At 64.9% G+C, this 221863-nt stretch carries 196 protein-coding genes, 1 other RNA gene and 3 pseudogenes; 101 read left to right on the top strand and 99 right to left on the bottom strand.

What is annotated here, in order from left to right; genetic code table 11:
• Positions 1–499: pseudogene (locus tag ABIA42_RS38525) on the bottom strand (HAMP domain-containing protein); the annotation flags it as partial.
• A gap of 436 nt (positions 500–935) precedes the next feature.
• Positions 936–2071, bottom strand: a protein-coding gene (locus tag ABIA42_RS38520) for an IS3-like element ISBj3 family transposase (RefSeq protein WP_085973330.1) whose coding sequence is annotated in 2 segments (ribosomal slippage) — positions 936–1813 and positions 1813–2071 — 1137 coding nt in all. Because the reading frame shifts where the segments join, the coding sequence is not laid out codon by codon here.
• 1661 nt (positions 2072–3732) lie between these two features.
• Here ABIA42_RS38520 and ABIA42_RS38515 point away from each other — a divergent pair.
• Positions 3733–5436 carry a recombinase family protein gene (locus ABIA42_RS38515; RefSeq protein WP_011084356.1) on the top strand — a complete coding sequence of 568 codons (1704 nt, stop codon included), beginning with the start codon at positions 3733–3735 and terminating at the stop codon, positions 5434–5436.
• 129 nt (positions 5437–5565) lie between these two features.
• Here ABIA42_RS38515 and ABIA42_RS38510 read toward each other — a convergent pair whose 3' ends face one another.
• The 6 genes from ABIA42_RS38510 to ABIA42_RS38485 all read right to left on the bottom strand — a co-directional run bounded on the left by ABIA42_RS38510 (position 5566) and on the right by ABIA42_RS38485 (position 10997).
• The gene (locus ABIA42_RS38510) at positions 5566–6486 is read right to left on the bottom strand and encodes a metallophosphoesterase (protein WP_370115827.1); all 921 of its coding nucleotides are present in this window, start codon (positions 6484–6486) and stop codon (positions 5566–5568) included.
• Positions 6487–6591: 105 nt separating this feature from the next.
• Positions 6592–7461, bottom strand: a complete 870-nt coding sequence (locus ABIA42_RS38505) for a DUF6869 domain-containing protein (RefSeq protein WP_370115828.1) — start codon at positions 7459–7461, stop codon at positions 6592–6594.
• A 97-nt stretch (positions 7462–7558) separates the two neighbouring features.
• Positions 7559–8593, bottom strand: a complete 1035-nt coding sequence (gene ruvB, locus ABIA42_RS38500; RefSeq protein ID WP_370123680.1) for a Holliday junction branch migration DNA helicase RuvB — start codon at positions 8591–8593, stop codon at positions 7559–7561.
• Between the two features lie 149 nt (positions 8594–8742).
• The gene (ruvA, locus tag ABIA42_RS38495; RefSeq protein WP_131871891.1) at positions 8743–9360 is read right to left on the bottom strand and encodes a Holliday junction branch migration protein RuvA; all 618 of its coding nucleotides are present in this window, start codon (positions 9358–9360) and stop codon (positions 8743–8745) included.
• A 142-nt stretch (positions 9361–9502) separates the two neighbouring features.
• Positions 9503–10030 carry a crossover junction endodeoxyribonuclease RuvC gene (gene ruvC, locus ABIA42_RS38490; RefSeq protein ID WP_370115829.1) on the bottom strand — a complete coding sequence of 176 codons (528 nt, stop codon included), beginning with the start codon at positions 10028–10030 and terminating at the stop codon, positions 9503–9505.
• 220 nt (positions 10031–10250) lie between these two features.
• Positions 10251–10997: a YebC/PmpR family DNA-binding transcriptional regulator gene (locus ABIA42_RS38485; RefSeq protein WP_370115831.1), complete on the bottom strand. Its 747-nt coding sequence runs from the start codon at positions 10995–10997 to the stop codon at positions 10251–10253.
• Between the two features lie 204 nt (positions 10998–11201).
• Between ABIA42_RS38485 and ABIA42_RS38480 the strand changes: the two genes are divergently transcribed.
• The 5 genes from ABIA42_RS38480 (at position 11202) to ABIA42_RS38460 (ending at position 19219) form a co-directional block, all read left to right on the top strand.
• Positions 11202–12950 (top strand): methyl-accepting chemotaxis protein, encoded by a 1749-nt coding sequence (locus ABIA42_RS38480; RefSeq protein ID WP_370115832.1) that lies wholly within the window; start codon positions 11202–11204, stop codon positions 12948–12950.
• Between the two features lie 107 nt (positions 12951–13057).
• Positions 13058–14482: a methyl-accepting chemotaxis protein gene (locus tag ABIA42_RS38475; RefSeq protein ID WP_370115833.1), complete on the top strand. Its 1425-nt coding sequence runs from the start codon at positions 13058–13060 to the stop codon at positions 14480–14482.
• 755 nt (positions 14483–15237) lie between these two features.
• A complete protein-coding gene (locus ABIA42_RS38470; RefSeq protein ID WP_370115835.1) occupies positions 15238–15702 on the top strand; it encodes a (2Fe-2S)-binding protein in 465 nt (154 codons plus the stop codon).
• Positions 15703–15710: 8 nt separating this feature from the next.
• On the top strand, positions 15711–17879 hold the full coding sequence (locus tag ABIA42_RS38465; protein WP_370143732.1) for a molybdopterin cofactor-binding domain-containing protein: 2169 nt from the start codon (positions 15711–15713) through the stop codon (positions 17877–17879).
• A complete protein-coding gene (locus ABIA42_RS38460; RefSeq protein ID WP_370123685.1) occupies positions 17876–19219 on the top strand; it encodes a cytochrome c in 1344 nt (447 codons plus the stop codon). The genes ABIA42_RS38465 and ABIA42_RS38460 overlap by 4 nt, the downstream gene beginning before the upstream one ends.
• A gap of 461 nt (positions 19220–19680) precedes the next feature.
• Here ABIA42_RS38460 and ABIA42_RS38455 read toward each other — a convergent pair whose 3' ends face one another.
• The 3 genes from ABIA42_RS38455 to ssrS form a co-directional block, all read right to left on the bottom strand.
• Positions 19681–20505, bottom strand: coding sequence for a TIGR00282 family metallophosphoesterase (locus ABIA42_RS38455; protein WP_370115836.1), 825 nt, complete (start codon positions 20503–20505; stop codon positions 19681–19683).
• Positions 20483–21079, bottom strand: coding sequence for a 5-formyltetrahydrofolate cyclo-ligase (locus ABIA42_RS38450; protein WP_370115837.1), 597 nt, complete (start codon positions 21077–21079; stop codon positions 20483–20485). The genes ABIA42_RS38455 and ABIA42_RS38450 overlap by 23 nt, the downstream gene beginning before the upstream one ends.
• A gap of 186 nt (positions 21080–21265) precedes the next feature.
• Positions 21266–21426: non-coding RNA, 6S RNA (gene ssrS, locus ABIA42_RS38445), on the bottom strand.
• A gap of 265 nt (positions 21427–21691) precedes the next feature.
• Here ssrS and ABIA42_RS38440 point away from each other — a divergent pair.
• Positions 21692–22705 carry an IS5 family transposase gene (locus ABIA42_RS38440; protein ID WP_370113545.1) on the top strand — a complete coding sequence of 338 codons (1014 nt, stop codon included), beginning with the start codon at positions 21692–21694 and terminating at the stop codon, positions 22703–22705.
• Positions 22706–22887: 182 nt separating this feature from the next.
• On the opposite strand, the gene ABIA42_RS38435 is transcribed toward ABIA42_RS38440, so the two are convergent.
• Positions 22888–23271 (bottom strand): cell division protein ZapA, encoded by a 384-nt coding sequence (locus ABIA42_RS38435; protein WP_028182480.1) that lies wholly within the window; start codon positions 23269–23271, stop codon positions 22888–22890.
• Entirely contained in the window at positions 23268–23588 is a 321-nt protein-coding gene (locus ABIA42_RS38430) for a DUF4164 domain-containing protein (protein WP_014439722.1), read from the bottom strand. Before ABIA42_RS38430 ends, ABIA42_RS38435 begins: the two co-directional genes overlap by 4 nt.
• A 368-nt stretch (positions 23589–23956) precedes the next feature.
• Here ABIA42_RS38430 and tkt point away from each other — a divergent pair, with 368 nt between their 5' ends.
• The 8 genes from tkt (at position 23957) to ABIA42_RS38390 (ending at position 33650) form a co-directional block, all read left to right on the top strand.
• Positions 23957–25942, top strand: coding sequence for a transketolase (gene tkt / locus ABIA42_RS38425; protein WP_370115838.1), 1986 nt, complete (start codon positions 23957–23959; stop codon positions 25940–25942).
• A 150-nt stretch (positions 25943–26092) separates the two neighbouring features.
• Positions 26093–27100 (top strand): type I glyceraldehyde-3-phosphate dehydrogenase, encoded by a 1008-nt coding sequence (gap, locus tag ABIA42_RS38420; protein ID WP_370115839.1) that lies wholly within the window; start codon positions 26093–26095, stop codon positions 27098–27100.
• A 151-nt stretch (positions 27101–27251) separates the two neighbouring features.
• Positions 27252–28448, top strand: a complete 1197-nt coding sequence (pgk, locus tag ABIA42_RS38415) for a phosphoglycerate kinase (RefSeq protein WP_370115841.1) — start codon at positions 27252–27254, stop codon at positions 28446–28448.
• A gap of 39 nt (positions 28449–28487) precedes the next feature.
• Positions 28488–29555 carry a class II fructose-bisphosphate aldolase gene (gene fba, locus ABIA42_RS38410; protein ID WP_028182485.1) on the top strand — a complete coding sequence of 356 codons (1068 nt, stop codon included), beginning with the start codon at positions 28488–28490 and terminating at the stop codon, positions 29553–29555.
• 376 nt (positions 29556–29931) lie between these two features.
• Positions 29932–30972 carry a class I fructose-bisphosphate aldolase gene (locus ABIA42_RS38405; protein ID WP_370115842.1) on the top strand — a complete coding sequence of 347 codons (1041 nt, stop codon included), beginning with the start codon at positions 29932–29934 and terminating at the stop codon, positions 30970–30972.
• Between the two features lie 3 nt (positions 30973–30975).
• Positions 30976–31665 (top strand): thiamine phosphate synthase, encoded by a 690-nt coding sequence (locus tag ABIA42_RS38400; protein ID WP_370115843.1) that lies wholly within the window; start codon positions 30976–30978, stop codon positions 31663–31665.
• A gap of 8 nt (positions 31666–31673) precedes the next feature.
• Positions 31674–32750: a tetratricopeptide repeat protein gene (locus ABIA42_RS38395; protein ID WP_370115845.1), complete on the top strand. Its 1077-nt coding sequence runs from the start codon at positions 31674–31676 to the stop codon at positions 32748–32750.
• Positions 32751–32858: 108 nt separating this feature from the next.
• On the top strand, positions 32859–33650 hold the full coding sequence (locus ABIA42_RS38390) for an inositol monophosphatase family protein (protein WP_271529722.1): 792 nt from the start codon (positions 32859–32861) through the stop codon (positions 33648–33650).
• A 71-nt stretch (positions 33651–33721) separates the two neighbouring features.
• On the opposite strand, the gene ABIA42_RS38385 is transcribed toward ABIA42_RS38390, so the two are convergent.
• From ABIA42_RS38385 to ABIA42_RS38375, 3 genes and pseudogenes are all read right to left on the bottom strand, one after another.
• Positions 33722–36880 carry a multidrug efflux RND transporter permease subunit gene (locus ABIA42_RS38385; protein ID WP_271529723.1) on the bottom strand — a complete coding sequence of 1053 codons (3159 nt, stop codon included), beginning with the start codon at positions 36878–36880 and terminating at the stop codon, positions 33722–33724.
• Positions 36881–36886: 6 nt separating this feature from the next.
• Entirely contained in the window at positions 36887–38080 is a 1194-nt protein-coding gene (locus ABIA42_RS38380; protein ID WP_370115846.1) for an efflux RND transporter periplasmic adaptor subunit, read from the bottom strand.
• Positions 38081–38308: 228 nt separating this feature from the next.
• Positions 38309–39329, bottom strand: a pseudogene (locus ABIA42_RS38375) (cyclopropane-fatty-acyl-phospholipid synthase family protein).
• Positions 39330–39497: 168 nt separating this feature from the next.
• Between ABIA42_RS38375 and ABIA42_RS38370 the strand changes: the two are divergent.
• The 3 genes from ABIA42_RS38370 (at position 39498) to ABIA42_RS38360 (ending at position 42133) form a co-directional block, all read left to right on the top strand.
• Complete coding sequence (locus ABIA42_RS38370; protein WP_199751374.1) at positions 39498–40511, top strand: flagellar motor protein MotA; 1014 nt, start codon at positions 39498–39500, stop codon at positions 40509–40511.
• Positions 40512–40658: 147 nt separating this feature from the next.
• Entirely contained in the window at positions 40659–41687 is a 1029-nt protein-coding gene (locus tag ABIA42_RS38365; protein WP_370115849.1) for a peptidoglycan -binding protein, read from the top strand.
• Positions 41687–42133: a GNAT family N-acetyltransferase gene (locus ABIA42_RS38360; RefSeq protein WP_370115850.1), complete on the top strand. Its 447-nt coding sequence runs from the start codon at positions 41687–41689 to the stop codon at positions 42131–42133. The genes ABIA42_RS38365 and ABIA42_RS38360 overlap by 1 nt, the downstream gene beginning before the upstream one ends.
• Before the next feature lie 53 nt (positions 42134–42186).
• On the opposite strand, the gene ABIA42_RS38355 is transcribed toward ABIA42_RS38360, so the two are convergent.
• Complete coding sequence (locus tag ABIA42_RS38355; RefSeq protein ID WP_370143731.1) at positions 42187–44037, bottom strand: ABC transporter ATP-binding protein/permease; 1851 nt, start codon at positions 44035–44037, stop codon at positions 42187–42189.
• A gap of 196 nt (positions 44038–44233) precedes the next feature.
• Between ABIA42_RS38355 and rpmE the strand changes: the two genes are divergently transcribed.
• Positions 44234–44461, top strand: coding sequence for a 50S ribosomal protein L31 (gene rpmE / locus ABIA42_RS38350; protein WP_028182497.1), 228 nt, complete (start codon positions 44234–44236; stop codon positions 44459–44461).
• Between the two features lie 111 nt (positions 44462–44572).
• Here rpmE and ABIA42_RS38345 read toward each other — a convergent pair whose 3' ends face one another.
• On the bottom strand, positions 44573–45082 hold the full coding sequence (locus tag ABIA42_RS38345) for a DUF1465 family protein (RefSeq protein ID WP_271529730.1): 510 nt from the start codon (positions 45080–45082) through the stop codon (positions 44573–44575).
• Between the two features lie 609 nt (positions 45083–45691).
• The gene (locus tag ABIA42_RS38340) at positions 45692–45883 is read right to left on the bottom strand and encodes a DUF1192 domain-containing protein (protein ID WP_271529731.1); all 192 of its coding nucleotides are present in this window, start codon (positions 45881–45883) and stop codon (positions 45692–45694) included.
• 113 nt (positions 45884–45996) lie between these two features.
• Here ABIA42_RS38340 and ABIA42_RS38335 point away from each other — a divergent pair, with 113 nt between their 5' ends.
• Complete coding sequence (locus ABIA42_RS38335) at positions 45997–46995, top strand: NAD(P)H-quinone oxidoreductase (RefSeq protein WP_370115852.1); 999 nt, start codon at positions 45997–45999, stop codon at positions 46993–46995.
• A gap of 151 nt (positions 46996–47146) precedes the next feature.
• Positions 47147–50023, top strand: a complete 2877-nt coding sequence (locus ABIA42_RS38330; RefSeq protein WP_061880935.1) for an EAL domain-containing protein — start codon at positions 47147–47149, stop codon at positions 50021–50023.
• Between the two features lie 193 nt (positions 50024–50216).
• Here the strand turns inward: ABIA42_RS38330 and ABIA42_RS38325 are convergent, their stop codons facing one another.
• Positions 50217–50480, bottom strand: a complete 264-nt coding sequence (locus tag ABIA42_RS38325; protein ID WP_370115853.1) for a hypothetical protein — start codon at positions 50478–50480, stop codon at positions 50217–50219.
• Between the two features lie 144 nt (positions 50481–50624).
• On the opposite strand from ABIA42_RS38325, the gene ABIA42_RS38320 reads away from it, so the two are divergent.
• Positions 50625–52121, top strand: coding sequence for a diguanylate cyclase (locus ABIA42_RS38320; RefSeq protein ID WP_271529734.1), 1497 nt, complete (start codon positions 50625–50627; stop codon positions 52119–52121).
• Positions 52122–52317: 196 nt separating this feature from the next.
• On the opposite strand, the gene ABIA42_RS38315 is transcribed toward ABIA42_RS38320, so the two are convergent.
• On the bottom strand, positions 52318–53193 hold the full coding sequence (locus ABIA42_RS38315; RefSeq protein ID WP_271529735.1) for a UTP--glucose-1-phosphate uridylyltransferase: 876 nt from the start codon (positions 53191–53193) through the stop codon (positions 52318–52320).
• A 205-nt stretch (positions 53194–53398) separates the two neighbouring features.
• Here ABIA42_RS38315 and ABIA42_RS38310 point away from each other — a divergent pair, with 205 nt between their 5' ends.
• Together ABIA42_RS38310 and ABIA42_RS38305 are read left to right on the top strand one after the other, a co-directional pair.
• Positions 53399–54784: a lytic murein transglycosylase gene (locus ABIA42_RS38310; RefSeq protein ID WP_370115855.1), complete on the top strand. Its 1386-nt coding sequence runs from the start codon at positions 53399–53401 to the stop codon at positions 54782–54784.
• 168 nt (positions 54785–54952) lie between these two features.
• Positions 54953–56659, top strand: a complete 1707-nt coding sequence (locus ABIA42_RS38305) for a DUF459 domain-containing protein (RefSeq protein ID WP_370115856.1) — start codon at positions 54953–54955, stop codon at positions 56657–56659.
• 165 nt (positions 56660–56824) lie between these two features.
• Here ABIA42_RS38305 and ABIA42_RS38300 read toward each other — a convergent pair whose 3' ends face one another.
• A complete protein-coding gene (locus ABIA42_RS38300) occupies positions 56825–57193 on the bottom strand; it encodes a CsbD family protein (protein WP_271529738.1) in 369 nt (122 codons plus the stop codon).
• A gap of 61 nt (positions 57194–57254) precedes the next feature.
• Positions 57255–57992 carry an SDR family NAD(P)-dependent oxidoreductase gene (locus ABIA42_RS38295; protein WP_370115858.1) on the bottom strand — a complete coding sequence of 246 codons (738 nt, stop codon included), beginning with the start codon at positions 57990–57992 and terminating at the stop codon, positions 57255–57257.
• A 98-nt stretch (positions 57993–58090) separates the two neighbouring features.
• Here ABIA42_RS38295 and ABIA42_RS38290 point away from each other — a divergent pair, with 98 nt between their 5' ends.
• Positions 58091–58870: an SDR family NAD(P)-dependent oxidoreductase gene (locus ABIA42_RS38290; protein ID WP_370115859.1), complete on the top strand. Its 780-nt coding sequence runs from the start codon at positions 58091–58093 to the stop codon at positions 58868–58870.
• 98 nt (positions 58871–58968) lie between these two features.
• Positions 58969–59856 carry a TauD/TfdA family dioxygenase gene (locus ABIA42_RS38285; RefSeq protein WP_271529741.1) on the top strand — a complete coding sequence of 296 codons (888 nt, stop codon included), beginning with the start codon at positions 58969–58971 and terminating at the stop codon, positions 59854–59856.
• A 220-nt stretch (positions 59857–60076) separates the two neighbouring features.
• Here ABIA42_RS38285 and ABIA42_RS38280 read toward each other — a convergent pair whose 3' ends face one another.
• Positions 60077–60721 carry a YqgE/AlgH family protein gene (locus tag ABIA42_RS38280; protein WP_028178395.1) on the bottom strand — a complete coding sequence of 215 codons (645 nt, stop codon included), beginning with the start codon at positions 60719–60721 and terminating at the stop codon, positions 60077–60079.
• Between the two features lie 141 nt (positions 60722–60862).
• On the opposite strand from ABIA42_RS38280, the gene ABIA42_RS38275 reads away from it, so the two are divergent.
• Both ABIA42_RS38275 and ABIA42_RS38270 read left to right on the top strand, forming a co-directional pair.
• A complete protein-coding gene (locus ABIA42_RS38275; protein WP_370115861.1) occupies positions 60863–61702 on the top strand; it encodes a protein-disulfide reductase DsbD domain-containing protein in 840 nt (279 codons plus the stop codon).
• An 83-nt stretch (positions 61703–61785) separates the two neighbouring features.
• The gene (locus ABIA42_RS38270; RefSeq protein WP_370123687.1) at positions 61786–63162 is read left to right on the top strand and encodes a flippase; all 1377 of its coding nucleotides are present in this window, start codon (positions 61786–61788) and stop codon (positions 63160–63162) included.
• Between the two features lie 11 nt (positions 63163–63173).
• Here ABIA42_RS38270 and ABIA42_RS38265 read toward each other — a convergent pair whose 3' ends face one another.
• Positions 63174–64148, bottom strand: coding sequence for a LysR family transcriptional regulator (locus tag ABIA42_RS38265; RefSeq protein WP_370115862.1), 975 nt, complete (start codon positions 64146–64148; stop codon positions 63174–63176).
• 135 nt (positions 64149–64283) lie between these two features.
• On the opposite strand from ABIA42_RS38265, the gene ABIA42_RS38260 reads away from it, so the two are divergent.
• The 6 genes from ABIA42_RS38260 to ABIA42_RS38235 all read left to right on the top strand — a co-directional run bounded on the left by ABIA42_RS38260 (position 64284) and on the right by ABIA42_RS38235 (position 71133).
• Positions 64284–65306, top strand: a complete 1023-nt coding sequence (locus ABIA42_RS38260; RefSeq protein WP_370115863.1) for a carbon-nitrogen hydrolase family protein — start codon at positions 64284–64286, stop codon at positions 65304–65306.
• A gap of 66 nt (positions 65307–65372) precedes the next feature.
• The gene (locus ABIA42_RS38255; RefSeq protein ID WP_370115865.1) at positions 65373–66692 is read left to right on the top strand and encodes a substrate-binding protein; all 1320 of its coding nucleotides are present in this window, start codon (positions 65373–65375) and stop codon (positions 66690–66692) included.
• Between the two features lie 9 nt (positions 66693–66701).
• A complete protein-coding gene (locus tag ABIA42_RS38250) occupies positions 66702–67577 on the top strand; it encodes a branched-chain amino acid ABC transporter permease (RefSeq protein ID WP_014439677.1) in 876 nt (291 codons plus the stop codon).
• Complete coding sequence (locus ABIA42_RS38245; RefSeq protein ID WP_370115866.1) at positions 67574–69448, top strand: ATP-binding cassette domain-containing protein; 1875 nt, start codon at positions 67574–67576, stop codon at positions 69446–69448. The genes ABIA42_RS38250 and ABIA42_RS38245 overlap by 4 nt, the downstream gene beginning before the upstream one ends.
• Positions 69435–70139: an ABC transporter ATP-binding protein gene (locus tag ABIA42_RS38240; protein ID WP_194389927.1), complete on the top strand. Its 705-nt coding sequence runs from the start codon at positions 69435–69437 to the stop codon at positions 70137–70139. The genes ABIA42_RS38245 and ABIA42_RS38240 overlap by 14 nt, the downstream gene beginning before the upstream one ends.
• A gap of 169 nt (positions 70140–70308) precedes the next feature.
• Positions 70309–71133: a sulfite exporter TauE/SafE family protein gene (locus ABIA42_RS38235; RefSeq protein ID WP_370143730.1), complete on the top strand. Its 825-nt coding sequence runs from the start codon at positions 70309–70311 to the stop codon at positions 71131–71133.
• Between the two features lie 132 nt (positions 71134–71265).
• On the opposite strand, the gene ABIA42_RS38230 is transcribed toward ABIA42_RS38235, so the two are convergent.
• From ABIA42_RS38230 to cysG, 12 genes are all read right to left on the bottom strand, one after another.
• Entirely contained in the window at positions 71266–72054 is a 789-nt protein-coding gene (locus ABIA42_RS38230) for a 3-hydroxybutyrate dehydrogenase (RefSeq protein WP_370115868.1), read from the bottom strand.
• A gap of 1 nt (position 72055) precedes the next feature.
• A complete protein-coding gene (locus tag ABIA42_RS38225) occupies positions 72056–73231 on the bottom strand; it encodes a DUF3734 domain-containing protein (RefSeq protein WP_370115869.1) in 1176 nt (391 codons plus the stop codon).
• A gap of 77 nt (positions 73232–73308) precedes the next feature.
• Positions 73309–73812 carry a CAP domain-containing protein gene (locus ABIA42_RS38220; protein ID WP_271529750.1) on the bottom strand — a complete coding sequence of 168 codons (504 nt, stop codon included), beginning with the start codon at positions 73810–73812 and terminating at the stop codon, positions 73309–73311.
• Between the two features lie 127 nt (positions 73813–73939).
• Positions 73940–74974, bottom strand: coding sequence for a sulfate/molybdate ABC transporter ATP-binding protein (locus ABIA42_RS38215; RefSeq protein ID WP_271529751.1), 1035 nt, complete (start codon positions 74972–74974; stop codon positions 73940–73942).
• Entirely contained in the window at positions 74964–75875 is a 912-nt protein-coding gene (gene cysW, locus ABIA42_RS38210; RefSeq protein ID WP_370115871.1) for a sulfate ABC transporter permease subunit CysW, read from the bottom strand. The genes ABIA42_RS38215 and cysW overlap by 11 nt, the downstream gene beginning before the upstream one ends.
• 9 nt (positions 75876–75884) lie before the next feature.
• The gene (cysT, locus tag ABIA42_RS38205; RefSeq protein WP_370115872.1) at positions 75885–76721 is read right to left on the bottom strand and encodes a sulfate ABC transporter permease subunit CysT; all 837 of its coding nucleotides are present in this window, start codon (positions 76719–76721) and stop codon (positions 75885–75887) included.
• A gap of 37 nt (positions 76722–76758) precedes the next feature.
• Positions 76759–77760: a sulfate ABC transporter substrate-binding protein gene (locus ABIA42_RS38200; protein ID WP_370115873.1), complete on the bottom strand. Its 1002-nt coding sequence runs from the start codon at positions 77758–77760 to the stop codon at positions 76759–76761.
• 108 nt (positions 77761–77868) lie between these two features.
• Positions 77869–78594 (bottom strand): phosphoadenylyl-sulfate reductase, encoded by a 726-nt coding sequence (locus ABIA42_RS38195; protein WP_370115875.1) that lies wholly within the window; start codon positions 78592–78594, stop codon positions 77869–77871.
• On the bottom strand, positions 78591–79106 hold the full coding sequence (locus ABIA42_RS38190) for a DUF934 domain-containing protein (RefSeq protein WP_370115876.1): 516 nt from the start codon (positions 79104–79106) through the stop codon (positions 78591–78593). Before ABIA42_RS38190 ends, ABIA42_RS38195 begins: the two co-directional genes overlap by 4 nt.
• Positions 79093–80748, bottom strand: a complete 1656-nt coding sequence (locus ABIA42_RS38185; protein ID WP_370115877.1) for a nitrite/sulfite reductase — start codon at positions 80746–80748, stop codon at positions 79093–79095. The genes ABIA42_RS38190 and ABIA42_RS38185 overlap by 14 nt, the downstream gene beginning before the upstream one ends.
• Before the next feature lie 11 nt (positions 80749–80759).
• Positions 80760–81077, bottom strand: coding sequence for a DUF2849 domain-containing protein (locus tag ABIA42_RS38180; RefSeq protein ID WP_028178414.1), 318 nt, complete (start codon positions 81075–81077; stop codon positions 80760–80762).
• Positions 81074–82510: a siroheme synthase CysG gene (cysG, locus tag ABIA42_RS38175; RefSeq protein WP_370115879.1), complete on the bottom strand. Its 1437-nt coding sequence runs from the start codon at positions 82508–82510 to the stop codon at positions 81074–81076. Before cysG ends, ABIA42_RS38180 begins: the two co-directional genes overlap by 4 nt.
• 244 nt (positions 82511–82754) lie before the next feature.
• Here cysG and cysD point away from each other — a divergent pair, with 244 nt between their 5' ends.
• The 4 genes from cysD (at position 82755) to ABIA42_RS38155 (ending at position 88336) form a co-directional block, all read left to right on the top strand.
• Positions 82755–83549 (top strand): sulfate adenylyltransferase subunit CysD, encoded by a 795-nt coding sequence (cysD, locus tag ABIA42_RS38170; RefSeq protein ID WP_370123690.1) that lies wholly within the window; start codon positions 82755–82757, stop codon positions 83547–83549.
• Positions 83550–83571: 22 nt separating this feature from the next.
• The gene (cysC, locus tag ABIA42_RS38165; protein WP_370115880.1) at positions 83572–85488 is read left to right on the top strand and encodes an adenylyl-sulfate kinase; all 1917 of its coding nucleotides are present in this window, start codon (positions 83572–83574) and stop codon (positions 85486–85488) included.
• 353 nt (positions 85489–85841) lie between these two features.
• Positions 85842–88007 carry a malate synthase G gene (locus ABIA42_RS38160; protein ID WP_370115881.1) on the top strand — a complete coding sequence of 722 codons (2166 nt, stop codon included), beginning with the start codon at positions 85842–85844 and terminating at the stop codon, positions 88005–88007.
• A 128-nt stretch (positions 88008–88135) separates the two neighbouring features.
• A complete protein-coding gene (locus ABIA42_RS38155; RefSeq protein WP_028178419.1) occupies positions 88136–88336 on the top strand; it encodes a CsbD family protein in 201 nt (66 codons plus the stop codon).
• 61 nt (positions 88337–88397) lie between these two features.
• On the opposite strand, the gene ABIA42_RS38150 is transcribed toward ABIA42_RS38155, so the two are convergent.
• From ABIA42_RS38150 to ABIA42_RS38140, 3 genes are all read right to left on the bottom strand, one after another.
• Positions 88398–88553, bottom strand: coding sequence for a Thivi_2564 family membrane protein (locus ABIA42_RS38150; RefSeq protein WP_007599832.1), 156 nt, complete (start codon positions 88551–88553; stop codon positions 88398–88400).
• A 245-nt stretch (positions 88554–88798) separates the two neighbouring features.
• Positions 88799–89446, bottom strand: a complete 648-nt coding sequence (locus tag ABIA42_RS38145; protein WP_370115883.1) for a DUF2865 domain-containing protein — start codon at positions 89444–89446, stop codon at positions 88799–88801.
• A gap of 16 nt (positions 89447–89462) precedes the next feature.
• Complete coding sequence (locus ABIA42_RS38140; RefSeq protein ID WP_370115884.1) at positions 89463–90248, bottom strand: L,D-transpeptidase; 786 nt, start codon at positions 90246–90248, stop codon at positions 89463–89465.
• 207 nt (positions 90249–90455) lie between these two features.
• Here ABIA42_RS38140 and ABIA42_RS38135 point away from each other — a divergent pair, with 207 nt between their 5' ends.
• The 5 genes from ABIA42_RS38135 (at position 90456) to ABIA42_RS38115 (ending at position 94684) form a co-directional block, all read left to right on the top strand.
• On the top strand, positions 90456–91568 hold the full coding sequence (locus tag ABIA42_RS38135) for an AI-2E family transporter (protein ID WP_370115885.1): 1113 nt from the start codon (positions 90456–90458) through the stop codon (positions 91566–91568).
• A gap of 77 nt (positions 91569–91645) precedes the next feature.
• A complete protein-coding gene (locus tag ABIA42_RS38130) occupies positions 91646–92017 on the top strand; it encodes a YqjD family protein (RefSeq protein ID WP_271529768.1) in 372 nt (123 codons plus the stop codon).
• Between the two features lie 93 nt (positions 92018–92110).
• A complete protein-coding gene (locus tag ABIA42_RS38125; protein ID WP_271529769.1) occupies positions 92111–92566 on the top strand; it encodes a hypothetical protein in 456 nt (151 codons plus the stop codon).
• Between the two features lie 184 nt (positions 92567–92750).
• Entirely contained in the window at positions 92751–93893 is a 1143-nt protein-coding gene (locus ABIA42_RS38120) for an OpgC domain-containing protein (RefSeq protein ID WP_370115887.1), read from the top strand.
• Between the two features lie 146 nt (positions 93894–94039).
• The gene (locus ABIA42_RS38115; RefSeq protein ID WP_271529771.1) at positions 94040–94684 is read left to right on the top strand and encodes a TetR/AcrR family transcriptional regulator; all 645 of its coding nucleotides are present in this window, start codon (positions 94040–94042) and stop codon (positions 94682–94684) included.
• Here ABIA42_RS38115 and ABIA42_RS38110 read toward each other — a convergent pair.
• From ABIA42_RS38110 to urtA, 15 genes are all read right to left on the bottom strand, one after another.
• The gene (locus ABIA42_RS38110; RefSeq protein ID WP_370115888.1) at positions 94681–96342 is read right to left on the bottom strand and encodes an HWE histidine kinase domain-containing protein; all 1662 of its coding nucleotides are present in this window, start codon (positions 96340–96342) and stop codon (positions 94681–94683) included. The genes ABIA42_RS38115 and ABIA42_RS38110 overlap by 4 nt on opposite strands.
• Positions 96343–96643: 301 nt before the next feature.
• Positions 96644–97267, bottom strand: a complete 624-nt coding sequence (ureG, locus tag ABIA42_RS38105; protein WP_271529773.1) for an urease accessory protein UreG — start codon at positions 97265–97267, stop codon at positions 96644–96646.
• A gap of 38 nt (positions 97268–97305) precedes the next feature.
• A complete protein-coding gene (locus ABIA42_RS38100; protein ID WP_370123693.1) occupies positions 97306–98034 on the bottom strand; it encodes an urease accessory protein UreF in 729 nt (242 codons plus the stop codon).
• Positions 98015–98632: an urease accessory protein UreE gene (locus tag ABIA42_RS38095; RefSeq protein WP_271529774.1), complete on the bottom strand. Its 618-nt coding sequence runs from the start codon at positions 98630–98632 to the stop codon at positions 98015–98017. The genes ABIA42_RS38100 and ABIA42_RS38095 overlap by 20 nt, the downstream gene beginning before the upstream one ends.
• Positions 98633–98645: 13 nt before the next feature.
• A complete protein-coding gene (locus ABIA42_RS38090) occupies positions 98646–98945 on the bottom strand; it encodes a putative quinol monooxygenase (protein ID WP_028177262.1) in 300 nt (99 codons plus the stop codon).
• Positions 98946–99087: 142 nt separating this feature from the next.
• The gene (gene ureC / locus ABIA42_RS38085; protein WP_370115890.1) at positions 99088–100803 is read right to left on the bottom strand and encodes an urease subunit alpha; all 1716 of its coding nucleotides are present in this window, start codon (positions 100801–100803) and stop codon (positions 99088–99090) included.
• Positions 100804–100837: 34 nt separating this feature from the next.
• Entirely contained in the window at positions 100838–101377 is a 540-nt protein-coding gene (locus ABIA42_RS38080; protein ID WP_370115891.1) for an HD domain-containing protein, read from the bottom strand.
• Between the two features lie 57 nt (positions 101378–101434).
• Entirely contained in the window at positions 101435–101740 is a 306-nt protein-coding gene (locus ABIA42_RS38075; RefSeq protein WP_026202067.1) for an urease subunit beta, read from the bottom strand.
• A gap of 130 nt (positions 101741–101870) precedes the next feature.
• Positions 101871–102173, bottom strand: coding sequence for an urease subunit gamma (locus ABIA42_RS38070; protein WP_007605424.1), 303 nt, complete (start codon positions 102171–102173; stop codon positions 101871–101873).
• A 37-nt stretch (positions 102174–102210) separates the two neighbouring features.
• Complete coding sequence (locus ABIA42_RS38065) at positions 102211–103041, bottom strand: urease accessory protein UreD (RefSeq protein ID WP_370115892.1); 831 nt, start codon at positions 103039–103041, stop codon at positions 102211–102213.
• 51 nt (positions 103042–103092) lie between these two features.
• A complete protein-coding gene (gene urtE, locus ABIA42_RS38060; RefSeq protein ID WP_319328950.1) occupies positions 103093–103788 on the bottom strand; it encodes an urea ABC transporter ATP-binding subunit UrtE in 696 nt (231 codons plus the stop codon).
• A 3-nt stretch (positions 103789–103791) separates the two neighbouring features.
• Positions 103792–104553: an urea ABC transporter ATP-binding protein UrtD gene (gene urtD, locus ABIA42_RS38055; RefSeq protein ID WP_370115894.1), complete on the bottom strand. Its 762-nt coding sequence runs from the start codon at positions 104551–104553 to the stop codon at positions 103792–103794.
• Positions 104554–104558: 5 nt separating this feature from the next.
• A complete protein-coding gene (urtC, locus tag ABIA42_RS38050) occupies positions 104559–105728 on the bottom strand; it encodes an urea ABC transporter permease subunit UrtC (protein WP_370115895.1) in 1170 nt (389 codons plus the stop codon).
• On the bottom strand, positions 105725–107332 hold the full coding sequence (gene urtB, locus ABIA42_RS38045) for an urea ABC transporter permease subunit UrtB (protein WP_370115897.1): 1608 nt from the start codon (positions 107330–107332) through the stop codon (positions 105725–105727). The genes urtC and urtB overlap by 4 nt, the downstream gene beginning before the upstream one ends.
• An 83-nt stretch (positions 107333–107415) precedes the next feature.
• Positions 107416–108744 carry an urea ABC transporter substrate-binding protein gene (gene urtA / locus ABIA42_RS38040; RefSeq protein WP_370115898.1) on the bottom strand — a complete coding sequence of 443 codons (1329 nt, stop codon included), beginning with the start codon at positions 108742–108744 and terminating at the stop codon, positions 107416–107418.
• Positions 108745–109224: 480 nt separating this feature from the next.
• On the opposite strand from urtA, the gene ABIA42_RS38035 reads away from it, so the two are divergent.
• The 3 genes from ABIA42_RS38035 (at position 109225) to ABIA42_RS38025 (ending at position 111597) form a co-directional block, all read left to right on the top strand.
• Positions 109225–110808 (top strand): DEAD/DEAH box helicase, encoded by a 1584-nt coding sequence (locus ABIA42_RS38035; RefSeq protein WP_370115899.1) that lies wholly within the window; start codon positions 109225–109227, stop codon positions 110806–110808.
• 23 nt (positions 110809–110831) lie between these two features.
• Positions 110832–111119, top strand: coding sequence for a translation initiation factor IF-1 (gene infA / locus ABIA42_RS38030; protein ID WP_024340539.1), 288 nt, complete (start codon positions 110832–110834; stop codon positions 111117–111119).
• A gap of 265 nt (positions 111120–111384) precedes the next feature.
• Positions 111385–111597, top strand: a complete 213-nt coding sequence (locus tag ABIA42_RS38025) for a cold-shock protein (protein WP_014439634.1) — start codon at positions 111385–111387, stop codon at positions 111595–111597.
• A gap of 178 nt (positions 111598–111775) precedes the next feature.
• Here the strand turns inward: ABIA42_RS38025 and ABIA42_RS38020 are convergent, their stop codons facing one another.
• Positions 111776–112267, bottom strand: coding sequence for a pilus assembly protein N-terminal domain-containing protein (locus ABIA42_RS38020; RefSeq protein ID WP_271529785.1), 492 nt, complete (start codon positions 112265–112267; stop codon positions 111776–111778).
• Positions 112268–112379: 112 nt separating this feature from the next.
• Positions 112380–113207, bottom strand: a complete 828-nt coding sequence (locus ABIA42_RS38015; RefSeq protein WP_271529786.1) for a sterol desaturase family protein — start codon at positions 113205–113207, stop codon at positions 112380–112382.
• A 266-nt stretch (positions 113208–113473) separates the two neighbouring features.
• Here ABIA42_RS38015 and ABIA42_RS38010 point away from each other — a divergent pair, with 266 nt between their 5' ends.
• From ABIA42_RS38010 to ABIA42_RS37965, 10 genes are all read left to right on the top strand, one after another.
• Positions 113474–113638, top strand: a complete 165-nt coding sequence (locus ABIA42_RS38010; protein ID WP_271529787.1) for a Flp family type IVb pilin — start codon at positions 113474–113476, stop codon at positions 113636–113638.
• 70 nt (positions 113639–113708) lie between these two features.
• Positions 113709–113855 (top strand): hypothetical protein, encoded by a 147-nt coding sequence (locus ABIA42_RS38005; protein ID WP_370115901.1) that lies wholly within the window; start codon positions 113709–113711, stop codon positions 113853–113855.
• Positions 113856–113975: 120 nt separating this feature from the next.
• A complete protein-coding gene (locus tag ABIA42_RS38000; protein WP_271529789.1) occupies positions 113976–114500 on the top strand; it encodes a prepilin peptidase in 525 nt (174 codons plus the stop codon).
• A gap of 128 nt (positions 114501–114628) precedes the next feature.
• Positions 114629–115426 (top strand): Flp pilus assembly protein CpaB, encoded by a 798-nt coding sequence (cpaB, locus tag ABIA42_RS37995; RefSeq protein WP_370115903.1) that lies wholly within the window; start codon positions 114629–114631, stop codon positions 115424–115426.
• 11 nt (positions 115427–115437) lie between these two features.
• Complete coding sequence (locus tag ABIA42_RS37990) at positions 115438–116901, top strand: type II and III secretion system protein family protein (protein ID WP_271529904.1); 1464 nt, start codon at positions 115438–115440, stop codon at positions 116899–116901.
• A gap of 19 nt (positions 116902–116920) precedes the next feature.
• Positions 116921–117655, top strand: coding sequence for a CpaD family pilus assembly protein (locus ABIA42_RS37985; RefSeq protein ID WP_271529791.1), 735 nt, complete (start codon positions 116921–116923; stop codon positions 117653–117655).
• Complete coding sequence (locus tag ABIA42_RS37980; RefSeq protein ID WP_370115904.1) at positions 117652–118920, top strand: CpaE family protein; 1269 nt, start codon at positions 117652–117654, stop codon at positions 118918–118920. The genes ABIA42_RS37985 and ABIA42_RS37980 overlap by 4 nt, the downstream gene beginning before the upstream one ends.
• A gap of 21 nt (positions 118921–118941) precedes the next feature.
• Positions 118942–120411 (top strand): CpaF family protein, encoded by a 1470-nt coding sequence (locus ABIA42_RS37975; protein WP_271529794.1) that lies wholly within the window; start codon positions 118942–118944, stop codon positions 120409–120411.
• 16 nt (positions 120412–120427) lie between these two features.
• Positions 120428–121405, top strand: coding sequence for a type II secretion system F family protein (locus ABIA42_RS37970; RefSeq protein WP_370115905.1), 978 nt, complete (start codon positions 120428–120430; stop codon positions 121403–121405).
• Between the two features lie 9 nt (positions 121406–121414).
• Positions 121415–122389, top strand: a complete 975-nt coding sequence (locus ABIA42_RS37965; RefSeq protein ID WP_271529796.1) for a type II secretion system F family protein — start codon at positions 121415–121417, stop codon at positions 122387–122389.
• 56 nt (positions 122390–122445) lie between these two features.
• Here the strand turns inward: ABIA42_RS37965 and ABIA42_RS37960 are convergent, their stop codons facing one another.
• Complete coding sequence (locus tag ABIA42_RS37960) at positions 122446–123273, bottom strand: tetratricopeptide repeat protein (protein WP_271529797.1); 828 nt, start codon at positions 123271–123273, stop codon at positions 122446–122448.
• 205 nt (positions 123274–123478) lie between these two features.
• The gene (locus ABIA42_RS37955; RefSeq protein WP_028177287.1) at positions 123479–123682 is read right to left on the bottom strand and encodes a hypothetical protein; all 204 of its coding nucleotides are present in this window, start codon (positions 123680–123682) and stop codon (positions 123479–123481) included.
• 199 nt (positions 123683–123881) lie between these two features.
• On the opposite strand from ABIA42_RS37955, the gene ABIA42_RS37950 reads away from it, so the two are divergent.
• The 3 genes from ABIA42_RS37950 to ABIA42_RS37940 all read left to right on the top strand — a co-directional run bounded on the left by ABIA42_RS37950 (position 123882) and on the right by ABIA42_RS37940 (position 126608).
• On the top strand, positions 123882–125255 hold the full coding sequence (locus tag ABIA42_RS37950; protein ID WP_370115907.1) for a M17 family metallopeptidase: 1374 nt from the start codon (positions 123882–123884) through the stop codon (positions 125253–125255).
• Positions 125248–126102, top strand: coding sequence for an NlpC/P60 family protein (locus ABIA42_RS37945; protein ID WP_370115908.1), 855 nt, complete (start codon positions 125248–125250; stop codon positions 126100–126102). The genes ABIA42_RS37950 and ABIA42_RS37945 overlap by 8 nt, the downstream gene beginning before the upstream one ends.
• A 179-nt stretch (positions 126103–126281) precedes the next feature.
• On the top strand, positions 126282–126608 hold the full coding sequence (locus ABIA42_RS37940) for a BA14K family protein (protein ID WP_271529800.1): 327 nt from the start codon (positions 126282–126284) through the stop codon (positions 126606–126608).
• Between the two features lie 125 nt (positions 126609–126733).
• Here ABIA42_RS37940 and ABIA42_RS37935 read toward each other — a convergent pair whose 3' ends face one another.
• From ABIA42_RS37935 to ABIA42_RS37910, 6 genes are all read right to left on the bottom strand, one after another.
• Positions 126734–128371 carry an ABC transporter ATP-binding protein gene (locus tag ABIA42_RS37935; RefSeq protein WP_370115910.1) on the bottom strand — a complete coding sequence of 546 codons (1638 nt, stop codon included), beginning with the start codon at positions 128369–128371 and terminating at the stop codon, positions 126734–126736.
• 3 nt (positions 128372–128374) lie between these two features.
• Positions 128375–129556: an ABC transporter permease gene (locus tag ABIA42_RS37930; RefSeq protein WP_271529802.1), complete on the bottom strand. Its 1182-nt coding sequence runs from the start codon at positions 129554–129556 to the stop codon at positions 128375–128377.
• Positions 129556–130665 (bottom strand): microcin C ABC transporter permease YejB, encoded by a 1110-nt coding sequence (locus ABIA42_RS37925; protein ID WP_239627354.1) that lies wholly within the window; start codon positions 130663–130665, stop codon positions 129556–129558. The genes ABIA42_RS37930 and ABIA42_RS37925 overlap by 1 nt, the downstream gene beginning before the upstream one ends.
• Positions 130666–130667: 2 nt before the next feature.
• Positions 130668–132551, bottom strand: a complete 1884-nt coding sequence (locus tag ABIA42_RS37920) for an extracellular solute-binding protein (protein ID WP_370115911.1) — start codon at positions 132549–132551, stop codon at positions 130668–130670.
• A gap of 14 nt (positions 132552–132565) precedes the next feature.
• Positions 132566–134467, bottom strand: a complete 1902-nt coding sequence (locus ABIA42_RS37915) for an extracellular solute-binding protein (RefSeq protein ID WP_370115913.1) — start codon at positions 134465–134467, stop codon at positions 132566–132568.
• Positions 134468–134678: 211 nt separating this feature from the next.
• Positions 134679–135233, bottom strand: a complete 555-nt coding sequence (locus ABIA42_RS37910) for a cytochrome c family protein (RefSeq protein ID WP_370115914.1) — start codon at positions 135231–135233, stop codon at positions 134679–134681.
• Positions 135234–135452: 219 nt separating this feature from the next.
• Between ABIA42_RS37910 and ABIA42_RS37905 the strand changes: the two genes are divergently transcribed.
• Both ABIA42_RS37905 and ABIA42_RS37900 read left to right on the top strand, forming a co-directional pair.
• On the top strand, positions 135453–136193 hold the full coding sequence (locus ABIA42_RS37905; protein WP_370115915.1) for a 3-deoxy-manno-octulosonate cytidylyltransferase: 741 nt from the start codon (positions 135453–135455) through the stop codon (positions 136191–136193).
• A gap of 37 nt (positions 136194–136230) precedes the next feature.
• Complete coding sequence (locus tag ABIA42_RS37900) at positions 136231–137088, top strand: prephenate dehydratase (RefSeq protein WP_271529809.1); 858 nt, start codon at positions 136231–136233, stop codon at positions 137086–137088.
• A 122-nt stretch (positions 137089–137210) separates the two neighbouring features.
• Here ABIA42_RS37900 and ABIA42_RS37895 read toward each other — a convergent pair whose 3' ends face one another.
• Complete coding sequence (locus ABIA42_RS37895) at positions 137211–138227, bottom strand: LLM class flavin-dependent oxidoreductase (RefSeq protein ID WP_370115917.1); 1017 nt, start codon at positions 138225–138227, stop codon at positions 137211–137213.
• Positions 138228–138601: 374 nt separating this feature from the next.
• Here ABIA42_RS37895 and metF point away from each other — a divergent pair, with 374 nt between their 5' ends.
• Complete coding sequence (gene metF, locus ABIA42_RS37890) at positions 138602–139513, top strand: methylenetetrahydrofolate reductase [NAD(P)H] (protein WP_035671451.1); 912 nt, start codon at positions 138602–138604, stop codon at positions 139511–139513.
• Between the two features lie 6 nt (positions 139514–139519).
• On the top strand, positions 139520–143374 hold the full coding sequence (gene metH / locus ABIA42_RS37885) for a methionine synthase (protein WP_370115919.1): 3855 nt from the start codon (positions 139520–139522) through the stop codon (positions 143372–143374).
• Here the strand turns inward: metH and ABIA42_RS37880 are convergent.
• From ABIA42_RS37880 to ABIA42_RS37870, 3 genes are all read right to left on the bottom strand, one after another.
• Positions 143371–143667, bottom strand: coding sequence for a hypothetical protein (locus ABIA42_RS37880; RefSeq protein WP_370115921.1), 297 nt, complete (start codon positions 143665–143667; stop codon positions 143371–143373). The genes metH and ABIA42_RS37880 overlap by 4 nt on opposite strands.
• Positions 143664–144293, bottom strand: coding sequence for a glutathione S-transferase family protein (locus ABIA42_RS37875; RefSeq protein WP_370115922.1), 630 nt, complete (start codon positions 144291–144293; stop codon positions 143664–143666). The genes ABIA42_RS37880 and ABIA42_RS37875 overlap by 4 nt, the downstream gene beginning before the upstream one ends.
• 141 nt (positions 144294–144434) lie before the next feature.
• A complete protein-coding gene (locus ABIA42_RS37870; RefSeq protein WP_028177302.1) occupies positions 144435–144737 on the bottom strand; it encodes a helix-turn-helix transcriptional regulator in 303 nt (100 codons plus the stop codon).
• A 27-nt stretch (positions 144738–144764) separates the two neighbouring features.
• On the opposite strand from ABIA42_RS37870, the gene ABIA42_RS37865 reads away from it, so the two are divergent.
• Positions 144765–145748: a threonine/serine dehydratase gene (locus ABIA42_RS37865; RefSeq protein ID WP_370115923.1), complete on the top strand. Its 984-nt coding sequence runs from the start codon at positions 144765–144767 to the stop codon at positions 145746–145748.
• 350 nt (positions 145749–146098) lie between these two features.
• On the opposite strand, the gene ABIA42_RS37860 is transcribed toward ABIA42_RS37865, so the two are convergent.
• From ABIA42_RS37860 to ABIA42_RS37820, 9 genes are all read right to left on the bottom strand, one after another.
• Entirely contained in the window at positions 146099–146692 is a 594-nt protein-coding gene (locus ABIA42_RS37860) for an N-acetyltransferase (RefSeq protein WP_271529816.1), read from the bottom strand.
• A 228-nt stretch (positions 146693–146920) separates the two neighbouring features.
• Positions 146921–148426: a glycerol kinase GlpK gene (glpK, locus tag ABIA42_RS37855; protein WP_370115925.1), complete on the bottom strand. Its 1506-nt coding sequence runs from the start codon at positions 148424–148426 to the stop codon at positions 146921–146923.
• 301 nt (positions 148427–148727) lie between these two features.
• Positions 148728–149120 carry an endonuclease domain-containing protein gene (locus ABIA42_RS37850; RefSeq protein ID WP_370115926.1) on the bottom strand — a complete coding sequence of 131 codons (393 nt, stop codon included), beginning with the start codon at positions 149118–149120 and terminating at the stop codon, positions 148728–148730.
• 108 nt (positions 149121–149228) lie between these two features.
• Positions 149229–150002: an SDR family NAD(P)-dependent oxidoreductase gene (locus ABIA42_RS37845; protein WP_370115928.1), complete on the bottom strand. Its 774-nt coding sequence runs from the start codon at positions 150000–150002 to the stop codon at positions 149229–149231.
• A gap of 193 nt (positions 150003–150195) precedes the next feature.
• Positions 150196–151338, bottom strand: coding sequence for a pimeloyl-CoA dehydrogenase small subunit (gene pimD / locus ABIA42_RS37840; protein ID WP_370115929.1), 1143 nt, complete (start codon positions 151336–151338; stop codon positions 150196–150198).
• A gap of 183 nt (positions 151339–151521) precedes the next feature.
• Positions 151522–152712 (bottom strand): pimeloyl-CoA dehydrogenase large subunit, encoded by a 1191-nt coding sequence (gene pimC / locus ABIA42_RS37835; protein ID WP_370115930.1) that lies wholly within the window; start codon positions 152710–152712, stop codon positions 151522–151524.
• A 149-nt stretch (positions 152713–152861) separates the two neighbouring features.
• Positions 152862–154049, bottom strand: a complete 1188-nt coding sequence (locus ABIA42_RS37830) for an acetyl-CoA C-acyltransferase (protein ID WP_370115932.1) — start codon at positions 154047–154049, stop codon at positions 152862–152864.
• The gene (gene pimA / locus ABIA42_RS37825) at positions 154046–155728 is read right to left on the bottom strand and encodes a dicarboxylate--CoA ligase PimA (protein WP_370143729.1); all 1683 of its coding nucleotides are present in this window, start codon (positions 155726–155728) and stop codon (positions 154046–154048) included. The genes ABIA42_RS37830 and pimA overlap by 4 nt, the downstream gene beginning before the upstream one ends.
• A 193-nt stretch (positions 155729–155921) precedes the next feature.
• On the bottom strand, positions 155922–158018 hold the full coding sequence (locus ABIA42_RS37820) for a 3-hydroxyacyl-CoA dehydrogenase NAD-binding domain-containing protein (protein WP_370115933.1): 2097 nt from the start codon (positions 158016–158018) through the stop codon (positions 155922–155924).
• 130 nt (positions 158019–158148) lie between these two features.
• Between ABIA42_RS37820 and ABIA42_RS37815 the strand changes: the two genes are divergently transcribed.
• The 10 genes from ABIA42_RS37815 (at position 158149) to ABIA42_RS37770 (ending at position 169488) form a co-directional block, all read left to right on the top strand.
• The gene (locus tag ABIA42_RS37815) at positions 158149–159015 is read left to right on the top strand and encodes an IclR family transcriptional regulator (protein WP_271529905.1); all 867 of its coding nucleotides are present in this window, start codon (positions 158149–158151) and stop codon (positions 159013–159015) included.
• A gap of 66 nt (positions 159016–159081) precedes the next feature.
• Complete coding sequence (locus ABIA42_RS37810) at positions 159082–159879, top strand: ABC transporter ATP-binding protein (protein WP_028179414.1); 798 nt, start codon at positions 159082–159084, stop codon at positions 159877–159879.
• Positions 159876–160589 carry an ABC transporter ATP-binding protein gene (locus ABIA42_RS37805; RefSeq protein ID WP_025033919.1) on the top strand — a complete coding sequence of 238 codons (714 nt, stop codon included), beginning with the start codon at positions 159876–159878 and terminating at the stop codon, positions 160587–160589. Before ABIA42_RS37810 ends, ABIA42_RS37805 begins: the two co-directional genes overlap by 4 nt.
• Positions 160590–160602: 13 nt before the next feature.
• Complete coding sequence (locus tag ABIA42_RS37800; protein WP_194389995.1) at positions 160603–161481, top strand: branched-chain amino acid ABC transporter permease; 879 nt, start codon at positions 160603–160605, stop codon at positions 161479–161481.
• Positions 161482–161483: 2 nt separating this feature from the next.
• Positions 161484–162503, top strand: a complete 1020-nt coding sequence (locus ABIA42_RS37795) for a branched-chain amino acid ABC transporter permease (RefSeq protein ID WP_271529825.1) — start codon at positions 161484–161486, stop codon at positions 162501–162503.
• A 38-nt stretch (positions 162504–162541) separates the two neighbouring features.
• Positions 162542–163777, top strand: coding sequence for an ABC transporter substrate-binding protein (locus ABIA42_RS37790; protein ID WP_370115935.1), 1236 nt, complete (start codon positions 162542–162544; stop codon positions 163775–163777).
• Positions 163778–163894: 117 nt separating this feature from the next.
• Positions 163895–165121 carry an ABC transporter substrate-binding protein gene (locus ABIA42_RS37785; protein WP_370115936.1) on the top strand — a complete coding sequence of 409 codons (1227 nt, stop codon included), beginning with the start codon at positions 163895–163897 and terminating at the stop codon, positions 165119–165121.
• A 255-nt stretch (positions 165122–165376) separates the two neighbouring features.
• The gene (locus ABIA42_RS37780; protein ID WP_370115937.1) at positions 165377–166606 is read left to right on the top strand and encodes an ABC transporter substrate-binding protein; all 1230 of its coding nucleotides are present in this window, start codon (positions 165377–165379) and stop codon (positions 166604–166606) included.
• 175 nt (positions 166607–166781) lie between these two features.
• Complete coding sequence (locus ABIA42_RS37775; protein ID WP_370115939.1) at positions 166782–168011, top strand: ABC transporter substrate-binding protein; 1230 nt, start codon at positions 166782–166784, stop codon at positions 168009–168011.
• 193 nt (positions 168012–168204) lie between these two features.
• On the top strand, positions 168205–169488 hold the full coding sequence (locus tag ABIA42_RS37770) for a glycerate kinase (RefSeq protein ID WP_370115940.1): 1284 nt from the start codon (positions 168205–168207) through the stop codon (positions 169486–169488).
• Between the two features lie 242 nt (positions 169489–169730).
• Here ABIA42_RS37770 and ABIA42_RS37765 read toward each other — a convergent pair whose 3' ends face one another.
• The 8 genes and pseudogenes from ABIA42_RS37765 to ABIA42_RS37730 all read right to left on the bottom strand — a co-directional run bounded on the left by ABIA42_RS37765 (position 169731) and on the right by ABIA42_RS37730 (position 177947).
• A complete protein-coding gene (locus ABIA42_RS37765; RefSeq protein ID WP_271529830.1) occupies positions 169731–170255 on the bottom strand; it encodes an NADH-quinone oxidoreductase subunit B family protein in 525 nt (174 codons plus the stop codon).
• 3 nt (positions 170256–170258) lie between these two features.
• The gene (locus ABIA42_RS37760) at positions 170259–171773 is read right to left on the bottom strand and encodes an NADH-quinone oxidoreductase subunit C (RefSeq protein WP_370115942.1); all 1515 of its coding nucleotides are present in this window, start codon (positions 171771–171773) and stop codon (positions 170259–170261) included.
• Between the two features lie 3 nt (positions 171774–171776).
• Entirely contained in the window at positions 171777–173216 is a 1440-nt protein-coding gene (locus tag ABIA42_RS37755) for a hydrogenase 4 subunit F (protein WP_370115943.1), read from the bottom strand.
• Positions 173213–173877 (bottom strand): annotated as a pseudogene (locus ABIA42_RS37750) (hydrogenase-4 component E). The gene ABIA42_RS37755 and the pseudogene ABIA42_RS37750 overlap by 4 nt, the downstream one beginning before the upstream one ends.
• Before the next feature lie 2 nt (positions 173878–173879).
• A complete protein-coding gene (locus tag ABIA42_RS37745; RefSeq protein ID WP_035695233.1) occupies positions 173880–174836 on the bottom strand; it encodes a respiratory chain complex I subunit 1 family protein in 957 nt (318 codons plus the stop codon).
• A complete protein-coding gene (gene hyfB, locus ABIA42_RS37740) occupies positions 174833–176839 on the bottom strand; it encodes a hydrogenase 4 subunit B (protein ID WP_370115945.1) in 2007 nt (668 codons plus the stop codon). The genes ABIA42_RS37745 and hyfB overlap by 4 nt, the downstream gene beginning before the upstream one ends.
• 34 nt (positions 176840–176873) lie before the next feature.
• The gene (locus ABIA42_RS37735) at positions 176874–177143 is read right to left on the bottom strand and encodes a helix-turn-helix domain-containing protein (RefSeq protein WP_271529836.1); all 270 of its coding nucleotides are present in this window, start codon (positions 177141–177143) and stop codon (positions 176874–176876) included.
• A 282-nt stretch (positions 177144–177425) separates the two neighbouring features.
• Entirely contained in the window at positions 177426–177947 is a 522-nt protein-coding gene (locus ABIA42_RS37730; RefSeq protein WP_271529837.1) for a MarR family winged helix-turn-helix transcriptional regulator, read from the bottom strand.
• A gap of 177 nt (positions 177948–178124) precedes the next feature.
• Between ABIA42_RS37730 and ABIA42_RS37725 the strand changes: the two genes are divergently transcribed.
• From ABIA42_RS37725 to ABIA42_RS37715, 3 genes are read left to right on the top strand one after another with little or no spacing between them, the layout of a single operon-like run.
• Positions 178125–179165: a branched-chain amino acid ABC transporter permease gene (locus ABIA42_RS37725; RefSeq protein WP_370115946.1), complete on the top strand. Its 1041-nt coding sequence runs from the start codon at positions 178125–178127 to the stop codon at positions 179163–179165.
• A gap of 7 nt (positions 179166–179172) precedes the next feature.
• Complete coding sequence (locus tag ABIA42_RS37720) at positions 179173–180942, top strand: ATP-binding cassette domain-containing protein (protein ID WP_370143727.1); 1770 nt, start codon at positions 179173–179175, stop codon at positions 180940–180942.
• Positions 180939–181670 carry an ABC transporter ATP-binding protein gene (locus ABIA42_RS37715; RefSeq protein WP_370115948.1) on the top strand — a complete coding sequence of 244 codons (732 nt, stop codon included), beginning with the start codon at positions 180939–180941 and terminating at the stop codon, positions 181668–181670. Before ABIA42_RS37720 ends, ABIA42_RS37715 begins: the two co-directional genes overlap by 4 nt.
• A gap of 181 nt (positions 181671–181851) precedes the next feature.
• Here ABIA42_RS37715 and ABIA42_RS37710 read toward each other — a convergent pair whose 3' ends face one another.
• Entirely contained in the window at positions 181852–182487 is a 636-nt protein-coding gene (locus ABIA42_RS37710; RefSeq protein ID WP_370115949.1) for a pyridoxamine 5'-phosphate oxidase family protein, read from the bottom strand.
• A gap of 122 nt (positions 182488–182609) precedes the next feature.
• On the opposite strand from ABIA42_RS37710, the gene ABIA42_RS37705 reads away from it, so the two are divergent.
• Complete coding sequence (locus tag ABIA42_RS37705) at positions 182610–183494, top strand: LysR family transcriptional regulator (protein WP_370115950.1); 885 nt, start codon at positions 182610–182612, stop codon at positions 183492–183494.
• A 134-nt stretch (positions 183495–183628) separates the two neighbouring features.
• On the opposite strand, the gene ABIA42_RS37700 is transcribed toward ABIA42_RS37705, so the two are convergent.
• Positions 183629–184048 (bottom strand): PaaI family thioesterase, encoded by a 420-nt coding sequence (locus tag ABIA42_RS37700; RefSeq protein WP_271529847.1) that lies wholly within the window; start codon positions 184046–184048, stop codon positions 183629–183631.
• 222 nt (positions 184049–184270) lie between these two features.
• Positions 184271–185440: a 4-hydroxybenzoate 3-monooxygenase gene (gene pobA, locus ABIA42_RS37695; RefSeq protein ID WP_370115952.1), complete on the bottom strand. Its 1170-nt coding sequence runs from the start codon at positions 185438–185440 to the stop codon at positions 184271–184273.
• 263 nt (positions 185441–185703) lie between these two features.
• Between pobA and ABIA42_RS37690 the strand changes: the two genes are divergently transcribed.
• From ABIA42_RS37690 to ABIA42_RS37650, 9 genes are all read left to right on the top strand, one after another.
• Positions 185704–186720 (top strand): TRAP transporter substrate-binding protein, encoded by a 1017-nt coding sequence (locus tag ABIA42_RS37690; RefSeq protein ID WP_271529850.1) that lies wholly within the window; start codon positions 185704–185706, stop codon positions 186718–186720.
• A 197-nt stretch (positions 186721–186917) separates the two neighbouring features.
• Positions 186918–187427 carry a TRAP transporter small permease gene (locus ABIA42_RS37685; RefSeq protein WP_028180703.1) on the top strand — a complete coding sequence of 170 codons (510 nt, stop codon included), beginning with the start codon at positions 186918–186920 and terminating at the stop codon, positions 187425–187427.
• Between the two features lie 2 nt (positions 187428–187429).
• The gene (locus ABIA42_RS37680; protein ID WP_370115953.1) at positions 187430–188749 is read left to right on the top strand and encodes a TRAP transporter large permease; all 1320 of its coding nucleotides are present in this window, start codon (positions 187430–187432) and stop codon (positions 188747–188749) included.
• Positions 188750–188760: 11 nt separating this feature from the next.
• A complete protein-coding gene (locus ABIA42_RS37675) occupies positions 188761–189222 on the top strand; it encodes a DUF3237 domain-containing protein (protein ID WP_370115955.1) in 462 nt (153 codons plus the stop codon).
• Between the two features lie 302 nt (positions 189223–189524).
• A complete protein-coding gene (locus tag ABIA42_RS37670) occupies positions 189525–190334 on the top strand; it encodes a crotonase/enoyl-CoA hydratase family protein (protein WP_370115956.1) in 810 nt (269 codons plus the stop codon).
• The gene (locus tag ABIA42_RS37665) at positions 190331–192214 is read left to right on the top strand and encodes a feruloyl-CoA synthase (RefSeq protein WP_370115957.1); all 1884 of its coding nucleotides are present in this window, start codon (positions 190331–190333) and stop codon (positions 192212–192214) included. Before ABIA42_RS37670 ends, ABIA42_RS37665 begins: the two co-directional genes overlap by 4 nt.
• A 25-nt stretch (positions 192215–192239) precedes the next feature.
• The gene (locus ABIA42_RS37660; RefSeq protein ID WP_271529854.1) at positions 192240–193001 is read left to right on the top strand and encodes an SDR family NAD(P)-dependent oxidoreductase; all 762 of its coding nucleotides are present in this window, start codon (positions 192240–192242) and stop codon (positions 192999–193001) included.
• 9 nt (positions 193002–193010) lie between these two features.
• Positions 193011–193430 carry a thioesterase family protein gene (locus ABIA42_RS37655; protein ID WP_271529855.1) on the top strand — a complete coding sequence of 140 codons (420 nt, stop codon included), beginning with the start codon at positions 193011–193013 and terminating at the stop codon, positions 193428–193430.
• Between the two features lie 90 nt (positions 193431–193520).
• Positions 193521–194672, top strand: a complete 1152-nt coding sequence (locus ABIA42_RS37650; protein ID WP_370115959.1) for an ABC transporter substrate-binding protein — start codon at positions 193521–193523, stop codon at positions 194670–194672.
• A gap of 193 nt (positions 194673–194865) precedes the next feature.
• On the opposite strand, the gene ABIA42_RS37645 is transcribed toward ABIA42_RS37650, so the two are convergent.
• A complete protein-coding gene (locus ABIA42_RS37645; protein ID WP_370115960.1) occupies positions 194866–195594 on the bottom strand; it encodes a glutathione S-transferase family protein in 729 nt (242 codons plus the stop codon).
• A 38-nt stretch (positions 195595–195632) separates the two neighbouring features.
• Positions 195633–195908: a hypothetical protein gene (locus ABIA42_RS37640; RefSeq protein ID WP_271529860.1), complete on the bottom strand. Its 276-nt coding sequence runs from the start codon at positions 195906–195908 to the stop codon at positions 195633–195635.
• A gap of 127 nt (positions 195909–196035) precedes the next feature.
• Between ABIA42_RS37640 and ABIA42_RS37635 the strand changes: the two genes are divergently transcribed.
• Positions 196036–196734, top strand: coding sequence for a YafY family protein (locus ABIA42_RS37635; RefSeq protein ID WP_061029950.1), 699 nt, complete (start codon positions 196036–196038; stop codon positions 196732–196734).
• A gap of 5 nt (positions 196735–196739) precedes the next feature.
• Complete coding sequence (locus ABIA42_RS37630) at positions 196740–197054, top strand: YkgJ family cysteine cluster protein (protein ID WP_370115962.1); 315 nt, start codon at positions 196740–196742, stop codon at positions 197052–197054.
• Here ABIA42_RS37630 and ABIA42_RS37625 read toward each other — a convergent pair.
• Both ABIA42_RS37625 and ABIA42_RS37620 read right to left on the bottom strand, forming a co-directional pair.
• A complete protein-coding gene (locus ABIA42_RS37625) occupies positions 197051–197449 on the bottom strand; it encodes a hypothetical protein (protein ID WP_271529863.1) in 399 nt (132 codons plus the stop codon). The genes ABIA42_RS37630 and ABIA42_RS37625 overlap by 4 nt on opposite strands.
• 266 nt (positions 197450–197715) lie before the next feature.
• Positions 197716–198063: a DUF3307 domain-containing protein gene (locus ABIA42_RS37620; RefSeq protein WP_050995144.1), complete on the bottom strand. Its 348-nt coding sequence runs from the start codon at positions 198061–198063 to the stop codon at positions 197716–197718.
• Between the two features lie 388 nt (positions 198064–198451).
• On the opposite strand from ABIA42_RS37620, the gene ABIA42_RS37615 reads away from it, so the two are divergent.
• The 3 genes from ABIA42_RS37615 to ABIA42_RS37605 all read left to right on the top strand — a co-directional run bounded on the left by ABIA42_RS37615 (position 198452) and on the right by ABIA42_RS37605 (position 201134).
• On the top strand, positions 198452–199897 hold the full coding sequence (locus ABIA42_RS37615; protein WP_370143726.1) for a TAXI family TRAP transporter solute-binding subunit: 1446 nt from the start codon (positions 198452–198454) through the stop codon (positions 199895–199897).
• 106 nt (positions 199898–200003) lie between these two features.
• The gene (locus ABIA42_RS37610; RefSeq protein WP_370115964.1) at positions 200004–200222 is read left to right on the top strand and encodes a hypothetical protein; all 219 of its coding nucleotides are present in this window, start codon (positions 200004–200006) and stop codon (positions 200220–200222) included.
• Positions 200223–200348: 126 nt separating this feature from the next.
• On the top strand, positions 200349–201134 hold the full coding sequence (locus ABIA42_RS37605) for an enoyl-CoA hydratase/isomerase family protein (protein WP_370115966.1): 786 nt from the start codon (positions 200349–200351) through the stop codon (positions 201132–201134).
• A gap of 221 nt (positions 201135–201355) precedes the next feature.
• On the opposite strand, the gene ABIA42_RS37600 is transcribed toward ABIA42_RS37605, so the two are convergent.
• The gene (locus tag ABIA42_RS37600; RefSeq protein ID WP_370115967.1) at positions 201356–202000 is read right to left on the bottom strand and encodes a glutathione S-transferase family protein; all 645 of its coding nucleotides are present in this window, start codon (positions 201998–202000) and stop codon (positions 201356–201358) included.
• 86 nt (positions 202001–202086) lie between these two features.
• On the opposite strand from ABIA42_RS37600, the gene ABIA42_RS37595 reads away from it, so the two are divergent.
• Positions 202087–203067: a helix-turn-helix transcriptional regulator gene (locus tag ABIA42_RS37595; protein ID WP_370115968.1), complete on the top strand. Its 981-nt coding sequence runs from the start codon at positions 202087–202089 to the stop codon at positions 203065–203067.
• A 137-nt stretch (positions 203068–203204) separates the two neighbouring features.
• Positions 203205–203453, top strand: coding sequence for a hypothetical protein (locus ABIA42_RS37590; RefSeq protein ID WP_028179940.1), 249 nt, complete (start codon positions 203205–203207; stop codon positions 203451–203453).
• Between the two features lie 56 nt (positions 203454–203509).
• Here the strand turns inward: ABIA42_RS37590 and ABIA42_RS37585 are convergent, their stop codons facing one another.
• The 3 genes from ABIA42_RS37585 to ABIA42_RS37575 form a co-directional block, all read right to left on the bottom strand.
• On the bottom strand, positions 203510–204457 hold the full coding sequence (locus tag ABIA42_RS37585; RefSeq protein ID WP_370115970.1) for a fatty acid desaturase: 948 nt from the start codon (positions 204455–204457) through the stop codon (positions 203510–203512).
• A gap of 14 nt (positions 204458–204471) precedes the next feature.
• Complete coding sequence (locus ABIA42_RS37580) at positions 204472–205488, bottom strand: alpha/beta fold hydrolase (RefSeq protein WP_370115971.1); 1017 nt, start codon at positions 205486–205488, stop codon at positions 204472–204474.
• A gap of 162 nt (positions 205489–205650) precedes the next feature.
• Positions 205651–206454 carry an MBL fold metallo-hydrolase gene (locus ABIA42_RS37575; protein ID WP_370115973.1) on the bottom strand — a complete coding sequence of 268 codons (804 nt, stop codon included), beginning with the start codon at positions 206452–206454 and terminating at the stop codon, positions 205651–205653.
• 172 nt (positions 206455–206626) lie between these two features.
• Between ABIA42_RS37575 and ABIA42_RS37570 the strand changes: the two genes are divergently transcribed.
• Both ABIA42_RS37570 and ABIA42_RS37565 read left to right on the top strand, forming a co-directional pair.
• Positions 206627–207829 (top strand): MFS transporter, encoded by a 1203-nt coding sequence (locus ABIA42_RS37570; RefSeq protein WP_370115974.1) that lies wholly within the window; start codon positions 206627–206629, stop codon positions 207827–207829.
• A 358-nt stretch (positions 207830–208187) separates the two neighbouring features.
• Positions 208188–208937: an AraC family transcriptional regulator gene (locus ABIA42_RS37565; protein WP_271529879.1), complete on the top strand. Its 750-nt coding sequence runs from the start codon at positions 208188–208190 to the stop codon at positions 208935–208937.
• A 75-nt stretch (positions 208938–209012) separates the two neighbouring features.
• Here the strand turns inward: ABIA42_RS37565 and ABIA42_RS37560 are convergent, their stop codons facing one another.
• A complete protein-coding gene (locus ABIA42_RS37560) occupies positions 209013–210626 on the bottom strand; it encodes an acyl-CoA synthetase (protein WP_271529880.1) in 1614 nt (537 codons plus the stop codon).
• A 222-nt stretch (positions 210627–210848) separates the two neighbouring features.
• Here ABIA42_RS37560 and ABIA42_RS37555 point away from each other — a divergent pair, with 222 nt between their 5' ends.
• From ABIA42_RS37555 to ABIA42_RS37540, 4 genes are all read left to right on the top strand, one after another.
• The gene (locus tag ABIA42_RS37555) at positions 210849–212039 is read left to right on the top strand and encodes an ABC transporter substrate-binding protein (protein ID WP_370123697.1); all 1191 of its coding nucleotides are present in this window, start codon (positions 210849–210851) and stop codon (positions 212037–212039) included.
• Between the two features lie 249 nt (positions 212040–212288).
• Positions 212289–213356 carry an HlyD family secretion protein gene (locus tag ABIA42_RS37550; RefSeq protein WP_271529882.1) on the top strand — a complete coding sequence of 356 codons (1068 nt, stop codon included), beginning with the start codon at positions 212289–212291 and terminating at the stop codon, positions 213354–213356.
• Entirely contained in the window at positions 213353–216127 is a 2775-nt protein-coding gene (rbbA, locus tag ABIA42_RS37545) for a ribosome-associated ATPase/putative transporter RbbA (RefSeq protein WP_370115976.1), read from the top strand. Before ABIA42_RS37550 ends, rbbA begins: the two co-directional genes overlap by 4 nt.
• A 2-nt stretch (positions 216128–216129) precedes the next feature.
• Positions 216130–217242 carry an ABC transporter permease gene (locus ABIA42_RS37540; protein WP_370115977.1) on the top strand — a complete coding sequence of 371 codons (1113 nt, stop codon included), beginning with the start codon at positions 216130–216132 and terminating at the stop codon, positions 217240–217242.
• Positions 217243–217384: 142 nt separating this feature from the next.
• On the opposite strand, the gene ABIA42_RS37535 is transcribed toward ABIA42_RS37540, so the two are convergent.
• On the bottom strand, positions 217385–220438 hold the full coding sequence (locus ABIA42_RS37535) for an adenylate/guanylate cyclase domain-containing protein (RefSeq protein WP_370115978.1): 3054 nt from the start codon (positions 220436–220438) through the stop codon (positions 217385–217387).
• A 286-nt stretch (positions 220439–220724) separates the two neighbouring features.
• Between ABIA42_RS37535 and ABIA42_RS37530 the strand changes: the two genes are divergently transcribed.
• Positions 220725–221216: a hypothetical protein gene (locus ABIA42_RS37530; protein WP_271529887.1), complete on the top strand. Its 492-nt coding sequence runs from the start codon at positions 220725–220727 to the stop codon at positions 221214–221216.
• Positions 221217–221863: the final 647 nt, after the last annotated feature.

Here is a 221863-nt window from a genome sequence, read left to right as displayed (position 1 = left end):
GAGCCGCGGCCGGACTGATCTCGAGCCCCCGCCGCACCAGTTCCAGCCGAAAGTCGATGAACTGCATCACTCGCTGTTTGAACGCCTCGAATTGCTCGAGATCGTCGGGATGGACAGTCTGCCCCCAGCGCATCATCACCGCCGTGAGCTCGCCGCTGCACTTGACCAACTCGTCCGCGAATTGCTTTACTTTCGCCGGTTCGGTGGACATGTAGATCCCGCGCGACTCCATCACGATCGCGTAGATCAGGGCGTTGACGCGCCCGATATTGACGGCAGCCGACGCCGAATCGATCTGCATGTGCCGATAGTTCGTCTGCAGGCGCACGCATTGGACCGACATCACCAACAGAAACATTGTGACGATCGTCAAAAATCCGGCGATGGAATAGACTTTGTCGGCCACGCTCAGGCTACCGGAGCCGCGCACAAAGCGGACAAACCTTTGCAGCGTCGTGGTCGCGGTCTGCGCCCCAAAGCCCACCGTCACTGCGTTCATGATGCACCTATCCGGTCTAGAATGGCAGAGAATTGGTCCCGCAGGGCTAGCGGAGACTTCACGGCCTCGCCTCGGTTTATCTTTCGAAGGTCCCACGCGCCAGAGCATCTCTTCGCGAAACGGTCTGAGGAGGCTGCGCTGCGGCTGCACCGGTTGATATGTCGCCCCCGCGATCAAAGTCTAAGGGCAGCCGGCGTAGGCAGGGATGATGGCCTGAACGCACAAGGCACTCCAACGGCGCGCGATAACGGCTGCTGGTCCGCTTGCAAGTGGCCGGCCTGCTGAGGCGCGCAAGTGGGCGACGTCACCTGAAAGAGCAGCCGCGATGGCGCGGGACAGGCAACGACTGAGAGATAAGGTGGTGAACTATCAGACAGAGCTGGCCCCGGTTATCTGAACAGCAATTCCGCGTCGATAAGTGGAGTTTCTGCCAGAGTTAGGCTGCCGCGCGGAACGGCAGCGGGCTGAAGTAAGCTTGATCGGGGGTGCCGCCGTCAAGGCTCGAGTGGGGACGCCGGCCATTGTAAAAGGCGAGGTATCGGCCGATCGAGGCGCGGGCGTCGGACACGGTGTCGTAGGCGCGCAGATAGACCTCTTCGTATTTGATGCTGCGCCACAGACGCTCGACGAACACGTTGTCGCGCCAGGCGCCCCGACCGTCCATGCTGATGGCGATGCCATGACTGGCGAGCATGCCGGTGAACGCGGCGCCCGTGAACTGCGAGCCTTGGTCGGTATTGAAGATGTCCGGCTTGCCATGGCGAGCGAGAGCGTCCTCCAGCGTCTCGACGCAGAATGCGGCTTCCATAGTGATCGAGACGCGCCACGACAGCACCCGGCGGCTGAACCAGTCCAGCACCACCGCGAGATAGACGAAGCCGCGCGCCATCGGGATGTAGGTGATGTCCATCGCCCAGACCTGGTTCGGGCCTGTGATCTCCATCCCGCGCAGCAGATACGGATAGATCTTGTGCCCGGGTTCGGGCTTGGTGGTACGCGGCCGGCGATAGAGCGCCTCTATCCCCATCCGCCGCATCAGCGTTTTGACATGCCGGCGGCCGATCTTGCACCCCTCGGCAGCCAGCAGGTCTCGCAACATTCGCGAACCGGCGAAAGGAAACTCCAGGTGCAGCCGGTCAAGCCGCTGCATGATCGCGAGGTCGGCGGGCGACACCGGACGTGGTAGATAATAGATACTGCCACGGCTGATCTTCAAAACTTCCGCCTGTTTGGTGATCGGCAGGTCGTGCTCACGGTCGATCATCGCTTTGCGCTCAGCAGGCCGGCTTTGCTGAGCGCGCCTTCTAAAAAATCGTTCTCAAGCGTCAGCTCCCCGATCTTGGCGTGCAGCGTTTTCACGTCTACCGCGGACTCGCTCGCTCTGTTGCCACCGCCAGGACCAAACACCTCGGCCGCCGCCTCCTGAAGCTGGGACTTCCACTGCGTGATCTGGTTCGGGTGCACGTCGAAATGCTCAGCCAGCTGGGCCAGCGTCATCTCGCCCTTGATCGCCGCTAACGCCACCTTGGCCTTGAATGCCGGTGCGTGTTGCCGGCGGGCTCGTCTGCTCATCGTCTCTCCTGATTCGCGGGACAATCTTGCCCGCCGTCAGGCAGAAACTCCACTTACCGCCCTGTCCAGATTTCCGGAGCCAGCTCTACCTTCACGCGGTCAGGCAGGCGGCAGCCTACTCGCCGATCATCGACGGCCAGCCCAGCAAGCAAACGAGCGGAGTCTCAGAGCAGGAGGCGGCGGCAGTGCTACGGCGCTACCTGCTCATGCGCGAGATTGACGGTCACTGAGAAAGTTCCTCTTTTTCATCCGCGCCCCCCGACAAAGTCTCGCTAAATTTCAAACTGAGACACTACCCGTTAGTCGGTTCAACTCGCAGCGTCAGGACGCCCGTGATGGCGGAGGCGACGAAGACAGTCACTCGCACCACTTCCGGGAACAGCACACCAATCAATGGTGTCAGAGTCCGGGGAGACCCCAGTAGAACACGCCGACCAGGCCGGCAATAAGGCTTGTATAGAGGACGTGGGGGACAATGGAGAGCAGGTACTGCTTACTCGCTCACCGCTGTGAGTGCCCTGCCGGCGGCCAATCGGCTCCTTGGTTCGGGCGACGATCAGAAGGCGGCGAACGATTATCTGCTGACCTGCGCTTCCTCGGAGACGACAAGGATTGAAGCAACGCAATCCACCGGGAGCAACAAGCCGCCGCATCGCCCATCAGACGCGTTTCCACGGTGAAGATCAGCGCTTGCGAGGCCGGTTCGTGGAAAATTTTCGCGATTGGATGGGCTCCTGCAAAAAGATTGTCTTTTCAGACTCCACCGCATTTTGCGGCACCGGCCGAAGAAGGCCTCCCTTGTGGTCTTCCATATCTCCCCAAGCGTCGAAGGTAGTGGCTAAAACAGGCGGCGTCTCAGCAATTCCTCCGTGCGTATACTCAGATCAGGACAACCGCATCTAGCGTCGTGCGCCACGATTTGTCGGCCGACCGCCGGATTTCACTGATCAATGAAGCCGTCTCGTCTGCGGCAACCGCTGGCATCAGACGGAGCGGATAACTGCACCGCTAAATATGGACACGGGCATCGGACTTTCGTCGCCGTCAGGCGCAAGTTTTTTTACTCCGCCTTGTTTGGCAAGAATTCTCTCGCCTACGACCGGTATCGCAGGAATGCGCTAACGCCCGATGTGGAGCACCGCGACACCAGAAAACTCTCATTTTCATTAACCGCTGCAGCGGTCAACATGATTGGACCCACAATTACTCAGATCGAGACTTCCGTGAGCACTCCAGAGGCAAACGTCAAGTGTGGACCTTCTGTGATTTCTGTCGGCGCACGGCCAAGGCTGACGAAAGATGTGGTTGAAGGACGATCTGAACCTGAACACCACGCCGACGAAAATTGTGAAATCAGCGGGGGGTGTCTGCCGGCGCGATCGACGCTCCGAATAACAGAAGCAGGCGCCGCAAGTGATCACAGCCCAGCTATCGCGCTGGGCGACAATTTACGTTAACGTTTGCCGGTCGGTCCATATGCGTACTCGAATCCGATCGCCTCGGAGGCAGAAGGCGATCATCCGACCGCTTGATCCTTCCCACCCTCAGGGTTGGGATAATCCTGACAATGAGGAAGTTTGGCTTGAGCTGGCGCGCGCCATCGGACGGCAGATTGCACGAGACGAAAACGACGGTTTGGAGCAGCCAAAAGGAGGAAGGGCATGATGACGAGGCCAATAAAAAAGAGGGCCGTGTTATACGCCCGCTATTCGAGCGACATGCAAAAGGCGACCTCGATTGACGGTCAGCTATTGCTCTGCCGGAAGATCGCGGCACGCAACGACCTAGATGTCATCGGTGCATTTGTTGATGCCGCGAAGTCTGGCCTAACCGAAAATGCGAGGGACGGCTATCAGCAATTGCTCAATGGCGTGCGAAACCATGATTTTGATGTTGTGATCGTTGAGCATTTCGATCGCCTGTCGCGCGATCCCGCAACCATCCAGCGTCTCAAGCAAGTTTTCGAGTTCAATGGCGTTGAGCTGATGGATCAGAAAGGCGTTTACGCGACTGCCACCGACATCAGCATCGCAAGTCTCTACAACACGATTTATAAGCCGCAGCTCGCCGACAAGGTTCGGCGTGGCCATGATAATGCTGTCGCTAGTGGAAGAATTCCTGGCTCATACGCTTACGGTTACCGGCCAAGGCCGGGCGCGCCCGGTGAGCGCGTGATCGATGAGAACGAAGCGAAGATCGTGGTCCGCATCTTCACCGAATATGTATCGGGGCGTTCAACCCGAGATATTGCGGCCGATCTCACGCGCCAAGGCTTGCCCTCGCCTGGCGCCACCCGTCACAAGAACAAGGCTGGTCGCACGACCTGGAATCATCAGTGCATAACTGGCGGTCGCCACGGTCGCGGCATTATCGGCAACGAGCTGTATATCGGCGAAATACATTGGAACGTTCGATCAACAATTCTGAACCCGGAAACGCAGAAGAAACAGAAACGCCGCAATCCGGACGACCGGCACATCATTGTCAAGAAGCCCGAGTTGCGGATTGTTCCGCAAGTGCTTTGGGACAGGGCGCAGAAGGTTCGCAGCGGCCGCGCCATCCATATGTTCGGACCGACGGGCAAGCCGCGGCGCCGTCCTGTGATCCCGCGCAATAATGAGCACCCACTTGCTGGGGTCCTCCGGTGTGGTGTCTGCAACGGGAATATGCGAATCGCTCAATCCTCCAGGAATGGCGCTCCGCGCGCCGCATGCGCCAATGCGCATCAACGAGGCACGTGTGAGCACACTCGGAGCTTTGACATGGACGTGCTACTTGAGGATGTCTCAAGCAAAATGGAATTAAAATTGCTTTCGCCCAAAGCGATTGAAGAGGCGATGCGTGCTTGGAAGGAGGAGCGTAAGAACGATCGGAAAAAGAACAGCGAACACGCAAATTTAGAGCGTAGACTCCGTACGTTGACCACTGAGATCGAACGCTTGTCATATGCCATCGCAAACAGCCGTCGCAAGCCGGATGAGTTGCTCAAGCGGATCGATGAGTGCGATGTGGAACGGGAAACCGTTAAGGAGCGCTTGCGGCTGCTGGGTAGTGGCAGCGAAAACGTGATCCCGTTCGACCATCCAAAGTTCGGTGACCGATATCATTCGGAGGCCAAGAGACTGGTCACCGCGCTGAGGATTAATCCGAAGGCCATCGAAACCCGCGTCGCCTTTCGCAACTTGATCGACAGCATCGTGGTGCATCCGGTTCGCAAGCGGATGCCCTACGAATATACTCCGTACCTGAACAGCGCTTCCCTTTCTAGCATGAATCTTTTCCCCGAAAATCGACGCAAGACGAGAGAGATCAGTGCGTTCGTCTACTATGATAACGTCAAGTCAGAGAAATCCGTGTCCTCGTAATAGACGCGGACCTGCATGTGGTGGCGGCCGTCGCGGATCTCGCCGTCCAGATGGGCAGTCACGTCGTGAGCCTCTTCGCTTGTCGCTGTCGGCCCGTTTTGCGCAAAAACCGCGGTCCGCGCAAGCGTGTTAGGACACAACCGGCGCGGTCTGCCCCAGCCTCACCTCGACGACCTCCGGCGGCACGCCGACGCGCAGCGGCATGATGCTGCACCCGAGGCCACCGGAGATGATGACGTCGCATTTCAGCCTGACATGACCATAGGCGAGGCGGACGCCATGCTGCGGCGGCACTGCGGGGGACCAGCCGAGCAGGCGGACCTGGCCGCCATGGGTGTGGCCGGACAGTTGCAGCGCGACACGCGCCGGCACGCGCGGCGCGATGTTGGGCTCATGCGCGAGCAGGATGATGGGCGCATCGTCCGTGACCTTGGCGAGCGTCGCGCTGAGATCGTCGGCGCCGAACCGCGCCATGCCGCGAAACCGGCGCGCCGGCAGGAACGCGAGTTGATCGCCAAGACCGGCGAGCCAGAATGGGCGACCGTCCTTGGTGAGGCGCACGACGTCGTTCTCGTAGACGGGGATGCCGGCCGCTTCCAGCGCGCGGTGCGCGACGGTCACCCCCTGCCCGGCCCGCTGCACCGTCCTGTCATCCCAATAATCGTGGTTGCCCATGACGGCGTGGACCCCGAGCGGCGCCTTGAGGCCGGCCAGCACGCGTGCCCATTCGCTGCACGGAATGATGCGCGTGACCTGATGCAGGCCGGCGACATAATCGCCGAGCAGCACGATGAGGTCGGCGTTCAGCGCGTTGGTGCGGTCGACGATGGCCGCGACCCGGTCGAGCGGCATCCAGGGATCGCAGGCGTGCAGGTCGGCGATGACGGCGATCTTCAACGGAAGATCCGCCGGCCATTGCCGCGGCGCCGGATGATAGCGGGTGACGCGGAGCCGCAGCATCGGCTCGACGCCGACGCCATAGGCGGCGGTCGAGACGCCGAGGGCGGACAGGCCGCCGATGGAACGGATGAGATGACGGCGCGTGATCATGGAAGCTCGTTTCCGATACAGCTCCTCGATGCGATGCGATTGAAGCGGAATTGGGATGCGCTCGTGCAGATCGTCTGCATCCGCGTGCAGACGCCTGCACAGGCATCACCAGCGGCTCTCGCCGACCAGTGCATCCAGCCGCGTCTTCAATTCGTCCGACGCCCGGTAGTACCAGACACCGCCAAGCAGATCGCGAAAACGTTCATTGACACGCGCCTCACGCTCGATGCGGTCGATCGTGCCGGCGCTGATCACATCTTCGAGGGGACCTGCGGCCAGCAGCGACAGCAACACCGGATTGGCTTCGATCTTCAGGATCTCCAGGATCAGGTCGATCATTCGGTCGGGATCGTCCTCGCGCAGGTCTCGCTCGAAATCCATGATCGCGAACAGATTGTCGTCCTGGTCGCGCTCCGATTTGGAATATTGCTCGACCCAGGCGCGCGCGAGCCTGGCGGTCGACATGTTGGCGAAATCGAGCGGCTCGCGCGGCGTGCGCTGCGCCAGACGATCGGCCTGCCAGGCTTTGCTGTCGGCAAGTCCTGCAATACGCGACATCAAGGGGTTGTCGGGATCGACATGCACGCCACCGAGCAGCCAGCGCAACCGGTTATTGTGCCCGGCTTCGTGCTCGATGCGCGCTATCACCTCCTCGCCGTGTGCGTAGAGCAGCGACAGCAGGAACTTGTCGTTGAGCTGCATCACGGTCGGCTTGTCGGCCTCGGACTTGAGCACTTCCAGCACGAGATCGAGCGCCTGTTGCGGCCGGCGGTGCGGCAGACGATCGAAATAGAGTTTCAAGGCCCAGATGCTGCCGACCTGGTCTCGCCGGCTGACGCGTTGAAGCGCGCACCACATCGACGCCAGCTCACCGAGCGGCATCGGGTCCAGGAACGCCTCGGTCTCATCAGGCGTCTGCAGCTGCGGCGCAGCCGCGATGACCTCGAGCAATCCAGCGTCATCCGTCAGCCCCATTCTTCCCACTCCAATCCGTGTGCGAGAGCGGCGATGCCGTGCGCCGCGCATCGGATTAGTGATGGGATTGAACCGGCGGGTTCACCGGTTGCGGCAGTCAGTCGTCCTCGGACGGCTCGGTGCCGAACAGGCCGAACTGGGCCGGATCGCGATTGGGCTCGGCGAGACCCAGATGGCGGAAGGCATGCGACGTGAGCAGCCGGCCGCGCGGAGTGCGCTGGAGATAGCCGCACTGGATCAGATAGGGCTCGATGATGTCCTCGATCGCATCGCGCGGCTCGGACAGCGCGGCGGCCATCGTCTCGACACCGACCGGACCGCCACCATAGTTGAGCGCGATGGTCGAGAGATAGCGGCGGTCCATGGCATCGAGCCCAGCGGCGTCGACTTCGAGCGCGCTCAGCGCGTGGTCGGCGATCTTGCGGTCGATCGTGGCGGCATCGGCCGCCGAGGCGAAATCGCGCACGCGCCGCAGCAGCCGCCCGGCGATGCGTGGCGTGCCACGGGCGCGGCGCGCGATCTCGTTGGCGCCGTCCGCGCTCATGCCGACATTGAGCACGCGCGCACCGCGGCTGACGATACTCTCCAACTCCTCGATCGTGTAGAAATTCAGCCGCACCGGAATGCCGAAGCGGTCGCGCAAGGGATTGGTGAGAAGGCCTGCGCGTGTGGTGGCGCCGACAAGCGTGAATTTCGACAGCTCGATCTTCACCGAACGCGCCGCCGGGCCTTCGCCGATGATGAGGTCGAGTTGAAAGTCCTCCATCGCCGGATAGAGCACCTCCTCCACCGCGGGGCTGAGGCGATGGATCTCGTCGATGAAGAGCACGTCGCGCTCTTCGAGATTGGTGAGGAGTGCAGCAAGATCGCCGGCCTTGGCGATCACCGGCCCCGAGGTGGCGCGGAAACCGACGCCGAGCTCCTTGGCCACGATCTGCGCCAGCGTGGTCTTGCCAAGGCCGGGTGGACCGACGAACAGCACGTGATCCAGCGCCTCGCCACGCTTGCGCGCCGCCTCGATGAAGATCGAGAGGTTCTTGCGCGCCTGCTGCTGTCCGACGAAATCGGACAGCGATTGCGGACGCAGCGCGGTGTCGCCCACATCATCGCTGCGGCGCTCGGGCGAAACCATGCGGTTGGCCTTGGGATCGCTCACTCAGCGAACTCCTCGTAGGGTGGGCAAAGGCGCCCTAGGCGCCGTGCCCACCATGTCTCCGATCATTCGAAAGATGGTGGGCACGCTTCGCTTTGCCCACCCTACGAGATTGACCATTGACGCGCTCACTTCGCGAGCTCCTTGAGGCCCAGTCGAATGAGCTGCGCGGTCTCGGCATTCTCGCCCGCACTACGCGAGGCCGACGCGATCGCCGCAGCCGCCTGCGGCTGGCCGTAGCCGAGATTGACCAGTGCGGAGATCGCATCCGCCACGGGCCGCGGCGCGCGCTGGTCGTCGACGGCGCCGGCGAGATGCACGACCGCCGGATCGACATTGGCGAAGGCCGGCGCCTTGTCCTTCAACTCGGTGACGATGCGCTCGGCGACTTTGGGGCCGACGCCGGGCGTGCGCGCCACCGCCGCCTTGTCGCGCAGCGCAATGGCATTGGCGAGATCGGCCGGCGCGAGCGTGCCGAGCACGGCGAGCGCAACCTTGGCGCCGACGCCCTGCACGGTCTGGAGCAGGCGAAACCATTCGCGCTCCTGATCGGTGCGGAAGCCGAACAGTTTTATCTGGTCCTCGCGGACGTAGGTCTCGATCGACAGCACGGCCGCTTCGCCCGGCGACGGCAGATGCTGCAAGGTGCGCGACGAGCAATGCACCTGATAGCCGACACCGCCGACGTCGAGGATGACGAAATCCTCGCCGTAGGAATCGATCAGGCCCTTGAGCTTGCCGATCATCTCAGGTCCCCGGTCGCGACACACGCTTCTCTTTCGTCATGGCCGGGCTTGACCCGGCCATCCACGTCTTTGCCCCCGGCAAGAAAGAACGTGGATACCCGGAACAAGTCCGGGCATGACGGCGGTGACAGGGAACGACCGATCATATCCCCACCACCTTCAGCCGGAGCGCCGCGCTCTGGCGGTGATGGGCGTGGGTGATGGCGATGGCGAGCGCGTCGGCGGCGTCCGCGGACGGGGGCTCGGCTTTCGGCAGCAGTATCTTCAGCATCATCGCGATCTGTTGCTTGTCGGCGTGACCGGCGCCGACCACCGTCTTCTTGACCTGGTTCGGCGCGTATTCGGCGACAGAGATGCCGAACATTGCGGGCGCCAGCATGGCGACGCCGCGGGCCTGGCCGAGCTTCAGCGTGGCAACGCCGTCCTTGTTCACAAAGGTCTGCTCGACCGCGGCTTCCATCGGCTGGTGGTCGGAGAGAACGGCCGCGAGCCCCTCATGGATCGCGAGCAGGCGGCTCGACAGCGGCAAATCGTCCGGCGGCTCCACCGAACCGCAGGCCACGTAGATCAGCCGGTTGCCCTCGGCCTCGATCACGCCCCAGCCGGTGCGGCGCAGGCCGGGGTCGATGCCGATGATGCGAACGGGGCCACGAATCGGGAGCGCAGTCATGGGCCAGTGATAGCGGCTGGCCGCCGCGGGGGAAACAGAAACAGAACGGAAGTAACAGGGGAAGTGGGCGGGCGCTGCTCGCAACAAAGGCACGCCGTCATACCCCGCGAAAGCGGGGTATCCAGTACGCCGCGGCTTGTCCGCATCCCTCTGACGTCTCTGGAATACTGGGTCGCCCGGTCAAGCCGGGCGACGACAGCAGAATGCGGGGCTACCGGCTTCAGCCGCCCATCTTCGCCATCAGCGCGTCGGACACCTCGAAGTTGGCGTAGACGTTCTGGACGTCGTCGTGCTCGTTGAGCAAATCCATCAGCTTGAAGAGCTTCTCGGCGGTCTCGTCATCGACCGCGACCGTGTTCTGCGGCTTCCAGATCAGCGCGGCCTTGCGCGGCTCGCCGAACTTGGCTTCCAGCGCCTTGGCGACGTCGCGATAGCCTTCGGTCGAGGCGTAGATCTCGTGGCCGTTCTCGCCCGAGACCACGTCGTCGGCACCGGCCTCGATCGCGGCATCCAGCATGGCGTCGTCGGAGGCGACGCTGCGGTCATATTCGATGACGCCCGTGCGGTCGAACATGAACGACACCGAGCCGGTTTCGCCTAGATTGCCGCCGGACTTGGTGAAGAAGGAGCGGATGTCGGAAGCGGCGCGGTTGCGGTTGTCGGTCAGCGCCTCGACGATGACGGCGACGCCGCCCGGGCCATAGCCCTCGTAGCGGATCTCGTCATAGTTCTCGCCGTCGCTGCCGAGCGCCTTCTTGATGGCGCGTTCGATATTGTCCTTCGGCATGTTCTCCTGGCGCGCGGCGATCACGGCGGCGCGCAGGCGCGGGTTCATGGCCGGATCAGGCGTCCCCAGCTTGGCGGCGACGGTGATTTCCCGCGCCAGCTTGCCGAACAGCTTCGACTTCTGGGCATCCTGCCGCCCCTTGCGGTGCATGATGTTCTTGAATTGGGAATGTCCGGCCATGCGTGGTCTCGTTAAGGAATCGTGCGCCAAGGTGAGCGTGGGAAGCGCGGCCTTATAGGCCGCCAACCCACCGGAATGAAAGAGGCTCTACGACTTTAAGGTAACACCGTACTGGCCCGTGCCTAGAGGTCAGGCACCGTTAACCCTGATTTCATTCCGGGCTGCGAAAATAGCGCCCGACCGTTCTCCGACAAGAGGGGCCCGATGGCGTTCGGATTATTTCGGAAGCGTCTGCCGGACCAGGCTGCGCCTGCGACAGCCCTCAAGGCTCCGCAGCCGGCGGCCCATTCCGCGCCCGCCCCGGCCGCCGAAAGTGATTCGGCCCGGGAAATCCTGGAACTGCTGGAACTCGAGCTCGGCGCGATGATCCGCCAGCTCGAGCGCGCCGCCAATTCGGTGGCCGGAGGCGCCGAGGCGACCGCCGCGACGCTTGCCGCCATTCGCGACCGCACCGACGCCCTGACCGGCCGGACCAACGCGGCGCAGTCGACCGCCTCCACCTTCGCCCATGCCGCCGACAAGTTCACCCAGTCCGCGCAAGGAATCGGCGCGCAGGTCCGCAATGCCGGCAAGCTCGCCGACGAGGCCAGCGCCGCGGCGCAGGAAGCCCGCGCCAATGTCGAGCGCCTGCGCGAATCCTCCGCCGCCATCGGCAATGTCGTCAATCTGATCGCGCAGATCGCGCGGCAGACGACGCTGCTCGCGCTCAACTCGACCATCGAGGCCGCACGCGCCGGCGATGCGGGCAGAGGCTTTGCCGTCGTCGCCACCGAGGTCAAGGCGCTCGCGGTGCAGACCCAGGGCGCGACGGAAGAGATCACACGGAAGATCGACGCGCTCCAGCGCGACGCCGCCGGCTCCGCTGACGCGGTGCACCGCATTTCGCAGGCGATCGAGGCGATCCGCCCGGTCTTCGACACCGTCAACGGCGCGGTCGCCGAGCAGAACGCCACGACCAGCCAAGTCTCCGGAAATGCCGCGAGCGCTTCGGAGTTCATCGTCTCGGTCGGCGAGAGCGCGGCCGAGATCGATGCCGCGACCAAGGCGGCCGAGACCCATGGCAAGAGCGTCGCCAGCGCCGGCAAGGCCGTCACCACTTTTGCTCAAAAGCTGAAATCGCGCTGCGCCGTGCTGCTCGGCCAGAGCGAGCACGACGACCGCCGCAAGACCGAGCGGCTGCCCTGCCATCTCAAGTTCGAAACCACGCGCGGGGTGATGCCGGTCTATGAAATCGCGATGGATGGCGTGCTGATCGGCGGCGCGGATGCAGGCAGGCTTGCGCCGCAAGCGATGATCGAAGGCACCCTCGAGGACATCGGCGCCTGCCGCCTGCGCGTGGTCGAGCAAACCAAGGCCGGCGCCCGCGCGCAATTCGTCAATGCCAATGCCGCGTTCAACGAGAAGATCGAGGACAAGCTCTGGTCGATCCACGAGGAGAACACGGAGCTGGTCACCCGTGCCATGGAGGCCGGCAATGCGCTGACGAAGATATTCGAGCAGGCGGTTGCACGCGGCGAGGTCAGGATCGAGGATCTGTTCGACACGGACTACGCAGAAATTGCGGGCACCAATCCGCAGCAATATCGCACGAAATATCTGGACTGGGCCGACCGCGCCCTGCCGCCGTTCCAGGAAGCCTTTCTGGCGAGGGAGCCGCGGATGGCGTTCTGCGCCATGGTCGACCGCAACGGCTTCCTGCCGGTGCACAACAAGATCTATTCGCATCCGCAGCGGCCGGGCGACGTCGCCTGGAACACGGCCAACAGCCGCAACCGGCGGATGTTCAACGATCCGGCGGGGCTCGCCGCCGCGCGCAACCTGCGCTCGTACCTGGTCCAGAGCTATGCGCGGGACATGGGCAACGGCAACACGGTGATGATGCGCGAGATCGACGTCCCGATCCGCGTGCAGGGCCGGCACTGGGGCGGATTTCGCACGGCCTACAAGCTGTAATGCACGCTCAGGCAAGACGGCGCCGGCGAATCATCCTTTAAGATCGAATTTGGAATGGGAATGCCGCCGTGAGCCGTGAACGGCTCTGACTGGAGGACTCATCGAACATGTCCGTCGCACAACTTGCCGTCATGGACACCGGCTCCAACCGCACCCTCGCCGAGCGGCTGATCGACCAGCTCGCCGACCGCATCGGCGGCCTCGGCGTGGAACTCGCCGACATCGCCGGCAACGTCCAGGAGGTCGCAAGCCGCGTCGCGAGCCAGTCGGAACGGTTCCACCACCTGCAGAAGACGGCCGAGACGATGGTGTCGGCCAACCACGACATCGCCAACGCATCGCAGGCCGTGCAAACGACGACGTCCGCGGCGGTCGGCGAGATCGCGCAATCGCGCAGCGCCGTCGACGCCGCGGTCAGCCATATCTCGGAGCTCGTCGCAGCCGTGGAGCGGATCGAGGCGCGCCTGAGCGCCGTCGGCTCGGCGCTGGCGCAGGTGGCGAAGGTCTCCGGCTCGATCGAGGCGATCGCGAAGCAGACCAATCTGCTGGCGCTGAACGCAACCATCGAAGCGGCACGCGCCGGCAATGCCGGCCGCGGCTTCGCGGTGGTCGCGAGCGAGGTCAAGAACCTCGCGGAAGCCACCCGCCAGGCCACGCATGAGATCTCCGACACCGTGCGCGATCTCGACGGCCAGATCGAAGGCCTGATCGGCGAGAGCAGCGACGCCTCGCAGCGCGCCAAGACCGCCGGCGAAGGCGCCCAGCAGATCTCCGGCATCATCTCACGGGTCCAGCAGGGCTTTGCCTCCGTGGAAGCGGAGATCGGCAGCGTCACGCGCGCGGCGACCTCCAACCTCGGACATTGCGACACCGTCATCAGCGAGCTCGACGAGCTCGCCAAGGGCGTCGACCTGTCCTCGCGCGATCTCAAGAACGCCGACGAGCGCGTGGCGAAGCTGCTCGACGCCTCCGAAGGCCTGATCGCGCTGATCGCCGACAGCGGCGTGGAGACGTCGGACACGCCGCTGATCCGTGTTGTCGTCAACACCGCGAAACGGATTTCGGCGGAGTTCGAGGCTGCGATCGACCGCGGCGAGATCACGCTCGACCAGCTCATGGACGAGAACTACCGGGAGATCCCCGGCACCGATCCAAGACAGCACCTCACCGACTACGTCGAATTCACCGATCGCGTGCTGCCCGCGATCCAGGACCCGATCCAGAAATCGGATCCGCGCATCGTCTACTGCGTCGCCTGGGCAAGGAGCGGCTATCTGCCGACCCACAATCCGAACTACCGCCTCCCGCAAGGCAAGGACCCGGTCTGGAACAACGCCAATTGCCGCAACCGCCGCCTGTTCACCGACCGCACGGTGAAGAAGGTCGCAGGCAGCACGAAGCCGTTCCTGCTGCAGACCTACCGCCGCGACATGGGCGGCGGGCAGTTCGTGCTGATGAAGGACCTGTCCTCGCCGATCGTGATCCGCGGCAAGCACTGGGGCGCCTTCCGGATGGGCTTTCGCCAGAGCTGACCACCGTTGCGCGACGGCGCGCCGGCCTCGCCACAACAAAAAGCTCGAAAACAACCCCATGCACAGTAGCCGGGGTTTGCGAAATCAATGGCTTAGGCGGGCGCCAAGAGGGCGATCAAATCAGACCTGGTCGCGGGTCACCTCTTCCCCCGACGTGGAGATGATCCGAGTGCTGGGCGGGATGCGCCTCACACTTGACCCGTCAGGCAAAACGGGGGCGTAATGCGACTATTCCGAAATTGCCCCCCCCTCTTCCCTTCTCCCCTTGTGGGAGAAGGTGGCGCGAAGCGCCGGATGAGGGGTTTGTCTCCGCGGGCAGAGCTGCTCGAGAATGAGAGAGGGTCATACGCGGATAGAGACCCCTCACCCCAAACGTATTCGCGTCTACTGACGTCGCCGCCCTCTCCCACAAGGGGAGAGGGCACAACAATGTCGGCCGTTCCCCGCCGCCCCACTTTCCTAATCGCACGAGTTTCGTCTTTGCATGATTTTGCGCGTTCGCACGATCATATGCGGCGGTCGATGACGCACGCGATGAAAATGCGTCAAAACATGACGATTATCATATCAATTGGCCCAAAACCTTTGCAGCAATCGCCGCACAAATTCGTGAACGTCATGGCCTCACGCCTCGTCCGCGCAAATATGCATTGCCGGAAATTTCGACGCTTCATCGTTTCGCATCGATATGATTATCGTCGCGCAAAATTCGTCGATGTGATCGCCGCAAGCGATCGCCGAGCAAGGGAATGCATATGGCAACTGTTCTCACCATCAATGGCGAAACGAAATCCTTCGACGCGCCACCTGACATGCCGCTGCTCTGGGTGCTGCGCGACATCCTCGGCATGACCGGCACCAAGTTCGGCTGCGGCATCGCGCAATGCGGCGCCTGCACGGTGCATGTCGACGGCAAGGCGGTGCGCTCCTGCGTGCTGCCGGTGAGCGCGGTCGAGAATCGCACTGTAACCACCATCGAGCATGTCGGCAGCACGCCGGCCGGCGCCAAGGTGCAGAAGGCCTGGTTGGAGGCCGAAGTGATCCAGTGCGGCTATTGCCAGTCCGGCCAGATCATGGCGGCTGCGGCGCTGCTGGCGACGACGCCAAATCCTGACGATTCCGACATCGACGCCGCCATGGCCGGCAACATCTGCCGCTGCGGCACTTATGTGCGCATCCGCGAGGCCATCAAGCAGGCCGCCAACGGCCGCCAGTCCTGAGGTTCGCCATGAATGCACATCACAGCGTCTCCCGCCGCGCGTTGCTGACCGGCGGTCTCGCCACCGGCTTCCTGCTCGCCTTCCATCTGCCGCTGCGCGCGGCGGTCAACGAGCCGGTGCAGCCGCGCGACACCACCGAGGGCAGGTTCGCGCCCAATGCCTTCATCCGCATCGACGAGACCGGCCGCACCGTGCTGATCATGCCGCAGGTCGAGATGGGCCAGGGCACCTATACCTCGATCTCCGCGGTGCTCGCCGAAGAGCTGGATGCCGACTGGAGCAAGGTCGAGGTCCAGCACGCGCCGCCTGACGACAAGCTCTACGGCAATCCGACTTTCGGCCTGCAGGTCACCGGCAATTCCAACTCGATCCGCGCCTGGTGGCTGCCGTTGCGCAAGGCCGGCGCCACCGCGCGCGCGATGCTGGTGCAGGCGGCCGCCGCAGAATGGGGCGTCGATCCGGCAAGCTGCACAGCCGCCAAGGGCGAGGTCGCGCATGCAGCGAGCGGCCGCAGGCTCGCCTACGGCACGCTGGCGCTCGCAGCCCAAGGTCAGACGCCGCCGAAGGACGCTGCGCTGAAGGACCCCAAGGACTTCGTCCTCATCGGCCAGCCCTTGAAGCGCCTCGACACGCCGGACAAGGTCAACGGCAAGACCATCTACGGCATCGACGCCATCCTGCCCGGCATGAAGTTCGCGACCGTCGCCGCTTGCCCGGTGTTCGGCGGCAAGGTCGGCAAGGTCGACGACAGCGCCGCGGCGAAGCTTCCCGGCGTGCGCAAGGTCGTCGTGCTCGAGGACATGGTCGCCGTGATCGGCGATCACATGTGGGCGGCCAAGAAGGGGCTCGAAGCGCTCAAGATCGAGTGGGACGAGGGGCCGAACGCCGAGATCACCACCAAGGACATCTGGGACGACCTGCGCAAGGCCAGCCAGAAGGACGGCGCAGTCGCAAAATCCGACGGCGATATCGCCAAGGCGCTCGCGAGCGGCGACAAGTTCGAGGCGGCCTACGAACTGCCCTTCCTGGCGCACGCCTCGATGGAGCCGATCAACGCCACGGTGCACGTGAAGCCCGACTCCTGCGAGATCTGGACCGGCACGCAGATCATGACGCGCGTGCAGTCGGAAGCCGCGAAGGCCGCGGGCCTGCCGATCGACAAGGTGATCGTCAACAATCACCTGCTCGGCGGCGGCTTCGGCCGCAAGCTCGAGCCCGACATGGTGGTGGCGGCGGTGAAGATCGCCAAGCAGGTCGACTATCCCGTGAAGGTGGTGTGGACCCGCGAGGAGGACATCCAGCACGACGTCTACCGCCCGGTCTATCGCGACCAGATCACGGCGTCGCTGGTCGACGGCAAGGTCGCGGGGTGGAAGTACAAGGTCGCCGGCTCCGCCGTGCTCGCGCGCTGGCTGCCGCCGGCGTTCCAGAAGGGCATCGACATCGACGCGATCGACGCCGCGGTGGATGCTCCCTACGACTTCGCCAACTTCCATGTCGAATATGTCCGCGCGGAGCCACTGTCGGTGCCGACAGGTTTCTGGCGCGGCGTCGGCCCGAACAACAACGTGTTCGCGGTCGAATGCGCGATGGACGAGCTCGCGCGCAAGGCGGGCAAGGACCCGATCGAATTCCGAAAGTCCATGCTGACGAAGAATCCGCGCATGCTCGCGGTGCTCGACCAGGTCGCGGAGAAATCCGGCTGGGGGCAAAAGCTGCCGCCGCGCGTCGGCCGCGGCGTCTGCGTGCAGCCGTCATTCGCGAGCTTCATCGCAACGGTGGTGGAGGCGGAGATCGACGACATCGGCGAGATCACGCTCCGCCGCATCACCTCGGTGGTCGACACCGGCATCGCGGTCAACCCCGACACCGTGAAGGCGCAGATCGAGGGCGGCCTGATCTTCGGCCTGACCGCGGCGCTCTATGGCGAGATCACCATCGACAAGGGCCGCGTGCAGCAGTCGAACTTCCACGACTACCGCATGATGCGCATCAACGAGACGCCGAAGATCGAGGTGATCGTCGTCAAGAGCGGCGAGGCGCCCGGCGGCATCGGCGAAGCCGGCGTCAATGCCGGACCGCCGGCGCTGCGCAACGCGATCTATGCCGCAACCGGCGTGGCGCTGCGGCGCCTGCCGATCGATCGGAAACTGCTGGCTGCGGGGAAGAAGGCATGAGCGGCAAGATGCGTATCCTCACGAGTCTCGTCGTGATCGCCATCGTCGCGGTGGCGCTCGGCGTCTTCATCATCCGTGGGCCCGGCCCGCTCGACTTCGCAGGCGGCACGAAAGTGGCGCTGGCGGATTACCGCGCGGGCAAGCCGACCGGCGTGCCCGCGAAGCTGGAGAAAGCCGGCATCGTCGAGCGCGGCGAATATCTCGCCAAGGCCGCCGACTGCATGGTCTGCCACACCAAGCCGGGCGAGAAGGAATACTCCGGCGGGCTCGCCTTCAAGCTGCCGTTCGGCACGCTCTATTCCACCAACATCACGCCGGACAAGGACACCGGCATCGGCAATTACAGCGACCAGGATTTCCTGAACGCGGTCCAGCACGGCAAGCGCCGTGACGGCGCGCGGCTCTATCCGGCGATGCCCTACACGTCCTACACGTTCATGACCGACGAGGACGTGCTGTCGGTGAAAGCCTATCTGTTCAGCCTGCCGGCGGTGCGCGCGAAGGCGCCGGACAACACGCTGTCGTTCCCGTTCAACCAGCGCTGGGCGATGATGTTCTGGTCGGCGGTGTTCAATCCGGACACGCGCTTTGCGCCCGACACCTCGAAGAGCCCGGAGTGGAACAGAGGCGCGTATCTTGCGGAGGCCTTGGCGCATTGCGGCGAGTGCCACACCCCGCGCAATCTCGGCTTCGCGCTGGACAACCGCAAGAAGTTCGCCGGCGCCATCACGGCGGGCTGGCGCGCCTTCAACATCTCCTCGGACAAGGCGACAGGTCTCGGCAACTGGAGCGACCAGGATCTGATCTCGTATCTGTCGCTCGGCCATGCGCCGGGTCATGGCTCGGCCTCGGGTCCGATGGGTGAGGCGGTCGACCACAGCTTCAGCAAGCTCGCCCCCGAAGACATCCGCAGCATCGTTGCTTACCTGCGCAGCGTGCCGCCGCAACCTTCGCCCGACCTGCCCGCCACCACGGCACCGGTCGCCCCCGCCTCGCACCGCGACGGCGTCACGGCGGACGCCCGCGGCAAGCAGGTGTTCGCCAGCGCCTGCGCCAGCTGCCATGGCTGGAGCGGCGAGAGCCCGGTGTCGCCGATGGCGACGCTCACCGGCACCTGGGCCGTCAACGACCCCGCCGCCACCAATGTCGCGCAGATCGTGCTCTCGGGCACCAGGCGCCACACGCCTGACGGCGCGCTGTCGATGCCCGCATTCGGCAAGGCCTACACGGACGACGAGATCGCGGCGGTGGCGAACTACGTCACGGCGCGGTTCGGAACGAAGGGCTCGAAGCTGACGGCGAAGGACGTGGCGGAGTTGAGGGAGCAGACGGCGGAGTAGAGTTTCTCTTACCCTCCCCTGGAGGGGGAGGGTCGGCTCACATGGAGCGCAGCGGAATGTGAGACGGGGTGGGGTGACGGTCTCTCGTCATCGAACACTGCCCGAGTGGAGAGATCACCCCACCCCGCTCGCGCTGCGCGCGATCGACCCTCCCCCTCCAGGGGAGGGTGGCAGTGCGAATGCCGCGCTACTCAACTCAGCCAGAACTAAGGAAGGGCTCGAAGCTGACGGCGAAGGATGGCGGAGCTGCGGGAGCAGACGGCGAAGTAGAGTTTCTCTTACCCTCCCCTGGAGGGGGAGGGTCGGCTCACATGGAGCGCAGCGGAATGTGAGACGGGGTGGGGTGACGGTCTCTCGTCATCGAACGCTGCTCGAGTGGAGAGATCACCCCACCCCGCTCGCGCTTCGCGCGATCGACCCTCCCCCTCCAGGGGAGGGTGGCCGTGCGAATGCCGCTCTGCTCAGCTCAGCCAGAATCTTGGCGTCGTCGGCTCCAGCCGGCCGCCCACGCGCACCGGCGCAACGCGTAGCGCAAGGCCCGTGGCGTCATCCGTCTCCACGGCGACGCCGCTGAGCGTCGCCGCGCCCGCGGCGGGCTCGAAGCGGGCCGACGGAATCCCCGATGTGAACCTCCGCAGCGGTTCTTCCTTCTGCATGCCGATGATGGAATCGTAATCGCCGGTCATGCCGGCGTCGGTCATGTAGGCGGTGCCGCCTACGAGGATCTGATGGTCAGCGGTCGGCACATGGGTGTGCGTGCCGACGACGAGGCTGGCGCGTCCGTCGCAGAAGAAGCCGATGCCCTGTTTCTCGCTGCTCGCCTCGCAATGAAAATCGACGACGATGGCGTCCGCAGCAACGCCGAGCGGGCAGGCGCCGAGCTCGCGCTCGAGCGCCGCGAAGGGATCGTCGAACGGGGTCATGAAGACGCGGCCCAAAGCGTTGACGACGAGCGCATGCTTGCCGTTCTTGGTCTCGACCAGCGCGGCGCCGCGGCCGGGCGTGCCGCGCGGATAGTTCGCCGGACGTACCAGGCGATCGGCGCGCTCGATGAACACCAGCGCCTCTCGCTGGTCCCAGGAGTGATTGCCGAGCGTCACCGCGTCGGCGCCGGCCTCGAGGAATTCCTGGTAGATCGCTTCCGTGATGCCGAAGCCGCCCGCCGAATTCTCGCCGTTGACGACGACGAAATCGAGCGACCAGTCCTTGACCATGCCGGGGAGATATTCGGCGATGGCCTCGCGCCCGCTACGGCCGACGACATCACCCACGAAGAGAATGCGCAACTTCAGAACTCCGGAAATCGAACACGTCCGATTCCGTTAGCACATAATCCAGCGCGACGTCGTGGGATAGTGCCGGAACCGCCTCGATCTCCTGCGCCGCAAACGCAAGCCCGATGCCGATGATCTGCTTCGTTTTCCGCAAATGCGCGAAGGTGAAATCGTAATGCCCGGCGCCATAGCCGATGCGATGGCCGAGACGGTCGAAGGCCGCGAGCGGTGTCAGCATGATGTCGGGGATGACCTCGGCCGCTGCCGGCGACGGCTCGGGAATGCCGAGCGGACCGAGCATCAGGCGGTCGTTCGGATGGAAGATGCGGAAGATCAGCGACTGGCCACGCGCGGTGACGCAAGGCAGCGCCAGATTTGCGCCCTGCTCGGCGAGCTTTCGCATCAACGGCATCGGATCGATCTCGTTGCGGATCGGCGAATAGCCGGAGACGATGCTGCCGGGCAGCAGCTCGAACGGCAACCCGCGCTTGGCGAGTTTTGCGGCTGCGGCGATGCGCTTCTTGTCGCTCAGCGCGTCACGCCTGGCGAGGGCCTTGGCACGGAGTTCGGCTTTGGAAGCGGACATGCGCTTTGGTCCCCACGTCATCACCCGCGAGTGCGGGTGATCCAGTATTCCAGAGGCGGCGGTGATTCACACAGAGGCCGCGGCGTACTGGATGCCCCGCCCCGTGCGCAATGCGCACTCGGGGGGCATGACACCTGTTGAACTGGCCGCAGTCGTTTCAACAAGCACAAACCAAGCAGACAAAAGTACGAAGCCGCGAACGCCGTTGAAGCACTCGATCCCGGAGTTCCCTACGAAAGTAGGTGGGCACCATATGTCCGGGCCCACGGGCCCGGCCAGGGACAGTTCCCTAAAGGATCGATAAGGCCCCGGGGATATATGGCTCCTGACGCACGTCGCAGCCTCGCCTGGGCAATGTAACAACTGTACTGGGGAAGTGCCAGTGCGGCACATCAGACCGGATGGTGTTTGGGTGAAACGCTCGCGCCGCGGGCTGGCTCAGCCTCTCCCGCTTGCGGGAGAGGTCGGCGCAGCGCGCCGGGTGAGGGTTGTCTCCTCTTGGGGGGTTCTCGATTGTCGAAACACCCTCTCCCCAGCCCTCCCCCGCAAGCGAGAGCTTTGCATAAAGCACGAATCTGCAATTCTCTCGGCTTGATTGGTAGGGGGCTGGGGATGGCATATCGGCAGGTTGGACAACCGAGCTTCGCGGACGCGCTGGTGTCGCGGCGAGGGAAAGGCAATCGGGTGCTGAGGCGGGTTGGCGAACTGGTCGATTGGGCGGCAGTGGCGCGCGTGCTGGGCGGTCTGCCGGAACCGGAGCGGGGCGCGCCGGCCTATCCGCGGCTGGTGATGTTCAAGGCGCTGCTGCTGCAGCAATGGTACGGGCTGTCCGATCCTGAGCTTGAAGAGGCGCTGGATGATCGCGCCTCGTTCCGCGATTTCTGCGGCTTTGTGCTGGGCGACGAGACCCCCGACCACGCAACGATCTGGCGCTTCCGCGACGCTTTGCAGCGGGCCGGCCTGGACGAGACGCTGTTCGGTGAGATCCTGCGCCAGATCGAGGCGCATGGGCTGGTGCTGCGGCGGGGCACACTGATCGATGCGAGCCTGATCCCGGCGGCGGTGAAGCCGCCAAAGCCGCCAGAGGACCCGCAGCCGCCCGGCCCGGACGGCCGGGCGCCGAGCAAACTGGTCAACAGCAAGCGCGATCCGGATGCGCGCTGGACCAAGAAGGGCGGCAAACGATACTTCGGCTACAAGGCGCATGTCGGCATCGACAAGGGCTCGGCCATCATCCGCCGCAACAAGCTGACCGATGCTGCGGTCAACGACACGGTGCCCGCCGACGAGTTGATCTGTGGTGATGAGAAGGCGGTCTACGCCGACCAGGCCTATGACAAGCACGAGCGCCGCAGCGGCCTCCGTGCGCGAGGCATCAAGCCGCGGCTGATGTTTCGGCCCAACAAGCATCATCCGCTGACCGAGCGGCAGAAGCGCTTCAACGACGCTGTGGGAAAGCGCCGCGCACCGGTCGAGCAGGTCTTCGCGCGCCTCAAGGGCAGCTACCGCTGGGCGCGCGCCCGCTATCTCGGCTTGGCGCGCAACCAGACGCGTCTGCGCCTGATCTGCCTCGCCATGAATCTCAAACGATGGGCAGTGCTGTCTCCTGCGGGAGCTGCGGCATGACCGCCGCCGCCCAACGCCATCGGTTGGCCGCGAAAACCCAACCATTCAACGCCCGCGCGCCGTCCGACCCCGCGCAAAAAAAGCCCGACATCGGGAACCAGTCCCTTACATCCAATTATGCAAAGCTCTCGCAAGCGGGGGAGGGAGTGCGCCAGCTTCGTGGCAACCATCGAGGCTTTCACCTACCCGATCGCGATGCCGCCTCCGACGGTCCGGTTCAGGACCTGGGTCGACTTCTCGATGCGTTCGGCCGCGGCGTTGAGCGCGTTCACCACTGCGGTCTGCGTCATCCGGGCGCGTTCGACGGCGGCGTTGCGGAAATCCCGGAGCTCGACCAGCTCCTGCTCCATGGTACGGATGCGGTTGCCGGCGTCGATCAATTCGTCGCACACCGTCAGCGCCGCCATCACCGTGAGGCGCGCATCGCCGATCTCGCCGAATTTTCCGCGCAGCGACTGGATGCGCGTCTCCAGGCTCTCGGCGAGCTTGAGCAGCCGCACCTCCTGGCCCTCCTCGCAGGCCATGCGGTATTGCCGGCCGTTGATGGTGACGTTGATGTGGCTCATCCGTCCTCTCCGGTATCGAGCACCGAGCGTATCGTGACGATTGCGGAATCCAGCCGGTCGGAAATCTCGCGATTGGTGCGCTCGAGCTTGCGCGCCTTCACCAGCGCGCCGTCGAGCTCGTCGGCGAGACGCGAGCGATCAGCGCCGAGCGCCTGGATCCGCGCCGCGAGCTCGTTCTCGTCGCGATCGGCATCGCGTCGCCGCTCGACCGCGCTTTCGAGTGCGTCGAGCGCGGCCGTGAGCCTGCGGGTCGCAATCTCGATCTCGACGGCGGATGATTCCGTCATGGCAGAGCTATTGGACACGCGATCGTTCATGCAGTCAGCGGCGGAACCTGGCGGCCTTTGCCCAGTGGCCTTTCCCTGGAGCTTGCCGTCCGGCAAAAGACTCGGTTCGGCAAGCGGTTAGAAGCAGAAATTTACGTGGCAAGCTAGCCCAGCGCAACGCCGCCGCAAAACTATGCACCGATCAATCGGGACGCGGCTGCGATCGTCCGATTCCGTCCGGCATGATCGCGGGGGAAAACCGATCTCCCCATGGCAACTTTTACGGCTAAACCGGCGTTTGAGTGCCTTGGACTCCCGGAACCGAGGTGCTATCCCAGCCCCGACCCTTTCAGTGGCCGCCAGGCTCCTCCCGCGCGGGCGTACCTCGCCAAGCGCCTCATTTCAGACGGATTTCAGACATGACGCAGGTCGATCACACCCGTATGGCCAACGCGATCCGCGGCCTTTCGATGGACGCTGTCGAGAAGGCGAAATCGGGCCATCCCGGCCTGCCGATGGGTGCGGCCGACATCGCCACGGTGCTGTTCACGCAGTTCCTGAAATTCGACGCCGCCGCGCCGGCCTGGCCGGACCGCGACCGCTTCGTGCTCTCGGCCGGCCACGGCTCGATGCTGCTCTATTCGCTGCTGTACCTGACCGGCAATGCCGAGATGACGCTGGACCAGATCAAGCAGTTCCGCCAGGTCGACTCGCTCACCCCCGGTCACCCCGAGAATTTCCGCACCAAGGGCATCGAGACCACCACCGGCCCGCTCGGCCAGGGCATCTCGACCGCGGTCGGCATGGCGCTCGCCGAGAAGATGCTGGCCGCCGAGTTCGGCAAGAAGATCGTCGACCACCACACCTATGTGCTCGCCTCCGACGGCGACCTGATGGAAGGCGTGTCGCAGGAAGCGATCGCGATGGCCGGGCACTGGAAGCTCAACAAGCTGATCGTGCTCTACGACGACAACGGCATCTCGATCGACGGCCCGACCTCGCTCTCCGATTCCGTCGACCAGGTGAAGCGCTTCAAATCGGCGGGCTGGGCCGCCGAGAAGATCGACGGCCAGGATCAGGCAGCGATCGCCGCCGCCATCGCCCGCGCGCAAAAATCCAACAAGCCGACGCTGATCGCCTGCCGCACCACCATCGGTTTCGGCGCGCCGCACAAGGCCGGCACCTCGAAGGTGCATGGCGAGGCGCTCGGCGCCGACGAGCTCAAGGCCGCCAAGGAAAATCTCGGCATCTCGCTCGAGCCGTTCTCGGTGCCCGACGACGTGCTGAAGGCGTGGCGCGCGGCCGGCAGCCGCGGCGCCGCGGCACGCCAGGAATGGGAAGCACGGCTCGGCGAGCTCGGCAGCCGCAAGCGCGCCGAGTTCGAGCGCCGCCTGCGCCATGAGCGGCCGGCATCGCTGGCCAAGGCGCTGAAGGCACACAAGAAGGAGCTGCTGGAGAAGCCGCTGACGGCCGCGACGCGCAAATCGTCGGAGGCTGCGATCGAGGTGATCGCCGCCGCGATGCCGATGGAATTCCTGGCCGGCTCGGCCGATCTCACCGGCTCCAACAACAACAAGGCGAAGTCGGCGACCGCCTTCTCGGCGAAGACGCCGAAGGGCCGCTTCATCCATTACGGCATCCGCGAGCACGGCATGGCCGCCGCGATGAACGGCATCTTCCTGCACGGCGGCTTCGCGCCGAACGGTGCGACCTTCCTGGTGTTCACCGACTACGCACGTCCCGCGATGCGCCTCGCCGCGCTGATGGGCACCGGCGTCGTCTATGTGATGACGCACGATTCCATCGGCCTCGGCGAAGACGGGCCGACCCATCAGCCGGTCGAGCATCTCGCCGCGCTTCGCGCCATTCCGAACATGCGCGTGTTCCGTCCCTGCGATTCCATCGAGGTCGCCGAGTGCTGGGAGCTCGCGCTCAACCGCATCGACGGCCCGACCGTGCTGGCACTGACGCGGCAGAACCTGCCGCAGCTGCGTACCACCGCACCGAATGACAATCCCTGCGCAGCCGGCGCCTATGAGCTGGTCGCGGCCCAGGGCGAAGCCAAGGCGACGCTGTTCGCCTCCGGCTCCGAGGTCGAGATCGCGGTCGCTGCCCAGAAGCAGCTCGCGGAACGCGGCATCGCGTCACGCGTTGTCTCCGTTCCCTCGCTCGAGCTGTTGTTAGCGCAACCAGAGGCCAAGCGTGCCGCAATCATCGGCAACGCGCCGGTCAAGATCGCCATCGAGGCCGCCGTGCGCTGGGGCTGGGACGCCGTGATCGGCCAGGACGGCGAATTCATCGGCATGCATTCCTTCGGCGAAAGCGGTCCCGCCAAGGAGCTTTACAAGCATTTCGGCATTACCGCCGAGGCTGCGGTTAACGCTGTGCTGAAGCGCATTTCCTGAGAGTTGAGCTTGCCCCAAAAAAGGACTACGTAATCTCTCATATGATCAAGCACCGCCCGGCCGAACCGGGCGCCCGCCCCTAAAAAAACCCTCGCAGGCGCACGAAAGCGCGTTGTGCGGGATGACAACGGTCATTGAAGGAGACGAAACATGGCAGTCCGCGTCGGAATCAACGGTTTTGGCCGCATCGGCCGCAACGTCCTGCGGGCTATCGCCGAGTCAGGCCGCAAGGACATCGAGGTGGTCGGCATCAACGATCTCGGCCCGGTCGAGACCAACGCCCATCTGCTCCGTTTCGACAGCGTCCATGGCCGCTTCCCCGGCACCGTCACCGTCGATGGCGACTCGATCAACCTCGGCAGCGGCAAGATCAAGGTGACCGCCGAGCGCGATCCCGCGAAGCTGCCGTGGAAGGACCTCGGCGTCGACATCGCGCTGGAATGCACCGGCATCTTCACCTCGAAGGACAAGGCCTCCGCGCATCTGACCGCCGGCGCGAAGCGCGTGCTGGTCTCCGCGCCCGCCGACGGCGCCGATGCCACCATCGTCTACGGCGTCAACCACGACACCCTCACCAAGGATCACCTGGTCGTCTCCAACGGATCCTGCACCACCAACTGCCTCGCGCCGGTCGCCAAGGTGCTGAACGATCTCGTCGGCATCGAGACCGGCTTCATGACCACGATCCACGCCTATACCGGCGACCAGCCGACGCTGGACACGCTGCACAAGGATCTCTACCGCGGCCGCGCCGCCGCGATGTCGATGATCCCGACCTCGACCGGCGCTGCGAAAGCGATCGGTCTCGTGCTGCCCGAGCTGAAGGGCAAGCTCGACGGCGTCGCGATCCGCGTGCCGACCCCGAACGTCTCGGTGGTCGACCTCAAGATCGTCGCCAAGCGCGCCACCGACGCCAAGGAGATCAACGCGGCGATGAAGCGCGCCAGCGAGCAGCAGCTCAAGGGCATCCTCGGCTACACCAGTGCGCCGAACGTCTCGATCGACTTCAACCACGATCCGCACTCCTCGACCTTCCACGAGGACCAGACCAAGGTGCAGAACGGCACGCTGGTGCGCGTGATGTCCTGGTACGACAACGAGTGGGGCTTCTCGAACCGCATGGCGGACACCGCCGTCGCGATGGCGAAGGTGATCTGAGCAAGGTCTCGTGTCCCGGGCGCGGTGCAGCGCCTAAGCGCTGCTCCGCAGAACCGGGACCATTCAACCGCGGGACTCGCTGTCATGTGGGTCCCGGTTCTGCAGCGCACCGCTTCGCGCTGCGCAGCGCCCGGGACAAGAGAGCCCAGAGATGACCAACAAATTCCGCACCCTCGACGACGTCGACATGAAGGGCAAGCGCGTGTTGCTGCGCGTCGACCTCAACGTGCCCATGGAGAACGGGCGCGTCACCGATGCCACCCGGCTCGAGCGCGTCGCGCCGACCATCACCGAAATCTCGAACAAGGGCGGCAAGGTCATCCTGCTCGCGCATTTCGGCCGGCCGAAGGGGCGCGATGCCAAGGACTCGCTCAAGCCCGTCGCCGAAGCGCTGTCGAAGGTGGTGAAGAAGCCGGTCGCCTTCGCGGACGACTGCATCGGCGAGCCTGCGGCCAAGGCCGTGGCCGGCTTGAAGGACGGCGACATCCTCTGTCTCGAAAACACCCGCTTCCACAAGGAAGAGGAAAAGAACGATCCGGCCTTCGTCGCGGAGCTCGCAAAGCTCGGCGACATCTGGGTCAACGACGCCTTCTCGGCCGCGCACCGCGCCCACGCCTCGACCGAAGGCCTCGGCCACAAGCTGCCGGCCTATGCCGGCCGCACCATGCAGGCCGAGCTCGATGCGCTGGAGAAGGCGCTGGGATCGCCGACCAAGCCCGTCATCGCGATCATCGGCGGCGCAAAAGTCTCGACCAAGATCGACCTGCTCGAGAATCTCGTGACCAAGGTCGACGCGCTCGTGATCGGCGGCGGCATGGCCAACACCTTCCTGCACGCCCAGGGCGTCGCGATCGGCAAGTCGCTGGCCGAGAAGGACCTCGCGCCGACCGCGCTGCGCATCATGGAGAAGGCGGACGCCGCCAACTGCGCCATCATCCTCCCCGTGGATGCGACCGTCGCCTATCATTTCGCGGCCAACGCGCCGTCGCATGCCTATGGGCTCGATGCGATCCCGGCCGACGGCATGATCCTCGATGTCGGCCCGCAATCGGTCGCGCGCGTCCACGCGGCGATCGACGATGCGGCGACCCTGGTCTGGAACGGACCGCTGGGCGCCTTCGAGATGCAACCGTTCGACCGCGGCACGGTCGCGGCCGCCAAGCATGCGGCCGAGCGCACCAAGGCCAAGAAGCTGGTCTCGATCGCGGGCGGCGGCGACACTGTCGCTGCGCTCAACCAGGCCCATGTGGCCGGTGACTTCACCTATGTGTCGACCGCCGGTGGCGCGTTCCTCGAATGGATGGAAGGCAAGCCGCTGCCCGGCGTCGAGGTTCTGCGTATCAAGTAATCAAGCGGCCTTGCAGGCCCCAACGGGAGAAAGACACAGATGGCTCGGATCACGTTACGTCAACTGCTCGACCACGCGGCGGAGAACGATTACGGCGTACCGGCCTTCAACATCAACAACATGGAGCAGGCGCTGGCGATCATGGACGCGGCCAACCAGGTCGATGCGCCCGTCATCATCCAGGCCTCGCGCGGCGCCCGCTCCTACGCCAACGACGTCATGCTCAAGCACATGATGGACGCGGTGACGGAGATCTATCCGCACATTCCGGTCTGCGTGCATCTCGACCACGGCAACGAGCCGGCGACCTGCATGACCGCGATCCAGGCCGGCTTCACCTCGGTCATGATGGACGGCTCGCTCAAGGCCGACGGCAAGACCCCCGGCGACTGGGGCTACAATGTCGGCGTCACCAAGACCGTGACCGACATGGCCCATCTCGGCGGCATCTCGGTCGAAGGCGAGCTCGGCGTTCTCGGCTCGCTCGAAACCGGCATGGGCGACAAGGAAGACGGCCACGGCGCCGAGGGCAAGCTCAGCCACGACCAGCTCCTGACCAATCCGGACGAGGCGGTGAAGTTCGTCAAGGAGACCAAGGTCGACGCGCTCGCGATCGCGATGGGGACTTCTCACGGTGCCTACAAATTCACCCGCAAGCCCGACGGCGACATCCTCGCCATGAAGGTGATCGAGGAGATCCACCGCAAGCTGCCGAACACCCATCTCGTCATGCACGGCTCCTCGTCGGTGCCTCAGGATCTCCAGGACATCATCAACGCCTATGGCGGCAAGATGAAGCCGACCTGGGGCGTGCCTGTTGCCGAGATCCAGCGCGGCATCAAGAACGGCGTGCGCAAGATCAATATCGACACCGACAACCGCATGGCGATGACCGGCCAGATCCGCAAGGTGCTCAAGGACAATCCGGAAGAGTTTGACCCGCGCAAATATTTGAAGCCGGCGATGGAAGCGATGACCAAGCTGTGCAAGCAGCGGCTTCAGGAGTTCAATACCGCCGGCCAGGCCTCCAAGATCAAGAAGGTGCTGACCACCGCCGAGATGGCCAAGCGCTACGCCAAGGGCGAGCTCGACCCCAAGGTGGCGTAAGCGATCCCCACGTCGCGTAGCGATCGCGACGGTGGCGTAAGCCACATACTTTCTCCGTCATTCCGGGGCGCCGCAAAGCGGCGAGCCCGGAATCCATAACCACGGCCTAGAGCATGATCCGGAAAAGTGCGAAGCGGTTTTCCGAAAAGATCATGCTCAAACAAGGACCTAAGGCGCGATGACGATTCATCCAAATCTCATCGCGCTTTAGTTATGGATTCCGGGCCTGCGCCTCTCGGCGCATCCCGGAATGACAGTTTTCTTGTGGTACGGTACTTCCTCCCCCCTTACCCTGCGACGAACGTTAACTCGGCAATTGCCCGAGAACGGTCTATTTTTGCGGGCAAGGGCAGACTTGTTTTGGGAGGACCTCTCGATGAATCTGACTGAGCTCAACAGGATCGCCACCGCCATGGTCGCGCCCGGCAAGGGCATCCTCGCCGCCGACGAATCCTCCGGCACCATCAAGAAGCGCTTTGACGCCATCGGCGTGGAATCGACGGAAGAGAACCGCCGCGACTATCGCGAGATGCTGTTTCGCGCCAAGGACGCCATGAGCCAGCACATCTCCGGCGTGATCCTCTATGACGAAACGATCTGGCAGGATGCCAAGGACGGCACGCCGCTGGTCAGGCTGATCGAGGAGAGCGGCGCCATCCCGGGGATCAAGGTCGACGAGGGCACGCAAGCCCTGCCGATGTGCCCGGGCGAGCTGGTGACCGTCGGGCTCGACAGGCTCGCCGAGCGGCTGAAGAAATACTACGAGCGCGGCGCGCGCTTTGCCAAATGGCGCGCGGTGATCGACATCGGCAGCGGCACTGACGGCCGGGGCATCCCCTCGATGACCGCGATCAGCGTCAACGCCCACGCGCTGGCGCGCTACGCCGCGCTGTGCCAGGCCGCGCAGATGGTGCCGATCGTCGAGCCGGAAGTGCTGATGGACGGCGACCACGACATCGACCGCTGCTATGAGGTGACGCAACGCGTGCTCAACAAGACGTTCCAGGAGTTGCGCGTGCAGCGCGTCGCGCTCGAAGGCATGGTGCTGAAGCCGAACATGGCAATCTCAGGCAAGAAGTGTCCGCAGCAGGCGCCCGTCGAAGAGGTCGCGGAGAAGACGATACGGCTGCTCAAGGCCTGCGTGCCCGCAGCCGTGCCTGGCATCGCTTTCCTCTCCGGCGGCCAGTCCGACGAGGAGGCGACCGCGCATCTCAATGCCATGCATAGACTCGGCCCGCTGCCCTGGGGCCTGACCTTCTCCTACGGCCGCGCGCTCCAGGCCGCGCCGCAGAAGGCCTGGTCCGGCAAGGCCGAGAACGTCGCGGCCGGACAGCGCGCCTTCAGCCATCGCGCGCGGATGAACGGCCTCGCCTCCAAGGGCGAGTGGCAAAGCAGCCTGGAACAGAAGGCAGCCTAGATCTTGTCGAACAAACCGCCTCCGCCGCGCCCGGTGCCGCGTCTCTACCTCGCGACGCCTATTGTCGAGGACCCCGCGAGGCTCGTCGCCGAGTTGCCGGGGCTGCTCGCTTCGGCCGACGTCGCGGCCGTGCTGCTGCGGCTGAAGGAAACCGACCAGCGCACCATGATCTCGCGCGTCAAGGCGTTGGCACCGCCGGTGCAGAAGGCAGGCGCAGCCCTCCTCGTCGACGGCCATCCTGACATCGTCGCGCGCGGCGGCGCCGACGGCGCGCACCTCACCGGCCTTGCCGCGCTGGAAGAGGCGGTGCCCTCGCTCAAGCCCGATCGCATCGCCGGCGTCGGCGGGCTTGCCACGCGCCACGATTCCATGAGCGCGGGCGAGATGGGCGCCGACTATATGCTGTTCGGCGAGCCCGACGAGAGAGGCCAGCGCCCGTCATCCCAGGCCATCGCCGAACGGCTGGACTGGTGGGCCGAGCTGTTCGAGCCGCCCTGCGTCGGCTTTGCCACGTCGCTGGAAGAGGCCCGCGATTTCGCCGCCAGCGGCGCCGATTTCGTGCTGGTCGGCGACTTCATCTGGGCCGATCCGCGCGGGCCCAAGGCCGCGCTGGTCGAGGCCGACGCTGCGATCAAGAAGGCCCATGCGACGGCGCCGGCGAGCCAGGATCCTGCGGGTCAGGAGCACGGCTAGCGCCCGACATGAAGCTTCCGCACACCACCATGCTGGCCGCGCTGCTGCTCACGGCGCCCGCGGCCGCGCAACTCCAGATCACGCCGCCGGCCGCAACGCCGAGCGCTCCCGCCGAAAAACAGAAGCCCAAGCCGCACACGATCACCAAGAAGAAGGAGGCCGCTCCCGCGCCCAAACCTTCGGCCTCCCCCAAGCCGTCCCCCTCGCCCAAGCCGGCCGCGACCGTGATCCCCGCGCCGCCGACCGACGATCCCAACGTCGATCTGGTGTTCGGCGCCTATCAGCGCGGCCAGTACAAGACGGCATTCGAGCTCGCCACCGCCCGTGCACAAGCCGGCGATTCCAAGGCGATGACCATGCTCGGCGAGCTCTATTCCAACGCCATGGGCATCCGGCGCGACTACGCCAAGGCGGCCGAATGGTACAAGCGCGCCGCCGATTCCGGCGATCGCGAGGCGATGTTCGCGCTCGCCATGCTGCGCATGTCGGGCCGTGGCGGCCCGGTCGACAAGGGCGAGGCGGTCAAGCTGATGGCCTCCGCCGCCAAGCTCGGCGAGCCCAAGGCCGCCTACAACCTCGCCTTGCTCTATCTGGACGGCCAGACCCTGCCGCAGGACGTCAGGCGCTCGGCGGAGCTGCTGCGCCAGGCCGCCGATGCAGGCCTGCCCGAGGCGCAATACGCGCTCGCGACTTTCTACAAGGAAGGCACCGGTGTGCCGAAGGACGCGGAACGCGCGGTGCGGCTGCTCCAGGCCGCCTCGCTCGCCGACAATGTCGATGCCGAGGTCGAATATGCGATCGCGATGTTCAACGGCACCGGCACGCCGAAGAACCAGCCGGCGGCCGTCGCGCTGCTTCGCAAGGCGTCCCGCCAGGGCAGCGCGATCGCGCAGAACCGGCTGGCATGGGTGCTGATCAACGGCGTGGGCACACCCATGGACAAGGTCGAGGGCTTCAAATGGCACCTGGTGGCCAAAACGGCCGGCAAGGGCGATCCTGAACTCGACAAGCAATTATCCGATCTGCCCGCGGAGGAGCGGGCCAAGGCCGAGGCCGCCGCCAAGAAATGGCTCGGGACCAAATGACTTGACGCAATGACTTGACGCAAGCGCCCCCGCAGGGCACCCAATCCTCAAACAGGCGCGATGTCCCGCCCTTGCCCCTGATCCCGCCCCCGACCAAGTCCAGAGCTCATGCTTTATTCCGCCACTATCAACGTCATGGTCAAGGCCGCGCGCCGCGCCGGCCGCAGCCTCAAGCGCGATCTCGGCGAGATCGAGCATCTCCAGGTCTCGCTGAAGGGGCCGGCGAATTTCGTCTCGCTCGCCGACAAGCGCGCCGAGGAGATCCTCTATCAGGACCTAGCCAAGGCCCGGCCCGGCTACGGCTTCATCGGCGAAGAGGGCGGCACCCGCGAAGGCACCGACAAGAGCCACACCTGGATCGTCGATCCGCTCGACGGCACCACCAACTTCCTGCACGGCATCCCGCAATTCGCGATCTCGATCGGCCTCGCGCGTGAGGGCACGATCATCGCCGGCGTGATCTACAACCCCGCCAATGACGAGCTCTACATCGCCGAGCGCGGCAAGGGCGCCTTCCTCAACGACCAGCGCCTGCGCGTGGCCGGCCGCCGCCAGCTCAACGAATGCGTGGTGGCCTGCGGCCTGCCCCATATCGGCCGCGGCGACCACGAGGAATTCCGCCGCGAGATGACCGCGATCCAGAATCGCGTCGCGGGCCTGCGCCGCTTCGGCGCCGCTTCGCTCGACCTCGCCTTCGTCGCCGCTGGCCGCCTCGACGGCTATTGGGAGCGCAACCTGCAGCCGTGGGACATCGCCGCCGGCCAGATCATGGTGCGCGAGGCGGGCGGCACGGTGAGCGACATCGACACCCCAGGCGATGCGCTGGTAACCGGGCACGTCGTGTGCGGCAACGAGTTCGTGCACGGGGAGTTGGTGAAGATTTTGCGGAAGACGGCATAAGGCGAAAGCCGCCGGCTTCGCCTCGTCATTCCGGGCTCGCATCGCACGCCCCGGAATGACGGAATGAACCGTCAGTGGCTCGTGTGCGCCCGCGCCGGGGGCCCGTAGGCCTCATGGTCCTTCGCCGCCGCCGGCTCCCGGTCCCCGCCCAGCACGCGCTGCACCGAGACGAAGAACACCGGCACCATCAGGAGCGCCAGGATCACCACCGCGATCATACCGCCCATCACGATACTGCCCAGCGCCTGCTGGCTGGCGCCGCCGGCACCATGCGCGATCGCCATCGGCAGCACGCCGCAGATGAAGGCGAGGCCGGTCATCAGGATCGGACGGAAGCGCAGGCGACAGGCCTCGATGGTGGCTTCCACCAGCGGTTTGCCTTCCTTGCGCAGATCCTTCGCGAACTCGATGATCAGGATCGCGTCCTTCGCGGCGAGGCCGATGATGGTGATCAGGCCGACGGTGAAGTAGACGTCGTTGGGCAGGCCGCGCAGCATGGCGGCGACGACGGCGCCGACGATGCCGAGCGGCACGGTCAGCAGCACCGCGAGCGGAATGGTCCAGCTCTCGTACAGCGCTGCCAGACACAGGAACACCACGAATACCGAGAGCGCCAGCAGGAACGGCGCCTGCGAGCCCGAGAGCTTTTCCTGGAGCGATTGTCCGGTCCATTCATAGCCGAAGCCGCGCGGCAGTCTGTCAGCAAGCTGCTCCATCTCGGCGATCGCATCGCCCGAGGTGAAGCCGGGTTTCGCTTCGCCGGAGATGCGCACCGCCGGATAATAGTTGAAACCGGCGATCTGCGTCGGACCGCGTGCCCATTCCACCGTGGCAAAGGACGAGAACGGCACCAGCTGGCCGCGGCTGTTCTTGACGTTGTAGTTGAGGATGTCCTCGGTCCGCATGCGGTCGCGCGCGTCGGCCTGCACGACGACGCGCTGCATGCGGCCGCGGTTCGGGAAGTCGTTGATGTAGTTCGAGCCGAGATTGGTCGAGATCGTGTTGTTGATGTCCTCGAAGGTGACGCCGAAGGCGCCGGCCTTCTCGCGGTCGATCATGAGATTGACCACGCCTGCCTCGGGCAGGCCTTCGATGTAGACCTTCTGAAGCACCGGGCTCGCATTGGCCGCCGCGATCAGCTGGTCGGCAGCGCGCATCAAGGCCGAATAGCCCTTCTGGCCGCGGTCCTGAAGGCGGAACGAGAAGCCGGAGGAGTTGCCGAGATTATCGATCGGCGGCGGCTGCAGCGCCGAGATCTTGGCGTCGCGAATCGATGAGAGGTCGCGGTTGATGTCGTTGACGATCGCCGCGGCGGAATCCTTGGGCCCGCGCTCCGACCAGTCCTTCAGCGTGATGAAGGCCTGCGCGGTGTTCATGCCCTGGCCGGAGAAGCTGAAGCCCGTGAGGAAGGTGACATCTTTGACTCCCGGCCGTGCGGCAAGATATTTTTCGACCTTCTCGATCACGGCCTCGGTGCGGGCGTAGGACGAATCCGACGGCGTCTGCACGTCGGTGGTGACGAAGCCCTGGTCGTCGACGGGCAGGAAGCCGCCGGGCAGGCTGACGAAGGCCCAGGACAGGCCGACCAGCAGCGCGGCATAGACCAGCATCAGGCGTCCGGTGCGCTTCAGCGAGAAGCCGACTGTACCCGCGTAGCGGAACCGCGCGGCCTCCAGCATGTGATTGAACCAGCCGAACACGAAATTGCTGGAATGACCGTGCCCCTTGGCGACAGGCTTGAGCAGGGTCGCACACAGCGCCGGCGTCAGCGACAGCGCGAGGAAGGCGGAGAAGCCGATCGCGGCGACCATGGTGACGGAGAACTGGCGGTAGATGATGCCGACCGAGCCCGGGAAGAACGCCATCGGCACGAACACCGCCATGAGCACCAAGGTGATGCCGATGATGGCGCCGGTGATCTGCGACATCGCCTTGCGCGTGGCTTCCTTCGGTGGCAGGCCTTCCTCGGCCATGATGCGTTCGACGTTCTCGACCACGACGATGGCGTCGTCGACGAGGATGCCGACCGCAAGTACCATGCCGAACATCGAGAGCATGTTGATGGAGTAGCCGGCGAGCAGCAGCGTGGAACAGGCGCCCAACAGCGCCACCGGCACCACGATGGTCGGAATGATGGTGTAGCGGATGTTCTGCAGAAACAGGAACATCACGACGAACACCAGCACCACGGCTTCCACCAGCGTCGTCAGCACCTTCTTGATCGAGGCCTCGACCACGGGCGTGATGTTGTAGGGGATCTCGTAGGTGATGTTGGCCGGGAAGAAGCGCGACAGCTCCTTCATCTTCGCTTCGACCGCGCTCGCGGTCGCCAGCGCATTGCCGGTCGGCGACATCAGCACCGACAGACCCGCGGTCGGCTTGCCGTTGAGGCGCGTGTTGAACTGGTAGCTGAGCCCGCCGACCTCGACGCGCGCGACATCGCGCAGGCGCACGGTCGAGCCGTCGGCATTGGCGCGCAGGATGATGGCGCCGAATTCGTCCGGCGAGGAGAGTTGCCCCTTGACCAGCACCAGCGTCGAGGTGCGTTGGCTGGACGTCGAAGGTTCGGCACCGATGCTGCCGGAGGCCACCTGCGCGTTCTGCGCGGCGATGGCCTTGTTGACGTCATCGGCGGTCAGCCCATAGCCGACGAGCCTGGCCGGATCGACCCAGACGCGCAAGCTGCGCTCGGTCGAGTACAGCGTGGCGCGACCGACGCCGGGAATGCGGCGGATCTCACCCAGCACGTTGCGGATCATGAAGTCGCCGAGGCCGACCTCATCCAGGCTGCCGTCGGTCGAGCTCAGCGTGATGATCTGAAGCACCGCACTGGAGGCTTCCTCGATCAGGATGCCCTGCTGCATCACCGCGCGCGGAAGGCGCGCCTCGACGCGCTTGATGCGGTTCTGGACTTCCACCGAGGCGTCGTTGGTATCGGTGCCCGGCTGGAAATTGGCGATGATCTCGACCTGCCCGAGCGAGTCGCTGGTCGATTCGAAATTGAGAATGCCGGAGGCGCCGTTGAGCTCCTCCTCGATCAGCCGCGTGACGCTGTTGTAGAGGTTTTCGGGCGACGCACCGGGATAACTGGTCGAGATCGAGATCGAGGGCGGCGCGATGATCGGATATTGCGCGATCGGCAGCAGCGGCACCGCGATCGCGCCGATCAAGCAGATGAACAGCGCGACCACCCAGGCGAAGATCGGCCTGTCGATGAAAAAGCTCGGCATATCGCGTTACCGCGTGAGCTGCTGGGCGTGCCGGTTGTCCGCGGTCGCTTCCACTTCCGACCAGGATTGCGGCTTGACCTTGTCGCCGGCCGCGAACTTCTGGAAACCTTCGACCACGACCTTGTCACCGGCCTTCAGGCCTTCGGTGACGAACCAGAGTCCGTCCTGCACCGATCCCGTGCGCACCGGCTGGACCACGATGTGGTTGTCGTCCTTGACGACGAACACCTCGCTGCCGCCGCCGCCATTGCGCTGGACCGCCTGCTGCGGCACCGCGATCGCGTCGGAATCGAGACCCTGGTCGATTCGGACCCGGACATACATGCCCGGCAGCAGTTCGCGCCTGGGATTGGGGAACTCGCCGCGCAACGTCACCTGCCCGGTGTGGGCGTCAACCTTGGCGTCGGAGAACAGCAGCTTGCCGTCGAGCGAATAGATGGTGTTGTCGTCGAGCACCAGGCGCACCTTGGCGGCATCGGCGGCGATGCGATCGAGGTCGCCGGTCTCGAAGGCACGGCGGAGCTGGTTGAGTTCATTCACCGACTGGGTGAAGTCGGCATAGATCGGATCGAGCTGCTGGATGGTGGCGAGATTGGTCTCGTTCTGCACGGCGAGCGCGCCCTCGCTGACCAGAGCCGCACCGACCACGCCGTCGATCGGCGCGCGCACGGTGGCATAGTCGAGATTGAGCTTGGCCCGCGCGAGCTCGGCCTTGCGGCCCTCGACCTCGGCATGGGCCTGGCGTTCGGCCGCGATCGCCTTCTCGTTCTCGGCTTCCGGGGCAGCGCGATCCTTGGTGAGGGTGGCGATGCGATGCGCCTGCTGTTTGGCCTGCATCAATGCCGCTTCGGCCTTGGCAAGCGCGGCCTCGTTGGCCATCACCTCGACCTCGAACGGACGCGGATCGATACGGTAGAGCGGATCGCCCGCCTTCACCTCGCTGCCCTGGCGGAACAGACGCTGGACCACGGTGCCGGAGACGCGCGGCCGCACGTCGGAGACGCGCGTCGGCGCGATACGGCCTGGCAGTTCGCGCACCACGGCGCGCGGCTGCGGCTTGACGACGACGACGCTCACGTCAGGGGCGGTCGGCTGAGCGGCGGATACGGCGGAGCTGGATTCGTCGCAAGCACCAAGGAGCGGCGCAAGGGCCGCGAGCATCAATGCAACGCATGCCGATCGCGCGCGAAGTCCTGACATGAAATGTGGTGCCCCGATGTTGTTGATACTGATCACGCTCCGTGAGCCCGTGCTGGACTCCTTTCGCGCGCCGATGGCCTCAAAATAGAATGGACTTGCTGCGACGCAACGCGTGTTGCGGGCGGCTCATTGTCACACGGCCTAACTCGTTGACTTCAGCTGTCTTTTAGCGACTCACCTGATTGTGAATCCAGTTCCATCACCGCGTGCTGCGACCGAACACCGCAATCAATCCGCGGCTTTCATCCGATAATGGCTGATTCCCCATTCGGTTCCACCGGCGTAGCCGAACAGGCCGGATGTTGCGAGGAGGAACCAGCGCCAGCGACGCATCAAAAGAGCAGTCTCCTCGCCATAGACCCTGCGCAAGGACGCCTCGATGGGCCCGCGATGCGCATCGAAATTGGCGAGCCAGTCGTTGGCGGTGCGCTGGTAATGCGTACCGCTCCAGCACCATTCCTTCTCGATCGCAAAGATATCGTCGAATTGCCTGACGAGGTGATGACTCGGCATCAGCCCGCCCGTGAAGACGTGCTGCGCGATCCAGTCGTGGCGGTCGAGCCTGTCGAACAGCTGCGAGCCCGCGCGATGGGTGGCGACGTGCATGAAGAACCGCCCCTCCGACGCGAGCCATGACCGCACGCGTGTCATCAGCTTGCGCCAGTTCGTCATCTGCCCGAACATCTCGACCGAGACGATGCGGTCGAACTGGCCTTCGGGCGCGAACACGTTCATGTCCGCGGTGACCGCGCGCAGGTTCAGGAGTCCGCGGAGCCGCGCCTCGTCCTCGACATGAGCGCGCTGCGCTTGCGAGCTCGACACCACCGTCACCTTTGCATGGGGAAACTGCCGCGCCATCCACAGCGATAGCGAGCCCCAGCCGCAACCCGAGCTCGAGGATGGTCTGGCCGTCGGCAAGACCGGCATGCTCGACGGTCTGGCGCAGCGCCTCCTCCTCCGCCTCCTGCAAGGTGCTCGCGTCGGTCCTGTAGAAGCAGGAGGAGAATTTGCGGTTGGGGCCGAGCATTTCGGCGAAGAAGGAAGCAGGCGCCTCGTCATGCCGGGGCCCCGCGCCCTCGGCAACTGGCCGCAGCATCATCCGCCCGGCGAAGGCGGCATCCTCGGCGGCGCCCAGCGCCGACAGGCGAGTCGCCGTGCGGGAGCACAAGCGCTGGATCGCGGCACGGATGACCACATCCGGCAGCGGCACGTGTTCGGCACTCCCGATGATCGCGGAAACGACGCTCATGCGCCTCCCGAATTGCGAGCTTCTGCAGATACCTGCTCATCAAAGCGCCGCTTCCGGTCCGGGTTCCCCAGGCTGTCCCCGAAATTGGCGCATCCGGCGCTTTTTTTGGGCGGGCGCTGTGCCATAGTGCGCACCGCAAGCAAGCTTACGTAACGGATGATACCGGCCATGCCGTCTGGCACTTCCCGCTCCACCTTGGATATCGAGTACACGAAACTGTCCTCGCCCAGCGTCTTCCTGGTGCGGATGCTGGTCTTCCTGGTGCTGTGCACGCTGGTAGGCGTGGTGCTCTACAAGCAGATCATCCAGGCTTTCTTCGCCAATCCCGGGCTCAATGCCCTGATCGGGGCAGTGCTGTTCATCGGCATCGTGCTGGCCTTCCGCCAAGTCATCCGGCTCTATCCCGAAGTCTCCTGGGTCAACAATTTCCGCATCGCCGACCCCGGCCTGGCACCGGCCCGGCACCCGAAGCTGCTGGCGCCGATGGCGGCGATCCTCGGCGGCGAGCGCTCCGGGCGGATGACCATCACCCAGACCACGATGCGGCATTTGCTCGATTCCATCGCGACACGCCTGGACGAGGCCCGCGACATCTCGCGCTACATGACCGGCCTCCTCGTCTTCCTCGGCCTGCTCGGCACCTTCTGGGGCCTGATCGAGACGGTCGGCTCGGTCGGCAAGGTGATCGACGGGCTCAAGGTCGGCGGCGATGCCGGCTCGCTGTTCGACACGCTCAAGGAGGGCCTCGCCGCCCCGCTCGGCGGCATGGGGATCTCGTTCTCCAGCTCGCTGTTCGGCCTCGCCGGCTCCCTGATCCTCGGCTTCCTCGACCTGCAATCGAGCCAGGCGCAAAACCGCTTCTACACCGACCTCGAAGACTGGCTCGCCACCACCGTGCGCGAATATGGCAACGGCGAAGCGCCCGTTGCGGCAGGCGGCGGCGTCGCCAGCGGCGAGCTCCAGGCCGCGGTCGAACGGCTGCGCTCCGTGTTCGAGGAAGGCAGCGCCAGCCGCGGCACCACGGCTGCGATGGCAAGCCTTGCCGAGGCGATCCAGGCGCTGGTCTCGCACATGCGCACCGAGCAGCAGATGATTCGCGAATGGGCCGACGGCCAGGGCGAGCAGAACCGCGAGATCCGGCGCCTGCTGGAGCGCATCGCGCGTCAGCCGGAGAAGAGCTGAGGCGGTATCGTGGCCCGGACGCGACGCAGCATGAAATGATGCGTCGCTGAGCCGGGGCCCAGCGTCAGGGACAATATGGGTCCCGGCTCTGCGCAGCAGCGTTGCACGCTGCAGCGCGTCCGGGACACGAAAGTGGAGACGGACAACATGGCTCTAGCGCGCGGCCGCCGCAGCGAAGGCGCCTTCAACTACTGGCCCGGCTTCGTCGACGCGCTGTCGACGCTGGTGCTGTCGATCGTGTTCCTGCTGTCGGTGTTTCTGGTCGTGCAGTTCTTCCTGTCGCAGGAGGTCACCGGCAAGGACAAGGCGCTGGAGCAGCTCAATGCCAAGATCGCCCAGCTCAACGAGCTCCTGTCGCTGGAGAAGCTCGGCAAGCTCAGCCTCGACGACCAGGTCTCGCAATTGAAAGCGGGCCTCGCCTCGGCCGAGTCCGAGCGCGACCGCATCAAGGGTCTCTATGACGGCCTTGCTGCCGCCGGCAACGACGCGCAAGGCAAGACCGCCGAACTCGGCAAGGCCCTGGACTCGGAGAAGGCCGTCTCGGCGCGGGCCCTGGCGCAGATCGAGGTGTTGAACCAGCAGATCAGCGCGCTGCGCCGGCAATTGGCGGCCCTGGAAGAGGCGCTGGATGCCAGCGAGAAGCGCGACAAGGAATCGCAAAATCGAATTGCCGATCTGGGGTCTCGCCTGAACGTTGCCCTGGCGCAGCGCGTGCAGGAATTGTCGCGCTACCGCTCCGAATTCTTCGGCCGCCTGCGCGCCATTCTCGGCAACCGCCCCGACATCCGCATCGTCGGCGACCGCTTCGTGTTCCAGTCCGAAGTGTTCTTCGATACCGGCCAGGCGACGTTGCTGCCCGAGGGCCGCGCCGAGCTCGACACGCTGGCGACAGCGCTGATCGAGCTCGACAAGAAGATCCCGAGCGAGATCCCCTGGGTGCTGCGCGTCGACGGCCATACCGACGTGCGCCCGGTCAGCGGCGCGAACTTCAAGTCGAACTGGGACCTGTCCGCGGCGCGCTCGATCTCGGTGGTGCAATATCTGATCTCGCTCGGCGTGCCCGCCCAGCGCCTCGTCGCGGCCGGCTTCGGCGAATTCCAACCGCTCGATCCCGCCAACACCGAGGAGGCCTACAAGCGCAACCGCCGCATCGAGCTGAAGCTGACGGAGCGGTAGTGAGCGCGCTCCAGCTTCGCCCCTACCGCCCCGAGGATGAAGCCGCTGCGATCGAGCTCTGGCATCGCACCTGGCAGCAGGCCTATCCGCAGATCGACTTCGCGGCACGGCTGGAATGGTGGCGCGAGCGCTGGCGCAAGGACCTGGTGCCGAAGGCCTCGATCGCGGTGGCGGAGCAGGACGGTGCGCTGATCGGTTTCGTCACGATCGATGGCGAAGGCTATCTCGACCAGCTCGTGGTCGATCCGGAGCACTGGGGCTCGGATGCTGCGCGGCTGCTGGTGGACGAGGCCAAGCGCCTCTCGCCGGCAGGCATCACGCTGCTCGTCAACAAGGACAATGCCCGCGCCATCCGCTTCTACGAGCGCAACGGCTTTGCCCATGCCGGCGACGACGTGAACCCGACCTCGGGCCGGCCGGTGCTGAAGATGGAATGGCGGGCGTGATGCCCCGGCACTTTCCGCCGTCATTGCGCTCGCAATGACGCCGTATGAGGCGTCTACGCCCCTTCGAACTGCAACCGCGCCAGCCTTGCATAAAGTCCGTTCGCCGCCACGAGCTCGGCATGCGTGCCCTGTTCGACGATCCGGCCCTGGTCCATCACCAAGATGCGGTCGCAGGAGAGCACGGTTGCGAGGCGATGCGCGATCACGAGCGTGGTGCGGTGGCGCATCAGCTCTTCCAGCGCGGTCTGCACCAGCGTCTCGCTTTCCGCGTCGAGCGCGGAGGTGGCCTCGTCCAGCAGCAGCAGCGGCGCATCGCGCAGGATGGCGCGCGCGATCGCGATGCGCTGGCGCTGGCCGCCTGAGAGCGTCACGCCGCGCTCGCCGAGCGCCGTCTCGAAACCTTCGGGCAGGCGGCGGATGAACTCGGCGGCATGCGCCAGCTCGGCGGCGCGCTCGACCTCGGCATCGGTCGCATCGGGCCGGCCGAAGCGGATGTTCTCGCGGGCGGTCGCCGCGAACACCACCGAGTCCTGCGGCACCAGCGCGATGCGGGCCCGGAAATCGCGCGGGTCGGCGGATTTGACCGGCACGCCGTCGAGCGAGATCGTCCCGCTGCGCGGATCGTAGAAGCGCAGCAAGAGATGAAAGATGGTGCTCTTGCCGGCGCCGGAGGGACCGACGATCGCGACCTTCTCGCCGGGGCGCACGGTAAACGACACGGCGTCGAGCACCTTGACGTCGGACCGCGCCGGATAGGCGAAGCTGACCTGATCGAAACCGACCTCGCCGCGCGCCGGCACCGGCAGCGCCCGCGGCGCCGCGGGCGCGGTGATCTCGGGCCTCACATGCAGGATCTCGAACAGGCGCTCGGCCGCGCCCGAGGCCGCCGAGACCTCGCCCCAGACCTCGCTGAGCTGGCCGAGGCCCGCCGCGGCGAACACGGCATAAAGCACGAACTGGCCGAGCCGGCCCGGTGTGATCGCGCCGCTCAGCACGTCGTGCGAGCCGATCCAGAGGATGGCGACCACGCTCGCGAACACGATGAAGATGATGATGGCCGTGAGCACGGCGCGGGCCTGGGTCGAGGTTCGCGCGGCCTCATAGGCCTGTTCGACCTCGCCGCCGAAACGCTTCTCGGCAAATTGCTCGCTGGTATAGGCCTGCACGGTGCGGATCGCGCCGACCAGCTCGCCGGCATAGGCCGAGGCTTCTGCGAGCGTGTCCTGCGCATTGCGCGACAGGCGCCGCACCCAGCGCCCGAAGGCCACCAGCGGCAGCACGATCAGGGGAATGGCCAGCAGCACGAAGCCGGACAGCTTCGGGCTCGTGATCACCATCATCGCCGCGGCGCCCAGAAACATCATCAGGTTGCGCAGCGCGATCGAGACCGAGGCGCCGACGGCCGATTTGAGCTGGGTGGTGTCGGCGGTCAGGCGCGAGATCAACTCGCCGCTGCGGGCGGAATCGAAGAAGGCGGGGGAGAGCGAGAGCAGATGGGCGAAGACGTCGCGCCTGAGGTCGGCGACGATGCGCTCGCCGATCGTCATCACGAGGTAGTAGCGCGCCGCGCTCGCCAGCGCGAGCACACCCACCACCGCGAGCATCACCGAGAAGTAGCTGTTGATCAGCTCGATGCCCTCAGGCGTCAGGCCGAAATCGATCATCCTGCGCACCGCGATCGGCACCAGCAGCATCGTCAGCGCGGCGACCGTGAGCGCGACGAAGGCCAGCGCCGCCCGGCCGCGATAGCGGCTCACATAGGGCGCGAGCGCAAGCAGCGGCCGCAGCTTGGCGCGCCCCTTGGCGGGCTCTTCGATCAGCTCGGCCTCGATCGACGGGATGTCCGCGGCGTTCATTGCGGGCCGATTGACATCCTGGTCATCAAGCCGTTCCACTGCGCTCATGATATCCGACCTATTGCATTGGTTTGCTCCCAATAGGCCGGTGCAAGGGTAGTGGCAAATCCGGGAAGTCCCCTAGGGGCAAACCCGGTTCGACAACCGGCACGGCTTGTTTTGCCGGGTATCGTGCGGTATAGAGCCGCCCAAATCCGTCATTCGCTAGCCACCCAAGAAGGCGCCGGAGCGCCGAGGAATTGCCATGAAAGCCGAAATTCATCCGGATTATCATACGATTAAGGTCGTCATGACCGACGGAACCGAGTACCTGACCCGCTCGACCTGGGGCAAGGAAGGCGACACGTTGAACCTCGACATCGACCCGAAGTCGCACCCGGCCTGGACCGGCGGCTCCACGCAGATCATGGACCGCGGCGGCCGCGTCTCGCGCTTCCAGAAGAAGTTTTCGGGCTTTCTCAAAAAGGATTGAGCCGGCCGCAAGGCCGAGACGCAAAACGCCCCCGGCAGACCGGGGGCGTTTTTTGTTTTCTACCACACCGTCATTCCGGGTTCGCGCGCCCCGGAACGACGATGAAATAGCTTACCGCTCGAACGCCGCCTTCAGCGCGTTGAGGTGCGGCACAAGCGGGTTGCCGATCGCCACGTGCTCGACCGGCGGGGTGTGGATCGTGCTGTCGAGGCGGCGCACGCGGGTCTGCAGACTCATCGAGCGATGGATCAGGTCCTGGAGCTGCGCGGGCAGCTTCTCGACGGTGTCGGCGGGACCGGGATCGGCGGCGGTGAGCTTGACCTTGGTCTTCTCGCGGTTGGCCTGGCTCAGTGTCATCTCGCCCTCCTTCACCGCGCGGTGCAACAGCAGCCAGGAAGCAAGCTGCATCAGGCGCGTGGTGAGGCGCATGCTCTCGGTCGCATAGGTGAGGCTGACGGCGCGATCGAGTGCCTTGGCCTCGACGCGGCCGGCGCCGTCGAGATAGGCGGCAGTCTCTTCGACGAGGTCCATGCCTTCACGGAACAGAGCGCCGAACGCCGCAGAATTGGTGAACCGCTCGCTGAGCTGAACGAGAGCGCCTTCGGCCTGCAAACGTTCCATGGTTAACGCCCCTTACGCAACTGTTTGACTGTCCGGCTTGGCGCCGGCTTATGATGAACAAATCATTGCGCGCCGGGAGCGCGGAGTCCAGTGACAAGCGCGGATATGGTTTCCGCGGGTCATTCCTCGCAATGCAACTGGGCGGATATTCTTGTTTCGACGCGTATTCTGGACGCGAAGCGGCATCCGCTCTGCTTTGCGCAAAAAAGAGCCGCCGGAGACCGGCGGCTTTGAAAGTTGATAACAGGGAGGCGTCAAACAGAGTGGACAGGAGCCACTCGGTGTCCAAACGAGGACAGTTCCAGTCATAAACCCGAAAGCTTAATCGACCGTAAACGAGCTAATTTTTTGAGAGTTCGTTAGCCATGTCGGCCAGCGGCCGAGTGCAGAGCGGAACAAGAGTTGGCGGTCACCCAACTCAGCGACACACTCCGCCGTCATCCCGGACAAGCGGAGCGCAGATCCGGGATCCATGGCCACCGGCGGATGTGGTGACGGGGACTCGGAGTTGCCGGCCTCGCGCAACGACCTCGTCCTGGGAGTATGGGTCCCGGATCTGCGCGCGCTTGAGGCGCGCTTGTCCGGGACGACCGCTGTTGATGTGGCCGGCTACGTCTTGAAAATGCTGTTCGCCGCATCGCGCGAGGCACGCTTCCTGGTGGCGGCTTCCTCCAGTCTTGCGATCTCGGTCTTGAGCAGTGCGACGCGCTCGGTCAGTTCCTCGACCGACAACAGTGAAAGATCCTGGCCGATCTCGTGCGTGATCTTCCTGCGCGGGCGGTCGTCGTCTTCCATCGCCATCCTCGTTCCTCCTGCGTTCGCGCGGACCACAATGCCGAGGCGGTTGCCAGCTTGGACCGCGCTGGCTAAGCAAGGGTCTCGTTGCATCCCGCACCTTTGCTCAAGGACCCATCATGGACAAGCTGCCCGCGCAAATGACCGTGATCGCCATCTCCAAGCCCGGCGGACCGGAGGTGCTGGTGCCGGAACAACGCCCCGTTCCGCAGCCCGGTCCGGACGAGATCCTGGTCAAGGTCGAGGCCGCGGGCGTGAACCGGCCTGACATCGCGCAACGCTCCGGCGCCTATCCGCCGCCACCGGGCGCCAGCGACCTGCCGGGCCTCGAGATTGCGGGCGAAGTGGTGGCGGTGGGCAGCAATGCCAGGCGGCACAAGGTTGGCGACAAGGTGATGTCGCTGGTCGCCGGCGGCGGCTATGCGCAGTACTGCATCGCCCAGGATGCCCAGGCGATGAGCGTGCCGCCGGCACTGTCGATCAAGGAAGCCGGCGCGCTGCCGGAAACCCTGATGACGGTCTGGCACAACGTGTTCGAGCGCGGCGGCCTCAAGGCCGGCGAGACGCTGCTGATCCACGGCGGCTCCTCCGGCATCGGCACCATGGCGATCCAGCTTGCGAAAGCATTCGGCGCGAAGGTGTTCGTCACCGTGGGATCGCAGGACAAGATCGACGCCTGCCTCAAGCTGGGCGCCGACCGTGCCATCAACTACAAGACCGAGGACTTCGTCGCCGTGGTCAAGGCCGAGACCAACAACGTCGGCGTCAACCTGATCCTCGACATGGTCGCCGGCGACTATGTCGACCGCAACTATGATGCCGCGGCGGTCGATGGCCGCATCGTCCAGATCGCCACCCTCAACGGCCCCAAGGTCAGCGTCAACATCGCCAAGGTGATGGTCAAGCGCCTGACCCATACCGGCTCGACGCTGCGCCCCCGTACTAATGCGGACAAGGCGGCGATGGTGACCGCGATCGAGGCGAAAGTGATGCCGCTCTTGCGCGAAGGCCGCATCAAGCCGGTCATGGACAGCGCTTTCCCGCTGGAAAAGGCGGCGGATGCCCACCGGCGCATGGAAACCAGCGCACATATTGGCAAAATTGTGTTGGAGGCCTAGGCCACCGGCCCACAGGCCAGGCCGGAAACCCTTTGATTTTCCTCGCTTTCGTGGCATCTATCGCGACGCGCCGAACCACTTCGGTCCGGTTTGAATCGCCTTCTAGATTCGCCTTGCACTCAGAGTTTGCGTCGAACGCGGAGAATTGACCTTGCGTCTGATCAGATGCCTCGCGCCCATCGCGCTGGGCCTCATGATTCTTGTCGCCGCGTATCCCGCGCGCGCGCTGGACGCCGTCAGCGTCCGCAGCGACGCGCCCGCGATCGACCTCACCGGCGTGCTCGAGCATCAGCGCAGCGATGCCGATCGCATCCAGGTCTCCACCGCGCCCGGCACCGACGGCATCGTCCGCCGCATCGAGGTGCGCGCCCGCGAAGGCGGGCAGAACTGGGTGGTGTTCGCGCTCGCCAACAACACCGACGACCAGCTCGACCGCCTGATCGTCGCCCCGCACTATCGCATCGTCTCCTCGGGGCTGCTGTGGCCCGACCTCGGCCTGTCGCGCATCGCGACCATCACGCCCTCGATCGGCGACCGGCCGGAACGTCAGGAAAGCGCCACCGCCGACGTGTTCCGCATCACGCTCGACCCCGGCGCCGTCGTCACCTTCGTCGCGGAGCTGCGCACCGACAAGCTGCCGCAGCTCTATCTGTGGGAGCCGGAATCCTACAAGGACAAGGTCAATTCCTTCACGCTCTACCAGGGCATCGTGATCGGCATTTCCGGCCTGCTCGCGCTGGTGCTGACCATCCTGTTCGTCGTCAAGGGCAGCATCATGTTCCCGGCCGCCGCGGCGCTGGCCTGGGCGGTGCTGGTCTATATCGGCGTCGATTTCGGCTTCTGGGGCAAAGTGCTCGACATGTCGAACAACGCCGAGCGCATCTGGCGCGCGGCGGGCGAGGCCATCCTCGCGGCAACGCTGCTGGTGTTCCTGTTCGCGTACCTCAATCTCAGCCGCTGGCACGTGCGCTATTCCCACATCACGATCGGCTGGCTCGCCTTCCTCGGCTCCCTGGTGGCCCTGGCGCTGTTCGATCCGGCCGTGGCCTCCGGCATCGCACGCATCTCGCTGGTGCTGATCGCCTTCGCCGGCTTTGCGCTGATCGTCTATCTCTCCACCCACGGCTTCGACCGCGCGGTGCTCTTGATCCCGACCTGGTTCCTGCTGGTGGTCTGGGTGGTCGCGGCCGGCATGACCGTCGCAGGCTCCGTCACCAACGACATCGTCGGCCCGGCCCTGCTCGGCGGCCTCGTGCTGATCGTGATGCTGATCGGATTCACGGTGATGCAGCACGCCTTCGCCGGCGGCGGCGCCACCACCGGCATCGTCTCCGACATCGAGCGGCGGGCGCTGGCGCTCGCCGGCTCCGGCGATCTGATCTGGGATTGGGACGTGTCCGCCGACAAGGTGTTCACCAGCCCCGAGACCGAGGCCCTGCTCGGACTCAAGCGCGGCACGCTGGAAGGCCCCGCGGCGTCCTGGCTCGAGGTGCTGCATCCGCTCGACCAGGACCGTTTCCGCGCCGCGCTCGACAGCGTGCTCGACCAGCGCCGCGGCCGGCTGGTGCAGGATTTCCGCCTGCGCACGCCGGACGGTCATTTCATGTGGTTCGCGCTGAAGGCCCGCCCCGTGGTCGGCTCCGACGGCGAGGTCTCGCGCGTCGTCGGCACGCTCACCGACGTCACCGAGCTCCGCAACGCCGAGGAACGCCTGCTGCACGATTCCGTGCACGACAACCTCACCGGCCTGCCCAACCGCAAGCTGTTCATGGACCGGCTGGGCGCTGTCGCCAACTTCGCCAAGACCATGCCGACGCTGCGGCCGACGCTGATGGTGATCGATCTCGACCGCTTCAAGCAGGTCAACGATTCCGTCGGCATCGCGGTCGGCGATTCCATCCTGCTGACGCTGGCCCGCCGCCTCACCCGCATCCTGAAGCCGCAGGACACGCTGGCGCGACTGGCCGGCGACCAGTTCGGCCTGATACTGCTGTCCGAACAGGACCCGGCGCGCATCACCGCCTTCGCCGAGACCATCCGCAAGACCATCCGCGCGCCGATCGCCTTCAACGACCGCGAGATTTTCCTCACCGCCTCGATCGGCCTCGCCTTGTCCGACCCTCAGACGCAGCTCACGGACGAGATCATCAAGGACGCCGAGCTGGCGATGTACCACTCCAAGCGCATCGGCGGCGACCGCATCGACGTCTACAAGCCCGCCATGCGCGCGCGGAAGACGGACCGGCTGACGCTGGAGAGCGAATTGCGCCGCGCCATCGAGCGGCAGGAGATCACCATCCTTTATCAGCCGATCGTGCGGCTGGAGGATCGTTCGATCGCCGGCTTCGAGGCCCTGGCGCGCTGGGATCACCCGAAGCTCGGCCGCATGGCGCCGTCGGAATTCATCACCATCGCCGAAGAGACCGGGCTGATCGTCGACCTCGGCATGTTCGTGCTCGACCAGACTGCAAAGCAGCTCTCGGTATGGCAGCGCGCGATGCGCTCGCGCGACCCGATCTTCGCCTCCGTCAACGTCTCCTCGCGGCAATTGCTGCGCCACGATTTGATCCACGACATCCGCACCGTGCTGTCGCGCTCCTCGGTGGCGCGCGGTACGCTGAAGCTGGAGCTGACGGAATCGCTGGTGATGGAGAATCCGGAGCACGCGGCGCAGATGCTGACGCGGATCCGCGAGCTCGGCACCGGGCTGTCGCTCGACGATTTCGGCACCGGCCATTCCTCGCTGGCCTATCTCCAGCGTTTCCCGTTCGACACCATCAAGATCGACCAGTCCTTCGTGCGCACCACCAGCCGCGGCACCCGCCCGGTGATCCTGAAGTCGATCATCGCGCTCGCGCACGATCTCGGCATGGACGTGGTGGCGGAGGGCGCCGAGACCGATTCCGACGCGGTCGAGCTCTACCAGATGGGCTGCGAATACGCGCAAGGCTTCGCCTTCGGCGAGCCGATGGACGCCGATGCGGCGATGCGGCTGCTGACGGAAGTGCGGCTGGAAGCGGCGAGCTAAAGCTCTCTTATCTCACCCTCCCCTGGAGGGGGAGGGTCGATCGCGCGCAGCGCGAGCGGGGTGGGGTGATCGCTCCACTCGGGCACCGTTGGACGTGGAGAGACTGTCACCCCACCCCGGCTCACATTTCGCTGCGCTCAATGTGAGCCGACCCTCCCCCTCCAGGGGAGGGTAGGCAGCGTGGCCAGCCGCACTAGCGCCGCCTATCGTTCTTCTTCTTCGTAAACCGCACGCTCTGACCGTCCGGCATCCGCGTCGCCACGAAGCCGGCGGCGAGGCAGGCTTCGCGTTGCGGCATCTGGATGTCGGGGCTGCGCAGGCTGTCCCACCAGGAGGCACGATGCGCCGCGCGCGGCAGCGCTGCGCCGATGATCTCCTCGATCTGCTCGAAGCTCAGCACGAACTCCTCCTGCTTCTGCCGCATCAGAAAGTCGCGCAACGCGTCGTAGTCGTTCACAAGCGTCCTCTCGTCCGAAGTCCCGTCCGGCCTGCCAAAAACCGTTCGACCCATACACCGATTCTTAACTCATTGCGGTAGCTCCGTCCTGCCTTAAACACTACGCAAGCTTTCGGGCGCATCCACTGGTATCGGGAGCGAACGATGCCCTTTGGATGGCGCGAAATCACGGCCCGGCGGCCATGGCGGATTTCGGCGAAGCTGCTGATCATCTCGTCCGTGGTGACGGTGATCGGCTTCTCGGCCATTTGCGTCAACGTCATGCTGGACATGCGCCGCGGCGAGGAGGCGCTCGCCCGCCAGACGCTGGAGAACCTCGCGACCACCATCGAGTCCGACATCGGCCGCAACATCGAAATCTACGACCTGTCGCTGAAGGCGGTCGCCAGCAACATGCTGCTGCCCGAGCTCGCGACTGTCTCCAAGACGATCCGCCACCTGATCCTGTTCGACCACGCGACGACGGCCCGGCATTTCGGCGCCATCCAGGTGTTCGATGCCGAGGGCCGGCTGATCATCGACGCTTCCACGCTCGATCCGCTCACCGAGAACCGGAGCGAGGAGGACTATTTCACGGTCCACCGCGACAATCCCGGAGCCGGGCTCTTCATCAGCCGCCCGATGCTGTTCCGCGGCGCCTATTCCATCGTGCTGAGCCGGCGCATCAGCGATACCGACGGCGGCTTCCTCGGAGTCGTCGCCGGCTCGATCCGCTTCAGCTATTTCCACGAATTGTTCGAGCGGCTGAACCTGGACCCTGAAGACACCATCACCGTGCTCAAGCGCGACCGTACCATCATGATGCGGCGGCCGTTCGATCTCGACGTCATCGGCACGAACCTGAACGACCGCCGGAGCTGGAAGGCCGACAATCTCCGGGCCGGCGCCTCCTATTCCGGACAGGGCCCGGTCGATCCGACGCCGCGGCTCTATGTCCGCAGCGGCGACAGCCGACCGCTATTCGTGGTGGCAGGCAAGCCCCTGGCCGCAGTGTTCGCACTTTGGCAGAGGGAGGCGTTGCGCATCGGCGCCGTGGTGCTGGTGCTCGCGTTGTTCGTGCTGGGATCGACGCTCGTGCTCGCGCGCGAGATCGGGCGGCGCGCCGAGGCCGAACGCAAGCTCGAGGAGATGGCGACGACGGATGCGCTCACGGGCCTGAGGAACCGCCGCAAATTCGATACCGTCATTGATGTCGAATGGCGGCGCGCGATGCGCCAGAGGGCGCCGCTCGCGCTCCTGATGATCGATGCCGATCATTTCAAGGCCTACAACGACACGTTCGGCCACCAGGCCGGCGACCAGGTGCTGGTCGGCATCGCCATCTGCATTTCAGATTCCGTGAGCCGCGCCGGCGACTGCGCCGCGCGCTATGGCGGCGAGGAATTCGCCGTGTTGCTGCCGAACACCTCGGCCGACGACGCCTTCAAAGTCGCCGAGAAGATCCGCCTCAAGGTGCAGGGCTGGTCCGACGATCAGGCGGCCTCGACGGTCTCCTGCGGAATCGCCAGCCTCGTGCCCGCCGCCGGCATGGACTGGCCGGTCCTGGTCGCCGCCGCCGACAAGGCGCTCTATGCCGCAAAAGCCGCTGGGCGCAACCAGTCGGTGGTCGCCAGCATTCCGAAGCTGTCGCGGGTGGCGTGAGGCTGCTCCACGGCTGTGGTGCGGCGCGACGCAATCCGCCACACCATCGGTGTCGTCCCGGCGAACGCCGGGATCCATAACCACAGGCAAGAGTTTGGCGAAGACTGGCCGTTCGGTACTTCGACCGAACGCGAGCGATGGATCACGCGGTATGGGTCCCTGCGTTCGCAGGGACGACACCGAGGAGTATAGCCGCCTACTGCCCCAGATACTTCTTCATCTCGGCGATCAGTCCGTCGCGCAATTCCGGGCGCTTCATGCCGTAGGCGATGTTGGCGCGCAGGAAACCGGGCTTGGAGCCGCAATCATGGCGCTCGCCCTCGAACTCGACGCCGTAGAATTTCTGCGTCTTGGCAAGCCCGATCATGGCGTCGGTGAGCTGGATCTCGCCGCCGGCGCCGCGCTCCTGGGTCTCCAGGATCTTGAAGATCTCCGGCTGAAGGATGTAGCGGCCGGTGATCGAGAGATTGGAGGGCGCCGTGCCCTTGGCCGGCTTCTCGACCATGCCGTCGACCTCGAACATCTTGCCGTTGCGCTTGCCGACGCCGCAGATACCGTATTGATGGGTCAGGTGATCGGGCACCGCCTCGACCGCGATCAGATTGGATTTTTCGCCAAGCGAGGATGCCATCTCGATCATCTGCTTCAGGCAGCCGGGCGTGTTGAGCACGAGCTCGTCGGGCAGTACGACCGCGAACGGCTCGTTGCCGACGATGTCGCGCGCGCACCAGACGGCGTGGCCGAGGCCGAGCGGCGCCTGCTGGCGGGTGAAGCTGACGGCGCCGGCTTCCGGCTGGTTCTGCGCCAGGATGTCCTGCTCGGCCTTCTTGCCGCGCGCGGCCAGCGTCGTGTCGAGCTCGAACATGCGGTCGAAATGATCCTCGATGACACTTTTGTTACGGCCGGTGACGAAGATGAAGTGCTCGATGCCGGCTTCCTTCGCCTCGTCATAGACGTACTGGATCAGCGGCTTGTCGACGATGGTCAGCATTTCCTTCGGCATCGCCTTGGTGGCAGGCAGGACGCGGGTGCCGAGGCCGGCGACGGGGAATACAGCTTTGCGAATTCTCATGTGATTGATCGAATACCTGGGGGCACATGTGACGGGAGCAATGGCATCTTGCTAGCCTGTTTGCAGCCGGCAACAAAGGCGGATGTGGGGCCTCGCCCGGTCGGAGTTAAGAAAAAGGCCGCCACCAAAATTTCACCTTTGTTAAGCTATTGGCAACGCTAACCGGGCCTCCTGTGGCGGATTTTTTCAGGCCGACGGGTGGGACATGATGCAAACGATGGCAGGGCTGGCAAAACGGGCGGGATTTCTGACCGGCGCAGCGATGGTCGCTGCCGCCTCGCTGCTGCCGGCCTGCGCGCACGCCCAGGCGCAGAACGGCCTGTCCAACCTGTTCGGCGGCATCTTCTCCGGCGCCAATCCGGCACCTTCGCAAGCGCCTCCCGTCAACGGCGGCGCTCAACCCTGGAGCGGCGAGGACGGCGCCTCGGGCCATCCGTTGATGACGGCCGCCGCGATCCGCGAGGCCGCCGGCAATTTCAGCAATTGCGTCGCCGCGATGTGGCCCGATGCCGCACGGCGCGGCATCACGCAGGAGAATTTTCAGCGCTTCACCGCAGGCCTTGGTCCCGACCTGCGCATCATGGACCTCATGGACTCGCAGCCGGAGTTCACCAAGTCGATCTGGGACTATCTCGACATCCTGGTGAACGACAACCGCCTCGCCAAGGGCCGCGAAATTCTCGCCAAGTACAAGGCGCAGTTCGACGCCACCGAAAGGGCCACCGGCGTCGACCGCTACATCATCGCCTCGATCTGGGGCATCGAGTCCAATTACTCGACGCAGATGGGCGACCGCAGCGTGCTGCAATCGACCGCGACGCTCGCCTGCATCGGCCGCCGCCAGGCCTATTTCAAGGACGAGTTCCTCTCCGCGCTGGAGATCCTCAACCGCGGCGATCTCAGGCCTGAGCAGCTGCGCGGCTCCTGGGCCGGCGCCTTCGGCCCGACCCAGTTCATGCCGACCGCGTTCAAGCGCTTTGCGGTCGACGGCGACGGTGACGGCAGGCGCGACGTCGTCGACAATCCCACCGACCTGATCGCCTCCACCGCCAACAACCTGAAGAAGGACGGCTGGCAGTCCGGCCAGACCTGGGGCTACGAGGTCGTCGTGCCCCAGGGCTTCAACTACATGCTGGCCGACCGCGCCAAGGCGATGACGATCGCGCAATGGGAGAAGCTTGGGCTGAAGCGGGCGACGGGGCAGCCCTTCCCGCACCCGGCGGAGAAAGCCTATCTGCTGGCACCGGCCGGCGCGCAAGGACCGGGCTTCCTGATGCTGCAGAATTACCGCGTCATCATGAAGTACAACCCGGCCGAGGCCTATGCGCTGGCGATCGGCCATTTCGCCGATCGCCTGCGCGGAGGGCAGCCCTTCGTGCAGCCCTGGCCGCGCCAGGAGCGGGAGCTGGCGCGCACCGAGCGGCTGGAATTGCAGCAGCTGCTGGCCCAGCGCGGCTTCTACAAGGGAACCCCGGACGGCCAGTTCGGCGGCCAGACCCGGGAAGCCCTGCGCAACTTCCAGGCCTCGATCGGGGTCCCCGCCGACGGATTTGCCTCATCGGACGTGCTGGACCGGCTGCGCGGGCGGTAAAATCGCGCCGAAAGTAACCCTGAGGCGGGATTTCGACAGGCGGCTTGACGCCGGCGGCCGTTCCCCGGCCTATGGAGAAGAATCTGCAAAGAGAATCTGCCCGTTTGCGGCCTGATTCCGTTATTATATCGAGCTGCTTCCAATCCCCTCGCGCGCGCCCGAGATCGCATGTCGAAGAAGTCCCTGTTCAAGGTGCTGACCGAGACCGGCCCGTTGATCGCGCTGGGGACGGCGCTTGCGATCCTGGTCTCGGTCGCAGGACCTGCCTCGGCGCAGTTCTTCAACTTCCCCGGTTTCGGCGGCCCGCCGCAGCGCGCGGCCCCGCCACCACGGGGCGGCGGCGGAGGTGGCGGATGGTTCGGCGGCGACTTCTTCGCACCGTACCCGCCGCAACAGCCGCAGGCGCCGCGTCAGGATTTTTCGCGCGCACCGGCGCCGGCGAAACGCGACACCATCCCTGAGAAGAACGTGCTGGTGATCGGCGATGCCATGGCCGACTGGCTCGCTTACGGCCTGGAAGACGCCTACAGCGAGCAGCCCGACATGGGCGTGATCCGCAAGCACAAGACCACGTCGGGCCTCATCAAGTATCAGCCGAAGGGTGAGCCCGCGGACTGGGCGGCGGCGGCCAGGGGCATTCTCGAGACCGAGAAGCCCGACGTGATCGTCGTCATGCTCGGCCTCAACGACCGCTCCGCGATCCGCGAGCCCGTCGCCGACAAGGCGGCCGCGGAAAAGGACAAAGACAAGAAGAGCGACAAAGGCGCGCGCGCCAAGCCGCAGGCAAAGCCGGGCGACGCCAAGCCCGGCGAGACGAAGCCCGGCACCGATACCGCGGCCAAGCCGGACGAGAAGCCGGCCGATGCCGATCTGCCGCAGGACGATGCCGACAATGCCGATACGCCCGCGGCGGCGCCGGAGAAGACCGCGCGCAACCCGAACGGCCTCTACGAATTCCGCGACGACCGCTGGGTCGAGCTCTACGGCAAGAAGATCGAGGAGCTCGCCAACATCCTCAAGGCCAAGGGCGTGCCGGTGCTCTGGGTCGGCCTGCCCGCAGTTCGCGGAACGAAGGGCACCGCGGACACGCTGTTCCTGGATTCGCTGTACCGTGAGGGCGCGGCCAAGGCCGGCATCACCTATGTCGACGTGTGGGACGGCTTCGTCGACGAGGCCGGCCGCTTCCTCCAGAAGGGCCCGGACTTCGAAGGCCAGATCCGTCAGCTCCGCAGCTCCGACGGCGTCTATTTCACCAAGGCCGGCGCGCGCAAGCTCGCGCATTATGTCGAGCGCGAGATCACGCGCCTGCTTGCGGGACGTTCCGGCCCGATCGCGCTGCCGAGCGAGCCTGCCACCCCCGATACCAGCGCCGAGCCGGGCAAGCCCGCGCCGCGGCCGCTGGCAGGGCCGATCGTGCCGCTGGTTGCAGCCTCGATTTCGACCGATCAATTGCTGGGCGGGCCGGGCACGCGTCCCGCTGCCGTCGATGCGCTCGCGGCCAAGGCCATGGTGAAGGGTGAACCGCTGGCGGCTCCAGCCGGCCGCGCCGACGATTATGCCTGGCCGCGCCGGGAAGTCGGCCGTGAGCAGGCCAAGGGCGATACGCCGATGGCCGCGACGCCCGACGGCGGCACGGCTCAAGGGGCGCCGGGAGCGGCCGCGGTGATCGCGCCGCCGAAGCTCGCGCCGAAGAAGCCGCAGGTCCCGCCGCAGCAACCGGCACAGGCAACGCCCTCGGGCCGGGATTTCTTCGGCTTCGGCTCTCCGCAGCCGCGCCAATGGACGCCGGCCCCCGGGCCGCGCAATCCGAATTCCAATCCAGGGATTCCGCGCCCGCCTGCCAATGTCGGGCGCTCGGCAGAGATATTCCGTTGATTTGAGATGTCATTCCGGGGCGCACGCGGCGCGAGCCCCGGAACGACGTGGTATTGGCTCGGCCCTAAAGCGCGATGAGATTTGGATGAATCGTCATCGCGCGTTAGATTGTTGTTTACGCATGATCTTTCCGGAAAACCGCTTCGCACTTTTCCGGATCATGCTTTAGTAGCGCCAACGCGGCGGCGGGCGGCGCGCGGGTCGCGACATCAGGAGCGCCAGCGCGAAACCGATGCCGCCGGCGACCAGCAGCGCGCCGAGCGGGTTGTCCTGCACCTTCTGCGCGATCGCCTTCGAGCCGTCGCGGAAGGTCTCGCCGCTGTTCTCGTAGGCGTCCTTGGCGTAGCTCGCGGCGGTGTCCGTGGCATCACGCACCGCATCCTTGGCCTGGCCGTAGAGATTCTGCACCGTGCCTGCAGCCTCCCGTGCCTTGCCCGACGCCTGCGTCTTCGCATCGCCTGCGACGTCTCCGATCGCGCCTTCCGCGCGTCCGGCATATTCCTTGGCCGATCCAACAATCCGATCCGTATCCATGTCGCTCCTCCTCGGGGGGTCAACCCAAGTAACCGATCAGAAGCAGTGCAGTTCCAAGGGATCAGAGAATGAGACCGCCATCGACGACCAGCGTCTGGCCGATGATGTAGGACGACAGCGGCGAGGCCAGGAACAGCGCCGCGCCGGCCATGTCGGCCGGCGTGCCCAATCGCCGCAGCGGGATGCGCGCGAGCGCGCCTTCGAGCCGCTTCGGATTGTCGGTCGTCACCTTCGTCATCTTGGTGTCGACGAGCCCCGGCGCGATGCCGTTGACGCGGATGCCGTCCTCGGCCCAGGCCTCGCCCAGCGTCCGCGTCAATCCGACCGCGCCGGTCTTCGACGCATTGTAGGCGGGATTGCCCATGGTGGAATGATAGGCCGCGGTCGAGGACACGATGATCAGCGCGCCCTTCGCATCCCGCAACATGGAATGAAAGCGCGTCGCGCAGGCCATCAGGCTCATCAGGTTGACCTCGACCACCTTGCGAAAGCCGGCCATCTCGAACTCGCCGCGGCGGTAGAGCACCGCGCCCTGCGCGAGCACGAGTATGTCGAGCTTGTCGAGGGACGGCTTGAACGCCTCGATCGCTCCGGCATTGCCGACGTCGAGCTGGGCATAGGCGAGCCCCGTGAGATCGGAGCCTTCCTCGATGGAATATTCCGCAGGCCGAGCACGCGTGCCGCAAACCGCGACATGCGCGCCTCTCGTGCGAAAAGCCTGCGCGATGCCGTTGCCGATGCCGCTGGAACCGCCGACCACCAGCACCTGCTTGCCTGAGAAATCGAGTTCGTTCGCCATCGCGGCCTCCCCTTTATGTCTTGCTTGTTTGACCTGTCTGCGGATCGATGCCAGCCTTGTCAATCACAACAAGAAACAAGCACAGCGCGAGGAACAGCATGTCCGACTTCAGGGAGCTCAGCCGGTCCGTGAAGGGCCTCACGGTTCTCGTCACCGGCGCGGCCAGCGGCATGGGGCGCGCGACGGCGCGCGTGTTCGCAACCGAGGGTGCCAACGTGGCCGTCACGGATTTCGACGAGCAGGGCGCGCATGCTGTCGCCAGGGAGATTGCGGCGAGCGGTGGCGCAGCAAGGGCGTGGAAGCTCGACGTCGCCGACGGCGGCGAGATCAAGCGCGTGGTCGGCGATGTCGCCGCGCATTTCGGGGCAATCGACATCGTCGTCAACAACGCCGGCATCTCCGTGCGTGTCGCGATCGACGACGAGGCCTATGAGGACGCCTGGGCCAAGGGCATCGCCGTGATGCTGACGGCGCATCCGCGCATCATCCGTGCTGCGCTGCCCCATTTGCGCAAGTCGAGGAGCCCGCGCATCGTCAACATCGCCTCGACCGAAGCGCTCGGGGCCACCGCATTGCACAGCCCGTATTCGGCAGCGAAGGGGGGCGTTGCGAGCCTCACCCGCTCGCTGGCGGTGGAGCTCGGCCGCGAGGGCATCACCGTCAACTGCATCTGCCCCGGACCGATCCGCACCGCCATCACCGACCGCATCTCCGAGGAGCACAAGACCATCTACGCCAAGCGCCGCACCGCACTCGGCCGCTACGGCGATCCTGAAGAGGTCGCGCATATGACGCTGAGCCTGTGCCTGCCGGCGGCGTCGTTCCTCACCGGCGCGGTGATCCCGGTCGACGGCGGGCTGATGGCCCGCAACGCGTGAGAGCCATGCGCTCGAAGCGTTGACAACGACTGACGCGGGAGTAGCTTTTTCGTCAACAGAGCGGGGGTAACCGCTCGCGACCCGCGGGAGAGAACGTCATGACGATCGCCATCCGGCAGCTTCAGAAGCATTTTGTCGGCGAGGTTTCCGGCCTCGACTTGCGAAAGCCGCTCACACCGGATGAAGCGCGCCAGGTCGAGGCGGCCATGGACAAATATGCGGTTCTGGTTTTCCACGACCAGGACATCACCGACGAGCAGCAGATGGCTTTCGCGCTGAATTTCGGCCAGCGCGAGGACGCGCGCGGCGGCACCGTGACCAAGGAGAAGGACTACCGGCTGCAATCCGGCCTGAACGACGTCTCCAATCTCGGCAAGGACGGCAGGCCGCTTGCGAAGGACAGCCGCGCGCATCTGTTCAATCTCGGCAACTGCCTCTGGCACTCCGACAGCTCGTTCCGTCCCATCCCGGCAAAATTCTCGCTATTGTCGGCGCGCGTGGTGAACCCGAAGGGCGGCAACACCGAATTCGCCGACATGCGCGCGGCCTATGACGCGCTCGACGACGAGACCAAGGCGGAGATCGAGGACCTCGTCTGCGAGCACTCGCTGATGTATTCGCGGGGATCGCTCGGCTTCACCGAATACACCGACGAGGAGAAGGAGATGTTCAAGCCGGTGCTGCAACGGCTGGTGCGGACCCATCCCGTCCATCGCCGCAAGTCGCTGTATCTCTCATCGCATGCCGGCAAGGTCGTCGGCATGAGCGTGCCGGAGGGACGGCTGCTGCTGCGCGACCTGAACGAGCACGCGACGCAGCCGGAATTCGTCTACGTGCATAAATGGAAGCTGCATGACCTCGTGATGTGGGACAACCGCCAGACCATGCACCGCGTCCGTCGCTACGACCAGTCCCAACCCCGCGACATGCGCCGCGCGACGGTGGCGGGGACCGAGCCGACGGTGCAGCAGCAGGCGGCGGAGTAGGCGCGTCTTGTTCCGCTGTCGTCCCGGACAAGCGAAGCGCAGATCCGGGACCCAGAATCACCGAACGTGGTTTGGCGAAGACTCGGAGTGACCGGCCTGCCTCGAACTTCAGCTGGGAGTATGGGTCCCGGATCTGCGCGCGCTTGAGGCGCGCTTGTCCGGGACGACAGCAGAGGATGACGCACGACATCGGAGGATGTCGCGGGTGCGGCTATAGCAGCTACGCGTGCCCGGCCTCGTTCGAGAGCATTCCGGGATCGATGCCGATCTTCTGCAAGGCGCGGTTGTACTTGTCGTCGACGTCGTCGCCGAAGATCAGATCCGCATCCGCATCGCAATGCAGCCAGCCGTTGCTCTGGATCTCCGTCTCGAGCTGGCCCGGCGCCCAGCCGGCATAGCCGAGCGCGAGGATGGCGTGCTTGGGGCCGGAGCCGTTGGCGATCGCGCGCAGGATATCGACGGTCGCGGTGAGGCAGACGCCGTCATCGATCCGCAGCGTCGCATTCTCGATGTAGAAGTCGCTGGAATGCAGCACGAAGCCGCGGCCGGTGTCGACCGGTCCGCCCCGTAGCACCTTCATGCTTTCGGCATTCTCCGGCAGCTTGATGTGCTCACCCTTCTTGATGATGCCGAGCTGCTGCAACAGCTCGGGGAAATCGATGCTGCCGGCGGGGTGGTTCACGATGATGCCCATCGCTCCCTCGGCCGAATGGGCGCAGAGATAGATTACCGACCGCTCGAACCGGGAATCGCCCATCACGGGCATCGCAATCAGGAGCCGGCCGTCGAGATAACCGGCCGAATTGGGCAGTGCGGGGCCCGAGCTGCGGGTGCTTTCGCCCGTCCTCTTGCCTGTGGGAGCCATCGGTGAAGCACTCCGGTTTCAATTCCTATCCTGATGTCGGGCTGGTCCGCTGTCAAATCAAGGCTTGCACGGGCCTGATTCAAGTGCACCATCACAAGCAATTCAATGGTTTGGCCGGGGGCCACCCTGTAAAGACGTACCATGCTCACAAGAGTTCCCCTGCGTGCGGCGATTGGCGTCGCGACAACCTTGCTTGCCTCGTCGTTGGCCATCGTAGCACGTGCCGATGACGCTTCGCCGTGGCAGCGCGACGGACATTCCGCGGTGCGGCTGTTGGCGGGATCGCGCAGCGGCGCGGTCCTGCTTGGCGGTATCGCGTTCCAGCTGCAGCCCGGCTGGAAGACCTACTGGCGCACACCCGGCGATTCCGGCGTTCCACCGCGGTTCGACTTCTCGAAGTCCGAGAATGTCGAGGCGGTGACGATCATGTGGCCGGCGCCGCTGAAATTCGACGACGGCGCGGGCGGCCATTCGATCGGCTACCACAACCAGATCGTGCTGCCCTTGCGCATCGTCGCCAAGGCGGCCGACAAGCCCGTGATCTTGCGCGCCGAGATCAATTACGCGGTGTGCGAGAAGCTCTGCATTCCAGTCGAGGCCAGCGCCGAGCTCGGCTTCAACAGCGTCGCCTCGACCGAGGATGCGAACTTGCGTGCTGCGCTCGACACCGTGCCCAAGCCCGCCAATATCGGCGACCCCAATCCGCTCACCATCCGCGACGTCAAGCGTGACGGGCCCAAGAACGTGGTGGTCGACGTGGTGACGCCGGACAGCCGCAACGTCAATCTGTTCGTGGAAGGGCCGACGCCCGATTGGGCGCTGCCGATTCCGACGCCGGTGCCGCACAGCCCGCCTGGGGTGATGCGGTTCTCTTTCGAGCTCGACGGGCTGCCGCCGGGCGCCAAGCCGGATGGTGCGGCGCTGAAATTCACGCTGGTCGGGCCTGACAAGGCGTACGAGTTCAATACGAATTTGAATTAGCGCCCCACCCAACCGAATCTTAACGAATGGTTGCTAGTCCCCTGGCATGCCGCAGCATGCGGGATGCCTGGGGACTGTTCGACGTGGCCGTGATGGATGCACAACCCGGAACGACCGGACCGGCCGGGCTGATCGCGCGGCTGCGGGCCAAGCTGACGGGCGGATCGACCGAGGCGTCGCTGACGCGGCGACTCGCCGGCACCATCTTCGTCATCCGCGTGATCAGCGCGGGGCTCGCCTATGTCTCGCAGGTTCTGCTTGCGCGCTGGATGGGCACGTCCGAGTACGGCATTTATGTCTATGTCTGGACCTGGGTGCTGCTGCTCGGCAGCATGATGGATTTCGGCATCTCCGCCTCCGCGCAGAAGATCATCCCGGAGTACCGCGCCAGCGACGCGCAGGCGCTGCTGCGCGGCTTTCTCTCCGGCAGCCGCTGGCTGACCTTTGCCGTGTCCGCGCTGGTCTCGCTCGCCCTTGCCGGCATCGTCAAGCTGCTGTCGCCCTGGATCGATCCGGCCGAGGAACTGCCGCTCTATATCGGCTGCATGACGCTGCCCGCCTTCGTCGTCGCCAACACCCAGGACGGCATCGCGCGCTCGCATGACTGGATGCAGCTCGGCCTGATGCCGCAATTCATCATCCGCCAGGCGTTGATCATCGGCCTCACGGCCGCGGCCTTCCTGCTCGGCTATCATCTCGGCGCGGTCGCCGCGATGGTCGCGAGCGCAGGTGCGGTGTGGATCGCGATGACCGGGCAGATGGTGGTGCTGAATCGCAAGCTCGCCGACCACATCGGGCCGGGGCCCAAGGCCTACGACGTCAGGGGCTGGCTCGCCGTCTCACTGCCGATCCTGCTGGTCGAGAGCTTCTACCTGCTGCTCTCCTACACCGACGTGCTGGTGCTGCAGCAATTCCGTCCCTCAGAGGAAGTCGGCGTCTATTTCGCTGTGGTGAAGACGCTGGCGCTGGTCTCGTTCATCCACTACGCGATGTCGGCAACGACGGCGCATCGCTTCGCGGAATACAATGCGCTCGGCGACAAGGCGCGCCTCTCGGCCTATGTGGCGCACGCCATCAACTGGACGTTCTGGCCGTCGCTGGCTGCGACCATCGTGCTGCTGGCGCTCGGCAAGCCGCTGCTGTGGCTGTTCGGGCCGCAATTCGTGGTCGGCTACGACATCATGTTCGTCGCCGCGATCGGGCTCGTGGTGCGCTCCGCGATCGGCCCGGTGGAGCGGCTGCTCAACATGCTCGGCCAGCAGAAGATCTGCGCGCTGGCCTATGCACTGGCCTTCGTGATGAACGTCGTGCTCTGCATTGCACTGGTACCGCCCTATGGCGGCCATGGCGCCGCGGCCGCGACCTCGATCTCGCTGACCTTCGAGACGGTGCTGCTGTTCTGGATCGTGCGGCAGCGCCTCGGACTGCACGTGCTGGCGTTCGGCCGCCGCACGGCTTAACCGTCGCGCCTTCAGCCGCTCTGAAATGCGACGACCGCGGCATCCGCCACCAGCAGCGCGTCGAGCATCTTGCGGCCCGACGCATCCGCCTGCATCAGCGGGTCTGACTTGAACATCGCCTTGAGATAGCTCGATACGGCCCGGATGCGCGGCACGAACTGGAGGTCGCTGTGGACGTTGATCCAGACGTCGCGCGTCGTCGACATCTTCTCGTGCAACACCGGAACCAGATCGCTGCGGCCAGCCACCGCAAAGCTCGGCAGCAGCACCAGGCCGATGCCGCCGGCCGCGGCGTTCATCTGCGCGATCATGCTGTTGGAGTGAAAGCTGACCGGAGGATTGCGGATGATGTCGTCGAGCCAGCGCACCGAGTCTAGCTGGATCAAATCGTCGATGTAGGTGACGAAGCTGTGGCGCGCGAGGTCCGCGAGCCGTTCGGGCATGCCCTCGCGAGCGAGATAATCTTGTGAGCCGTAGAGGGCGAGCTGAAAGCTGCCGAGCCGCTCGGACACCATGCCCTGTCCCGGCGGACGGAAGAAGCTCAGGAAGAGATCGGCCTCGCGGCGATTGACTGAGACCGCCTGCGGGGAGGTCAGGAGCTCGACGGTGAGATCGGGATAACGTTGCCGCAGCGGTGCGAAGCGGAATGCGAGATAGAGCGAGGCGATACCTTCCATTGTCGCGAGCCGGACGCGGCCCGCCATCCGGCTGCCGCCGCGCTGCACGTCCTGATGCATCGCAATGACAGCGCTCTCGATCCGCTCGGCGTGACAGAGCAGGCGCTCGCCGGCTTCGTTGACACGCAACCCCTGCGGCGAACGCTCGAACAGCGTCGCGCCGAGCGCGCATTCGAGATGCGCGATCCGCCGGCTGATGGTGGATTGGTCGACCCGCAGACGCTTGGCCGCGCTGCCCAGGCTGCCGCCGCGGGCTGCGTGAAGAAATATCTTGAGGTCGTCCCAGTCGAGCGAGTTGAACTCCTGCATGTCCACCAGACAGCAAGCGTTGTGCCAGCGACGTACGGTGGGACGGATTGTCGCCCCCTGCAAGCCGTCTTGCAGGATTGTCTGTATCGAGGCCCCGGGGACGCCACTAGCCTGTCCTGAACCAAGGACAAAGCCATGCTTCCTCGCTTCAAGGCCGCCGCGGTCCATGCCGCGCCAGTGTTTCTCGACCGCTCGGCGACCACAAAGAAGGCAATCTCGCTCATCCGTGAGGCAGCCGCCGCCGGCGCCGAGATCGTGGCATTCTCCGAGACGTTCATTCCCGCATTCCCGGTATGGGCGGCGCTGTGGGCTCCGATCGATAATCACGACCTGTTCGTCCGCATGGCTGACCAGTCCGTGCTGGTCGACGGCCCCGAGATCAAGGCGATCCGCGACGAAGCGCGTGCGCTCGGCGTCGTGGTGTCGATCGGCATCAGCGAGAAGTCGCCGGCGAGCGTCGGTGCGATCTGGAATAGCAACCTCCTGATCGGCGAGGACGGCGAGATCCTCAACCACCACCGCAAGCTGGTGCCGACCTTCTACGAGAAGCTGATCTGGAGCGGCGGCGACGGCGCGGGCCTGCGCGTCGTCGAGACCAGGCTCGGCAAGATCGGGCAACTGATCTGCGGCGAGAACACCAACCCGTTGGCACGCTATTCGCTGATGGCGCAGGGTGAGCAGCTTCATATTTCGAGCTGGCCGCCGGTTTGGCCGACCCGCCGGCCGGCCGGTGGCGGCAATTACCACATCGCATCAGCGACCCGGATCCGGGCGAGCGCGCATTGCTTCGAGGCAAAGGTGTTCGGCCTCGTCACCGCGGGCGTGCTCGACAAGGCAGCGCGCGACATGCTGGTGGCGCGCGACGCCTCCGCCGCCGCCGTGCTCGACGCGACACCGCGCGCGGAAACCTTCTTCCTCGATCCGACCGGGGAGCAGATCGGCGAGGCGCTGCGCGACGAGGAAGGCATCCTCTACGCCGAGATCGATCTCAACCGCTGCGTCGAGCCCAAGCAGTTTCATGACGTGGTCGGCTACTACAACCGATTCGACATTTTCGACCTCGGCGTCAACCGCCGCCGGCTCAATCCCGTGTCCTTCACCGGAAACGCGGCGTCCCAGCCGGACGCGGAGAGCGATCACATCGATGCCGGGTCGTGAGCCCGGCTCATACCCAACCGCAATGCACCGGCCGATCCGGCGGTGATCAAACATGGAAGGTGAGTCATGAAGCTCGATCGTCGTCAGATTCTGCTCGGAAGCGCCGGCGCCGCTGCCGGTCTCGTGCTTCCAGGTAGCGCCGCCTGGGCGCAGACGCCGGCCAGCATCGGCACCTTCCCGGACGGCGTCACCGCGGACTCGGTCTTCGTCGGACTGACCATTCCGCTCACCGGCGTCTTCTCCGGCGACGGCGGCGATCTCAAGCTTGGTTACGAACTGGCGATCTCGGAGATCAACGCGGGCGGCGATGCCGCGAAGAAATGGGGCCTGCAAGGCAAGGGCGTGCTCGGCCGCCAGATCCGCTACAAGGTGTCCGACACCGAGGGCAAACCCAATCTCGACGTGCAGAGCGCCACGCAGTTCATCCAGCGCGACAAGGCGATCATGCTTTCAGGCTCGGTGTCGAGCGCCAGCGCAATCGCGCTGGAGGAATTGGGCTCCCGCGAAAAGGTGCTCTACATGGTGGGCATCGCCGGCTCCAACGACATTACCGGCAAGAACTGCCAGCGCTATGGCTTCCGCTCGCAGCAGAACGCCTACATGGCCGCCAAGGCGCTCGCGCCCGTCGTCGCCAAGGCGCTCGGCAAGAACATGAAGACCGCCTTCCTGGTGCCAGACTATACCTACGGCCACACGGTCTATGACAGCTTCGCGAAGTTCTCGAAGGAACAGGGCTGGCAACAGGTCGCCAAGGAAGTGGTTCCGCTCGGCACCACCGACTATTCCTCGGCGCTTCTCAACATCGCCAACAGCGGCGCGGACGTGTTCGTCAACATCGCCTTCGGCGCCGACGCGGTCGCCTCGACCAAGCAGGCCGAGCAATTCGGCGTGCTCAAGAAGATGAAACTGGTGGTGCCGAACCTGTCCTCGTTCCAGGACAAGGAGCTCGGCGCCGAAATCATGCAGGGCGTCTATGGCAGCTGCGACTTCTGGTGGACGCTGTCGGATCGCTATCCGCTCGCGAAGGGCTTCGTCGACGCCTTCGTCGCGAAGAACAAGTATCACCCGCGCTGGGGCGCCCATATCGGCTACATGCAGACCTATCTCTGGGCGCTGACGGTCGAGCGGGTGAAGAGCTTCAATCCGGTCGACGTCATCAAGGCGATGGAGGCCTCGAAGGAGCAGCCCTACGAGACCACGATCGGCAAGGTCTATTTCCGCGCCGAGGATCACCAGATGGTGCGTCCGATCCCGGTCCTGCGGGGCAAGGCGCCGGCGGCGATGAAGGGGCCCGAGGACTATTACGAGATCGTCGACGTTGCCGAAGGCGAGAGCGTGATGAATCCGCCGGACCTGTTCGGCTGCAAGCTCGGCCCCTATACCTGAGCCGCCCGGATGCCAAGCTGGCCCGCCCTCGCCTCACAGGCCTTCAACGGCCTCGCCCTCGGTTCGCTGCTGGCGCTCGTCAGCAGCGGCCTGACCATCATCCTGGGCACGCTCGGTGTCCTGAACTTCGCCCACGGCGCGTTGTTCGCCGTGGGCGCCTATGCCGCCTTCGTCATGCTGCAATACACCCAGTCGTTCCTGCTCGCGATTGCGGTCGGCTGCGGCTTCATGCTGGTGCTCGGCTTTCTGCTCGAGCGCCTGATCATCCGCTTCTTCTACGGCCGGCCGCATGAAGACCAGATCCTCGTCACCTACGGCATCGGCATCGTGCTCGTGGAGTGCGTGCGCGCCGTCTTCGGCGGCAACGCGCAGCGCGTGCCGACGCCGTCATGGGGACAGGGCGCAACGCAGCTCGGCTTCCTGATCTATCCGACCTACCGCCTCCAGCTCATCGCCATCATCGCAACGCTGCTGGTCGGCCTCTATCTCGTTCTCTACCGCACTTCGATGGGTCTCGTGGTTCGCGCCGGAATCGAGAATCCCGGCATGGTCGGCATCCTCGGCATCAATCTGCGGCGCACCTTCCTCCTGGTGTTCGCGATCGGCGTCGTCGCGGTCGGTCTCGCCGGAATGCTGTATGCTCCGGTCGTCGCGGTGACACCGGACATGGGCGCGAATTTCATGGCGCAGTCCTTCGTCGTGATCGTGCTCGGCGGCCTCGGCTCGTTCCCGGGCGCCGTGGTCGGAGGGCTGATCGCCGGCGAGATCGTCAGCCTCACCAGCGCGTTCAACTCCTCCTATTCGGAAGTGATGCTCTACGCGCTGATGGCGCTGCTCCTGGTATTGCGCCCGCAAGGCCTGTTCGGCTCGGAAGGACGGGTATGAACACGTCGCGATCGGGCGGGCTGCGGAGCCACATTCCGGAGCTCGCGATTCTAGCCACGCTGATTGCGGCACCGGTGGTGCTGCCGCATCTCGGCTTCTCCATCGACCTGCTGACGCGGGTGCTGAACTGGGGACTGATCGGGCTCGGCTTCGACATCCTGTTTGGCCTCGCCGGCCTCCTGTCGTTCGGCCAGGCCGCGTTCTACGGCGTCGGCGGCTTCGTCACGGCGTATCTGCTGGTTTCCGGCACGCTGAGCAGCGTGTGGCTGGCGCTCGCCGCGGGCACGATATCGGCCGGCGCATTCGGACTCGTCGTCGGCTGGCTCGCGGTGCGCCGCATCGGCATCTACTTCACGATGATCACGCTGGCGTTCGGCCAGATGGCCTATTTCATCGAGAACTCGCCGCTGTCGCACTATACCGGTGGCGAGAACGGCATTCCCGGAATGCCGGTGCCCGTGCTCGGCTTCGGCGAGCATGCCATCCGCATCGGCGCAGGCCTGCCGATGTACGTGCTGTTCGCGGTGATTTTCTTTGGTGGCTACGTACTGGCACGCCGCATCGTCCGCTCTCCCGTGGGCGCGATCCTGCTCGCGATCAAGGAGAACACCGCGCGCGTCGCAATGCTCGGCCACAACGTGCCGGCCTACAAGCTCGCAGCCTTCGTCATCGCCGCGCTCTACGCCGGACTCGCCGGCGGCCTGCTCGGCTCGTTCCAGAGCTACATGCCGCCGGACGCGTTCTCGCTGGAGACGTCCGGCCAGCTCGTGGTCCAGACCATCGTCGGAGGCGCCAACACCCTGATCGGACCGCTGGTCGGCGCCGCGGTCTGGCTGTGGCTGCGCGACAATCTCCAGCTCATTCCCGGCCTCACCACGCTGTGGAAGCTGGTGCTCGGCATCGCCTTCATCGTCCTGGTCGTCGGCCTGCGTCGCGGCATCTGCGGCGAGATCATCCATTGGTGGACCGAACGCCGAACTCTCGCCGCGCGGCAGGCCGCAGAGGCCGTGACCGAGGCGATCGAGGCCGGCGGCGCGGTGAAAACTGCATCGAGCAGGGGGCGCGACACCGCCCTGCCATTGCCGTCACCCGCCACCGGCGACAGCGACATTGCCCTGGAAGCCTGCGCGCTGGCGCGGCACTATGGCGGGCTGAAGGCAGTTGACGGCGTCTCGTTCAAGGTGCGCTGCGGCTCCATTCATGCCGTGATCGGCCCGAACGGCGCCGGCAAGAGCACGCTGTTCAAGATGCTGCTGGACGAGGTCAGCCCGACCTCGGGTCATGTGCTGTTGTTCGGATCGCAAGTGACCGGCCACGGCGTCAGCCGGACCGCGCAGTTCGGCATCGCCAAGTCCAACCAGTTGAACCAGCTCTTTCCAAATCTCTCGGTGCGGAAGAATTTGCGCATCGCCGCCTTGGCGCGCTGCCGCGGACCGCTGCGGATCGACCTGCTGCGAACGGCCGACAGCCTGCCGGAGGTGGAGGCACAGATCGACGCGATCATGGCGCTGCTCCATCTTGCAACGCGCGCCGACACGCCGGCGCACATCCTCGCCTACGGCGAGAAGCGCCGGCTCGAGATCGGCATGGCGTTTGCGACGAGCCCGAAGGTGCTGTTGCTCGACGAGCCCCTCGCCGGCATGAGCCCGTCGGAACGCGCCGCGACCTGCGCACTGATCCGCGACATCGCCCAGACCTGCACCATCGTCATCGTCGAGCACGATCTCGATGCGATCTTCGGCCTCGCCGAGCGCATCACCGTGCTCTACGAAGGCCGCCTGCTCGCCGACGGCACGGCGGACGAGATCCGCGGCAACCAGCAGGTTCAGGACGCTTACCTCGGAGGGCTTCACGCGCATGAGCCTGCTTGAAGTCGACCGCATCAACACGCTTTACGGCGATTCCCACGTCCTGTTCGACCTCTCGATCCGGGTCGAGGAGGGCGAGGTCGTGGCGCTGCTCGGTCGCAACGGTGCCGGCAAGACCACGACGCTGCGCTCGATCATGGGTGTGCTCGCCCCGAGGAGTGGCGAGATCCGGCTCGATGGCAAGCCGATCAGCGGTCTCGCTCCATCCGCCATCGCCAACATGGGCGTGCAGCTTGTCCCTGAGGAGCGCGCGATCTTCGGCGGCCTCACGGTAGAGGAGAACCTGCGCATCGCGGCCTTGACCGCGCCGAACGCGTGGTCGTTCGAGCGCATCTACGGTGTGTTTCCGCGCCTGAAGGAACGACGCAAGTCTCTCGGACGAACGCTGTCGGGCGGCGAGCAGCAGATGCTCTCGATCGCCCGCGCGCTGATCCGCGACGCCCGCATCATCCTGCTCGACGAGCCGTTCGAGGGACTGGCACCGCTGATCGTGCGCGATCTCGTCAACGTCGCCGCAGGTCTCGCCCGCGAGGGACGCACCATGATCGTGGTCGAGCAGAACGTCGCCGCGGCGCTGAGCTTCGCCACCCGCGTCTACGGCCTCAACAACGGCCATGTGGTGTTCGAGGGCACCTCCGCCGAGCTTACCGCCAACCCTGACCTGGCGCGGGATTTCCTCGGCGTCGGCGCGTGAGCACCACGAACGGCTGTTTCGCGAGAGGGCACCGATTTGGGCGAAACGACTGTCTGCCGCCGCCCCGCGGAAATATTTCTCTTATTTAATCCAACGACTTGCCCGTCAGGGAAAGTTTATTCTACGTCGTATTGCCCAACCGACGAGACCAACCTAAGATTCCCCTGATATGTTCGATCCAATCTACGTCGCCTCCGGATTCGCCGTCGGCCTGCTTGTCGGCATGACCGGCGTCGGCGGCGGCTCGTTGATGACGCCGCTGCTGATCCTGTTGTTCGGCGTCCACCCCTCCACCGCGGTCGGCACCGACCTGCTCTACGCCGCCGCCACCAAGACCGGCGGCAGCGTGGTGCATGGCTGGTCGCGCAGCGTGCACTGGCCGGCGGTGCTGCGGCTCGCCTGCGGCAGCATTCCTGCCAGCGCGCTGACGCTGTTCGTGCTGTGGAAGCTTGATCTCAAGAGCGATGCGGAGCGCAGCCTCGTCAATGTCGTGCTGTGCTTCGCGCTCCTGCTGACCGCGACCTCGTTGATTTTTCGCAAGTCGATCATGGACCGCTATCGAAAGCGCCTCGAGCAGGTCGACGCGCGCACCACCTTGATTGCGACCGTGATCACCGGCGTCGTGCTGGGCGTGCTGGTCTCGATTTCGTCGGTCGGCGCCGGCGCGGTCGGCGTCACCGTGCTGCTGCTGCTTTATCCGCGCCTGCCGATGGCGACCATCGTCGGCTCCGACATCGCCCATGCGGTGCCGCTGACACTGGTCGCCGGCATCGGACATTGGGCGCTCGGTGACGTCGACTGGGCCCTGATGGGCGTGCTGCTGCTGGGCTCTCTGCCCGGCATCATCGTCGGCAGCTATAGCGCGACGCGGGTGCCCGAGACGGTGCTGCGCCTGACGCTCGCCTGCGTGCTGTTCGTGGTCGCCGGCAGGATCATCTTCGCGGAACTGAACCTGTCGTCGGCCATCGTCACGGCTCTGGCCTGGAGCCATTGAGCCGGGACCGGACGACAGAATCGTAGGGTGGGCAAAGCGAAGCGTGCCCACCATTTCACTTCGATGGGGACGCATGGCGGGCACGGCGCAACGCGCCTTTGCCCACCCTACGGCACCACCGCATCGTCGTGCTTACTCCGCGGTCCAGCCGCCATCGATCGAGAGATTGGTGCCGGTGATCTGCGCGGCATCGTCGCCGCACAGGAACAGCGCGAGCGCGGCGACCTGCTCGGAGGTGACGAACTCCTTGGTCGGCTGCGCATCGAGCAGCACGTCGTTGATGACCTGCTCGCGTGTCAGGTTGCGCGCCTTCATCGTGTCGGGGATCTGCTTCTCGACGAGCGGCGTCCAGACATAGCCCGGGCTGATGCAGTTGCAGGTGATCTTGTGGGTCGCGACTTCCAGCGCCACGGTCTTGGTGAGACCGGCGATGCCGTGCTTGGCCGAGACATAGGCCGACTTGAAGGGCGAGGCGACCAGCGAATGCGCGGACGCCGTGTTGATGATGCGGCCCCAGCCCTTCTTCTTCATGCCGGGAACGGCGGCACGGATGGCATGGAAGGCCGAGGACAGGTTGATCGCGATGATCTGGTCCCACTTCTCGACCGGAAACTCCTCGATCGGCGAGACGAACTGGATGCCGGCATTGTTGACGAGGATGTCGACCGAGCCGAACGTCTTCTCGCCGAGCGCGATCATGCCGGCGATCTCAGCGGGCTTGGTCATGTCGGCAGGCGAGTAGATCGCCTTGACCTTGAAGTCGGACTCGATCTTGGCGCGTTCCTTCTCGATGTCCTCCGGTGAGCCGAAGCCGTTGATGACGACATTGGCACCGGCGGCAGCGAAGGCGCGTGCATAGGCGAGCCCGATGCCGCTGGTCGACCCGGTCACGACGGCGTTCTTGCCTGACAGACTACCCATTCTATTCGCTCCTTTTTGCCGGGGGCGCGGTGACGTCCCCCGTGAGATCGTAGGTCACCATGGTCTCGCTGGACTGGGGCCGCTCGAGCCAGTCCCTGTGGCGCATCGACAGATGCACGTCGCGCACGCCGGCTTCCCAATGCTCGACCATGGCGACGTGCGAGAAGTCGTAATCCTTGGACGAGGATTCGTAGTTCTTGCTGCGGTAGATCAGATGCACCACGGTGACGGTGCTTTCGCGCGACACTTTCGCCAGGAATTCGACGGAAGGATCGTTCTTGAGATAGTCCGGCAATTTGCTGATCAGGTCGCGCACGGCCCGGCGCGCGTTGTGCAGCTGCTTGTTCTTGTCGGTGTTCATCCGCGTGCGGCTGGAATAGCGGATGTCCTTCTCGCGCTCGGCGGCTTCCAGCAGCGAGTTCGGCAGGTCGCCGCGCGCGGAGAACAAATCGACCTGGAAGATCAGCATGTCGCGTTCGACCTCGGCATCGAGCACGTAGTCGAGCGGGGTGTTGGAAGCGATGCCGCCGTCCCAGTAATGTTCGCCGTCGATGTTCACGGAGGGAAAGCCCGGCGGCAGCGCGCCGGAGGCCATGATGTGCTCGGGGCCGATGGTCTTGCCGAGCTTCTTGAACTCGTAATTGTCGAAATATTTGAAGTTGCCCGAGGTGACGCCGACCGCGCCGACCGACAGCCGCGTCTTCAGATCGTTGATGCGGTCGAAATCGACCAGACGCTCCAGCGTCTTCTTCAGCGGCGATGTGTCGTAATAGCTTTCCGCTTCGGGGTGCCCTGGCGGCCAGAGCGGCGCCGGGGGAATGCGCGGCGTGAAGAAGCCGGGCACGCCGAAGGTCGCAATCAGCGCAGCACTGGTGGAATTGAACAGCTCGCGGCTGTGGTCGCTCTTGCCGATCGGCTTCCACGGTACCGGCGCCGAGACCATCTCCCAGAATTCCTTGAGACGCTTGACGCGCGTCTGGCCCTCATTGCCGGCAATGATTGCAGCATTGACCGCGCCGATGGAGATGCCTGCCACCCATTCCGGCTCGAAGCCGTAGCCGCACAGCGCCTGATAGGCCCCGGCCTGGTAGGAGCCCAGCGCGCCGCCGCCCTGGAGAACCAGGACGCGTTGCGCATTCGTCGGGATTGTTGCGATTTCCGGACTATGATCGGCCATAAGGGAACAATAGCAAAAGGCGAGCTACCGTGGCGACACTCCGCCGCGGCGTCAATGCATCCCGGATCAAGTCTGGCTTATCGGGACTCCGTCGAGGCCAGAATCATGGTCCAGAACACCTTGTATTTGGTGCCGGGAGCATAGCTCGCCGCGATGCCTAATTTTGTGACACCGCCCTTGAGCATGTTGGCGCGGTGAGGAGGCGAGTCGCGCCAGCCGGAGAACGCTTCCGCCAGCGTATGATAGCCGGCCGAGACGTTCTCGACCGCCACGGTCGCGGGATAACCGCCGGCGGCCAGACGCTTGGCCAGCGGCGCGCGGACGTCGTGGTCCATCTTGTTGGCCGCCGCCATCGCACCCGACTGGGACTCGGCGAGCCGCATCAGGTCGGGATCGATCACGACGGTGCCCAGCCCGTTGTTCTGGCGGTATTGCGAGATCATCACCGCAGCCGCCTGCGCATCGAGCTTGGAACCCGGAACCGCCATGTCGGTGTACATGGATGGCTGCTGGACCGGTGCTTCGTTGCCGGCACAGCCGGCGAGCAGCAAAGTGATGAGAATTGCGGCCGCAGCGCGCATGAATCGAGGCCCCCAAAATGAGGGGCCGTTGTTGCATATCAACCGTGGCTGAAAGGTGAATTTTGAAGAAAATCAACGCAAGTCGTTCGGGGACGACGTGCATCAGCGAACCCGGAATGACGGGTGTTCAACCCGCAAATATCCGGTAGCGGCGGGGCTCCAATCCGATGGTGTCGCCGGCGCGAAGTTCCTTGTCGCGAGGGGCATCGATCTCGATGGTCTGGCCGCCCGAGAGCGCGACCTCGGCGCGCTGCACGGGGCCGAAATTGCGGACATGCCGGACCGCGCCCTCGAAGGCGCCGCTGCCGGGTGGGCCGACCAGCATGTCATGTCGCCGCACGAACAGCTTTGACGCGCCAGGCGCAATTCCGTCCGCTGTGAGCCGAAGCGGCCGGCCGTCGAGCCTGACAGCACCGCCCTCGACCTGGACCGGCAGCTCGATGGACTCACCGATGAAGCCATGGACAAACGCGCTCGCCGGGCTCTCGTAGACGTCGTCGGGCGTGCCGATCTGCTCGATCCTGCCCTTGTCCATCACCACGACGCGGTTCGCGACTTCCAGCGCCTCCTCCTGGTCATGGGTGACGAAGATCGAGGTGACGTTGATCTCGTGATGCAGCGCGCGCAGCCACTTTCGCAGCTCCTTGCGGACCTTGGCATCGAGCGCGCCGAAGGGCTCGTCGAGCAGCAGAATGCGCGGCTCGATCGCGAGCGCGCGGGCGAGCGCGATGCGCTGGCGCTGGCCGCCGGAAAGCTGGCTCGGATAGCGGTCGGCGAGCCAGTCGAGTTGCACGAGATCGAGCAGCTCCTTGACGCGCGCGCGGATCGCAGCCTCGTCCTTGCGGACCGCGCGCGGCTGCACGCGCAGGCCGAAGGCGACGTTCTCGAACACGCTCATGTGGCGGAACAGCGCATAGTGCTGGAACACGAAGCCAACATGCCGCTCGCGCGCGCCCTGCGCCAGCGCGTCCTCGCCATTGATGAAGACTTCGCCGGAATCGGGCCAGTCGAGCCCGGCGACGATCCGCAGCAGCGTGGTCTTGCCGGAGCCGGACGGACCGAGCAGCGCCACCAACTCGCCGCTGTCGACCTTGAGATCGACGCCGTCGAGGGCTTTGAAGCTGCCGAACGTCTTGACGAGATTCCTGACTTCAATGGTCACTTGCGTCTTGTCCTTCGTCCAGATGGCGTTCGAGAACGGTCTTCGCGATCAGCGTGATCAGCGCCAGCATTGCGAGCAGCGAGGCGATCGCGAAGGCGGCGACGAACTGGTACTCGTTGTAGAGAATCTCGACCAGGAGCGGCATCGTGTTGGTTTCGCCGCGGATGTGTCCGGAGACGACGGAGACCGCACCGAACTCGCCCATCGCACGCGCGTTGCAGAGCAGGACGCCGTAGAGCACACCCCATTTGATGTTGGGCAGGGTAACGCGGAAGAAGGTCTGCAGGCCGGAGGCTCCGAGCGAGATCGCGGCCTCCTCCTCCTGCGTGCCCTGCTCCTGCATCAGGGGGATCAGCGCGCGCGCCACGAACGGGAAGGTCACGAAGGTGGTGGCAAGCGCGATGCCGGGGACCGCGAACAGAATCTGGATGTCATGGTCCCGCAGCCAGGTGCCGAAATAACCCTGCGCGCCGAACAGCAGCACGAAGACGAGGCCCGAGATCACCGGGCTCACCGAGAACGGGAGGTCGATCAGCGTGATCAGGAACGTCTTGCCCGGGAAATCAAACTTGGCGATGGCCCAGGCGGCGACGAGGCCGAACACCAGATTGAGGCCGACGGAGATCGCGGCGACCAGCAGCGTCAGCCTGATTGCAGCCAGCGCCTCCGGCTCGGCGAGCGCGGCGAGATAGGCGGCGATTCCCTTCGAGAACGCATGCGCGAACACCACCACCAGCGGCAGCACGACGAAGATGGTGAGAAACGCGATCGCGAGCATGATGATGGCAATGCGCACGGCCTTCGGCTCGGTGCGAAGATTGTCCCGCGCGAGGGCTTCACGTGCACGGGTCTTCCCGTCGGACGAGGTGACCGGGCCGGAATGGGCGATCTGCATCGTCATGATCCGCCCTCAGCGCGCCGGAATCCGGCTCTGCGCCCAGCGCTGGAGCCGGTTGACAGCAAAGATGATGACGAACGACACGACCAGCATGACCACCGCGATCGCAGTCGCATCGGCATAACGGAACTCGGAGAGACGGATCACGATCAGGAGCGGCGCGATCTCGGAGACGTTGGGCAGATTGCCGGCGATGAAGATCACCGAGCCGTATTCGCCGACCGCGCGGGCGAAGGCGAGCGCGAGGCCGGTGAGCAGCGCCGGTGCGAGCGACGGCAGGATCACGCGGATGATGGTCTGCCAGCGGCTGGCGCCCAGGCTGCCCGCGGCCTCCTCGATCTCGGGGTCGAGATCCTGGAGCACCGGCTGCACCGTGCGCACCACGAAGGGAATACCGATGAAGATCATGGCGACGAAGATGCCGAACGGCGTGAACGCAACCTTGAGACCGAGCGCGGCAAGCGGCGCGCCCAGCCAGCCCTTCTCGGCGAACAGCGCGGTCAGCGCCACGCCGGCCACCGCGGTCGGCAGCGCGAAGGGCACGTCGACGATGGCGTCGAACAGCCGGCGGCCCGGGAAACGGTAGCGCACCAGCGCCCAGACGATGATGCTGCCCATGACGAGATTGACGCAGGCCGCCGCAAAGGCGAGGCCGAACGAGACGCGGAGCGCGTTCAGGGTGCGGCGGCTGGAAAGGATGTTCCAGAACTGCTCGGGACTGAGCTCGAGCGATTTCAGGAACAGGCCGGCAAGCGGAATCAGGATGATCACGGACAGCCAGGTCAGCGTCAGTCCCATGGTGAGACCGAAGCCCGGCAATGTCCGGCGTCGTGCTGCAACTGCGCTCACCAGGCCCCCTGCAAAAGCCTCTTAAGACAGCGCCTGATCAGTTCTTGTAGATCTGATCAAAGACGCCGCCGTCGGCAAAATGTTCCCGCTGTGCCTTGGTCCAGCCGCCGAAAACGTCGTCGATCGTGAACAATTCGACCTTGGCGAAGGCATTTTCGTACTTCTTGGCGATTTCGGCATCGCGCGGACGGTAGAAGTTGCGCGCGGCGATCTCCTGCCCCTCCCTGGTGTACCAATATTGCAGATAGGCATCGGCGACGTTGCGATTGCCCTTTCTGTCGGCAACCTTGTCGACGATCGCGACCGGCGGCTCGGCGAGGATCGATTGTGGCGGCGCCACGATCTCGAACTTGTTCGTGCCGAACTCCTTCAGCGCAAGGAACGCCTCGTTCTCCCAGGCGAGCAGCACGTCGCCGACACCGCGCTCGACGAAGGTCACGGTGGCGCCGCGCGCGCCGGTATCCAGCACCGGGACCTGCTGGTAGAGCTTGCCGATGAAGTCCTTGGCCTTGTCGGCCGAGCCGAGCTTCTTCTGCGCAAAGCCCCAGGCCGCAAGATAATTCCAGCGTGCCCCGCCCGATGTCTTCGGGTTCGGCGTGATCACCGCGACGCCCGGCTTGATCAGATCGTCCCAGTCCTTGATGCCCTTGGGATTGCCCTTGCGCACCAGGAACACGATGGTCGAGGTATAGGGGGATGAATTCTGCGGCAGGCGCTTTTGCCAATCCGCCGCCACCAGGCCCTTGGCAGCGATGGCATCGATGTCATAGGCGAGCGCGAGCGTCACCACGTCGGCCTGCAATCCGTCGATCACCGCGCGCGCCTGCGAACCGCTGCCGCCATGCGACTGCTTGATCTCGATGCTCTTGCCGGTCTCCTTCTGATAGGCATTCGCGAACGCCCTGTTGAACTCGCCATAGAGCTCACGCGTCGGATCGTACGACACGTTCAGCAAACTGATGTCAGCGGCGAGAGCCGAGCTTGCCCAGAGGAGTCCTGCAGCGAGCGGAACGATACGGCGCATCATGTCCATCTCCATTTACCTCGACGACATCGGCGTCATCGACGGCAGGCATAACTCGGGGCGAAACGCACTCAAGTCAACGGAACCGGATTTTCTTGTTCGCAGCGTGGCAGCGCGACCGTGCTACGAAACCTTCACCGTGTGAATGCCGCATTCTGTCTTGGCGCGGCCCCGCCATCGGCCGGCGCGCGCGTCCTCGCCCTCGGCCGTTCTGCTGGTGCAAGGCATGCAGCCAACCGACAGGAATCCTGACGCAACCAGAGGATGCCGCGGCAACTTGGCACGGGTGAAGATCGCCTCGATCTCCTCGGGCGAGACGTTGGCGAAGGGATTGAACTTCAACCGCGCGCCGTCGTCCTCGACGACGGGAATGTCGGCGCGCGCACGACCCTGGAAGCGCTTGCGGCCGTTGAGCCAGGCCGAGAACGGCTTCAGCGCCCGCGCCAGCGGCTCGACCTTTCGAATGCGGCAGCAGGCGTCGGGGTCGGAGAACCAGAGGTCGCGGTCGGGATCGTCGCGCGAGAGTGTCTCCTCGGCCGGCTTGATCGACCGGACGTCCTTCAGGCCCAGCTTCGCGATCAGCGTATCGCGATAGGCCAGCGTCTCCTCGAACAGCCAGCCGGTGTCGAGAAAGATCACTGGAATCGCGGGATCGACGTCCGCCATGACCTTCAGCAGCGTCGCCGATTCCGTGCCGAAGGACGATACCAGCGCGAGCTTGTCGCGCCCGACCGTCTTCAACGCCGCAGCGATGATCTCCGCGGGCGAGGCATCGCGCAAAGCGCGATCGAGCTCGTCCGCCGAGGGCAACGCAGAGACCGTGGAAACCTGAGGCGCGATCGCGTTCACGTGCCGACACCTTCGGAATGGCGCAGCTGCATGCGCCGGTGCAGCGCCGTGATGCGGCCATCGCCGGTCGGCTGGTAGAATACCGAATAGCGCCTGGCCGTCTGCATGAAGGCTTCCGCGTCCGCCTGTTTCTTGACCTCGAAGGCGTCGAAGCCGGCGCGCAGCATGAACACGAACTGGTCGCGCAGCACCTGGCCGGTGGCGCGCAACTCGCCGCGGTAATTGTAGCGTTCTCGCAGCAGCCGTGCCTGGCTGTAGGCACGCCCGTCGCGGAAGGTCGGGAACACCAGCGCGACGGCCGCGATCCTGCCGAGATACGGCACGAGCTCGGCGATGTCGCGATTGTTCGGCCAGATCACGCCGACCTTGCCGGCGCGCTGGAGCAAGCCCTCGGCCTCGCCGAGGAAACGCTCGGCCGGCACAAGAATGTCGCCGCGCTCGGGCAGCGGCGTATCGACGGCGAGCTTGACGAAGCCGTCGTCGACGATCTTTCCGCCGTTAACGAGTGGCATAGACGCGCTCCTTGAAGGGTTCGACGCCGAGGCGCTTCACCGTGTCCATGAACAGCTCCTCGGGCCGCTCACGCAGCGCCAGATAGGCTTCCACGATGTCCTCGACGACATCGGCGACCTCGTCGAACTTGACGCCCGGCCCGATCAGGGTCCCGAGCGCCGCGTTCTCGTCGGCGCGGCCGCCGATGGTGATCTGGTAGACTTCCTCGCCGTTCTTCTCGACGCCGAGAATGCCGATATGGCCGACATGGTGATGGCCGCAGGCATTGATGCAGCCGGAGATGTTGATGTGGAGCCGGCCGATCAGATTGGCGAGCTCGTGATTGGCGAAGCGCCGCGTCAGCTCCTGCGCGATCGGGATCGAGCGCGCATTCGCCAGCGAGCAATAATCGAGCCCGGGGCAGGCGATGATGTCGGTGATCAGATTGACGTTCGGCGTCGCGAGCCCGAGCCTGTCCAGCGCCTTCCACAGCGCCGGCAGGTCGCGCTTGGCGACATGCGGCAGCGCCAGGTTCTGCTCATGGCCGACGCGGATTTCGCCGAAGGAATATTTGTCGGCGAGGTCGGCCAGCGCGTCCATCTGCTCGGCCGTGGCATCGCCCGGAGGCCCGCCGGTCGGTTTCAGTGAGATCGTGACGATCGAATAGCCCTGCACCTTGTGCGGGGCCACCGAGTTCTTGCGCCACGCCTCGAAATCCGGATCGGCCGCGGCCTGGCGCAGCTCGTCGGGCATGTGCGGCAGCTTCTCGTAGGCGGGATAGGTGAAGCGCGAGCGGATGTCCTCGATCACCTCGTCGTCGATCTGGAGCGAGGAGTTGCGGATGTGCTGCCACTCCTCCTCGACCTCGCGGGAGAACTTCTCGATGCCGAGCTCGTGCACCAGGATCTTGATACGCGCCTTGTAGATGTTGTCGCGGCGGCCGTACTGGTTGTAGACGCGTAAGATAGCCTCGATGTAGCTGAGGATGTCGCGGCCGTGCACGAAGTGCTTGATAGTCTTGGCGATGAACGGCGTGCGGCCGAGACCGCCGCCGACCAGCACCTCGAAGCCGGTCTCGCCCTTCTCGTTCCTGATCAGCCGCAGGCCGATATCGTGGATCTTGATCGCGGCGCGGTCATGGTCCGACGCGGTGATCGCGATCTTGAACTTGCGCGGCAGGAACGAGAATTCCGGATGCAGCGTGGTATGCTGGCGGATCAGCTCCGACCAGATGCGCGGGTCCTCGATCTCGCCGGGCGCGACGCCGGCCCACTGGTCCGAGGTGACGTTGCGCATGTTGTTGCCGGAAGTCTGCATCGCATGGATGCCGACCTTGGCGAGATCTTCGAGCGCGTCCGGCAGCTCGGCGAGCTTGATCCAGTTGAACTGGATGTTCTGCCGCGTGGTGAAATGGCCATAGCCGCGATCGTATTTGCGCGCGACATGGGCGAGCGCCCGCAGCTGGTTAGTCGCCAGCGTGCCGTAGGGGATCGCGACGCGGAACATGTAGGCGTGCAACTGCAGATAGACGCCGTTCTGAAGCCGCAGGATCTTGAACTCGTCCTCGGTGAGTTCGCCGGAGAGGCGCCGCTTCACCTGGTCGCGGAACTCCGAGACGCGCTCGTTGACAAGCGTGCGGTCGATTTCGTCGTAAGCATACATAAGTGCGTGCCTTAAACCTGGGCCGGCTGTCCGATGGTGACGCCGGTGCGGCGGATCTGTTCGCGCAGATTGCCGGGCAGGATCTTGCCGTCCTCGCCGATCTGCACCGGCGCGATATAGGGACCGATCGCACCGACATCATCGGCGATGGACTCCGCAAGCAACGCCCTGGCCTCGTCGGAGTTGCGCACGATCGCGGCTTCCGACAGCTCCGCGGACCAGCCCTTGGCGGCGGTGCGGTAGACGACGATGCCGTCCCAGGTCCGGTTGGCGGTCACGACCGAGGGGCCGGCGATTTTGATCTTCTTCTGTTCAAGCGGGGAGGTCATTCGGCTGCATCCAGGAGGTCAGAGATGATTTGCTTCGGGGTTTTCTTGGAGGTTTGACGGCCAAGCGAGCCGGCATGCCGGACCACGTCGCCGATGATGAGGATGGCGGGACCACCTTGGATCCGCCGTACGAGCTCGGGCAGGTCGCGCAGCGTGCCGATCGCGCCCTGCGCATCGGGCCGCGTGACACGGGCGAACACGCCAACCGGCGTTTCCGGCGAGCGGCCGGCCGCGAACAGGCCGGCGCGCACGGCCGGCGCCGCCGTCATGCCCATGTAGACCACGACGGTCATCCTGGTGTCGGCCAGCATCGACCAGTCCACGTTCTCGGCATCGCGCGCCTTGTGCGCGGTGAGGAAGGTGATGCGGGTTGCTTCATGACGATAAGTGAGCGGCACCTCGAAATCGGCAGCGGCGCCGAGCCCTGCGGTGATGCCGGGGATGATCGAATAGGTGATGCCGGCGGCGCGCAGCGCTTCGACCTCTTCCCCGCCGCGGCCGAACACGAAGGGATCGCCGCCCTTCAGCCGCACCACACGCTGGCCGGCTTGCGCAGCTTCGATCATGCGCTTGTTGATGGCGTCCTGGCCGATGCCGGGCTTGCCGATGCGGCGGCCGACCGGCACGCGCGTGGTGTCGCGGCGGATGCGGTCGAGAATCTCGGGCGAGACCAGCTCGTCATGGAAGACGATGTCGGCATCCTGCAAGGCGCGCAACGCCTTGATGGTGAGAAGGTCAGGATCGCCGGGGCCGGCGCCGACCAGCGCGACCGAGCCTTCCGGCTTGTCGGCGCGCGCGAATTCGGAGGGATCGGAGATAGCCTTGAGCGATGCGTCCGCTTCGCCCTCGCGGCCAGCGAGCACGGCCGCGCCGATCGGACCGTCGATGACGCGCTCCCAGAAGCGGCGGCGCAGTGGAAACTCGGCGATGCGCTCGTTGATGGATTTGCGGAATCCGCCGATGAATTCGGCAAGCTCTCCGATGCGAGCCGGCAGCAGCGCCTCGATCTTCTCGCGCACGCGCCGCGCCACCACCGGCGAGGTGCCGCCGGTGCCGACCGCGACCACGACATCGCCGCGGTCGACGATCGCCGGGAAAATGAAGCTGGAGTGCTCGAGATCGTCCATGACGTTGACGGGTAGGCCGAGCGCTTTCGCCCGCACGGACATCGCAACGCCGACGTCGCCGGCACCCGCGCAGACGATGGCGATGACACCTGAGAGATCGGCAGTGAGCGGATCGCCGCTCGCGAGTTCGACGCGCGCCGCGTCCCCGGAGCTGAGGCCAAAATCCTGATTGCCGTCGATCGCATGCACGCGCAGGCGCGCGCCGGCAGCGGCGAGCACGCGCATCTTGGCGCGCAGAAGCTCGCCCGCGCCGATGAGGACCACCGGGCCGGCCTTGAGATCGAGAAACACCGGCAAGAACCGCATGCGCTACTCGCTTCCCCACAAACGGGGTTGACTGGAATTATTTTCTATATATGTGTCGTTTCGAGCGCGCAAAGAGAAAATTTTTTCTTCTCTTCCGCACTGCAACTATAGAATTTTCGCCTCCAAACGCAAAGTGGCAGAGATGCATCTTCTCAAGGACGATTCCGCTGCTGTCGGAGTGAGCAGCCCGGCGCTCATCGAGCGCCTGGGCCAGCAAGAATTTTCTGCTGACCTTGCCCCGAGCATGGACCATCTCGACCAGCTCGAGGCGCAGAGCATCTACATCTTCCGTGAAGCCTTCGCCCGACTGAAGAAGATCGCCCTGCTGTGGTCGCTCGGCAAGGATTCCAACGTCATGATCTGGCTGGCGCGGAAGGCCTTTTTCGGCAAGATGCCGTTTCCCGCCCTTCACGTCGATACCGGCAAGAAGTTTCCGGAGATGTATCGCTTCCGCGATCATTACGGCAAGGAGTGGGATCTCGATTTGCGCGTCGAGCCCTGCCCGCCGATCGATGCCGTCGACCCGACGCTGCCGCCGGCCGCGCGCTCTGCCGCGCGCAAGACCGAAGGCCTCAAGATGGCGCTCGCCAAATACGGCTTTGACGGCCTGATCGCCGGCATCCGCCGCGACGAGGAGGCAACGCGCGCCAAGGAGCGCGTGTTCTCGCCGCGCGGCCTGGAGGGCAATTGGGACGTGCGCGACCAGCCGCCGGAATTCTGGGATCATTTCAACGCGTCGCCGCCGCAAGGCGCGCATTTGCGCATTCATCCGATCCTGCATTGGACCGAGGCCGACATCTGGGCCTACACCAAGCGCGAGAACATTCCGATCATCCCGCTGTATCTCGCCAGGGATGGCAAGCGCTATCGCTCGCTGGGTGATCAGGACATCACCAACCCGGTCGCCTCGACAGCGTCCAGCATCGACGAAATCCTGATCGAGCTCGAACAGACAAAGGTGCCGGAGCGCGCCGGGCGCGCGCTCGACCACGAGACCGAGGACGCTTTCGAGCGCCTGCGCGTCGCCGGCTATCTCTGACCTCAAGGACGCGAGCGCCCGCATGAACATGATCGTCACCCCGGCTTCGTCCGCCACTCCGAACGGCACCACGCGTCCCCAGGTGCGCATCGTCATCGTCGGCCATGTCGACCACGGCAAGTCGACGCTGGTCGGCCGCCTCCTGCACGAGACCGGCAGCCTGCCCGAGGGCAAGCTCGAAATGCTGAAGGCCGTCAGCGCGCGGCGTGGCATGCCGTTCGAATGGTCGTTCCTGCTCGACGCGCTGCAGACCGAGCGCGACCAGGGCATCACCATCGATACCACGCAGATCCGCTTCCGCACCAATTCGCGCGACATCGTCCTGATCGACGCGCCCGGCCACGCCGAGTTCCTGCGCAACATGATCACCGGCGCCTCGCAGGCCGACGGCGCGGTGCTGATCATCGACGCGCTCGAAGGCGTGCGCGACCAGACGAGGCGGCACGGCTATCTCCTGCATCTGCTCGGCGTGAAGCAGGTCGCAGTCGTCGTCAACAAGATGGACCGCGTCGATTTCTCGGACCTGCGCTTCAAGGCGATCAGCGACGAGATCTCCGCACATCTGAGCGGCCTCGGCGTGACGCCGACGGCGGTGATCCCGATTTCGGCGCGCGACGGCGACGGCGTCGCCGAGCGCACGGGGCGGATCGGCTGGTACAAGGGACCGACCGTGGTCGAGGCGCTTGACAGGCTCGAGCCGGCGCGGCCGCTGGAAACGCTGGCGCTGCGGCTGCCGGTGCAGGCGATCTACAAGTTCGACGACCGGCGCATTGTCGCCGGCCGCATCGAATCCGGCAGCCTGATCGCCGGCGACGAGATCGTGATCATGCCGGCCGGCAAGATCGCCAGGATCAAGACCGTCGAGAGCTGGCCGGCGACGCCGCTGGCGGGACGACAGGGCGCGGGCCGCTCGGTCGGCATCACGCTCGACCGCGAGCTGTTCATCGAGCGCGGCGACATCATCGCGCATGCAGGCAGCGCGCCGCGCGAAACGCGCCGGCTGCGCGCACGCATCTTCTGGCTGCACGACAAGCCGCTTGCCAAGGGTGACCAGATCCTGGTGCGCAGCGGTCCGAAGGAGAGCCGCGCCACCGTCGTCGCCATCGAGAAGGCGGTCGATCCCGGCGAGCTCTCGAGCACCGAGAACAAGGCGATCGCCCGCAACCATGTCGGCGAGATCGACATTTCGCTTTCGAATCCGATCGCCACCGATCCCTATACCGAGAACCCGCGCACCGGCCGTCTCGTGATCGAGGTCTCTGGACGCATCGCCGGCGGCGGCCTGGTGCTGTCCGTCGACGCCGGCCAGCGCGCCGTGCCGGTCGATATCGTGCCGGTGGAATCGGCGCTGCGCCCGGACGAGCGCGCGGCGCGCTACCGCCACAACGGTGCCGTGGTCTGGCTCACCGGCCTGCCGGCCTCCGGCAAGTCCACGCTCGCAAAGGCACTGGAGCGGCGGCTGTTCACCAATGGCGGCTCGCCGGTCCTGCTCGACGGCGACACGCTGCGCGCCGGGCTCAACAGCGATCTCGGCTTCTCGGCCGCCGATCGCAGCGAGAATATCCGCCGCCTCGCCGAGGTCGCGACGCATCTCGCCCGCAACGGCCATATCGCGATCGTGGCCGCGGTCTCGCCCGCGCGCGAGGACCGCGCCGCCGCGCGCCGCATCGCCGACACCGCGTTCCGCGAGATCCATGTCGCGACGCCGGCCGAGATCTGCGAGGAGCGCGATCCCAAGGGCCATTACAAGAAGGCTCGCGCCGGGGCGCTGGCCTCGTTCACCGGCATCGGCAACGACTACGAGAAGCCTGAGGCGGCGGAGCTTGTGATCGACACGTCGACCCGGACGGTCGCTGAGGCGGCCGACGAGATCGAGCGCATGCTGAAGACGACCGGCGTGCTATTCGACGAGGTCGTGGACCTCGCCGCGAATATTTGAGCGTAGCCTAACCCCCCGTCGCCCGGCTTGCCGTCTTCGCTAAGCTTCGCCGGCCCGACACCAAAGAGCCCGGCGAAGCCTTGGCGTAGCCGGGACCGGGCGACCCAGTATTCCAGAGACAGCGATGGGATACGGAGAAGCCGCGGCGTACTGGATTCCCCGCTTTCGCGGGGAATGACAGCGGTGCGTGTGGCTGCCCCTATTCCTTGACATTTTGACAAGCCCCTGGGGGTCTTCTCACGGCCTAGATTTTGGGGCTAATAGACCCCCGAAAGCCGCCCCGCGTGGGCGCATTTTGCTGCTGTCGGGTCAAAAGCAGCCAAAAACAGCCATTTCCAACAAGAAAGCCCATCATGAAACGCGTCGATGCCCACGGATTGAAGATCGCTCCCGTCCTGTTTGACTTCATCGCCAAGGAAGCGGCCCCGAAAACGGGGATCGCGCCGGATGCGTTCTGGGCCGGGCTTGCCGCCATCATCAAGGAGCTGGGGCCGAAGAACCGGTCGCTGCTCGCATTCCGCGACACGCTGCAGGCCAAAATTGACGACTGGCACCGCGCCAACAAGGGCAAGGCGTTCGACCTCGACGCCTATACCGCCTTCCTGAAGGAGATCGGCTATCTCGTCCCGGAGCCGGCGACGCAGAAGGTCGAGACCGCCAATGTCGACGAGGAGATCGGCAAGATCTGCGGTCCGCAGCTTGTCGTCCCCCTCACCAATGCGCGCTACGCGCTGAACGCGGCGAACGCGCGCTGGGGCTCGCTCTATGACGCGTTCTACGGCACCGACGCGATTCCGCACGACGCTGCCGAGAGCGGCAAGGGCTACAACAAGGCGCGCGGCGACAAGGTGATCGCCAAGGCCAAGGCGTTCCTCGACGCCGCCGTGCCGCTCGCGACCGGGAGCCACACCGACGTCACCGCCTACAGCGTCGTGGCGGGCCAGCTTGCGGTGAAGCTGAAGAGCGGCAATGCCACCGCGCTGAAGAACGCGGCACAGTTCGCCGGCTTCCAGGGCGATGCGGCGGCGCCGAGCGCGGTGCTGCTCGTCAACAACGGCCTGCATATCGAGGTCAAGATCGACCGCAGCAGCGCGATCGGCAAGGATGATCCGGCCGGCGTCGCCGACATGATCATGGAAGCGGCGGTCTCGACCATCCTCGACATGGAAGACTCGGTCGCGGCGGTCGACGCCGAGGACAAGGTGCTGGTCTACCGCAACACGCTCGGCCTGATGAACGGCACGCTCTCGGCCGATTTCGAGAAGGGCGGCAAGACGCTGACGCGCTCGCTCAACGCCGACCGCAGCTACAAGACGCCTGACGGCAAGGGCGAGCTCAAGCTGCACGGCCGCAGCCTGCTCCTGATGCGCAATTGCGGTCACCACATGTTCACCGACGCGGTGCTGGACGAGAAGGGCGAGGAGGTCCCCGAGGGCCTGCTCGATGCCGCCGTCTCGGGCCTGCTTGCCATTCACGACCTCAAGGGCAACTCCAAGGTCAAGAACAGCCGCACCGGCTCTGCCTATATCGTCAAGCCGAAGATGCACGGCCCCGACGAGGTGTCGCTGACCTGCGAGATCTTCGACCGCGTCGAGAAGATGCTGGGCCTGCCCGAGAACACGCTCAAGGTCGGCATCATGGACGAGGAGCGGCGCACCACCGTCAACCTCAAGGCCTGCATCCAGCGCGCCTCCAAGCGCATCATGTTCATCAACACCGGCTTCCTCGACCGCACCGGCGACGAGATCCACACCTCGATGGAAGCGGGCCCGATGATCCGCAAGAATGAGATGAAGGCGCAGGCCTGGATCAAGGCCTATGAGGACTGGAACGTCGACATGGGCCTGATCGATGGCCTGCCCGGCCATGCCCAGATCGGCAAGGGCATGTGGGCCGCGCCGGACAAGATGGCGGACATGCTGGCGCAAAAGCTCGCCCACCCGCAGGCCGGCGCCACCACCGCCTGGGTGCCCTCGCCGACGGCGGCGACGCTGCACGCGCTGCACTATCACCAAGTCAACGTCACAGCGCGCCAGCAGGAGCTTGCCAAGGGCGGACCGCGCGCGAAGCTCTCGGACATCCTCACCATCCCGGTGTCGAAGTCGAATTGGGCGCCGGATGACGTCAAGCAAGAGATCGACAACAATTGCCAGGGCATCCTCGGCTATGTCGTGCGCTGGATCGACCAGGGCGTCGGCTGCTCCAAGGTGCCCGACATCCACGATGTCGGCCTGATGGAAGACCGCGCCACCTTGCGCATCTCCAGCCAGCATCTCGCCAACTGGCTGCATCAGGGCGTGATCACCGAAGCGCAGGTGATGGAATCGCTGAAGCGCATGGCGATCGTCGTCGACAAGCAGAACGCGGGCGATCCCGTCTACAAGCCGATGGCGCCCGCCTTCGACGGCGTCGCGTTCAAGGCGGCCTGCGATCTCATCTTCAAGGGGCGCGAGCAGCCGAACGGCTACACCGAATACATCCTCACCGCCCGCCGCCGCGAGGCCAAGGCGACGGGCTGAGTGCCGATAGCGAACTTCAAAGCCCCGGCTCACGCCGGGGCTTTTTTGTGGGCGAAACGCCGCGGCGGGTCGCGGAACGGCTGCGCCGGGGACCGCGTTGTCCGGCCATCAACCCATGGGAGATGGTCATGGACTGGAATCGGATCGAAGGAAACTGGAAGCAATTCAAGGGCTCGGCCAAGGAGAAATGGGCCAAGCTCACCGACGACGACCTCACGCTGATCGAGGGTCGCCGCGAGCAGCTCGAAGGCCGGCTCCAGGAACGCTACGGCAAGGCCAAGGACCAGGTTCGTCAGGACGTCGACGACTGGCTCAAAGGGCTGCATTGAGCGCAGCACCAACGAAGCCCCGGCTCAGGCCGGGGCTTCTTATTGGATATCCGTAAGTCCGCTAGAATACCGCCAGATACTTCAGCAGCGACACGATGCCGATGATGATGACAACCACGCGCGCGATCTGCTTGGCGCGGCCGTCCATCGGCAGCATGTTGATGAGATAGAGCACGAGAATGACGACGAGAAAGGTAACGAGTACGCCAACCAGCATTGCAGGACCCCCTTCGGGCAAATTGTGCCGCTGTTCTTAACGCGCTGCACTCTGGTCGGTTCCACTTCGGCAACCTGCTGCAATCTCTCGCAGAATCCGTCATTCTACGATCGGCTGAGCCACCTACGATTTCATTCTTCCGACGAGGTTGCGTCCGCCATCGCAGATCCGGACCTGCGTGCGCTCGCGGCGAGCTTGTCCGGAGACGACGGCCGATGGGGCGAGGATGCTTCGTTGCGGCAACCCTACTCCTTCGCCACCACGGGGACCTGGCGGAATTTGGCGCGCACCGAGTCCGGCAACGGCGAGAAATTCATCGCGACGCCGCGACGGTCGTTGGCGTTGCGGCTGGCGACCACGAGGCCGCCGGCGCCGGCGACGATGTCGCCCTTGCGCAGGGTGGGATCATCCTCGACCTTGACTTGGGCGAGCCCAGCCGGGTCCTTGCCGTTGCAGGTGCACCCCGCGACGATCTCGTTACGATAACGGAACGCGTTCGGCAGGTCGGAATAGGACTTCCCGTTCTCCGTCGTAGCGTCGTCGATATTGCTGCCGTAGACCAGCGAGGTTTCCGAGGCCGGGCAGAAGCTCTTGCAGGACTGCGCCTTGCTCGCGGCATCGGTGCCTTGCGCCGGGAAGTAGCGGCCATCGCAGCCGCGCACGCAATAGGCCGTGCCGGCGCCATAGGAGGACCGCCGCGGCGCGTCGTAGCGCGGCACGTCGTCGTTCGGGAACGGCGTCCGGATCTCCGGCGGCGGCCGCATCCGAAAGCCGCCGAACAATGCCGAGAAGAAATCCTCCGCATGCGCCGACGGTGCCGACGCCAGACCGGCGTAGACAACGATCAACATCGCCGTACCGCCAGCCAATTTGCCAACCAGGCGCCTGCTCATATGACCTCGCTCACTCTCAGTTCACGGCCGACGTCGTGATGTTCAACGCATGGCGGCCGGTGGGCAGCGTGCTCACGGCCGGGCGCTTTCGCGCGGGATCTGCGCCTTTGGCCATCAACGGGGCGTTCTTCGGCAGCACCACGACCCTGGCGCCGACATTGACCCGGTTGAACAGGTCGATGACGTCCTCGTTGGTCATGCGGATGCAGCCGGACGAGACGAACTTGCCGATCGTGGAGGGATCGTTGGTGCCGTGGATGCGGTATTCGCTGGAGCCGAGATACATTGCACGCGCGCCGAGCGGATTGCCGGGGCCTCCGGCGACGAAGCGCGGCAGATAGGGCTGGCGCGCGATCATCGCGGTCGGCGGGTGCCAGTCCGGCCATTCCGCCTTGCGGCTCACGCTCTGCACGCCCGACCAGGTGAAGCCCTCGCGGCCGACGCCGACGCCGTAGCGGATCGCGCGGCCATTGCCGAGCACGTAGTAGAGATAGGTGTTGTTGGTGTCGATGACGATGGTACCGGCCGGCTCACCCCTGTCGAAGCTGACGATCTGCTTGCGCAGCCGGTCGGGCAACTGGGCGTCCTCGTCGGCGGGCTGCGGCGCCTCGTTGACGTCGCCCTGGGAGTAACCCTGGGAGTAACCCTGGTCCTGCGGATAGGCCTGCGGCTGCATCGGAGCATAGCCGAAGGTTTGCGCGCTCGCGCCACCACAGGTTACCGCGAGAAAGGCCGTAGCGAGCGCGAACGCGGCGACAGAGCGCAGCGCAGAGCTGCGGCGGACTACAGAGAACTTCGTCATGTGCTGCCCCGTTGGACGTCTGCATCAGGGTGACGCAGCTGGTTCAAGCAACGCAGCGGTGCCGATTCGAGTTCCACCGCAGGCTGCGGCAGCTTGGTCACAGTCAAGAGAGCACATCTTCACGAAGCTGCGATGGAACTCGCGCTCCCTCCGCAACGTTATGGAATGGGCGCGCGGATCGCTAGCCTTCCATGCGGGAGATATGTTGTGCGCGTCCTTCCCAGCGAACGCCTGATTTCCGGAAACAGCGAAGGCGAGCCGCTCCCTGAGAGCCGTGGCGAGCTGCCGCCGGTGATCCGCCGCACCGAGTTCGTCGCTCTCGCACTCGCGGGCCTGCTGCTGATTGCGGTCGTCACCGTGCTCTATGTCGGAAGGGCGTTCTTCCTCCCCGTGGTGATGGCCTTCGTCACCGGCACCATGCTGTCGCCGGCGGCGAACTTCCTGGAGCGGTACAAGGTGCCGCGGGCGCTCGGTGCTGTCCTGATCGTGATCGCAGGGACGACAGTGGTTGCCTTTGTCGTCGCGCTGATCGCCTCGCCCGTGATGGAGTGGAGCACGCGCCTGCCGGAGCTAGGTGCGCAACTGAAGGACAAGTTGAACGTGTTCGACCGGCCGCTTTCGCTGTGGCGGGAAATGCAGGTCATGCTCGGCGGATCGGAAGGGTTGCCGAGTTTCCATATGCCCAAGGTCGAGTGGGTGCAGCCGACGCTGGAGTTCCTGTCACCGACCTTTGCCGAATTCCTGCTGTTCTTCGTCACGCTGATCCTGTTCATCGCAAGCTGGCGCGACCTGCGACGGGCCATGATCATGACCTTCAGCGACCATGATGCGCGGCTGCGCACGCTTCGGATTCTCAACGAGATCGAGGTCCATCTCGGCAACTACCTCCTGACCGTCACCCTGATCAATGTGGGCGTCGGCGTCGGCACCGGCCTCATCTGCGCGCTCACCGGCATGCCCAATCCGGCCGGGCTCGGCGCGCTGGCGGCAACGCTCAATTTCATCCCGATCATCGGGCCGGTCGCGATGTTCGTGGTGCTGGTCGTGGTAGGGCTGGTTGCCTTCCCGACCATCGGCGGCGGCCTCGTGGCCGCGCTCGCCTTCGGCGGGCTCACCTTCCTGGAAGGGCACTTCATCACGCCGACCATTATCGGCCGGCGACTGGCGCTGAATGCACTTGCGGTCCTGCTTGCGCTGGCCTTCTGGACCTGGATGTGGGGCCCCATGGGCGCGTTCCTGTCCTCACCGCTTCTGATCATGGCTCTGATTCTCAAGGAGCATCTGCTGCCGACGGACGCGCCGCATCTGCCGCAGGCCTGACTGGTTTCCGTGACGGAACTTCCCCGACGACGAAACGTTCTCCGGCTATCTCAGCCGTCAACAGTTTGGAGCTCCCGATGTCCACGCCCAATGCCGAAGCCGGGATGAAAGACTGGACCGACAAAGCCACCCGAGAACGCCTCGAGAAGGATGTAGCAGCCGTGAAAAGCGATATCGCCACCCTCACCGACCAGATCACCGACGCGCTCAATACTTTCGCCAACTCCACCGGCAAGCAGGCTCGCCGCGGCTATCGCCAGGCGCGCGAGAACGTGGATTCCGCGATGGACGACATGTCCGAGCGCGGCAGCGCGATGATGGAAGCTGCGCAAGACGCCTACGGCTCGATCGAGGAGACGCTGGAAGAGGCGATCACGCAGCGACCGCTCGCGACCGTCGGACTGGCGCTCGGCATCGGCTTCCTGATCGGCGTCGCCTGGCGCCGGTAAGGTTGCGGAACGGATGCTGAGACGGCGGCGCTGCCGCGCCGCCGATGTCAGCTTGTGACGTTTCGGCTTGTGGGGGATTTGAGGAGCAAGGCCATGTTTCAGCGCATCATAGACGCGATCAGTGCATCCACCGGCACGACGGTTCGGCTGACCTCCCTTGCCGCAGGTGCGGCCTTCGCGCTGTTGGTGACGACGAGCTTCCTTTGTGCCGCCGCCTTCATCTCGGTCCTGGAGACATATGGCCCGGTGCAGGCTTGCCTTGCCGGCGCGGGCATCTTCTTCCTGCTGACCCTGGCGGCGGCAGGCTCCTATTGGGGCTACAAGCGCGAGGTGCAGAAGCGTGCCCAGATCGCGGCCGAGCGCGCCGCGAAGTCGGCCGCGCAGAGCATGCTTGCGGATCCGATGCTCCTCGCCACCGGGCTCCAGATCGTTCGCGCCATCGGCATGAAGCGGCTGTTGCCGATCCTGGCGATCGGCGGCGTCGCCCTCGGCATCCTGGCGAGCCGCGCCGGCGCGTCCGACGAAGTGTCGGCTGAACCCGCCGAATAGCGGTCAGCCGGTTAGGAAATTTCGCCGTAGATCCTGCGAGCGCGTCTATCCGCTGCGATCGACGCGACGCGGCGCAATTTTGCGCCAATCGGTGCAAACCGGCCCCATTCACGCAAATGCTACTCGGATAGGCAGGAGGTTGCCGGTAAAAGCATCATCCTGATTCCCAAAGCTATTTTACTCAATGAAAACGTCCGTCAAGGCGAACCTCGCCGCATTCCATCACGACGCCAGGCTGTATTTGACGCTCGGCATCGCCAACTGGTCGGTCTTCGTCGACCACATTCCGAACAACGTCGTCAACCTGCTGACGCTGCGCAACTTCGGCTTCAGCGGCGCGGCGGACCTGTTCGTGTTCGTGGTGGGTTATGGCGTCGCGATCATCCACGGCAGGATGACGCTGGAGCGCGGCTACCTGGTCGCGGCAACGCGGATCTTTCGCCGCGTCTGGCGGCTCTACGCCGCCTATGTCGTGCTGTTTGTGATCTATATCGACGCCATCGCCTATGTCGCCTCGCAATCGATGGCGCCGGAGATCATCCATGAATACAACATCTCGGGGATTCTCGAGCACCCGCTGCGCATCCTGATTCGCGGTCTCGTGCTCCAGGAGGAGCCACTGAACCTCGACCTTCTGCAGCTGATGATTCCTCTGATGGCCTTCTTTCCGTTCGCGCTGTGGGGTCTGCTGCGACGGCCGAACCTGACGCTTGCGGCATCGGTCGCGCTGTATCTTGCCGCACGCTGGTTCGAGTGGAATTTTCGGGTCTCTCCCGACCAGGAGTGGACCTTCAATCCGCTCTGCTGGCAGATGCTGATGGTGCTGGGCGGGTGGTTCGCCGTCACAGGCGCACCGGGACGGGCGCTGCGCGACCTTCCCTGGCTGCGGATACTCGCAGGGAGCTATCTCGTCTTCGCGATGGCGGTCACCCTGTTGCGCCATTCGCCGCAACTGTCCGCCTATCTGCCAGGCCTGCTCCTCGAGAGCATCGCGCCGACCGACAAGGAAAACCTCGCGCCTTATCGTGTGGTTCACTTCCTCGCGCTCGCCTTGCTCGCGACCCATCTGGTTCCAGCCGATCACCCCGGCCTGCGATTGAGGCCGCTTCAGGCGGTCATACGATGCGGCGAGGAATGGCTTGCCGTGTTCTGCGTCGGCGTGTTCCTGTCCTTTGCAGGCCATCTCATCCTGATCACCGGCCCCAATCTGGTGGCGATGCAGATCGTGGTGAGCATCATCGGCTTCGCCGCGATGACCGCCGTCGCCTACTACGTCGCCTGGTCGAAGCGGCAGGACATGCCTGCCGCCCTGAGGCAGCAGGCCTAAAGCATGATCCGGAAAAGTGCGCAGCGGTTTTCCGAAAAGATCATGCTTAAACAACAACCTAAAGCGCGATGACGATTCATCCTAATCGCATCGCGCTTAGTCGCAAAATCGTGCGATTCTGCTAGGCCGAAGGCCATGGCTGCGCTATGCCGAAAGTCTGCGTGAGGAGACCGGGCGTGGCGAGGGGGAAAGGCGGGGGTGACGAGGCTGACAGCGCGCCCCGGCGCGGCCGGCCGAGGTCAATCGAGAGCAGCAACGCCATTCTCGAGAGCGCCTATGCGCTGATGGCCTCCACCGGCCTTGCCGCCACCACCATCGACGCGGTCGCGCGCCATTCCGGCGTCTCCAAGATGACGATCTACAAATGGTGGCCGTCCCGCGAGGCGCTTTTGATCGACGCCTTTCTCCACCACGCCGCACAGATGCTGCCGCTGCCGCCGGCGAGTTCCGGCAGCCCCGCGGCGCGCGCGCGCCGCCATGCCGCGGCCTATGCCGAAGCGCTCCAGGGCGAGTTCGGCAAGGTCCAGCTCGCCGTCATCTCCGAATGCATCTCGAAGACCGGCTCGGCGGAGCTGTTCTACGCGCGCTATCTGCAATTCCGCCGCGATGCGCTCGTCGAGATGATCGCCGCGGGCCAGCAGGATGGCAGCATTCTGGCTGAGGGGCTTCCTGAGGATCTCTACGATGCGATCTATGGCAGCCTGTTCTATCGCTACGTCTTCGGCATCACGCCGGTCACGCCGGCTTACGCGCGCAGCCTCGTCGATCTCGTGTTGCGGCCGAAGGGTTAGCTGCGCACGGGCCTGACCGGCGCCGAGATCTTGTCCGTGCGGTCGCGCTCGGTCATGTCGACCACCGTCTCCATCGGGGCGGTCAATTCGTAGACGTAGGAGACGTCGGTGAAGAAGCGCTTGGCGGTGCCCCCTAGCGCCTCGGGCGCGACGCGGTCGAGCAGGATCAGGCCGAAATCGGAATCGGGCCGGCGCGTCGCCTCGCTGGTGTTGAACTCCTCCCAGCGGAAATGGAAGACCTCGTTGCCGTCCTCTCCCGTCACCGTCCAGTTGGCGGTGATGTGCGGATGCTTTCCAACCAGCGACAGGCCCTCGTCGGAATGCGAGGCAAGCTCGAAGAACAGCAGCGACAGGCTCTGCGCCGCGCGTGCGCTGACCGCGATATCAGGACCGGTGACGGCGATGCGGTCGGCATGCGGGATGGCTCGCGCCTCGAACAGGCCCTTCAGCTTGACGCCCTGCCACTGGCTCTCGCTCAGCAGCGAGACCACGTTGGACATGGCGTGGATGCGCCCGATCAGCAGCTCGCGCGCGTTGTCGATGTCCGAGCCGTGGCGCAAGGTGCGCGTCACGATCGACTGGATCACCGCCAGGATGTTCTTGACGCGGTGATTGAGCTCGTCGATGACCGCGGTCAGCCGGCGCTCGAACCCGATCCTGACCTGGATCTCCCGGCTGAGCCGCAGATTGTTGTAGGCGACATAGCCGAACAGGCCGCACACCATTGCCGTGATCGCGAAGCCGATCGCCGCGACGATGATGGCGGTCTGCTCGGCGCGACGCGCCGAGTTGGTTTTCGCATAATAACTGAGCTGCCAGTCGCGGCCACCGAAGCTCACCGTGCGCGTCGCCGACGGCGCCGGCCCGTCCGCCGCAACCCTGCGCGTCGAGACCACGCCCTGCTCGTTGGCGATCAGCTCGCCGCCTTCCTTGCGCGGATCCCTGAGCGCGACCGCGAACAACGACATGTCGTCGTTGGTCAGCATCAGCGTGGCGAGCTCGTAGGAGAATGTGACGAACCCGGCCGGCTCCGTTGCTCCCTCGGGAATGACGGGCGCAGCCACGATGATGCCGATCGCGCCGTTCCCGCGGATCAGCGGCACCGGGTCCGAGGCAACCGACCTCTTCTCGGCGCGCGCACGCGTCAGCATGGCGCTGCGAACGGGATCCTGATCGTAGCTGCGGCCGGGCAGCGTCTTGGTCTCGTTGCTGCGTGGCTCGAGGTCCATCAGCACGTCGATCGGCTGAGTGATTTCGGCCGGGTTGATCGGCTTGTCGTCATAGGAACGAATCTGCGGATCTGGGAAGCCGGCGCCGGCGATGGCGGCCTGCGCCGCCGCGAGCTCGTTCGGCTTCAGCCGGGCAATCCAGCCGGCCACCACGAAATCGGTCTTGAAGGCGTAGATCGCCGAGCGCAGCGGCTCCAGCATGTTCGGCTTGATCACGGATGGCGCGCGGAACAGGCCTGAGGCGACACGCGCGAGCAGCTCCCGCTCGGTGAGGCGGTCCTGAACCAGGCTCGCATGAACGTCGATCGCGCGCGCGAGCGCGATCCGATCCAGCGCCAGCTCCTGGTCATGGACGCGATAGGCTGCAAGCCCGGAGAGCAAGACCCCGAGCAAAGCGATGAAGCCGATGATGAAACCCAGCCTGATCACGCGATTACTCAGGCGAAAGCAGGAGGTCGGCAACAAACACGGAGCATATGAACGCCGCTCGAACGGCCATCTGCCGAAACAGGGTGGACCCCAGTGGCGGAGATAATGGAGGAGGAGGCATCAGTACGCAACTTGGGTCGCCTGACAAGCTTAATCGGCCCGGCCGATGGACTGGCAGGGATGGATCTGCCCCGGGGCGCCGGAGGTAGTTAATCGCCGTGTCGGAAATTTGTTCCGCGCGGCTACGGCGCTGCCCAAACGTTAACGGCGAGAAACGCCCGCGCCAAGTGGTCGCGTCCCGTCAGCCCGGCCGTTTCAGGCCGCCTTTGGTCTCGATGAAGCCGACGATTCGGTCGAGCCCCTCGCTTTTCTTCAGGTTGGTCATGACGAAAGGACGCTCGCCGCGCATGCGCCTGGCGTCCGTCTCCATCTTCTCCAGGGAGGCGCCCACATGGGGCGCGAGGTCGGTCTTGTTGATGACCAGGAGGTCGGACCGGGTGATGCCGGGACCGCCCTTGGACGGGATCTTGTCGCCGGCGGCGACGTCGATGACGTAGATGGTGAGGTCGGCCAGCTCCGGGGAAAAAGTGGCAGCGAGATTGTCACCGCCGGACTCGATCAGCACGAGATCAAGTCCGGGAAACTTGGCGCGCATGTCCGCGACCGCGGCGAGGTTCATCGAGGCATCCTCGCGGATCGCGGTGTGCGGGCAACCGCCGGTCTCGACGCCGGCGATGCGATCCGGCGTCAGCGAACCCGAACGCACGAGGAACTCCGCATCCCATTTGGTGTAGATGTCGTTGGTGATCGCCGCAATGTCATAGCGCTCGCGCATGGTCTTGCAGAGCAGGTCCATCAGCGCGGTCTTGCCCGACCCGACCGGGCCGCCGACGCCGACACGCAAGGGGCCGTGAGATTTCGACATGTGATTCGCTCTCTCTCGATTGGCTAAGGCCGCGGCGGTCACGAGCGAAACAGCCGCGTATATTGCGTCTCGTGCCGCATGCTGGCGAGATCGGCCCGGAACGTCGCGCTGCCGAGATCGTCCAATGCCGCGTCCAGTGCACGATTGGCGGTCGCGGCGACGGCGGCTTCCAGCCTTACCAGAACACGCTGGCTATCCGTCTGGCCGAGCGGAATGAGCCGGCTGGCCGCCGAGATCCAGTTCGAGACCAGCGCATGCAGAAAGCCGTGCAACGTCGGCGCCAGCGGCACGGCGTGCATCGCGGCGACGACACCGACGGCGACCGGATAGACCAGTGGCGTGCTGCATACCGCAATCACGGCATCCAGTCCGTCGGCATTCCACGCGGCGCGAGCGATGTCGATGAACGCGCGGCCCTGTGATGTCGTCTCCAGCTGCCGCTCGCGCGACGGCACGAAGGCGGCGGCGAGCTCGGCGATCTCGTTCAAAGCGGTGGTCTCGCCCGCTTCCGCGGCGCGATAGGCGTGGACCAGAAACGTCGCGTCACAAAAGCCGGAGCCGTCGCCGAGCATCGCATCGAGCCAATCCGCCAGCGAGGCGGTGTCGGTGACGTCGCCCGCCTCGACGGCCCATTCGAGGCCGCTGGAATAAGAGAAACCGCCGACCGGGAACGCCGGCGACAGCCAGGTCATCAGCCGGTACAGCGCCGCCACCTCGCCCTCTGCAAGGGCACCGGCGCCGACCGGCTCATTTGTGGTCATGAGCATGCTTGTGGCCGTGGTGATGGTCGGGGTGGTCGCAGTGCTCATCGTGGTGATGTTGGTGACCGTGGCCATGATCATGCGCGGCATGATCATGATCGTGGTGGCCGTGATCATGGTGATGATGGCCGTGGTCGTGATGCGCATGGTCATCGTGCCCATGCGCGTGGCCGGCATCGGCATAGGCCCCGCCTTCGGGATCGAACGGCGCCTCGATCTCGATCACGCGCGCGCCGAGGCCCTTCACCATGGCCTCGATGACGTGGTCGCGACGGATGCGCAGGGCCTTGGCCATGATCTGCGTCGGCAGATGGCGATTGCCGAGATGCCAGCCGACCCGGATGAGATGGTGCGGATCGCGGCCGCGGATCTCGAGCAGCGGCTCGGGCGCCGCGACCACTTCGATCAGCCGGCCGTCCTCCAGCACCAGCGCGTCGCCGCCGCGCAGCGCGACGGCATGCTCCAGGTCGAGCAGGAATTCGAGCCCCCGCGTGCCCGTCATCGCCATGCGGCGGCGGTGCCGATCGTCGAAATCGAGCACGACCGTATCCGCCGGCGCTTCCGTGAAGCGGTGCTGTCCCCTGACCTGCGTCGCCCGGATCATGCGTCCTACCTCTTTACCGTGTCTCGACCTTCTCGGGTGTGATCACTTCGATCCTCGGCGGTGCCGTGAAGCACTTCACCGCGACGCGGCCGAACGTCTTCATGTGCTCCATGCCCCGATGCGGCACCAGCGCCTCGGCATTCTCCCACTGCTCGACGAACACCATCTTGCTGGGATCGGTGACGCTTTCATGCAGATCATAGGCGATATTGCCGGGCTCCTTCCGCGTCTCCTTGATGCAGGCGGTGGCCGCTGCAATGAATTCGGCGCGCGTTTCGGGCTTGATGGTCAAAGTCGCAACGACGTAGATCACGAGAATCCTCCCGGCTTTTCTTCTGAAGGTTAAGATACCGGGCGGGACATTAGACCAGGCGGGACCGAACGCAAAACCGCAAAAAGCCGTCCCCGGACATGCGGCCAGACTTCCCTCCCTGGGCATGCGTTGAGGCGCTATTTCAGTACATGAAATACCGCTGCGCCATCGGCAGCACCTCCGCAGGCGGGCAGGTCAGCAGCTCGCCGTCGGCGCGCACCTCGTAGGTCTCCGGATCGACCTCGATGTTGGGCGTGGCATCGTTGTGAATCATGCTCTTCTTGGAGATCCTGCCGCGGGTGTTCTGGACGGCATAGAGCTTCTTGTCGATGCCGAGCTTGCGCGCGAGGCCGCCGGTGACGGCAGCCTTCGAGGTGAAGACGACGGAGGACGCCGTGAGCGCCTTGCCGAAGGCGCCGAACATCGGCTGGTAGTGCACCGGCTGCGGCGTCGGGATCGAGGCATTGGGATCGCCCATGGGCGCGGCGACGATCGTGCCTCCCTTGACGATGCAATCCGGCTTGACGCCGAAGAACGCCGGCGACCACAGCACGAGATCGGCCAGCTTGCCCTTCTCCACCGAGCCGATCAGCTTCGACACGCCGTGTGCGATCGCCGGATTGATCGTGTACTTGGCGATGTAGCGCTTGACGCGGAAATTGTCGTTGTCCTTGCCCTTGTCCTGCGGCAGCGAGCCGCGCTGCTTCTTCATCTTGTCGGCGGTCTGCCAGGTCCGGATGATGACCTCGCCGAGGCGGCCCATGGCCTGCGAGTCCGAGGACATCATCGAGAGCGCGCCGAGGTCGTGCAGGATGTCTTCGGCCGCAATCGTCTCCTTGCGGATGCGGCTTTCGGCGAACGCCAGATCTTCCGCGATCGAGGGATCGAGGTGGTGGCACACCATCAGCATGTCCAGATGCTCGTCGATGGTGTTGCGGGTGAAAGGCCGCGTCGGGTTGGTCGAGGACGGCAGCACGTTCTTCAGGCCGGCGATCTTGATGATGTCAGGGGCGTGACCGCCGCCGGCGCCTTCAGTGTGGAAGGCATGAATGGTGCGGCCCTTGAACGCCTTGACCGTGTCCTCGACGAAGCCGGATTCATTCAGCGTGTCGGTGTGGATCATCACCTGGATGTCGTGATCGTCGGCGACCGCCAGGCAATTGTCGATTGCGGCCGGCGTGGTGCCCCAGTCCTCGTGCAGCTTCAGTGCGCAGGCGCCTGCCTTGATCATCTCGACCAGCGCCGCAGGGCGCGAGGCGTTGCCCTTGCCGGAGATGCCGAGATTGACCGGGAAGGCATCGAACGACTGGATCATCCGCGCGATGTGCCACGGGCCGGGCGTGCAGGTGGTGGCGAAGGTGCCGTGCGAGGGGCCGGTGCCGCCGCCCAGCATCGAGGTGACGCCACTCATCAGCGCGTGCTCGATCTGCTGCGGGCAGATGAAATGGATGTGGCTGTCGAAGCCGCCGGCGGTGAGGATTTTTCCTTCACCCGCGATGACATCGGTGCCGGGGCCGATGACGATGGTGACGCCCGGCTGGATGTCGGGATTGCCGGCCTTGCCGATGCCGGAGATCATGCCGTCCTTGATCGCGACGTCGGCCTTCACGATGCCCCAGTGATCGACGATCAGCGCATTGGTGATGACGGTGTCGGCCGCCCCCTGCCTGTTGGTGACTTGCGATTGCCCCATGCCGTCGCGGATCACCTTGCCGCCGCCGAACTTCACCTCCTCGCCGTAGGTGGTGAAATCCTTCTCGACCTCGATGATGAGATCGGTGTCGGCCAGCCGCACCTTGTCGCCGGTGGTCGGGCCGAACATGTCGGCATAGACGGAACGCTTCATCTTGACGGACATCACAAGCCCCGTTTGCGTTGGAATATCTGGTGGGTCATAGCAGCGCCCTCGCTGCTTTCACGGCATCGTCGAATTTCTCGTCGAGCCACGCATTGCCGCCGCGGCAGCCCGCGACGACCTGCGTGGCCCACTCGACATAGTCGGCGAGATCGTCGCGTTCCTCGGCACTGGGATCGGTTTGAATGCGTGCGCCCGTGTTGCTGATCTTGTCGGCGATCTTGATCAGCTTGGCGCCGTCGGATTTCTTCGGAGCGTCCAGCACCTGAAGCCGACGCCGCTCAGCCTTCGGCAGGCTCATATCGTCGGTGCACTCGGTGACGAGGGAAGCGACACGCGTGGAAAATCTCTGTGCCAGCTCCTCAGCCGTCGTGTCGGTGTCCTCGATTGCGTCGTGCAGCCAGCCGGCAGCGACGAGCTCGGCGTCGGCACCGTCAGTCGCGGTCGCAAGCAGGTTCGCGACCTCGGCGAGATGATTGATATAAGGCTCATTACCGCGCCCCTTGCGCGCCATGCCGTTGTGGCGGCGCGCGGCGAGTTCGGCAGCTTCGGAGACGAGGCGGATGGCAGGCAGCATGGCAAATACCTCCGTTTTCGCCTCAACCGTGCCGCGCCGTGCTCGTTCCTCCGGGTGTCACAGCTTCCCCATGACGTCGCCGCGGAAACCGTAGATCGTCTTCTTGCCGGCCATGGCGACGAGCTGGACGTCGCGGGTCTGGCCGGGCTCGAAGCGGACGGCGGTGCCGGCGGCAATGTCGAGGCGCATGCCGCGAGCCTTCTTGCGGTCGAACTTCAGCGCGGGATTGGTCTCGAAGAAATGGTAGTGCGAGCCGACCTGGATCGGGCGGTCGCCGGTGTTGGCGACCGTCAGCGTCACGGTCTTGCGGCCGGCATTCAGCTCGATCTCGCCGTCCTGGATGAAGAGTTCGCCGGGAATCATGTGCTACCTCGTCTTGCTCCGGTGCGTCATGGCCGGGCTCGTCCCGGCCATCCACGTGGTGCCGCTTGGCTGAAAGTCGTGGATGCCTGGGACAAGCCCGGGCATGACGATGTTGATACAGTTTCGCGCTTCAACGGATCGGCTCGTGCACGGTGACGAGCTTCGTCCCGTCAGGGAATGTCGCCTCGACCTGGATGTCGTGGATCATCTCGGGAATCCCCGGCATCACCTGGTCGCGGGTCAGGACCTGCGCGCCGGATTGCATCAGCTCGGCGACCGTGCGGCCGTCGCGCGCGCCTTCGAGGATGAAATCGGAGATGATCGCGATCGCCTCGGGATGGTTGAGCTTGACGCCGCGATCCAGCCTGCGGCGCGCCACGATCGCCGCCATCGAGATCAGAAGCTTGTCCTTTTCGCGGGGAGACAGGTTCATGCGAAATCTCTTCCGTTCAACACGTCTATTCAGCCACTCAATTCAGCCAGAGCCGCGGCAGTGCGACGCCGGTGCGCGACAGCACGGCCATCATGTCGGCGCGCAAACGCACCGCATCTTGGGCACAGAACCGCGCCATTGCAAAGCCATTCCAGGCGGATATCCCGACCTCGCCGGAGAACGACTCCGACGCCTCGCGGATGCGCTCGACCAGTGCTTCATCGCCAGGCACGATCAGAGCCGTGCCGATCGCCGCGCCACCCTTGGCGACCGCGGATCGCGCGAGCTTGGCGCCGATATCGCCGACGAGCCTGACCGTTTCGGCGAAGACCAGCCTGCCGCCGCGGCGCATCCGCCAGCGGTCGACGAATTCGCCCTGCTCCATCCGCTCGCCCATGGCGGTGCGGCCGAACACGACGATCTCGCAAAGCAGGAGCGAGGCGTTCTCGTCGAGCACGATGTCGAAGCGGCGGTGAACCCGGGCGCGATCAAACAGGATCGTCTCCTGAGGCAGCCAGGCGAGATGTGCACCCGCGCCGGCCTTCAGGGCGATGTTGAGCTGCGCCGCCGAGCCCGGCGCGCGATAGACCTTTTCGGCCGCCGCAGTGGTCAGCGTCAGCCGCGAGCCATCCGCCGCCGATATCTCGATGTCGAAGCGATCACCGCCGGCAACGCCGCCGGCGGTGTTGACGAACACGCCGGAGAGGCCCTCGTCTTCGGGCGAGGGAAAGCGCACGCGGAGCGAACCGGATTCGTGCAAGGCCCCGCGCCGTGTCACACCGTCACGAGCGTGCACGTCGAACCTGACAGCGCCGCGGGCGCGGTTGGCCTCGAACACCGAAGTTGTCGCTAAAACGTCGCTGCGCATCCGTCTCCCCAGCCGGTCGCGGCAGGATTTCTTGGCTTACAGGTCCCCGACTTACAGCGCCATCTGGCGGCTGATCTCGCCGGGATCCAGGTTGGCGCGATCGCAGGTGAACTTCACCGCGCCGCGATCCATCACCGCGAAACTGTCGCCGAGTTCGCAGGCAAAGTCGAGATATTGTTCGACCAGCACGATGGCGATGTTGCCGAGGTTGCGCAGGTAGGAGATGGCCCGACCGATGTCCTTGATGATCGAGGGCTGGATGCCCTCGGTCGGCTCGTCCAGCAGGAGCAGCTTCGGCCGCATCACCAGTGCGCGGCCGATGGCGAGCTGCTGCTGCTGGCCGCCGGAGAGGTCGCCGCCGCGCCGGCCGAGCATGGATTGCAGCACCGGAAACAGCGAGAACACGTCGTCCGGAATATGCTTGTCCTCGCGCTTGAGCGGCCCGAAGCCGGTCTTGAGATTTTCCTCGACCGTCAGCAGCGGAAAGATCTCGCGGCCCTGCGGCACGAAACCGATACCCTTGCGCGCACGCTCATAGGGCTTCAGGCCCGTGATATCGCTGCCGTCGAACACGATCGCACCCGAGGAGATCGGATACTGCCCGACCATGGCACGCAAGAGAGAGGTCTTGCCGACGCCGTTACGCCCGAGCACGCAAGTCACCTTGCCGGGCTCGGCCGAGATCGAGACGCCGCGCAGCGCCTGCGCTGCGCCGTAGAACAGGTTGATGTCCTTGACCTCAAGCATGGCTCAGCGTCCCAGATAGACTTCGATGACCCGCTCGTTGGACGAGACCTGGTCGATGGTTCCTTCCGCGAGCACGGTGCCTTCGTGCAGGCAGGTGACCTTGACGCCGAGCTCGCGCACGAAGGTCATGTCGTGCTCGACCACCATGACCGTGTGGGTCTTGTTGATCTCCTTGAGCAGCTCGGCCGTGAGATGCGTCTCGACGTCGGTCATGCCGGCGACAGGCTCGTCGACGAGGAGCAGCTTGGGATCCTGCGCGAGCAGCATGCCGATCTCGAGCCACTGTTTCTGGCCGTGGCTGAGACTGCCGGCGAGGCGGTTGCGGGCGTCGGTGAGGCGGATCGTTTCCAGCACCCTGTCAATGCGCTCGGATTCCACCTTGCTGCCGCGCCAGAACAGCGTGGCCTTGACGCTGTGGTCGACATTGAGCGCGAGCAGCAGGTTGTCCTGCACGGTCTGGCTCTCGAACACGGTCGGCTTCTGGAATTTCCGGCCGATGCCGAGCTCGGCGATCCGGGTCTCGTCGAGCCGGGTCAGGTCGGTGACGCCGTCGAACAGCACGGTGCCCTCGTCGGGCTTGGTCTTGCCGGTGATGATGTCCATCATCGTGGTCTTTCCGGCGCCGTTCGGGCCGATGATGGCGCGCATCTCGCCGGGCTCGAGCGTCAACGAAAGATTGTTGATGGCGTGGAAGCCGTCGAACGAGACATGCACCCCGTCCAGATAGAGCATCGCGGAAGTCGCGCGGGTGTCCATGACGTTCATTGCACCTACTCCGCCATCTTGGGTTCGGTGACGCCGTCTTCGGCCGCCGCGCTCACGGAGGTCGCGGCGGTGCGTTTTTCCTTCGACGAGTCCCACCAGGCGTTGAAGGTGCCGACGATGCCCTTCGGCAGCAGCAGGGTCACCAGGATGAACAGCGCGCCCAGCATGAACAGCCAGTACGGCGCCAGCATGCCGGAGGTGAAGAACGTTTTTGCATAGTTGACGACGACGGCGCCGAGCGCGGCTCCGACCAGCGTGCCGCGGCCGCCGACCGCGACCCAGATCACCGCCTCGATCGAGTTACCCGGAGCGAACTCGCTCGGATTGATGATTCCGACCTGCGGCACGTAGAGCGCGCCGGCGACGCCGGCCATGCAGGCCGAAACCGTGAACACGAACAGCTTGTAGGATTCGACCCGGTAGCCGAGAAAGCGCGTCCGCGATTCCGCGTCACGCACCGCGATCAGCACCTTGCCGAGCTTGGACGAGACGATGGCGCGGCAGATCAGGAAGCCCACAATCAGCGCCAGGCAGCTCAGCGCGAACAGCGCGGCACGGGTGCCCTCCGCCTGCACGTTGAAGCCCAGAATGTCCTTGAAATCGGTGAGGCCGTTATTGCCGCCAAAGCCGAAGTCGTTGCGGAAGAAGGCAAGCAGCAGCGCATAGGTCATCGCCTGTGTGATGATCGACAGGTACACGCCGGTGACGCGGGAGCGGAACGCGAGCCAACCGAAGCAGAAGGCGAGCAGGCCGGGCACGACCAGCACCATCAGCGCGGCGAACCAGAACATGTCGAAGCCGTACCAGTACCACGGCAGCTTCTCCCAGTTCAGGAACACCATGAAATCGGGCAGGACCGGATTGCCATAAACGCCGCGGGTGCCGATCTGCCGCATCAGGTACATGCCCATGGCGTAGCCACCGAGCGCGAAGAAGGCGCCGTGGCCGAGCGAAAGGATGCCGCAATAGCCCCAGATCAGGTCGATCGAAAGCGCGAGGATGGCGTAGCAGACATATTTGCCCCAGAGCGCGACGAGATAGGTCGGCACCTGCAGGAAAGAGTCCGCGGGCAGCAGCAGGTTCGAGAGCGGGATGAGGATGCCGCAGGCGGCGACGACGGCGAGGAAGATCGTCGCGCCACGGTCCAGCGATCGCGTCAGCATGTGAGGGGTCATGCTTCCACCGCACGGCCCTTGAGCGCGAACAGGCCGCGCGGCCGCTTTTGAATGAACAGGATGATGAGGACCAGGATCGCGATCTTGCCGAGCACGGCGCCGGCGACCGGCTCCAGGAACTTGTTGGCGATGCCGAGCGTGAACGCGCCGACCAGCGTGCCCCAGAGATTGCCGACCCCGCCGAACACCACGACCATGAAGCTGTCGATGATGTAACTCTGGCCAAGATTGGGGCTGACATTGTCGATCTGCGACAGCGCGACGCCGGCGATGCCGGCAATGCCCGAACCGAGGCCGAAGGTCAGTGCATCGACACGCGAGGTGGCAATGCCCATCGAGGCCGCCATGCGGCGGTTCTGCGTCACTGCGCGCATCTCGAGGCCGAGCGCCGTGTAGCGCAGCATCGCGAGCAGGATCATGAACACGGCGAGTGTGAAGACGAGGATCCAGAGCCGGTTATAGGTGATGGTGATCTGGCCGAGCTCGAACGCGCCGCTCATCCAGGAGGGGTTGCCGACCTCGCGGTTGGTCGGGCCGAACATCGTTCGCACCGCCTGCTGCAGCACGAGCGACAGGCCCCAGGTTGCCAGCAGTGTCTCCAGCGGCCGGCCGTAGAGGAAACGGATGATGCTGCGCTCGATCAGCACGCCGATGGCGCCGGCAACCAGGAAGGCGAGAGGCACGGCGATCAGCAGCGAATAGTCGAACAGGCCGGGATAGCGGGTGCGGATCACCTCCTGCACCACGAAGGTGGTGTAGGCCCCGATCATCACCATCTCGCCATGGGCCATGTTGATGACGCCCATCACGCCAAAGGTGATGGCGAGCCCGATCGCCGCGAGCAGCAGCACCGAGCCGAGCGAGAGGCCGTACCAGGCGTTCTGCACCATGGACCAGACCGCGAGTGTGCTCTGGATCGAGCCGATCGCGCCGGCGGCGGCCTTGATTACCGACGCCGGCTGGTCGCCCATGCCGGTGAGCAGCGCCAGCGCGTCCTGGTCGCCGCGTGCCTTGAGGGTGGCGACGGCCTCAAGCTTCTCGACCTCGCTGGCGTCGGACTTGAACAGCAGGATCGCGGCGCGGGCCTCGCCGAGCGCGGTCTTGACGGATCTGTTGGTCTCCTTGGCAAGCGCAGCATCGACCGCCTCGAGCGCGGTCTCCTCATGCGACTTGAAGACCGACTGCGCGGCCTGCAGGCGCGTTCCGACGTCCGGCGACTGAAGCGTCAGGCCGCCGAGCGCGGCGTCGACGCTGCGGCGCAGGCGGTTGTTGAGGCGGACCGCGCTCGCACTGTCGGGAACGCTGGCGACGGCCTCGCCCGTCGCGGCGTCGATCGACTTGCCGTCGGCGCCGGTGACGTAAACCTTCTTGCTGTCGGGATCGGCCATGAGGCGGCCGTCCTGGAGCGCGCTGATAATGGGGAAAGCCAACGGGTTGCCGCTGCCCGCGACGACGCCGATCGCCTCTTCCGTATCGGAAAAATCGTCATTGGCGAATTTGGCGACCGCATCCTCGAACGGACCAGCGAAGGCCGGCAGCGCGAACGCGATCAGAAACAACGAGAGTGCAAGCGAGCAGAGACGGGCGGACAAATGGGCTGGCACTGTGAATGACCCCGGCAGAAATGAGTGGAGAAGGCGGCGGGATCGCCGCCCTCTCCGATCGTGCAACGGACGTCAGATCCGGATCAGGAGCCCGAACCGAGGCACTTGTTGGTCTTGGTGTTGAAGTTGCCGCACTTCTTGCCGACCCAGTCGCCGATCAGGTCCTTGGAACCTTCCAGCTCCTTCGACCAGGCGTCGCCCGCGACGAGGCCCGGCGTCTTCCACACGACGTCGAACTGGCCGTTCGCCTTGATCTCGCCGATGAACACCGGCTTGGTGATGTGGTGGTTCGGCAGCATCTTCGACACGCCGCCGGTCAGGTTCGGCGCCTCGATGCCGGGAAGCGCGTCGATCACCTTGTCTGGATCGGTCGACTTCACCTTCTCGACCGCCTTCACCCACATGTTGAAGCCAATCACGTGCGCTTCCATCGGATCGTTGGTCACGCGCTTGGGGTTCTTGGTGTAGGCCTGCCAGTCCTTGATGAATTTCTCGTTCGACCCGCCCTTGGTCTTGATCGACTCGAAGTAGTTCCAGGCGGCGAGATGACCGACCAGCGGCTTGGTGTCGATGCCCGCGAGCTCTTCCTCACCCACGGAGAACGCAACGACCGGGATGTCCTTTGCCTTGATGCCCTGGTTGCCGAGCTCCTTGTAGAAGGGAACGTTGGCGTCGCCGTTGATGGTCGAGACCACCGCGGTTTTCTTGCCGGCCGAGCCGAACTTCTTGATGTCGGCCACGATCGTCTGCCAGTCGGAGTGACCGAATGGCGTGTAGTTGATCATGATGTCTTCCTGGGCGACACCCTTCGACTTCAGATAGGCTTCCAGGATCTTGTTGGTCGTGCGCGGATAGACGTAGTCGGTGCCCGCGAGCACCCAGCGCTTCACCTTCTCTTCCTTCATCAGATAGTCGACGGCCGGGATCGCCTGCTGGTTCGGCGCCGCACCCGTGTAGAACACGTTGCGCTCGCTCTCCTCACCCTCGTACTGCACGGGGTAGAACAGAATGCTGTTCAGCTCCTTGAAGACCGGGAGCACCGACTTGCGCGACACCGAGGTCCAGCACCCGAACACGACCGAGACCTTGTCCTTGGTGATCAGCTCGCGCGCCTTTTCGGCGAACAGCGGCCAGTTCGAAGCGGGGTCGACGACGACGGCTTCCAGCTTCTTGCCGAGCACGCCGCCCTTCTTGTTCTGCTCATCGATCAGGAAGAGGATGGTATCCTTCAGCGTGGTTTCGCTGATCGCCATGGTTCCGGACAGGGAGTGCAGCACGCCGACCTTGATGGTGTCGTCCGCGGCCTTCGCGCCAGTCAATGAAGCCAGACCAAGCACCAGTCCGGCGGTCGCGGCGAGCACGCCGCGGCGGCTAAATGAAGCCGCTATATCGTGAGTGGATTTGCTAAACATGAGTGTCTCATCTCCCTGACGCAGACGTGAAAATGCTGCGAAACGGCCCCACGGCCGCCTGCGATTAACGGAATCGCAAGAACCATGCCATGGGCTAGGCACCCATCAACACTTTGATATAGCTTATAAAATCGGCCAGAATCGAAGTTTCGCCGCAGTCAGACTGGCTAAATTCTAGGCGGTCGAAATGTATGCGAAAGCGGCAGGCAGGTTAATTTCTGAGCAAATCGCCAATTCTGGCTAAATTTCCGGCATCACTATTTTTGCACCGCGATCGCTATTTCGGCCCCGCCTGCCTTGAAAGCGCCCCCTCGATGTTCCATATGACCACCCGAGACCTCTTGCGAATCAAGGGGTCATAGCGAGCCGCGTGTTCTTAAGCCCCGTACGGGCCTCTGGCTTGCCCCATTCTCCCAAGCCCATCCGACACCCCAAACACGCAGGTGTCTTCTCGACACCCTTTTGCGCGCGCCGCGCCGAATGCGCCGGGCGCCCGCTTTTGACATGGAAAGAACCCCTCTTTTGACTTCGTTTCAGGATTTCGGCCTTGCCGAGCCCATCGCGCGCGCTCTTCGCGAAGAGAACTACGTCACCCCCACCCCGATCCAGGCCCAGACCATTCCGACCGCGCTGACCGGCCGCGACGTCGTCGGCATTGCACAGACCGGAACCGGCAAGACCGCGTCTTTCGCGCTGCCGATCCTGCACCGGCTGCTCGAGAACCGCATCAAGCCGCAGCCCAAGACCTGCCGCGTACTCGTGCTCTCTCCGACCCGCGAGCTGTCCGGTCAGATCCTCGACAGCTTCAACGCCTACGGCCGTCACCTCCGGCTGGCGTCGACCCTCGCCATCGGCGGCGTGCCGATGGGCCGCCAGGTCCGCGCCTTGATGCAGGGCGTCGACGTTCTGGTCGCCACCCCAGGCCGCCTGCTCGACCTCGTGCAGAGCAACGGGCTGAAGCTCGGAAGCGTCGAGTTCCTCGTGCTCGACGAAGCCGACCGCATGCTCGACATGGGCTTCATCAACGATATTCGCAAAATCGTCGCCAAGCTGCCGATCAAGCGGCAGACGCTGTTCTTCTCGGCCACCATGCCCAAGGACATCGCCGAGCTCGCCGACGCCATGCTGCGCGATCCGGCCCGCGTCGCGGTGACCCCGGTCTCCTCGACCGCCGAGCGGATCAACCAGCGCATCATCCAGGTCGATTTCTCTTCCAAGCCCGCCTTCCTGACCAAGCTCCTGAAGGATGAGCCGATCAACCGCGCACTGGTCTTCACCCGCACCAAGCACGGCGCCGACAAGGTCGTGAAGACCCTTGAAAAGGCCGGCATTGCCGCGAGCGCCATCCACGGGAACAAGTCCCAGAACCATCGCGAACGGACGCTCGCCCAGTTCCGCTCCGGCGAGATCCGCACCCTGGTTGCGACCGACATCGCCGCCCGCGGCATCGACGTCGACGGCATCACCCACGTCATCAATTTCGACCTGCCCAACGTCCCCGAGACTTACGTCCACCGCATCGGCCGCACCGCCCGCGCCGGCGCCGACGGCACCGCGATCTCGCTGGTCGCAGGTGGCGAGGAGCTCAGCTATCTCCGCGACATCGAACGGCTGATCCGCGTCGCGCTGCCGCGCGAGGACCACCGCACCGACGCCGGACGCCGAGATGCCGGCCCCGCCCCGTCGCAGCAACGGCAGGGCCGGCCGGGCGGCCGGCCTGGCCAACGCCCGCAAGGGGCACGGCACGGTGACGGGCGGCGTGCTGACGAAAGACATGCCGACGGGCGTCACCATGGTGCCGCCAAACAAAGTGACGGAAGGCACGGTGAAGGACGGCACGCCGAGGTGAGGCAGGCCGACGGACGACCCGGCAATGGCCCGAATGCTTCGAAGGGTTCTCGGCGCCGCCGCTCCGGTGGTAAGATGCATTCATCGCCTGTCGACCGTCCGGAACAACGTTCCGCGCATAGCGCCGGGACGCCTGATGGGATACAAGGCGTTGCCTTTTTGCGCCGCGAGAGTCGGCCAAACAGCCAACCGAACCGCAAACCCTATTCGCACTAGCCGTCCACGACCTGGAGAAATTCATGGCTAAGGAAGAGCTGATCCAGTTCGAAGGACTGGTCACCGAAATCCTCCCCGACGCCCGCTACCGCGTGCAACTCGACGCCGGACATGAGATCGTTGCCTATACCGCCGGCAAGATGAAGAAGAACCGCATCAAGACGCTCGCGGGCGACCGCGTGACGGTGGAGATGTCGCCGTACGACCTGGAGAAGGGCCGGCTGATTTTCCGCCACAAGGACGAACGTCCCAGCACGGCGGGCGGACCGCCCCGTCCCGGACAGCGCGGCGGCCAGTTCCGCCGCCGCTGATCGGCTGCGGCGCGCTCGCGCGAGATAGAATTCCGACCTGGATATTGATCCGCCGTTGATATCGCGGCGGATCAAAAATTCGTGCACGTCCGGATTGTTTCGGGCTCCTGTTTCCGATAAAATGAAATAATCGATTTTCGGCCGGACGACATTGGCATCCACCGGTACAGCCGGTTCAGACACGCTGACGACCCTTCCAGAAATTCGATCTAACCGGCCCGCGGAAGCGGGCTCTTACATTGTGTTATCTGAGAAGGAACTACCCATGAGCATGGGAACCGTGAAGTGGTTTAACGCGACCAAGGGCTTCGGCTTCATCCAGCCCGACGACGGTGGCCAGGACGTTTTCGTTCACATCAGCGCCGTGGAGCGCGCCGGACTCGGCTCGCTGCGCGAAGGCCAGAAGATCTCCTACGAGATCGTGGCCGACCGCCGCTCCGGCAAGTCGGCGGCGGACAACCTCCGCGCCGCGGGCTGAGCCCACCCGGGCTCTTGGCCCGACCGGCTCGAGCCAGAGGAAACAAGAAGGCCGTGCGCGACGCACGGCCTTTTTATTTTACAGCATGATCCGGAAAAGTGGGCAGCGGTTTCCCGAAAAGATCATGCTCAAACAAAACCTAAAGCGCGATGACGATTCATCCTAATCGCATCGCGCTTTAGTTGGATTTGGCGCCCCCGCTGCCGCTGGCACTGCTGCTCAGCGAACCGGCCTGGTTCATCGTGTTGTTGAAGTAGGCGTCGCTGTCACCGAGCGTCACGCGACGCTGGCAAAGCGGTACGCAGCTGTAGGACTCGCGCTCGATCCCACGATAGACGGTGACGAGCCGGTCGCTCGGACCTTCAACCTGGATCTGGCGGTCGACCAGAATCTCGCCGCCCCGGTCGAGCGCGATGAAGTTGGTGGCACCATAGCCCTTTCCGGTCACGACGATCATGCCGCCCGGCTGGAGCGTGACGTCGGCGATCAGGGGATTACCGACCACGATGGTTGCCACCTTGCCGGGCAGCCGTACCAGCTTGGCCTGGTCGACATTGACGGCGATCGTGTCGGCGGTGGACTCGGCAAGGCCGGCGGCAGGCCATGCCAGCACCGCAGCGGCAACCAGAAGACACACGCGCGCATGACGGCGCAGCAATTCTTTACGCATACTCTTACCCCCGGGACGTCACAAACCGGCAGAAGCGATCAGATAGCAGCGGAGCCGGCGCCCGACCCGGCCAACCTGCCTTTAATTCATGAACGTTCCGCAAACTCGCCGGCTATTGTTTGAACGGATAGGCGAGTTGGCCCCAGATCTCCTTCGGCATGGTCGCTTCGTCCTTGCCGTAATCCTGCGGCAGCTTCCCCTCCGGCATGCGGAAGGTGCCGAACAGCACGTCCCAGATCGGAAACGTCCCGGCGAAATTGGTGTCGCCGCCCTCTTCGAGCGAGGTATGGTGCCAACGGTGGAATACCGGCGTCGCCAGCACGTATTTGAACGGTCCGAAGGTCCAGTTCAGGTTGGCGTGCACGAAGGCCGAATGGAAGGTGGTGAACGGGCCGACCCAGATCATGACGTTGGGGGAGATACCGGCCATCAGCAGCACGACGTCGACGCTGATCGTCCCGAGCAAGAGATTGACGGGATGGAAACGGGCCGCGGAGATCCACCCGATTTCCTCCGACGAATGATGGACCGCGTGGTACTTCCAGAAGCCGCCGTCGTGGAAAAGCCGGTGCAGCCAGTACAGCATGAAGTCGGACAGCACCAGGAACAGCAGAGCCTGAACCCACAGAGGCAGCTGCGACAGCGGACCATGGCCATTGTCGTAGAAGGCAATGAGCTCGTCGGCGTCGTGGATGTTGAAGACGACGCTGGCGCCGACGATCAGAAGACCAATCCGCATGGTGCGGGCGAACACCGGGACGAAGAACCAGTAGCAGATGTCGGTGATGATCTCCCGCTTGCGCCACCACGGCGCGCCGGGATTGCAGGCCCAGAAATGCTCCAGCACGGTGAAGACGGCCGCGAGCACGAAGGTGACGGGGATCACCTTGACGATGGTCTCGCCGAGCATCAGGGCGACTTGCATGGGCAGGCTCGACATCGTCGCCTCTCTTGCGAATTCCAGTCCTGCCTAGGCGTACTCCGCGAAATTTAAGGGAGGGTGAAGCAGGCGCCGCGCTGCCGATGCATCGGGAACCGGAATGTATCGCAGCTGCCGTCTTAAGGCGAAATTCACTCTGCGCGAAAGCATCGCGCCGAACCTGGGTTTACCCGATCGAGTTAACTTTACCGAAAGAGCTCGGCTCTCATGGTCCTCGCTTCAGACAGCGCCGAACGAGGCGATCTCACCCAGACGGAGTTTTGTTCATGAAGAACTTGATTGCGCGTTTCGCGAAGGATGAATCCGGCGCCACCGCCATCGAATACGGTCTGATCGCCGCCGGCATCGCGCTGGCCATCATCACCGTCGTCAACAATCTCGGCACCACGCTGAATGGCAAGTTCAGCTCGATCAGCACGTCGCTGAAGTAGGCGACCGACGACCGGCGGCAAATGCCCCGGGCCTCCGGGGCCTTTGCTTTTCTGAAGACGGCAAGTTCCAGTGGCGTTGCACAAGTTCAGAACCGATGCCGCGGTCGCGGCGAAAGAGGTGGGGGCGGCTCAAGCCGGCTCACCGGCCTATTGGATCTGCCTTGCGCTGCTGCTTGCGACGGTCGCGCTCGCCGCGCGCATCGCCAGCTTCTGGTGAAACGCATTCAGCGGCCTTGGCCCCCACGTCCCTGTCGCCGTTGTCGGTTTGTTTAGCACTACGCGCTAGTATCCGGCGACGCCAGCTCCCGCGGCCAAACCAGGCCCCAAGACGCAGCCCATGATCCTCGACCTTGCGCGCCTTCTGCTCTTCCCGGCCCTGATGGCATTCGCCGCCGCGAGCGATCTCTTCACGATGACGATCTCAAACCGCGTGTCGCTGGCGCTGGTCGCAGGCTTCTTCGTGCTCGCCCTCGCCGGTGGCATGGCACCTTACGATATGATGAGTCATGTCGGCGCCGGCGCGCTCGTCCTGGTCGTGGCCTTCACCTGCTTCGCAATGGGCTGGGTGGGCGGCGGCGACGCCAAGGTCGCGGCTTCCGTCGCGCTCTGGTTCGGCTTCGCGCAGCTGATGAACTTCCTCCTCTACGCCTCACTGTTCGGCGGCGCGCTGACGCTGCTCCTGCTCCAGTTCCGGCAATGGCCGCTGCCCTACGGGCTGGCAGGCCAGGCCTGGCTCGCACGGCTGCACGCCAAGGAGAGCGGCATTCCCTACGGCATCGCGCTCGCTCTAAGCGCGTTGATGGTCTACCCGGAGACCGAATGGGTGAAGGCGATCGACCTCACTCACCTCGCACTGCGCTGAACGCACAGGGTAAACCCGGCGTTAAGGCGATTTAGATACGCCTCATTAACCATGCTTTGACGAATAGCTGGTCAACTGCCGATCACGGCGGCGGCAGCGTCGCGGCGTATTGTTGGAAAGTGAAGCGTATGAATAGGGCACGCATTGTCGTCCTGACGGTCGCCATCTGCGCCGGCGGCGTCGCCGCGTACCTGGCGAGCGGCACCGACAATTCTGCGCCGCCTCCGCTTCCGGTCGCGCAGCTGCCGACCGTAGACGTCCTCGTCGCCAAGAACGACATCGGCTTGGGCCAGACCGTAAAGCCGGAAGACGTGCAGTGGCAGACCTGGCCGGCCGCGACCGCCAGCACGACCTTCATCCGCCGCAACGAGCGTCCCGATGCTGCGACCCAGGTGAGCGGCTCGATCGCGCGCGCACCGTTCATCCAGGGTGAGCCGATCCGCGACCAGAAGCTGGTCAAGGCCGAAGGCTCCGGCTTCATGGCGGCAATCCTGCCCACCGGCATGCGGGCGATCTCAACTGAGATCTCGCCGGAGACCGGCGCGGGCGGCTTCATCCTGCCCAACGATCGCGTCGACGTGCTTCTCACGCGCCGGTTGAAGAACCCGGACCAGAGCAGCGGCGCCCCCGACCTCGTCACGTCCGAGATCATCCTGGCCAATATCCGCGTCCTGGCCATCGACCAGGCGCCCAAGGAGAAGGACGGCCAGAACTCGGTGATCGGCAAGACCGTCACCCTCGAGCTCAATCCAGCGCAGACCGCAACGCTCTCCGCGGCGCGGCAGAGCGGCACGCTGTCGCTGGCGCTGCGCAGTATCGCCGACGTCAAGATGAGCGAAATCACGCTCGATGACTCCGCGCAGAAGCGAGACGGCGTTTTGATCATTCGCTACGGCGTTCCAAGTCAGACGGCTAAGGCACGATGAAGACAGTCGATATGAAATGCAGGGCAGATTCGGCGACGATACGAACCTCACTGGTCCGCGCCCTGTCGTTTTCGGCCGCCTTCGCGCTGGCGTTCAACCCGGTGATCGCTGCCGACTACCGCCCCGTGGCGCCGGCCGCGGCGGACGGCCAGATCAACGCTCGCTTCCTCTCGCTCGGCATCGGCAAGTCCATCGTGATCGACCTGCCGCGCGACATCAAGGACGTGCTTGTCGCCGATCCCAAGATCGCCAATGCGGTGGTCCGCTCGGCGCAGCGCGCCTATATCATCGGCGCGGCGGTCGGCCAGACCAACATCGTGTTCTTCGATTCCGCCGGTCAGCAGATTGCGGCCTATGACATCGCAGTCAAGCGCGACCTCAACGGCGTGCGGGCCGCGCTGAAGCAGGTCCTGCCCAATTCAGACATCCAGATCGATGGCCTCGGCGACGGCATCGTCCTGACCGGAACGGCTGCCAACCCGATGGAAGCGCAGCAGGCCAACGAGCTCGCCGCGCGCCTGGCCGGCGGCCCCGACAAGGTGGTGAACTCGATCGTGGTGCGCGGCCGCGACCAGATCATGCTCAAGGTGACGGTGGCCGAGGTCCAGCGCAACATCGTCAAGCAGCTCGGCATCGACCTCTCCGCCAACCTCAACTACGGCACCTCCGTGGTGAGCTTCACCAATTCGAACCCGTTCACGGCCTATGGCCGCAACCTGGTGGACGGCAACAATCTGACCACGAAGTTCGGCGCGACGCCATCCGTGCAGGCCACCCTGCGTGCGATGGAAACCGCTGGCGTGATCCGCACGCTGGCCGAACCGAACCTGACCGCGATCTCCGGTGAATCGGCGACGTTCATCGCCGGCGGTGAATTCCCGGTGCCGTCAGGCTATGCGTGCGATCCCGTCACCCATGTCTGTACAACCCAGATCAGCTTCAAGAAGTTCGGCATCTCGCTGAACTTCACGCCCGTGGTGCTGAGTGAAGGCAAGATCAGCCTGCGGGTGATGACGGAAGTCTCGGAGCTGTCGAACGAGAATGCGATCACGCTGTCGCAGGCGGTGACCTCGACCACGGTGAACTCGCTGACGGTGCCCTCGATCAGGACCCGCCGCGCGGAGACCTCGCTGGAAATTCCCTCCGGCGGCGCGATGGCGATGGCCGGCCTGATCCAGCAGCAGACCAAGCAGGCGATCAGCGGATTGCCGGGACTGATGCAGCTCCCGATCCTGGGCACGCTGTTCCGCAGCCGCGACTTCGTCAACAACGCGACCGAACTGGTCGTGATCGTGACGCCCTATGTCGTTCGCGCGGTGGCGCCGAAGGACCTGTCGCGGCCGGATGACGGCTTCGCTCCGCCTGCGGATCCGCAGGCCCAGCTGATCGGCAATGTCAACCGGCTCTACGGCGTGCCCGGACGGGCCGAGCCGGCCAAGAGCTACCGCGGCACCTACGGCTTCATCACCGACTGAGGCGGAACGGGACTTCACGATGATCACGAGACCACCCCAGCTTCGCAAACGCGCCGTCCGCCTCGGTGGTGCGCTCGTCGGCATGGCGCTCGCGCTCGGCGGCTGCCAGCACGACGAAGTCGTCACGGCCTCCATTCCCGACGATTACAGGCAGCGCCATCCGATCGCGATCGAGGAGCAAAATCGCTCGATCGTCGTCTTCGTCGGCCATGCCCGCGGTGGCCTGACCGCCGCCCAGCGCGCCGATGTGATGGGGGTCGCATCGGCATGGTTGCACGAAGGCACCGGCGCCATTCGTATCGACGTACCGTCCCATACGCCCAACGCGCGTCCGATCGCGGATACGATGCGAGAGATCCAGGCGATGCTGGCGGCGGCAGGCGTTCCGCCGCGCGGCGTCAGCGTTCACCCCTATCGGCCGGAAGACAAGCGTTTCCTGCCGCCGATCCGGCTCACCTATTCAAAGATCGCCGCGGTCGCCGGTCCCTGCGGCCTGTGGCCCGAGGACATCGGCCCCTCGATGAAGAACAAGCGCTGGTTCGAGAACAAGGACTACTACAATTACGGCTGCGCCTCTCAGCGCAACCTCGCGGCCATGGTCGACAATCCGTCGGATCTGGAGCAGCCGCGGCCCGAAACTCCGTCATACACGCCGCGGCGCATCACCGGTCTCGAGAAATATCGCAAAGGGCTCCCGACGACGACCACCTATCCCGAGGCCGACAAGGCCAAACTCAGCGAAACCGGCAGATGATCAACTACGCGCGCCAGACACAAGAAGAGCAGCCGCAAGCCGCTCCTCCACCGATGGAGGAGCATATTGCGCCTGCGCCGCGCGTCTCGGTCCAGGCCTTCTGCGAAACCGTGGAGACTGCCGCCGCGGTACAGGCGGCCGGCGAGGATCGCCGTCTCGGCAAGGCCCATCTGAAGATCCAGATGGGCGGCATGGCGGCCGCGATCGAAGCCTATCGCTCGGCTCCCACGCCGAACGTGATCGTGCTCGAGAGCGACGGCCGCAGCGATCTGTTGGGCGGGCTCGACCAGCTCGCCACCGTCTGCGACGCCGGCACCCGCGTGGTCGTGATCGGCCGCATCAACGACGTCACGCTCTATCGCGAGCTGGTTCGCCGCGGCGTCAGCGACTACGTGCTCGCGCCGGTCGGCGCAATCGACGTCGTGCGCTCGATCTGCAACCTGTTCTCGGCGCCGGAAGCCAAGGCGGTCGGCCGCATCATCGCCGTGGTCGGCGCCAAGGGTGGCGTCGGGGCTTCCACCATCTCCCACAATGTCGCCTGGGCGATCGCGCGCGACCTCGCGATGGACGCCGTCGTCGCCGATCTCGACCTCGCCTTCGGCACCGCCGGGCTCGATTACAACCAGGATCCGCCGCAGGGCATTGCCGACGCCGTGTTCTCGCCCGACCGCGTCGACACTGCCTTCATCGACCGACTGCTGTCGAAATGCACCGACCATCTCAGCCTGCTGGCGGCACCGGCGACGCTCGACCGGGTCTATGATTTCGGCACCGACGCTTTCGACGCCGTGTTCGACACGCTGCGCTCCACCATGCCCTGCATCGTGCTTGACGTTCCGCATCAATGGGCGGGTTGGACCAAGCGTGCCTTGATCGGAGCGGACGATATCCTGATCGTGGCCGCGCCTGACCTCGCCAACCTGCGCAATACCAAGAACCTGTTCGATCTGTTGAAGGCCGCACGCCCCAACGACCGGCCGCCGCTCTACTGCCTGAACCAGGTCGGCGTGCCGAAACGGCCCGAAATCGCCGCCACGGAGTTCGCCAAGGCGATCGAGAGCCAGCCGGTCGTCTCGATCCCGTTCGAGCCGCAGATCTTCGGCTCGGCAGCCAACAACGGCCAGATGATCGCGGAGATCTCCGCCAACCACAAGTCGATCGAGATGTTCCTGCAGATCGCCCAACGCCTGACCGGCCGCAGCGAGACCAAGAAACAAAAGTCGTCCCTGCTTTCACCTCTGATTGAGAAGTTGCGGGGAAGATAAGCCGCCGCATGGAGTTGTTAAGTGTTCGGTAAGCGTAGCGGAACAGACACCGACTTTCGGGCGCCCAAGCCCGGCGCTGTGTCGCACGAGCCTGCCCCGGCTCCGGCGCCGACGATGTCGCGCGCCCCGACTCCGCCGGCCGTCGCCTCGCCGCCGCTTGCCCCTGCCAAGGCCGCACCGCCTCCGGCCATGGAGAGCCGGCGTTCGGACAATTATTACGAGGTCAAGGCGACCATCTTCGGCGCACTGATCGAGGCGATCGACCTCGCCCAGCTCGCCAAGCTCGATTCGGAGTCCGCGCGCGAGGAAATCCGCGACATCGTCAACGAGATCATCGCGATCAAGAACATCGTGATGTCGATCGCCGAGCAGGAAGAACTGCTCGACGACATCTGCAACGACGTGCTCGGCTACGGCCCGCTCGAACCGCTGTTGTCGCGCGACGACATCGCCGACATCATGGTCAACGGCGCCAACACCGTCTACATCGAAGTCGCCGGCAAGATCCAGCGCACCGGCATCCGCTTCCGCGACAACCAGCAGCTCCTCAACATCTGCCAGCGCATCGTCAGCCAGGTCGGCCGGCGCGTCGACGAATCCTCGCCGATCTGCGACGCGCGTCTCGCGGACGGCTCCCGCGTCAACGCCATCGTGCCGCCGCTGTCGATCGACGGCCCCACGCTCACCATTCGTAAGTTCAAGAAGGACAAGCTGACGCTGGATCAGCTGGTCAAGTTCGGCGCGATCTCGCCGGAGGGCGCCGAGATCCTCCAGATCATCGGCCGCGTCCGCTGCAACGTGCTGATCTCCGGCGGTACCGGCTCAGGCAAGACCACGCTGCTCAACTGCCTGACCAACTACATCGAGCACGACGAGCGCGTCATCACCTGCGAGGACGCCGCCGAGCTCCAGCTCCAGCAACCCCATGTAGTCCGGCTCGAAACCCGCCCGCCCAACATCGAGGGCGAGGGCCAGGTCACCATGCGCGAGCTGGTGCGCAACTGCCTGCGCATGCGTCCCGAACGCATCATCGTCGGCGAGGTCCGCGGACCCGAGGCGTTCGACCTGCTCCAGGCCATGAACACCGGCCACGACGGCTCGATGGGCACGCTGCACGCCAACAACCCGCGCGAAGCCCTGTCGCGCTGCGAATCCATGATCACGATGGGCGGCTTCTCCCTGCCCTCGCGAACGATCCGCGAGATGATCTGCGCCTCGATCGACGTCATCATCCAGGCCGCGCGCCTGCGCGACGGTTCACGCCGCATCACCCACATCACCGAGGTGATGGGCATGGAAGGTGACACCATCATCACCCAGGACATCTTCCTCTACGACATGGTCGGAGAGGACGCCAACGGCAAGATCATCGGCCGGCACCGCTCGACCGGCATCGGCCGTCCGAAGTTCTGGGAACGCGCCCGCTATTACGGCGAGGAGAAGCGCCTCGCCGCTGCGCTCGACGCAGCGGAAGTCGCTCCGAAGACGTGAGCAGGTCAGCGCCGCCATGAACATGCAGGTCCTCGCCCTCGCCTTCCTCGCCACCGCAGCGGTCGGTGGCATCGCCTGGGTCTTCCTCTATCCATTGCTGTCCGGGGAGCGAAAGGCGGAAAGCCGCCGCGCTTCGGTCGCGCGCGCCGAGGCGCCGACGGCCCGCCAGGCCGAGAAGACCCAGCGCTCGCGCCGCGAGCAGGTCGAGACCACGCTCAAGGACCTCGAGGCGCGGCGCGCCCAGGAGAAGAGCGCTCCGCTCAGCGTCCGCCTGTCGCAGGCGGGGCTTGACTGGACGCCGCAGAAATTCTGGATCGCGTCCGCCGTCGTGGCGGGCGTGTTCTTCGCGGTCGCGCTGTTTGGCGGCGGCGGCATGATCGGTGCCGCCGGGCTCGCCTTTGCCGGCGGCTTCGGCCTGCCACGCTGGGCGCTCAGCTTCCTGAAGAAGCGTCGCGAGGCCAAGTTCCTCGCTGCGCTGCCCGACGCGGTTGACGTGATCGTTCGCGGCATCAAGGCGGGCCTGCCGCTGTTCGAATCGATCAAGGTCGTCGCCGCCGATTCTCCCGAGCCGCTGCGCAGCGAATTCCTGGCTATCATCGAGACGCAGGCGATCGGCATGCCGCTGGGCGAGGCCTGCGCGCGGCTCTACGAGCGCATGCCGCTGCCGGAGGCCAATTTCTTCGGCATCGTGGTGTCGATCCAACAGAAGTCGGGCGGCAACCTCTCCGAAGCGCTCGGCAACCTCTCCAAGGTGCTGCGCGACCGCAAGAAGATGCGGGAGAAGATCCAGGCGATGTCGATGGAAGCCAAGGCCTCGGCCGGCATCATCGGCTCGCTGCCGCCGATCGTGATGTTTCTCGTCTATCTCACGACGCCGCAATACATCTCGCTGCTTTGGACTCATCCTACCGGACAGCTGATGCTGGTCGGCTGCGTCGTCTGGATGTCGATCGGCATCATGGTGATGAAGAAGATGATCAACTTCGATTTCTGACGGTGCCGTATGGTCGAATTACTCGTCTCGAAACTGCACGACGTCCGTTTCATGACCATGCTGCTCGCGGCTATCGCCGCCAGCGCAACCGTGTATACGCTGGTGATGCCGTTGTTCGCCGGCGAGGGCCTCTCCAAGCGCATGAAAGCGGTGGCGAGCGAGCGTGAGCGCATCCGGCAGCGCGAACGTGAGCGTCTTCACAAGAGCGAAAAGGTCTCGCTGCGCCAGACACCGAAGCAGCTCGTTTCCAAGGTGGTCGAGGACTTCAACCTCACCAAATGGCTCGCGCAGGAAGCTGCGCGGGACAAGCTCATCATGGCAGGTTACCGCGGCCAGGCGCCCTACATCACCTTCCTGTTTGCCCGCATGGTCGCCCCGATCGTGCTCTTCCTCGGCTCGGCCCTCTACGTCTTCGTGATCGCGCGCATGGAACAGGCGCTGCCGGTCAAGATCGGCATCTGCATCGGCGCTGCCTATCTCGGCCTTCAGGCGCCGATGCTGTTCCTCAGGAATGCGATCGCCAAGCGCCAGCTCTCGATCAAGCGTGCATTTCCCGACGCGCTCGACCTGCTCCTGATCTGCATCGAATCCGGCATGTCGGTCGAGATGGCATTCCGGAAGGTGGCGACCGAAATCGTGGGCCAGTCGATCGCGCTCTCGGAGGAGTTCACACTGACCACGGCCGAATTGTCCTATCTACAGGATCGCAAGGTCGCCTATGAGAACCTCGCTCGGCGCACCGGGCTCGAGGGCGTCAAGTCGGTGTGTCTCGCGCTTCAGCAGGCGGAACGCTACGGCACCCCGCTCGGCCACTCGCTGCGCGTCATGGCGCAGGAGAACCGCGACATGCGCATGAACGAGGCCGAGAAGAAGGCCGCCGCCCTGCCGCCGAAGCTGACGGTGCCGATGATCCTGTTCTTCCTGCCGGTGCTGTTCGTGGTCATTCTCGGACCGACCGCCATCAAGGTCACGGAGTTGCACTGAGTCAGAGCGGACCGCGCGGTTCGCCACTCAGGCTGAGATCAGGCGATCAGATCTGATCAGTCGGCCTGGCTGAGCGAAGCAACCGGCGTCCGCTTCGGTGCACCGTGCGGGACGTCGCTGCGGCTGAGCATGTCCTTGAGATAGGCGACATTGGCCGCGGCCTGGTCCGGTGGCAGGTCCGCTTTCACGATGGTCTCCGCTTCCGCGAAGCGGCCCTGGAGACCGACGACCAAGGCGAGGTTCTGCCGCACCCGCGCGCTCGCACGCGGCGAGGCGTAGGCCTGTCGCAGCGCCTCTTCGGCTTTCGGCAGCTCTCTCGACAACATGTAGGACAGGCCGAGATTGGAGAGCACGCCGGGATCACCCGGTGCGATCTTCAGCGCGCTCGCGTAGTAGGATCTCGCTTCCTCATGACGCCCCATCTGGTCCAGCGCCGTGCCCTGCACCGAAAGCAGGCGCCAGTCCGGATTGTCGGGCGAATGCGCCTTCGACAGGACGTCGAAAGCCTGCTGGAAATTGCCGTTGTCGGCGAGCGCGCGGCCGTACTGGGCGAGCAGCGCCTTGTTGCCGGGATTGGCGATGGTCGCCTGCTCGAGCACGGCGGCGGCCTGGGCGCGCTGGCCGTTGGCGCGCAAGGCCTGTCCGTAGGCGAGCGCGGCGTTGGCATCCTTGGGATTGGCGCGGTAGCGCTCGCCATAGACTTCGACGGCACGCGCTGGATCGGTGGACGCACGGTCGGCGGGAGCCGCCTCCGCCCGGGGGCCGACCGAGCCCGTCACTTCGGAGAGTTTGGACATGGCCGTGCAGCCGCCGAGGCCCATGGCCACCGCCGCGATCAGCGACGTGGAGGCAAGAAGCCGGGCAAGACTGATCCGTTGACGCATGAAGCCTTGATTCTGGAGCCGCTTGATCGAGCCGAACGCGCCAGCAATAGGATGTTAACCCTAACGGCCGGTTAACGCCGCCTCTGGCCTCTCGCGGCGGCGTCACGACCGCAACGCTCGTAACGGCGTGAGGCCGTCCCCTTCCAAACCGCAGCTCTCGGCGCGAGATACGAGATCCGCCCGAGGACGGTGTCCTCTCGCCCGGTCAATATTCGATGGCGAGCCGCCTGCGGATTTCGTCGATGCGCTTGTCGAGCGCATCGAACCGCGCGTGGACGGAGCGGTCGTGCAGATAAAAGACGTAACCTCCGGCGAGGAATGCGAAGATCCAATGGTGATGCTCGATATAGCCAAAAATCGCCTCGACGGCCTGGCCGACGAATGTGACCACGCTCCACACAAATTCCATCGCATTTCCTCCCGGCGCTTCCTGGTCGGTCGCCGGCGATCTCCACATCTGGCGGCCGCACCCCCGAACCTAGCATGGCCTTGCGGCGCGTAGCAGGTCGCTGAACGGTGACGGCAATGCCGATTGCAGCGGCGGCGAAACTCTGCGAAGTCTCGTCAGTTCGCATGACCCCGCTTGATCTGACGATCCGGACCCGCCAATGCCCTCTATCTTCGAGACGTCGCCCACCGCCATCCCGGTCACTTTCGTCACCAAGTCGAGCTGGGATCAGATTGCCGAGACGCTGCCGCCGGCGCAACGCCAGTTCGCCGCCGCGAGCGCCTTTGCCGCCAAGCCGGGCGGCTATCTGGCACTTCCCGCGCCGGACGGGGCGATTGCTCAGGTGCTGTTCGGCCTCGAGGATGAGGGTCCAAGATCGCGCGACCTGTTCCGACCCGGGGCCCTGCCCGGCCTGTTGCCGCCGGGCACCTATCGCTTTGCCAACGCACCGCACGATCCGCGGCTGGCGGCGCTCGCCTTCGCACTGGGGTGCTACCGCTTCGCCCGCTACCGCAAGGCCGATCGCCCCGAGGTCCGGTTGGTGCCGCCTGACGGTGTCGACGCGGCCGAGATCGAGCGGATCGCCGATGCCGCAATGCTGGCGCGCGACCTCATCAACACGCCGTCCAACGACATGGGCCCGGCGGAACTCGCCGCAGCCGCGCAGGCGCTCGCAACCGAGTTCGGCGCGAGCTTCGCCTGCACCGTCGGCGAGGATCTGAAGACGAATTTCCCGCTGATCCACGCCGTCGGCATGGCCTCCAGCCGTGCGCCGCGGCTGATCGACATCGGCTGGGGCGATCCTGATCATCCCAAGGTGACGCTGGTCGGCAAAGGCGTGTGCTTCGACACCGGCGGACTCGACCTGAAGCCGTCGAGCGGCATGCTGATCATGAAGAAGGACATGGGCGGCGCCGCCAACGTGCTGGCGCTCGCGCGCATGGTGATGGACGCGAAGCTGAAGGTGCGGCTGCGCGTGCTGATTCCGGCCGTGGAAAACTCGGTCGCCGGCAATGCCTTCCGCCCCCTCGACATCTTCACCTCGCGCAAGGGCATCACGCTCGAGATCGGCAATACCGACGCGGAAGGCCGGCTCGTCCTCGCCGACGCGCTGGCGCTGGCAGACGAGGAGAAGCCTGAGCTGCTGATCGATCTGGGCACGCTGACCGGCGCGGCACGCGTCGCGCTGGGGCCGGATTTACCGCCCTTTTACACCAATGATGAGACGCTGGCCGCCGACGTCGCGCGCTGCGCAGCGAAGGAGAACGATCCGTTGTGGCGCATGCCGCTGTGGCCGCCTTACGATTCCTGGCTCGACTCCAAGACGGCCACCATCACCAACGCGCCGTCCGGCGGCTTCGCCGGCTCGATCACTTGCGCGCTGTTCCTGCAACGCTTCGTCGAGCACGCCAGGAGCTGGCTGCATGTCGACATCTATGGTTGGACGCCGTCGGCGAAGCCGGCGCGGCCCGAGGGCGGCGAGTGCCAGGCCGCTCGCGCCATCTACGCATTGCTGAGCGAGCGCTATGCATGATCCAGGACACGATCCAAGGCTGACGCCGGCGCGGGGCGACATCGCCGCGAAATATCTCGAAGGCAAGGTCGAGGCGGATCGCTTCGTCACCGGGGAGGAATTCGAGGTGGTCGAGGCGATCGCACCGGTGCGCGAGCAGCCGTCCTCGAACGCCATGCTGATGACGGAAGCGCTACGCGGCGAGCGCGTCACGGTCTACGACCGCAACGGCGAGGGCTGGGCCTGGGGCCAGCTCAATGGCGACGGCTATGTCGGCTGGCTGCCCGACGCGGCGCTCGTGAAACCTGCGGCCGCGCCGACGCACAAGGTGGGCGCGCTGCGAACGTTCGCGTTCCCCGGCCCCTCGATCAAGCTGCCGCCGGCCGACACGCTCGTGATGGGTTCGATGATTGCCGTGGCGCGCGAGGACGGCTCTTTCGCCGTGACGCGCGACGGGAGATTTTTGCCGAAGACGCATCTCGTCCCGCTCGATCGGCGCGAGCCGGACTTCGTTGCCGTCGCCGAACGCTTCGTCGGCACGCCCTATCTGTGGGGCGGCAAGAGCAGCCTCGGCATCGACTGCTCGGGCCTCGTGCAGATCTCGCTGACCGCCGCAGGCGTCGGCTGCCCGCGCGATAGCGACATGCAGCAGGCCGGACTCGGCCGCACGCTGGAGCCTCGTGAGCGAGGCAGCTTGCTGCGCGGCGACCTGATCTTCTGGAAGGGCCACGTCGCCATCGTCCGAGATGCCAGCACCATGGTTCACGCCAATGCCTATCACATGGCGACCGTGATCGAGCCGACCGAGCCCGCGATTGCGCGGATCAGGCAGGCCGGCAGCGAGGTCACCGCGATCAAGCGACTCTAGCGGGCCTGCCTCGACCATTACCTCTCGTTCCACAAACACACGACGCTTTCTGTATTTGAACGACAGCATCGGGCCGGGCAGCAAGTATGGGGTCACAGCGAGCTTGTTGACCGCACCATGTCGATCCACATCTCACTGCGCCGGCCGCACGATGCGCCGGCTGGTGATGGAGATCGACTATGACTGGACTGAAGATTCTCGCTGCCGCGGCCTTGCTGTCGGGCCTGACCTTGAGCACCGCTTACGCGCAGTCTGGCTTTGCAAGCAGCCATCCGGATACGTACGAGGCCGAGTATCCCAATCGCAACCTGGATGGCACACTGACGCCGGCAGGTCGGATAGACCTCGAGTTGCCCGATGGCGCGGCTCCTGCGCAGGGAGTGAACAACGCCCTGGCTCGCGTGGACGGCGCCGCCTCACGTTCCTGCGCGGAGCGCTACCGATCCTACGATCCAGCAACGAGCACCTACATCGGTCGAGACGGTCGCCGCTATCTCTGCAGATGACGCCGCGATTGTGGACCTGCATCCGCGGCAGGATTTGAGGCGACGCCGAGGCGGCGCCTCAACGCCTCCGAGCATTTCGCCTCCGCCCCTCGACGGACAGGTCGCAGTCCCGGGAATGACGCAAGCTACGTCGCTACCGAGCCATTCCCGGCCGTCTCCAGCCGGAACGCGGCCGCGAACAGCGCGCGCGTGTAATCCGTCTTCGGATTCTTGAACAGCTCGGCGGCTTGGCCTTCCTCGACCACCTTGCCGCCGCGCATCACGATGAGATGGCTGGCGAGCGAGGCGACGACGCGCAAATCGTGAGAGATGAACATATAGGTGAGATCGCGCTTGCGCTGGAGCTCGCGCAAGAGGTCGACCATCTGCGCCTGGAACAGCATGTCGAGCGCGCTGGTCGGCTCGTCCAGCACGACGAAATCCGGCTCCAGCACCACCGCGCGCGCGATGCTGATGCGCTGGCGCTGGCCGCCGGAGAATTCATGCGGATAGCGGAAGCGGGTATCCGGATTGAGCCCGACGTCCTCCAGCGCCTTGACGACGCGCACCTCGCGTTCCTCGCGCGACAGCTTCGGCTGATGCACGGACAGGCCTTCGGCGATGATGTCGGCCACCGACATGCGGGGGCTGAGCGAGCCGAACGGATCCTGGAACACGATCTGCATGTCGCGCCGGAACGGCCGCATCTCCTTGAAGCGCAGGCCCTGGATGTCCTTGCCCAGGAACACGATGCGCCCGTCCGAGGAGATCAGCCGCAACAGGGCGAGACCCAGCGTGGTCTTGCCCGAGCCTGATTCGCCGACGACCCCGAGCGTCTCGCCCTTGCGCACGGCGACGCTGACGCCATCGACCGCCTTGATGTGGCCGACCGTCTTGCGCATCAGGCCGCGCTTGATCGGAAACCAGACTTTGAGATCATTGACCGACATCACCACGGGCGCATCCGGCTGCGGCGGCGCCGGATCGGGCTTCGGCTCCGCCGCGAGCAGGTCGCGCGTATAGGGATGCTTCGGGGTCTTGAAGACCTGCTCGACCGGTCCCTGCTCGACGACCACGCCACCCTTCATGACGCAGACGGTGTCGGCGATGCGGCGAACGATGCCGAGATCGTGGGTGATGAACAGCAGGCTCATGCCGAGCCGCGAACGGATCTCGGCAAGCAGCGCCAGGATCTGCGCCTGCACGGTGACGTCGAGCGCCGTCGTCGGCTCGTCCGCGATCAGAAGGTCCGGCTCGTTGGCGAGCGCCATCGCGATCATCACGCGCTGACGCTGGCCGCCGGAGAGCTGGTGCGGATAGCTCTTCAGCCGCGTCTCGGGCTCGGGAATGCCGACCTGCGTCAGCAGTTCCAGCGTCCGCCTGCGCGCCTCGGCATTGCTGGTGGGATTGTGCAGCTGGATGATCTCGCCGATCTGCGCCTCGATCGTGTGCAGCGGATTGAGCGAGGTCATCGGCTCCTGGAAGATGATGGAGATGTCGCTGCCGCGAATCTCGCGCATCTTCTGCTCGGACCGGTCGATCAGCTCCTGTCCCTTGAAGCGGATGCTGCCCGAGGGATGCGACGCGTTCGGATAGGGCAACAGCTTCAGGATCGAGAGCGCGCTGACCGACTTGCCGGAACCGGATTCGCCGACCAGCGCCACGCATTCGCCGCGCTTGATCTGGAACGAGACCTTGTCGACCGCGAGCGTGGTGGCGCCGCCCTGGTGGAAGGCCACCGAAAGATCGCGCACGCTGAGCAGGGGCTGGTTGATCGCGTCCATGGCCTACCTGAACGTCTTGCGCGGATCGAAGGCGTCGCGCACGGCTTCGCCGATGAAGATCAGGAGCGACAGCATGATCGCGACCGAGAAGAAGCCGGAGAAACCGAGCCAGGGTGCCTGCACGTTGGACTTGGCCTGCGACAGCAATTCGCCCAGCGAAGGCGATCCCGGCGGCAGGCCGAAGCCCAGGAAATCGAGCGCCGTCAATGTCATCACTGAACTCGACACGATGAAAGGCAGGAACGTCATGGTCGCGACCATCGCATTCGGCAGCAGGTGGCGGAACATGATGACCGGGTTGGAGACGCCGAGCGCCCGCGCCGCCTGGATGTATTCGAAGTTGCGCCCGCGCAGGAACTCGGCGCGCACCAGACCGACCAGCGAGACCCAGGAGAACAGCAGCAGGATGCCGAGCAGCACGAAGAAGCCGGGCACGAGGACCGAGGACAGGATCAAGAGAAGGTAGAGCGAGGGAATCGCCGTCCAGATCTCGATGAAGCGCTGGAAGATGAGGTCGACCCGGCCGCCGAAATAGCCCTGCACCGCCCCCGCCGCGATGCCGATGACGGACGAGACGATCGTGAGACAAAGTCCGAACAGCACCGAGATGCGGAAGCCATAGATCAATCGCGCCACCACGTCGCGGCCCTGATCGTCGGTGCCGAGCCAGTTATATTCGAGGTCGCGGCAGCTCTTCAGCCCCTTCTTCTCCACCACCGGCTGACACTGCTTCTCCGTCAACATCCAGGTCGGCGGCGACGGCGCCGGCGTCGGCAAGTCGAGATTGTGAGTATCGTAGGAATAGCGGATCAGGGGCCAGACGATTGTGCCGTTCTTGTCCTTGATGAGCTTCTGCAAATAGGGGTCGCGATAGTCGGCCGCCGTCTCGAAATCGCCGCCAAAGGTCGTTTCCGAATAGGTCACGAAGGCGGGCCAATAGAGCCGGCCGTCGAACTTGATCAGGAAGGGCCGATCGTTGGCGATCAGCTCGGCGAACAGCGAGACCACAAACAGGACGATGAAGATCCAGAACGACCAGTAGCCGCGGCGGTTGGCCTTGAAGTTCTGCCACCGGCGCCTGTTGAGCGGCGAAGGCACGAACGGCTTGCGCGTGATCGGCACCGAATCGCCGAGCGGCGATTTCGCCGTGGTTTCGATCGGCGTCGTTGGAGCGGTCAGCGTCATCAGACCTCCCGCGCCTCGAAATCGATCCGGGGGTCGATCCACATATAGGTCAGGTCGGAGATCAGGTTGATCACGAGACCGACCAGCGAAAAGATGTAAAGCGTGCCGAACACCACGGGATAGTCGCGGTTGAGCACGCTCTCGAAGCTGAGCAGCCCCAGCCCGTCCAGCGAGAAGATGGTCTCGATCAGAAGCGAGCCTGAAAAGAAGGCGTGGATGAAGGTCCCGGGGAAGCCGGCGATCACGATCAACATCGCATTGCGGAAGACATGGCCGTACAGCACCCGGTTCTCGCTGCACCCCTTGGCGCGCGCGGTCATGACGTATTGCTTGCGGATCTCGTCAAGGAACGAGTTCTTGGTCAGGAACGTCATGGTGGTGAACGCGCCGAGACCCATGGCGATCAGCGGCAGCGTCAGATGCCAGAAATAGTCGATGATCTTCCAATACCAGGGAAACTGCGACCAGCCGTCCGAGGTCAGTCCGCGCAACGGGAACCAGTTGAAGAAGGAGCCGCCGGCAAACAGGATGATCAGGAGGATCGCGAACAGGAAGCCGGGAATGGCATAGCCCAGCACGAGAACGGTCGACGTCCAGGTGTCGAAGCGGGTGCCGTCCTTGATCGCCTTGCGGATGCCGAGCGGGATCGAGATCAGATAGGTGATCAGCGTCAGCCAGATCCCCAGCGAGATCGAAACCGGCAGCTTCTCCTTGATCAGCTGGATCACGCTGACGTCGCGAAAATAGCTCTTGCCGAAATCGAAACGGGCGAAATTCCAAACCATCAGCGCGAAGCGTTCCGGTGCCGGCTTGTCGAATCCGAACTGCACCTCCAGCTTCTTGATGAAATCGGGATCGAGCCCCTGCGCGCCGCGATATTTGGAGTTGATGGCGTCGCCGCCGGCACCGACCTGCCCGGGAGCGCGCTGCGCAAAATCGCTGCCGCCCGAAATGCGCGACGTGCCGCCGGTGTCGGCGCCCGAGAGCTGCGCGATCACACGCTCGACCGGGCCGCCCGGCGCGAACTGCACGACGATGAAGGACACGAAGAGGATCCCGAGCAGCGTCGGGATCATCAGGAGGATGCGGCGGGCGATATAGGCGCTCATGGCTATTTTGCCTGCTCGAGCTTGGCCGCCTTGGCGGGTTCATGCCACCAGATGTCGGGCGCGCCGACGCCGTTGGCATATCGCGGCAGCTTCTGCGGATGGCCGAATTGGTCCCAATAAGCCAGCCGGTGCGTCTTGTTGTACCATTGCGGCACCCAGTAGCGGCCGGCGCGGAACAGGCGATCGAAAGCGCGGCAGGCGACGGTCAGCTCTTCGCGGCTGTCAGCCGCCATGATTTTTTCGATCATGGCGTCGATGGCCGGGCTGGCGATGCCCGCGAGATTGTACGAGCCCTTGGTGTTCGCGACCTGCGAGGAGAAGTACGAGCGCATGGCATCGCCCGGCGTCGCCGACATGCTGAAGCGCTGGATCGTCATGTCGAAATCGAAGTCGTCCTGACGTGCCCTGTATTGCACTGCATCGACGAGGCGCACGTTCGCTTCGATACCGAGCGTCGCGAGATTTTTGATGTAGGGCGCATGATGCGGCTGGAAGGAGGGCTCATCCAACAGGAACTCGATCTTGAACACCTCGCCATTCGGCAGCATCCGCTTGCCGTCCTTGATGGGCACACCCGCCTCGTTGAGCAGTTGCTGAGCCTTGCGCAACAGGCTGCGGTCTTGCCCGGAGCCGTCCGTGACCGGAGGCGTGAACGGTGCGGTGAAAACGTCTTCCGGAACCTGGCCGCGAAACGGCTCCAGCAGCTTCAGCTCTTCCGGCGAAGGCGGCGCATTGCCTGCCATGAGGTCCGAGTTCTGGAATGGCGACACCGTACGGGCATAGGCGCCGTACATGATGGTCTTGTTGGTCCATTCGAAATCGAAGGCGTTGATCAGGGCCTCGCGCACGCGAGGGTCCTTGAACTTGTCGCGCCGCGTGTTGATGAACCAGCCCTGTGCACCGGACGGCGTATCGTCGGGCACGACCTCCATCTTGACGCGGCCATCCTTCACCGCCGGAAAGTCATAGCGCGTCGCCCAGATGCGCGAGGTGAACTCCTCGCGATAGAGATAGCTCTTGCCGGTGAAACCTTCGAAGGCGACGTCGCGGTCGCGATAGAACTCGTAGCGCACGACATCGAAATTGTAGCTGCCGCGGCAAACCGGCAGATCGGCGGCCCACCAGTCCTTGACCCGCTCGAATTCGATGTAGCGATTGACCTCGAACCTGCCGACCTTGTACGGACCGGAGCCGAGCGGAATATCCAGCGTCGATTCATCGAACGGCCGGGACGCATAATAGGCTTTCGAAAAGATCGGCAGCCCGGCGACATAGAGCGGCACGTCGCGGGCGCGTCCCTTGGCGAAGGTGACGACGAGCGTCGCGTCGTCGATGGCTTCCGCGTTCACGAAGTCACGCATCTGCACGATGATCAGCGGGTGGCCCTTGGCCTTCAACGTCGTCAGCGAGAACGCCGCGTCGCGGGCAGTGAGCCTGGTGCCGTCGTGGAATGTCGCCTCCGGCCGCATCGTGAAGCGATAGACCAGCCTGTCCGGCGATATCTGCACGGATTTTGCGGCAAGTCCGTACATCGCGTCCGGCTCGTCGCTGCCGCGCACCATCAGCGGCGAAAACGTCATGTCCATGCCTTGCGCGCCATCGCCCTTGAGGATGTAGGCGTTGAGCGAGTTGAAGGTCTGGTAGGACTGGTTATACGACCTCGTCGATGGGATGAGCGAGAACGTGCCGCCCTTCGGCGCAGACGGATTGACGTAGTCGAAATGGTGGAAATCGGCCGGATATTTGAGATCGCCGAACGCAGAGATGCCGTGCGCCTCGGTCCCCGCTTCCGATGCACACGCACTGCGCAACGGCGCACCAATGGACACTCCGAGGGCGCCGCCAACACCCAAGGCCAGCACATGGCGGCGTGACATCTGCGTCATGCGGGGAATGTCCTTCACGACTTCTTTGCGATCCGCGCCGCCTTGTCTGCGTCGTACCACCAGATGAACGGGAAACCGGACAGACCGTATCTGGGCAATTCGGCCGGCCGGCCGAAGCGGTCCCAGCGCGCGGTGCGCACCTTGTTGTAGGTCCACTGCGGCACGACGTAGTGATTCCACAGCAGCACCCGGTCCAGCGCCTTGGTTGCGGCGACCAGATCGTCGCGATCGGTGGCGTAGATCACCCGTTCGATCAGCTTGTCGATCGCGGGATTCTTGATGCCGCCGATGTTGCGCGAGCCGGCGATGTCGGCCGTCTTGGACGACCAGAACTCACGCTGCTCATTCCCCGGCGACTGCGACTCGCCCCATGAGTTGGTGACGATATCGAAATCCCACTCGCGCGTCCTGTTCTCGTATTGGGTCGGATCGACCGTCCGCACGCTGACGGCAATGCCGAGTCGCTCCAGCGACGGCTTGTAGAACAGCGTGATCCGCTCGAAGCTCGGATCCTGGTTCAGCAATTCCAGCGAAAACTGGGTGCCGGTCTTGACGTCGATCAGCTTGCGGTCGCGCACCTCGTAGCCAGCCTCCTTGAACAGGCGCAGCGCCTCGCGCAAATTGTCGCGTACCGCTTCGGGGCTGCCGCCAACCGGATTGCTGTAGGGCGTCGTGAAGACCTCGGGCGGGACCTGGGCGCGGACGGTTTCGAGGATCTCGAGCTCCTTGCCCTGCGGCAAGCCGGTCGCCATGAGTTCCTCGATGCCGTCGAAATAGCTGCTGATACGCTTGTACTGACCGAAGAAGATCTGCTTGTTCATCTCCTCGAAGTCGAAGGCGTAGTTGAGCGCACGACGCACGCGGGGGTCGCTGAACTTGGCACGTCGCAGGTTCGGCACGAAGGCCTGCATCACGCCCGAGCTGCGATTGACGAATTCCTCCAGGATCACGCGTTTGTCGCTCACGGCCGGGAAGTCGTAGGCCGTCGCCCAGCTCTTGGCGCTGTTCTCGGTGCGCCAATCGACCTGATCGGCCTTGAAGGCCTCGATCGCGACCGTGGCGTCTCGGAAATATTCGTAGCGCAGCTCGTCGAAATTGTTGCGACCAACATTGGCGGCGAGGTCGCGGCCCCAATAATCCTTGACGCGCTCCAGCGCGATCGACCGTCCTGCCACGAACTCCTTGACCCTGTAGGGGCCCGAACCGAGCGGCACTTCGAGCGTGGTGGCGGAGACATCGCGCTTGCGGCCTTGCGCGTCCGTCCCCTCCCACCAATGCTTCGGCAAGACCGTAAGCTGTCCCACAATCTGCGGCAATTCGCGATTGCCCGGTGCGTCGAATACGAACTTCACCTCGCGCTCGCCGACCTTCTCGGCCTTCACCACATGGCTGTAGTACGCCGAGTACATCGGATGGTGCTTCTTGAAGGAATCGAGCGAGAAGATCACGTCCTCCGGCGTGACGGGCTTGCCGTCATGCCATTTCGCCTGCGGCCGCAAACGATAGGTGACGAAGGAGAAATCGTCCGGGTGGCTGACCGCCTCGGCCAGCGCGCCGTATTCGGTCGAGACCTCGTCGAGTGAGGGCGTCATGAGGGATTCGTAGATGAAGGCGACGGCACCGGCGACCTGCCCCTTCACACCTGATACGACGATGTTGAAATTGTCGAATGTGCCGACGGCGATCTGGCGCGCGACGCCGCCTTTGGGCGCGTCCGGATTGACGTAGTCGAAGCGCTTGAAGTCGGCGGGGTACTTGACCTTTCCGAACAGGGACAGCGCGTGGCGCCAGGGCAGCTCATTGGAAGACTGCGCTTCGGCCGCGCCGACGACGGGAACGCCCGCCACGGAACCGAGAGCGGGGAGCGCTGCGGCCGCAGCGCCGGTGAGCAGAAGATCGCGTCGGGTGATGGCCAAATCAACATCCCTGTCTTGAAGGAGACTACTCCTTTAAGTTCCTAATATAGACGAGGTTTCGACCGAATATGTGTTGCTTTTTCCTCATCTTGGAGGCCGGAGACCGATCGGATGCGGCCAAACGCCCCGATAAACTGGCCGCGAGGCCTGGATAAGCAAACGGCCAGGCTCTTCAGCCTGGCCGCTCATTCCAAGATGCGTTCCGGCGGCCTTATTTGGAGGCTGTCGGCAGCGGCTGCGGATGCTCCGACAGCGTGTTCAGATAGGCGATAACGTCGGCGCGCTCGGAATCCTTCGGGATGCCGGCGAAGCCCATCGCGGTGCCAGGAATGAAGCCCTTCGGATTGGCGATGAACTTGTTGAGGTCATCGAACGTCCAGTTGCCGCCCTTGGCCTTCATGGCGGCCGAGAAGTTGAAGCCACCACGGCCCTGGCCCTTTGGCTCGCCGACGACGCCATAGAGGTTCGGACCGACCCGATTCGGGCCGCCCTTCTCGAACGTGTGGCAGGCGCCGCACTTCTTGGCGGCCGCCGCGCCCTTCTCGACGGAGGCGGTCTGGAGCAGCTTCTCGATCGGCGCGGACGGTGCGGCCGCAGCCGCGCCTTCCTTGCCGTGGCCGGCATCTTCCTTCACAGCGATTTCAAAGCCCGGCTTTTCCGGCATCTTGGGGGAGAACAGCGCGCTCGCCGTGAAGCTCGTCACCAGCAGAAAGAGACAGGTGCCGAGCACGGCACCGAGAATCTTGTTGAGTTCGAAAGAGTCCATTTCCGGCCAGGCCCCACCGCAAGAAGGAAACAGCGGCCCAAGCGGCCGCCAGGACGAGCCTCGGGAGAATCAAAACGTTCCTTATTGTTTCCCCGAGTTTTGCCATTGAGATATCGGTTTGCCCGGGGTCTGGCAACCCGTATAAGCGAGCCGGCCTTCAGCCCGTCCCCACCGCATTTCTCGGCGCGGAAAACGCCCCGTTTCCAGGCTCTTGACCCGATGATCGATCCCCGCATCCTGGTGCTGATCCCGGCCCGCATGGCCGCCACCCGCCTGCCCGGCAAGCCGCTCGCCGACATCGCGGGATTGCCGATGATCGTGCATGTGCTGCGCCGGGCCGAAGCCGCTGCAATCGGCCGGGTCGCGGTGGCCACCGACACGCCGGAGATCGCCTCGGTCGTCACCGCCCATGGCGGCGAGGCCGTGATGACCCGCTCCGACCACCCGTCGGGCTCCGACCGCATCCACGAGGCCATGCAGAAGCTCGATCCCGAGGGCAAGGCTGAGATCGTGATCAATCTCCAGGGCGATTTTCCCACCATCACGCCGGCAACGATCCGCGAGGTGCTGCCGCCCTTCGACGACCCCGCGGTCGACATCGTCACATTGGCCTCGCAGATCCACACCAAGGAGGAGGACCTCGCGCCGAGCGTGGTCAAGGCCATCGGTTCGCCGATCGGGCCGAAGCGGCTGCGGGCACTTTATTTCACCCGCGCCACAGCCCCCTACGGCGACGGACCGCGATACCACCACATCGGGCTTTATGCCTATCGCCGAGCGGCGCTGGAGCGGTTCGTGTCGCTGCCGCCTTCGCCCCTCGAACGCCAGGAGAGCCTGGAACAGTTACGGGCGATCGAGGCCGGTATGCGCATCGATATCATGATCGTCGACAGCGTGCCCCGCGGCGTCGACACGCCGCCCGACCTCGAAACCGCCCGCAGCATCCTTTCCAAATCCTGAGCCGCTGCTACAAGGCCGGGCAGGAGCACTTCAAGACATGAGCAAGCTGAAAATCGCATTCCAGGGCGAGCCTGGAGCCAATTCCCATATCGCCATCGTCGAGGCCTATCCCGACGCCGAACCGATGCCCTGCGCCACCTTCGAGGATGCGCTGTCGGCGATCTCGTCGGGCGAAGCCGAGCTCGGCATGATCCCGATCGAGAACTCGGTCGCCGGCCGCGTCGCCGACATCCATCATTTGCTGCCGGCATCGGGCCTCTTCATCATCGGCGAATGGTTCTTGCCGGTCCGGCACCAGCTGATGGCGGTGAAGGGGACCAGGCTCGAAGACATCAAGAGCGTCGAGAGCCATGTGCATGCACTCGGCCAGTGCCGGCGCATCATCCGCAAGCTGGGCATCAAGCCGATCGTGCACGCCGACACCGCCGGCAGCGCCCGCGACATCTCCGAGCGCAAGGACAAGACCGTGGCCGCGATCGCCTCGCGCCTTGCCGCAAAGATCTACGGCCTCGACATTCTCGCCGAGGACATCGAGGACGAGGCGCACAACACCACGCGCTTCGTGGTGCTGGCACGCGAGCCGAAATGGGCGCCACAAGGCATGGGCCCGCTGGTCACCACGTTTGTGTTCCGGGTGCGCAATTTGCCGGCCGCGCTCTACAAGGCGCTTGGCGGCTTTGCGACCAACGGCGTCAACATGACCAAGCTCGAGAGCTACATGGTCGACGGCAACTTCTTCGCCACGCAATTCTATGCCGACGTCGACGGCCACCCCGATGACAAGGGCCTCGCTTTCGCGATCGAGGAGCTGAAATTCTTCTCGCGCGAATTCCGCATCGTCGGCGTGTATCCGGGACATCCGTTCCGGGCGACGTTCAGCGAGACGCAGGATTGAATGCGTGTCCCGGACGCGCGAAGCGCGAGCCGGGACCCAGGGGCCGCGAGACAAGAGCTGCGATGGGGCCCCGGCTCTGCAACGCACCGCTGCGTGCTGCGCTGCGTCCGGGGCCGAGTTGCTTAAGCCGCGTTCTTGACCAGCCCGAACGCCTCCGCCAGCAGCGAATACGATTTCTTGCGCGCCTCGTGGTCATACACGGCGGTGATCACCATCAGCTCGTCCGGCTTGCTGGTGTAGATCAGCGGCTGAAGCTTCTTCTGCACCGTCGCGGGACTGCCGACGAACAGGCGCGAGCGGTTGCGCAGGATCGAGGTGCGCTCGGCGTCCGTATACGGATAGGCGATCGCCTCCTCGACGCTCGGCAATGGCAGATATTGACCGCGGTCACGGCGCAGCCGGTTGAGATCGAAGGAGGAGGCGAGCCTCTCCGCCTCCTCGTCGGTATCAGCCGTAATGACCGCGACTGCGAGAATGGCATGTGGACTCGCACGCCAGGCTGAGGGCTGAAAACGATTGCGGTAATGGATCATCGCATCGATCGCGTCGTGGGTGGCGAAATGATGGGCGAAGGCGAAGCCCATGCCGACTTGTGCGGCCAGTTCCGAGGAATAATCGCTGGAGCCGAGCAGCCAGATCGGCGGCAACCTGGTGTCGTCGGGCATCGCGACGACGTTGTTGTAGGGGTGGCCCGCAGGGAATTCGCGGGTCTCCCACAGAATCAGCTCGTGCAGGCGCTCCAGGAAATCGTCGCCCTCGCGCCGGTCGAGCCGGCTGCGCAGCGCGTAAGCCGTCGCACCATCGGTGCCCGGCGCGCGGCCGAGACCGAGATCGATCCGGCCGGGAAACAGCGCCTCCAGCATCTTGAAGCGCTCGGCCACCATCAGCGGCGCATGGTTGGGCAGCATCACGCCGCCGGAGCCGACGCGGATGTGCTTCGTCACCGCTGCGATCTGCCCGATCATGACGTCGGGCGCGGGACTCGCGACGGAAGCGAGGTTGTGATGCTCGGCGAGCCAGTAGCGGAGATAGCCGAGCCCATCGACATGGCGCGCCAGATCGATGCTGTTGCGCAGCGCCGCGGCTGGCTTGGTGCCTGTCGTAACGACGGAGAGGTCGAGGACTGAGAGCGGGATCATGGCGCATTAACCTAACGAAGGGCCGGGCGGCGGCAATGGCAGGCTGCGCAGGTCAGAGGGTACAGAGGGGCGGGTCGTCGCGGACGACGCCGGTTGGGACAGATTACCTTTGCAACACGACGAATTCATCATGCCCACTAACAAAATTGACATTTGAAGGCGCTTGAATCAAATAAATTCGTTGAAACACAATACGTTAAACTATCTGATCCGCCTTCCCACCACAAAAGCCGTTCGGCGCTAAATCTCACGGCATCCAGCGTTAGTGGGCCATTTCCCATCATCGATGGGCTGTCGGCCAAACTGCCTTTGCCTTATCTTAGGCCCTCCCAAGCTAGACCCCACGGCCGGCGGAAATTGGAGCGAGTGGTGCCATGACTGACGTGACGACGCCTGCGACGGCCCACGGGCACCTGAAGCGGCCTGCGATCTCCTTCGAGTTCTTTCCGCCAAAGACCGAGGAGATGGAGCGCAATCTCTGGGACACCATCAAGCGCCTCGCCCCGCTCGAGCCGAAATTCGTCTCGGTGACCTATGGCGCCGGCGGCTCGACCCGCGAGCGCACCCATTCCACCATCGCCCGCATCCTGAAGGAGACCGCGCTGCTGCCCGCCGCGCATCTGACCTGCGTCGGCGCCTCGCGCGGCGAGATCGACGAGATCGTCGACCGCTATCACGAGGTCGGCGTCCGCCACATCGTGGCCTTGCGCGGCGATCCGGTCGGCGGCATCGGCACGCCCTATTCGAGCCATCCCGACGGCTACCAGAGTTCGGCCGACCTCGTCGCCGGAATCAAGAAGCGGCACGGCGACATCGAAGTGAGCGTGTCGGCCTATCCCGAGAAGCACCCCGAGGCGCGCGACTTCGACGCCGACATCGACACGCTCAAGGCCAAGGTCGATGCGGGTGCGACGCGCGCGATCACGCAGGTGTTCTTCGACAACGACCTCTACTTCCGCTACCGCGACCGCGTCCGCGCCCGCGGCATCGACATCCCGATCGTGCCGGGCATCATGCCCATGCACAATTTCAAGCAGGCACGCAATTTCGTCACCCGCGCCGGCACCACCGTGCCGGACTGGTTCGCCGCGAAATTCGACGGCCTCGACGACGATGCCGAGACGCGCAAGCTGGTGGCCGCGACCGTCGCGGCCGGCCAGGTGCAGAAGCTCGCCAAGCACGGCGTCGACACCTTCCACTTCTATACCATGAACCGCGCCGATCTCGTATTTGCGATCAGCCATTTGCTCGGCATTCGCGCCAAGACCGCCCAGAAGGCTGCGTAAGATCAGATGACCGTACCCGTATCCGCCAAGCGAACCGCCCTCCTCAACGCCGCGCGCGAACGCATTCTCGTGCTCGACGGCGCCATGGGCACGATGATCCAGAACCTCCAGCTCGACGAGGCCGCCTTCCGCGGCGAGCGTTTCAAGACCTTTCATCGCGACCTGCGCGGCAACAACGATCTCCTGATCCTGACCCAGCCGCAGGCGATCGAGGACATCCACGCCGCATACTTGCGCGCCGGCGCCGACATCGTCGCGACCAACACCTTCTCCACGACCTCGATCGCGCAGGCCGATTACGACCTCACCGGCATCGTCTACGAGATGGCGCGCGAAGGCGCCCGCCTCGCCGGCAATGCCGCACGGCGCGTCGAGGCGGAAGATGGCAAGCCGCGCTTCGTCGCCGGCGCCATCGGCCCCACCAACCGCACCGCCTCGATCTCGCCCGACGTTTCCAATCCCGGCTACCGCGCCGTCACCTTCGACGATCTGCGCAAATCCTATGGCGAGCAGATCCGCGGCTTGCTCGACGGCGGTGTCGATCTGCTGCTGGTTGAGACCATCTTCGACACGCTCAACGCCAAGGCGGCGCTGTATGCGATCGCCGAGATCACCGAAGAGCTCGGCATCGACGTGCCCGTGATGGTATCAGGCACCATCACCGACAAGTCCGGCCGCCTGCTCTCGGGCCAGATGCCGGAAGCGTTCTGGAATTCGGTGCGGCACGCAAAACCCATCACCATCGGCTTCAACTGCGCGCTCGGCGCCGAGGATCTGCGCGCCCATATTGCCGACATCGGCCGCGTCGCCGATACGCTCGTCTGCGCCTATCCGAACGCAGGCTTGCCCAACGAGTTCGGCCAGTATGACGAAACCCCGGAATACATGGCGCGCCTGATCGGCGAGTTCGCCCGCGACGGCCTCGTCAACATCGTCGGCGGCTGCTGCGGCACCACGCCGGACCATATCGCGGCGATCGCAACTGCCGTCGCCCCGCACAAGCCGCGCATCGTGCCGGAGATCGAACCTCGCTTGAGGCTCTCCGGCCTCGAGCCGTTCGTGCTGACCAACGCAATCCCGTTTGTGAACGTCGGCGAGCGTACCAACGTCACGGGGTCGGCCCGCTTCCGCAAGCTGATCACCGCCGGCGATTACACCGCCGCGCTGCAAGTCGCGCGCGACCAGGTCGAAAACGGGGCCCAGATCATCGACGTCAACATGGACGAGGGCCTGCTCGACTCCGAAGCTGCGATGGTGACCTTCCTCAACCTCGTCGCCGCCGAGCCCGACATCGCCCGCGTCCCCGTCATGGTCGACTCCTCGAAATTCTCGGTGATCGAGGCCGGCCTGAAATGCGTGCAGGGCAAGCCGGTCGTCAACTCGATCTCGATGAAGGAAGGCGAGGAGAAGTTCATCCACGAAGCGCGGATCGCGCGCCGCCACGGCGCGGCCGTGGTGGTGATGGCGTTCGACGAGGCCGGCCAGGCCGACACGTTCGCGCGCAAGACCGAGATCTGCAAGCGCGCCTACGACATCCTGGTGGGCCGCGTCGGCTTCCCGCCGGAGGACATCATCTTCGATCCGAACATCTTCGCGATCGCGACCGGCATCGAGGAGCACAACAATTACGGCGTCGACTTCATCGAGGCGACGCGCTGGATCCGGCAGAACCTGCCGGGCGCCCATGTCTCCGGCGGCGTCTCCAACCTATCGTTCTCGTTCCGCGGCAACGAGCCGGTGCGCGAGGCCATGCACTCGGTGTTCCTGTATCACGCCATCAAGGCCGGCATGGACATGGGCATCGTCAATGCCGGTCAGATGATCGTCTATGACGACATCGATCCCGAGCTGCGCCAGACCTGCGAGGACGTCGTCCTCAACCGCGATCCAGGTGCGTCCGAACGCCTGCTGGCGCTGGCGGAGAAATTCCGCGGCAAGAAGACCGAAGGCAAGGAAGCCGATCTCGCCTGGCGCGAATGGCCGGTGGAGAAGCGACTGTCGCATTCGCTGGTGCACGGCATCACCGAATTCATCGAGCAGGATACCGAGGAGGCCCGCAAGAAGTCCTCGCGTCCGCTCGATGTCATCGAGGGGCCGCTGATGGCCGGCATGAACGTGGTCGGCGACCTCTTCGGCGACGGCAAGATGTTTCTGCCGCAGGTCGTCAAGTCCGCGCGCGTCATGAAACAGGCCGTTGCTTACCTCATGCCGTTCATGGAGGAAGAGAAGGCGCGCAACCTCGCAAACGGCATCGGCACGGAGGGCTCCTCGTCCGCCGGCAAGATCGTGCTTGCGACGGTCAAGGGCGACGTCCACGACATCGGCAAGAACATCGTCGGCATCGTGCTCCAGTGCAACAATTTCGAGGTCATCGATCTCGGCGTGATGGTGCCGGCCGCCAAGATCGTCGAGACCGTGAAAGCCGAGAAGGCCGACATCGTCGGGCTGTCGGGCCTGATCACGCCCTCGCTCGACGAGATGGCGTTCTTCGCCGGCGAATTGCAGCGCGAAGGCCTCAAGCTGCCGCTGCTGATCGGCGGCGCCACGACCAGCCGCGTGCATACCGCCGTGAAGATCGATCCGAGCTATCGCGCCGGTCCCGTCGTGCACGTCAACGACGCCAGCCGCGCCGTCGGCGTCGCGTCCTCGCTGCTCTCGCCCGAGAAGCGCGAGGCCTATGCCGCCGAGGTGCGGGCCGAATACGCCAGGATCTCGGAGGCGCATCTGCGCGCGCAGGCGGACAAGAAGCGCCTGAAGCTCGAGGCCGCCCGCGCCAACCGCGTGCCGGTCGACTTCGCCAAGAGCAAGCCGGTGAAGCCGACCTTCCTCGGCATCCGCAGCTTCGACGAGTACGATCTCGCCGAGCTCGTGCCTTACATCGACTGGACGCCGTTCTTCCAGACCTGGGAGCTCGCCGGGCGCTTCCCCGCCATTCTCGACGACGCCAAGGTCGGCGAGGTCGCGCGCTCGCTCTACGACGACGCGCGCAAGATGCTCGACACCATCGTGAAGGAGAAATGGTTCCGGGCCCGCGCGACGATCGGCTTCTGGCCGGCGAATGCGCAGGGCGACGACATCGTGCTCTATGCCGACGAGAGCCGCGCGAAGAAAGTCGCGACGCTGCACACGCTGCGCCAGCAGCTCGAGAAGCGCGAGGGCCGCTTCAACGCCGCGCTCGCCGACTTCATCGCGCCCGCGGGCGTGCCCGACTACATCGGCGGCTTCGTCGTCACCGCTGGCATCGGCGAGGACGCGGTCGCCGATCGCTTCAGAAGCGCCAACGACGACTACTCCTCGATCCTGTGCAAGGCGCTGGCCGACCGCCTCGCCGAAGCCTTTGCCGAGCGCATGCATGCCCGTGTGCGCCGCGAGTTCTGGGCCTATGCACCGGACGAGGCGCTCTCCAGCGAGGAGCTGATCCTGGAGAAGTACCAGGGCATTCGCCCGGCGCCGGGCTATCCCGCCCAGCCCGATCACACCGAGAAGGCGACGCTGTTCGAACTGCTCGATGCCGAGGCGACGGCCGGCGTGAAGCTGACCGAGAGCTTTGCGATGTGGCCGGGCTCCTCCGTATCAGGGCTCTATTTCGCGAACCCCGAGAGCTATTATTTCGGCGTCGGCAAGATCGAGCGCGACCAGGTCGAGGACTATGCAGCGCGCAAGGGCATGACCATCGCGGAAGCCGAGCGCTGGCTCGCGCCGGTGCTGAACTACATTCCCTCGCAGCAGAGCGCGAGCGACAAGACCTTTACGGCGACGCCCGCGAATGACGAGGCCCCCAAGGACCTCGCCTCGCACCCGCCGGGCTGCACCTGCGCGGTGCATCTGGTCTGGCAGAAGAAGCGCGTGGGGGCGGGTTAGCCGCGTCTCCAAGCAAAAACTGCGAAAACAACCCCATGCACAGTAGCGATGGGGTTGAAAAGCTTGAGCAATTTCGGTCTTGCCGAAAGCGAGTTGCGGCGTCGGGCAAAACAGCGGTAGTATTCCATCATCGGCTGCTGCGCCGGTCTTGAGCTTTCGGCCTCGCCACCCGCCGTCATTCCGGGGCGCGCCTTTTGGCGCGAGCCCGGAATCCATTTCTCCGCATCATCCGCGGCACGATGGATTCCGGGCTCGCGCTTCGCGCGCCCCGGAATGACATCGGGATGAATCACCCCTTTGGCGGCGCCAGCGGCTGCACGATCTCCTTGAACGGCGCCAGCGCCTCGCAACGCTCCGCATGTGCCGCGAGCGCCGGGTAGCGCGCCACGTCGAACAGCTGCGGGTGCGCCTCGCGGGTGAAGCGAACGACGCAGGCCACCGCGATATCGGCATGGCCGATGCGATCGCCCAGCCAGTACGGCGTCGTCACCTTGGCGCGCTCGGATTCCAGCACGCCGAGCACGTCCGCGATCTGCGCCTGGCAGCGCTCGACCCATAGCGCGAGCTGCTCCTTCCGCAGCACGCGCTCGTAGAGCAGGCTCACCGCCTTGTCGCCGAGGCCCGAGGCGAGCGCGCAGATGCGCAAATGCCTGCGCCGCTCGGCGCCGCCGCGCGGCAGCATCGCCTTTGCCTCGCCGGCGAGCTCGTCGAGATAGTCGAGGATGATCGTGCTCTCGATCAGCGCCTCGCCGTCGTCGAGCACCAGCGTCGGCACCCGGCGCAGCGGATTGTACGGCGCGATCTTGTCGGCATCGCCGAAGGTCGACCACGGCCTGTGCTCGAAGGCGAGCCCGTAAAGCCGGAGCGCAATCGCGACGCGGCGGACGAAGGGGGAATCATATTGGCCGATCAGGAACATGGTTCTCGCTCTTCTCGATCGTTGGACAAGGCAGGGCCGTTTAGTTTCCACGACCAGATCGACGCGGCGCAACAAAAATCTCGGAAACGGAGCATTGCGCCGGCTGCAACGGCGCCCGCGACAGCATGACGCGCACCACGCTCAAAGTCCGTCCTGGATCGAGCGCTTGATCGCGGCGATCGCCGTCTCGTTCCGCTTGTACATCGTCCACTGCTTGATCCGCTTGGCGCGCACCAGCTTTGCGGCGGTCAGCACCCGCATGTGCTCGCTCACCGTCGGGGCGCTGACGCCGAGCTTTTCGGCGATCAGCAATCCGCAGACGCCGTCCTCGACGAGGTCGCCATCGGCCTGCTCGCGAAAATGCCGCCGCGGATCCCGCAGCCATTCCAGGATCTGCAGGCGGCGTTCGTTGGCGAGCGCGCGCAAGGCGACGGCAAACTTCATTTAGCCATTTTGCTAATTACCTAATTGATGTCAACTCTCCGATACGCTATCAAGGACAGCATCATGACAGCGACAATGGACATCACGCGGGAGCGGATTGCGGCGACCGAGGCGGTCATCCGTCCGCATGTCAGGCGCACGCCGCTCCTTCAGGCCGACCTTTCCGATTTCGGCCTGCCGTCCGCGCCCCTCACGTTCAAGCTCGAGATGCTGCAGCATTCCGGATCGTTCAAGGCGCGGGGCGCCTTCGCCAACCTGCTGCTGCGGCAGGTGCCGGAGGCCGGTGTCGTCGCCGCGTCCGGCGGCAATCACGGCGCGGCCGTGGCCTATGCGGCGCAGCGGCTCGGCATTCCCGCCACGATCTTCGTGCCTGACATTACCTCGCCGGCCAAGGCCGAAAGGATCAGGGGTTATGGCGCAAAGCTCATGATCGCGGGCAGCCGCTACGCCGATGCGCTCGCCGCGAGCGAGGCGCATGTCGCGCAGACCGGCGCGCTTGCCGTCCATGCCTACGATCAGGTCGAGACCCTGCTCGGCCAGGGCAGCGTCGGACTGGAGCTGGAGCAGGACGCGCCAGGCATCGATACGCTGCTGGTGGCGGTCGGCGGCGGCGGGCTGATCGGCGGCATTGCGGCGTGGTATGCCGGCACGACACGCATCGTCGCGGTCGAGCCGGAGCAATCGCCGACCCTGCACGCCGCGTTCGCGGCGGGCGCGCCGGTCGATGCGCCGGCCGGCGGCATCGCCGCCGACAGCCTTGCGCCGCGCCGCGTCGGCGCATTGATGTTTCCGGTCGCACGGGCACATGTCGAGCGCGTCGTCCTGGTCAGCGACGATGCGATCCGGCAGGCCCAGGCCGCGCTATGGTCGCACTTGCGCCTCGTGGCCGAGCCCGGCGGCGCCGCCGCCTTTGCCGCGGTGCTCTCGGGCCGCTATCGTCCGTCACCAGCCGAACGCGTCGCGGTTCTGGTCTGCGGCGCCAACACCACAGCGGTGAATTTCGACAGGTGATTGGGAATGGCATGTGGGATTGCGCGGACTGATCCTGATATCGATCCTGTTGCCGATGATCGGCGCCGCCCAAGCCCAGGGACCGCCCGATCGGCTTCCTGACGCCGTCGAAGATCATCGCCTGCCAGTTCTTCAGCAATAGCGGACAGGGCGAGCTCCGCTGCGACATCATGAACATGGACGCACGCCCGCGCCGGCCCGCCGATCGCGAGCGGGGCGCGCGAAGCGCGAGCTATGATGCGCAATTGCGCATCTGGGAATCCATCGTGCATCGTCTCCTGCTGACAAATGGATTCCGGGCTCGCGCCAAGTGGCGCGCCCCGGAATGACGGTGGGGAGGCAGCCGTGCACTATTCGATGATCGGCACATGCTTCGCCGCATCGCGCGGCGCGGTGCCGTCGAGGCGCGGATCGTCGGCGATCTCGATCTGGCGGCGGAACGCGCGGAAGCCGGAGCGCTGATAGAAGGCGACGGCCGATGGGTGGTCGAGCGTGCAGGTGTGGACCCAGACGCGGCGGAGATCGCGCGACCATGCCAGCTCCAGCGCGCGGTTCATCAGGAAGCGGGCGGCGCCGGTGCCGATCAAGGGTGCGGTGACGCCGAAATAGACCAGCTCGCACTGGCCGGGCTCGCGGAAGTCCAACTCGAGCAGGCCTTCGTCGCGGCCGTCCAGGGCGAGGGCGTAGACTTCGATTCCCGGCGCGTGGATGATTGCGGCGAGCTCTGCATCGGTCATGCGTGCGCGCGAGAACCACAGCCAGTTCTCGCCGACGCGGCGGAAGAGATCGCGGTACCAAGGAAGCGCGGGGGCGTCGACCTTGCGCAGGGTCCAGGTGCCGGGGGGATCGGCGCGGCGCGCGGGAGGTGCAGTCATCTCCAGATGCGTGACGACGGCGGCGATCTTGCCGGCGGGTACGTCGGAATAGCCGTCGGGGAGGATCATGCTTGCTCCACTTCATCCCGAGAAATGCGAGAACTGTCGCTACACGCTCCGTTGTCGTCCCGGACAAGCGAGCATAGCGAGCGTTGACCATAGCCACAGGGAGTGGTTTGGCGAAGACTGGTCGTTCGGGATTGGCTCTGCCTGTTATCGACAGACCTCGCGGTATGGGTCCCTGCGCCCGTGCGCAATTGCGCACTAGGCAGGGACGACCCGGCGAGAGAGCCGTGCCTACCCCTCCCCCTCGTCGCTCGCCAGCACGCCCTTCACCGCCCTTGCCCAACCCGCCAGCTTTCGCTCGCGCGTCGCCTGGCTCATGTTCGGCTTGAAGCGGTGCTCGAGGCGCCAGTTGTCGGCGAACTTGGTCGGCTCGGGATAAACGCCGGCATTGAGGCCGGCGAGGTAGGCGGCGCCCAGCGCCGTGGTTTCCTGAATGACGGGGCGATCGACCGGGGCGTCCAAGAGATCGGCGAGGCGCTGCATGGTCCAGTCCGAGGCGGTCATGCCGCCGTCGACGCGGAGCACGACGCTGGCGGTTTCCGAGCTCGGCCAGTCCGCGCGCATCGCGGCCCAGAGGTCGTAAGTCTGGTAGCAGACGCTTTCGAGCGCGGCATGGGCGAGCTCGGCCGGGCCGGTGTTGCGGGTGAGGCCGAACAGCGCGCCGCGGACGCGCGGATTCCAGTAGGGTGCGCCCATGCCGACGAAGGCCGGGACGAGATAGACGCTCTGCATGGAGTCCGACTGATCGGCAAGAGGTCCGGTCTCGGCGGCGTGCTTGATGATGCCGAGGCCGTCGCGCAGCCATTGCACCGCCGAGCCGGCGACGAAGATGGAGCCTTCCAGCGCGTAGGTGCGTTTGCCGTCGAGCTGGTAGGCGACGGTGGTGAGCAGCTTGTTCTTCGACACCACCGGCGTGGTGCCGGTGTTGAGCAGCGCGAAGCAGCCGGTGCCGTAGGTGGACTTCATCATGCCCGGGCGGAAGCAGGCCTGGCCGATGGTGGCGGCCTGCTGGTCGCCGGCGATGCCGGAGATCGCGATGGCGCCGCCGAACAGGTCGGGCGTGCTCTCGCCGAACCGGGCGGAGGAATCCTTCACCTCGGGCAGCATCGAGCGCGGCACGCCGATGATCTCCAGCAGCTCGTCGTCCCACTGGCCGGTGTGGATGTTGAACAGCAGCGTGCGCGAGGCGTTGGTGGCGTCGGTGGCGTGCACCTTGCCGCCGGTGAGGCGCCAGAGCAGGTAACAATCGACGGTGCCGAACATGAGCTCGCCGCGCGCGGCGCGCGCCCGGGCGCCGGGGACGTGGTCCAGGATCCAGGCGACCTTGGTGCCGGAGAAATAGGGATCGATGATCAGGCCGGTCTTCTGCGAGATCACCGGCTCGCGGCCTTCTGCCTTGAGTTTCGCGCAGATGTCAGCGGTGCGGCGGTCCTGCCAGACGATGGCGCGGTGCACGGCCTGGCCGGTGGCGCGGTCCCACACCACGGTGGTCTCGCGCTGGTTGGTGATGCCGATCGCGGCGATGTCCTTGGCGGTGATGCCGGCCTGCGCGATCGCCTCGCGGCAGACCATCACCGTCGAGGTCCAGATGTCCTCCGGCTCGTGCTCGACCCAGCCCGAGGCCGGAAAGTGCTGCGGGAATTCGGCTTGCGCTTTGGCCGCGATGGAAATATCGCCGCGAAACACGATCGCGCGCGAGGAGGTGGTGCCCTGGTCGATGGCGAGGACGAAAGACATGGCGGCTTACCTTGGCGTTTTCCCTGCGGAGGATCATTGTGTCGCGCCAAAGAAACGGGATTGCCAGCAAGAGGTCAAGGTGGCCGACCTACCCTCCCCTGGAGGGGGAGGGTCGATCGCGCGAAGCGCGAGCGGGGTGGGGTGAAGCCACAACGGCGGTCTCACATTCGTTTCAGAAGGCCCTTTGACACGCGTTCAGAACCACCGCATTCGCGGATGGTCTGTCACCCCACCCCGCTGCGCATTGCATGCGCAGCGACCCTCCCCCTCCAGGGGAGGGTAAAAAAGAGGCGCTCGAACGTCATGTTCGACGATGCTTCAAAGGTGTGGCTTCCGCCTCACGCGATCCGTACAGCTCGACATAGATCCGTTCGAGCACGGCGGTCAGGTCGGTCATGATCTCCGAGTTCCAGAAGCGGATGACGCGATAGCCTTCGTTCTCGAGCCAATGTTGGCGTTCGAGATCACGTTTGGCTGTGTCGTCCTCGTTGTGGTGGCCGCCGTCGAGCTCGATGATGAGGCGCTTGGCTGGACAGAAGAAGTCAACGATGTAAGGGCCGATCGGCGCCTGACGGCGGAAGTGCGAGCCTTCGAGCGGAAGCTCCTTGAGGGCACACCACAGGATGCGCTCGTGGGGCGTCGTATTCGCTCTCAGCTTCTTTGCGGCGGCGCGTCGGATCGATGTTGAGACCATTGCTGTGGCTTCACCCCACCCCGCTCGCGCGTTTGCGCGAGCGACCCTCCCCTGGAGGGGGAGGGTAAGGGAAGCGCAGCGTCGGTGCAATTGCACGTCGTGAGAGGCCTACACTGCCGCCGTCGTCACGCCGCCGTCGATGACGATGGTCTGGCCGGTCATGAAGCTCGACGCATCGGAGGCGAGATAGGCGACCGCGCCGGCGATTTCGTCGGGCTCGCCGATGCGGCGAAGCGGCGTGGTGGCGGTGCGGCGCTTGAGGTTGGCTTCGTCTTCCCACAGCGCGCGGGCGAAATCGGTCTTGACGAGGCCGGGCGCGATGCAGTTGACGCGCACGCCCTTCGGGCCCCATTCGCCCGCGAGCGAACGGCACAGCGCGAAGTCGGCGGCTTTCGAGATGCCGTAGGCGCCGATCACGGTGGAGCCGCGCAAGCCCCCGATCGAGGAGATGATGACGACGGAGCCTTTGCCGCGCTCGGCCATCTGCGGGATCGCGAGCGCGGAGAGCCAGATGTTGCTCTTGACGTTCGAGCCCATGATCTTGTCGAAGGCTTCATCGGTGATGTCGAGCAGCGGGCCGTAATACGGGTTCACGGCGGCGTTGCAAACGAGGATGTCGATCTTGCCGTAGTGCTTCGTGGCACCCGCGATCAGCGCCTCGACCTCGCTCTTGCGCGCGATGTTGCAGGGGATGACGATGGCGTCACCGCCGGACGCGTTGATGCCGTCGGCGACTTCCTTGCAGGCCTCAAGCTTGCGCGAGGAGACCACGACCTTGGCGCCGAGCCTGGCAAGAAGTTCGGCGGAGGAGCGGCCGATGCCGCGGCTGGAGCCGGTGACCAAGGCGACCTTGCCGGTGAGATCGAACGGGGTGTTTTTCATGGGTGTTGGGCTCCCTCTTCTATTTCGTGCTCGCCTGCTCCGTCATGGCCGGGCATAGCCGTCTGAAGGACGGCGTCGCTTCCGCTCGCCTATGTCCGACCATCCACATTTCTTCCTTGCCGCCAAGACGTGGATGCCCGGGACAAGCCCGGGCATGACGATCTTTGTGCGGCTGCCGTCTCGCGCCAGGTGACTAGATCAACCCGCCCGCATCGGCGACGCGGCGCTGGTGATACTCGGTGTCGCCGAACGTGTTCTCGATCATGGTGAGGCGCTTGAAGTAGTGGCCGATCTTCGCCTCCATGGTCATGCCGATGCCGCCGTGGAGCTGGATCGACTGCTGGCCGACGAATTTCAGCGACTTGCCGATCTGCACCTTGGCCGCAGCGATCGCATTCGTGCGCTCCTTGGCGTCCTCGAAATCACCCGCCATGGTCGCGAACATCGACATCGAGCGCGCCTGCTCGGCGGCGACGAACATGTCGGAGGCGCGGTGCTGCAGCGACTGGAACGAGCCGATGGCGACGCCGAACTGCTTGCGCGTCTTGATGTACTCGACCGTGGTCTTGAGCGACTCGTCCATCAGGCCGACCGCCTCGGCGCAGAGCGCAACGCGGGCTTCGTCCACCACGCGCTCGATCAGCGCGAGGGAGTCCTCGGGGTTGCCGAGCAGGGCGTCGGGACCGACCTCGACACCGGTGAAGGTGATGTCGGCGGCATGCAGGCCGTCCTGGGTCGGATAGCCCTTCTTGGCCACGCCCTTGGCGTTCGCCGGGACCAGGAACACGCCGATGCCGCTCTTGTCACGGCGATCGCCCTTGGTGCGCGCGGTGACGATGAGGGTGTCGGCGTTCTCGCCGTTGAGCACGACGAACTTCTCGCCGTCGATGATCCAGCCATCGCCCTTCTTCTTCGCGGTCGTCGAGACGTCGAAGAGATCGTAGCGCGAGTTCTTCTCGAGCTGGGCGAAGGCGAACGTCTTGCTGCCGTCGATGATGCCCGGCACATGCGCGGCCTTCTGCGCATCGGTGCCGGCATGGCGCAGGAAGCCGCCGCCGATCACGACCGTTGCGAGATAGGGCTCCAGCACCAGCGCCTTGCCGAGCGCCTCCATCACGATCATGGTCTCGACGCCGCCGCCGCCGAAGCCGCCATCGGCCTCCGCGAAGGGCAGGCCGAGCAGGCCCTGCTCGGCGAGCTTGAGCCAGACCGTTTTGCTCCAGCCGCCCTTCTCCTTCATGTACTTCTTGCGCTGCTCGAAATCGTAGGAATCGGTCAGCAGGCCGTCGATGCTTTCCTTGAGAAGCCGCTGCTCCTCGGACAGATCAAAATCCATTTCTTTGGTTCCTTGTACCCGGACTTATCTAACTTCGTCATTCCGGGATGGCCCGAAGGGCCAGGCCCGGAATCCATTTCGCCTCAGCGTATGCGGCCCGATGGATTCCGGGTTCGCGACTTCGTCGCGCCCCGGAATGACGGTGGAATATTGCCCTCCCCGCCGTCGCGGAGAGGGGGCAGATCACAGCCCCAGCACCGCCTTGGCGATGATGTTGCGCTGGATCTCGTTGGAGCCGCCGTAGATCGAGACCTTGCGGTTATTGAAGTAGCTCGGCGCGATCTGGGCGGTCCAGTCCATGGCTTCGTTGGAGCCGTCGTCGCCGTGCTCGTCGTAGGGTGCAGCGAACGGGCCGATCACTTCCATCAGCAGCTCGGTGGTGGTCTGCTGGATCTCGGAGCCCTTGATCTTCAGCACCGAGGACGCCGGGTTCGGCTTGCCCTTGCCGTGCTTGCCTTCGTCGGCGACGACGCGGAGCTGGGTGAGCTCGAGCGCCTTCAGCTCGATCTCGCAGGCGGTGAGCTTCTCGCGGAACGCCGCGTCCTGGATGATCGGCTTGCCGCCGGATTCGACCTTGGAGGCGAGTTCCTTGATGCGGCGGATGCGCTCCTTGGAGACGCCGACGCGGGCGATGCCGGTGCGCTCGTTGCCGAGCAGGAATTTCGCGTAATCCCAGCCCTTGTTCTCCTCGCCGATCAGGTTCTCGATGGGCACCTCGACGTCGTCGAAGAACACCTCGTTGACCTCATGGCCGCCGTCGATGGTCTGGATCGGGCGCACGGTGACGCCCTTCGACTTCATCGAGAACACGATGAAGGAGATGCCCATCTGCTTCTTGGCGTTGTTGTCGGTGCGGCAGAGGCAGAAGATCATGTCGGCGTGCTGGGCCAGCGTGGTCCAGGTCTTCTGGCCGTTGATGATCCACTTGTCGCCCTTGCGCTCGGCCTTGGTCTTGAGCGAGGCGAGGTCGGAGCCGGAGCCGGGCTCGGAGAAGCCCTGGCACCACCAATCGTCGACATTGGCGATGCGCGGCAGGTACTTCTTCTTCTGCTCCTCGTTGCCGAAGGTGTAGATGACCGGACCGACCATGCTGACGCCGAAGGCGAGCGGCTGCGGCGCCGGGTGAGCCTGAAGCTCCTCGTTGAAGATGTAGTGCTGCACGGCGGTCCACCCGGTGCCGCCATATTCCTTCGGCCAGTGGCTGACGCCCCAGCCCTTCTTGTTGAGGATGCGCCACCAATTCACCATCTCGTCCTTCGAGAGGTGGCGGCCCTCGACCAGCTTGCGCCGCGTATCCGGCGGCACGTTGTCGCGGAAGAACTGCCGCACTTCCTCGCGAAACGCCTGCTCTTCTTTCGTGAATGCGAGATCCATCGGATCCTCCTGTGAGCGATCTTGTTCTTACCAAACCCGCCGTCATTCCGGGATACGCCGTAAGGCGCAGGCCCGGAATCCATATCCCCGACTGGTGGTTATGGATTCCGGGCTCGCCGCTTCGCGGCGCCCCGGAATGACAGAAACATCTACTGCAGCACCTCGAACAATCCCGCCGCGCCCATGCCGCCGCCGACGCACATGGTGACGACCGCGTATTTCGCCTTGCGGCGGCGGCCTTCGATCAGGGCGTGGCCGGTGAGGCGCGCGCCCGACATGCCGTAGGGATGGCCGACCGCGATCGCGCCGCCATCGACGTTGATCTTCTCGGGGTCGATGCCGAGCTTGTCGCGGCAATACAGCACCTGCACCGCGAAGGCTTCGTTGAGCTCCCACAGGCCGATGTCGTCGACGCTGAGGCCGTGGCGCTTGAGGAGGCGCGGCACCGCGAAGACCGGGCCGATGCCCATCTCGTCCGGCTCGCAGCCGGCGGAGACGAAGCCGCGGAAGATGCCGAGCGGCTTGAGGCCCCGCCTGGCGGCTTCCTTGTCGCTCATGATCACGCAGGCGCTGGCGCCGTCGGAGAGCTGGCTGGCGTTGCCGGCGGTGACGGTGAAACCGTCGCCGCGCACGGGCTTGAGGCCGGCGAGGCCCTCAGCGGTGGTCTCGGGGCGCGGACCTTCGTCCTGCGACAGCGTGACCTCCTTCATCGACACGGCGCCGGTCGCCTTGTCGGTGACGGCCATCTGCGTGGTGATCGGGGCGATCTCGTCCTTGAACTTGCCGCCCTGCTGCGCGGCGGCGGTGCGGCGCTGGCTCTCCAGCGAATATTCGTCCTGGCGTTCGCGCGAGATGCCGTAGCGCTTGGCGACGACTTCCGCGGTGTCGATCATGGGCATGTAGACCTCGCCCTTGATCTTGAGCAGCGCGGGGTCCTGGGCGTGGAAGCCGTTCATCTTGTCGTTCTGCACCAGCGAAATCGACTCGCCGCCGCCGCCAACCGCGATCTCGACGCCGTCGAAGAGCACCGAACGCGCGGCCAGCGCGATGGCTTGAAGACCGGAGGCGCACTGCCGGTCGATGGTGGTACCGGCGACGGTGACGGGCAGGCCGGCGCGCAGCAGCGCCTTGCGCGCGATGTTGCCGCCGGTCGCGCCCTGCTGGAGGGCTGCGCCCATCACGACGTCCTCGATCTCCTTCGGGTCGACCTTGGCGCGCGCGACGGCCTCGCCGATGGCGTGGCCGAGCAGGGTTGCCCCCTCGGTGGCATTGAGCGCGCCGCGATAGGCCTTGCCGATCGGGGTGCGGGCGGTGGAAACGATGACGGCGTCGGTCAAGAACGGACTCCTGATGCGGTTTTGGTGGATTGTGACGGTTTCTGCTGCTGGCGCAATTCGTGGCGCGACAATTTTCCGACCGGCGTGCGCGGCAGATCGTCGACGAACTCGACCTCGGCCGGCAGTTCGTGCTTGCCGAGCTTGCCATTGAGCTGCGCGCGCAGCTCGTCGAGCGAGAACGGCTTTGCGCCGGGCTTCAGCTTGATGAAGGCCTTTGCGGCTTCGCCGCGGTACTGGTCGGGGATGCCGAGCACGATCACCTCGTGCACGCCTGATATGGTGTAGATCGCCTGCTCGATCATCTGCGGATAGACGTTGAAGCCGCCGGAGATGATCATGTCCTTCTTGCGGTCGACCAGGAAGAAATAGCCGTCGGTGTCGACATAGCCGATGTCGCCGGTGAGGAAGCGGCCGTCGACGAAGGCATCCGTGGATCCTTCCGGCCTGTTCCAGTAGCCTCCAGTGACGTTCGGACCCTTGATGCGGATCTCGCCGACTTCGCCCGGCGGCAGCACGCGCCGGGGATCGTCGAGCGCGACGACGTCGAGCTCGATGCCGGGCAGCATCAGCCCGATCGAGCCCGGCTTCTCGGGACCGTCAGGCGGGTGGCCGGTGCCGGGCGAGCAGGTCTCGGTCATGCCCCAGCCGCTGCGCAGCTTCTTGCCGACCTTGCGCTCGAAGAAATTCGCGATCTCGACCGGCAGCGGCGCGCCGCCGGAGCCGATGGTGGCGAGCGAGGAGAAGTCGCGCTTGTCCAGATCAGGCAGCGCGGCGATCGCGATCCACATCGTCGGCACGCCCGGAAAGTAGGTCGCGCGCTTGACCTCGATGTCGCGCATCACGGCCTCGACGTCGAAGCGCTGGTGCAGCGAGATCAGATTGCCGCGGCTGAGCGAGGACAGGAGCACGACGGTGAGCGCGTAGATGTGGAACAGCGGCAGCACGCAGATCACGCGCTCGATGGCATCGCCACGCGCTACGCGCGACGGCTTGCCCCAGACGTCGTAGATCGACACCGCCGCGGTGAGATTGCCGTGCGTGAGCATCGCGCCCTTGGGCAGGCCGGTGGTGCCGCCGGTATATTGCAGCAGCGCGACGTCGGCGGCGGTCACTGTCGGCCATTGCGCCGGCGCGATGGCACCCTCGACGAAGGTCTTGAAGGTCACGATACGGGGATCATCGGGGATCATCGCCTGCGGCGTGCCGATCTTGCCCCAATGATCGTCCTCGCAGACGACCAGGCGGTCGATCAGCCCCTTCTCAAGGAATTTCAGCGCGGTCGGCAGCAAGGCCTGGAGGTTCGAGGTGACCAGCAGGCGCGAGCCGGAGTCGGAGACCTTGTGCGTCAGCGCGATCTCGCCGTCGAGCGGCGAGAGGTGCGCGACCCGGGCGCCGGCCTTGAGCGCGCCGAAGAAATTGACGGGATGGTCCGGCGTGTTGCCGAGGAACAGCGCGACGGAAGAGCTCCTGCCGATGCCGGCGCGCAGGAACGCCGCTGCCGCGCGCTCGGCCTGAGCTGCGAGCTCGGTGTAGCTGATCGGACGGTCCCGGAACTCCAACGCGGTGCGCGGGCCGTACTCGGCGGCGGCCTTCGACAGGAGATCCGGGAGCGTGCCCTGGACGATGGGATCGTCCCAACGCACGCCCTCGGGGTAAAACTGTTCGCCGGGATGGGTCATGAATGGTCTTGATTGCAGTGAGGCGGGCAAACTGCCCAGGCTCCCTTCCCCCTTGTGGGGAAGGGTTGGGGAAGGGGGTGGCCACAAACGCTGGTGCCCGGGGCTACCCCCCTCCCTGCCCCTCCCCCACAAGGGGGGAGGGAACGGAGAGAGCGTTGCCCGGAGCGAGACATCGCGGCCACGGCGCCCTTGATCACGCCGCCTTCGACGCCGCCGCGAGCGAGGCGAACGTCTTGCCTTCGGCGGCGAGCTTCTTCAGCAGCGGGGCGGGCTCGAGGCTCGGGTCGTTGGTCTCCTTGGCGTAGAACGACAGGCGATCGGCGATGTGCTTGAGGCCGACGCTGTCGGCCCAGTACATCGGACCGCCGCGGTAGATCGGCCAGCCATAGCCGTAGAGCCAGACCACGTCGATGTCGGAGGGACGCGCCGCGATGCCCTCTTCCAGGATCTTCGCGCCCTCGTTGATCATCGGATACATCATGCGCTCGAGGATCTCCTCGTCGCTGACGACGCGCTTCTTGCGGCCGAGGCGCAGCAGCGTCTCGTCGATCAGCTTCTCGACTTCAGGGTCGGGCAGCGGAGCGCGGCTGCCGGCTTCGTACTTGTAGTAGCCCTTGCCGGTCTTCTGACCGAAGCGGCCGGCTTCGCACAGCGCGTCCGCGATCTCCGACTTGATGCCGCGGTCCTTGCGCGAGCGCCAGCCGATGTCGAGGCCGGCGAGGTCGCCCATCGCGAACGGGCCCATCGGCATGCCGAACTTGGTGACGACGGCATCGACCTGCTGCGGCAGAGCGCCTTCGAACAGCAGCTTCTCGGACTGCTTGCCGCGCTGGGCCAGCATGCGGTTGCCGACGAAGCCGTCGCAGACGCCGACCACGGCCGGCACCTTCGCGATCTTGCGCGCGATCGTGACGGCCGTCACGAGCGCGTCCGGCGCGGTCTTGTCGGCACGCACGATCTCGCACAGCTTCATGACGTTGGCCGGCGAGAAGAAGTGCATGCCGAGCACGTCCTGCGGACGCTTGGTCGACTTCGCGATCTCGTCGATGTTCAGGTACGAGGTGTTGGAGGCGAGCACCGCGCCCGGCTTGGCGTACTGGTCGAGCTTGCCGAACACCTCCTTCTTCACCGCCATGGTCTCGAACACGGCCTCGATGACGAGGTCGGCGTCGCCGACATTCTCGATGCCGACCTTGCCGTCGATCAGCGCCATGCGCTTGGCGGGCGCGTCCGCCGGGATGCCGCCGCGCGCCGCGGTCGCTTCCCAGTTCTTCTGCATGACGCCCATGCCGCGCTTGAGCTGCTCCTCGGCGGTCTCGATCAGCGTGACCGGGATGCCGGCATTGGCGAACGACATCGCGATGCCGCCGCCCATGGTGCCGGCGCCGAGAATGGCGACACGGTTCACAGGGCGCGACTTGGTGCCTTCGGGGACGCCCGCGATCTTGGCGGCTTCGCGCTCGGCGAAGAACGCATAGCGCTGCGCCTTGGACTGGTCGCTGGCGACGAGCTTCAGGAAGCCCTCGCGCTCCTTCTTCAACCCTTCGTCGAACGGAAGGTCGATGGCACAGCCGACGGCATCGGCCGCCGCGAACGGCGCTTCCAAGCCGCGCGACTTCTTGGTCATGGCGGCGACGGCATTGGTGAAGATCGAGCGGTCGGCCTTGGCGGCCGCGAGCTTGGAATCGTCGTCGCGCAGGCGGCGCAGCGGGCGCTTCTCGGCCAGCAGCTTGCGCACGAAGGCTTCGCCGCCCGAGGCCGGCCCCTCGACGATCTCCTCGATCAGGCCGTTCTTCAGCGCTTCGGCGGCGCCGATCGGGTCGCCGCCGACGATCATCTTGACTGCGAGCTCAGGCCCGACCGCGCGCGGCAGGCGCTGGGTTCCGCCGGCGCCCGGCAACAGGCCCAGCTTCACCTCGGGCAGGCCGAGCTTGGCCTCCTTCACAGCGACACGGAAATGACAGGCGAGCGCGACCTCGAGGCCGCCGCCGAGGGCGGTGCCGTGGATCGCGGCAACGACGGGCTTCGGCGAATTCTCGATCTCGGACAGCACGTCGTTGAGGGCCGGCGGCTTCGGCGGCTTGCCGAATTCGGTGATGTCGGCGCCCGCGATGAAGGTGCGGCCGGCGCAGGTCAGCACGATGCCCTTGATGGCGGGATCGGCGATCGCGGCCTTGATGCATTCCAGAATGCCGCCGCGGACCGCGGCACTCAGCGCATTGACCGGCGGGCTGTTGACCGTGACGATGCCGACCTCATCATGACGCTCAAGCTTGACCACTTCGCTCACGGTGTCCCTCCTTGGTGGGGATTTGCTTTTATTCGATTTCGCGGTGCGGAATTTAATTCCGCATCTTGACGGCAGGGTTATTTTGAAGCACGGACGTTGTCAACGACTCCGCGCAAGAAGCAGATCAGGGATGAAGCGTACAGGAAAGAAGACTGCGACCGATCGGAATTTCGTCGTCGCGCTTTCCCGCGGACTGGATGTATTGCGCGCGTTCCAACCCAATGACGGCCTGCTCGGCAATCAGGAGATTGCGGCGCGCACCAATCTGCCCAAACCGACCGTGTCGCGGCTGACCTACACGTTGACTAGGCTCGGCTATCTGACGCCGGTTCCCCGCTTCGAGAAGTACCAGCTCGCACCCGCAGCGATGTCGCTCGGTTACGCGGCGTTGGCCAATCTGGGCGTTCGGCACTTGTCGGAGCCGTTCCGCGAGGAAGTGATGCGCGCGACCGGCGGTGCCGTCGCCGTCGGCGGCCGCGACCGTCACAGCATGATCTATTTCGGGCAGAGCCGCGGCAGCGAGACGGTCGGCGTTCAACTTGACGTCGGCTCGCGCGTGCCGATTGCAACCAGTGCGATGGGCCGCGCCTATTTCTGGGCGCTCGACGACGAGGGTCGCGCTGAAGTGTCGCGCATTCTGCGCGAACATTACGGCAGCCGCTGGCCGAAGATGCGCGAAGGATTGGAACGTTCCGGCGAAACGGTCGCGAAATACGGTTTTGCGATTTCGGTCGGCGACTGGCACGACGACATCGGCGCGGCCGGCGTCGCGCTCAAGCTCAACGACGGAACCGGACCTTACGCATTCAATTGCGGCGCGCCGGCATTCCGCTTCACGGAAGAGCGTTTGATCAACGACATTGGACCGCGCCTGCTGGCGATGGTAAGGAACATCGAAGCGGCGCTCGGGGGTCTGATGCCGCATTCAAAAAAAGACAACAGCAAAAAGCTGAAATCAGGAGGAAAAGTTGCGCGTGTGGCCGAGGGGTTCAGATAGCCTTTGTCATCATCGGGAGCGGTTTGCATCGCCCCATCGCTCACTGAACGACGTGAGCGAGACGAGATGACGCAGGCACAGCTCGCGCGGGGGACATCGCCCCTGCTCGCGGTTCGCGACGTCAGCGTCGTGTTCGGCGGCATCATCGCGCTCAACGGCGTGTCCTTCGACATGCACAAGGGCCAGATCCTTGGATTGATCGGCCCCAACGGCGCCGGCAAGACCACGCTCTTCAATTGCCTTTCGCGGCTGTATCAGCCGTCGTCCGGCGACATCCTGATGGACGGCGTCAGCATCCTGTCGCGGCCGCCGCACCGGATCGCCGAGATCGGCATCGGCCGAACCTTCCAGAACGTGGCGCTGTTCCCGAATTTGTCGGTGATGGACAACGTCCGCGTCGGCGCGCATTCGAAGACCTCGAGCGACATCATCAGCGACTCCCTGAGGCTTGCCTGGGTCCGGCGCAGCGAGACCAGCGTCAACAAGAAGGTGCACGAGATCCTCGCCTATCTCGACCTCGAGGACGTCGCCCACACCATCGTCTCCGGCCTGCCCTTCGGTACGCAGAAGCGGGTCGAGCTGGCGCGCGCGCTCGCGGCCGATCCGAAGATCCTGCTGCTCGACGAGCCTGCCGGCGGCCTCAACCACGAGGAAGTCTACGTGCTCGGAGCTCTCATCCGCCGCATTCGCGACGAGCGCCACATGACCGTGCTCCTGGTCGAGCACCACATGGGCCTCGTGATGTCGATTGCCGACCACGTCGTCGCGCTGAATTTCGGCAAGAAGCTCGCGGAGGGGACGCCCGCCCAGGTGCAGGCCGACCCCGACGTCATCAAGGCGTATCTCGGGAGCAAGGACCAATGACGACACTGCTCAACGTCAAGGACCTGCGCGCCTATTACGGCCAGGTCCAGGCACTCCATGGCCTGTCCTTCTCGCTCAACGAGGGTTCCCTGGTGACGCTGCTCGGTGCCAACGGCGCCGGCAAGACCACGACGCTGCGCGCGATCTGCAACATGGTGCGCTCGACCGGAGCGATCGAGTTCGAAGGCAAGCCCCTGAACAACCGCTCCACCGAAAGCATCGTGCGGTTCGGCATCGCCCACGTGCCGCAGGGCCGCGGCACCTTCACCACCATGACGGTGGAGGAGAACCTCCAGCTCGGCGCCATCACCCGCAAGGACAGCGCCGGCATCGTCTCCGACATCGAACGCATGTACGCCCACTTCCCGGTGCTGAAGCAGCGGCACACCCAGGTGGCCGGCACGCTGTCCGGCGGCGAGCAGCAGATGCTCGCGGTCGCCCGCGCCCTGATGCTGCGGCCGCGGCTGATGCTGCTCGACGAGCCGTCCTTCGGCCTCGCGCCGCTGGTGGTGCGCGATCTGTTCGGCATCCTCGGCAAGATCAACCGCGAGGACAAGGTGTCGATCCTGGTGGTCGAACAGAACGCCCAGCTGGCGCTCGAACTCGCCGACCAGGCCTATGTGATCGAGACCGGTCGGATCGTGATGTCGGGCAAAGCCAAGGACATCGCGAACAACGAAGAAATCCGCAAATCCTATCTGGGTTACTGAGGGAGCCGGGACAATGGAACTGTTCACCAACCAGGTCCTGGCCGGCATCGCCACGGGCGCGATCTACGCCTGCATGGCGCTCGCGGTGGTCATGATCTACCAGGCCATCGACCATCTCAATTTCGCGCAAGGCGAGATGGCGATGTTCTCGACCTTCATCTCCTGGCAGCTGATGCAGTGGGGCGTGTCCTATTGGGCCGCCTTCCTGATGACGCTGGCATTCTCCTTCGTCGCCGGCATCGCGATCGAGCGGATCCTGTTCAAGCCGCTCGCCAAGGCGCCGGTTCTGACCAACGTCGCCGGCTTCATCGCGCTGTTTGCGATCATCAACTCCTCCGCCGGCCTGATCTGGGACTTCACCATCAAGCAGTACCCGACCCCGTTCGGCTCCTCGCCCTTTCTGGGCAGCCAGCTGATCTCGACTCACCAGGCCGGCATGATCGGCGTCACCGTGCTGCTCTTGCTCGGCCTCTACTTCTTCTTCCAGTACACGCGGATCGGCCTTGCGATGCGCGCGGCCGCCTCGGTGCCTGAATCGGCCCGTCTCGTCGGCATCAACACGAGCTGGATGATCGCACTCGGCTGGGGCATGGCGACCGCGATCGGTTCGATCGCCGGCATGCTGATCGCTCCGGTCGTGTTCCTCGAGCCCAACATGATGGGCGGCGTCCTGATCTACGGCTTCGCCGCGGCGGTGCTCGGCGGATTGAGCAGCCCGTTCGGTGCCGTGGTCGGCGGCTTCCTGGTCGGCGTCTTCGAGAACCTCGCCGGCACCTACATCCCCGGCGTTGGCAACGAGCTGAAGCTCCCGATCGCGCTCGCGCTGATCATCTCCGTCCTGGTCGTCAAACCCGCTGGCCTGTTCGGCCGGCACATCGTCAAGCGAGTTTGATCATGAGCGCTGCAGAAGAAGTCGTCGCCGAAGGCCACCAGGCGGTCGAGGCCGTTCCGAAGCGCGCCATGACGCTGGGCACCGGCACCTCGCTGGTGGTGCTGGCGGCGCTGTTGGTCGTGCCGATGTTCGTCAAGAACTTCATCATCTTCCAGATGACGATGCTCCTGATCTACGGGCTCGCCGTGCTGGCGCTCAACATCCTGACCGGCGGCTCCGGCCAGTTCTCGCTCGGCCAGAGCGCGTTCTACGCCGTCGGCGCCTATACCTCGGCGGTGTTGATGGAGCACGCCAACATCAACTACGCGCTGACCATTCCGATTTCCGCCGCGATCTGCTTCGGCTTCGGTTACCTGTTCGGCAAGCCGGCGCTGCGGCTGTCCGGCGTCTATCTCGCGCTCGCGACTTTCGCGCTCGCCACTGCGATGCCGCAGCTCTTGAAGCTGAACTTCCTCGAGCACTGGACCGGCGGCGTGCAGGGCCTCGTCGTCACCAAGCCGGACGCACCGTTCGGCCTGCCGATGTCGCAGGATATGTGGCTGTACTACTTCACGCTCGCCGTGACGATCGCGATCTACATCTTCTCGGTGAACCTGCTGCGCTCCCGCTCGGGGCGCGCCTTCATGGCGATCCGCGACAACGAGATCGCGGCCTCCTCGATGGGTGTCAACGTCGCGCTCTACAAGACTCTGGCTTTCGGGGTGTCCGCCGGCATCACCGGCGTTGCCGGCTCGCTTGGCGCCATCGCCGTGCAATTCGTCGCGCCCGACAGCTACACCATCACGCTCGCGATCTCGCTGTTCCTCGGCATGGTGGTCGGCGGCGTCGGCTGGCTGCCCGGCTCGTTCGTCGGTGCGGCCTTCATCATCTTCGTGCCGAACATGGCGGAAAGCATCTCCAAGGGCCTCTCCGGCGCGGTGTTCGGCGTGCTGTTGTTCCTCGTCATCTACCTCGTGCCGCATGGCGCGAGGCAGATCGCGGTCCTGGGCCAGCAACTTGTCGGCAAGCTCAGGAAGAACTGAAAACTCTCAAGGACTGTTGTTTAACCAAGGAGACCCAATTGCTTTTCGGAAGAACACTGCGAGCCGCCGCGCTGGTCACGGCAACGGCGGCCGTCACCCTCACCTCCGGCGCTGCACTCGCCCAAAAGAAATACGACACCGGCGCGTCCGATACCGAGATCAAGATCGGCAACATCATGCCGTACAGCGGTCCGGCCTCGGCCTATGGCATCATCGGCAAGACCGAAGAAGCCTATTTCAGGATGGTCAACGACAAGGGCGGCATCAACGGTCGCAAGATCAACTTCGTAACCTATGACGACGGCTATTCGCCGCCGAAGGCCGTCGAGCAGGTCCGAAAGCTGGTCGAGAGCGACGAGGTGCTGGCCGTCTTCAACCCGCTCGGCACGCCCTCGAACACAGCGATCCAGAAATACCTCAACGCCAAGAAGATCCCGCAGCTGTTCGTCGCCACCGGCGCGACCAAGTGGAACGATCCGAAGAACTTCCCCTGGACCATGGGCTGGCAGCCCTCCTACCAGAGTGAAGCGCACATCTACGCCAAATGGCTGATGAAGGAGAAGCCGGACGCCAAGATCGCGATCCTCTATCAGAACGACGATTTCGGCAAAGACTACCTCAAGGGCACCAAGGACGGTCTCGGCGCGAAGGCCTCGTCCATGATCATCATGGAAGAGAGCTACGAGATCTCCGAGCCGTCGATCGACGGTCACATCGTCAAGATCAAGGCGGCCAATCCCGACGTGCTCCTGATCTACACCACGCCGAAGTTCGCGGCCCAGACCATCAAGAAGACCGCCGAGCTCAGCTGGAAGCCGCTCCAGATCCTCACCAACGTGTCGATCTCGGTTGGCAGCGTGATGAAGCCGGCCGGCTTCGAGAACGCGCAGGGCGTGTTGTCGGCAGCCTATGCCAAGGACTCCACCGACCCGCAGTGGGCCAACGATCCCGGCATGAAGAGGTGGAACGAGTTCGTCGACAAGTACATGCCGGGTGCCGACAAGTCCGACACCAGCATGGTCTATGGCTACGGCGCCGCGTCGACCCTGGCCAAGGTGCTGGAAATGTGCGGTGACGATCTCACCCGTGCCAACCTCATGAAGCAGGCCGCGAGCCTGAAGGACTTCGCGCCGGACACCCTGCTGCCCGGCGTCAAGATCAACACCAGCGCCACCGACTTCGCCCCGATTGCGCAGCTTCAGATGATGCGCTTCAAGGGCGAGAAGTGGGAACTGTTCGGCGAGATCATCAGCGGCGATATCGCCTCCGAGTGACACGCTGACGCGACCATCCAACGTAAACGGCCCCCGCGGGCAACCGCGGGGGCTTTTTGTTGACGGCGGGCATCAATCTTGTTCAATGCGACCGATCCGCCCCGAGGAAGGAGAACAATGGTCGCCGTTCGTTTCCAGGTTGCGTCCCTCTGGGTTGCGCTCGCCTTGTGCACTGCAATGAGCAGCGAAGTGCAGGCGCAGAAGAAATACGACAACGGCGCTTCCGATACCGAGATCAAGATCGGTAACATCATGCCCTATAGCGGGCCGGCCTCCGCCTATGCCTCGATCGGCAAGGCCGAGGAAGCCTACTTCAACAAGATCAACGCCGAGGGCGGCATCAATGGCCGCAAGATCAAGTTCATCTCCTATGACGACGCCTATTCGCCGCCGAAGACGGTGGAGCAGGCGCGCAAGCTGGTCGAGAGCGACGGGGTGCTGCTGATTTTCGGCTCGCTCGGCACCTCCACCAATAGCGCCATCCGCAAATACATGAACGAGAAGAAGGTGCCGCAATTGTTCGTGGCGAGCGGCGCTTCGAAATGGAACGATCCCAAGCAATATCCCTGGACCATGGGCTGGCAGCCGAACTACGCGAGCGAGGCGCGCATCTACGCCAAATACGTCATGAAGGAGAAGCCGGACGGAAAGATCGGTGTGCTCTACCAGAACGACGATTTCGGCAAGGACTATCTGAACGGGCTGAAGGAGGGCCTCGGCGCCAAGGCTTCGATGATCGTGCTGGAAGAGCCCTACAGCACGTCGGAACCGGCGATCGACGAGCACGTGGTCAAACTGAAAGCCTCCGGCGCTGACGTCTTCATCAGCATCACCACACCGAAATTCACAGCGCAGGGCATCAAGAAGGCGGCGGAGATCAACTGGCATCCGGTCCACATCATCTCGAACGTCTCGGCCTCGGTCGGCGGCGTGATCGAACCGGCCGGGCTCGAGATCTCGCAAGGCATCCTGTCGGCGAGCTACACCAAGGACGGCTCCGATCCGCAGTGGAATGCCGATGACGGCATGAAGAAATTCTACAACTTCCTCGCCCAGTATGACCCCAAGGCCAACAAGCTCGATGCAGGCGTCGTGTTCGGCTATGCCGCCGCGCAGACCATGGTGAAGGTGCTGCAGATGTGCGGCGACGATCTCACCCGCGAGAACATCATGAAGCAGGCCGCCAGCCTGAAGGACTTCGAACCCGATACGCTCTTGCCCGGCATCAAGATCAATACCGCGCCGGACAATTTCGCTCCGATCGAACAGCTCCAGATGATGCGGTTCAAGGGCCGGAAATGGGAGCTGTTCGGCGACGTCATCTCGAGCGACGTCGGCCACTGACCGCCGCGACGGCTCAATTCAAGATAGCCGCTTCTTCGTAAAGCAACTAAAGCGGCGGCTTGGCGGCACGAAATCTCACGCGCCGGAATATTCCAGCATCGTCTTCGACGAGAATCGCCCACCCCGCGACGCTTATGCGGGGCGTTCTTCTTGCTGAGGGCCGTGGATAGGTATTGAATGCGCGATGGAGCGAGGAGCAACCATCGCCCCCAACAAGAACAATCGACACATTCAAACCTTCCCAGGGAGATCAAGATGCCTGCAATGCATGTGCGATTGGGGGCCTTCTCGGCTGCCCTCGTGCTGGCTGCCGCTCTTTCCACGGCAGCATCCGCGCAGAAGAAATACGACACCGGCGCATCCGACACCGAAATCAAGATCGGCAACATCATGCCCTACAGCGGACCCGCCTCCGCCTACGGCGTGATCGGCAAGACCGAGGAGGCCTATTTCCGCAAGATCAACGCCGAAGGCGGCATCAACGGCCGCAAGATCAATTTCGTCACCTATGACGACACCTACTCGCCGCCCAAAACGGTGGAACAGGCGCGCAAGCTCGTCGAAAGCGACGAGGTGCTGTTGATCTTCAACTCGCTGGGCACGCCGCCCAACACGGCGATCCAGAAATACATGAACTCGAAGAAGGTGCCGCAGCTGTTCGTCGCCACCGGCGCCACCAAGTGGAACGATCCGCAGAACTTCCCCTGGACCATGGGCTGGCAGCCCAACTACCAGATCGAGTCGATCATCTATGCCAAGTACATCCTGAAGAACCATCCGAACGCCAAGATCGCCGTGCTCTATCAGAACGACGACTACGGCAAGGACTATCTGAAGGGGTTCAAGGACGGGCTCGGCGCCAAGGCCGCCTCGATGATCGTCATTGAGGACAGCTACGAAGTCTCCGAGCCAACCATCGATTCCCACATCGTGAAGATGAAGGCGACGGGCGCGGATATCTTCTTCAACGTCACCACGCCGAAATTCGCGGCGCAGGCCATCAAGAAGAACGCCGAGATCGGCTGGAAGCCGCTGCATTTCCTCAACAACGTCTCGGGCTCGATCGGCAGCGTGATCAAGCCGGCCGGCTTCGAGAACGCCCAGGACATCATCTCGTCGCAATACTTCAAGGACCCGACCGACGCGCAGTGGAAGGACGACAAGGCGATGATCGCCTGGAACGAATTCCTGGACAAGTACTATCCGGAAGCGAACCGCGCCGACGCCTCGGTGATGTACGGCTATATCGTGAGCCAGGGCCTCGTGCACGTGCTCAAGGCCTGCGGTGACAATCTGACCCGCGAAAACATCATGAAGCAGGCGGCCAGCATCAGGGATTTCGAGCCTGCGGGGCTGTTGCCGGGCATCAAGGTCAACACGTCGGCCTCCGATTTCGCGCCGCTCTCGCAGCTGCAACTGATCCGCTTCAAGGGCGAGCATTGGGAGCGATTTGGCGAGGTCCTGAGCGGCGACGTCGGCGGCTAACCTTAACCAGCCGCTAAAGATATCATCCCAATCGACTAAAGACGCAGCCCCTGCGGCCTTGCCGCAGGGGCTTTTCCTTGAAGCTTCCGGGCAAATCGTATTGAATTGCGGTCGCGTCGCCAAAAAACGAGACAAGAAAAGGGACGCACACACCAAGAAGAATAGGGAGATTGGAATGCCTGCTGTCACCGGCAAACTCGCGGCCGCGTCATTGGCGCTCGCGCTCATTGCGGCTTCGACCTCAACTGCATCGGCCCAGAAGAAATACGATACCGGCGCGACCGACACCGATATCAAGATCGGCAACATCATGCCCTACAGCGGACCGGCCTCCGCCTACGGCATCATCGGGCGCACCGAAGCCGCCTATTTCAAGAAGATCAACGACGAAGGCGGCATCAACGGCCGCAAGATCAATTTCATCTCCTACGACGACGCGTACTCACCGCCGAAGACGGTGGAGCAGGCCCGCAAGCTGGTCGAGAGCGACGAGGTGCTGCTCGTCTTCAACTCGCTCGGCACGCCGCCGAACACGGCGATCCAGAAATACATGAACTCGAAGAAGGTGCCGCAGCTGTTCGTCGCCACCGGCGCCACCAAGTGGAACGATCCGCAGAACTTCCCCTGGACCATGGGCTGGCAGCCCAACTACCAGAGCGAGACGCAGATCTACGCCAAATACATCCTGAAGGAGCTGCCCAACGCCAAGATCGGCGTGCTCTACCAGAACGACGATTACGGCAAGGACTACCTGAAGGGCCTGAAGGACGGGCTCGGCGCCAAGGCCGCAAGCATGATCGTGCTGGAGGAAAGCTACGAGACGTCGGAGCCGACCATCGACAATCACATCGTCAAGCTGAAGGCGACCGGCGCCGACGTCTTCATCAACATCACCACGCCGAAATTCGCGGCGCAGGCGATCAAGAAGAATGCCGAGATCGGCTGGAAACCGATCCACTTCCTCAACAACGTCTCCGCCTCGGTCGGAAGCGTGATCAAGCCGGCAGGGTTCGAGAACGCGCAAGGCATCATCTCCGCGGCCTATCTGAAGGACACCACCGACGCGCAATGGGCCAATGACGCGGGCATGAAGGCGTTCCTCGACTTCATGACGAAGTACTTCCCCGAAGGCGACAAGACCGACGGCGGCACGATCGTCGGTTACGGCGTCGCGCAGACGCTGGTCCAGGTGCTGAAGAACTGCGGTGACGACCTCACGCGCGCGAACGTCATGAAACAGGCCGCGAGCCTGAAGGACTTCCGCACCGAGGCGCTGCTGCCCGGCATCAAGATCAACACGTCGGCGACCGATTTCGCCCCGATCAGCTCGCTGCAGCTGCAACGCTTCAAGGGCGAGCGATGGGAGCTGTTCGGCGACGTGATCAACGCCGAAGCCGGCGGCTAGCTGGCGCCTGAAACGCACGACGAGAAGCCCCCTGCGCCGGCCGCGCAGGGGGCTTTTGCTTGCGCGGGGATTTTGATCACGCGATTGCACAATCGAATGATGGTGCAGGCCGCTTACGCTTTGGCGCACGATGCGGTAGGCAGTTGGCCGGCAACCTCATCGCCGCCACTTCAGTCTGCCGAAGGCCATCGTCATGACCGACCGACGTCCCCTGCTCCGCGCGCTCTACGACGCCGCCGTTGCTGCCGCCCATCCGAATACGATCCTGGCGCCGCATCTGCGTCCCGCGCCCAGGGGACGCGTGATCTGCCTTGCCGCCGGCAAGGGCGCAGGCGCGATGGCCGCGGCGGCCGAGCGGCACTATCTCGACGCGCTCGAGCTCCCGCCGGAGCGGCTGGTCGGCATCGCCACCACGCGCCATGGCTACGGCGTGCCGACCCGCCGCATCCGCGTGATCGAGGCCGGGCATCCCGTGCCTGACGAAGCCGGCTTGAAAGGCGCGGCCGACACGCTCGCGCTCGCGGGCGAGGCCGGGCCTGACGATCTGCTCCTGGTGCTACTCACCGGCGGCGGCTCGGCCAACTGGATCGCGCCGGCGAACGGCGTCAGCTTCGCGCAGAAGCAGGCGGTCAACAAGGCGCTGCTGCGCTCGGGCGCGCCGATCGGCGAGATGAACATCGTCAGGAAACATCTGTCGCGCATCAAGGGCGGGCGGCTGGCGCGCGCCGGCAGGAACGCCGCCGAGATCGTCACGCTCGCGATCTCCGACGTGCCGCATGACGACCCTTCCGCGATCGCCTCCGGTCCCACCGTGCCGGATCCGACGACGCTGGCGGATGCGCGCGCGATCGTGGCCAGGTACAAGCTCGACATCGACGATGCGGTGCGCCGCGCGCTCGACGATCCCGCCAATGAAAGCTGCAAACCGGGTGACGCGGCCTTCGGGCGCGCGACTTTCGAGCTGATCGCGCGGCCCAAGCAGTCGCTCGACGCCGCAGTGAAGCTGGCGCGCGCCTCCGGTTACGAGACCATCGATCTCGGCGCCGATCTCGAAGGCGAGGCGCGCGAGGTCGCCGCCGATCACGCCAGGCTGGCGCTCGAGGCGCGTGCGCAAGGCAAGCGCATCGCCATCCTCTCCGGCGGAGAGCTCACGGTCACCGTGCGTGGCCAGGGGCGCGGCGGACCGAACCAGGAATACGCGCTGGCGCTCGCCGGCCTGTTGCAGGACACGGCCGGCATCTCGGCACTCGCCGGCGACACCGACGGCGCCGACGGCGGTGCCGGCAACCCCACCGACCCTGCCGGCGCGCTGATCGACGCGGCAACCTTCGCAAGGATGAAGGCGCAGGGACTGCAGCCGCAAGCCTATCTCGACAACAACGACGCGACCTCGTTCTTCGAGGCCACGGGGGATCTGCTACAGCCGGGGCCGACGCTGACGAACGTGAACGATATCCGGGTGATCCTGGTGGATTGAGAGGTGCTCTGTCCGGCGTCGTCTCCGCATTTGGGCACCAGTTCGACTACAACACCACTGGATTGCCCGCGGACGCGGGGAATCCGGCAAGCAGCGGCTTCTCCGTATCCTCGCGCTGTCTCTGAAATACTGGATCGCGCGCCCCAGCGCCGCAAGTGCGCACAAGGCGGGCGATGACAGCGGGAGTGCGGCGAGCGCACCCGCTGGCCCGGAATGACGGAGTATGTGGGTGCGGATGCGGCTTACCGCTTGCCGCTGACGTGCTCCAGCAGCGCGAGCAGGCCCTTCAGCAACTCCATCGGAGACGGCGGGCAGCCCTTGATGTGCAGATCCACCGGAACGGTCTCCGATACGCCGCCGACGCAGGCGTAGCTGCCTCTGAAAATGCCGCCATCGATCGCGCAGCCGCCGACCGCGACGACCCATTTCGGATCGGGTGTCGCGTTGTAGGTCCGCTCCAGCGCCTGTCGCATGTTCTTCGTCACGGGACCCGTGACCAGCAGCACGTCGGCATGGCGTGGCGAGGCGACGAAGCGCAGACCGAAACGTTCGATGTCGTAGAAGGCGTTGGCAAGCGCGTGGATCTCCAGCTCGCAGCCGTTACAGGACCCGGCATCGACCTCGCGGATGGCAAGAGAACGCCCGAGCCTGGCCCGGGCGGCGCGGTCGACTTTCGTTGCAAGCTCCGCCAGCGCCGAATCGTCCGGCGTCGGCGCGGGCTCCGTCAGCGAACCATGGGTGAGGCTTTCGAGCAGGGTCTTGCGCATGGGTTAGAGGTCCGCGCCCGAATAGGAACAGTTGAACGACTTATTGCAGAGCGGGAAGTCGGCAATGATGTTGCCCTCGATTGCGGCTTCCAGCAGCGGCCACTGGAACCACGACGCGTCGCGCAGGTGGCAGCGTTCGACGCGCAACTCGCCATCGAGCCGCAACCACACCAGGACGTCGCCGCGGAAGGCCTCGGTGAGCGCCATGCCTTCACAGGCACCGCGGCCGATCCTGGGAGGCAGCGCGGTTTTGAGCCCTCCCGGCCCAAGTTGGTCGAGGATCTGCTCGATCAGTTCGATGCTCTGCTCGACCTCGCGGATTCGGATCCAGACCCGCGCGTTCACGTCACCGGCCTGTAGTACCGGCACCTCGAACGACAACGCGTCGTAAGGCGTGTAGGCAATCGCCCGCCGCGCATCGAAATCGCGGCCAGAGGCGCGGCCGACATAACCGCCGGCGCCAAACTGGCGCGCATATTCCGCCTTCACGATCCCCGTGGTGACGGTGCGGTCCTGCAACGACGCCGTGTTGTCATAGAGCTCGATCAAGCGCGGAAAGACCTTGCGTAGCTCCGCGAGCAGCGCCCGTAGCGCGGAAACGCCGTCCGGCGCGATGTCACGCATCACACCACCGGGCACGATGACGTCCATCATCAGGCGATGGCCGAACGCGACATTCGCAGCGCGCAAGCAACGCTCACGCAAAATGCCGGTCTGGGCATGCATCAGCGCGAACGACGCGTCGTTACAGATGGCTCCAATGTCGCCCAAATGATTGGCGAGCCGCTCCAGTTCCGCCATCAGCGCCCGCAAAAGGGCCGCTTGCCTCGGCGCCTCGATCTGCAGCGCCGCTTCCACGGCACACGCAAAGGCGAAGGCATAGGCGACGGCGCTGTCGCCGGAGGTGCGGTTGGCGAGCTTTGCCGCGGCCTCGAGGCTCGCGCCCTGCATCAGCGACTCGATGCCCTTGTGGGTGTAGCCGAGCCACTGCTCCAGCCGCACCACATGCTCGCCATTGGCGGTGAAGCGGAAATGGCCGGGCTCGATGATCCCGGCATGGACGGGGCCGACCGCCACCTGGTGCAACGCCTCACCCTCGACCGGAAGGAACTGGTATGGCCGCACGTCGCGCGATGCGTTGCGGCCGGAGAACGGATAGGATTTGCCCCAGGCATAGTGATCGAGCCATGGCCGCAGATCGTCAGCAGCCGTCGGAACAAGCCCGAACAGATCATGGATGGTCCGCTCCAGCCGAAGCGCCGGCGGGTGACGGCTGGCGACGCTTGGAAATGTGCCGGCCGTACACTCGTAAGTGACGACCGCGATCTCGGCCGAGCCTCCATCGAGCATCGCCATATGCACAGCGGTCGGCTCGCCCCAGAAGCCAAGCAGTGTGAGGCCTCCCTCGACCAGTCGATCGATCGCCGCCTGCCAGCCCGCCTCCGTCACGACCGCGCGCGGCCAGGGCTGGTGCGACAACACCGCATTGACATGGGGGATGCCGTCGAGGATGCCCATCGCTTACCCCAGAAGCTTGGCGACGTTCTGGAAGCCGGTGACCAGCACCGGCGGCAGATAGATCCCGGCCATCAGTACCAATCCGAGGTGCATGAACATCGGTACGTAGGAGGCTTCCGCGGGCGCGGTCTTGCCTTTGGGCTCGCCGAACATCACCTCGCCGACCCGCAAGAAGAGCCCGCCGAGTGCGATGATGATGCCGAGCACCAGGATCACCGTCAGCCAGGGGGCGCGGGCGAAAGTCGAGCTCACCACTAGAAACTCGCTCATGAAGATGCCGAGCGGCGGCAGCCCGACGATGGCGATGACGCCGAGCATCAGGCCCCAGCCGAGCACGGGGTTGGTCGTCGTGAGGCCGCCGATATCGGCGATCTTCTGGGTGCCCTTGACCTGTGCGATATGGCCGACGGCGAAGAAGATTGCCGACTTGGTCAGCGAATGCATGGTCATGTGCAACAGACCTGCGAAATTCGCGAGCGGCCCGCCCATGCCGAAGGCGAATACAATGATGCCCATATGCTCGATCGAGGAATAGGCGAACATCCGCTTGATGTCGCGGCGACGGTACAGCATCAGCGCCGCGAAGATCACCGAGATCAGGCCCATGGTCACCATCAGCGGACCCGGCGCGATCGCCTCGGAGTTGACCGCGAGCATCATCTTGAAACGCAGGAGCGCATAGAGCGCAACATTGAGCAGCAGGCCGGACAGCACCGCCGAGATCGGCGTCGGGCCCTCGGCATGCGCATCCGGCAGCCAGGCGTGCAACGGTGCGAGGCCAACCTTGGTACCGTAGCCCAGCAAGAGGAAGACGAAGGCGACGTTGAGCAACGCCGGGTCGAACTGTGCGGCGTGCTTCACCAGCACCGTCCATACCATGCCGTCCAGCCCCTCGCCCACCGCGGGACGCGCCGCCATGTAAACCAGGATCGTGCCGAACAGTGCGAGCGCGATGCCGACGCTACCGAGGATGAAATATTTCCAGGCGGCTTCCAGCGCCTCATGGGTGCGGTAGATGCCGACCATCAGCACGGTCGTCAACGTCGCCGTCTCGACCGCCACCCACATCAGGCCGATATTGTTGGCGACGAGCGCGAGGTTCATTGCGAACATCAGCATCTGATACATCGCGTGATAGAAACGCACGAAGGCCGGCGTCAGCCGCCCGATCTCGATCTCGTGGTGGATGTAGCTCGCGCTGAACACCGATGTCGTGAAGCCGACGAAGGTCGTCAGCACGATGAAAACCTTGTTGAGGTCGTCAAGCAGCAGATATTGCCCCGACGTCGGCTCGATCACGAACAGCGACAGCGAGGTGAGGAAGGTCGCGAGCGCCGCAACGACGTTGAGCTTCGCCGTCAGCACGTAGCCAGGCAGGATCGCGAGCAGCGCGGCCGAGATGACCGGGATCAGCAGGATCGCACCGAGCGCATCGATCGTCATCGCCGCTCTCCTCTGAAGCGATCGAGCGCCTGCACGTCCACGCTGTCAAAACGCTCGCGGATGCGGAACAGGAAGATGCCGATCACGATGAAGGCGATCAGCACCGAGAAGGCGACGCTGATCTCGACAACCAGCGGCATGCCCTTGGCGCCGGTCGCCGCCAGCACCAGCCCGTTCTCCAGCGACATGAAGCCGACCACCTGGCTCACGGCGTTGCGTCGCGTCACCATGATCAGGAGCCCGAGCAGCACACCACCGACAGCGCGAAGGCAAGGTCTTCGCGCGCGAGCGCGTCGGCGCCCGGGGTCACGCGCAGCATCACCACCATCGACAGCGCGACGAGGCCGATGCCGGCCATCATGGTCAGGCCCACGCCGATCACGTTCTCGATCTCGCGGTGGATGCCGAGTCGTCGGATGATCCGGTGCAGCGCCACCGGAATGATGATGGCCTTGAAGACCAGTGCGATCAGCGCCGTGACGTAGAGATGTGGCGCGTGCTGCACATAGGCCTGCCACGCCACCGACAGCGCCAACACGCCGGCATGCAGCGCATAGACATTGAGCAGCGCATAGAGCCGGTCCTGATAGAGCATCATGAAGCTCGCGAGCACCAGAGAGCCGGAGAGCAGATGGGCGATGTCGAATTGCAGGCTGCTCATCGCTACAGGCTCCCGGACACGAAGCGCAACAGGGTGGCAAGCAGCGCCAACATCAGCGCCGCGCCCAGGAACTCGGGGATCCTGAATACCCGCATCTTGGCGATCGACGTCTCGAACACGGCGAGCAGAAAGCCAAGGACCGCCAGCTTGCCGAAATAGAGCAGCGCGCCGGAAACGAGCCTCGCAACGCTCGCGTCCGCAGTCGCGGTGCTCCATGGCAGGAACACGCAGGCGATCAGCGAGACATAGAGCAGGAGCTTGAGCTGCGACGACAGGTCGATCAGCGCGAGATGCCGCCCCGAATATTCCAGCACCATGGCCTCATGCACCATGGTGAGCTCGAGATGGGTGGCTGGGTTATCGACGGGGATACGGGCATTCTCCGCCAGCGCCACGATGGTCAGTGCCACGAACGCCATGCCCAGCGACACACGCAGACCGACCGCGTCCGAGCCCATGAATTCGGCGACGTTGGAGAGCTGGGTCGAGCCTGCGATCATCGCGACGGAAAAGACGGTGATCAGCATCGCAGGCTCGGCGAGCGAGGCGATCATCACCTCGCGGCTGGAGCCGATGCCGCCGAAGGCGGTGCCGACGTCCATGCCGGCGAGCGCCTGGAAGAAACGCGCGCTGCCGAGCAGTGCGGTGATGGCGATGAGGTCGGCGCTCCAGGAGAACAACAGACCATTGCCGAAAGTCGGCACCAACGAGGCCGAGACCCAGGTTCCTGCGAACATCAGATAGGGAATGACGCGGAACAGCCAGGAGGCGTTGTCCGCGAGCACGACGTCCTTGCGCATCAGGCGGATGAGATCGCGATAGGGCTGCAAGAGCGGCGGACCGCGCCGACGCAACAGCCGCGCCTTCACCTTGCGGACGAAGCCGGTTAGCAATGGCGCAAGCAGCAGCACGAGGCACATCTGAACGCCTTGCGAGAGGAGGTCACGAAGCGCGGTCATAGCGCCACCACCAGGAGCAGCACGATCAACGCGGCGAAGACCAGAGTCAGGTAGCGGCGGATGGTGAGGAACTGCAGCATATTGACGCGCTCGGTCGCAACGCCAATCACCTTGGCGATCGGCGCGTAGAGCGCCTCCCAGATCAGGTCGCGCATCTCGACGGTGAACCGGGCCGGCGCAGGCGACAAGGGCTGCGGCATCTCGCCGATCTCGCGCGCAGCGAAGATCACGCTGCCGAACACGCGGCGGATCGGCTGCGAGAAGCTGGAGGCGGAGTACTGGATCGCGGGGTTCGGATCCGGATAGCCGCAATCCCAGGCCGGAGCGCGACGCAAGCGATCGGACGCCAGGCGATGAATGGCGGAGGCTGCGGCCATACCGCTGAGCGCCGCGAACAGAAACACCAAGAGGCCGTTATAGGAGCTGCGGCTCTGCGCGATCGGCACGATGGTCAGCCAGTCCAGTCCGGTCTGGTGCGGCATGACGTTGCCGACCATGGCCTCGCTCACCGGTGCGAGCGCGTCGATGAAGAGGCCGGGCAAGACGCCGGCGACAAAGCAGAGAGCGGCTAGCGCGAACATCGCGGCAAGCGAGAAGCGATCCGTTTCGTGCGCGGATGCGGCGACATCCGAACGGGGACGGCCGAGGAAGCTGATGCCGTAGAGTTTGACGAAACACGCCGCAGCGAACGCGGCGGCGAGCGCCAGCAGTCCGCCGACCGCCGGGATGATCAGCTTCAATCCCCAGTTCGGCAGTTGCGGTGAGAGCAGGATCGCCTGGAAGGTCAACCACTCCGAAACGAAGCCGTTGAACGGCGGCAATGCCGAGATCGCGACGCAGCCGACCAGTACCGCGAACGCCGTCTTCGGCATGCGATGGATCAGCCCGCCGAGCTTTTCCATGTCGCGCTCGCCGGTTGATCCCAGCACCGCACCGGCGCCGAAGAACAACAGGCTCTTGAACAGCGCATGGTTGAAGACGTGCAGCATCGCCGCGGTGAAAGCGAGCGCCGCCACCCAGTCGAGCCCTTCCGCCTTGAAAGCCAGCGCCAGCCCGAGGCCGGTGAAGATGATGCCGATATTCTCAATCGTTGAATAGGCCAGCACGCGCTTGATATCGCGCTGCATCAGCGCATAGAGCACGCCCAGCGTCGCCGTAGGGCCGCCGACCAGCAGCACGACCATGCTCCACCACCACACCGGTTCGGGCAGAAGATCAAAGACGATGCGCACGAAACCGTAGACGGCGACCTTGGTCATGACGCCACTCATGAGAGCAGAGACGTGGCTGGGTGCGGCGGGATGGGCGAGCGGCAGCCAAGCGTGCAACGGCACCAGGCCGGCCTTGGAGCCGGCGCCCAGCAGCACGAGGATCACAACCATGCCGGTCAGCGCAGCGGAAGGATGCGAGGCTCGGATCGCATCGAAATCGTAACCGGCGCCGCTCGCGAGCAGGCCGAAGGCGAGCAGCAGCGCCAGCGTGCCGAAACTCGCCATCAGAAGATAGACATAGCCGGCGCGGACATTCTCGACCTCCCGGTGATGCGACACGACCATCGCCCAGGAGGTCAGCGACATGAATTCCCAGGCGACCAGGAAGCTGAAGGCATCGTTTGCCAGCACGACGACATTCATCGCTGCGAGATAGGCGGGATAGAACGGCAGCACGCGTCCGGGGGAGTCCTCGTGCTGGCCGTAACCGAGCGCGAACAGGCTCGCAGCGACGCCGCCGAGATTAACGACGACGAGGAAGAAGGCGGACAGTGCATCTAGCCGGAAATGAGCACCGAGCCAGGGCAATCCGATCGGCAGTGTCACGCTCGGTGCCAGATGAGGGAAATAGAGCAGATCGGTCAGCGCCGTGACACATAGCGTCGATGTGGCGACCAGGCATCCGCCGTAAAGGATGATCGAGCCGCGCGGGCGCGTTGACAGCACGACTCCCGCAGGAGCCAGCGCCAGCAGAACCGCCACTGACCATAGCGCCACGGCGATCATGGCCACTCCTCGATCATGATCTGCGCGCGCGTCGCCATCGCTATTGGTCGCCTGCTCTCGGGGGTGGAGACTTCAGCCGCACCCCGCGGCCCCCGGCGCTCGACGCCGCCCCCTCGGCGATCAGCTCGATGCCGGCAACCGACAGCGCCTCGACCAGCTTCACCAGGGAGTCGACATTGCCGCGGATCACCCCTTCGGAGGCCTCCATGCGCTGGATCGTCGGCAGAGACAGCGAACAGCGCTGCGCGAGTTCGCGCTGGTCGATCCTGAGCAAGGCACGGGCGGCTCGAAGCTGCGCGGCGGTGATCACGGGGCAGGATGTCCCTGGCAGTTGCGGTGATCAATGAACCAAGCTTAGGGCGCATAAAATGACGTTTCAAGCATCATTTTCTACATGCGGCGCGTCATTCCGTTTGACTTCCTCGGAGCTCACGCCCTCGCACTCCGCCATCAGGCTCGTCCGTCATTCCGGGCGCGTGGGCGCGATCCTCAATGCGCAATTGCGCATCTGATGTCTGGTCCCAAGGGCGATACGTGCAAGTGCGGCGCGAAATTCCTGGATCGCGCGCGCACCCAAGAATGACTCTCCGCCTCAGAACTCGTTGGCGATCTTCGAGAGCATCCCGATCAGGGCCTCGCGGTTGGCCTGGCCGAGCAGATCGTTCAGCCGCGCCTCGTGCTTGGTGGCGACGAGCTTTTTCGCCCGCGCCAGCACGGCCTTGCCCTTGTCGGTCAGCACCAGGATGTGCGAGCGGCGGTCGTTGGTGGAGCGGATCCGCGCGCAAAGGTCGCGGCTTTCGAGATTGTCCAGCATGGCCACGAAGTTCGGCCGGAGGATGCCGAGCGTGGAGGCGATCTCGGTCTGGTTACGGCCAGGGTTCTTCTCGACCAGGAGCAGGACCGAGAACTGCGCCGGCGTCAGCTGGAGCGAGGCCATGCAGCGCAGAAAGTTCTCGAACACCTTGAGCTGGGCCCGCTTCAGGACGTAGCCGAGCTGTTCGGAGAGCTCGCCCAGCTGGAGCGCTTCGGCTTGCACCTCGCCCGCTTCCTTGCGGCCCTTGGCCGCGTCGGCCGGTTTTTCGGAGGACTTTTCAGCGGTTTTGGAAACGGTCATCGCCTCGTGCTCGTAATCCCGCTAAATTCGGGACGGGTCGTTCCCCACCCTTGATGTTATATTTGATAATTGTTATGGACCATATCAAATATCGTCAGCGTATTTCAATGGCTGTGAGGGGACCATCCACCGCAATTGCGGAGACCGGTCCTCAATCTTGAGGGGGAGCGTCCGGTCTTGAATACCACCATCATGCTGTTCCTGGTGCAGGACGGCATCACCAATGGCGCGATCTACGCGCTGCTCGGCCTGGCGCTGGTGCTGGTGTTCGCCGTCACCCGCGTCATCCTCATTCCCCAGGGCGAATTCGTCACCTACGGCGCGCTGACCTATGCCTCGCTGGCCGCGGGCCAGATGCCGGGCACGGCCAAGCTCGCGCTCGCGCTCGGCATCGGCGCCTTCGCCTTCGACCTGTTCGTGGCGCGCAAGGCGCTGCATGCGCGGCTGATCGTGCGCAGCCTCATCACCAACATCGTGCTGCCGGCCATCGTGCTGGGGTTGACGCTTTACTTCGCCGCGCAGAAGCCGCCGGTCGCGGTCTGCATCGCGCTGTCGCTGGTGATCGTCGCGATGATCGGCCTCTATCTCTACCGCATCGCGTTCCAGCCGCTGGCGCACACCTCGGTGCTGGTGCTGCTGATTGCGTCCGTCGGTGTCCATCTCGCGCTGCAGGGGCTGGGCCTGCTGTTCTTCGGCGCCGAGGGGCAGCGCGGGCCTGCCGTGCTGTCCGGCGCCTTCACTGCCGGCGCGCTACGCTTCACCGGCCAGAGCATCACCGTCTACGCCATCACCATCGCCTTCATCGTCGGGCTCTGGCTGTTCTTCGGCCTGACGCTCTACGGCAAGGCGCTGCGCGCGACCGCCGTGAACCGGCTGGGAGCGCGGCTCGCCGGCATCCGCACCACGCTGTCCGGGCAGATCGCCTTCCTGCTGGCGTCGGTCATCGGCGCGCTGTCGGGCATCCTGATCGTGCCGATCACGACTCTCTACTATGACAGCGGCTTCCTGATCGGCCTGAAGGGTTTCGTCGCCGCGATCATCGGCGGGCTCGTCAGCTATCCCCTCACCGCCGTCGCGGCGCTGGTCGTCGGCATCGTCGAGGCGTTCTCGTCCTTCTATGCCTCCAACTACAAGGAGGTCATCGTCTTCATGCTGCTGATCCCCGTGCTGCTGCTGCGCTCGCTCGCCGCACCCGCGGTCGAGGAAGAGAAGGACTGACGCCAAGATGCAGAGCCGGCTTCCCATCCTCGTCTTCGCAGCTCTCATGGCGGCAATCCCGTTCGTCCCGGGCATGCCGCCGTTCTGGATCGTGCTGCTCGACAATATCGGTCTTGCGGCGCTGGTCGCGATGGGCCTCGTGCTGCTGACCGGGGTCGGCGGCCTGACCTCCTTCGGACAAGCGGCCTTCGTCGGCTTCGGCGCCTACACCACCGCGGTGCTGTCGACGACCTACGGCCTGTCGCCGTGGCTGACGCTGCCGCTGTCGCTCGTGGTCAGCGGATCGCTGGCGGTTCTGCTCGGGCTGATCACCGTCCGCCTCTCCGGCCATTATCTGCCGCTCGGCACGCTCGCCTGGGGGCTCGGGCTGTTCTATCTCTTCAGCAAGCTGGAGTTCCTGGGTCGTAACGACGGCATCTCGGCGATCCCACCGCTGTCGATCGGCACGTTCAAGATGCTCTCGCCGGGCTCGATCTATTACGCGATCTGGATCGCCGTGATCCTCTCGGCCCTGCTGACGATGAACCTCCTGGACTCCCGCACCGGCCGTGCCATCCGCGCGCTGCGGCGCGGCCATATCGCGGCGGAAGCCTTTGGCGTGCACACGCCACGCGCCAAGCTGCTGGTGTTCATCCATGCCGCCGTGCTCGCCGGTCTTTCGGGGTGGCTCTACGCCCATCTCCAGCGCGCGGTGAACCCGACGCCGTTCGGCGCGCATATGGGCATCGAATATCTCTTCATCGCCGTGGTCGGCGGCGCCGGCTATGTCTGGGGCGGCGTCCTGGGCGCGGCGATCGTCGTCGTGCTGAAAGAGGTGCTGCAAAGCTATCTGCCGCTGATCCTGCCGGGCTCCGGCCAGGTCGAGACCATCGTGTTCGGCATCATGCTGGTGGCGCTGCTGCAGCTCGCGCCGGGCGGCCTCTGGCCGTGGCTGATGTCGTTCCTGCCCGAGCGCTCCAGCGGCAAGAAGCCCGACACCTCGCTGAAGCTTGGGCACCGCACCCGCGCGCCCGGCGAGGCCGGTGTGCTGCTCCAGGTCGAGAAGGCGCGGAAGCAGTTCGGCGGCGTGGTCGCGGTCAACAACGTCTCCTTCGACGTCCGGGCCCGTGAGATCGTCGCGCTGATCGGCCCGAACGGAGCCGGCAAGAGCACGACGTTCAACCTGATCACCGGCGTGCTGTCGGCGACCTCGGGCTCGATCTCGGTGCTGGGCAGGAAGGTCGACAACGCGCCGCCGCAGGAGATCGTCAAGCTCGGCATCAGCAGGACCTTCCAGCACGTCAAGCTCGTCCCCGACATGACCGTGCTGGAGAACGTCGCGATCGGCGCGCATCTGCGCGGCCATTCCGGCCCCGTGTCCTCGATGCTGCGGCTCGACCGCGCCGATGAGGCGAAGCTGCTCGCCGAGGCCGCCCGCCAGATCGAGCGCGTCGGCCTCACCGAGCAGATGCACCAGCTCGCAGGCAGCCTCTCGCTCGGCCAGCAGCGCATCGTCGAGATCGCCCGCGCGCTCTGCGTCGATCCTATGCTGCTGCTGCTCGACGAGCCGGCCGCGGGCCTGCGCCACATGGAGAAGCAGCGGCTCGCGACGCTGCTGCGCGAGCTGCGCGACGGCGGCATGAGCGTGCTCCTGGTCGAGCATGACATGGGCTTCGTCATGAATCTCGCCGACCGCATCGTGGTGCTCGATTTCGGCACCAAGATCGCGGAGGGTACCCCCGCCACGATCAAGACCAATCCCGAAGTGATCAAGGCCTATCTCGGAGTGGCGGCATGAGCGCGCTGTTGTCCGTCACCGACGCGCATGTCGCCTATGGCAAGGTCGAGGCGGTGCGTTCGGTCTCGCTCGAGGTCGGGGCCAACGAGATCGTCACCATCGTCGGTGCCAACGGCGCCGGCAAGACCACGTTGCTTTCGGCCATCATGGGCATTCTGCCACTGAAGGGCCGCGTCGCCTTTGCCGGCCAGGATCTCGGCCGGCTCGACATCGAGGACCACGTCGCGATGGGACTCGGCCTCGTCCCCGAGCACCGCGAATTGTTCGTGACCATGAATGTCGAGGACAATCTCGAGCTGGGTGCCTTTCGCATCGAGCGCAGCCGGGCGAAAGCCTCGATGGAGCGGGTCTACACGCTGTTCCCGCGGCTGAAGGAGCGGCGCAAGCAGCTTGCCGGCACGCTCTCCGGCGGCGAGCAGCAGATGCTCGCGATGGGCCGCGCGCTGATGGGCGAGCCAAAGCTCCTGATGCTGGACGAGCCGAGCCTCGGCCTCGCGCCGATCATCGTCGCCGACATTTTCCGTATCGTCACCGAGCTGCGCGCCGCCGGCGTCTCGGTGCTGCTGGTCGAGCAGAACGCGCAGGCCGCGCTGAAGATCGCGGACCAGGCCTATGTGATGGAGCTCGGCGAATTCGTTCTCAGCGGCAAGGCCAGCGACATCGCGGCTAACGAGCGCGTCGCCGCGAGCTATCTCGGCTTCCAGCACGAAGGCGAGAGTGCAGTCTAGCTCTTCTTACCCTCCCCTGGAGGGGGAGGGTCGGCTCACATTGAGCGCAGCGAAATGTGAGACGGGGTGGGGTGACAGTCTCTCCACCTCGAACGATGCCCGCGTGGAGAGATCACCCCACCCCGCTCGCGCTTCGCGCGATCGACCCTCCCCCTCCAGGGGAGGGTATGCGCGCAGCGTCTTACGTAGCTTGGCTCGCCGCCTTCTCCCCCTTCAACGCCGCGATCTCCGCTTCCAGCTCCGCGATCCTCGCGTCCCGAGCCGCCAGCGCCGCCGCCACATCGCCCGCGTCGAATTTCTGCGGGATGTGCTGGGGGCAGTTGGTGTCCCAGGCGGCGATCTTGAACAGGATCACCTGCTCCGGCCGCGCGCGGTAGCCTTTCGGCATCAGCGAGGTCGTCAGCGCTTCGTCGTCCTCGACCACCCGCGCCTCGCCCCAGATCTTCACGCGGCGGCGATGCGCGTAGTCCATCACGAAGATGTAGGCCTTGGAGTTCTCCGCCAAATTGCCTTGCGTGATGAACTGCTGGTTGCCGGCATAGTCCACGAAGGCCAGCGTCTGCTTGTCGAGCACCTTGAGAAACCCCTTCGGTCCGCCGCGGTGCTGGATGTAAGGCTGGCCGTCCGCCGAAGCGGTAGCGAAATAGAAGCTGTTGGCCTCGGCCAGGAAGGCTTCGAGGTTCTCGTCGACCTCGGTGCGCCATCCGCGTTGCTCACTCCGCGCATAGGCCTCCCGCGAGCCCTTGCGCGCCTGGATCGCCTTCACCGCCGGCGAGAAGGCGACGTCGCTGGCATAGGTATGGGCTGCTGTCGTCATCGGAACGGCTCCTGAAAATTCCGGCGCATTCCTGCGTCTTTCCTGACATAAAATAGACTTGCCAGCCGTTAGAACAATCTGGCCGCTTGACACTTCATCATTGCAATTTATGCAATAATCCCATGGACCGGCTCGAAGCCATGCACGTGTTCGTCACCGTCGCCGATCTGCGCGGCTTCGCGCCGGCGGCGCGCAAGCTGCGCCTGTCGCCCTCGGCGGTGACGCGGATGATCGCGGCGCTGGAGGAGCACCTCGGCGCGCGGCTGTTGCAGCGAACCACGCGGCAGGTGACACTGACCGATGTGGGCACGCGCTATCTCGAGCGCGCCAGGCGCATCCTCGCCGATGTCGAGGAGGCCGACGGCTCGGCGCGGCAGGAGCGCAACCGGCCGAGCGGGCGGCTGGTGGTGTCGGCGCCGGTCGGCTTCGGCCGGCTGCATGTCGGGCCGGTCATGACCGCCTATCTCAAGCGCTATCCCGAGGTCGCCTGCGAACTCAGGCTGTCGGATCATCTGGTCAACCTCGTCGAGGACGCCGTCGATGCCGCGGTGCGGATCGGCCATCTCGCCGATTCCTCGCTCGTCGCGCGCCAGGTCGGCGAGATGCGGCGGATCGTGGTGGCCGCGCCCGGCTATCTGAAGCGCCATGGCGAGCCGAAGACGCCGGAGGCCCTTCGCGAGCACCAGACCATCCAGTTCGGCCCTTGGTCAGAATGGCGCTTTCAGCACGACGGCCGCGACATCGAGGTCATGCCGACCCCACGCTTCATCAGCAACAGCGCCGACGCGGCGCTGCAATATGCCGAGGCCGGCGGCGGCGTGACGCGGGTACTGGCCTATCAGGCCGCGGAAGGACTGAAGCGCGGTCGGCTAAAAATAGTACTGGCGGACTACGAGCAGCCGGCACTGCCGATCCACATCGTCTACCCGACCTCGCGCCTGCTCTCGGCCAAGGTGCGGGCGTTCGTCGATCTCGTGGTGGAGACGGCGGAGTGGAGGTTCGGGTAGGTGCATGTCCCGGACGCGTCGCGAAGCGGCGCAGCGCCGGGACCCAGACGGCTGCGCTGTATCATGTGGATAGATGGGCCCCGGCTCAGCAGCGCATCACTGCGTGCTGCGCTGCGTCCGGGGCGCGAGACCGCTCACCCCTTCTTCGGCACCACGCGGAACGTCCCGCTCGCCCGCGCGATCACGGCATCGTCCGCCTTCACCAAGCACTGCGCGAAGCAGATCGTGGAGCCGGTCTTGATGGCCTCGCCCTCGACCGCAAGCCATTGGCCGATCCCGGCGGCGCCGACATAGTCGACCGACAGCGAGATGGTGACGAATGACGTCGTCCAGCCCGTCGCCTGCGCGCAGCTGTAGCCCATGGCGGCATCGGCCAGCGCCGCGATCAGCCCGCCATGAATCAGCCCGCGCGCATTGGTGTGCGGCGTCGCCAGCCGCAATCCGATGGTAACGCCCCTCGCGAACTTCTTCGAATAGAGCGGCTCCCAGGGATCGGTGAGCGGGGATTTGCGGAAATGCGGCTCGAAGCCGGCGGGAACGTCGATGGAGGTCATGGCTGTCTCGCGTTGCTGGTTGCCGGCATTGAACGCGATGTGGATGACGGTTGCATCAATTACAAAGTTTCAAACGGAATTTGCGCGGGCGTTTGAAACAGGCGCACCGCAAGCACAGATTCCGTAGGGTGGGCAAAGGCGCAACGCGCCGTGCCTACCATTTCACTCCGTTCAGACCGAAGTGGTGGGCACGCTTCGCTTTGCCCACCCTACGACACCATCTTAGAACGGCAGCCCGACGTAGTTCTCCGACAGCGACGTCATCGCGGCCTGCGACTGCGTGACGTAGTCGAGCTCGGCGAGCTGGATGCGCGCGCCGATGGTGCCGGTGTCGGGGAATTTGTGCAGCATCGAGGTCATCCACCAGGAGAACCGCACGGCTTTCCAGACGCGTGCCAGCGCCTTGGCGGAATAGGCGTCGAGGCCGGCGCTGGATTTCTCGTCGTAGAACTCGCGCAGCGCGCTCGACAGATAATGCGCGTCGCTGGCGGCGAGGTTCAATCCCTTGGCGCCGGTCGGCGGCACGATGTGGGCGGCGTCGCCGCACAGGAACATCCGGCCGAAGCGCATCGGCTCGGCGACGAAGCTGCGCAGCGGCGCGATGCTCTTCTCGATCGACGGGCCCGTGACGAGGCTGTCGGCCGCCTCCTGGTCGAGCCGGCGCTTCAATTCGTCCCAGAAGCGGTCGTCCGGCCATTGGTCGACGTGGTCGTCGAGCGCGCATTGCACATAGTAACGGCTGCGTTTGGTCGAGCGCATGGTGCACAGCGCAAAGCCGCGGGCGTGATTGGAATAGATCAACTCATGGCTGACCGGCGGGGTGTCGGACAAGATGCCGAGCCAGCCGAACGGGTAGACCCGCTCGAACTCCTCGATCGCCGAAGACGGGACGCTGGCGCGGCTGACGCCGTGGAAACCGTCGCAGCCGGCGATGAAATCGCAATCGATCGTGTGGGTGACGCCGTCTTTGACATAGGTCACGCGCGGGTGACTGCCGTCGAAATCATGCGGCTGCACATCCCTGGCCTCGTAGACGGAGATAAGACCAGCGGCCTTCCTCGCATTCATCAGGTCCAGCGTGACCTCGGTCTGGCCATAGATCATCACCGTCTTGCCGGTTGCGCCCTTCATGTCGATGCGGTGACGGCGGCCGGAGAAGGCGAGCTCGATGCCCTCGTGCACCAGGCCTTCAGCATGTGCCCGCGCGCCGGCGCCGACCTGGTCGAGCAGTGCGACGGTTCCTTCCTCCAGGAGACCTGCGCGGATTCGGCCGAGCACGTAATCCGGGCTCTGCCGCTCCAGGATGACGTTGTCGATGCCGTATGTGTGCAGCAGTTGCCCGAGCAACAATCCGGCCGGCCCGGCTCCGATGATTGCGACTTTTGTCCGCAATACTTGCTCCTTCCGATCCTGTAGGCTTTCGTCGCGGGTCGCTTGTCGCCTCGCTCCGCGCAGGATACTTATATCATATAACGGTTGGGAAGAAGGGAGGGCGTTCGCCGCAGCGCGACAAATCCATGCAACATGGATGATGTAGACGGCGCGGCGAGGTGCGCGCCAGTTTCCGGCTTGAACGCGCCGGCCAATTAGATAACATGTTAATTAACGAGACCGGGCCATCGAAGCCCGCCGTCAAAAACAGGGAGAGACGCGTGATGAGAAAAGCCTGTCTGGCGTTGCTGCTGGCAGCAAGCGTGAGCCCAGCGTTCGCGCAGGAGAAGACCTTCGATCTGAAGATCTCGCACTGGGTCCCGGCCTCGCATCCGCTGCAGAAATCACTGGAGGACTGGGCCGCCGCAGTCGAGAAGGATTCCGGCGGCACCATCAAGGGCAAGGTGTTTCCGGCCCAGCAGCTCGGCAAGGCGTTCGACCATTACGACATGGCGCGCGACGGCATCGCCGATGTCACCTATGTCAACCCCGGCTATCAGCCCGGTCGCTTCCCGATCATCGGCGCAGGCGAGCTGCCCTTCCTGATCTCGGACGCCAAGGGCGGCTCGATGGGGCTCGACGCCTGGTATCGCAAATATGCCGAGAAGGAGATGAAGGACGTCAAATACTGTCTCGCCTTCGTCCACTCGCCCTCCTCGTTCCACTCCCGCACCAAGAAGATCGTCAACCCTGAGGACGTGAAGGGCCTGAAGATCCGCCCCGCTCATGCCACCATGGCGAATTTCGTCACTTCGCTCGGCGGCACCAATGTGCAGTCCTCCGCACCCGAAGTGCGCGACATCATCGAGCGCGGCGTCGCCGACGGCGTCACCTTCCCCTGGGGCTCCCTGGTGCTGTTCGGCATCGACAAAGTGACCAAATACGACATGGAGGCGCCGCTCTACACCACGACCTTCGTATTCGTGATCAACAAGGACAAGTACAATGCGATGTCCGACAAGCAGAAGGCCGCGATCGACAAGAATTGCACGGTCGAGATGGCGGGCGCGGTCGGCGAGCACTGGGGCAAGTTCGAGGATGCCGGCATCGCCAAGGTGAAGGCGGAGTCCGGCCACGAGGTCTACAAGCTGACGGCCGAGCAGACCGCCGCCTGGAAGAAGGCCGCCGAGCCGCTGGTCAAGACCTGGAGCGATAATGCCAAGAAGGCCGGCGCCGATCCCGATGCGGCGCTCGCGGACCTGAAGGCATCGCTGAAGAAGTACAACGCGCTGGCGGAGTGACGCCCAGCAGCGGCCACGCGCTCACTGCACCTCTCCCGCTCGCGGGGGAGGTCGGCGCGAGGCGCCGGGTGGGGGCTCTCTCCGCTCGGGACGTCTTTCTGTGGAGGCGCCCCACTCCAACCCTCCCCCGCAAGCGGGAGAGGGAGCGCAGCACCGCTGTGGATGCAACTCGCACTCATCTTGAACAGGACCACCCCATGAAGCGCTCCTGGATGGATCGCGTGATCGACTCGATCGAATGGATCGCGGCCGGCTTCGTCGGCATCGTCGCGCTCGACATTTTCCTGTCGGTGCTGCTGCGCAACACGCTGAACTATTCGATCCCCGACAGTTTCGACATCGGCCGCATGCTGCTCGGCATCCTCATTTTCTGGGGCATCGCGGCGACCTCCTATCGCGGCACTCACATCACGGTGGACCTGGTCTGGGGCAATGTCGGCCCGCGCTATCAGCGCTGGATCGACGTGTTCGCGACGCTGGTGCTGCTGTTCGTCGTCACCGTGCAGACCTGGACGCTGTTCGACAAGGTGCGCGGCACCTACAACGACAACGTCCAGACCTTCGACCTGCACATGCCGACATGGCCCTTCTTTCTCGTCGCCTGGATCGGCGACGTCTGCGCCGTGCTGCTGATCGCGATCCGCACCTACCGGCTGATCTTCCATCCCGAAGAGATGCACGACCCCAAGATCAAGGCGACGGAGTAATCATGAGCACCGATGCCGTCGCCGTTATCGGCTTCGTTTCCCTCTTCGCCCTGATGCTGCTGCGCGTGCCCGTCGGCATGGCCATGGGCCTCGTCGGCGTCTCCGGCTTTTCCTATCTGGTCGGCGCCACGCCGGCGCTGAAGCTGGTCGGCCAGACCTCGATGCGAACGGTCACCGACTACACCTTCGGCGTCATTCCGATGTTCCTGCTGATGGGCTCCTTCGTCAGCAATTCCGGCATGAGCCGGGAGCTGTTCCGGGCCGCCAACGGCTTTGTCGGCCATTTGCGCGGCGGGCTCGGCATCGCGACCGTCGGCGCCTGCGGCGGCTTTGCCGCGATCTGCGGTTCCTCGGTCGCGACGGCCGCGACCTTCTCCGCCGTTGCCTATCCCGAGATGCGCCGGTTCGGCTATCCGCAGTCCTTCGCCACCGGCGTGATCGCGGCCGGCGGCACGCTGGGCGCGATGCTGCCGCCCTCCACCGTGCTCGCGGTCTACGGCATCATCACCGAGCAGGACATCGGCAAGCTCTTCGTCGCCGGCATCATCCCAGGCCTGCTCGCGATGACCATGTACATGATCACGATCTTCCTGATCGGCTATTTCCGCCCCGACTTCCTGCCCAAGGGCAAGGTGACACCGTGGCGCGAACGTTTTGCCGGATTGAAGGAGATCTGGGCGCCGGTGCTGCTGTTCGTCTTCGTGATCGGCGGCCTCTACGGCCTGCCGTTCCTGCCGCGGTTCACGCCGACCGAGGCCGGCGGCGTCGGCGCCACCGGCGCCTTCATCATCGGCGTGCTGACCGGCCGCCTCGACCGCGAGAAGGTGCTGGCCTCGCTGCTGCAGGCCACACGCACCGCGGCCGCGGTGTTCACCGTGCTGATCGGCGCGCTGATCTTCGGCTATTTCCTCACGGTGACGCAGACGCCGCAGAAGGTCACGGAATTCCTCACCGGTCTCGGCCTCGGGCCCTACGGCGTGCTGGCGCTGATCATGGTGATGTATCTCGTGCTCGGCTGCCTGATGGACGCCATGGCGATGATCATCCTGACCGTGCCGATCATCTTCCCGGTGATCATGCATCTCGGCTTCGACCCGATCTGGTTCGGCATCATCATCGTCATGACCGTCGAGCTCGGCCTGATCCATCCGCCGGTCGGCATGAACGTCTTCGTCATAAAAAGCGTGGTGAAGGACGTGTCCTTCTCCACGATCTTCAAGGGCGTGATCCCGTTCGTGGCGACCGACCTCGTGCGCCTCGTGATCCTGATCGCCTTCCCGCTGCTGGCGACCTGGCTGCCGACGCGCATGATGGCGCATTGAGAGGTGAAGCGATGACCACCCCCACCCTCGAAACAAAGTACGTCTTCACCATCACCGCGCGGATCGGTGAGGTCGTCACCGCCGGCGAGACCGGCATCGGCGTTCGCCGCATCATCCCGATCATCGGCGGCGAGGTGAATGGCGCGATCACGGGCAAGGTGCTGCCGTTCGGCGCCGACTTCCAGACCATCCGCCCCAACGAGCTGATCGATCTCGAAGCGAAATACGCCTTCGCGACCGACGACGGCGCAGTTATCTATGTCGAGAACAAGGGCATGCGCTTCGGCCCGGTCGAGCTCCTGCAAAAGCTCAAGCGCGGCGAGCCGGTCGATCCCAAGCTGATCTATTTCCGCACCGTGCCGCGGTTCGAGACCGGGCACGACAAGTATCGCTGGCTGATGGAGCACATCTTTGTCGGCTCGGCCGCGCGCCATGCGGACCGCGTGGTGATCGACGTGCACCAGGTGATTTGAGAGACGCCCCCGTTTCGGCACACTCCGCTCGTCGTCCCGGCGAAAGCCGGGACCCATACCGCGGAATCTATCGATTGCCGGCGGTCGAAGTACCGAACGACCAATCTCCGCCAAATCTCTCCCTGGAGTTACGGGTCCAAATCTCTCTTTGGGGTTACAGGTCCCTGCTTTCGCAGGAACGACATCGAATTTGGAGGCCCCTCCTGCCCGCCTGACCGATCATCCGCATTTCCCCTGCGCCGCCCCCTCCTTGACTCCTTCCAAATTCGTTATACAACATAACTATTCTGATAAGGACGCAAATGACACAGGGAAACGCCGAGACCGCCAACGCGGGCGCCTCCGGTCTGTTGAGGATCGAGCGGACGGACCGGGTTCTGACCGTGGGTCTGAACCGGCCGGCCAAGCGCAATGCGCTCAATGACGGCATCATCCTGGAAATCGGCGAGTGTTTTGCGTCCCTGCCCGAGGACATCGGCGCGGTCGTGATCCACGGCATCGGCGATCATTTCTCCTCAGGTCTCGACCTCTCCGAGCTGACCGAGCATGACGCGACCGGCGGCCTGCTCCATTCCCAGATGTGGCACCGGGTGTTCGACCGCATCCAGTACAGCCGCGTGCCCGTGATCGCGGCACTCCGGGGCGCCGTGATCGGCGGCGGGCTGGAGCTTGCCTGCGCCGCGCATATCCGAGTCGCCGAACACTCGACCTATTTCGCGCTGCCGGAGGGGCAACGCGGCATCTTCGTCGGCGGCGGCGGCTCGGTGCGGCTGCCGCGCCTGATCGGCGTCGCCAGGATGATGGACATGATGCTGACCGGACGTGTCTACAGCGCGACCGAGGGCGCTTCCTACGGCTTCGCGCAATATCTGACGGAGGCCGGCAACGGGCTCGGCAAGGCGCTGGAGCTTGCGACCAAGATCGCCTCCAACGCGCCGCTGACCAATTTTGCCGTGCTCCAGGCGCTGCCGATGATCGCGGAGGCCAATCCGCAGACGGGTCTGTTGATGGAATCGCTGATGGCCACCGTCGCGCAGAGCGACAAGGAGGCCAAGCGCCGGATCCGCGAGTTCCTCGAGCACAAGACCGCGAAGGTAAAGCCGAAGTCATGAGCGCGCAGCCGTCCTCTTCCAGCACGGAGCGCGGCGCGAGCACTTTCCCGCTGCGGCCGATCTCGTTCGGCGATCCCGCCGTCAACGTCGAGCGCCGCGATGACGGCACGATTTACCTCAGGCCGAAGCAGCCGCTCGGCGACTATCCCGTCCGCATCACCGAGCGCCTGCATCATTGGGCGACGACGACGCCGGACCGCGTCTTCATGGCCGAGCGCGAAGGCGGCCGCGGCTGGCGCAAGATCACCTATGCCGAGCTGCTCACCGCGAGCCGGCACATCGCGTCGAGCCTGATTGCGCGCGGATTGTCCGCAGAGCGCCCTGTCGTCATCCTCTCCGGCAATTCGATCGACCATGCGCTGCTCGCCTTCGGCGCGTTCTACGCGGGCGTTCCGTTCTGCCCGGTGTCGCCGGCCTATTCGCTGGTGTCGAAGGATTACGGCAAGCTGTCCTATCTGATGAAGCTGCTGACGCCTGGCCTCGTCTTCGCCGAGGATGCCGACAAGTTCGCCGACGCACTCACCGCCAATGTCTCGCTCGGCACCGAGATCGCCGCGTCCTATGGCCACGTGCCGGGCCGCGACGTCACCCTGCTCGCCGACCTCATGGCGACGCCGCTCCGCCGCGATCTCGACGAGGTCCACGGCAGGATCGGCCCCGACACGATCGCAAAATTCCTGCTGACCTCGGGCTCGACCGGCAATCCCAAGGCCGTCATCAACACCCAGCGCATGATCTGCGCCAACCAGGTGATGCTGCGCGAGACGCTCGCCTTTCTCAAGGACGAGCCGCCCGTCATCATCGACTGGCTGCCCTGGAACCACACCTTCGGCGGCAACCACAATATCGGCCTGACGCTCTACAATGGCGGCTCGATGTATCTGGACGCCGGCAAGCCGATGCCCGGCGGCATCGAGGAGACCGTGCGCAATCTCCAGGAAATTTCGCCGACGGTCTATTTCAACGTGCCCAAGGGTTACGAATCGCTGCTACCGTATTTGCGCGACGATCAGGGCCTGCGCGCAAGGTTCTTCGACCGGCTGCACGCGATGTTCTTCTCGGGCGCGGCGCTGTCGCCCTTCGTCTGGGACAGCCTCGACGAGCTCGCGGTGAAGGAAAAGGGCTACCGCGTGCCGATGCTGACGGGCCTCGGCGCGACCGAGACCGCGCCGTTCTTCATGTCGGTCAATCCGCGCACCAGCCGCTCCGGCCATGTCGGCCTGCCGGTCTCGGGCAACGACGCCAAGCTGGTGCCGAACAACGGCAAGCTGGAGGTCCGCTGCAAGGGGCCGAACGTGATGCCCGGCTACTGGCGCCAGCCCGACATCACGGCGAAATCTTTCGACGAGGAAGGCTTCTACAAACTCGGCGATGCGCTCAAGCCGGCCGACCCTGATGATCTCAACGCCGGCTTCGACTTCGACGGGCGCATCGGCGAAGACTTCAAGCTCGCCAGCGGCACCTGGGTCAGCGTCGGCCCGCTGCGGGCGCGCTTCGTTGCGGCCTGCGCGCCGCTGGTGCGCGACGTCGTCATCGCCGGCATCAACCGCGACGAGATCTCCGCGCTGGTCGTGCTCGATCTCGACGGTTGCCGGCTGATCAACCCGACGCTGCCGACCGACGATCTCGTCGTCGCGACGCGCGACCGGCTGGTGCGCGAGGCGTTTCGCGAGCGCCTGACCCATTTCCTCGCTTCGGCCACGGGCTCCTCGACACGGATCACGCGCGCGATCCTGATGGACACGCCGCTCTCGATCGACAAGGGCGAGGTCACCGACAAGGGCTCGATCAACCAGCGCGCGGTGCTGGAGCATCGCGGCGAGCTGATCGAGGAGCTCTACGCTGCCAATCCATCGAACCGTGTGATATCGGTCGCTTGAGAAATCATCGCCAAAGGAGAACGCCATGTTGTTGAAGGATCAGGCAGCCATCGTGACCGGCGGTGCATCGGGGCTTGGCGCTGCCACTGCGCGAAAACTGGCGGCGCAGGGCGCCAAGGTCGCGGTGTTCGATCTCAATGCCAAGCTCGCGGAAACCGTCGCCGCCGAGATCAAGGGCGTCGCCGTGACCTGCGACGTCTCCGATGCCGCCTCCGCTGAAGCCGCGATCGCGCAGGCGACGAAGGCCCACGGCCCGGCCCGCGTGCTGGTCAATTGCGCCGGCATCGGCGTTGCCAAGCGCGTAGTCGGCCGCGACGGCCCGATGGCGCTCGCCGATTTCGACAAGGTGATCAAGGTCAACCTGATCGGCACCTTCAACATGCTGCGCCTCGCCGCAACCGAGATGTCCAAGCTCGAGCCGCAGGCGACCGGCGAGCGCGGCGTCATCATCAACACCGCCTCCGTCGCCGCCTATGACGGCCAGATCGGCCAGTCGGCCTATTCGGCGTCCAAGGGCGGCATCGTCGGCATGACGCTGCCGATCGCGCGCGAGCTCGCACAGTTCGGCATCCGCGTGCTGACAATCGCGCCCGGCCTGTTCCTCACGCCGCTGCTCGCCAACCTGCCGCAGGAAGCCCAGGACTCGCTGGCCGCAGCGATCCCGTTCCCGCGCCGGCTCGGCAATGCCGACGAGTTCGCCGCGCTCGCGTTGCACATGGTCGAGAATGCGTACCTGAACGGCGAAGTGGTGCGCCTCGACGGCTCGCTGCGCATGGCGCCGAAATAAGGCGCCGCGATGTTCGTGAACCGGCGCGAGGTCCAGATCCAGTGGGGCGATTGCGACCCCGCCAACATCGTCTATTACCCGCGCTATTTCGCCATGTTCGACGATTCGACCTCGACCCTGTTCGAAGTCGCCGGCTTCTCCAAGCAGGACCTGGTCCGCAAATACGGCCTGGTTGGCATTCCCATGGTCGACACGCGGGCCAAGTTCTACATCCCCTCGACCTATGGCGACTGGATCACCATCGAAACCAGGATCGAGAGCATCAAGCGCTCGAGCTTCGAGGTGAAGCACAACGTCTACAAGGGCGAGGCGCTGGCGCTCGAGGGGTTCGAGACCCGCGTCCTGGTCGGCCGCGATCCCGTTAACCCCGACAAGCTGAAATCCGCACCATTCCCGGCGGAAATGGTAGCCAAATTCACGGGGAGTTAAGTCTGGAGCTAAATCGCCGCATCACCAAAAGAGGGGGCTGAATTACCCCCCGATTTCTGCTTTCAAAGAAACTCGTCAAGGGAGGAATAGATGAAACGCTTTTACCTGACCGCCGCCATCACCGCGGCCGCGCTGGCGCTGCCGGCATTGCCTGCGCTGGCCCAGACCAGCGAAATCACCATCGGCATCACCACCACCACGACCGGCCCGGGCGCCGCGCTCGGCATTCCCGAGCGCAATGCGCTGGAATTCGTGCCGAAGGAAATCGGCGGCGTGCCGCTGAAGGTGATCGTGCTCGACGACGGCGGCGATCCCACCACCGCGACCACCAACGCCCGCCGCTTCGTGACCGAGTCCAAGGCCGACATCATCATGGGCTCGGCGCTGACGCCGCCGACCATCGCGGTCTCCAACGTCGCCAATGAAGCCGGCATCCCGCATTTCGGTCTTGCGCCGTTCCCGATCACGCCCGAGCGCATGAAGTGGTCGGTCGCGATGCCGCAGCCGATACCGATCGTGGGCAAGGTGCTGTATGATCACATGAAGGCCAAGGGCGTGAAGACGCTCGGCTATATCGGCTATTCCGATTCCTACGGCGACCTCTGGTTCAACGACCTCAAGGCCCAGGCCGTGCCGATGGGCATGACCATCGTCGACGAGGAGCGCTTTGCCCGTCCGGACACCTCGGTGACCGGACAGGTGCTGAAGCTGGTCGCCGCCAATCCGGACGCGATTCTGGTCGGCGCCTCCGGCACCGCGGCCGCGCTGCCGCAGACCGAGCTCCGCGAACGCGGCTACAAGGGCCTGATCTACCAGACCCACGGTGCTGCCAGCATGGACTTCATCCGCATCGCCGGCAAAGCCGCGGAGGGCGTGCTGATGGCCTCCGGGCCCGTCATGGATCCCGAGGACCAGCCGGACAGCGCGCTTACCAAGAAGCCGGGCCTCGCGCTGAACTCGGCCTATGAAGCCAAATATGGCCCGAACAGCCGCAGCCAGTTCGCCGGCCATTCCTATGACGCGTTCGAAATCCTCAAGCGCGTGATCCCGAAGGCGCTGAAAACCGCAAAACCTGGCACGCCGGAATTCCGCGAAGCCATCCGCCAGGCGCTGCTGACGGAGAAGGAGCTGGCGGCGAGCCAGGGCGTCTACAACTTCACCGAAAAGGACCGCTACGGCCTCGACGAGCGCTCGCGCATCCTGCTCACGGTGAAGGACGGCAAGTACATGCTGGTGAAGTAGGCGCGGCGAAAGATCTGAGACGACGAGAGCCGGCCCATCGGGCCGGCTCGTTTGTTTTTCGGTTCTTGAATGGCATTGCCACTGAGGTCGTCATGGCCGGGCTTGTCCCGGCCATCCACGCCTTGCCACGCGGCGCGAAGAACGTGGATGCCCGGGACAAGCCCGGGCATGACGAAGCGGATACGCCGCGTTCCTACGCCGCCTGCCGCAGCGGCGTCCAAGCGAACTCCGGATAGTAATTGTCCATCATGCGGTCGACATAGGCGGTGAGGTTTGGAAATCCCTCGGCGCGCTCGCGCAAAGCCGATTCGAAGAACGGCGAAAGAACGCCGGCGAGCATGCCGAATGCGGTGGCATCGACGCCGCAGGGCTTGCTGCCCATCAGGTACGCCTTGTCGCCGAGCTGCACCGACAGCGCGAACAGCGAGCGCACCGCGAGATCGACGTCGTCATCCGGCGCATGGCGGCCGAGGCCGGAGAGCAGATAGTTCTCGGCGACCCGGAATTGCGCATCCTCGCGCAGCTTCTCGCGGTTGTGCTCCGGCGCGCCGTCGAAGAAATGCGCAGGCCCCTTGGCGAAATTGACCGGATCGACCCAGCGTGCGCCGACCAGCGCCCAGTAGACGTGATGCTCGATCATGCGCTCGAAGGCCCAGGCCTGCGCACGTTCCTGCAAAGAGAGCCCGGCATCGAAATCGAAGCCGTAGCGGCGCTCGATATGGGCGCGGATGAAGGTGGAATCGGCCACCGCCTCGCCGCTGTCGTCAATGAATGGCAGCTGCCCCTTGGGGGAAGCGGGCGGCATCGCCCGCTCCTTCCGGTAAGGCAGCCCCGCCATCTTGAGCTGCACTTCCGTCTTGGTGACGAAGGGGCTGATTTCCGGCAGGCCGAAACCGGCGCCAAAGCCGTAAAGCGTGATCATGCGGGCTCTCCTGAACCTGTCGAACGAGTTGACGGAACCTAGCGGCCGGCTGCTGCCACCATGGTGGCAGCAGCCGTGATATCTTCTGCGAAGCGGGCCCCTCGCCAGGCGCGGCCCATCACGTGGCGGACCAGCGCATCCGCGGCATGGAGCAGCGAACGCGTCACGGCGGTCGCGAGCGCAAAGCGGAGGTCGACGACCGTGACATCAAGCGAAACGAGGCGGCTGAATGCCCAGGCCTGCCACGCCTGGACCTGGAAAGGCTGGCTCCGCCACAACGGGCCGGCCGGGCCGAAATGGGTTGGAATGATCATGGACAAATCCTCTTCAGTCGATGTGTTGTCCCGGTATAGAACTCCCCTGCTGCCAACATCCTGTCAGCAGCCGCGCGCCGCCTTCTGAAAAGACCACCGGGAAAAAAGCAGCGACAAGGGACCTGTCATGAGACGCGCCGACCGGCTGTTTCAAATCATCCAGGTGCTGAGGCGCACGCGGAAGCCGCTGACGGCGGACGCGATCGCGGCCGAGCTCGAGACCTCGAAGCGCACGATCTATCGCGACATCGCGACGCTGATCGGCCAACGCGTGCCGATCCGTGGCGAAGCCGGCATGGGTTACATTCTGGAGAAAGGCTTTGACCTCCCGCCGCTCATGCTGACACCCGACGAGATCGAGGCGGCGGTGCTGGGCGCGCAATGGGTCGCGGGCCACGCCGACTCCACGCTGGCGCGCGCGGCCGAAGATTTGATGGCCAAGATCGCCGACACCGTGCCTGAGCGCCTGCGGCCTTTCGTGCTGGAGCCGGCGAGCCGGGCGCGGCCGAGCTGGAACAGGGAACCGGACCGCCTGGACATGGCGCGCACCCGCACCCAGATCCACGAAGGCAAGAAGATCATGCTACGCTATCGCGACGAGCAGGGCCGCCCCAGCGAGCGCGTGATCTGGCCGATCTCGGTCGGCTATCTCGAAGCGGTGCGGCTGCTGGCGGCCTGGTGCGAGCTGCGCGGCGACTTCCGCAGCTTCCGCACCGACCGCGTGGTCGAGGCGACCTATCTCGACGAGAAATATCCGGAGCGGCGCGACGTGCTGCGCGCAAGATGGCGGCAGAGCCTGGTGTGGGGTCCGCCAAAGGATACGTGAGGACGATGGAAGAGATCGACCTGTCGAGTTGTTGCCAGGGTTGCGGCGCCTGCTGCGGCTATTCGCAAAACTGGCCGCGCTTCTCGATCGAGAGCGACGAAGAGCTTGCCGCGATTCCCGAAGGGCTGGTCAATGCGCGCCAGTCCGGCATGCGCTGCGAGGGTGATCGCTGCTCGGCCCTGCAGGGAGAGATCGGAAGGATGACGGCCTGCGGCATCTACGAAGTGCGGCCGGAGGTGTGCCGCACCTGCATGCCGGGCGACGCCGAATGCGCGATGGCACGGCGGAAGTTCGGGTTGCCCGTTATAGAAGGCGCTTAGGCGGGAACGGGTTCGCTGATTTCATCGTCGAGCTCGTCATCGAGCGGTGCGAGCACCGAGAGCGGCTTGGTCGACAGCGTAATCGGCTTGCGCCCGCCGGACAGCGACGGTGAAGATTTCGCCGTGCCTTGGCGCGACAGCGCGAAGAGCGTCGAACCGACGCGGCCGCCGTTCTCGACCAGGTCGCGCTCGCTGCAGCTCGCTGCGATCGCGACCGCCAGCGAGTGCAAATGGCTGCGACGGTAGCAGAACAGCGCCAGCCTGGCGCGCGCGTCAGGGGGAACACTCTCAACCAGCCTCGGCAGCCCACTCTCGCTGGCACGATACATTTCGCCAAGGAGCTCGTCGCGGACCGGGCAGAAATCGCTTTCAAAGGTGTCGCGGCTTGAAAACATTGCAGTTCTCCCTCGTGTCAGGAAGATGCAGCGCAATTCTCTAACGAAAGGTTAACCACGCTGCCCGGTAGTCGCCCGGGGTGCTTGCGCCCTCGCCGCGAATCGGAGGCGCGGGGCGCAAATGCCCTCCCGGCGTCATGGCCGGGCTTGTCCCGGCCATCCACGGAGAGCCGCGAAAAACGTGGATGCCCGGGACGAGCCCGGGCATGACGACCTTTCGTGATGCAAGCGATTGCTTCCAGCCAAGGGCGGCAGGACGGCCGCCCTCAGTTCGCCGCCATGAAGATGGAGAGGCCGAAGCCGGTCAGGTGATGCAGCGCCTGGTCGACGCCGATCAGGGTCCAGAACCAGGGATGCGCAAGGTCGACGCCGAAATTGGCGGAGACGAAGCCCTTGGCGCGGTCGATCGTGATGTGGATCGCGAAGTCGATCAGCGCCACGAACCAGAATCTCGGCGCCACGATCAGGATCAGCGGCAGCGCAACGGCAAGGTGGATCAGGCAGTGCACCAGAAGCGGCAGGGCCCAGCCATGCTTCTGGTCCTTGCCGTGCGCCATCCAGGCGGTCTGGAGAACGAAATCGGCGATGATGTGCTTGAAGGTGAGCAGCAACATCCAGCCAATGAGCGCTTCAACCGGAATCGCCGATGACATGGGTGGAAACGACAAGCTGACGCCTCATTGACGTGACGAGAAGAATTGGAGCGTTCAGCGCAACTTCTTCTTGGACCGGTCAAATCGCCGGGACGCGCGATTTATGACATTTCCCGCGGCGGAATGCAGCCGGGGGAACCGGAAAATCGCCAAGTGTGGCTAACTGGTGATAGGATGACCAATCGCCGCGGACGTGTCGCGTCCGGTTACCTCCGGCTCGAGATTTGCGTTCTGTTACCGTCGCGCTATCATCGGCGACAGAGAATATCTTTCTTTTTTCAGACATTTACGAACTGCAGGGCGCCCGCCGCGAGCCGACCGCCATCCGAGATTAAGGCCAGGTGCTGCCATGAGTACTGAAGGCCCCACCTCATCCCCGACCGAACCGCCGCCCCGGCGCCCCAAGGTGATCAAGACAAACCAGCAGCAGGTTTTCCTCTACGTCGTGCTGACCCTGCTGCTGTCGTTCGCCGCCGTCTGGGGCGGTCGCGCCTTGCTGCACAATTCGGAGACGCTGACCTTTGCCGTCGGCGCTCCCGACAGTGACGAAGCGCTGTTCGCGGCCAAGCTCGCCACTGTGGTGAAGGACAACGCCTCCCGCGTCCGGATCGAGATCGTCAACAACGCGGATAACGCCAAGGCGCTCGCCCAATTCGACCGCAAGCAGGCTGACCTCGCCGTCCTGCGCAGCGACTCCAAGGTGCCGCTGCGCGCGCGCACGCTCGCGATCCTCGAGCATGATCTCGTGCTGCTGCTCGGGCCCGGCAACAAGAAGATCAAGTCCCTCTCCGAGCTCCGGAAGAAGAAAGTCGCGGTCGTCGCCGAGAACGAAGCCTCGCTCGCCTTCGTCCGCAGCATCCTCGAGGTCCCGGACGGCCCCGAGGCTGCGAGGGTCCAGATGGCGCCGCAGAGCGCAACGCTCGACAGGCTGTTTGCCCCGCCGAACGGCTTTGGCGCGGTGGTCGCCGTCGTCCACGCCTCCAGGGCCGTCAGGGACAAATCCTATGAGCAAGTCGCCAGACGCGGCGGCTTCACGCTGAACGCGATCGACGAAGCGAAGATGCTGGCCCGCAAATTCCCGGGCATCTCCGGCGAGACACTGACGGCAGGCACGTTGTCGACATCGCCGCAAATTCCCGACGACGATCTCGACACGATCGGGCTCGAATGGCTCCTGGTCGCACAATCCAGAATGTCCCCGACGACGGCAGGCGAGCTCGCGCGTATCATCTACGAGAACAAGTCTGCGCTCGGCCTCGACAACGGCTTCGCCACCAGGATAGAACCCGCGTCCGTCGAGAAGGATGCGTTCGTGATCGCGCACGGGGGCGCCGCCGATTACATCAACGACGACACCAAGTCGTTCATAGATAAGTACAGCGACCTGATGTATGTGGGCGTGGCCGCGCTCAGCATCATCGGTTCGATCTTCGCGGCGATCTACGCCAAGATCACGAGGATCGCGCCGGAGAAGGCCAGCGAGCTCTCGACCGCCATCCTCGACATCGGCGAGCGGATCGAGCACGCCCACTCGCTGGATCAGCTCGAATGTCTCCAGGACGAGCTGGAGGCCATCTTGCGCGGTGCCGTTATCGGCCTCAGAGACGGCACGATCAGTACCGACGGGCTCGACACCTTCAAGCTCGGCTACGAGTTCGTCCGCGACGAGATCGGCATGCGCCGCGACTATCTGAAACGTCATGCCGGCGAAGCCGACAAGACGGTGGGCGATGTTGGCCCGGCCCAGCTGGACGACAGCAATGTCGTGGTGGTGAAGACCGCCCAGAGCGCCTGATCCGCCGGTTTGGGGCCGCCCGCCGCCGCGCCGCACGTCAGCCGGCCGCCTGGAACTCCACCCATTCGCAATTGTTGGCTTTCCGGCTGCAACCGGAGAATGCGGCATGCGTGCACTCCTTATCATCCTTCTGCTGGCCATGCTGGCGGCGGCCAGCTACTTCGCCTATTCCGCAATGACGGTGGAAGGCGAGCCGATCCCGACGGAAGGCTATGTGGCGCTGGCGCTGGGCGCGGGGTTTTCCGTCATCGTCGGCGTCGGGCTCATGGTGCTGCTGTTCTTCAGCAGCCGCCGCGGCTACGACGAGCCGCCAAATTTCAAGTAGGCACTCCATGAGCGACGGCGGCACGGACGAGCGCGCTCGGTGCAGCCGTGCCAATGAAACTGCCTGCGCCCGTCGTTGACGGCCTCCGCCGGGGCGGGCACTTTGGCGCCGACAATGGAGACAAGAATGTCGGACACCGCCGAGGCAGCCACCGGCCCCCTGATCGAGATCACCGGCGCACGCGCCACCATCCGTCTCAATCGACCGAAACATCTCAACCGCCTCCAGGCGGAGGATCTCGGCGAGCTGACGAGACTGTTCGACCGGGTCGAGACCGATCCCGATATTCGCGTGCTGGTGCTGACCGGCACCGGGCGTGCCTTTTCCGCGGGCTACGATCTCAACTCGGTGGCGGAGCGCGCGGTCAGCGCGAGCGAGCAGCAGAGCGCCGGCTCGGCTTTCGAGGTGGTCGTCAATCGGCTGGAGGATTTGGGCGTACCGACCATCTGCCGGCTCAACGGCGGCGTCTATGGCGGCGCGACCGACCTCGCGCTCGCCTGCGATTTCCGGATCGGCGTCGATACCGCGGAGATGTTCATGCCGGCGGCGCGGCTTGGGCTGCATTATTACCCGAGCGGCATCAAACGCTACGTGACGCGTCTCGGCGTGGACAATGCGAAAAAACTGTTCCTGACCGCACAGAAGATCGGCGCGCCGGAGATGCTGCGTATCGGCTATCTCACCGCGATGGTGCCGGTGGAATTCCTCGACGAGGAAGTCGACAAGCTCGCTGGCGCCCTCGCCGGCAACGCCCCGCAGGCGATGCGCGGCATGAAGCGCGCCATCAACGAGTTCGCCCGCGGCGAGCTCGATGAACCCGCCGCCGACCAGCGCCACCGCGACAGCATGCGCGGCGACGAGATCAAGGAAGGCATCAAGGCGTTTGCCGAGAAGCGGGCACCGCGGTTTTAAGGGATCGGTTGGTGTGCACGAGAGCGCGCCTCACACTCCGCCGTCGTCCCGGACAAGCGCGCCTCAAGCGCGCGCCGATCCGGGATCCATAGCCACAGGCAGAAGTTGCGGCGCGAGGCTGGCAACTCCGAGTCTTCGCAAAACCAAATCCTGTGGATATGGGTCCCGGGTCTGCGCTTGCGCTTGCCCGGGACGACAGCGGAGAATGAGGCACGAGCCGCCTATCCTCCAGCCGCAGCCGCATGCTGCGCGGCCATTTCATCATCCGCCGCATTGATACGCTGGAACGCCGGTCGTGCCGTCATGCGTTCGGCATAACGGACGAACACGTCCTTCTTCGGCACGATGCCGAACATCATGGTCCAGCTGAACGCAACGCCCCACAACACGTCGGCGGCCGTCATGCGCTCGCCGAGCAGATACGGGCCCTCCGACAGCTGCGCCTCGAGCGCACCCAGCATGGTGTCGTAATCCGCATAGGGCGATTGCGTGATCGGCGCCGGCTCGCGCTGCATGAACTTGTCGATCAGGGCCGGCTCGAACGACGATCCGTAATATGCGATCCAGCGCAGATAGGGGCCGCGCCGCGGATCGTTCAGGGCAGGGGTGAGGCCGGCCTGCGGAAACAGGTCGGCGAGATAGATGGTGATGGCGACCTGCTCCGTCACCAGCGCTTCGCCATGGCGGATTGCCGGCACCTTGCCGAGCGGGTTGATGGCGAGATAGGCGGGCATGCGCTGCTCGCCGGCCTTCATGTTGAGAACGTGGAGATCGTAAGGAGCCCCCAGCTCCTCCAGCAGCACCCGCGTGCCGGTGGCGCGCGTTTGCGGCGAGTAATACAGCGTGATGCGGTTCGGATCGGTCATGGCGGTCTCCATCTGGCCTTTTGGCGATGGCGCAGCTTGTAGCGGGCCATACCTGACATCCTCTGTCAGGTATGGTTTAAGGGAGCATGCGCGCGAGCCGGATGCTGTCGATCCTCACCACCCTCCAGGCCAGGGGACGGGTCACCGCGCCCGCGCTCGCGGAGGCCTGCGAGGTCTCGGTGCGCACGATCTATCGCGACATCGACGCGCTCGCGGCGTCCGGCGTCCCAGTTTACGCCGACCGCGGCGCGGAAGGCGGCTATCGCCTGCTCGACGGCTATCGCGTGCGGCTGAACGGCCTGTCGCAGAGCGAGGCGGGCGCGCTGTTCCTGGCGGGATTGCCCGGCCCGGCGGCGGCGCTCGGGCTCGACGCCGCGATGATCGCCGCGCAGAACAAGCTGATGGCTGCCCTGCCCGAGAATCTGCGCGAAGACGCCGGCCGGATGCAGGAACGTTTTCATCTGGACGCACCGGGCTGGTTCGGCGAGGCGGAAGACCCAAAGCACCTGCGCGCCATTGCCGGCGCCGTTCTGCGCGGGACGCTGATCAAGATCCGCTACCAGAGCTGGCGCACGGAGAAGCAACGCCGCGTCGCGCCGCTCGGCCTCGTGCTGAAGGGCGGCAGCTGGTACCTCGCCGGCCAGGTCGACGGCAGCGTGCGCACCTATCGCGTCGCGCGCGTGCTCGACTGCACGGCGCTCGACGACCGTTTCGATCGTCCCGCCGGCTTCGATCTCGCTGCGTACTGGCAGGCCGCGACGCTGCGCCTCGAGGCCGAGATGCATCCCAATGTCGCGATCGTGCGGCTGTCGCCGTTCGGCGTCAAACTGCTCGACGCGCTGAGCCAGCCCTATGTCAAGGCACGCACGCAGCTTGAAGAGACCGTAGATGCCGATGGCTGGCGCATTGCGCGAGTCCCGGTCGGCAAGACGTCGTGGCACGCCGCGGCGGAATTGCTGCGGCTCGGCCCCGAGGCCGAAGTGCTGGAGCCCGCCGATCTCCGCGAGAAGATGATCGAGCTGACGCAGGCGATGGCCGTGCGCTATCGCGCGGTGCGAAAAGCTTGACGGCAGCACACTTTGTCGCAGCCCACGAAACAATCCTGAAACACGATTCTCCGCATCCCGTGTGAACGCGATCGCATCTCATCTCGACCGAGATGCAGGGACACAACAATGGCCCCTGCGCCAAATGGAGAATGAAGATGTTTCGTAAGCTTGCTCTCGGTCTGATCGCTGCCGGCTCGCTCGGTGTTGCCGCCCTCGCGCCCACCGCGGCCTCGGCGGGCGGCTTCCATCACCATCACGGTCATCACCACTGGGGTCCCGGCTGGGGCGTTGGCGGTATCTACCTCAACACGGGCGTCAGCAACTGCTACCAGGAGCGCCTCGTCCGGACCCGTCATGGCCTGCGCGTGCGCGTCGTGAATGTCTGCGCCTACGGGATCTACTGATATCTCCCCTCGCGGCAAAGCCCCGATCGCAACGCGATCGGGGCCTTTGCGTCTGGCTAGCCGGCCTGCCGCTGCCGGCGAAACCAGGCCCAGGTCTCGCGCGTCGTTCTGATATAGCCGCGGCCGCGATGGACGATCTCGCCGTCAACGATCTCGTTCAGCTTCGGCAGCGCGTGAAAGGGGATCGAGGGATAGGCGTGGTGCTCGACATGGTAGGGCATGTTCCACGCGAACCATTTGACGACCGCGCCGGTATAGGTGGTGCGGGTGTTGTGGAAGGCGCTGCGGGTGCGGTCGCAGCCGGTATGCTCGGCGTAGAGGTAGGGCCGCAGGAAGAACTGCCCGATGATCAGGGGCACGATCCAGACCCAGAGCAGCAGCGCCGAGGAAAACCAGAGTGAGAGCGCGAGCAGCAGCGCATACAGTGCCACATGGATTCGTGCCTCCGTCACGATGACGGCGCGCTTGCTCTCGGGGATCCAGGGCACGGTGACCTTGCCGGTGAGCGCATGGCCAAGCATCAGCCGCAGCCGGCCGGCGACCTGGAGCAGGCCGCTATAGGCGAGCGCGAGCTGCGTGTCGGATGCCGGCTTCACCCCGACGATCAGCTCGGGATCCCTTTCCGGATTCTGCGTGTAGCGGTGATGGTCCCAGTGAAACAGGCAGTAATATTCGTAAGGCAGTCCGATGATGAAGGCCGAGAGATAGCCCACCGCGAGATTGAGGCCGCGGCTCCTGAACGCGGTCTTGTGCGCGGTCTCGTGCACCGCCATGAACAGGAAGGCAACGACATAGCCCTGCACCACCATCAGCGGCAGCGCCCAGAGCACGCCCCATGTCGACGAAACCTTCCAGATCAACGCGCCCACCAGCAGGATCACGCCGTAATGGCCAAGGCTCTGCGCCGCCCCCCTGACATTGGAGCGAACCGACAATTCGCGCAGCATGGCCGGTGTCAGCGGCTTCAGGCGATGACCAGGCTCTGAAACGATTGCGTCGCTCATGATCGGTTGCTGACCTACTTGTTCAGAAGCGCGGCGATCTCGGCCTTGATGAAGGCTTGGTCGCGCGGATTGTTGACGGGGTTGCCGGCGCGATGGCCATGCAGCGATGGGATCGGATGCAGCACGGCCGATTTCGCGCCGACGAGCCGGCCGAGTTCGTCCTCGTTGTCGCGGACGTCGAAATAGCGATCGGTCGCGCCCGGCATCAGCAGCATGTGCGCTTTGACCGCCGCCAGCGCCCGATCGAGATCGCCCGCAAATGTCGGGCAGCGGCTGACGTCGCCATTCTGCCAGATCCGGATCTGCGCCAGGAGGTCGTTGGCGTCGCGCCGCGCAAACGTCGCGTCCCAGGCACGGACGAGATAATCCTCCAGCGAATTGAAGCCGGCCTCGCGCCAGAGCTCGTCGCGATAGAAGCCGTGCGACATCGCCCAGCCGGCATAGACGCGCCCCATGGCGCGATAGCCGGCAATGGGCTTTTCGGCGAAACGGCCGTCGCGGAAGGCGGGATCGGCAGTGAGCGCGGCCTTCACGCTTTCCAGGAAGACGTAATTGTAGGGCGCGCAACGGGCGCTGCCGCAGACGACCGCGGCACGCTCGACCATGTCGGGGTGCAGCGCGGCCCAGTGATAGGCTTGCATACCGCCCATCGACCAGCCATAGACCAGCGCAAGCCTTGAGATGCCGAAGCGTTCGGCGAGCAGCCGGTGCTGGACCGCGATGGCATCGTGATAGGTCACCGCGGGGAAGGGCGCGGGCGTATTCGACGGCGAGGACGACAGACCGTTGCCGAACAGGTTCGGGATGATGATGAAGTAACGCGTAGGATCGAGCACGCCGTCGGGCCCGATCAGCCATTCAGTATCGGTGTGCTGCGCACTGAACGAGGTCGGATAGAGGATGACGTTGTCCCGGGCCGGGCTCAGCGTGCCGTAGGTCTTGTAGGCGAGCTTCAGGGAGGGGAAGACGGTCCCGGACCGGAGCAGGACGTCCCCGGCCTCGAATATCTCGTAGTCGCGCTGCGCCGCCATGCATTCAGCTCCCGCTCACGGAGGCCGCAAATCCCCACGGCTTCCGCGATGCATCGATCATGCCGGATCCACAGATGCGTCGTTTTGCGGCCGGCCCCTAATAATTGTACTTTTAGTACAGTTATTAGGGGCCGGCAAGATAAATCCGATCCGCACACCGGCTCAGGCGATGGCCGACAGATAGCGCGCGACCGACGCCGCGAACGCAGCCTTGGCCCCGCTGGCGATGTTGCGGCCCCACCAAGCTCCGTAGATCCGATCGAAGGCGAGCGGCTCGACGGCTGCCGCGATCCGCCGCACCGCGGCAGCGCCCAGCGGCATGTAATTCGGATAGGAGTACATGAAGCTGACGAAGCGGCGGTCCATCGTCACCTGCGCGATGTCCCCGGTGAGCAGCGCGCCCTTGCCGTCCGCACCACGACCATAGTGCAGCATGGTGGCGCCGGCGAAGTGGCCGCCGGTGCGCAGCAGCAGCACGTCATCGGAGATGCGATGGCTCTCGCCGGTCCAGTGCACGATCGCCGGATGAGGCCGTGTGACGAAGGCGCGGTCGTCGGCGTGCAGGTACACCGGCACGCCCCCAAACGTGTCGCTCCAGTCGGCGACCGCGCCGTAGTAGTGCGGATGCGAGATCGCGATGGCCTTCAGCCCGCCGAGTGCCGCGACATATTGGATGGCCTCGTCTGTCGCAAGCGGAATGCAATCCCACATCACGCAGCCGTCGTCCTGAGGCACCAGCAGTGCGCGCTGCCCGATGGCAAAGCTCGGCTCCATCCCGATCCCGGTGAGGCCAAGATCGTCGCGTCCCACCAGTCGATGCCTCCGCGCGAGCTCCTCGCGCGCGAGAAAGGTCTGTCCTTTCCAGTTCACGAACTGTCGCTCGTCCTCACAAATCGGGCAGGAGTCGGGCGGCGCTCCGCGTGAGGGAAATTGAGCACCGCAGGTTTCGCAGGTCCAGAGAGGCATGACTCGTGCTCCGTGGGAAGATCCAGGATGACATTGCGGACAAGCTCCCGGCAAGAGCGATGGCGGGCAGCAGTGACCGGAACCAACGCGGTGAGCCCCCGTTACGTTCAGGTCCACGCCAGAACGATTGGCCAAGGGGATCACGACACACGAAGAGCATGTTCGAGTATCGATGGCATCGCGGTCCCCCACCTCGTCCCGTATCTGGCCTTTGTTCGCGCTCAATTTTTTCATGGCCGACATGCAGTCGGGCATCGGGCCGTTCGTCGGGGTATTTCTGCAGGAGCGCGGCTGGGCCAGCGGGCTGATCGGCACCGCTATGACCATCGGCAACGTCGCGGGCATGCTGATCACGACGCCGATCGGAGGCTTCATCGACGCCAGCCGCAACAAGCGGCTCTGGGTCGTCATTCCCGGCATCTGCGTCGTTCTCGCGTCCGGGATCATCCTGATCTCGCAGACCTTCTGGGCGGTGACGCTCTCGCAAGTCGCGCAATCGCTGGCGAGCGCCGCGATCGTGCCGGCGGTAACGGGCATCACGCTCGGCATCGCCAAGCAGAAGGGCTTCAACGCACTCAACGGCCGCAACCAGGCCTACAACCACGCGGGCAACATGGTCGGCGCCGCATTGTCGGGCTATCTCGGCTACCAGTTCGGCTATGTCGCCGTGTTCGCGCTGGCGGCCGTGTTCGGCGCCATCGCCATCGCCTGCGTCCTGATGATTCCCGCAAGGGCAATCGACGACCGCGCCGCGCGCGGCAGCAAGGAGGACGACTCCAAGGCTCCGCCGGATGCGATGACGATCCTGCTCAAGCACCGGGCGCTGCTCGTGCTGGCGCTCACCCTCGCGCTCTTCCATCTCGGCAACGCCGCCATCGTTCCGCTCTACGGACTAGCCGCGGTGGCCGAAGGGCAGGCGAACGGCCCGAGCTTCGTCGCGACCACCGTGGTGATCGCGCAAGGCGTGATGATCGTGACGTCGCTGACCGCGATGAAGGCCGCGAGCAAGCGCAACTACTGGCCGGTGATTCTGGTCTCCTTCATGTTCCTGCCGATCCGCGGCGTGCTTGCCTTCTTCGTCACGGGATGGTGGGGCGTCGTGCCGATGCAGGTGCTCGACGGCATCGGCACCGGGCTGCAAACGGTCGCCGTCCCCGGCATGGTCGCGCGCGCGCTCAACGGCACCGGCCGCATCAATCTCGGCCAGGGCGCCGTGATCACCGTGCAGGGCATCGGCGCGAGCCTCAGTCCCGCGCTTGGCGGCTGGATCGCGCAATGGATCGGCTACGGACCGACCTTCCTGCTGCTCGGCGGCTTTGGGCTCGCGTCGATCGCGCTGTGGCTGGCCTTCGCGGCGGCGGTGAAGAAGTATTGAGGCTCGCCAGCGCGGCTTTCCGCGCTGCGGCACCTGGTCGCTGGCGTAGCGCGCCGTCGCGAATGGCTTATCACGCAATTCCGCGCTTTTACCGTTGCCGAGGACGGGTAAACGATACAACCTGCCGAATTGCCGTCAAACCCGCGCTTTCCGACCGATGATCCAGCCTCAGCTCTCATTCAGCGGCGATCCGACGGGACCGGCCTATGAGGGGTGGCGCGAGCAGTTCTGCCGGCAGGTGATGGGGACCGATTTCGTCCCGGTCGGGGACGGCCCGGTGCACCGGACCATCGCGCCCGCCATCCTTCCACGCGTGAGGTTGTCCGCCTCCTACGGTACGCCGATGAGCTTCGTCTCCATGGGCACCAACGACGAGTTGGTGATCGTCGCGTCACCGAATTCGGCTCTGAGCGGGACCATGGGCAGGCGCGCGCTCAACATCGCCGCCGGCGACCTCACGATCGGAGATCCGTCGATCCGGGGCGCCCGAGTCACTCAGACGGCGTACGGCAACTTCCAAACCGCACTGTTGCCTCGCAAGGCCCTGCTGCGCGCCTGCCCGAATGCCGAAGATCTGATCGCCCAGTCGATCCCTGGCGCCATGCCGATTACATCGATGTTCCTGCGGTACTACGACTTGGCACATACGCATGCGGACAAGCTGGCCCCGACGGAGCTCGATGCGGTCTCGCAGCATTTGTTCGACCTCGCCGTGCTGATGATCGGAGCCCGCGGCGATGCCGCCGAGGAGGCGCGGACGCGCGGCCTTGCCGCGGCGCGTCTCGAAGCCCTGAAGTCCGACATCCTGGCGCAGCTGGACAGCCCCGCCTTGTCGCTGTCCGATCTTGCCGCCGCGCACCGGATCAGCCCACGCACCATCCAACTGCTGTTCGAGCGCGCCGGCATCACCTATAGCGGCTTCGTGCTGGAGCAGCGGCTGCTGCGGGCCGAGCGGTTGCTGCGAAATCCCGCCATGCGCACGCGCAAGATCATCGAGATCGCGCATCTGGCGGGATTTCACGACGTATCCTATTTCCACCGCGCGTTTCGCCGCCGCTTCGGACAGACGCCCGACGACGTGAGGAAGCTGGCTGGTGAGACAAACTAGGCGAACTCGACCACGATCTTGCCGAATGGCCACCGTGCTGCATCAGGCGCATCGCTCCGGCACGATCGCTCCGTCTCAGGTCCCAAAATTCTTCTGGATCGCCTTGTCCAAGGTGTCGCCGCCGACGAAGCGCTGGCGCAGCTCGCGCTTCAGCAACTTGCCGCTCGGATTCTTCGGCAGGCTATCGACAAAGATGACGCGCTTGGGCACCTTGAAATGCGCCATCTGGCCGGCGCAGTGCTTGATGACGGCGTCCTCGTCCAGCTTCTCCCCGCTCTTCACCACGACGATCGCGGTCACCGCCTCGATCCAGCGCGGATCGGGCAGGCCGACCACGGCGACCTCGGAGACGGCGGGGATGCGGTAGACCATCTCCTCGACTTCGCGGCTCGCGACGTTCTCGCCGCCGGTCTTGATCATGTCCTTGACGCGATCGACCACGGTGATGTGGCCTTCGTCATCGACGGTGGCGAGATCGCCGGAATGAAACCAGCCGCCGGAGAACGCGGCCGCCGTCTTCACCGGATCGTTGTAATAGCCGGAGAGCAGATGCGGCGAGCGGTGCACGATCTCGCCGACCTCGCCGACCTTGACGTCCTCCATCGCCGTGTTGACCACGCGCGTCTCGACATTGAGCACGGGCTTGCCGGCCGAGCCGGCCTTGCGCAGCTGATCCTCCGGTCGCAGCACGGTCGCGAGCGGCGCTATCTCGGTCTGGCCGTAGAAGTTCCAGAACCTGACGTTGGGCAGGCGGCGCTGCAGCTCGAGCAGCACTTCCACCGGCATGATCGAGGCGCCGTAATAGCCTTTTTGAAGCGTCGATAGATCGGTCGTGTCGAAATTCGGCGAGCGCAGCATCGCGATCCAGATCGTCGGCGGCGCGAAGAACGAGGTGATCTTGTGGGCCTGGATCAGCGCCAGGATGTTGTCGGGGGTCGGCTTGCCGGTGATGACGCCTGAGGCGCCGAGATAGATCTGCGGCCCCAGGAAAACGTCGAGCTGGGCGCAATGATAGAGCGGCAAGGCGTGCAGAAACTTGTCGTCCGCGCTCATGCCGCCGTCAATGATGCAGCTGACATACTGCCACATCACGGCCTCGTGGGTCAGCATCGCACCCTTGGGCAGAGATTCCGTGCCGCTGGTGTAGACGATCTGCGCGAGATCGCGGCTATCGACCGATGCATCCAGGAACGAGCCGTCGGCGTCGAGGAGATCGTCGAAGGTGGTGAGCCCGGCGGGCGTCGATGCGGGATCCTCGCCCGGCAGCCAGATCATCTTCTCGACCGCGCAATCCTTCGCGCTGGCCGCGCGTGCCTGCTCGACGAAGTCCGGTCCGGTCGCGAGCAGTTTCGCGCCGGAGCTCTTCAGGATGAAATTGATCTCGTCCGGATTGAGCATGAAGTTGATCGGCACCAGCACGGCGCCGATCCGGGCCAACGCGAAGCGCAGCGCGGCGAAGGCGTGCGAATTGCGCGACAGCACGGCGACACGATCGCCCTTCCTGACGCCGAGCCCGAGCAGGCCGCGGCCGAGCCGGTTGCAGATCGCGTCCATTTCGGCAAAGGTCCAGCTCACACCGCCGCAGCTTACCGCGAGCTTGTTCGGCTCGCGGCCCGCCGAGCGGCGCAAGAGATCGCCGATCGAATGCTCGCGCGCTTTCGAGATGGTGGCTGCGGTGTCGCCGGTCATGTGTTTCCCCTGAATTTTAGCCTGCGTGAATGGCGGCCTGGGCATTCGTCGGCCCACCGCATTCAAACGTATCTTGCGTTTGCGCAAACGTAGTCGGCGCCATTGGCTGCGTCAAATCAACCGGCCTGCGCGGCGTCATCACGCAAGAATTGACGCTCCAGAGCAGCAATTCTGGGTTCGTGCACCAACTATAATATCGGGGGAAATACCATGTGCCGGATTATGTGCGCCGCATTTGCGGCTGCACTCGCTGCGTTTGCGATCTGCCCTTCTCATGCCCAGCAAGGCCCGCTCAAGATCGGCGTGCTCTCCGACTTCTCTTCCGTCTATTCCGACATCGGCGGCATGGGGAATGTCGAGGCCACCAAAATGGCGATCGAGGACTTCGGCGGCAAGATGTTCGGCAAACCGATCGACATGGTCAGTGCCGACGTGCTCAACAAGCCCGACGTCGCCTCCACCATCGCGCGCAAATGGTGGGAGACCGAAGGCGTCGACATGATCATCGATCTGCCGACTTCGGCCACCGCGCTCGCGGTGATGGAGCTGTCGAAGCAGTACGAGAAGATCATGATCGTGACGGATGCGGCGAGCTCCGACATCACCGGAAAGTCCTGCTCGCCCTACACCGCGCACTGGACCTACGACACCTATGCCAACGCACACACCGTCGGCAGCGCCATCGTCAAGAACGGCGGCGACACCTGGTTCTTCCTGACCGCGGACTACGTGTTCGGCCATTCGGTCGAGCGCGACACCGGTGACGTCGTGAAGGCCTCCGGCGGCAAGGTGCTGGGCAGCGTCAAGCATCCCCTCAACACGGCGGACTTCTCCTCTTTCCTGCTTCAGGCCCAGGCTTCCAAGGCCAAGATCATCGGCCTCGCGAACGGCGGCGGCGACACCATCAACGCGATCAAGCAGGCCGGCGAGTTCGGCATCGTTGCCGGGGGCCAGAACCTGGCTGCGATCGTGATGTTCATCTCCGACGTGCACAGCCTCGGGCTCAAGCTCGCTCAGGGCCTGATCGTCACCGAGGCCTATTATTGGGACCTCAACGACAAGACTCGCGCCTTCGGCAAACGCTTCTTGGAGCGGGTCAAGCGCATGCCGACCATGAACCAGGCCGCGACCTACAGTGCCACGCTGCACTATCTCAAGGCCGTGCAGGCCGCCGGCACCCGCGACACCAAGACGGTGATGGCCAAGATGCGCGAGCTGCCGGTGCGGGATGCCTTCACCGACAACGGCGTGCTTCGCGAGGACGGCCGCATGGTGCACAGCATGTACCTGTTCCAGGTGAAGAAGCCGGAGGAATCGAAGGGGCCGTGGGATTACTACAAGCTGCTCGCCGAAGTTCCCGCCGACCAGGCATTCCGGCCGCTGAAAGACGGCGGCTGCCCGCTGGTGAAGTGAGACGGCCCGGATCGCGCCGACGGCAATTCATCCACCAAGTCTCGCTCGTCCGCTCGACCAAAAGGGCGGACGAGCGGCGATCACGACGCGCGGCCCAAAATAGGGGCAGCACGCCTCGCGCCGCGGTCTGATCTGCATCAAGTTGCGGTGCAAACTTTGCTGCAATGTTGAGCCCCGCCCTTTCCGCGCAATCAGCGGCCGGGCGTTCGTATCTCAACAGTGGGCGCCACTGCACGGCGTTGTGCACAGATGAACTTTACACCGGGTCGCGTCGTCGCCGCGCTCGCCATCCTGCTCGCGGGCGGCGGTTATTACTATTGGCAGCACCGTGATGCCGACGCGCTGCCCCCGGGTTTCGCCCGCGGCAATGGCCGCATCGAGGCAGTCGAGATCGACATCGCCACCAAGACGCCGGGACGAATCCGCGAGATCCTGGTCAACGAAGGCGATTTCGTCAGTGCGGGCCAGGTTCTGGCACGCATGGACACCGAGCAGCTGCAGGCCCAGCGCCGCCAGGCCGAAGCGCAGCTCCAGCGCGCAATGATCAATGTCGAGACCGCGAAGAGCCTGGTGAACCAGCGCGAGGCCGAACGCAGGGCTGCGGAGGCCATGGTCGACCAGCGCATCGCCCAGCTCGACACCACGAGCCGCAAGCTGGACCGGTCCGAACAATTGATCAAGACGAGTGCGGTATCCCAGCAGGTCCTGGACGACGACCGCTCCGCCAACGCCACGGCGAAAGCGGCGCTGGCCGCTTCCCAGGCCCAGGTCGCGGCATCGGAAGCCGCAATCAGCTCCTCCCGCGCCCTGGTGATCGATGCCGGCGCCGCGGTCGACGCGGCCAAGGCCGCGATCGAAAGCATCAACGCCGACCTCAACGACAGCGTGCTGAAGGCACCGCGCGACGGCCGGGTGCAGTATCGCGTGTCACAGCCCGGCGAGGTGCTCGCTGCCGGCGGCCGCGTCCTCAACATGGTCGATCTCGGCGACGTCTACATGACGTTCTTCCTGCCGACGGCCGATGCCGGCCGCGTCGCGATCGGCGCCGAGGTCCGCCTCGTGCTCGACGCCATCCCGAAATATGTGATCCCCGCCAAGGCCACCTTCGTCGCCGACGTCGCGCAATTCACGCCCAAGACCGTCGAGACCGAGGAGGAACGCCAGAAGCTGATGTTCCGCATCAAGGCGCATATCGCGCCCGACCTGCTGCGCCAGCATATCGAGCATGTAAAGACCGGCCTGCCCGGCATGGCCTATGTGCAGCTCGATCCGGCCTCGCAATGGCCCGACAACCTCAAGATCAAGTTGACGAGATGAGCACGACTGCCGCAGCCGAAGCACCGGCTGCCGTCGGCAGCGTGGTGCATCTGGAAGGCGTGGGCCTGAGCTACGGCAAGACCCGGGCGCTCGAGTCCATCACTCTCGACCTGCCGTCCGGCTGCATGGTCGGGATGATCGGCCCCGACGGCGTCGGCAAATCGAGCCTGCTTGCCCTGATCGCGGGCGCGCGCGCGATCCAGGAGGGGCGAATCGACGTGCTCGGCGGCGATATGGCGAGCGCGCGCCACCGCCGCAACGTGTGCCCCGACATCGCCTACATGCCGCAGGGCCTCGGCAAGAATCTGTATCCGACATTGTCGGTGTTCGAGAACATCGACTTCTTCGGTCGCCTATTCGGACACGACAAGGCGGAGCGGAACAGGCGGATCGCGGGTCTGCTGCGCGACACGGGGCTCACGCCCTTTGCCGACCGGCCGGCGGCAAAACTCTCCGGCGGCATGAAGCAGAAGGTCGGCCTGTGCTGCGCACTGATCCACGATCCCGAGCTCTTGATCCTGGACGAGCCGACCACCGGCGTCGATCCGCTGTCGCGCCGCCAGTTCTGGGAATTGATCGCCTCGATCCGCGACGGTCGGCCCGGCATGAGCGTGATCGTCTCGACCGCCTACATGGAAGAGGCTGCGCAGTTTGACTTCCTGATCGCGATGAACGCTGGCCGCGTGCTGGCGACCGGAACGCCCGCCGAACTCAAGCGGCAGACCGGAGCCGATACGCTCGATGACGCCTTCATCCGTCTCTTGCCCGAGGCCGAGCGCGGCAACCATACCAATGTCGTCATCCCGCCGCGCGACGAGGACCACGAGGAGATCGCGATCGAAGCCGACCACCTGACCCGGCGGTTCGATGGTTTCGTTGCCGTCGACGACGTCAGCTTCCGCATCAGGAAGGGCGAGATCTTCGGCTTTCTCGGCTCGAACGGCTGCGGCAAGACCACGACCATGAAGATGCTCACCGGCCTCCTGCCCGCGAGCGAAGGCACCGCGCGGCTGTTCGGCAACACCATCGATGCCGGCGACATGTCGGTGCGGCGGCGCATCGGCTACATGTCGCAGGGCTTCTCACTCTATTCCGAGCTCACGGTCACGCAAAATCTCGATCTGCATGCGCGACTGTTCGAGCTGCCGGCGGACACCGTCGCCGCGCGCATCGACGAGATGATCGCCCGGTTCGATCTTGCGGATGTCGTCGATGCCCTGCCCGATGGCCTGCCGCTCGGGCTGCGGCAGCGGCTGTCGCTGGCGGTCGCCATGATCCATGCGCCCGACATCCTCATCCTCGACGAGCCGACCTCCGGCGTGGATCCGGTCGCCCGCGACCGCTTCTGGCAGATCCTCGCCGAGCTCTCCCGCAAGGACAACGTCACCATCTTCGTCTCCACCCATTTCATGAACGAGGCCGAGCGCTGCGATCGGATCTCGCTGATGCACGCCGGCAAGGTGCTGACGTCGGATACGCCCGCCGCGATCGTGGCCGCGCGCGGCACCGTCACGCTCGAGCAGGCCTTCATCGCCTGCCTGGAAGAGGCGATCGCGGACACGACGGAGCCGGCACGCCGGCCGGCGGTCGCCTCGCCGCAGCCTGCATCTGCAAGCCCCACGGCGGTCCGTCGGCACAGCGCCGCGTTCAATCCGACGCGCATGCTCGCCTATTCCCGGCGCGAGACGCTCGAGCTGCGGCGCGATCCGATCCGCGCCACGCTCGCGATCCTCGGCAGCGTGCTGCTGCTGTTCGTGCTCGGATACGGCATCAGCATGGACGTCGAGAATCTGACCTTCGCAGTGCTCGATCGCGACGACACCGCGATCAGCCGCGACTACAGCCTTCAGATCGCGGGTTCGCGCTACTTCACCCAGAAATCCCCGATCACCGACTACGCCGATCTCGACCGCCGCATGCGCGCCGGCGAGATCGGTCTCGCCATCGAGCTGCCGCCGGGTTTCGGCCGCGACGTCAGCCGCGGCCGCCATGTCGAGATCGGCGCCTGGGTCGACGGCGCCAATCCGACGCGGGCCGAGACGCTGCGCTCCTACGCCCAGGCGATCCACGCGAACTGGCTCGCGCAGAAAGGCCGCGAGCTCTATGGCGATGCGGCGATCGCCGGCACCTACCAGCTCCAATTGCGCTACCGCTACAATCCGGACGTCATCAGCGTCGTCGCCATGGCGCCGGGCATCATCCCGTTGCTGCTGATCATGATTCCGGCAGTGCTCGCCGCGCTGGCGGTGGTGCGCGAGAAGGAGCTCGGATCGATCGTCAATTTCTACGTCACGCCGGTGACGCGGCTGGAGTTCCTGCTCGGCACGCAATTGCCCTACGTCGTGCTGGCATTCGGAAACTTCCTCCTCCTCGTCGGCTTTGCCCTCGCCGTCTTCCGCGTACCTTTCACCGGGAGCTTTCCGACCTACGCGCTGGCCGCGCTGCTCTACGTCACGGCCACGACCGGCATGGGGCTGGTGATCTCGGCCTTCATGAACAGCCAGATCGCGGCCCTGTTCGGCACCGTCCTGATCACGCTGATCCCGGCCATCCAGTATTCCGGGCTGATCGATCCGGTTTCGTCGCTGCAGGGACTTGGCGCCCTGATCGGGCGGCTCTATCCCACCACCTATTTCGTCACGATCTCGCGCGGCACGTTCTCCAAGGCCCTGGGGTTCGACACCCTCCACAACGATCTCCTGGCGCTCGCCATCATGGTCCCCGTCCTGGTGATCGCCGGCACGATGCTGCTGAAGAAACAGGCCCGCTGACCATGCGCTTCGACAACGTGTTTCAGCTCGGCATCAAGGAGTTGCGCGGCCTGGTGCGCGACCCCATGCTGCTCGTGCTGATCGTCTATTCGTTCACGCTGGCGGTTTATGCCGGCGCAAAGGCGCTGCCGGAAACCCTGAACCACGCCGCGATCGCCATCGTCGACGAAGACCATTCGCCGGTCTCGACCCGGATCGGGATGGCGTTCACCCCGCCCTATTTCTCGACGCCGCGCCTGATCTCGCAATACGAGATGGACCGCAGGATGGACGCCGGCATCGACACCTTCGCGCTCGACATCCCGCCGGATTTTCAGCGCGATCTGCTGGCGCGCAAATCGCCCACGATCCAGCTCAACATCGACGCGACGCGCATTTCGCAGGCGTTCAACGGCGGCGGCTATGTCGAGCAGATCGTCAGCGCGGAGGTCGCGGAGTTCCTGGCGCGTGCGCGCAATGCGCAGGCCGCGCCGATCGAGCTGACGCTGCGGGCGAGGTTCAACCCGGAACTGAAGAAGTCGTGGTTCGGCGCCATCGATCACGTCATCACCTCGATCACCATGCTCTCGATCATCCTGACCGGCGCCGCGCTGATCCGCGAGCGCGAGCACGGCACGATCGAGCACCTCCTGGTGATGCCGGTCACGCCGCTCGAGATCATGGTGAGCAAGGTCTGGTCGATGGGAGCCGTGGTGCTGATCGCCTCTGCGCTGTCGATCGCCTTCGTCGTCAAGGGCTGGCTGGCGGTCACGATCGACGGCTCGCTGGCGCTGTTCCTGGTCGGCGCGGCGCTGCAGCTGTTCGCCACCACCAGCATGGGCATCTTCCTCGCCACCGTCGCCGGATCGATGCCGCAGTTCGGGCTGCTGCTGATCATGATCCTGCTGCCGCTGCAGACCCTGTCGGGCAGCATGACGCCGCGGGAGAGCATGCCGCAATTCGTCCAGGACATCATGCTGGCGGCGCCCAATACGCATTTCGTGATGCTGGCGCAGGCGATCCTGTTTCGCGGCGCGGGCCTGGAGGCGGTGTGGCCGCAGCTTGCCGCGCTCGCCGTGATCGGGGGCGTCTTCTTCGTGATCGCGCTGCGCCGATTCCGCGCGTTCCTGGCGTGACGCGCGAGGGCTTCGCTTCAAAAAGGTCGAAAACAACCCCATGCACAGTAGCGATCCCCTTGTTTTAGCTGCGGGATTTATTTGACGCGTCGGGCAAGATCGCGCTCGCGCCGGCGCTATCGCCAGACTGACCGGGGCAGGCTCAGCTGGGCCGGTCGCCCCGGGCAAGCATCTCGTTCAGCATCGCCTCGGCCTTGTGCTTCAGCGGCAGCGCGCCACTTTCGGAGGCGATCGCGATGGCGGCGCGCAGAGAGACAAGGATGGCGGCCTTGTTCGCCGCATCCGATGGCGGGGTCACGACGGCTTCGCCGAACAGGGCCTCGGCCTCGAGGCCTGAAAACCCCTGCTGGCGGGCGGTGTTGCGCGCCTCACGCAGCATGTTCTGCGCGGCCATGACATCGCCGAGGCGGTGGGTGGCGAGCGCCAGGTAGATCGAGCTGCGCAGCACCGCCGAGGTGTAGCCGACCGCCTTCGCTTCCTCGCGTGCCTCCGTCAGCATGCCGCGCGCCCGGTCGAACAGGCCCTGCTCGAGATAGGCGATGCCGAGATGACTGGCCAGCACCGGCACGAACAGCCGGATGCCGTGCTTCTGCGCCAGGACGAAACCGTCTTCGAGGATGGCGGCGGCCGCCGCCGGATCGTTCTGCCCGAGCTTCAGCCAGCCGCCGCTATAGGCGGCGGCGACGCGATCATAGGGACGTTTGGTCTCCTCGGCGATCGCGGCGGCCTGTTGCTGGAGCTGTTCGGCGGCATCGAGTTCGCCCATGACGGTGTGGGTGAAGCTCTTCATCATGCAACAGAGCAAGAGCAGATATCTCGGCGTCGTGCCGATCGGTGCGCTGGCCTCCGGACCCGCCAACTGGGCGTGAGCCAGTGCCAATGTCTGTTCGGCTTCACGGTACCGGCCGGCAAGGAAATAGGCCTGCCCCAATCCATATCGCGCGAGATTGAGCCAACCCTGATTGCCCCATTCCACGGCGAGGCCGACGACCTCCTCGCCGATTGCGACCGCCTCGACTGGCGCCCCGTAGAAGTTTTGTGCGCCCGACCTGACGGTCATGGCGGCGACCTTGCGTCCGATATCGTCGATCGCGTCAGCGCGTCGTTCGGCTTCCTTGCCCAGATCCAGCCACTCGGCGACCTGTCCGGATGCGATGAATGCCCCGCGCGCCTCCATCCGCAGATCAATGGCATCCGATTCCCGCAATGGCGTCGGCGGCGTTTTGTCGAGCGAGCCCATCGCGATCTCGAAATAGTTTGCCGCATCAGCAAAGGCCGACCGACTCAGGCATTTTCGTCCCGCGCTCCTGCCATGGGTGAAAGCCTTGAGCCAGTCCTTCGCGCGCAGCGCGTGATAGCACAGCGTATCGGGCTCATCGGCACTCGTCCCGTCACTCTCGAAAACCGCAACAATGCGCGCATGGATGTCCTCGCGCACCTTTTCGACCATCGAGTCGTACGTCACCTGGCGGACCATTTCGTGACGGAACTCGAGTTCATCGTCCAGCTCGCTGTCGATTCGCACCAGCAACTCGGCGCGATCGAGCACCGCAAGGCAGTCCTGGAGGGCAGCCTCCGGCAACTCGACCAGCTTTCGCAGCATCGCGACGCTCGATCTCGGGCCCAGCGCTGCTGCGACCTGCAAGACGGAACGCTCCTGCCGGGACACGCGATCGAGACGCGCGGCGATCACGCCCTGGATGCTCGTGGGAATCCCGAGTTCCTCGATGGGTCGCATGAGCGCGAGATCACCCCACTGACCTTGCAGCGTTCCGCTGTCCCTCAGGCCGCGGCAGACCTCTTCGATGAACAAGGGCACATTCGCCGTATGCGAAATGATCCTGGTCTTCAGATCGTTGTTCGCCGCGGAGGGGCCAAGCATGTCGGCTAGCATCGCCATCCCCGAATCGTCGTCCAGGGGGCGCACCGCGACGATCTCGGCCTGGCAGCGCGTGGTCCATACCGGCATGCCGTTCGGCCTGGATGTGAGCAAGACGAGGAGATTCGGTGTCTGAAGCGAGGCGATCGCAGACATCACCGTATCGCTGGCCCGGTCGATCCAGTGGAGATCCTCGAGCAGGAGTATCGTGCGGTGGCGGCGAACCGCATTCTCGACCACAGCGCAGCTCGCGTCGCAAATCGCGCGCCCTCGCGCGTGCGGCTCCAGCTCGGTCCACTGCGGCTCCGATATCGGCAGATCCAGCACGGCATCCAGGGCGCATTGCTGGATCAGCAGTCGGTCCATCCGCGGATCTCCAAGTCCGTCGGAACCCTTCGCGGCGGCGTCCAGCAGCGACAGCAACAGCCGCTTGAGCGTGCTGAACGGCGCGCCCTGGAGGTTCGGACTGCACTCGGCGTCGATCAGGCGCCAGCCAGCCGCCTTGAGCTCCTGGGCAAACTCGTGCGCGAGACGTGACTTTCCGATACCGGCATCGCCCAGCAGCAAGACGGTCCGCCGGCCGGCGCCGACCGCCTCCGCGGCTCGGGCAAGCAGTGCCCGCTCGATCGTACGATCGACGAACCGGGAGATGCTGCGCGCCCGTCGCACCCGCCAGCTCGACAGGTCGCTCGCGCCCACGATGCGGTAGACCGGCACAGGCTGGTTGAAGCCGCGCAGCGGCTTGCCGCCGAGAAACTCGAATCGGACATGCCCTTGGGCCAGCTCCTGGCAGGCTTGCGACACGTAGATCTGATTCGGCTCCGCCACCGACTCCAGCCGTGCCGCCAGATGCTGGGCGGCACCACCAATCTCGTAGACCTTGGAAAACTCGCTGGCGACCATGTAGGCGACGACGTGACCGGAATGGAGGCCGACACGCACCTGAAGCCCGGGATCACCGAGGCTTGCGACGCGTCGAACGAGTTCAAGTGCCGCATGGCACGCCAGCGGCGCGTGGTTATCGTCCGCGATCGGGGCACCGAACACAGCCGCGATCCCGTCGCCCAGCTCCTTGCTGACAATGCCCCCGAACTGGCGCACCGCGGCTCGCATCGCGGCCAGGGCCGGCTCCAGCCGTGAGATGGCCGCCTCCGGCTCCAGCTCGGCGATGAGGCCGGTGGAATCGACGACATCGGCACGGAGAATCGTCACGAACCGGCGGTCGCTCTCGGGATCGGAGCGCCGCACAGCCAGCCCACACTTCGGGCACCAGCCAGCGCTCGGGTCGATCGTCGACTGACACGCGACACAATGCATTCCTCTGCCTTCAAAAGTCACGGCGGCGTCTATACCGACCGACGCTCAAGGTGAGCTCTGCGCAAGAATACCGAACGACACATGCATGGCAATCAACTCACCGAGAAACATACCTGTGTCGGCAAAGGTGACTCTCTGGACGAGTTGCATTTTGGGATGGTAGCGTCGTCGGCGCGAAAATGGGGCGACGCGTTTTAGGGGGCACCGAGGCTTTCGTACAGGGCCAACGAGCTTTGCTGGGCTGCACGTCTCCCTGACCGATTAGATTGTATCGAAGGACAAGGCGATGGGCGGCAAGACATATAACGGCAAAGCCTTCAGGGATTTGATGAACGGCAATTACTATCCCTTGGCGAACATGAAAAAGAGTGTCGCCAAGCTCAAGGCATCGGAGGACATCGATCTGCCGACCCTGGAATACGGCCAGTACCATCTGATTCTGACGCCGCCATCGAAGTGGCCGCAGGGCAGCGCCAAGTACTGGCACAAGGAGAAGGGCCGGGCTCGTCTCGACCTCAGCACCCAGCCGAACACGGTCCCGCTGTCGAGGGACGAGCCGGGCGTGATCCCTCTGACGCGATGCGATCTGCTCGATGCCTGCGTCCGCAAATGCTTCAATTCAGAGCCGCCGATCCCGATGAAAACCAACATCATCAGCCACGCGGCGAGCGACGCCTATGCCCACCGGCACGAGATCCGGCTGGAGTGGGAGTACAAGAAGGGCTCGGACAAGCCGACGCTGCTCAACCTGACCATGGTCTGCCCGTACAGATCCTGATTGGAAAGATTCTACTCTGTTGACGACATCATCGTCGCCCGCGCGCTCCAAACGCGCGGAGGTATTGTTCGTCGGCCATGACGTGATCTCTGCCGTCTGACATTCCGTCACGGGCCTGCCGCACGAAGATGATCCGCTCCGCTTCGGTGTGCTTGCGAGTCAGCCCGGGCGGCGGTCGTCGTGCGCGCCCGACAGGAGCGGCCGATGCCGGTTGGATTGCCGGAGGTCGAAGGCACCATCGATGTCGGCCGGTTCTGGCCGGAGGGGCGGTCGGACGCCGATACCGCCAAGGTGCTGGTGACTGTGGCGCCGGACGCGATCCGCTTCCGCGAGAACGATACTGCACCATTCCAGCCGACTGACGTCTTCGAGGGCGCCAAGGTCGACGGCCGCACGTCGGCCGCGCCGATCAAGAACGGCAAGCTCACCGTTCGCCTCCAGGGCATCGACGCGCCGGAGCTGCACTATATGCCGTCGCTGCTCTCGGTCGCCGAGAAGATGGGGCTGCCAGATGCCAGGAAGCAGGCCTATCGCGAGGTCACCCATTCCTACCGGCAATTCCTCGGCCCCACCGCGAGCAAGGCGCTGCACGATTTCCTCAGCAGCAGCAGCAGCGAGGCGTCGCTTCCCTGCCGGGTGTTCACCTG

Source organism: Bradyrhizobium sp. USDA 327, assembly GCF_041262065.1.
GTDB lineage: Bacteria > Pseudomonadota > Alphaproteobacteria > Rhizobiales > Xanthobacteraceae > Bradyrhizobium > Bradyrhizobium liaoningense.
Note: the sequence above shows the minus strand (reverse complement) of the source record. Positions and strands in the feature narration are given on the sequence as shown.

Bases quoted from the DNA above. Each gene is read 5' to 3' on its own strand.
- ABIA42_RS38515 (WP_011084356.1), top strand. From the start codon at position 3,733: ATGATGACGAGGCCAATAAAAAAGAGGGCCGTGTTATACGCCCGCTAT.
- ABIA42_RS38510 (WP_370115827.1), bottom strand. From the start codon at position 6,486: ATGATCACGCGCCGTCATCTCATCCGTTCCATCGGCGGCCTGTCCGCC.
- ABIA42_RS38505 (WP_370115828.1), bottom strand. From the start codon at position 7,461: ATGGGGCTGACGGATGACGCTGGATTGCTCGAGGTCATCGCGGCTGCG.
- ruvB (WP_370123680.1), bottom strand. From the start codon at position 8,593: ATGGTTTCGCCCGAGCGCCGCAGCGATGATGTGGGCGACACCGCGCTG.
- ruvA (WP_131871891.1), bottom strand. From the start codon at position 9,360: ATGATCGGCAAGCTCAAGGGCCTGATCGATTCCTACGGCGAGGATTTC.
- ruvC (WP_370115829.1), bottom strand. From the start codon at position 10,030: ATGACTGCGCTCCCGATTCGTGGCCCCGTTCGCATCATCGGCATCGAC.
- ABIA42_RS38485 (WP_370115831.1), bottom strand. From the start codon at position 10,997: ATGGCCGGACATTCCCAATTCAAGAACATCATGCACCGCAAGGGGCGG.
- ABIA42_RS38480 (WP_370115832.1), top strand. From the start codon at position 11,202: ATGGCGTTCGGATTATTTCGGAAGCGTCTGCCGGACCAGGCTGCGCCT.
- ABIA42_RS38475 (WP_370115833.1), top strand. From the start codon at position 13,058: ATGTCCGTCGCACAACTTGCCGTCATGGACACCGGCTCCAACCGCACC.
- ABIA42_RS38470 (WP_370115835.1), top strand. From the start codon at position 15,238: ATGGCAACTGTTCTCACCATCAATGGCGAAACGAAATCCTTCGACGCG.
- ABIA42_RS38465 (WP_370143732.1), top strand. From the start codon at position 15,711: ATGAATGCACATCACAGCGTCTCCCGCCGCGCGTTGCTGACCGGCGGT.
- ABIA42_RS38460 (WP_370123685.1), top strand. From the start codon at position 17,876: ATGAGCGGCAAGATGCGTATCCTCACGAGTCTCGTCGTGATCGCCATC.
- ABIA42_RS38450 (WP_370115837.1), bottom strand. From the start codon at position 21,079: ATGTCCGCTTCCAAAGCCGAACTCCGTGCCAAGGCCCTCGCCAGGCGT.
- ABIA42_RS38440 (WP_370113545.1), top strand. From the start codon at position 21,692: ATGGCATATCGGCAGGTTGGACAACCGAGCTTCGCGGACGCGCTGGTG.
- ABIA42_RS38435 (WP_028182480.1), bottom strand. From the start codon at position 23,271: ATGAGCCACATCAACGTCACCATCAACGGCCGGCAATACCGCATGGCC.
- ABIA42_RS38430 (WP_014439722.1), bottom strand. From the start codon at position 23,588: ATGAACGATCGCGTGTCCAATAGCTCTGCCATGACGGAATCATCCGCC.
- tkt (WP_370115838.1), top strand. From the start codon at position 23,957: ATGACGCAGGTCGATCACACCCGTATGGCCAACGCGATCCGCGGCCTT.
- gap (WP_370115839.1), top strand. From the start codon at position 26,093: ATGGCAGTCCGCGTCGGAATCAACGGTTTTGGCCGCATCGGCCGCAAC.
- pgk (WP_370115841.1), top strand. From the start codon at position 27,252: ATGACCAACAAATTCCGCACCCTCGACGACGTCGACATGAAGGGCAAG.
- fba (WP_028182485.1), top strand. From the start codon at position 28,488: ATGGCTCGGATCACGTTACGTCAACTGCTCGACCACGCGGCGGAGAAC.
- ABIA42_RS38405 (WP_370115842.1), top strand. From the start codon at position 29,932: ATGAATCTGACTGAGCTCAACAGGATCGCCACCGCCATGGTCGCGCCC.
- ABIA42_RS38395 (WP_370115845.1), top strand. From the start codon at position 31,674: ATGAAGCTTCCGCACACCACCATGCTGGCCGCGCTGCTGCTCACGGCG.
- ABIA42_RS38390 (WP_271529722.1), top strand. From the start codon at position 32,859: ATGCTTTATTCCGCCACTATCAACGTCATGGTCAAGGCCGCGCGCCGC.
- ABIA42_RS38385 (WP_271529723.1), bottom strand. From the start codon at position 36,880: ATGCCGAGCTTTTTCATCGACAGGCCGATCTTCGCCTGGGTGGTCGCG.
- ABIA42_RS38380 (WP_370115846.1), bottom strand. From the start codon at position 38,080: ATGTCAGGACTTCGCGCGCGATCGGCATGCGTTGCATTGATGCTCGCG.
- ABIA42_RS38370 (WP_199751374.1), top strand. From the start codon at position 39,498: ATGCCGTCTGGCACTTCCCGCTCCACCTTGGATATCGAGTACACGAAA.
- ABIA42_RS38365 (WP_370115849.1), top strand. From the start codon at position 40,659: ATGGCTCTAGCGCGCGGCCGCCGCAGCGAAGGCGCCTTCAACTACTGG.
- ABIA42_RS38355 (WP_370143731.1), bottom strand. From the start codon at position 44,037: ATGAGCGCAGTGGAACGGCTTGATGACCAGGATGTCAATCGGCCCGCA.
- rpmE (WP_028182497.1), top strand. From the start codon at position 44,234: ATGAAAGCCGAAATTCATCCGGATTATCATACGATTAAGGTCGTCATG.
- ABIA42_RS38345 (WP_271529730.1), bottom strand. From the start codon at position 45,082: ATGGAACGTTTGCAGGCCGAAGGCGCTCTCGTTCAGCTCAGCGAGCGG.
- ABIA42_RS38340 (WP_271529731.1), bottom strand. From the start codon at position 45,883: ATGGCGATGGAAGACGACGACCGCCCGCGCAGGAAGATCACGCACGAG.
- ABIA42_RS38335 (WP_370115852.1), top strand. From the start codon at position 45,997: ATGGACAAGCTGCCCGCGCAAATGACCGTGATCGCCATCTCCAAGCCC.
- ABIA42_RS38320 (WP_271529734.1), top strand. From the start codon at position 50,625: ATGCCCTTTGGATGGCGCGAAATCACGGCCCGGCGGCCATGGCGGATT.
- ABIA42_RS38315 (WP_271529735.1), bottom strand. From the start codon at position 53,193: ATGAGAATTCGCAAAGCTGTATTCCCCGTCGCCGGCCTCGGCACCCGC.
- ABIA42_RS38310 (WP_370115855.1), top strand. From the start codon at position 53,399: ATGATGCAAACGATGGCAGGGCTGGCAAAACGGGCGGGATTTCTGACC.
- ABIA42_RS38305 (WP_370115856.1), top strand. From the start codon at position 54,953: ATGTCGAAGAAGTCCCTGTTCAAGGTGCTGACCGAGACCGGCCCGTTG.
- ABIA42_RS38300 (WP_271529738.1), bottom strand. From the start codon at position 57,193: ATGGATACGGATCGGATTGTTGGATCGGCCAAGGAATATGCCGGACGC.
- ABIA42_RS38295 (WP_370115858.1), bottom strand. From the start codon at position 57,992: ATGGCGAACGAACTCGATTTCTCAGGCAAGCAGGTGCTGGTGGTCGGC.
- ABIA42_RS38290 (WP_370115859.1), top strand. From the start codon at position 58,091: ATGTCCGACTTCAGGGAGCTCAGCCGGTCCGTGAAGGGCCTCACGGTT.
- ABIA42_RS38285 (WP_271529741.1), top strand. From the start codon at position 58,969: ATGACGATCGCCATCCGGCAGCTTCAGAAGCATTTTGTCGGCGAGGTT.
- ABIA42_RS38280 (WP_028178395.1), bottom strand. From the start codon at position 60,721: ATGGCTCCCACAGGCAAGAGGACGGGCGAAAGCACCCGCAGCTCGGGC.
- ABIA42_RS38275 (WP_370115861.1), top strand. From the start codon at position 60,863: ATGCTCACAAGAGTTCCCCTGCGTGCGGCGATTGGCGTCGCGACAACC.
- ABIA42_RS38265 (WP_370115862.1), bottom strand. From the start codon at position 64,148: ATGCAGGAGTTCAACTCGCTCGACTGGGACGACCTCAAGATATTTCTT.
- ABIA42_RS38260 (WP_370115863.1), top strand. From the start codon at position 64,284: ATGCTTCCTCGCTTCAAGGCCGCCGCGGTCCATGCCGCGCCAGTGTTT.
- ABIA42_RS38255 (WP_370115865.1), top strand. From the start codon at position 65,373: ATGAAGCTCGATCGTCGTCAGATTCTGCTCGGAAGCGCCGGCGCCGCT.
- ABIA42_RS38250 (WP_014439677.1), top strand. From the start codon at position 66,702: ATGCCAAGCTGGCCCGCCCTCGCCTCACAGGCCTTCAACGGCCTCGCC.
- ABIA42_RS38245 (WP_370115866.1), top strand. From the start codon at position 67,574: ATGAACACGTCGCGATCGGGCGGGCTGCGGAGCCACATTCCGGAGCTC.
- ABIA42_RS38240 (WP_194389927.1), top strand. From the start codon at position 69,435: ATGAGCCTGCTTGAAGTCGACCGCATCAACACGCTTTACGGCGATTCC.
- ABIA42_RS38235 (WP_370143730.1), top strand. From the start codon at position 70,309: ATGTTCGATCCAATCTACGTCGCCTCCGGATTCGCCGTCGGCCTGCTT.
- ABIA42_RS38230 (WP_370115868.1), bottom strand. From the start codon at position 72,054: ATGGGTAGTCTGTCAGGCAAGAACGCCGTCGTGACCGGGTCGACCAGC.
- ABIA42_RS38225 (WP_370115869.1), bottom strand. From the start codon at position 73,231: ATGGCCGATCATAGTCCGGAAATCGCAACAATCCCGACGAATGCGCAA.
- ABIA42_RS38220 (WP_271529750.1), bottom strand. From the start codon at position 73,812: ATGCGCGCTGCGGCCGCAATTCTCATCACTTTGCTGCTCGCCGGCTGT.
- cysW (WP_370115871.1), bottom strand. From the start codon at position 75,875: ATGACGATGCAGATCGCCCATTCCGGCCCGGTCACCTCGTCCGACGGG.
- ABIA42_RS38200 (WP_370115873.1), bottom strand. From the start codon at position 77,760: ATGGAGATGGACATGATGCGCCGTATCGTTCCGCTCGCTGCAGGACTC.
- ABIA42_RS38190 (WP_370115876.1), bottom strand. From the start codon at position 79,106: ATGCCACTCGTTAACGGCGGAAAGATCGTCGACGACGGCTTCGTCAAG.
- ABIA42_RS38185 (WP_370115877.1), bottom strand. From the start codon at position 80,748: ATGTATGCTTACGACGAAATCGACCGCACGCTTGTCAACGAGCGCGTC.
- ABIA42_RS38180 (WP_028178414.1), bottom strand. From the start codon at position 81,077: ATGACCTCCCCGCTTGAACAGAAGAAGATCAAAATCGCCGGCCCCTCG.
- cysG (WP_370115879.1), bottom strand. From the start codon at position 82,510: ATGCGGTTCTTGCCGGTGTTTCTCGATCTCAAGGCCGGCCCGGTGGTC.
- cysD (WP_370123690.1), top strand. From the start codon at position 82,755: ATGGACCATCTCGACCAGCTCGAGGCGCAGAGCATCTACATCTTCCGT.
- cysC (WP_370115880.1), top strand. From the start codon at position 83,572: ATGAACATGATCGTCACCCCGGCTTCGTCCGCCACTCCGAACGGCACC.
- ABIA42_RS38160 (WP_370115881.1), top strand. From the start codon at position 85,842: ATGAAACGCGTCGATGCCCACGGATTGAAGATCGCTCCCGTCCTGTTT.
- ABIA42_RS38155 (WP_028178419.1), top strand. From the start codon at position 88,136: ATGGACTGGAATCGGATCGAAGGAAACTGGAAGCAATTCAAGGGCTCG.
- ABIA42_RS38150 (WP_007599832.1), bottom strand. From the start codon at position 88,553: ATGCTGGTTGGCGTACTCGTTACCTTTCTCGTCGTCATTCTCGTGCTC.
- ABIA42_RS38145 (WP_370115883.1), bottom strand. From the start codon at position 89,446: ATGAGCAGGCGCCTGGTTGGCAAATTGGCTGGCGGTACGGCGATGTTG.
- ABIA42_RS38140 (WP_370115884.1), bottom strand. From the start codon at position 90,248: ATGACGAAGTTCTCTGTAGTCCGCCGCAGCTCTGCGCTGCGCTCTGTC.
- ABIA42_RS38130 (WP_271529768.1), top strand. From the start codon at position 91,646: ATGTCCACGCCCAATGCCGAAGCCGGGATGAAAGACTGGACCGACAAA.
- ABIA42_RS38125 (WP_271529769.1), top strand. From the start codon at position 92,111: ATGTTTCAGCGCATCATAGACGCGATCAGTGCATCCACCGGCACGACG.
- ABIA42_RS38120 (WP_370115887.1), top strand. From the start codon at position 92,751: ATGAAAACGTCCGTCAAGGCGAACCTCGCCGCATTCCATCACGACGCC.
- ABIA42_RS38115 (WP_271529771.1), top strand. From the start codon at position 94,040: ATGCCGAAAGTCTGCGTGAGGAGACCGGGCGTGGCGAGGGGGAAAGGC.
- ureG (WP_271529773.1), bottom strand. From the start codon at position 97,267: ATGTCGAAATCTCACGGCCCCTTGCGTGTCGGCGTCGGCGGCCCGGTC.
- ABIA42_RS38100 (WP_370123693.1), bottom strand. From the start codon at position 98,034: ATGCTCATGACCACAAATGAGCCGGTCGGCGCCGGTGCCCTTGCAGAG.
- ABIA42_RS38095 (WP_271529774.1), bottom strand. From the start codon at position 98,632: ATGATCCGGGCGACGCAGGTCAGGGGACAGCACCGCTTCACGGAAGCG.
- ureC (WP_370115890.1), bottom strand. From the start codon at position 100,803: ATGTCCGTCAAGATGAAGCGTTCCGTCTATGCCGACATGTTCGGCCCG.
- ABIA42_RS38080 (WP_370115891.1), bottom strand. From the start codon at position 101,377: ATGCTGCCTGCCATCCGCCTCGTCTCCGAAGCTGCCGAACTCGCCGCG.
- ABIA42_RS38075 (WP_026202067.1), bottom strand. From the start codon at position 101,740: ATGATTCCCGGCGAACTCTTCATCCAGGACGGCGAGATCGAGCTGAAT.
- ABIA42_RS38070 (WP_007605424.1), bottom strand. From the start codon at position 102,173: ATGAACCTGTCTCCCCGCGAAAAGGACAAGCTTCTGATCTCGATGGCG.
- ABIA42_RS38065 (WP_370115892.1), bottom strand. From the start codon at position 103,041: ATGCGCAGCGACGTTTTAGCGACAACTTCGGTGTTCGAGGCCAACCGC.
- urtE (WP_319328950.1), bottom strand. From the start codon at position 103,788: ATGCTTGAGGTCAAGGACATCAACCTGTTCTACGGCGCAGCGCAGGCG.
- urtD (WP_370115894.1), bottom strand. From the start codon at position 104,553: ATGAACGTCATGGACACCCGCGCGACTTCCGCGATGCTCTATCTGGAC.
- urtC (WP_370115895.1), bottom strand. From the start codon at position 105,728: ATGACCCCTCACATGCTGACGCGATCGCTGGACCGTGGCGCGACGATC.
- urtA (WP_370115898.1), bottom strand. From the start codon at position 108,744: ATGTTTAGCAAATCCACTCACGATATAGCGGCTTCATTTAGCCGCCGC.
- ABIA42_RS38035 (WP_370115899.1), top strand. From the start codon at position 109,225: ATGCGCCGGGCGCCCGCTTTTGACATGGAAAGAACCCCTCTTTTGACT.
- infA (WP_024340539.1), top strand. From the start codon at position 110,832: ATGGCTAAGGAAGAGCTGATCCAGTTCGAAGGACTGGTCACCGAAATC.
- ABIA42_RS38025 (WP_014439634.1), top strand. From the start codon at position 111,385: ATGAGCATGGGAACCGTGAAGTGGTTTAACGCGACCAAGGGCTTCGGC.
- ABIA42_RS38020 (WP_271529785.1), bottom strand. From the start codon at position 112,267: ATGCGTAAAGAATTGCTGCGCCGTCATGCGCGCGTGTGTCTTCTGGTT.
- ABIA42_RS38015 (WP_271529786.1), bottom strand. From the start codon at position 113,207: ATGTCGAGCCTGCCCATGCAAGTCGCCCTGATGCTCGGCGAGACCATC.
- ABIA42_RS38010 (WP_271529787.1), top strand. From the start codon at position 113,474: ATGAAGAACTTGATTGCGCGTTTCGCGAAGGATGAATCCGGCGCCACC.
- ABIA42_RS38000 (WP_271529789.1), top strand. From the start codon at position 113,976: ATGATCCTCGACCTTGCGCGCCTTCTGCTCTTCCCGGCCCTGATGGCA.
- cpaB (WP_370115903.1), top strand. From the start codon at position 114,629: ATGAATAGGGCACGCATTGTCGTCCTGACGGTCGCCATCTGCGCCGGC.
- ABIA42_RS37990 (WP_271529904.1), top strand. From the start codon at position 115,438: ATGAAATGCAGGGCAGATTCGGCGACGATACGAACCTCACTGGTCCGC.
- ABIA42_RS37985 (WP_271529791.1), top strand. From the start codon at position 116,921: ATGATCACGAGACCACCCCAGCTTCGCAAACGCGCCGTCCGCCTCGGT.
- ABIA42_RS37980 (WP_370115904.1), top strand. From the start codon at position 117,652: ATGATCAACTACGCGCGCCAGACACAAGAAGAGCAGCCGCAAGCCGCT.
- ABIA42_RS37970 (WP_370115905.1), top strand. From the start codon at position 120,428: ATGAACATGCAGGTCCTCGCCCTCGCCTTCCTCGCCACCGCAGCGGTC.
- ABIA42_RS37965 (WP_271529796.1), top strand. From the start codon at position 121,415: ATGGTCGAATTACTCGTCTCGAAACTGCACGACGTCCGTTTCATGACC.
- ABIA42_RS37960 (WP_271529797.1), bottom strand. From the start codon at position 123,273: ATGCGTCAACGGATCAGTCTTGCCCGGCTTCTTGCCTCCACGTCGCTG.
- ABIA42_RS37955 (WP_028177287.1), bottom strand. From the start codon at position 123,682: ATGGAATTTGTGTGGAGCGTGGTCACATTCGTCGGCCAGGCCGTCGAG.
- ABIA42_RS37950 (WP_370115907.1), top strand. From the start codon at position 123,882: ATGCCCTCTATCTTCGAGACGTCGCCCACCGCCATCCCGGTCACTTTC.
- ABIA42_RS37945 (WP_370115908.1), top strand. From the start codon at position 125,248: ATGCATGATCCAGGACACGATCCAAGGCTGACGCCGGCGCGGGGCGAC.
- ABIA42_RS37940 (WP_271529800.1), top strand. From the start codon at position 126,282: ATGACTGGACTGAAGATTCTCGCTGCCGCGGCCTTGCTGTCGGGCCTG.
- ABIA42_RS37935 (WP_370115910.1), bottom strand. From the start codon at position 128,371: ATGGACGCGATCAACCAGCCCCTGCTCAGCGTGCGCGATCTTTCGGTG.
- ABIA42_RS37930 (WP_271529802.1), bottom strand. From the start codon at position 129,556: ATGACGCTGACCGCTCCAACGACGCCGATCGAAACCACGGCGAAATCG.
- ABIA42_RS37925 (WP_239627354.1), bottom strand. From the start codon at position 130,665: ATGAGCGCCTATATCGCCCGCCGCATCCTCCTGATGATCCCGACGCTG.
- ABIA42_RS37920 (WP_370115911.1), bottom strand. From the start codon at position 132,551: ATGACGCAGATGTCACGCCGCCATGTGCTGGCCTTGGGTGTTGGCGGC.
- ABIA42_RS37910 (WP_370115914.1), bottom strand. From the start codon at position 135,233: ATGGACTCTTTCGAACTCAACAAGATTCTCGGTGCCGTGCTCGGCACC.
- ABIA42_RS37905 (WP_370115915.1), top strand. From the start codon at position 135,453: ATGATCGATCCCCGCATCCTGGTGCTGATCCCGGCCCGCATGGCCGCC.
- ABIA42_RS37900 (WP_271529809.1), top strand. From the start codon at position 136,231: ATGAGCAAGCTGAAAATCGCATTCCAGGGCGAGCCTGGAGCCAATTCC.
- ABIA42_RS37895 (WP_370115917.1), bottom strand. From the start codon at position 138,227: ATGATCCCGCTCTCAGTCCTCGACCTCTCCGTCGTTACGACAGGCACC.
- metF (WP_035671451.1), top strand. From the start codon at position 138,602: ATGACTGACGTGACGACGCCTGCGACGGCCCACGGGCACCTGAAGCGG.
- metH (WP_370115919.1), top strand. From the start codon at position 139,520: ATGACCGTACCCGTATCCGCCAAGCGAACCGCCCTCCTCAACGCCGCG.
- ABIA42_RS37875 (WP_370115922.1), bottom strand. From the start codon at position 144,293: ATGTTCCTGATCGGCCAATATGATTCCCCCTTCGTCCGCCGCGTCGCG.
- ABIA42_RS37870 (WP_028177302.1), bottom strand. From the start codon at position 144,737: ATGAAGTTTGCCGTCGCCTTGCGCGCGCTCGCCAACGAACGCCGCCTG.
- ABIA42_RS37865 (WP_370115923.1), top strand. From the start codon at position 144,765: ATGTCAACTCTCCGATACGCTATCAAGGACAGCATCATGACAGCGACA.
- ABIA42_RS37860 (WP_271529816.1), bottom strand. From the start codon at position 146,692: ATGATCCTCCCCGACGGCTATTCCGACGTACCCGCCGGCAAGATCGCC.
- glpK (WP_370115925.1), bottom strand. From the start codon at position 148,426: ATGTCTTTCGTCCTCGCCATCGACCAGGGCACCACCTCCTCGCGCGCG.
- ABIA42_RS37850 (WP_370115926.1), bottom strand. From the start codon at position 149,120: ATGGTCTCAACATCGATCCGACGCGCCGCCGCAAAGAAGCTGAGAGCG.
- ABIA42_RS37845 (WP_370115928.1), bottom strand. From the start codon at position 150,002: ATGAAAAACACCCCGTTCGATCTCACCGGCAAGGTCGCCTTGGTCACC.
- pimD (WP_370115929.1), bottom strand. From the start codon at position 151,338: ATGGATTTTGATCTGTCCGAGGAGCAGCGGCTTCTCAAGGAAAGCATC.
- pimC (WP_370115930.1), bottom strand. From the start codon at position 152,712: ATGGATCTCGCATTCACGAAAGAAGAGCAGGCGTTTCGCGAGGAAGTG.
- pimA (WP_370143729.1), bottom strand. From the start codon at position 155,728: ATGACCCATCCCGGCGAACAGTTTTACCCCGAGGGCGTGCGTTGGGAC.
- ABIA42_RS37815 (WP_271529905.1), top strand. From the start codon at position 158,149: ATGAAGCGTACAGGAAAGAAGACTGCGACCGATCGGAATTTCGTCGTC.
- ABIA42_RS37810 (WP_028179414.1), top strand. From the start codon at position 159,082: ATGACGCAGGCACAGCTCGCGCGGGGGACATCGCCCCTGCTCGCGGTT.
- ABIA42_RS37805 (WP_025033919.1), top strand. From the start codon at position 159,876: ATGACGACACTGCTCAACGTCAAGGACCTGCGCGCCTATTACGGCCAG.
- ABIA42_RS37800 (WP_194389995.1), top strand. From the start codon at position 160,603: ATGGAACTGTTCACCAACCAGGTCCTGGCCGGCATCGCCACGGGCGCG.
- ABIA42_RS37795 (WP_271529825.1), top strand. From the start codon at position 161,484: ATGAGCGCTGCAGAAGAAGTCGTCGCCGAAGGCCACCAGGCGGTCGAG.
- ABIA42_RS37785 (WP_370115936.1), top strand. From the start codon at position 163,895: ATGGTCGCCGTTCGTTTCCAGGTTGCGTCCCTCTGGGTTGCGCTCGCC.
- ABIA42_RS37780 (WP_370115937.1), top strand. From the start codon at position 165,377: ATGCCTGCAATGCATGTGCGATTGGGGGCCTTCTCGGCTGCCCTCGTG.
- ABIA42_RS37775 (WP_370115939.1), top strand. From the start codon at position 166,782: ATGCCTGCTGTCACCGGCAAACTCGCGGCCGCGTCATTGGCGCTCGCG.
- ABIA42_RS37770 (WP_370115940.1), top strand. From the start codon at position 168,205: ATGACCGACCGACGTCCCCTGCTCCGCGCGCTCTACGACGCCGCCGTT.
- ABIA42_RS37765 (WP_271529830.1), bottom strand. From the start codon at position 170,255: ATGCGCAAGACCCTGCTCGAAAGCCTCACCCATGGTTCGCTGACGGAG.
- ABIA42_RS37760 (WP_370115942.1), bottom strand. From the start codon at position 171,773: ATGGGCATCCTCGACGGCATCCCCCATGTCAATGCGGTGTTGTCGCAC.
- ABIA42_RS37755 (WP_370115943.1), bottom strand. From the start codon at position 173,216: ATGACGATCGATGCGCTCGGTGCGATCCTGCTGATCCCGGTCATCTCG.
- ABIA42_RS37745 (WP_035695233.1), bottom strand. From the start codon at position 174,836: ATGACCGCGCTTCGTGACCTCCTCTCGCAAGGCGTTCAGATGTGCCTC.
- ABIA42_RS37730 (WP_271529837.1), bottom strand. From the start codon at position 177,947: ATGACCGTTTCCAAAACCGCTGAAAAGTCCTCCGAAAAACCGGCCGAC.
- ABIA42_RS37720 (WP_370143727.1), top strand. From the start codon at position 179,173: ATGCAGAGCCGGCTTCCCATCCTCGTCTTCGCAGCTCTCATGGCGGCA.
- ABIA42_RS37715 (WP_370115948.1), top strand. From the start codon at position 180,939: ATGAGCGCGCTGTTGTCCGTCACCGACGCGCATGTCGCCTATGGCAAG.
- ABIA42_RS37710 (WP_370115949.1), bottom strand. From the start codon at position 182,487: ATGACGACAGCAGCCCATACCTATGCCAGCGACGTCGCCTTCTCGCCG.
- ABIA42_RS37705 (WP_370115950.1), top strand. From the start codon at position 182,610: ATGGACCGGCTCGAAGCCATGCACGTGTTCGTCACCGTCGCCGATCTG.
- ABIA42_RS37700 (WP_271529847.1), bottom strand. From the start codon at position 184,048: ATGACCTCCATCGACGTTCCCGCCGGCTTCGAGCCGCATTTCCGCAAA.
- ABIA42_RS37690 (WP_271529850.1), top strand. From the start codon at position 185,704: ATGAGAAAAGCCTGTCTGGCGTTGCTGCTGGCAGCAAGCGTGAGCCCA.
- ABIA42_RS37685 (WP_028180703.1), top strand. From the start codon at position 186,918: ATGAAGCGCTCCTGGATGGATCGCGTGATCGACTCGATCGAATGGATC.
- ABIA42_RS37680 (WP_370115953.1), top strand. From the start codon at position 187,430: ATGAGCACCGATGCCGTCGCCGTTATCGGCTTCGTTTCCCTCTTCGCC.
- ABIA42_RS37675 (WP_370115955.1), top strand. From the start codon at position 188,761: ATGACCACCCCCACCCTCGAAACAAAGTACGTCTTCACCATCACCGCG.
- ABIA42_RS37670 (WP_370115956.1), top strand. From the start codon at position 189,525: ATGACACAGGGAAACGCCGAGACCGCCAACGCGGGCGCCTCCGGTCTG.
- ABIA42_RS37665 (WP_370115957.1), top strand. From the start codon at position 190,331: ATGAGCGCGCAGCCGTCCTCTTCCAGCACGGAGCGCGGCGCGAGCACT.
- ABIA42_RS37660 (WP_271529854.1), top strand. From the start codon at position 192,240: ATGTTGTTGAAGGATCAGGCAGCCATCGTGACCGGCGGTGCATCGGGG.
- ABIA42_RS37655 (WP_271529855.1), top strand. From the start codon at position 193,011: ATGTTCGTGAACCGGCGCGAGGTCCAGATCCAGTGGGGCGATTGCGAC.
- ABIA42_RS37650 (WP_370115959.1), top strand. From the start codon at position 193,521: ATGAAACGCTTTTACCTGACCGCCGCCATCACCGCGGCCGCGCTGGCG.
- ABIA42_RS37645 (WP_370115960.1), bottom strand. From the start codon at position 195,594: ATGATCACGCTTTACGGCTTTGGCGCCGGTTTCGGCCTGCCGGAAATC.
- ABIA42_RS37640 (WP_271529860.1), bottom strand. From the start codon at position 195,908: ATGATCATTCCAACCCATTTCGGCCCGGCCGGCCCGTTGTGGCGGAGC.
- ABIA42_RS37635 (WP_061029950.1), top strand. From the start codon at position 196,036: ATGAGACGCGCCGACCGGCTGTTTCAAATCATCCAGGTGCTGAGGCGC.
- ABIA42_RS37630 (WP_370115962.1), top strand. From the start codon at position 196,740: ATGGAAGAGATCGACCTGTCGAGTTGTTGCCAGGGTTGCGGCGCCTGC.
- ABIA42_RS37625 (WP_271529863.1), bottom strand. From the start codon at position 197,449: ATGTTTTCAAGCCGCGACACCTTTGAAAGCGATTTCTGCCCGGTCCGC.
- ABIA42_RS37620 (WP_050995144.1), bottom strand. From the start codon at position 198,063: ATGTTGCTGCTCACCTTCAAGCACATCATCGCCGATTTCGTTCTCCAG.
- ABIA42_RS37615 (WP_370143726.1), top strand. From the start codon at position 198,452: ATGAGTACTGAAGGCCCCACCTCATCCCCGACCGAACCGCCGCCCCGG.
- ABIA42_RS37610 (WP_370115964.1), top strand. From the start codon at position 200,004: ATGCGTGCACTCCTTATCATCCTTCTGCTGGCCATGCTGGCGGCGGCC.
- ABIA42_RS37605 (WP_370115966.1), top strand. From the start codon at position 200,349: ATGTCGGACACCGCCGAGGCAGCCACCGGCCCCCTGATCGAGATCACC.
- ABIA42_RS37600 (WP_370115967.1), bottom strand. From the start codon at position 202,000: ATGACCGATCCGAACCGCATCACGCTGTATTACTCGCCGCAAACGCGC.
- ABIA42_RS37595 (WP_370115968.1), top strand. From the start codon at position 202,087: ATGCGCGCGAGCCGGATGCTGTCGATCCTCACCACCCTCCAGGCCAGG.
- ABIA42_RS37590 (WP_028179940.1), top strand. From the start codon at position 203,205: ATGTTTCGTAAGCTTGCTCTCGGTCTGATCGCTGCCGGCTCGCTCGGT.
- ABIA42_RS37585 (WP_370115970.1), bottom strand. From the start codon at position 204,457: ATGAGCGACGCAATCGTTTCAGAGCCTGGTCATCGCCTGAAGCCGCTG.
- ABIA42_RS37580 (WP_370115971.1), bottom strand. From the start codon at position 205,488: ATGGCGGCGCAGCGCGACTACGAGATATTCGAGGCCGGGGACGTCCTG.
- ABIA42_RS37575 (WP_370115973.1), bottom strand. From the start codon at position 206,454: ATGCCTCTCTGGACCTGCGAAACCTGCGGTGCTCAATTTCCCTCACGC.
- ABIA42_RS37570 (WP_370115974.1), top strand. From the start codon at position 206,627: ATGGCATCGCGGTCCCCCACCTCGTCCCGTATCTGGCCTTTGTTCGCG.
- ABIA42_RS37565 (WP_271529879.1), top strand. From the start codon at position 208,188: ATGGGCACCAACGACGAGTTGGTGATCGTCGCGTCACCGAATTCGGCT.
- ABIA42_RS37560 (WP_271529880.1), bottom strand. From the start codon at position 210,626: ATGACCGGCGACACCGCAGCCACCATCTCGAAAGCGCGCGAGCATTCG.
- ABIA42_RS37555 (WP_370123697.1), top strand. From the start codon at position 210,849: ATGTGCGCCGCATTTGCGGCTGCACTCGCTGCGTTTGCGATCTGCCCT.
- ABIA42_RS37550 (WP_271529882.1), top strand. From the start codon at position 212,289: ATGAACTTTACACCGGGTCGCGTCGTCGCCGCGCTCGCCATCCTGCTC.
- rbbA (WP_370115976.1), top strand. From the start codon at position 213,353: ATGAGCACGACTGCCGCAGCCGAAGCACCGGCTGCCGTCGGCAGCGTG.
- ABIA42_RS37540 (WP_370115977.1), top strand. From the start codon at position 216,130: ATGCGCTTCGACAACGTGTTTCAGCTCGGCATCAAGGAGTTGCGCGGC.
- ABIA42_RS37535 (WP_370115978.1), bottom strand. From the start codon at position 220,438: ATGCATTGTGTCGCGTGTCAGTCGACGATCGACCCGAGCGCTGGCTGG.
- ABIA42_RS37530 (WP_271529887.1), top strand. From the start codon at position 220,725: ATGGGCGGCAAGACATATAACGGCAAAGCCTTCAGGGATTTGATGAAC.